Genomic DNA, 229,529 nt, shown 5'->3' on the forward strand with positions numbered 1-229,529 from the left:
TCGGCCGGAACTTCGCCCGCCTGCGTCGGGAGAAAGGCCTGACCCAGGAAGAGGTCGAAGCGCGCTCCGGTTTCAGTCAACAGTATCTCAGCAGCCTTGAACGCGGCCGGAGGAACCCGACCGTGATCACGCTTTATGAATTGGCTCAGGCCCTCGGCGTCAGCCACATGGAATTGGTCCGGCCCGACGATCAGCTTTGAGCCGTATTCCCGCGAGGATCATGCTTCTCTTCGTGGTCGGCACGAGGCCGCCACAGGATGGGATCAGAAGAGCCGGCGGAGCAATCTATAATGCGGCTTCGCGTTGGACATGCCGACGCTGCCAAGTCGTATTTGCGAACTCACCGTCCCTCGTCCCCTCGCAGGGAGACGCCTCAGTCAGACTTGCGCCTGACCGAACCTATGTCAGAGGAGCGGCGGCCTCTGGCCGCTTACCCCAGTCGAACTCAGTTCCATCCACCCACATGCGATGCAGTATGACACCGATGCGGCGAGCGAGGGCGACGATCGCCTTCTTGTGGCCTCGACGTCGCGAGACCTGAGCAGCCCAAGCCTTTAGGGTGGACCAGCGTTTTACGCGAGTCAGTAGCACCTGTGCTGCCTCGTAGAGCGCGCTGCGCGTCATGGCGTCACCCCATCTCGAAATGCGGCCGGTGCGATCCACTTCGCCGGATTGGTGCTTGCGCGGCGTCAGACCAAAATGGGCACCAACGGTTCGCGACCGAGTGAAGCGAGATGGGACATCGACCGTTGCCCGGAAGATGAGCGCTACGAGCGGGCCGACCCCCGGCACCGTCATAAACCGGCGCGAAACAGTGTCGTCCCGCGCGAGACGGACAAGCAAATCGTCCAACCGACCGAACTGCTCCCGCAGCGATCGCCGCGCCAACAGGAGCGTATCAGCGACTATGTGTAGGTCGCTTCCTGCGATCAGTTCCCGTACTCGCGGCTCGAAATCGCGCGCCGTGACTTTGCCGAGGTGATATCCGAAGTTTCGGATGAGACCACGGATTTCATTTTCAACATCCTGGAGCTTGTTTCGCAGGAGTTGGCGGGCCGTCAGGACGGTCCGAAGGCGCTGGCTTGTCGGCGTCTTGACGTGGACGGGTTTGAAGAGGCCGACGCGCATCATCTGCGCGATTCCGCGCGCATCATGCCGGTCGGTCTTGTTGAGTTGCGCGGAGAGAGCCGCCTTCATGTGCCGGGTCTCTACACACACGATGGGAATGCCGGCTTCGGCTAAATGCCCATAAATGTGCTGAGACAGCATCCCTGCTTCGAGACCGACGCGGACGACTGGAAGCGGGAGCGACAGGATATGCTGCGCAATCTCTTCCGGATTGGATGAAAGCTTTCGTTCATGCGCTACCTGCCCATCGGCGTTGACAACGCAGAGATTGATTGTTCGGGCGGAAACATCCAGCCCAATATAATAGCTTTGAGACATGCCGAACTCCTCCGAATCAAGAGTCGACACGTCTCATAACCAATCTACAGACCATTTTGTAAACTACGACTATTTCAGTCGTTCTCGGGACTAGACTGGCCCTTGGGCCGCGACGAGCCATCACCTATTGCATCGTGCGCCTCCTTCAGGATATTCCAGCCACCCTTGAGCACGATGCCGCCAACCAGCAACCCGATGATTAGGTCAGGCAGCGGGGACGCGAAGAACATGACCGCGGCACCCGACGCGACAATGCCGGCGTTCGCCAGCATATCGTTCGTCGTAAAGATCCAGGACGCTTTGAGATGCACACCTCGATCCCGATGCGACCGCAGCAGTTTTAAGCAAACTACATTCAGCGCGGCATTGGCGAGAGCCGTGACGATCATGGCGAGGCCGATTGGCTCGGCACCCACGAAGAAACGGCGAAGCACCTCCACGAACAATGCAAGTCCAAAGGCGATCAGAAGCAAACCCGAAAGACGCGCCACTCGCACCTTTGCCACGATCGTCCGGCCGACGGCATAAAGGCTGACGGCATAAACGCCGGCATCTCCCAAATTATCCAGGGCGGCACCCAAGAGACCTGTCGAGTCTGCGATAACGCCGACGACACCGGCCACGATCACCTGCAAGAAGTTTATGGCAAGAACCCAGATAAGAGTCCTGCGTTCGGCGGCATTGCTCGCGTCAAGCTCGATTTCACCTTCTTCTTGTTGTTTTTCACTCATACACGTTTCCGATATTTTGCATCTCAAGTGAAATAGCCCAAAGCAACCGCCCAGATGAGTACGATACCGAGAACACCTCGGTAAATAACAAACGGCCAGGCGGAAAAACGCTCGAGAACGCGCATCAGCCCCCAAATCGCACAGAACGCGGAAATAGAAGCCACGACGAGCCCGACAAGAAGTAGTGACCAGCCGTCGGCGGAAAGCTGCACTTTGTGGAGTTCCCAGAGCTCCTTGAAGCCAGCCAGGGCGATTGCCGGCAGGCCAAGAAGGAATGAGAACCGCGCCGCCTCATCTCGCTTCAGGCCGAGGGCGAGCGCCGCAGTCAAAGTCGAGCCTGAACGCGAAACGCCAGGAATCAGCGCTCCGATTTGAGCAATTCCCACGATCATTGCATCGATGGCCGATGTGTTCTCAAGCGTTCGTCGGTGCCGGGCAAAAATCTCCGCGAGCGCCAGGAGGACAGCCATGACGATGCACGCCCAGCCGATGACTTCGAGAGTACGAAGCGGCGAGCCGCACGCGTTCAACGCTCCAGACAAGGAAAGGCCGGCAATACCGATCGGGATCGTGGCAAGGAGAATTCCGACCGAGAAGCGGAAGTGTCGATCTCGGAAATCCCGATTTGCGACGGCACGCAGCGAATTGGTGGCTAGTTGGCTCACGTCGCTCCAGAAATAACTGACGACTGCAGTAAGCGCTGCAAGCTGCATGGCGGCTGAAAAGGCTGAGCCAGGATCCTGCCAACCGAGCAGCGCAGGCACGATCCGCATATGGGCGGTCGAAGAGATCGGTAGCAACTCGGTGATGCCTTGGACAAGTCCGAGCAGGGCGACCTTGCCATAGCCTAGCGCCACGAATCCGGTGTCGACGCCTTGAGTACACGCTCCCGTCATTCTGGCTCCCGGTTGTTGCGCGGCGCGGGCGCGCCCCGATGAATCACGCGCCAAAGTTCGGCGGGGGTTCTGAAGCCGACTGACGAGTCGCAGCAATTCGCGGCAGCCAGCGAGTCCCTCAACCGATCGCTCCCAGCATCGGAAACGTCATCAGCATCCAAATGGCGATCTCCTGCAACCTCCCGGTCATCATCAAAACGCCGACGCCGATCATGACCGCACCACCGCCGATGTTCAGCGCGGCACCGACGCGGCGCATGCGCTTCAATGCGGCTGCCGCGTTTCCCATGAAGAGGGCCGTGAGGAGAAACGGCACACCGAGGCCGAGGCCGTAAGTTCCGAGAAGAATCGCGCCGTTGCCTGATGACGTCGCGGTTACCGTGAGGATGGAGCCCAATACCGGGCCAATGCAGGGCGTCCAGCCGAAGGCAAAGGCGACACCCAGCAGGAAGGCGCCGACCGGTCCATTGACCTGGCGCGGTCCGTTCCATCGGCGGTCGGTCATGAGTATCGGGAGGCGAAGGAGCCCCGTCATCGCCAAACCGAAGACAATGACCAGAGCTCCGCCGATCAGGTTGGTTTCCATCTGGAAGCGTTGGAGAAGGCCGCCGAGGGCCATCGCGCTGACTCCAAGCAGCACGAATATGGTCGTGAACCCGAGCACGAACAGCAGCGCAGGGCGGAAGATGTGAAGCCGGGATACCGCATCACTGCTGCCGGTCGTGCCGGCGCCACCAGCGACATAGGACAGGTAGCCCGGCACGAGCGGCAGGACGCAGGGTGAAAGGAAGGAGATAGCGCCGGCAGCGGCCGCTGTCGCCAGCCCGAGCAACGATATTTCCAGCGCCGCCATGCTCAGCGCTTCCCGTTGCTAAGCGGCTCCTGCGTGCGAAGCACCGGTTGGGTCGAAAAAAGCGATCCAGCCAGGAGCAGCGCGACGCCAATGCTGATTGCAACATCCGCCATGTTGAAGGTCGGCCAATGCCAGTTGCCTATGTGAAAATCGAGAAAGTCTGTCACCGCGCCTTGATGCACGCGGTCAACGATGTTGCCGGCGGCGCCGCCGGCGATCAAACCGAGAGCCGTTGCTTCAATGGTCCTGCGGGTCCGCATTGCCCAAACGAGAAGACCGACCGTGATCGCCACTTTGATCCCGGCCAACACCAACGGATGCTCGAGGAAGACATCTTGGAACATCCCGAAGCTGACTCCGGTGTTGAAGCCGAGCGTCAGGTTGAAAAAGGGCACAACCTCGATCACGCGTGGCGGGACCATGACGGCATTTATGATCAACCACTTCGTAGCAACGTCGAAAAGAAGCGCGGCCACAAATGCGCCGCCAACCCATATCGCGATATTTCTAGCGGGACGTTCGGCCACGATGATTCCTTGTGTTCTTCGGGTTCTGATCGGCATTTCTGTCGTCAGCGGCCGCCCCAATACAGGGCGGCCGCTATTGGCTCAATGCGCAGTTGCAGGGCGAGCCACAGTGGAATGCTGGCGCTCCTGTGCTCGAACCTTTGCGCCGCCGACTGGGCCACCATCTCTCTGGCGCTGTTCCCGATTGAGGAGCCGCAAACCGTTGAGAACGACCAGCAGGGAGGCCCCAACATCGGCGGCGATCGCGCCCCAAAGGGATGCGAGACCGATCACCGTCAGCACTGTGAACAACAGCTTCACGGCGATCGAGAAGGCGATATTCTGCCGAATGACGGCGAGCGTGGCTCGTGAATGGCGCACGAGCCAGGGAAGTCTGGAGAGGTCGTCCGACATCAGGGCGACGTCTGCCGTTTCGATGGCTGCGTCGCTCCCCATTGCGCCCATGGCAATGCCGAGATTGGCGCGGCCCATGGCAGGGGCGTCATTGACCCCGTCACCCACCATGGCGACGACGCCATAGCGCCGAACCAGGTCCTCGACGGCCGTGACCTTGTCGCCGGGCAGAAGTTCCGCGCGAACTTCATCAATGCCGGTCTGCTTGGCAATCGCCTCGGCGGTGGCCCGATTGTCGCCTGTCAGCATCACCACTTTTTCCACGCCCGCCCGATGCAGCGCGGTGACGATATCCTTGGCTTCAGCCCTCACAGCATCGGCAACAGCGATCAGTCCCCAGACTTCCTGGCCGTCGCCAACGGCGACAATGGTCCGGCCAGCGCCGGAAAGTGTGTCGGCGCGTTCCAGGATGGCCGGTGAGCCGACCGCGCGTTCATCGAGGTAGCGGCGTGACCCAAGCCAGACTTCGCGACCGGAGACGCGGCCGGTCATGCCGCGACCCGTGATGGCCTGGACGGCCTCGGCCGGTTGTGCGGCAATGCCGTTTTCTGTTGCCCTCGCCAAAATAGCGCGGGCGATGGGGTGCTCGCTGCGCGCCTCGAGGGCTGCTGCTAACCGAAGAAGGTCATCCTCGTTTCGGCTGCCGAGCGCCAAGATCTCCACGACCTGAGGACGTCCTTCGGTGAGCGTCCCCGTCTTGTCCATGGCGATTGCTTTCAAGCGCGCCGGCGTCTCGAGATGGACGCCGCCTTTCACCAACACGCCCTGCTTCGCAGCTCCCGCAAGGGCAGCCACAATGGTCACGGGCGTCGAGATGACAAGGGCGCAGGGGCAGGCGATCACGAGCAATACGAGGGCGCGATAGAACCAAACCTCCCAGCCACCACCGAGCAACAGCGGCGGCACCAAAAAAACGGCTATCGCGAGCGCCATAACGACGGGCGTATAGACGCGTGCAAATTTCTCGACCCACTGCTCGCTGGGAGCCCGCCGGCCCTGCGCGGAGCCGACCATGCGGATGATCTGCGCGAGCGTGGTATCGCTTGACGCCTTGGTGGTCACGACGTCCAGCGCGCCTTCGCCGTTGATGGTGCCTGCAAAAACGTCGTCTCCTTCCGATTTGAAGACCGGGACGCTTTCGCCGGTGATCGGTGCCTGGTTGACCTCACTCTCTCCGGCGGCCACACGGCCGTCGAGCGGTACTTTATCGCCAGGTCGAATAATGATGTGCGAACCGACACGGACTTCGGCTGCCGGCACGTCTCTCTCCGTGCCGTCTTCAAGCATGATGCGCGCGGTCGGCGGCGCGAGCTCCATCAGGGCCGCCACGGCCCGCCGCGCTCGGCCGAGGCTCCAGGCCTCGAGAGCAAGGGCGAGCGCGAAGAAGAACGAAACCGTTGCGGCTTCGAACCAAGCGCCAATTCCGATCGCACCCACGACGGCGATCACCATCAGGAGGTTCATGTCGGGACGCAGGCGCCTGGCCGCGAGCCAAGCCTTCGGGGCCACGTAACGCACAGCACAAAGCGCGGCGAGCGTATAGAGAATGACGCTTAGCAGCGGCGTTGCACCTGCACCATGTTCGCCTGCCTCGAAGGCCGCGATGATTCCACCTCCGACCCAGGCGTGAACCGCAAATCCGATCGCGACGAACAGGCCGCTCGCAGCAGTCAGCCATGATTGAATGCGTCTGCGCCGCTCTTCTGCCCGTGCCCCTTCGCTGGTGGCGCCCTCGGTCCAGGGCTCCGCCTGCAGGCCGGCGCGTACAACGGCCTTCTCGATCTTGGCCTCCAAGGCGGCGTCAGGCGCCATGTCGATCGACATGCGGCCGTTAAGAAGGTCGAAAGCGAGCTTGTCCTCACCAACGAGCGGGCCGACTTCGCGCTTCAGGGCGGCGATCTCGTCGGCACAATCCATGCCATGGATTCGATAGACAACGCCGCCAGGCAGATTGATCGGCGGCGGGCTGAGGGCTTCCTTCACGTTGGTCGCGCAACCGCACGCGGATCCTGCGGCATCGCAGGTTGCCTGCTCAGCAACGGCCGGCGCTGTCCACAGCTCAGCCCGCATCCCGGTTCGCGCGACCGCCTGTTCGATCTCTTGGAGGGTTGTCCCGCTCTGAGGTGCAATGGTCATCGCACCCTGCGAAGTGTCGAAGGCGAGCTTATCCTCGCCAACGAGCGGTCCCAGTTCCCTGGTCAGAGCAGCCACCTCATTCTTGCAGTCGAGGCCGCGCACACGCAGGAGCATGGTTTCGGCCGAACCATCCTGGATGAGAGAGCCTGACATCCCGGTTCTTGAGATGCCGCTCACGAGTTCGTCGATCGAGGCACGGTGCTGAGGCGCGACCGTCATCAACCCCTTTGCTGTGTCGAAGGCGAGCCAGTCCTCACCGCCAACCAGAGGGCCGATTTCGCGCTTGAGCATCGCGACCTCGTTTTTGCAATCGAGGCCCTCGACCTTGAACAGCCACGCCGACGCGGAGGACTTATCCAGCTCAGCCAGCAATTGTGCCCTCATTCCAGTGGTAGCGACCGCCTGCTCAATGGTATCGAGTGCCGGAGCGGTCAGGCCCGCGACCTCCATGACACCGCCCTTGGTGTCGAACGACAACTTGTCCTCGCCACCGACGACGGGACCGACCGCGGCACGAAGCATCCGAACTTCGTTCTGACAATCCAAGCCCTCAACCTTGAAGCGTAACGTGCCTAAGGTGCTTCTAGCCTCGGCTTCAATAGTCATTGCGGTCTCCTAAATTTGCTTATTCTCTCGAGCCCGGCTCGAATCCTTTCACGCACCATACATTCTGTAGTGGCTACAGGAGCAAGAGGCCTTTCAATCGTTTTTTGCCGTCCAAGCGAGCGACAGACGTCAGCGTCCGGCGGCTATCAGCCCGACCACAATTCCATAGCTCGCGATTATTGAGGCGCCGGTGAGCGCCATGCCAAAAGCCCGGCCTGAGACTCGTTTGGCGTAGCCGAATGCAAAGGTGATGCGGCCAACCAGAAACAGAGCAACCAGCAGCGGTATGAGCACCACTTCGGTTTCTCGCAGAAGCGCTGCTAGGGTCAGATGTGCGCCAAAAGCCAGTACTGTCTGCTCCAATGAATTCTGCAGCACCGCGGCACGCACGGCGATTGCCGGGCTGGGTTTGCCGAACGCCGAGCCCCGTATATCCGCCGGCGAATAGAACCTGCCTCTGCTCACCGCGCCGACGCAGCCGGCCAGCCAGAGAAACATGAGAATACTCGCCTTCAACGTGAACGCGATCCGCTCACCGAAGTCCATCTCTGGGCTGAGGCCGAACAATTCAGGAGGCAGCCAGGCATAGCCAACCACAAGGACGACCGCCGCGAAGGCGAGCGCGACGGCTGAGGCTCGGACAATGCCCACCTGGTCAGAACTGAGCCTCTTGAACACTGTCCTTGCTCCTTGTCGTCCTCCGCCGCCTGCCTGTGGTGATGAAAGACCGGGGGCGACCACTCATCGCGCGTGGGTTCACACGCCCCGATCATAGGTATATAAATCCTGTAGTAACTACAGAATCAACCCTTGCGAGGGGTCGAGGCCGTGACTGAACCCGGTCGCCGTAACAGCGGTCACGGCCACTTGGTGCCGAGATCGGGCACCGCAAGAACACGAGATGAGACCGGCGGATGAGCTTCTATTCGATTTATCAGCAGGGTTTCGTTCGCGTGGCTGCCTGTACACCGAAATGCGAAGTCGCCGATCCCAGCTACAATGTCGCTGAGACGCTCGCGCTCGCCCGCGACGGTGCGCGCCAGGGTGTTGCGCTGATGGTGTTCCCGGAATTGGGCCTCTGCGGTTACGCGATTGACGATCTTCTCGGCCAAGCCGCGTTGCTGCAGCGGGTGGAACAAGCGATCGAGGAAGTCGCGGCCGCGAGCCGCGAGCTTTCGCCGGTTCTGCTCATCGGCGCGCCGCTGGTGCGGGAAGGACGACTCTACAATTGCGCTGTCGCCGTCCATCGTGGGCGCATTTTGGGTGTTGTTCCCAAAGGACATCTGCCGAATTATCGGGAATTCTACGAAAAGCGTTGGTTCGCTTCGGGCCGAAACTTGAAAGGCGCTACCATCGAGATCGCTGGTCAGTCCGTCCCCTTCGGAATGGATATGATTTTCGCGGCCGAGGATTTGCCAGGCTTCGTCTTCCACGTCGAGCTGTGCGAGGACGTATGGGGACCGGCTCCGCCCAGCGACTTTGCCGCGCTCGCTGGCGCTCTCATCCTTACCAACCTCTCGGCCAGCAACATCACTGTCGGCAAGGCCGAAACCCGCCGGCTGCTCTGCGCAACCCAATCGGCGCGGTGCTGGGCTGCATACATCTATTCCGCGGCCGGTCCGGGCGAGTCGACGACGGACCTCGCTTGGGACGGTCAAGCCTGCATTTATGAACTCGGGCAGCTGCTGGCAGAGACCGAACGGTTCCCGCAGGACTCGCAAATGGCCATCGCCGATGTCGACGTTGATAGGCTCAGACTGGAGCGCCTGCGCACCGGCACCTTCAACGAGGCGGCCATCGCACAAGCTATGCCTGAAGACAGGTTCCGGCGTATCGGCTTCCGGTTCGAGCCGTCGATGACGGACCTCGGGCTGCGCAGGGCCGTCGCGCGCTTCCCCTATGCTCCAGCCGATCCGGCACGCCTCGACCAGGACTGTTATGAGGCCTACAGCATCCAGGTCCAGGGGTTGATGAAGCGCCTTCAGGCGACGGGCATCCGCCGCGTCTGCATCGGGGTCTCCGGTGGTCTGGACTCCACTCACGCGCTGATCGTGGCGGCGAAAGCGTTCGACCGGCTAGGCTGGCCCCGGTCCGACATTCTCGGCTTCACGATGCCGGGCTTCGCGACGGGGGAGGCCACCAAGGCAAATGCCTGGACGCTGATGCGTAGTCTCGGCGTCACCGCCGAGGAGATCGACATCAAGCCGTTGGCGCAGCAGATGCTGGCGTCACTTCAGCATCCGTTCGCGCAAGGCGAGCCGGTTTACGACGTGACGTTCGAGAACGTGCAGGCGGGCCTGCGCACGGACATCTTGTTCCGTGCAGCCAACCAGCGAGGCGCCATGGTGCTTGGCACTGGCGATCTGTCCGAAATCGCGCTCGGCTGGTCGACCTACGGTGTCGGCGACCATATGAGCCACTACAACGTCAACGCGTCGGTGCCGAAAACACTCATCCAGCATTTGATCCGCTGGGTGGCACAGTCAGCCGCCTTCGATGAGGCAACGAACGGCACGTTGCTCTCCATTCTTGACACTGTGATTTCGCCAGAACTCGTGCCGGCCGGCGAAGGCGGCGCCTTACAAAGTACGGAGGAGAAGATTGGGCCTTATGAACTGCAGGATTTTACCCTGTTTTATTTGACGCGCTATGGCCTGAAGCCGTCGAAGATCGCTTTCCTGGCCTTCCATGCCTGGCGTGACGCCACCGCCGGAGCTTGGCCTCCACAGTATCCGGAAGAGCGCCGTCGCGCATATGATCTGCCCACAATCAGATCGTGGATGGAGGTGTTCCTCTATCGCTTCTTCACGATCAGCCAGTTCAAGCGCTCGGCGTCGCCGAACGGCCCCAAAGTCACTGCTGGCGGCTCGCTGTCGCCGCGCGGCGATTGGCGCGCTCCGTCGGATGGCAACGCCCGCCTCTGGTTGGAGGAGTTGCGCGCTCACACGCCGTCGGAATGAACGTGCCCTGAGGGTTGGCGCTCAGCGGCCAACGGCAATCGGCGCACGGATGCCGATGACGCTTCCGCCCAGTTGTTATCCCTACTCGAACCACCGTTACGGAATGAATTCGCCATGATCACCATCGGAGCCTTGTCACAACGGACAGGCGTCAATATCGAGACAATCCGCTACTACGAGCGGATCAATCTCATCCCGCCGCCGCCCCGCACAGAGAGCAGGCGGCGCCTCTATGAAGCAGAGGATGTTCGGCGACTGACGTTCATACGCCATTCCAGGGATCTCGGCTTCGACATCCCGGCTATTAAGACGATGCTCGCTCTGCAGGAAAGGCCAGAGTCCTCTTGTGAGCAGGTGAGCCGAATTGCCACCGATCAGCTCGAAGCCGTCGAGGTGCGGATCCGACGCCTTCTCGGACTTAAGAGCGAGCTCACTCGGATGATCAAATCGTGCGACAATGGGAAAGTCGCATCGTGCCGGATCATAGAAGTTTTAGCTGACTCACCCAACTCGCATGATGCCCCCTGAATCGCTGAGGAATTCAGGAACATCCACGACTTTGTTGGCTAGGGAGTGCCCGAATACCCCATCTATAATAGTCGCCTTTGCTCGATTTGAAAGCAGAAAAACCGTTTTGAATCGGGCAATCGGCGGTTGACGGCGCATCTGATTCGGTCGGCATAAGAAAAGCTCCCGCCCGGACCAGCCGGGCGGGAGCTTGTCGGGCCTCACTCGCCGTTGCGACGGGTGGGGCGCGACCAGATGAGGCTATAGCCGTCGTCTTCGTCGTCGAAGAGGTTGGCGTAGATCGGAGCGGTGAAACTCGGATCGTCGAGCTTGAGGCCGAGATAGTCGCGGCCCTCGTTCGACTGCTTGGACCAGGCTGCCCCGATCTCGGCGCGACCGACCAGGACGCGGTGGCTGGGAGCGTTCTCGCTGGTCTGGTTGGTTTCGGGGACAATGCGGACGTTCTTGGCCTGCACGTTGAGGGTGACGATTTCGCCGGTGTATTCGTTGCCGGACTTCTTGAAGGTGCCGATGGTTGCCATGGTAGTTCTCCTTGATCGCTGGTTTCGAGCCCGCACCACGCGGCCTCGATGGCGATCGGAGAGGCCGGAGGCGATCGACGGCGCATCGCTTGCGACCGCAGCGTCAGCGGAGGATGGCGATCCGGCGGGTTTCTTGGCTCGCGAGGAATGGCGGCGCAGCCGGCAGGGGAAGAAAATTGACAGGCGCCATTGCGCCATAGGCGATCGAGGCGCAGCCGGTCTTCGGCCAGATCAGCCCATTGAAGAGGCCGTTTGGAGCGGTCGGCTTACAGGGATCGTTCAAGGAGAGAATGGCAATGTCGAACACCCCGGTTCTTGTCCGGCGAAATAACGGAAATCGTCTGCGGCCCTGCAGGCCAGTCCGTTGCATAACCAGCGATGCAACCCGATGCGGACGCAAGCCGCACTGCGTCCGGCACCGGTCGCGCGTTTCGGGGCAAATCACGCCATGTCATACGGGGGCGCAAACTCTCGACCGAAATCGTCGGTCCGTCCCGTACCACGCGTCCACATTTCTCAGCCTTCGATACGGACGCGGCACAAGACCTCAGCCCCTGTCCCGGCTGTGCCTGCAATGACATTCAGATGCTGGCAGGCGTCTGTCCGGCAGGTCCGGGCGGGGCCATTGAGGTCATGCGCACGAACGCCGTAATGCCGACCGCCACCGCGCCGATCACGGAGAAGGCGATCTGCCAACTCTCCGACGGCATGAGATGTTTGACGATGCCGTGGGTGGCGTGGAAACCCGCGATGGCCGCAGGTGCGACGAAGGCGAGCGCTACGGCGAGTTTCACCCACATGGGCCGGGCGAACAGGATGAGGAACTGCGCAAGTCCGAACACAAGGCCCGCGCCGACAAGTCCGACAAGGGCGCTGCCCGGCAGGCCCGCGCCGGTCTCATAGGCCCACATCCCTGCCGCCACGCCCCCGAGCGCGGGCAAGGCGTAGATGGCAAGCGTGAACAACAAGCAGCAGAGGACGGCGATTGCGGTGACGGATCCGAAGATGGCAATAATCATGGTGGCGTCTCCGTAAGAAAAGGTTCGAACGGTTGCGCCTCCACCACCACCGCGGCGCGATTGAATCGTATCACATTTTTGAGTCGGGCGCGATTGGGAAGGTCTGCTTCGAGCCCGTGTTTCACCTTCAATTCTATGACGCACACGGCAACTTTGCGCCGCAGTGAGGCCTACTTTGGTTGGCATACAGCATGGGTTCAACAACCAGGTGGCACGACTAGCCGCACGGTACTAACATCGCTGTCGGATCGTGCGGTTGAGGCAAATCACTATGAAAAGAAGCCCGACGATATTTCTTCAGGTAGTCATTGTGCTCATGGGAGTGGGCGCTCTTGCCGTCATGCTCCTCGAGCCTCACGTCGAGGGCGGGAATGTGAACGCGTCCCTCTTTCAGATATATTTCAATGACCCCTTCTTGGCGTGTGCGTATGTGGCGTCCGTTCCATTTTTCGTGGCGCTATACCAAGCGTTCACATTGCTCGGACACGTTGGGCAAAACAAGGTGTTCTCGCCGGCTTCCGTGAGAGCGCTGCGGATCATAAAATACTGTGCGATATCCCTTGTCGTCCCTCTTTTGGCGGCAGAGGCCTACTTCTTTATAATTGTGCGCGGTCATGATGACATTGCAGGCGGGGTTGCCATCGGTCTCTTCCTCATTGTGGTCTCCACTATCGTCGCCGCTGCCGCGTACGTGCTTCAAACAACATTGCAAAACACCTTCGATACAGGTCCGAGGACGACCTGATGGGATACGAGACCGGCGCGGCGAGATTCGCGTCAAAATTTTCGCTTGTTGAATATTGGGGGCTGTTCATACGAACCGCCACACCGGGATGCCGAGCTTCCTCGCCTTGTCGGCGAGGTTCTCCTGAATACCGGTGCCGGGGAAGACCATGACCCCGATCGGCAGGACATCGAGCATTTGGTCATTGCGCTTGAAGGGTGCCGCGCGCCCATGCTTGGTCCAGTCCGGCGCAAACCCGATCTGCGCGACGTTGCGGTGATCTGCCCAGCGAGCGGCGATCTTTTCAGCGCCTTTGGGCGATTTGCCGTGCATCAGCACCATGTCCGGATGCTTGGCATGCACTTGGTCGAGCTTGGCCCAGATCAACTTGTGATCGTTGTAGTCGGCGCCACCGGAGACCGCGACCTTCGGACCGGCCGGCAACAGCACTTCGCGGTTGGCGCGCTTGCGCTCGGCGATGAAGTCCCGGCTGTCGATCATCGCCGATGTCAGCGCGCGGTGATTGACCTGCGAGCCGGTGCGCGGCGACCAGGAGGAGCCGGTGGTGCGCAGATAATGCTCGGCGGCGCTGTCGCGGAAGACTTCCAGGCTGTCGCGGCGTTCGATGAGGCCTTGTCCGGTCTCGATGAGCCGTTCGAGCTCGACCGCCTTGATTTCGGAACCGTCCTGTTCGCGCTGACCGCGCTTCTGGGCCTGCTCGTTATCGTCGAGCTTGCGTTCGACCCGGTCGGCGGCGCGGTGGAACATGTTGACGGTCGACCAGAGCAGATCGTCGAGTTCACCATCGAGAGCGGTATCCGCCATGGTGGCGATCAGGGCGTCGAAGATGTCGGACACTGCGCCTGCGATGACGTTGTCCTCCGGGACGAGGCGTGGATCCGGGCCGTGCCCGTCATGGCGGTAGCCATGGAGTTGCAGTTCGTTCAGTGCGTGCTCGGTCGGCGAGGATTCGTGATGGGGTTCGAAGGTGTCGTCGTCGAGTGTCATCGGGTGGCTCCCTTTGTCGGTTGGCCGCGCCCGCCGCGGCCTTCATGGCGCCGAAAGACGGCGGGCGGACCGGGCCTGCATCCTGGAGCGGCAGCGGAGGGACCGAAGCGGCAGCGGAGGATGACGGAGGCCGGCGATTTTGTTTCGCGATGGAAAGGCCCGCAGGGCCGCTGGAAAATCGCTGGTCGCAGCCATTGCTGGACCGGGCCGCCTGCTGTCCGGTCGCCCTCTGAGAAGGCCGGGGCGCGGCCCTCTCCGGCATTCACGGGGAGCCGTTGACGAAGGCTGCGTCGTCACCGCCATAGCCCGCACCGCTGCCCGTTCAGGCAGACAGAACCGACTCCATGAACCTGGCGACATCCTGCGGGGCGAGTTGGACCCGGATCGAGGCCCGGAAGGGTTCGAGACCACGAAGGCGCAGATCCTCGTTGAGATCGCCCAGCATCGGCGAGAGTGGCAGCGCCTCGATGCCGAGCGCATCGGCCCGTTCGACCACCGTATCCCTTGCGCCATCTCCCGCCGGGTCGTCGTCGCGCACGATGTAGAGCCGGCGCAACGTGTCGGGGAACAGGATGGCGGCAAGATGAGCTGCGGAGAGCGCGGCGGCCATGGGCATCTCGGGCAAGACACATCGCAGCGACAGCATGGTCTCGATGCCTTCGCCTGCCGCCATGACCTCGCCCGCAACACCGAACCGGACGGCATAGCCGAGCAGGTCGCCCATTGCCCGTCGCGGCGTCTCGATCGGGGCCTTGCCGAGTGTCGCCTCGCTGAATCCGTTCGGATCGAGCCAGGTGCGATGCGCGCCGGTCTGGTGACCGTTTAGATCGGTGACCGATGCAACCAGTGCCGGCCAGGTTTCTGTCGGACTGTGCTCGTCGGGCCGGTAATAGCAGCGCGGATGAAACCGCAACGAACCGGTTCCGTGCAAAGCTGTAATGCCGCGTCTACGCAAATACGATTCCGCGCGTGTGCCCATAATCGGCTGTGCCATCGAGAACAGGCGTTTCGCCGCCAGCGGCGAACCCGTTGGTGCGGGCGACGTCCGTCTACGCGATGATGCCGGCTCCGGTTCGGGATGCGGCAGGCTGAGAAACCGTCGCGCCTCGTCGGCCACGTCCCTGAACTCGGTCAAACCGCAGCTTTCCCGGATGACGTCCAGGAGGTCACCGTGTTCACCCGTTGCGGCGTCTGTCCATTTGCCTGCCGCTCCCTTTCCGGATTCGGGGCCGGTCAGGCGCACGAACATCGAGCGACCTGGAGTGTTGTGCACATCGCCCACCATCCAGTAGCGGCCCTCGCGCCGCCCGCTGGAGAGATATTCGCGGCACACGGCCTCGGCCTGCCGGCCGAGACGATGTGCGAGGGCTGAAGCGTCGCGGGTCATCAGGCTGCCTCCCGCTCGGCGATGCGCTCGACCGGAAACCGCTCCAGCAGCCTGGCGAGGACGGCAGCGCCGGACGCATCGGTCGGGACGAACAGCCGGAACTTCCACGAGATGATCTCGCCGAAGAGGCCATAGGCCTTGAGGCGGTCGCGCATCATGTCGGTGAAGCCGGTGAGCTCAATGCGGTTCGCACCCATGACGCGCGCGCGACGAAGCTGAAGGCCCTCGGCGAGATCGAGGATCGTGCGACCCTCGGTCAGCGCGGCGAAGGCATCGTCCCCCGAGAGGCTGGCGGCGCCCGTCGTCGCCGCGTTCGCGGCCCAGGCTGGTGAGACCTTGCGGCCAATGATCCGCTCGCCATCATCGGTCTGCAGCCGGTAGACCCGCGTCGATTCATTGGGCAGGCGCTTCCAGATCGGCAGCAACAGCCCGGAAACGATGTGAACGGTGCTGTCGGTATATTCCGGGACTGCCGCAACTTCGGTGTCCCAGATGTGCGCAAACGTCTCGCGGTCGGTTTCGACCCAGTGCGTCTCGCTCATCATTGCGAGGGGCACCTTGGTGGATTCCATCGGCCGGATCAGGCGCACCCGGCGTTCGACGACACCGTCGTCGTCGATCACGCTGGTGGTCGGGACACGCACCGCAGCCCGGCCCGATCGCTCGTTGACCAGCAGGGCCGCACGCGGATCGGCGAGTTGGTCGAGCGCCTCGTCCAGCACGACGGGATGGTTGCGCTCCCGCTGCGCGACGGTGAGCAGTGCGGTCTCCGCGCCGGTCGCGGGATGCGTGTGGATCACCTGCCGGTCGGTGACGGTGAACTGCTCGCCCCTCAGCGTTTCCAGGCCGACATCATAGGTGCCGCTGGCAATGGCGCCTTCGATCCGGGCGGTGAGGATCTGCTCGAAATGCGCGAAAAGGATGTTCTGCAGATCGATGGTGAGCGCCAGAAGCCGGTTGAGGAAGGTGGTGATCGGCGGCAGGTCGTCTTTGATGCCGATATCGTCCACGAGCTTCAGGCCGGTCGAGGTTTCGAAGGTCTGGAGCGGGCATCCTTCGACCTTGCCACCGACGATCATAAGATAGAGCCGGCGCAGCGCATCGCGCGCATAGGCGCTTTCGAGATTGTCCTCGGCGCGGAACAAGCCCTGGCCGCCGGTCTGGCGCTGGCCTCGAGTGATCGCCCCGAGCGTGTCGAGCCGGCGGGCAATGGTGGAGAGGAAGCGCTTCTCGGCTTTCACATCGGTGGCGACCGGCCGGAACAACGGCGGCTGCGCCTGGTTGGTGCGGTTGGTGCGCCCGAGGCCCTGGATCGCTGCATCGGCTTTCCAGCCCAGCTCCAGCAGATAGTGAACCCTCAGTCGCTGGTTCTTCGCCGCAAGGTCGGCATGGTAGGAGCGCCCTGTACCCCCGGCGTCCGAGAAGACGAGGATACGCTTGAGGTCATCCATGAAGGCCTGGGTTTCGGCGAGGTTTGCCGAAATCGCACGGCCTTCGACGGCGAGGCGATCCGCCATGGCGCCGGCACCCGGCTTGCGGACGATGCGGCGCGAGCGGCCCGTGACTTCGGCGACCATGTCGGTGCCGAAGCGCTGGATGATCTGATCGAGTGCGCCGGGGACCGGCGGCAGCGAGGCGAGCTTTTCGATCAGCCGGTCGCGGCGGGCGACGGCTTCACGGCTTTCGACGGGCTGGCCGTCGCGGGTTACCGGGCGGGAGCACAGATTGCCCTCCGAGTCGGTGAAGGGCTCGTAGAGCTGCACCGGGAAGGAATGGGCGAGGTAGTCGAGCACATATTCGCGCGGCGTGATGTCGACCTGGACGTCGTTCCAGTCCTCGGTCGGGATTTCGGCGAGCCGCCGTTCCATCAGCGCCTCGCCCGTGGAGACGATCTGGATGACGGCGGCATGGCCGGCTTCGAGATCGGCATCGATGGCGCGGATCAGCGACGGCGTCTTCATCGCTGTGATGAGGTGGTTGAAGAAGCGCTGCTTGGCGCTCTCGAAAGCCGAGCGGGCGGCGGACTTGGCCTGCCGGTTCAGCGTACCCTCGCTGCCGGTGACATTGGTCGCCTGCATGGCGGCGTCGAGATTATTGTGAATGATGGCGAAGGCGCCGGCATAGGCGTCGTAGATGCGCCGCTGCTCGTCGGTGAGCTGGTGCTCGACCAGTTCGTATTCGACCCCTTCATAGGAGAGCGAACGAGCCTGATAGAGGCCGAGCGCCTTGAGATCGCGTGCCAGCACCTCCATGGAGGCGACACCGCCATCCTCGATCGCCTCGACGAACTCGGCGCGGGTGGTGAAAGGGAAATCCTCGCCGCCCCAGAGACCGAGCCGCTGGGCATAGGCGAGATTGTGGACCGTGGTGGCGCCGGTCGCCGAGACATAGACGACACGGGCGTCGGGGAGCGCGTGCTGCAGGCGTAGTCCGGCGCGGCCCTGCTGCGAGGCGGCCTGGTCGCCGCGTTCGCCCTTCGATCCGGCGGCGTTCTGCATGGCGTGGCTTTCGTCGAAAATGATCACTCCATCGAAATCTTCCCCCAACCAATCGACGATCTGCCGGACCCGCGAAACCTTCGATCCGCGCTCGTCGGAGCGCAGCGTGGCATAGGTGGTGAATAGGATGCCCTGCGGCAAACGGATGGGCGTGCCCTGGCGAAAACGCGACAGCGGCGTGACGAGGAGTCGTTCCTGACCGAGCGCCGACCAGTCGCGTTGCGCATCCTCGAGCAGCTTGTCGGACTTGGACACCCAGACGGCGCGGCGGCGGCCCTTGAGCCAATTGTCGAGCAGGATGCCGGCGACCTGGCGGCCTTTGCCCGCGCCGGTGCCGTCGCCGAGGAACCAGCCACGCCGGAAGCGGACAGCGTTGTCGGCACCCTCCGCCGCGGCGGTGACCACATCGCAGGTCTCATCGACGGTCCAGGCGCCGGCGAGATGCTGGGCATGGGCTTCGCCAGCATAGATGACGCTTTCGAGCTGGGCGTCGGAGAGAGTGCCGTCGGCCACCAGCCCCGCTGGCAGATGCGGGCGATAATCCGGTTTCGGCGGCGCGACGGAGGCCATGGCGGCGGACTGGACGAGCCTGGTCGGATGCGCCTGAGAGCCGGGAATACGGATCGACTGAAGCGCGTATTCCTCGTAGATCGCATCGGTGAGGCGTCCGCCCTGCGGCGGAGTCCAGTCGACCGTCTCGTAGGTGAGTTCTTCGCCCGACGGCTCGGCCATGGACGATGCGGTGCTGATACCACCGTAGGTGCGTGGCGCGGCTGCGGTCGAGCGCGATGGGATGACCGGCCGTCCGGCGACCGCCGGCAAGGAAACTGGTGCGCGGGGCGGCATGTCCGCCTCGATCCAGCCAAGCAGCGTCGCGACATCGGGGGCGATACCCCGCGATACCGGAAAGGCGGAGGGATCATCTGCGGTGATCTTGTCGATCACCGTCAGCCGGGTGTCGATGGTGGTGCCATGGCGTGCATAGACCTTACCGTCGATCGCAGCGGTGAAGATGACGCGCCCATGCTCCTGCAGGCGCGTGAGGGCGTCCCGCCATCTCGGGGTCTCGGGTGCGAAACTGGCGCCGGTGATGGCGACAAGGCGTCCCCCGGGCGCCAGGCGCGCCAGCGCCGAGGCGACATGACGATAGGCGGCGTCGGCCATGCGCCCCGAGACATTGGCCATCACCGAGAATGGCGGGTTCATCAGCACGACGCTGGGAACGGCGCACTCGTCCAGATAGTCGTCGATCTGAGCCGCATCGAAGCGTGTGACCGAAAGAGCCGGAAAGAGGGACGAGAGAAACGCGCCGCGCGTCTCGGCCAACTCGTTGAGATGGAGCCGGCCCCCGGCGATTTCGGCGAGGATGGCGAGCAGGCCGGTGCCGGCGGAGGGTTCTAGCACGATGTCGTCCACGGTGATTGCGGCGGCGGTCGCCGCGGCGAAGCCCAGGGGGATGGGCGTCGAGAACTGCTGGAAGGCTTCGCTCTCTTCTGAGCGGCGGGTGTGCGAGGGCTGAAGGCCGGCGATCCTGGTGAGCAATGGCAACGCACCCGCCGGAGACCCGGCTTTGCGCAGTAGCGCCTTTCCGTATTTGCGTAGAAGCAGGACGGCGGCGCCTTCGCAGACGTCATAGGCGGTTTTCCAGTCCCAGGCGCCATCGGTGTCGGAGCCGCCAAAGGCGGCGTCCATCGCGATCCGGAGCGCGGGCGCGTCGATGCGCTGACCTTGTTCGAGAAGCGGAAGGAGTTGTTGGGCGGCGCGGGCGAGCGCAGCCGCGGGAACGATCTCTGTCATTGGGGAAAACCTCGGGAGAGCGGGAACGGGGCAAGCCGGGCAGCGCTCTCTCTGGACCGCACCGGCTCAAACCCGTCCCGGCAACCCTCTCCCTCTCAAGGCTCGGGCGGCCGATAGGCCTCGTAGGGATTGCCGTCGGCAAGATGACCGAAGGGCGTGAAGAGGAACTCGCCGGCATCCCGGCCCACCGCGCAGATCACGTAGCGCACCGCTCCGGTCTCGGCGTCGGCGCATTCGAGCAGGGCGAGATTGCCGTCGACGGCGGCCCGCAACAGTGTCTGGAAATTGGCGCGGGCATGGTCGGGAATGCTCATGACTGGCCTCCCGCAAGCGTGTCGGCGAGCCATTCGCCGGTATAGGTCCACGCCACGGTCTCGCCGGTGGCAAGGTCGAGGACATGGGCGCCGCCACCGAACGCATCGATACGGGGCCGCGAACAGGTATTGGCGTATTGGAAGCCCCACCGTCCGGTCAGTGAGAACGCTGTGGCGCAGCGTTTGACGAACTGGATGACATGTTCCGGATCGCCGGTGGCATCGTCGCGTATCCAGAGGCAGGTGCCGCCATACTCGGGCACGATGGAGAGATCGAAGCCTTCGGACGGCGGGTCTTCCGTTGCGTTTTTTTCGGACAGACGGTTGTAGAGATCGAGCGCGCGCGCCGCATTCTCGGGTGTTATGACGTCGAGAACGCAGGAGAAGTGGGTGAAGTAGTCGGCCATGACAGGCTCCTGAAACGAAACAGCCCGGTGCGGTGACCGGGCCGTGTTGGGAATGATGGGGTGAGATGCGGGGCGGCCCTGGCCGCCCCGCAGGAGCGGCTATTCGGCAGCCACGGTTTGCGGCGCGTCGACCGGCTCTTCCTCGCCGTCGTCCTCGTCGGAGAGGAAGGCCGGCAGGGCTTCGGCACCATCGACCTCGGCATCCGAGGTGGTGCCATCGTCGATGACGGGTAGGCGCAGCGGTTCGGGCAACCAGCCGCTGTCGGAGAGCAGCCGTTCGGCCTCCTTCGCCATGTCCGGCTTCTTCAGGTGGTCGATGAGCTGTGCCGTCTCCTCGCCCTTGGCCTCGCGCACCGCTTCGAGGATACGGGGTTTGGTCACCCGGCCGAAATAGTTCTCGACCGTCGGCCGCCATCCGATTTCCACCATGTCGAGCCCAACGGCACGGGCGAGCCGGTCCGCCTCGTGAATACGCTGCTGAACGCCGCGCGCCGTCGGCCCCGCGCCATAGGGATTTGCCTTCTCGTAGAGCGCGTTGACGCCAAAGGAGACACAATGGGCGAGGAGCGCCATGCGGCTCGCATCGTCGAGGCCATCAATTTTGGTCCAGAGTGCCTCGTCGTCTTCGAGGGGCAGATCGGCCTTCCAGGCCTCATGCCGGTCATCGACGGTCTTGGCGGCCGCGCTGTCTTTCAGGTCATCGCCCTGCACCGGGAAATAGACCTGCCGAACCGATACCTCCAGGCACCCCGGTGACGAGACATGCTGGAAGGAGTCACGTACCAGCTTGTGGATCAGCGCGGTCATGGCGACGGAGTGGTTGTCGGCCAGCGCATCACGCAGCGCGAGTGAGCGATGCGCGGTCAGTTCGATCACCAGCCGCTCGGGCAGCGGCTTGATCGCATAGTCCTCCTCGTCCTCCGGCTCGGGTTCGCCGCCGACGGAAATGACGGTGCGCTGCACGGCGTGGGGATCGGTTGACGCATCGCCATCGCTTCCCGCGTCATTGTCGCCCTCGGGCACTTCATCCTCGGGACGGACATAGCCGCGCTCGACGGAAAGCTCGCCATCATGCCGGATGCAGACGAACGCGCCGGCGCGGCCCATCTCGGCAGGATCGTACTGCTTCGGCCGATCCTCGAAGGCGTCGAGTGCCACCTCGATCTCGCCGAACCGTTCATCCACCTCGTCGGGCAATTCGTCGGCCTCGGCATATTCGGCTTCGAGACGGTCGAATTCCTCACGAAGGGCTTCGCGTGCGGCCCGCTCTTCGTTGGTCAGATCGACCGGCGTGCCGGTGAGCGACCGCAATCCGTTGGTATGGCCATAGGGGAAATCGGCTGCAACCGAGATCCATTTCCAGCCCTCCTCGGCGATGGTCTCCGCCTCGGCGGTGAGCTTTTCGCCGACCAGGCGTTCGAGCAAGGCCACGTCCTCGATCCAGCCGCCGTCATCGTCCTGAAAGAGATCGCGCAGGACGGCGCCGCCGGCCTCTTCGTACGCTTCGATGGTGACGAAGCGCACGCGTCGGTCCGAGGCTCGAACGGTATTCTCGGTCAGCATGCGACGGATCTGATAGGGCTCCTTCGACCAGCTATGCTCGATGGCCTCCCAGACCTGTTCCTGGCGGGCGTGGTCGGGCGAAACGGTGAAGGCCATGAGTTGATCGAGCGTCATGGCGTCCTCGGCATAGAGATCGAGGAGTTTCTCCGACACCGAAGCGAGCTTGAGGCGCTGCTTGACGGTGTTGACCGAGACGAAGAAGCGCGCGGCGATGTCTTCCTCGCTCATGCCCTGGTCCCGGAAGGTCTGGAAGGCCCGGAACTGGTCGAGAGGATGCAGCGCAGCGCGCTGGACGTTTTCGGCGAGGGAATCTTCCTCGGCCGAGATGTCGCTGTCCGCCTCGCGCACGTGGCACGGGACTGGCGTCGTCCGGGCCAACCGCTTCTTCTTGGCGAGAAGTTCGAGTGCCCGGAAACGGCGGCCGCCGGCCGGAACCTCGAACATGCCGGTCTCCTTGCCGTCGCCGTCAACGACCGGACGGACGTTGAGGTTTTGCAGGAGGCCGCGGCGGGCAATGTCCTCGGCCAGGTCCTCGATCGAGACGCCGGCCTTGATGCGCCGGACGTTGGACTGGGAGAGAACGAGCTTGTTGAAGGGGATGTCGCGCGAGGCGCTGAGGGTGATCTTCTTAGGCGCATTCGCCATGGTGAGTTACTCCGCGACGGGCACCGAGAGCCTCTCTCTCGGCTTGAAACCCGTCACGGAAACAGGGCGCAGCCCTCTCACTCTCCTGTGCCTGGCCGGAGCCTTGCACGAAGGTTACGGTCTGAGCGCCACGTCACCGCCGCGACTGCATTACCGCCGCAGCTCCCTCCAGCAGATCTCCGCGTTCGACAATGTGGCCGGTCAGGCGCGCCGCCTCGGTATAGACCGATATCGGGAACATGGCCTGAAACAGGATGTCGCGTTCGAGCCCGAGACCGAACGGCAGGCGCACCGAGGTGAATTCGGCAAGGCTGCAGGAGCCCAGCTCCGGACATCCGAAACCGAGATCGGCAAGGCCGAACAGCGTGTCGCCGTCCGCCTCCATCTCGGTGATGAGCCAGGTGCCCGCGCCGACTGGATTGAAGAATTTCACCACGGGCACATGATCGATATCGCGCTGCCGCCCATTGGCGAGCAGCCGGTCGCGCAGATCGTCGGTCAACAGGATCATGCCACCCTCCTGTCGCGAGATGTCTCGACCGCATCCGGTGCGAACGCCAAAAGCCAGTCGGCGGCCTTGCCAGCCTGGCTGGCGGCGCGAACGATGGCGCGGTTGTCCTCGCGCAGCACTTCGAGCCAGGAGCCGATATAGTCGGCGTGCCGGACGGTCGGCGCGATGCCGAGCGAAGCGCAGCAGAACGCAGCGTTTATCTCGGCGATGAGCTCCTCGAAGGCGTACTTCTTCGTACCGAACGAACCCGAGAAGTCGCGACCCAGACGCGAGGGATGGCCTGTCGCGTGGCCCATCTCGTGCAGCGCGGTGCGGTGCCAATTGATGGATTCAAAATAGGCCTGCGGCGGCGGCACCTGCACATAGTCATGGGCCGGCACGTAGAAGGCCCGGTTGCCGCCGATGCGGAAATCGATGCCGGTCGCGGCGATCAGCGCTTCCACGCGCGGTTCGATCAGGCCCGTCGGCACGGGCGGCGCGGCGGTGGCCACATCCTCGGGCAGGTTCTCGCACTGATCGGTGTTGAAGACGGTGAAACGCTTCAGGAACGGGATCGCCTGGGCGTCCTCGCCAGTCTCGCGCGCCCGGCGCTTCTCATCCTCCGGCACGAAGCGGTCGGCATAGACGACGGTGGTGCCGCGTTCGCCCTTGCGGACATTGCCGCCGAGCGACAGCGCCTGGCGGAAGGTCAGCCAGCTCTGGCCGGAAAAGCCGCGCTCGATCACGGCGCCCCAGAGGAGCAGGACATTGATGCCCGAATACTGACGATCAGTGGAGGCATTCTTCGGTAGGCCAAGCGGTGCCTTCGCGGCGGCCGTTCCCCAGGGCTGAACCCAGGGCACCCGGCCGGCCTCCAGCTCGGCGATGATCTTGTCGGTGATTTCGGAATAAAGATTGCTCCGGTCGCGCCGGGCGCCGGATTTGCGGTTGTGTCTGGACATTGCGGGTCTCCGCGACGGGCGCCGGAGGCCTCTCCTCCGGTCCTCATCCCGTCACGGCAAACCCGTCCGCACTCTCGCTCTAAAAGGGGGGCGTTGCGGGGGAATCCCCCCGCTCGAAGGGGTCGGCCGAGACTACAGGCTCGGCCGCAGGGGAAGGCCTTCCCCTCCCGAGGCCAAGCCGCACTCACTCGCATGGCGACGCGGCGCGACAGCTTGCTCGTACCGTCGAATGAGCCGCCAATAGAAACCGCGAGATATTCGATCACCAATCATAAACTCCTCGTTTCCTTGCCTTCGGGCACTCGCGTGAAAATCTTCAGGGACATGGCGAGCAGCCAATTAACTGACACTTCTCAAGCCTTGCACCAGCAGAGAGGTTTCTTGGCAGAGGCTCTGTTTTCGCAGCCTCTGATTGTTCCTCCCGGATGGTGAGAGGGCTGGGGGGTCTTGACGCTGACATTTGGTAAGATTATCTTACGTCTTATCGAGTAATGGAGATGTCCCATGGATCCCGCTGTGCTGAAAGAGAAGCTGATCACCGTCCTCGGCCAGATTCAGGCCGACAGCGGCCTTGAATGTCCGTCGCTCACGGGCGCTACGAAACCGGTCGAGAACCTGCCCAAGTTCGACAGCAAGGTCTGGCCTGTCGCAACCACCATCCTTGCTACCGAGATCGGCGAGACGATCCCGAACGACGTGAATATTTTCGTCGATGAAACGACCAAGCTTCCGCGCTCCATCGACGAGACTGCCGTCTTCGTCTGCGAGATGCTCAAGAAGCAAAACGAGAAAGAAGCGGCCGCAGCATGACCGAGATCGAGTCGGCGAAGCGGACCCAGATCGCTGAGCGGCTGAAAGAGGCGCGCAAGCTCGCGGGTGTGTCGCAAGGCCACGTCGCGAAGATGCTCGGCCTGCATCGCCCTTCTATCAGCGAGATGGAAGCTGGCAATCGGCGCGTGTCGGCCGACGAACTCGCTCGGCTTGCTGAGATCTATGACGTGAGCGTTGCTTGGCTCCTCGGAGAGGCGCCCGACACGTTAGACGCCCGGGATCCGCGACTGGAGCTTGCAGCGCGCGAGCTCTCAAAACTCAAGCCTGACGACCTGGAACGCCTGCTGAAGCTGTTGGCTGCCATGCGCAGCGATTCCACAGCGAACGGAGGCAACCGCTGATGAGCCTGCCCCGCAACGCGAAGCCCAGCTTTAGCCGCCGAACCCTTGCGACGCAGGCCATGCAGGCCGCAACGGAGGCTCGGGCAAAAGTCAAGCTAGATCAGACTAGTCCGATCTGCATCTACGGACTATGCGAGAAGCTGGGCGTCACGGTGCGTTTCAACAACATCAACATGGAAGGGATGTATCAACGCGGTACTCCCCCGCGCATACATCTTTCTGCCAGACGGCCTTTGCCGCGTCGAGCCTATAACTGCGCGCATGAGCTCGGCCATCATGTGTTCGGACACGGCTCGTCGATCGACGAGCTGCGCGAGGACGCAAAGTCCCACCCATGGGAAGACCCGAAGGAGTTTCTCGCCGACACCTTTGCCGGTTTCATCCTTATGCCCATAATCGGTTTGCGCCGCGCATTTTCGATCCGAGGCTGGGCACCAGAAACTGCCACACCGTCGCAAGTTTTCACCATCGCCTGCGACTTCGGCGTCGGCTACGCGACGCTTGTGACCCACCTTTCGGCGGGTGTGAATTTAATATCCCGCAGTCGCGCTTCCGTGTTGCAGCGCGCCACACCTAAGGCTTTGCGCACGGAAATTCTTGGCGCGCTGGTGCCCGAACCGTTGATTGTGGCCGATGGTCGTGGTGCCGCGCCGACCTTGGACGCAGAGGTTGACATGCTACTGCTCCTGCCACTCGGCACCGAGGTGACGGGCAGCGGACTCTCCTTCGAACGCGACTTGGAGTCAGGCCGCCTGTTCCGGTCGGTCAAGCCCGGGATATTTCAGGCAAGGGCGAACGACTGGACCGTGTTCGTGCGCATCGCCCCAAATGGCTATGTCGGTCTCGCGCAGTACCGCCATCTTGAGGAGGACTCGGATGAGTAAGGCCAAAACGCTCGAGTCGCCGCCACCGTTGGTAATCGACGACACAAACCTTTCGCGCGCTTGGGCGCGCCTGCTCCTGCAGGTTCTTGAGGGCTCCGGCACCGAGGTCGCACCGTTAATTCTGAGCCTGACCGGTTTCGCTGAGAGCGGCGCCTCTTCCGAAGAACCAACTGTACGCCAAGCGCTGGACCGGCTGCTCGAGCGCAAGGGGCGGCTCGTGGTGGACGATGTTGCGTTCACCATCTTTCCGCAACGTCTATGGGAAATGTCGCGCGGCGACCGGACCCGCCTTTTCGCACTCTATCGCGCGACATTCCCGCGCTGGCAGGCGATGAACCGTAAAGCCAATGGCCGTGGCCTGTATTTTGAGCGCATGGTCATGTACGGGCGCGGTCCCTGCGATGGCAATCAACTGGAGTGGATTTTGTCTCAATTCAATTCGCGTACCGGCGTGCGACGCTCGATGTTGCAAGCCACCACCTTCGATCCGGGTCGCGACCATGTTGCGAGCGCCCAGCTCGGTTTCCCTTGCCTGCAGCAGGTCAGCTTCGAGCCGACCCCGGCGGGGTTGGTCACTAACGCATTCTACGCGACCCAGCAGATCTTCGACAAAGCCTATGGGAACTATCTGGGCCTGGCTCAGCTTGGCGCCTTCATGGCCCATGAGATGGGCATGCCGCTCGCGCGCCTGAACGTCATGGTCGGAATCGCCAAACTGGAGCGAATAACAAAGAGCGATGCAGATTTAGCACCGCTGGTCGACGCCGCCCACGCGCTGGTGGCCCCTGCCGCCGCGCCCGCGACACGCCCAGCTGTCGCCAGTGCGCCCGCAGGAGCTACGCTTTGAATTCGAAGTTACCCAAGAACAAAACGAAACGTACGCGCGGCCACCCATCAAGGTCTCATTCCAGCGGAGCCACCGCACCGCTGCCGATGGATCTCCCCGTCGACTTCGGCCCGACGAAGACGTCAGCCACGCCCATGCCGATCGTGCTGTCACATCTCGCACCGGCTAAGGTGTCCGAAGTCTACGAGAGCTACTGGCGCTTCGCCGCCGAAAGACAGGAGGTATTTTTTCGTCGTGCACGTGCAGAGACACGCCCATGGACGGACAATCCTGTGCTCGCTAACTACAAGTTTACCAACGCCTATCGCGCATCTGATCGGGTCAGCCAGTATCTCATACGGCATGTCATCTATCGCGACGACCTGCCGAGTACGCCCCGCGAGGTATTCTTCCGCATTTTGCTGTTCAAGCTGTTCAACAAGATCGAAACTTGGGAACTTCTTGAAAGCTCCCTCGGCCCGATCCTCTTCGAGGATTATCAGTTTGCTGCCTATGACAAGATTCTCTCGCGCGCGATGCGGGCCGGTCAGCGCATTTACTCAGCGGCCTACATCATGCCGCCAGGAAGCCGGGCTTTCGGACGCTCAGCCAAGCATCAGAACCATCTGTTGCTGCTCGAACGCATGATGGCCGACCGGCTAGCTGATCGGCTGGCGCAAACACGCACGATGCAGGAGGGTTTCGAGAAGCTGCGCGCCTACCCGACGATTGGCGACTTCCTTGCCTATCAATTCATCACCGACATCAATTACAGCGAGCTCACCGATTTCAGTGAGATGGATTTCGTCGTGCCCGGCCCAGGCGCGCGCGACGGCCTGCGCAAATGTTTCGTGGATCCTGGTGGTCTGAACGAGCCAGAGCTTATCCGGCTGATGGCCGACTTACAGGAGCACGAGTTCGAACGCCTGGGCCTCAGCTTTCAGTCACTCTGGGGCAGGCGTCTTCAGTTGATCGACTGCCAGAACCTGTTTTGCGAAGTCGACAAATACGCGCGCGTGGCACACCCGCAGATAGCGGGAAAGACCGGCCGCGTCCGCATCAAGCAGAAGTTCAATCCGATCCCAGAGCAGATTGACCTCTTCTATCCACCTAAATGGAAGCTCAACGACAAGATCCACGTCGACGTGCCGCTACGCATCGCGATGGAGTGACGCCGAAGGAGGCAAGCATGGATTTCAACAGCTACCAGATGGAGGCACTGCGCACCGACCGCGTACCGGTCCAGAGCGGCGCTGAGGATGCCGCAGCGCTGATTGTGCCCATGCTAGGCCTCGCCGGTGAAACCGGTCAGCTTCTCAGCGAGTATAAGAAGCATTTGCGCGACGGCGAGGCCCATCGCCTGTTTAAGGAGCGTGTGTCCGAAGAGTTGGGCGATCTGCTTTGGTACACCGCCAATGTCGCCAGCAAGTTCGATCTCTCGCTTTCCGATATAGCCGCCGCCAACCTCGCCAAGGTCAAGCAGCGCTGGGCAAGCGAACGCATCGAACCGCTTTCCTTCGACGCAGATCTACCCGAAGGTGAACGCTTGCCCCGGCGGTTTGAAGTCGAACTTGTCGACATTGACGGCGAAACGCGTCAGCAAGTGCGTGTCTTGATCGACGGTAAGCCGTTTGGCGCGGAGCTTACCGACAACGCCTATGATCCCGATGGCTATCGCTTCCACGACGTCTTCCATTTTGCCTATGCCGCCGTCTTGGGCTGGTCGCCAATCACGCGTGCGCTGCTCCGGCGCAAGCGCAAAAGCCAGCCGCTGCTCGACGAAGTGGAGGACGGTGGGCGCGCGGCTGTCATCGAAGAAGGCGTATCGGCGCTTACGTTCGACTATGCACGTCGCCATCGGTTTCTTGAAGGTGTCGCTGCGCTCGACTTCCAGCTCTTGCGCACGATCAAGGACATGACTTCTCACCTCGAAGTGCGCCAGTGCACGACCGGTGAGTGGGAGAAAGCAATCCTGCAGGGCTTCGACGTTTGGCGGGCGGTGCTCGCTGCGCGCGGCGGCCGTATAGCCGTCGATCTCGATGCGCGGCGCATCACATTCCTCGGCCCTTCGAAGAGTCATGAGCCGCGCACGTGAAGTTAGCGCCCCAAAGCGAGAACGCTCGCCATCGCCAAGCCACCTGCGTGGCTGATACTGAGCCGCCAGTCGGTCACTCCCAGGGCGTCTGCTGCCTTTGCGGCACCCCCGACGAGTTGGACTTGGGGAGCAGCCCCTGGCGTACGGTGGATCACCACATCAGTGAACGAGACGCCCGCACCGAAGCCGGTTCCAAGTGCTTTGAGTACGGCCTCCTTTGCGGCGAACCGCCCCGCCAGTCGCTCGATTCGATCAGGGCCGTCACCGATTTCCTCCAGTTCGCGCTGCGCGAAGCAACGCGGAATCAGCGGATCGCGTGGATCTTCGATCCAGCGCTGCAGTTCAGCAACCTCAACGAGGTCGATTCCGTGCCCGATTACATTCACGTCTGCCAGCGAGCTCCCGACAAGGCTATCCGACAACACAACTTCCCAACACTATAGGCCACCATGTCCAGTTCAGCGACATTTCTCCATTTGACCGATGCCCATCTTGCGGCGGCTGGCGTAGCGTTCGAGCGCGATGACCATAAGGTCACCATTCCTGGCATTGAGCAGGAAACACGCGAACAGGCACTTGAGTTAACGCTCAGCCGGCTAGCTGAACGGCTGACCCACAGCGGTCGGTCCTTGGATGGGGTTTTGTTTTCTGGGGATGCGCAGGATCGGGGGAAGCCAGGTGGACACCAGCTTCTACTCGATCTTGTTCTTCGCTATTTCGGACCCTTGGGCGTGACGACTGGAAACATCGTTGCTGTTCCGGGCAATCATGATGTGCCGCGCGCAAGCCCACCAGGTTCAAGCGTTCGGTATGAGGCCTTTACGGATGTTTGGCGAAAGGCAGGATGCGTCACGCCGTGGCTTGATGGCGTTGATGTGTCCACGAGCGACGGTGGCCCCCACCGACTAGTCAGCGGCGACAGCCTTTGGGCTGTGTTTCCGATCAACACCAGCAACTGGTCGCATGTAACTCGCACGTTACCTGAGCCGCTCGCGAGCGCATGGGAAGATCTACCAAAATTTGCTGCTAATGGGGATGCCTCAAAAGAGGCGAAGCTTCGCGCCCAGCTAGACGAGCTGGCGCATTATGACATGGCCCGTGTATCGGGAGCGCAGCTAGAGATTCTACGTGGATTGGTCGAAAGCACCTCGCAACCTGCCGCTGGACGACAGCTCAGGATCGCGTTGCTTCACCATCATCTCCGAGCGCCGAGCTTGCGAGAGGAGTTGAAGCCGTTTGCGGATGTTTCGAATTTGGAGCAAGTTCGTAGCTTTCTGCGCGACCGTGGATTCGCGGTCGTCGTGCATGGCCACAAGCACGAGCAGGCAGCTCAGTTCGAACATATCTATGACGAAGATGGCGATAAGGACCACCGCACTCTCGTGATTTCAGGCGCAACGTTTGAGCCCGGCAGGGAACTAGATGCTGCACGTCTCATTACGATTACGGGCATGCCCAATGGCCCGGCGATTGCTATCGAGCCCGTGCCTGTTCCGCGCGGCGGTGTGGACCCTCGTGACCCGCCATCCATCATTCGCAGGATTTGGTCGACAGACGTTGTCCCAGGCGCACCGACGGTCGTTCAGGGGAGTGATCTAGATGAGGTCTATGATCGGGTTTGCGAAGCGGCCGAAAGGGACGCCGCGAACGGCACATTGGTCGTCCACCTTGACTTGCCAACGGGTACAGCCGGAGAATTGCCCCTCCCGTCAAATTACCCTCTACCGGAGCCGATGGATGAGGCCGAGCGTCGACGGTGGCTGAAGGAGCTTGTTTCGTGGTGGCAGCTTGAGCGCTCTGGCCTCGAACACCGCATGCCGTTCGTGCATGGAACCCGGCTCCGCCGCTTCGGTGGCAAGATCAACCAGGTAGAGCGGGTCATCAAGCTGCTCAAGACGAAGGCGAGCACGCGTGCGCTCGCGGTGCTGATCGATCCATTTCGGGACTTCACGGCGGATGGTGTGGACGAGGAGTTCGCGTCATTCTGCTTGGTGGAATTCAAACGCCGAGAGTTAGGGGGAGCGCAACGCGCAGTAGATGTCATCGCGTTTTATCGCGCGCAGGAATTTGCTCGGTGGTGGCCGATCAATATTGCCGAGATGCGTCACCTTCAGTGGGAGATCTGCATGGCGCTTGGATTTCTGCCAGGCCGGATCACCACGATTACTGCCGATGCCCGTACACACTCACGTTCGCCCACGCAGGTTGCCATGCCGATTATCGATCGGTGGCTGGATCAGGCACCCGAGCGACTTCATTTGCTGGCGAACGCATTGGTGCAAGGCAGTGTCCGCGAGGGTGCCCAGCGGGATGCGGTACGCGGATGGGAACGCACGCTCGCCGACCTCGAGGCGACCGCAACGGAGTACAATCCAGACGGTCTCCCGCTCGCGATCGAAGGCCTCAAGCTTTTGGCTTCGTACCTTGAGGTCGTTGACGAAGACGCAACTCTCAATGGCTTCGTTCGTGTTCTAAGGCGGCTCGCCCGCGACAATGAGGGTTTCGAGGAGGGTACGCGCAGCAAAATAGAGTTCGATCGGTGGGCGCCGAGTGCATTGGATGCGGTCTTGGAGTTGCGTGCGCTCACCCACAAGCGACTAGGAAACCAATAACGGGGAAAGCGCCTTCGGGTCGGGAGTGCAGGAGGGCAGTAAATGGGCAGTGAGCATTGACGATCTCAACAGGATCGATAATCAAGCGAGCATTGCTGTGCGTATCGTTCGGCTGGGGGAGGGATGCACACTTGTTCACCACCGCATGACGCTCTTGAAGAATGGTTGGAGGACCACCCTTCAACCAACGGCAAGTTCGGCCACCTGCTGCTTTTGCAGAAGGAGATCGACCGTGAAGCGATATGCCAGGCTCTACGTCCCTATTTTGAATCAGCCCACCTTGATGCGCGGCAGGTTTTCCATGCTGATATCGGTATTGACCTTCACCCGGACGCCGGTGATGGCGACGAAAGGCCCATAGAGTACCCCGGCTGTCTTCCCAGCACGACGCGGAAAGGTCTGTTTGGTGAAGTGATGGCCGGGCTTGTCACCGAGGGCTATGAACTGGTTGGCGCGCATGACTGGTGCGTGCCGATTTTTCTGTTCCGCTATCACGAGGATGCGCGGAACTACCTCTTCGCGCTGGCCCGCAATCCGGAAAGAAAGCGGCAGACGATCGGACGCCTTGGTTCTGATTTCATTGGCTTGCTCCTGGACGAGGATGGCGCCGTTGTCAGGTTCATCGCGGGTGAGGCCAAATGGCGGAAGACGCTGACCCAGTCGGCGGTTGACGCAGTTATGTACGGCAAGAAGGTTGCCAATCCTGCCGGCGGCGCGAAAATCCACTCCGGGAAGGGCGTCTGGAACGACGTGAATAATGATCCGCCTGTCCCAATAGGCGTACGCCAACTTATGAGGCTTTTGCAGGAGCACGACCCCGACGGCTACGATGCGGCAATACTGTCGATGGAACGGGCTTTGGTCGTAAATGACCCCGAGCCGCTTCCCAGGACCGACCTTATCATCATCGTCGGCAACGGCGCTGCCACGCGCGAAAAAATGAACTGCCTTCTGCCATTCAAGGAAATGCCCGACGACTATACCGCAGGACACGATCTGCAACTTGTGGAAGTCATCCTCGAAGACGGCGAGGAATTGATCGGCTCTCTCTATGAGAGCCTTTGGTCTGATGGAGGCGGTGATGCCTGAACTGGACCAGGATCGGCTGGAAATCGCTGAACAGCTTCGACGCGAGGTCGCGCCGGAGGACACGCTAACACCCATTCAGGCGCGATCGTTCGTGCGAGGATTGCAGACCGCATGGGAAGTGCCGATCATTCAATGGGGCACTGCGGAATCCCGAAGTCAACTCTATGATGCGCGGCGCCTGCTCGATGCCGCCGCCATCTTCCGCAAGGTCGAAGGCGAAGCTTCCGCGAATGCAATCCTGTGTTATCGCCGCGCTGGCGAGCTATTGGAATGGCTCACACGCGCCAACGACGATCTGGAAACATTTGTGCCGCTGGAATTGTTGGCGGCAGCATCATACCAACTTGGCGGCTTGCCGGCGATGTCGGCTGCGCTGCTTGGGCAGGTGCGCCTCGACAGCGCCGGAAGGCGACTCTATGCACGGTTCCTGCGCGCCGACTTTGATGGCGTAATCCGCACCGTTACCGCGTTCTGGCGTGATCATCTGGACATCACCGACCGGGAGGCCCCCGGACGCCTGCTCGGTGATGACGGTGAGGACAAGGTTAGCTGGTATTTCACGGTCGAACTGATCCGTGCGCTCGGCGCCATTGCTGACGCCTTGCGCCGCGGTGATGATCAGCGCCTTGACCGCGCGCTCGCCAAGCTATCCGCACTCGACAAGATGGCCGTGCGCACCCTGGGTGACGATGCGTCTGCCCTTGTGGCGCTCTTGTATCAGGTTGCGATTACATATCGGGACGCAAGCATCTATACGCCGGTTCGCGCACTTGGCGCTCTTAATCCTGAACGTGCGTCACGCCTTGAGGCCTTTGCCCGAACCCAGTTCAGCCGCAAGCGCGGCATTCTCTGGACCTCGCAGCGGCACGGCATAGCGCGGCTTCTCGAAGAATCATCATTTGCCTTATGCACGCCCACCGGCTCCGGGAAGACGCTGGTTGCCAATCTCGCGCTCGTCAAGGAGCTGCTTCTGCGGGAAGAGCAAGATCCCGCGCCGCTCGCCTTGTATCTGGTTCCCTCAAGAGCGCTGGCAGGCGAAGTGGAGGCAAAGCTGACGGGGGAACTTGGCCGCGACCTCATCGTGACAGGCCTCTATGGCGGTTCGGATTGGGGGGTGACCGACTATTGGCTTGATGCAGACAGGCCAACTGTCCTCATAGCGACGGTCGAGAAGGCCGATGCCCTAATGCGCTATCTCGGCCCGCTATTGTTGCGCCGCCTGCGGCTCTTAATCGTCGATGAAGCCCATCAGGTCGTTCCCGAGGATAATGAACGGACGCAAGCGGATTTCGCAGAACATTCCAACCGCTCAATTCGGCTTGAAGGATTTGTGTCACGCCTGCTGGCTCAATCTCCGGATATAGTCAGGATTGCGCTGACAGCCGTGGCTGGCGGAGCCGCGTCTCCGGTTGCACGCTGGATCGAGGGTCGTGAGGATGCGCAGGCAGTCGGAACGCGCTACCGGAGCACAAGGCAGATTGTCGGCGTTTTCGAGACGGCATATGGCAGTTCCGGCCGGATGCTGCTTGAACTAATGAACGGGCGGCCGTTGTTTGTGCGTGGACGCGACGAACCCGTTTATCTGCGCCTCGGCACGCCGCCGATGCCTGACCTATCGGCGGCGATGCGCCACAGCATTTATCGATTCAATGAACTGGACGTTCTGTGGACTGCGCTGCATCTCATCGACGATGACCGTCGCATCCTCATTTCGGTTGCCCAGCAGCCAGAAAAGACCATGGGGTGGTACAAGGATGCTTTGGAACTCGAAAGCTGGCAGGACGCGCTGACCTTTGAACCTCCCGAGGACGACGAGGGACGCGCCCGTTTTGATGAGACAAGAGCGGCCTGCATAGACTATTGCGGTGAGGATTCCTACGAGCTCGCACTGCTCGACCAGGGCATTGCTACTAACCACGGGCAGATGCCACAGCGCCTCAGAAGGCTTATGACCGACCTCATCGACCGGGGAATTTGCCCGATCACGGTGGCCACCGCAACTTTGACAGAAGGCGTCAATCTTCCATTCGACATCATCTTTCTCACGGCGTTGAAACGCCGGACATACGATCCGGTGAACAACACCCCCGTTGAAACGCCGATGTCCGCGGCTGAATTCCGCAATCTGTCGGGCAGGGCCGGACGGCCGGGCGCGAGCAATGGTATGGAAGGCATCACACTGGTTGCCATACCCAGGCGGCCTGCATCGACTGCGCCTAAACAGATTCCCTTGCAGCGCCGCCAGATTCGCGCCCTTCGCGATGATTACGACGCGCTCAGGCGCAGGCTCCTCGCGGAAGAACTTGAGCAGGCCGAAGTCGATAGCCCGCTGGCATTGCTGCTGCAGAGCATTGCAGATCGCGTGCGGGACTTGCTTGGATTGCAGGGCGACGCCTTTCTGGAATGGCTTGAAGCCGCAATCCCTCCGGATATCAGCGATGAGGCGGGCCGTGCCGAAACCTCCGAAGAAAGCCGGCTCGCCGATAGCGTGGATGAACTCGACGGGATACTCCTGAGCGCCATCGAAGAAATCGAGCGCCTGCGGGCAGAAGGGCTGGAAGGAGCGGCAGCCGAAGACGCATTGATGCAGCTTTGGCGCAGGACCTTCTCCGCTTACGCAGCAGCCCAGGAAGAATGGCTGGAGCGTGCATTCGTACGCCGTGGACGCGCCATCATCGACGACATTTATCCCGATGCCGAGGAACGCAGCCGGTTATACCAATATGGTTTCACGCCGTATGTCGGGCGGCGGTTTGAAGCAATCGCACCGGATATGAGGGCCGTGATCGAGGCGGCGCAGGACTATGGCAGCGCAACCGCTGAAGACCGTCTTGCCGTCTTCGTCGCGCTTGGCGAACTCATTGCCGCCGATCGTGGGTACGGCTTTCGTGTTCGAGCCACCGAAACCGATCGGACGCTCCTCGAAAACTGGCAAGGCGTGCTGGGATGGTGGGTTCTGGCACCGGAGGCAGCCAGTCCCGATCCGAGCCGACTGCGTGCATGGCAGCGCTTTGTCGCTGATAACATTGAATTTCGGTTAGGCGTAGCAGTAGGCGCCGTAGTGGCACGGGCTTGGTCGGACGGTGCCGGTGATCCGCTGACTGTACCCTCTCTGGATGCTTGGCGTGAAACGACAGGACTGCCGTGGTTTGGCTTTTGGGCGCGGGAATTGCTGCGGTGGGGAACACTCGACCCGTTCGTCGCCTTCGCTCTCTCGCAAGGCTTGGCGCAGACCAGGGAAGCGGCTACCGCTCGGCGGGAGGAATATGAAACCTGGCTGGATGCAGAATATGACGATCTCGACGGCGAGGATTTTATCGATCCGCAGCTCTTCCTTGCCTGGGAACGCAGCCTGCCCCAGCCGGAACGCGCGGCAGGTCGCGGAAACAGAGTCCCGGCGGAGTTGACTGGCACAACAGGTGAGCGTGGCCGTTATCGCGTTGTCCCAATCCTCAGAGATGAAAGGATATGTTGGATAGACGCTGCTGGTTACGTATTGGCTGAGTCGAACAGAGAAGAGTCACCGTTCCGTGGCCGTCTTCACCGACAGGATTTCGAGCTTCGCACGAACGGTGAAGCCCCATTTGTGGAGCGCAGTTTCGGAGGCTAACAAATCCGACTTTGCGCATCAGACGGCCACTTTGAGCGAATGTCGGTATCGGTGGTTGCGAGTCCCCGCAACCAAGCTTCAAGCCCTTGAAAACGCTTCGTTTTCGAGGGCTTTTTGTTGTTCTCAATTTGACTGGAAATTCCACTCGTGGAAGCGCCGTGGAATCGGAAGGCAGAAAGTCGCAGCGTAAAATCGGCGAGGGCGGACGGGGCGCGATGACTCAATCGTGATCGCAAGTGGATGACGAGCGCCGCAACTCCCTTCAGGTCACGGCTCGTGTATTCAACGTACGCGCATCTCAAATTGACCGAGTCAGAAGGTCTCCCTGGTTTCAACCCATGTTTGAAGTCACGGGCGACGACATCGCCGCATTTCCGTAGACAAGCCTAGCTATCTATTGGAGGCAACTGGCTTGCGGGCTTCGACTTCGAGATCAGGGTGACCGCTCGCATTCCATCTCGACCATCAGCGCCGGTGAGCCGCCGCAACCTTCCGGCAATGTGGGATATGGCATCGCTCGGGTGGTCGCACTCAAAATCCGGAAGTAGTTCATTGGCCGCTTGGAGCGCCAGGCGGCCGTCCACGAACGCAACCCCAGGAACCCACAGCCTTAGCAGGTCGCCACGTCAGGGCGCACTGGAGACGATCGCTTTTGAAGACGTCGCCCTTCACCGCCATCGCCGGTGATCAGGAGCCGGAATTCGCAGATTTGCGAATGTGGTCACCGTCTGAAGCTTGGTCGATCGCCTGCAAGAGCGCGCTGGTGGTGAGCAGCTCGGGAAGGGCTTCGCCGTCCGGGCGTTGTGGTCCGTAGACCGCGTTGAAAGGAATGCCGTATCGTGCGAAGCGATGAAGATAATCGGCGATGGTAGGATTTGGCCGGCTCCAGTCGGCGCGCATTCTGATGACGTGCGACTGCTGCAGCCGCGCGCGAACCTCCGCGGTCTCCAGCACTCTCACGTCGTTGACCTTGCAAGTCAGGCACCATGTGGCGGTGACGTCCACCAATACGGTGTTGCCGCCGGCGATCAGTCCGGGCAGCGCATCCAAATCAAAAGCCTGCCATTCCTGCCCAGCCGCCGATTGCGAGACCGGCGTAGCTGCGGACAAACTGACGATGAGGGGCACGACCACCAGGCCGGCGGTGATAAACCCGGATCGGCGCGATGCGAGGGCGGCGATTTGGCCTCCCACCGGAGCACTGATCAGAGCGCGATAACCGAGCAAGCACGCCACCAGCGCGGCCGTGACGCCCGCCGTCCACGCGCCTGCCGTGCTCCACAGCACGTCGATCAGCCAAACGGCCGTCCCGAGCAACAGGATGCCGAGGAATTTGCGCACCACGAGCATCCACGGGCCGGGACGCGGAAGCCACCGAACGGACCCGGGAAACAATGCGGCCAGCCAATAGGGCGCGGCCATTCCGACGCCGAGGCACAGGAAGATTGCAAAGATCTCAAATGGCCCGCGCGCCAATGCAAAGCCCACGGCGGTGCCGACGAATGGTGCGGAGCAGGGCGTGGCCAATAGGGTTGCGAATACACCTGTGAGGAAGGCCTCGATCATGGGGCCGCCGGACCGTTTGGAGGCAACGTTCGCAATCGAGCTCGGCAGGCCGATCGGAAGCCAATCAAAGAAGCTCGCCGCGAACAAGACCGTTAGCATCGCCATTCCGGCCAGGAACCAAGGCTGCTGAAACTGGATGCCCCAGCCAAGCGTGGCGCCCGACCATTTCAATCCGACCAAGGCGGCGGCCAGCAGCATGAAGCTGAAGGTGATGCCGGAAGCCGTTGCGACCGAGCTCAAACGAATGTCCCGCAAACCGCCGCCGGCCTCGCGCGTAAATGCAAAGAGCTTGATTGAAAGCACCGGGAGGACGCAAGGCATGAGATTGAGGATCAGTCCTCCGAGCAAAGCCGAAAGCAGCGCGGCGAAGAACAGCGAGCTATTCTCGGAGTCGGGCGGTGCTTGGCCGGCCGGCACCTTGAATTCAGCGGCGCGATTTTCGTCGATCAGCGTCAATGTCAAGGGACGGTCAGCCGGCGGCAACGCTGCAAGCCGAACGGTCAGACTGGCGGTCTTGCCGGCGTCCCGCAGTTCCACTTTCGGTGCCGGCGGAATTCCATTCCCGGCGCCCTCGACAAACAGATCGGGCTCGACAAAACCTACGGACCTGCTCTTGAGATCGACCACGAGAGTGGGTTCTGATGGCGAGCCCACGAAACGCGTGCCATTGACATCGACACCGGCGGAATCCGGCGAACCTGGTACTTGCTTTTGAGCCGAACTGATCAACCCGGACTGAGCTGACTCGCCCTCGGCTCCGGTTCGCAACGCAAGAGCGAGCTCAGCCTGCAGCGGCACGCAGACATCCGAGCAGGCGGCATATGTGATCGACGCTCTGATCCGGGCCGCCGTGTCGGCTTGCTTCAGAACCAATTTGACCGGAAGAACCACGTGGTTTTCGTAGACGCTGTTCTGCAAGCCCTCAATGACGAGACGATGTGGAGCGGGCCAGGAGACTTCCTCGCCTGAAACATTTTCTGAAGCAGACCAATCAACCGTTGGTGGGATACCCGCGTCCCCTGGAGTCCGCCAATAACCATGCCATCCCTTGGCAAACCGAAACTCCAACCCCGCCTTGAGCGTAGAATGAGCACCGATACTATCCGTCGCTGTGATCAGGCGCACCGCCGCCCGGCTGTCCCCCACCCAATCGGTGGCAGCTGCTTCGGCGCTTCCGTTCGACAGGAACAATCCGGTCGTCAGTACAAGGAGGGTGGTCAGGCGAGCGAGGGCCATGAGGCGTCCAGTGCCGTCTAGATATCACAACATGTCATCGAATGACGGCCGGCCGGCACCAGCAGACGTACTTCGCGTCTGCGGTCGAGCCGGCCAGCTCGTACGACGTCTCTAACGTTTAGCTTGAGCCGCCCGCCAATCGGGAAGCTCCGATGATCTGGCCATCGGGCGCTTCGAGCACCACGGCGACGTCCTGCCCTTCGGGAAATCGCTCTTTGATCTGCAGCGGCGCGCCCGACCATTGGCCGACCGATCGAACCGATCTGACGATATTCGACTCCCGCAACGTTCTGCCGCTGTTTTCTCCCCGGCCGATCGCTGTCGTATGGTCGTGATCAAAGCCGATCAGAAGGACCTTCCCGGCACCAGAGCCGGAGCCGACCTGGATTGAAACCTGGTCCCCCCCGGTCTTCGTGACGCTTACTGACGTGGCGGTTCGACTTTCGTGTTTGGCCTTTTCGATCGCTGATCCAACATCACCGCGATGTGAGCCAACCAGCCCGGCGGCGCCATCGACAACGATCTCCGGCGTATAAGATCCGTCGCCGAAGCGATGGCCATATCGCTCCTGTCGATCCGTGGCGGCCTGCAGCGAATAGGGATCCTTCCATCCCAATCGATCCCAATAGGTGACGTGGAAGGCAAGCGGCAAGACGTCTCGGCGATCCCTGGACAGCTCATTGAGGTAAGCGTTCGCCGGCGGGCAAGATGAGCAACCTTGCGAGGTGTACAATTCGACGACGACGGGCCGTTCTGCGGCAAATCCAGAGAAGGGGTAGAGGCCCGCAATGAGGCCCAGTGACGTGAGCAAACGCGATAGCATGGTGATTCTCCCGTGTTGAGTTCGATCCATGTTCGCAAGAGGAGGCCGCTTTGTTACACTCGACGGCCGTCAGAGCCGTCTGCTGAAACAGGAGTAGCAGGTTCAATTCGGCGGATTGCGATCGAGTTTCTCGAATTGGCACGCAGTCAGAGCGTCGTCGGACAGTTCTGCCGAATACGATCCTCATTAAGGAAATCAACGATGTATGCCCGGGATCTGCAGGGGGCTCACTTGAGTACTGATCCACAATCCTGATCGCCGGACAGCCGTCGGGCCGCCTGGTTCACGACATCGGCATCCCATTCAACGATCGGAGCCGTCACCGGCTCCCGGCCTGGATGGGCATTGAGGCGTCACGGTCGGCCTGATCGATGCGCTCGCCGCGATCTATCCGGTTGGCCAGCGGATCACCGGCTTCGGATTCTTCCGCGCCACGGCTCGCCTTCATGTCCGTGCAACGCCGCCGAAATCGCCTCTACTGTTCGAATACGGCCGTGACTTCCCAGCCTTCGTCCAAAGCTTTGAACACGCACAGGACATGCCCCGGCTCGCCGATGCGGCTCGGATCGAGCGAGGCCGGCTCGGTGCCTATCATGCGGCAGATGCCCGCCCATGTCGGCCGACGAGCTTGCCGCCGTGCCGCCCAACAGGCTTGGTAGCCTGGCATTCGTGCCGCATCCTGCGACCCGCATCGTGCGATCTCGCTATCTGGCTTTCGCCATTTTCGCCGCGAACCGCGTCGGCCGCCCGGTCACGCCGTTTCGATCGAGCGCCGCCGCGGACACGCTTATCACCCGGAGGGAGATCGACGTCGCGGTCCGGCAGTTGCCGCCCGGCGTCGCCGCATTCCTGAGCAGACTGATCAAAGGGAAACATTGCAGGCGGTTGCCGCTTTGCCTTGGCGGTGCCATTCTGGAATTCAGGAATCTTGAAGTGGCCCGGCATCCTGCCATTGAACGACACCGCGATCGAACTCTTCACTGATGAGTTCAAACTTCATCTGCCTGGCGGCCCCTCTGCCTTTCCCGCGCAATGGCTTTTGCGTCCCGCTGCGGCGAGATTGCTAGTCCAGGGCTTCGGCACGTATTTTGCGGCGACGGGACTGCTCCTTATGAGCCGCATCGTGCAATTGACCGTCCCGGACGGCTGGCCAATACATTTAACCTGGACGGCAATGGCGCTCGGCATCATGTCCGAAATTATGCTCGGACGTCTTTTCTCTCCGTCTGTGCCCGAGGAGCACCAGACTAGCCTTCACCACGAGGAGGCAGGGGACTGCGACGACGAAGAGCAGGGCAACCGACAGGAATGCCTCGTTGAACGAGATCGCAGCGGCTTGGCCCGTCACCATGCGATTCAGCGCAGCGAGAGCGGCTGACGTCGCCTGCTCGGGGGCCATTCCGCCACTTGCGAACCCCTGCTCCATCCCTTTTAGAGCCCGGGTGACGACCGGGCTTCCCTGACCGAGATTCGATACAATCACCATGCGGCTGAGGGCCATATGGTGATCGAGGAAGGTTGCCAGGAAGGCAACACCGATCAGCCCACCCATCTGTCGCCCAAGATTGAACAACCCAACGCCGTGCGGAATTTCGGCGCCTGTAAGTTCGCCCAGGCAGATGATGGTGATGGCGATGAACAGCAGACCCATACCGAACCCCCGCAGCACCAGCGTGGGGACGAGGTCGGGGTAGCCGCTTTCTGCGTTCGAACCCGACAGCAGCCACATCGCCGTCATGAAAATGGCGATGCCAAACGGAACGATCGCGACAGGAGGCGCGCGGAGGAATTGGATCACGGAACCGCTGGTGAGAAGTCCTAAGCCGACGGTGAGGGCGCTCGGTAGCAGCACCAAGCCGGCGTCGCGGGCCGGAAATTGCAGCACTTCGAGCGCGAAGGCCGGGATGAGGAATGCGCTGCCGAACAGCGCAAATCCCGCGACGAAGCTAACGGCGAAGCCGAACGCGAATTCCTCGTGCCTGAAAATCCGGAGGTCGATCAGCGGCGAGGTATTCCTGGCGCTGCGCTGCCAGATGATGAAGCCGATGAGAGTGGCCGCGGCGATCAAACTGAGCCAGACGATCTTGCTGTCCTCGAACCAGTCCCACCTACTCCCTTCGACCAACACGTACACCAAGGATGGCAGCCCGAGGCAGATCAGTGCGAGCCCGAACCAATCCGGTTTGACGGCGCAAGGGACGCGGGGTGGTGTGATCAGCGGCAGGACGGCGAGCACCGCAACGCCGATCGGGACATTGAGCAGCAGGACAGCGTTCCATGAGTCTGCGTCCACGATGACGCCGGCGATCGCCGGAGCGGCCGTGGTCGGCACCATGATCGCGCCGAGAGCAAAAATGGCCTGAATCAGCCCCTGGCGTCGGTGAGCGAACTGGCCGAACAGCCAGCTTTGCCCGCCGGCGATGATGGCGGCTCCGCCTAGCCCTTGGAGCGCTCGACACAGCACGAGGACCGTAAGATCCCGGCCGAGCCAGCAGCCGACCGAGGCGATAATGACCAAAACGATCGCCGATTGGAGCAGCCGGCGGGTGCCGAGCCAGGTGAGAAGCAGCGCGGTGACGGGTAGCCCGCAGACCTTCGCCATGAAGTAGGCAAGATTGAGCCAGGCCGCTTCGTCCGGACTCGCCGATATGGTGCCGGCCATGTGGTCACCGGCGATGTCGAAGATGATCGCGTTCAGGCCATCCATCACAGCTGCTGCCGTAAGCGCCCCGACCGCGATGACGGCTGTGGCGCGTCCTGATGGTCTCTGTATCGACACTCCGTCGAGTGCGCCACCAGCAGGAAGGACGATCGAGTTCGTAGCGGTCATGGCCGGCCTGCTTCCGCAACCGCCGCGGAAGCCGCGTCGGGACGAATGCTGCCGACGTCGATATCGACAGAGGCTGACATGCCGGCCCGCAGGCGCCCTTGTAGGGCGCCACCAGCATCAACCGCGATTTTCACGGGGATGCGCTGCACGACCTTGACGAAATTGCCTGTGGCGTTATCGGGCGGCAGCAGAGCGAACTGTGCGCCACTGGCCGGGGAGAAACTGTCGATGTGCCCTCGGACGGCAACGCCTGGAAAGGAATCCGCTCGAACGATGACGGCCTGGCCAGGACGCATCCGAGCGATCTGCGTTTCCTTGAAGTTCGCCACGACCCAAACCCGATCCAGCGGGACGATCGACAGGAGCGGCGTTCCGGGTTGCACCAGAGCCCCCAAACGGACCGATCGCGCGCCTACCACGCCATCGACAGGAGCCCGGAGGACGGTGTTCGCCAAATCTATTCGAGCAAGTGCTTGGCTGGCGTCGGCCTGCTCCAGGCTGGCGCGCGCCTGCTGCAGGCCGGCTTCCGCCTGTTTCCGGTTGCTCGCCAGCACGTCGAGCTTGCCTCGTTCCGCCGCGGCGGCCGCTCTTGCGCCTGCCAGAGCCGCTGTGGCTTTGCGAAGGTCGGCCCTTGCCGCCTCCAACCGTTGGCGCGGCGCGGCAGACAGCTTGAGCAGCGTTTCGTAGCGCGTGTAGTCGAGCTGGGCTCGCTCGACCTCGGCCTCGGCGCTCATCACCGCGGCATCGGCTTGGGCGATCATGTTGCGCTGCTGGGCGGTTTGGCTGTCCAGAGTCGTGATGGCGGCCTGCTGCGCCTCGATTCCTGCCTGGGCGGCGGCAACATTTGCCTCTGCTTGAGAAAGCCTCGCGCGGAAATCCGCGTCATCGATGCGGACGAGGACCTGTCCTGCCGTGACCGCTTCGTTGTCGGCGATCGGCAGCGCCGACACGTAGCCCTGCACCTTCGGGCTGATCGTTGTGATCTCGGCGCGCACATAAGCATTTTCGGATTGCTCGACCGACGCGCGCGCCGAATACCAGGCGTAAGCGGCGGCAAGGCCGGCTCCGCCAAGGGCAAGGACGCCGACGATCAGGGCGCGTCGGGCACCACGACCGATGGCGCTGCCGCTTCGCCCGGCAGGGCTAAGCCGGGCGACATGCTCGGATGTGGTCTGTTCACCGGGCGCTTCCGCAGCGAGATTCGGAGACTGGCTGGGAACGCTCAAAAGCTCTCTGGGGTGGCGCATGGATTGCCTCCTTGCCATTCAATTTATTGGACCGTACAGTACGGTCCAATATTTGGCAAGGGATACGAGGGATGCCTGCGAGGGAAGTTCAGATGAGGGGTGGTGTTGCTCGGGATTGGTCGTTCAGGTCTCAAGGATGCGCTAAGTTGCTCGCCAGCAGGCGACGGTGTTCTGTGCAGGCGTCCGGGTCTCTGAACCCGGCTCCAACATCGAACCAAATGGGGATTCGTGCGTGATGAAGGTGGCTTCCTCTTCCAAGGACCTGTTGCCCGCGTTTAAGCAGGAACGACGCGCCGCGATCTTACGGGCGGCCGCTGAAATCTTCTTCGCGGTCGGCTACGAAGCCGCCAGCATGGCAACGATCTGCGAGCGGGTCGGCGGGTCCAAGCAAACCGTCTACAATTACTTCCGCAACAAGCAGGAACTCTTCATCACCCTGATCGAAGAGCTGTCGGCCGAGGTGCTGGAGCCGCTCGCGCCGGCACGCCTCGCAATGGATGATCCGGCGAGCACTCTCGCCGAAGTCGGGCGCCGCTACTTACAGATCATCATGTCGGCCACTGCGCTAAATCTGTATCGCGCAGTCGTCGCCGACAGCCGCCGCTTTCCCGAGATAGCCCGAATTTTCTTCGAGCACGGGCCGGGGCGGGCGACGGCCCATCTCGCCGAAGCGCTGACCTTCTATCGGGATGAGGGACGCATTCTGGTTGCCGATCCGGTGCTCGCGGCCGAGCAGTTCGTCGGCATGGTCCGCGACGACCGCCATCTGAACGTGATCCTCGGGCTGCGGCCGCCCATGGACGAGAATGAGATCGACGCCTCCGTGGCCCAGGCCGTCGCGACCTTCATGGATGGAGTTCGACCATCGCAAGCACGGTCCAGACAAACCGTCTCCCCACGTCCGAAAACGGGCGGACGATCGACCAAATCCTGAAGGCGGTTTCTCCCTGAGAACCTATTTCTTCCAGGACTTGCTGAGCAAAATCCGGAAGATCATCAGATGCGAAACAACGACGAGGGGGGCATAGAATGTATAGACGTACCAAAGGGTGGCCAGGTTGAAGCTTGGCACGTTCAGTTGCAGGACGCCGCGCACGCCGTTCAGCAGGTCGAGGAATCCCCAGGTGTTGGCCACCCATACCAGAGGAACGGCAAAGCGCCAGTTGCTCCGCAGAGCAATGATGGAAGCGAGGGCCAGGGCCGCTTCCAAGAGATCGCCGTAGGCGGCACTGGAAAGGAATTCCGCGGGCAGTTTCGGATCGACCATGCCCGGAACTAATAAAGTCATTCCCACATAGCGAGGTACATGCACAAAGAGCGGTGGAATGAGAGCAGCATTGCGAGGAAGTTTGGTCAGTGATGGCCAGACGTACCACGCCGCGACGAGGCTGAAGACGGCGATGCTGGTAAATAGCTGCATCCAGAATATCGTGACGCTATTCATCGCGGTCATTGCTCCCATTGGTGTGCCTGCTGCACATGCGTGAAATATTAGGTGCTCTACGCTTCGGCTCAAGTCTCCAGCCGCGGCAATCGTTTTGGCGTCACATCGCCAGCTCGGCTTCCTTGATATTGGCGATCGACCCTAGGATCGTCGGATCGAAGGCTCTGAGGACGAGGGGCTCAGACAGACCCCGGAGAAGGTCGGGATTCGCCAGCGCTCCGCGACCGATGGTGACGATGTCGGCGCCGTTGTCCAGCGCGGCCGCGGCTCGCATGGTGTCACGCATGTCCGTCCCACGTCCCGCCGCCGCGCAAGCATCAGGAGTTGGGCGGCTGGCGTCTGCGTCGCACCAACCGCCCGCGATCATCTTTGCTGTGGCAACGAAGAGCCGATGCCCGGCATTCCTTCCGGGCAACCACCGTCAAGCGATGCATCTTGGATACGGAGAACAACTCTTCCGCCCTCTCGACGAGCTCCCTCCTTGGCGATGTCGAACCACCGGACGACCTCGGATCCGCGAATGGCGAACTGCGGCAATCGGGTCGGTGTCACATCGCGAGCTCGGATTCCTTGACGTTCGCGATAGGCCCTAGGATCGCCGGATCGAAATCTCGTAGGATGAGGTGCTCAGACAAACGCCGGGGAAAGTCGGGATTCGCCAGCGCCCCGCGGCCGATGGTGACGATATCGGCGCCGTCGTCGAGCGCGGCGACGGCTCGCTCGATGTTGTGCAGGCTGCCATTGGCGAAAATCGCCGCCCTGGGGGCGTGGCGCTTGGCGAGGTTCATCAGCGACGGACCGCCGTCGGCGAAAGCGGGCTGCCATGCCTCGAACTCGGTCACATGAATGAAGTCGGCGCCGGCATCGGCGAGGCCGCCAAAAATGACTTCGGCATCGTGCTCCGCATCGGCCCATTTGTGATGATAGTCGTTCACCTTGCCTTGCGAGATGCGGACGCCGACCGGCGTCTTGGCGCCGACCTTCGCGCGCACCGCCTTGAAGGTCTCAACGATCAACCGCATGCGGTTCGCCGTGGCGCCGCCCCACCGATCCTTTCTGGTGTTGGCGTAGTCAGTCAGAAACTGGTCGAGCAAGTAACCGTTGGCGCCATGGATTTCGATGGCGTCAAACCCGGCGACCGCGATGGCGCGTGCCGCCGACTCGGCAAAGCCGTTGATGGCATCGGCGATCTGCGACTCCGTCATCGCGCCCGGCAGAGCGTAGCGGCCCTTACCGTGGTAGAACGTCATCTGCTCCCCCTTCGGCTGGACCGGAGAAGGCCCCACCGTGGTGTCGCGAAAGCGATTGCCCTGGCCGAGCGCGCCGGCGTGCAACATCTGGGCGATGGCGAACGCGCCGTGCGCCTTGATGCCGCTGACGGCCGGCTTCCAGGCCGTCGCCTGCGCGTCGTCGGTCATGCCGGGCTGGTTGACGTAGCCCTGCGAGAACGCCTGATCGGTGTAAATCCCTTCAGTGATGACCGTGCCGAAGCCACCTCGCGCAAAGCGCTCGTAATAGCGGGTCATCGTCTCGGTCGCACGGCCGTCCCCGGTCGCCGTGATCCGCGTCATCGGCGCCACCGAAAGACGGTTCTTTACGGTATGGCCGTTTATAACGATCGGTGCGAAAAGCGCGCTCGTGTCCATGTCCATTGTCCCGACCTCCAAAACCAGTTGAGCGGCGCCATCAGCGAAAAGCGAAGGATCATCCGCTTGTTGGACGTCGATTTAGCCGGCGCGGGCGGGACGCAGAAGACGGAGTGGACGATAAGCACTATATCGCTTAGCGTTAAAATATGGATCTCGCAGATGTAGCTCTGTTCCGCGCCATTGCGGCGGTCGGCAGCCTGTCGGCCGCGGCGCGTCAGATGGGCACGACGCCGATGTTGGTCAGCCGCAGGCTGGCAGGCCTCGAAGCCGAGCTGGGCGCGCGGCTGTTCCACCGCACCACGCGGTCGCTGTCATTGACTCCCGAGGGAGAGGCCTTCTTGCCTCACGCGGTGACCCTCATGGAAGCGCGCGATTCGGCGTTCGACTCGGTTTCCTCCGGTGGTTCCGGGCTCTCGGGCGTATTGAAGATGACAGCGCCGAACGTCATCGGCCATTCCGTCGTGGTCCCTGTGGTGGCCACGTTGATCGCCGACAACCCGGCGCTACGCGTCGATCTGACCCTGAGCGACAGTGTCATCGATATTGCGACGGCAGGGTTGGATGTGGCGGTTCGCGTGGCGGAGATGAAGCCGTCGGACATGATCGCCACAAGGGTGGCCGACAATCCGTTTACCCTGATCGCATCGCCGGGCTACGTCGCTCGCTTCGGGCAACCCGTCACGACCGAAGACCTGGTGAGCCATCCCTGCATCAAGCTTCATGCGATGGACACTTGGCCATTCACGCGGGGCGGCGAGATGCACCGAGTTCGGATTGGTGGTCCCTTCTCGGCCAGCACCGTCGACGCGGTGCGAGCGGCCTGCATTGCTGGCGTCGGCATCGCCATGTTGACCTACTGGGACGTGCACGAGCAGGTCGCGCGCGGGGAATTGCAGCGGATCGCCCTTTCTGACGTCGAACCCCGGGAAGTCGGGATATGGGCCGTTTTCCCAACCCGCGCGCACATGCCAGCCCGGGTGCGGGCGTTTATCGATGCGTTGCGCGAGCACTGCTCGGCAGGGTCTTCCGTTCCTCTATCGGAATAAGCCGTTCAATTTTTGAAAGTATTCGGGTGCTTCGAAAAAGGCGCCGGTTCAAGCGCGAAGTGGCCGCGGCATAGCTGTGCGGGTCAAACGCGAACGCCGATTGACATTCACTCTCGCAATGACCTTGACGCGACGGCGTCGGTCCTAGTTCGATTTCTTTTTGCTAGGTCGAGCGTTTTCAACGAAAACCAAGGCAAAGATCGGGCGTAACATCCCCTCGAAAAGATCCCGATCAGGTTTTATCCTGGCGAGCACGCGAATGCCCAGCAACTGACCGAGCAGCATCCGCGCGAGATCTTCCGCCGATTGAGATGCCGACACCGTTCCATCGCGTTGGCCCGAGGCGAGGCATCGGAGGAAGAACGCCTCTACGTCACCCAAAAAAGTCGCGACGATCTGCTGGAAATCTCGGTCCTCGGGAACGTGTTCCAGCGTCGAATTCACCAGCATGCACCCCCTGCGGCGCTTGTCCGTGACCGACCGATCGACGATTTCTCCAAAGAACGCCACAATGGCTTCGTGGGCCGGCATCGTGCTTTCGATCCGACGTATCCGCTCCCGGAATGTCTGCTCCAGATAGCGGCTGAGAGCGTTTCGGTAGAGGGTCCGCTTGTCGCCGAAAGCATTGTAAAGGCTGGCGCCGGCAATGCCCATGCGGTCAGCCAGATCGCGAACGGAGGTCGCCTCATAGCCGTGAAGCCAGAACTGCTCCATCGCGGCGTCGATCACCGCCCTCTCATCGAATTCGCGCGGTCTGGCCATTGCTCTCGATTTCGAATTTCAGGTTTCCAATTGAACTCATTACCATCTGCTGGCCAGGATGGGGAAGGCCAATATTACGCGTCGAGGCTGCAGCGTCTCGGCGGCAAACCTGGAAAATTATGGATCGATGGCTCTAATACAGGCGGTCGACGGATGTCTGGTCGTCGCCGGGGCTCTGATGGGAGAGCCCAGCCTCTATCGCGGTGCCTGCCGGAGCGCCATAGACGCCGGGCCAGCCTTCCAACGGCTCCACATTTTTGACACGCAGTCACCGGACAGCGTCAAGGCTGTTGAACTATTCTAGAACGTGTGATCTAAAACGATCGCTGCCCGGAACTGGAATCGGCTACCGTCATGATATCACTCCCCGGCGAGATCGCCCTACCGGACACGACCGACCGAGCGAAGACGCCGAGCCCGCCCAGCGGGCTCGCGTGGGCATCGTTGTCGGTAGCGATCTTTTCGGGCTGGTTCGTCGTCACAAGGCTTGGTCTCAGCCAAAATCTTCAGGTGTGGGATGTGATTGCGCTTCGCTTCGGGGAGGGCGCACTTTTTCTGACGCCGACCCTGTTGATCGGAACATCGCGGTTACCGCTGCGCGCATGGCCAACGGGCATTCCACTTGCGGTGTTGTGGGGCGCACCCTTCATCTTCTTCGTCGGAACCGGGCTGCGGCTGACATCGGCGGTCCTGGCCTCCTCCATCGCACCTGCGTTGATGCCGATATTTGCCGGGGTTTTCGTTTGGATAAGCCGCGGGCAGTGTCCCCGATGGATCGAGATATCCGGCTACGCACTCATCATGGCCGGTCTCGTCCTGCTCGTCTGGTGCAGCGTACCAGCAGAGGGGCAGATGAACACGATGGGCATTCTTTCGCTGATCGTCGCGGCGGCGATGTGGGGGTTTTACACGCTGCGCCTGAAGGCGAGCGGATTATCACCGCTCCAGGCGACGGCTCTGATCTGCTTCTGGTCCACAGTTCTCTACCTGCCGATCTACTTCGGTGCCGGGCTGTCCAACCTGTCCCGTGCTTCGGCCGGTGAATTGTTGTTTCAGTCGACCTACCAAGGGTTCCTGATGAGTGTGGTGGCAGTCCTCGCGTTCAATCGCGCCGTCGCGACGCTGGGCCCACGGGCTTCCTCTGCCATCGTTGCCCTCGTGCCGGTCGCCGTCGTGTTGTTCGCGATTCCGGTGCTCAACGAATTTCCGTCGTTGATCGCGTTGGCGTCCATCTGCGGCATTGCGTTCGGCGTCATGCTCACCGCCGCGCCGGAAAAACCAGAGCGTTACTAATCGCACAGGAGATCACAATGATCCGATTCTACTTCCATCCGACACCCAATCCCGCAAAAGTCGCGCTGATGCTGGAAGAAACCGGTCTGCCTTATGAAATTGTACCGGTGGACACCAGCAAGGGCGAGCAGCACACGCCGTCATTTCGCGCCATAAACCCGAACGGCAAGGTGCCGGCCATCATCGATACCGAGGGACCCGATGGCAAAGAGGCGCGCGTCTTCGATTCGGGCGCGATCTTGCTCTATCTCGGTGAAAAAACCGGGCGTCTGTTGGGCAGCGCGGCCGACAAGCCCGAATTGCTGTCGTGGCTGTTCTTCCTCGCGACCGGAATCGGACCGTTCTCGGGGCAGGCCGTGCACTTCCAGCACGCCGCCCCGGAGAAGCTCGCCTACGCGATCAACCGTTACCGTCGTGAAGTCGAGCGTCACTACGAAGTGCTGGACAAGCATCTCGACGGGCGCGAGTTCATTGTCGGCGAGGAATTTACGATTGCCGACATCTCTGCCTGGGGCTGGCTTGACCGCGCCGGGCGCGTGCTTCCCGGCGAGAGCGACCCCCTTGCGGCATTTCCGAACGTCAAGCGTCTGTTCGAGGCGATCGATTCCCGCCCGGCCGTCGCCAGGGCGCGGGCGGTCGGGAAGGGTCATGCCTTCAAGAAGGAGATGGATGAGGAGACCAAGCGAGCCTTGTTTCCTTCGAATTTTCCGAAGGCAGCCGTCTGAAACACCCAGCAGGACAAAGGAATTCGAAAATGAAAATCGCGGGAAAGCGGGCGCTCGTCACCGGGGGCTCCAGCGGAATCGGCTTGGCGATCGCAGAGGCATTGTTGGCCAAGGGCGCTAAGGTTGTCATCAGTGGCCGCAGGCCGGGCGTCCTGAAGGCGGCCGCCGAGACGCTACGCAAGAGCGGCGGGTCCGTCGAAGCTATCGCTGCCGATATCGGGACCGAAGAAGGCCGCGCGAACACGCTTGCGTTCGCGATCGACAAGCTGGGCGGCCTCGATGTCCTGGTCAACAACGCGGGTGGCGTCCGGGCCGGTCGCCTCGAAGACACCAGCGAGGCGGAAATCAGGAGTATGATCGAGGTCGACCTGGTGGCACCGATCATGCTGACGCGCGCGGCGTTACCGGAATTGCGCGCGGGCAAGGATTCAGTCGTGGTCAACATCACATCCGGCATCGCCCTCGTGGCAGCGCCATTCTATTCCACCTATGCGGGCGTGAAAGCCGGTCTGGCGAAGTTCGGTGAGTCGCTTCGGCGCGAACTCAAGGGCGAGGGGGTGCACGTTATAACCGTATATCCCGGCGCAACCGAGACGCCGATGATGAGCTCGAACCGGGCGGGACCGGAACTTGGGTTCACGCGAGAGTCTGCGGAAGCCGTGGCCGCAGCGACCATCGCCGGCATCGAAGACGATGCGTTCGAGGTCATCCGCGGCGGCGAGGCGCGTGCCAAGATGATCGCGCTGAACCGCGACGATCCGGCGGCCCTGGACAAGCGGTTTCTGGATCTCAAGCCGGCTCTCGGCGCGGCGGTCCGCGACCATTCGGCGCTGTGATGCTCAAGGTCTGGGGCCGCACCAGTTCGATCAATGTCCAGAAGGTGCTGTGGTGCTGCCATGAGATCGGCCTGGAATACGAGCGCATTGACGCGGGTCTGCAGTTCGGCGTGAACGACACGCCGGAATATGCGGCGATGAATCCGACCGGGCTGGTCCCGACCATCGAGGATGAAGACGTCCAGCTCTGGGAATCGAACGTCATCGTCCGGTATCTCTCGCACAAGCATTCGATGGGTGGACTCTGCCCCGCCGACATTGCGACGCGCTTCGATGCGGAAAGATGGATGGACTGGCAGACAGCCCATTTCTGGGCCGTGCTGCGGCCGCTGTACATCGCGCTGATCCGGACTCCGGTCGCGCTGCGCGATGCAGGCGCGATTTCGCGGGCGGAGGCGCTTTCGATGGCCGCGCTACGCGCACTCGACAGAAGGCTGTCCGACCGGCCGTTCCTGGCCGGCGATGCATTCACGATGGGCGACATTCCGGCGGCGGCGACGGTTCATCGCTGGTACAGCCTCGACATTGAGCGTCCGGAGATGCCGAATGTCATGCGTTGGTACGAACGGATGCAAGAAAGGCCGGCCTATCGGCGGATCGTCATGATTCCCTTGAGTTGAAGGCGCTAATGATGTTCCAGCGTAAATTCAATTGATCTGCCGCTTTTGATCAGGAAGCGGGAGTTCCGGATTTACGGATGTGGCGATCATCCGCTTTCCTTCCATCAACTTCAAGATAAAGAGTATTGTCCTTGACCATCAAAGCCGCTGTTTTCGATGCCTATGGCACCCTCTACGATATCCAGTCGGTGGCTTCCATCATCGACGAAGCGTTCCCTGGCTATGGGGAAATCATCACTCAGATCTGGCGCATGAAGCAATTGGAATATACGTGGCTGCGCACGCTGATGCGCCGCTATGAGGATTTCTCGGTCATCACGCGCGAGTCGCTCGCTTACACGCTGAAATTGCTCGGCCTGCAATACGACGCCGGCGTCTTCGAGCGGATCATGGAAAAATACGTTTATCTCGAGCTCTATCCCGACGCAAAGCCCGCACTCATCGCATTGAAGGGCCGCAAACTTGCCATTCTGTCCAACGGCAGCACCGATATGCTCAATGCGCTGGTGCGCAACACCGGCATGGACCAGATACTCGATGCCACCATCAGCATCGATTCCAAGAAGGTGTTCAAGCCGAGCCCGGACGCCTACACGCTGATCGAATCCAATCTTGGGATCTCCCCGGCGGAGGTCTTGTTCGTGTCGTCAAATCCGTTCGACGCGTGCGGTGCCAAGTCTTTTGGCTTGAACGTGGCCTGGATTGAGCGGGTCACGCCCGAGGCGATGGCGTCGGCATGCACCGCTACTGCTGTTTTGACACCGCTTACAATGTTCAGGGCGATCCGGATGCAGATGGATGAGCTTGGGTTCGAACCCGATTACCGTATCAAGAACCTGGCTGATCTGCCGAAGCTGGTGAATTCGCTAACTTGATGCCAGCGGCTTCAGGACTTGGGTGCTCGCTCACCCAGTGTCTTCCGCAGCTAAGTTTGTCAATCGGCATGGAAGCAGTTGTGCCCGACTAGTCTCGCGACAATGCGGCCAGCGGATCCAGAAATGATGCCTGGCGCGCCGGCAGGTATCCGAACACGACGCCGATGCCGGTCGAGCAGATGAAAGCGGCCGCGATCGAGCCGCCGGACAGGCTGAGCGGAAAAGCCGGCACCAGCAAATTGAACAATGCAGCCAGGCTGAACGCGATGCCGACGCCGAGCCCGCCGCCGATCAGGCAGACCATCACCGCCTCGATCAGGAATTGCTGCAGGATGTCGCTGCGCCGAGCGCCGACCGCCATGCGCACGCCGATCTCGCCGATCCGTTCCGAGACCGACACCAGCATGATATTCATCACACCGATGCCGCCGACCACCAGCGAGATCACCGCGATCGCGGCGATCATCAGCGTCAGCGTCGCGGTGGTGCTGGTGATGGTCTTGCGAATGTCGTCGGTGTTGAGAATCACAAAGTCCTTCAGCCGGTGCCTGAGCGTGAGCAGCCGGGTCACGTCCTGCTCCGCGGCTTTGGTCGCCACCTTGTCGTCGACCTTCACCACGATGCTGCGCAGCGTCGAGTTGCCCAGAAAGCGCGCCTGCACGGTGGTGTAGGGCAGATAGACCGAGAGGTTCTGACTGGAGCCGAAGCCGGCCTGCTGCTGCTGGGTGACGCCGACGATCCGGCACGGCACCCGGCCGATCAGAATGACCTTGCCGATCGGCCCGTCGGGATCGTCGGCGAAAAATGTCTGGCGGGTCTTTTCGTCGATCACCACGTCCTGGCTGATGTCGCGCAGGTCGGTCTCGTCGAAAAACTGGCCCGTCGACAGCTTGGTGCCCTTCACGGCGAAATACTGCGCGCCGACGCCGTTCACCAGCGCATTGGCCTCCAGCGGCCCGTGGCGCAAGGTGGTGCTGGTCGACACCGTGGGCGTGACGCCATCGACATAGGGCTGCAGGGCCAGCGCTCTGGCATCGGCCAGCACCAACGTCTTGATCTTGGACGAGCGGACGTCGCCGAGATCCTTGCCGGGAAAGATCTCGATCGTATTGGTGCCGAGGCTGGAGATGTCGGTCAGCACCTTGCGTTTGGCAGCGTCGCCCACCGCGATGATGAACACCACCGAGGCGATGCCGATGATGATGCCCAGCATGGTCAGGAAGGTGCGCAGCCGATGCGCTGCCATCGCCAGCATCGCCATGCGGAAGGCTTCGGCGATGCGGTCGAGCCGGCTTTGCCACGGCCGGCGCGTTCGGGCCGGCGCTGGCGCGGCGGCGCTGCGGGGCGCGGGCGCGTCGGTCGATGTCGCGCGGTCGCTGATCACCACGCCGTCGCTGAGTTCGATCACCCGCTTGGCGCGCGCCGCCACCGCGGCGTCGTGGGTCACGATGATCACCGTCTTGCCGTCGGCGTGCAGCTCGTCGAGAATGCGCAGCACCTCGTCGCCGCTGCGGCGGTCGAGCGCGCCGGTCGGCTCGTCGGCCAGAATGACGTCGGCGCCGTTCATCAATGCGCGCGCGATCGACACCCGCTGCTGCTGGCCGCCGGACAGCTGGTTCGGGCGATGGCTGGCGCGATCGGTGATCCCGAGCCGCGCCAGCAGATGGGCTGCCCGATCGCGCCGCTGCTCGCTGGCCTGACCCGCATAGATCGCCGGAATTTCGACATTGCCGAGCGCCGTCAGCTCCGGCAGCAGGTGATAGCGCTGGAAGATGAAGCCGAAATGTTCGCGCCGCAGCGCTGCCAATTGATCGGCGTCGAGCGAGGAGGTCTCGCGGCCGGCGATCTGATAGCTGCCCGAGCTTGGACGGTCGAGGCAGCCCAGGATGTTCATCAGCGTCGATTTGCCCGACCCCGACGCCCCCATGATGGCGACCATCTCGCCGGGCTCGATCGTCAGATCGAGGTCGCGCAGCGCCACCACCGTCGCGTCGCCGGAGGCAAATTCGCGGCGCAGGCCGCGCAGCACAATGGTCGAACGGGCCATGGCTTACATTCTCGGCGGCGGAGCGTCGCTGCCGCCCGACGACGGTTGGGCGTCGCCGGTTGTCCGGCGCAGCACGACATTGTCGCCCGCCGCGAGGCCGGAGAGAACTTGCGCCATCAGCTTGTTGTTGATGCCGATCTTGACCGAGCGCGACGACACCGTGCCGTCGACGCCGACGACCTCGACCAGATAGCTGCCATCGGGATTGCGCCTGGTCAACGCCGCGGATGGAATCGTCAGCGCCTGATGGGCCTGCGCGACCACGACGTGCACTTCCGCCGTCATATAGGTGCGCAGCCGGCCATCGGAATTGGGCGCGGTGAAGATGGCGTTGTAATAGATCGCCGAGGTCGAGGTCGATGCCGCCGATGAGCTGGAGGTCACGCTCGTCGAACTGAAGCTGCTGTCGTTCTTGATCGATTCCGGCGCGGGTTCGATGAAATCCAGCTGCGCGCTATAGCGATGGTCGGGGTCGCCGAGAATGTTGAAATAGACCTCCTGTCCGGGCTTCACCTTGATGACGTCGACTTCGGAAATCTCGGCTCGGATCGTCATCACCTCGACCTGACCGAGAATCACGATGGTCGGCGCCGACTGCACGGCGTTGACGGTCTGGCCTTCCTGGGTGACCACCGCCAGCACCGTGCCTTCGATCGGCGCGGTGACTTTGGTATAGTCGAGATTGACGCGGGCATTGGCCACCGACACCTCGGCCTGGGTGATCTGGGCGTCCAATGCCGCGATCTGCGCCTCGGTCTGCTTGACGGTGGCGACCGCGGTGTCGAAATCGGCGCGCGGGGTCGCCTTCTGCGCGACGGTCAGCCGATTGCGGGCCAGCGTGGATTGCGCAAGCGCCAGCGTGGCCTCCTTCTCGTCGCGCTGCGCGCGCATGTTCTGCAGCGCAGCCTCGGCGGTTCGCAGGTCGTTCTGCTTGGTGATGGGATCGATCTGGGCGATCAGGTCGCCGAGTTTGACCTTGTCACCGATCTTGACCTTGAGCGAGATCACCCGGCCGGACACCTGGGCGCCTACCGCGACCATCTTGATCGGCTTCAGCGTGCCGCTGGCCAGCACGGTCTCTTCGATGTCGGAGAGCTTCGCCGCGGCGGTAACGGGGGGCGGTGCCTTCGCCGGAAAGAATTTGGCCTTGATCATCCAGCCCGCGATCAGCACGACCATCAATGCGCCGACAAACGCCACGCGCCGAACATTAAACATCGGTCATATTTTCCCAGAAGGCTGGTCAAGGGGGCACATGTGCCGCCCGATAAGGCGTGTCAATCGGCTGCCGGCATCGCCGCTTGTCTCAGCGGAACATGGTTGCAGTAAGGTGGCGCTGTCAATCGCGCTCGAGCCACGCCGGCCTGCTGGGGCGAGCCAGTTCAACAGAGCGGCTAGCGATCTGCCGGCCCTATGCCGCCGTAGAATGTCGCAAAATCGGGAAGTCTATTCTGCATCGCGCCGCACCGGCCGCAGAAGCGGCCCACGCGTGGTGGTGGTCGTAGCGTTCGAAGGCGTCGAACGCGCGATCATTGGGCTGAGGCAGCAGGGGCATTAGCTGTGCCGCTCAGCGCGGCGGCAGATTGTGATGAACCGGCAGTGACAGTTTCTGCGATGGGTCTTTGACCGAGCCGGGCGGTGTCTCAGTGATCCTCGTGGCCGATTACCGAATCGCCACGGAGGTGTCGCTGCTGAGCGTCACCGTCGTGGCGGCCTTGATCGGCGCGCGCGACGCGACCAGCGACGAGTCAGTGCGTCCATGAATGCCGACCAACATGACCACGATCGCCAGGGAAGCGGCGAGACCGACAATCTTCAAATGAGTGGCGCGGTCGGCGGAATGAAAAGAGTGGGACATAGCGTACTCCACAGAATATCCGTTCCGACACAGTAGCCGAGCGCCGGCTAAGCGCAACGCGGGGTTGACTTTAAGCTAACCAGTCTTGCTCACAGGTAGGACCATAATGCGACGACCGCGTTCACACGCTGTTAGTTGTTCTTATGAAAGAGTGAATCGCGCGCCGTGCGTATATTGCCTGATGCCGCCGGCCCTGGTGGAGCGATTGGCGCAGCTGGCGAATGACCGCAGCCGCAATTGGGATGACGCCATCGATGCGATCCAAAGGGGGGGCGGGTGGCCGGCAAGGCCGGTACATTGCGGCGTTGTTCGAACTGTATGTCGGCCGGATCCGGGAATTTCAGCGCCATCCGCCGCCGGAGGCTTGGACCGGCGTAGAGGCATTGCTGGCGAAGTGACGCCCGCCGCGACGCTCGGCCTGATCCATGGTTGATCGGACCTGCCTTTCTGCTCTAACTGGGGCGGCCAAGGCGCTGATCCGCGCTAGGGCCGACCCTGGTTGGGTGATCCTTGTTGCGAAACCGGAAGCTTCACAATTGAAATCGCTTGGTGCGATCTTTCTGCTGGCCTTGGCGGTGTTTGCGTTCGGGCTGTATTCGGACATCACGATGACGCGATGCGTTCGGGGAACGGTCACGGCAGCGCTGGGCCTGTGCGCCCGAGGCGAGTGAGATTTCAACGACTGTTCCGCAACGAATTGCGGTCCCGAACGTAGCTGTTTGATGATCCAGACTGGAACCATCGCAACCATGGCTGTCGACGGTGAAAGCGACGCGTTCTATCACGGCATTCCGGTATTCCACGGCTTTCCCAGCCTGATGGACCCGACGCTGTATTCGGCATTGCCGGATGGTTGGACCATCGGCGTCGCCGACATTGTCGACTCCACCAAGGCGATCGCGGCGCAGCGCTACAAGGCCGTCAACATGGCTGGCGCCGCGGTGATTGCGGCGGTCACCAATGCGCTGGACGGCCGCGAATTTCCCTTCGTATTCGGCGGCGACGGCGCCAGCTTCGCGGTGGCGCCGGGCGATCTCGATCGCGCGCGCGCAGCCCTCGCCGCGACGGCCGCCTGGGTGGAGGGCGACCTCGACCTGTCGATGCGGATCGCGCTGGTCCCGATCGCCGCGGTGCGGGCGCAGCAGTTGGACGTTCGCGTCGCGCGCTATGCGCCGTCGCCGAACGTGTCCTATGCGATGTTTGCCGGCGGCGGGCTGGGCTGGGCCGAAGCTGCGATGAAGCGAGGCGAATTCGCGGTGGCGATGGCGCCGCCCGGCACCCATCCCGATCTCTCGGGGCTGTCATGCCGGTTCGAGGAAATCCCCGCGGCGCAGGGCGTGATCCTGTCGGTGCTGATCGTGGCGTCGTCCGGTGCCGATCCGGCGCGGTTTCGCGGCCTGATCGAGGACGTGATTGCGCTGGCAGAGCAAAGCCCCGATGCCGGACGGCCGGTTCCCGCGCGCGGCCCCGATTTCCGCTGGCCGCCGGCGGGCGTCGATTATGAGGCGCGGGTGGCGCGCGGCGGCCCGCTGCTGGTGCGGCGCGCAATTGTTCTGGCGACCACGCTGATTTCGTTTTTGATCATGCGGTTCGGCATCAGCATCGGCGGTTTCGTGCCGAAGACCTATACCAGGCAGGTGGTCGAAAATTCCGATTTCCGCAAATATGACGATGGCTTGCGGATGATTTTGGACTGCACGCCGGAACTGGCGGAGTCGCTGGAACGCGTGCTGTCGGACGCCACGGCGAAGGGCTTCGTGCGTTATGGTCTGTTTCGTCAGGACGCCGCGATAGTGACCTGCTTCACGCCGTCCGCCTTGCGCAGCGACCATGTGCATTTCATCGATGGCGCGCGCGGCGGCTACGCGTCGGCGGCGCTGACCTTGAAGGCGATGGCATAAGCCTCGGATCGGCCCGACACGTCAGCGTCTGGTTCGGGTCCAGTTTTCGCCGCCGCACAGCGCGCCGACGCAGCCCTCGACCCTCAGCGTCCGCGGGCCGGTGAGAGAAATATGGCTGATATAGGTCTGCCCGTCGTCGGCATTATAGATATGCCCTGACCATTTGCTTTGCCCGGAAGTCCGCATATCGCCGAAAATGCGCAGCCCGATCATCGGCCGCCCGGCGCGCGCCGGGTTTGGATTCTTGTCGTCGATCGCCGGCTTGCCGGTGGCCCGATCGATCGGATCCCGCAACCAGACCACGGTGCCGCAATAGGCTTTGCCGCAGCGATTGACCCGCACCTTGGCGTCGCCCGCCTGGGTCAGCCAGAGCCCGGTGGGGGAGTGGGATCCTTGCGCCAGCGCGGCCGGCGCGGCCAGCGAGGCCAGCAGGCTTCCCAACATCAAAACGGACCGTGCAGCCATTCCTGTACTCCAGCTTTGCCGGCGGAACCTGAGGCGACCGGCGCGTGCAGGTCGTGGACAATCCTGACCTGGATATCAAGAAAGCGCAGATTCGCGCAATGCCAGCGACGCCGGCACGCGACGCACGACGCGGCCTAAATGCCCCACCGTGTCAGCTTGACCGCCGCCGCCGTGCCGAGGCCGTAGACCACCATTGCGACAGCGACCAGCGCGAACAGCGCGGAGGCCGGCGCGCCGATCGAGGTCAGCCACCATCCGCCAAGCGCCACCATCAGCAATCGGCCGGTGGCCGCCAGCACCGGGCCGCCGACCTTGGCCGCGCCTTGCGATGCGAAATACAGCGAAACGCCCAAGCCGAAGAAGGCGAACGCCGGCCCGGCCCAGCCGAAATAGCTATCGGCCGCGGCCGCGACGCCGGGGTCGCTGGTGAACAGCCGGACCCACAAGGACGGCTTGACCGCCATCACCCACCCGACCAATCCGAGGCTCAGTGCCGCCGCGGCCGCCGCCGTCCATGCCACGCGTCGCGCCCGCGCCACCAGGCCGGCACCGATCGCCATGCCGACCATCGGTATCGACGCCACCCCATAGGCAAAGGCGACCGGGATCAGCAGGAATTCAAGCCGCGAGCCGATGCCGTAGCCGGCCAAGGTCAGGGTTCCGAAGCCGGCCAACATTTTGGTGAAGATCAGAATTGTGAGCACGGATTGCAGCGGCGCCAGGCAGGCCATCGCGCCCACTTTCAGGATGTCGACGAACATCCCGCGCTGAAACGCAAAGGAGGCCAAGCGCAGACGGAGCCGGCCGCGCCCGCTGATCAGATATCCGAGCAGGAACAGCGCGGCGAGGGTGAAGGCGATCAGTTGGCCGGCGGCGACGCCCGGCATTCCCAGTCGCGGCATGCCGAACAGGCCGAGACCGAGCGTGCCGCCGATCACGATCTGCAACGCGGCGGTGGCAAGCAGTGTCGCCGACGGCAGCAGCATCTCGCCGGTGCCGCGCAAAATCGATGCCAGCGTATTGACCAGCCAGATCGACACCGCGCCGCAAAACAGCACCCGAGAATAACCGCAGGCCTGTTCGAGCACGTCGCCTTTGCCACCGAGCAGCACGAAGAAGTGGCGGCCAAACGCTAACATCATCGCCGTAAACAGCAGCCCGCCGCAGACCCCGATGATGACGGCGTGGATCGCCAGCACGGCGGCGCGCTCCTGGTTGCCGGCGCCGAGTGCCCGGCTGATCGCCGAAGACACGCCGCCGCCCATCGCACCGGCCGACATCATCTGCGTCAGCATGGCGAACGGAAACACCAGCGCGATCGCGGCCAGCGGGACCAGCCCGAGCCGGCCGATATAAGAGGTTTCCGCCACGGCGACCAGTGCGGTGCCGACCATCGCGATGATGTTGGGAACCGCCAGCCGCAACAGCGTCGGCAGGATCGGCGCTGTCAGCAAAGCGTTGCCAGGCGCGATCGGAAGCGGGGCGTCGGCTGGTGCATCGATCGTCATGCGTGACATCCCGAACGGACCGCGGGGCGCGGCTTTGATGAGATTATGATTGACATATTATAACTGCGCAAGACGTCGTCTGTGGCGTCTAACGCGTGGTCACCACGGCAATCCGCAGAGGTCGATGACGCCTTGCCGCGGCTTCAGCCGCAGATCGAACACCCGGGCTGCGATGGCGTCGAAGCGGATGCGCTGTCCGGCCTGTTCGGCGTAGACCTCGCCGTCAAACGCCGCCCAGCCGCGTTGGCCGTAGAACGCCGCGTGGCGCGGTTCGCAGAACAGCAGGCCGAAATCGACAGCCTCGTGATCGCGCAGCGTCTGGATCGCGGCATTCAGGGCGATGCTGGCATAGCCGCGGCGCCGGCAATCGGGATGGGTGGCAACCCCGCCGATGCCGCCGACCTCGCATTTGCGGTCGTTCCAGGTCAGGGTGCGCAAATGCAGCCCGACGTGGCAGAGCAGGCCTTCGGGCGAATCGATCAGCACGCGGAGCGTGGCATGTGCCATCTCGATGTTGCCCCAGGGCAGGGTTGCCTTTGCCTCCGGCGGCCACACCGTGTCCAACAGCGGCTTAGCCCGCGGCCAGGATGCGTCGCCCGACAGGACTTCGATCTCGATGCTCATGGTGTGACAACCTCTGCGCCCGGCGCATCCCCATGATACCGGGCTGATGGCTGGTAAGTCGCCGGTTCCGATGGCAAGATCAAATGAAATATAGGATTTGGGGAAATGACTCGATGACGGCAGCCCAGCTCAGCTCGTTTCAACGCTGGTCGATTCTGATCGGCGCGGCGGTGATGCTCAGCCTCGCGATGGGGATGCGGCAGAGTTTCGGGCTGTTTCAGCCCTCAGTGATCCGCGATATCGGCATCACCAGCGCCGATTTCTCGCTGGCGACGGCACTGCAAAACGTGGTCTGGGGCGTCTCGCAACCATTGGTCGGGATGTTTGCCGACCGATACGGCGCGCGCTATGTGATGCTGATGGGTGTGCTGGTCTATGCCGCCGGGCTGGTGCTGATGATGGTGGCGACGTCGGCGCTGGTCTTCACCCTCGGCGCCGGGCTATGCGTCGGGCTGGCGCTGTCCTGCACCGCCTCGAGCATGACCATGGCGGTGACCTCGCGCACAGTGTCGGCCGCCAAGCGCAGCGTCGCGATGGGCGCGGTGTCGGCGGCGGGCTCGCTCGGGCTGGTGATCGCCTCGCCATTGGCGCAGACCCTGATCACCACCGCCGGCTGGCAAATGGCGCTGATCGGCTTTCTCGGCCTCGTCGCCGTGATGCTGCCGTCGGCGCTGTTCGCCGGCCGCGCCGACAAGATCGAAATCGAAAAGTCCGACGATGTTCAGGAGACGCTCGGCGCGGTGGTGCAATCGGCGCTCGGCCATTCCGGCTTCGTGGTGCTGGCGATTGCGTTCTTCGTCTGCGGGCTGCAACTGGTGTTCCTCACTACGCATCTGCCGAATTATCTCGACATCTGCGGGCTCGATGCCTCGCTCGGCGCCGAGGCGCTCGCCACCATCGGATTGTTCAACGTGATCGGCTCCTATGCCTTCGGCTGGCTCGGCGGCCGCTATCCGAAACAGCTGCTGCTGGGCGGCATCTATGTCACGCGCTCGCTGGCGATCGCCGCCTATTTCTATTTCCCGGCGTCGGCCACTTCGACACTGATCTTCGCCGCCGCGATGGGATCGCTGTGGCTCGGGGTGATTCCGCTGGTCAATGGGCTGGTGGCGCAGCTGTTCGGACTGCGTTACATGGCCACGCTGACCGGGATCGCCTTTCTCAGCCATCAGGCCGGTTCGTTCCTGGGGGCCTGGGGCGGCGGCATGATCTATGACCGGCTCGGCAATTATGACAGGGCCTGGCAGGCCGCGGTGCTGATCGGCTTGATCGCCGGAGCCGTGCAGATGCTGATGAATGTGCGGCCGCCGCAGCGTCGCGACGTCGTCGGCGAGCCGGTTGCGACCGCGATTTGATCGCATTTGCTGTTTTGAACCGCTGTGGAACCTTCTATAAAGGTTCCCGTTAAGCCGACGTCCCCCATTTTTCGGAAATGACCCATGACCTTTACGCTTCCCGATCTGCCATACGCCTACGACGCCCTCGCGCCCCATATGTCGAAGGAAACGCTTGAGTTTCACCACGACAAGCACCACCAGGCCTATGTCACCAACGGCAACAACCTGCTGAAGGGCACCGAATTCGAGGGCAAATCCCTCGAGGACATCGTCAAGGGCTCGTTCGGCAAGAACGCCGCGCTGTTCAACAATGCCGGTCAGCATTTCAACCATCTGCATTTCTGGAGCTGGATGAAGCCCAATGGCGGCGGTAGCAAGCTGCCGGGCCGGCTGGAAAAGAAGATCACCGAGGATCTCGGCGGTCTGGAGAAATTCAAGACCGATTTCGCCGCCGCGGGTGCCGGCCAGTTCGGCTCCGGCTGGGCTTGGCTGTCGGTCAAGAACGGAAAGCTCGAAATCTCGAAGACGCCGAACGGCGAAAATCCGCTGGTGCACGGCGCCACGCCGATCCTCGGCGTCGACGTCTGGGAGCATTCCTATTACATCGATTATCGCAATCGCCGCCCGGATTATCTCAAGGCGTTTGTCGATCATCTGGTGAATTGGGACTATGTCGACGAATTGTTCGGCAAGGCGTCCTGATCGCATCGCGCCATTTGAAACGGGCGGCAGCACAAGCTGCCGCCTTTTTCATTGCCGCGATGCGTCTTTCTGAATCACTGTGAATGTTTTTGCGGCTTGCCGTCGGCCGGCGCTTGCCTCAAACCAACCGGGCGTTTCGCCTGCGATGTCGCCGACGCGGAGGACTGTGTGCTGAACTATCTTCTGGTTTTTCTGGGCGGCGGGCTTGGCGCGACGGTGCGCCATTTCGTCAACACCATCAGCTCGCGCACGCTGGGGACCGCGTTTCCGTATCATACCTTTCTGATCAACATCACCGGCTCGACCGTGATGGGTGTGGTCGCCGGCTATCTGGCGTTCAAGGGCGGCGCGTCGCAGCCGTTGCGGCTGTTTGTGATGACCGGCGTGCTCGGCGGCTACACCACTTTTTCGGCGTTCTCCCTGGATGCCGCGTTGCTTTACGAGCGCGGCGAAGTCGTTCTGGCCGCGCTGTATGTGCTGGGCTCGGTGGTGCTGGCGATCGCCGGATTGTTCGCCGGACTTACGCTGGTGCGCCATCTGACTTAGGCGCTGCGCTCATTGCTGCGACAGATGATGCAGCAGGAAGGTCAGCGCGGTGCTGGCGAACTGCTGCATATTCCCGAGTCGGTCGGCGCTGCCGGTCTCCAGCGTCATCGCTTCCTGTCCGGGCCCCGCGATCGCGATGCAGCAATGCCCGGCGGCGTCGCCATAGCGATTGCCGGTCGGACCAGTGGCGCCGGTTTCCGACAGGCCCCAGTCGCAGGAAAACCGGGTGCGGATGCGGCCGGCCAGCAATTGCGCATAGGGCTCCGAGGCTGAGCGCAGGCCCTTCATCTCGGGGTCGGGGATATCCATCAGGACGCGGCGTGCCTCGCGGGTGTAGACCACCGCCGAGCCGAGAAAATAGGCCGAGGCGCCGGGCACCGCGAGCAGCGCCGCCGAGATCAGCCCGCCCGTCGAGGATTCGGCAATCGCAATGGTCTGGCGTTGCGCGATCAGCTTGATTGCCACCTTTTCGGCCAGCGGCACCAATTCCTGCATCATCATCGCTCTCCCGATCTCAGGCCGTCTCGGAGGCCTGGCGCATCGACGCCGTCAGCCATTGCCGGAACGCCGACAGCTTCGGCGAATCCGCGCTCGCCTTGGGTGATACCAGATAGAACCCCCATTCATCCGGCAACCTGATTTTGAACGGCACCACCAGGCGGCCCGTGGCGATGTCGGCCTCGACATAGGATGTGCGGCCCATCGCGACGCCGAGCCCATCGATCGCCGCCTGCACGGTCACGAGAATCAGGTCGAACGACAGGCCCGGCGCTTTCGACAGCGTGGCCGGCTGGCCCGCTGCGGTCAGCCACAGCCGCCAGTCGTCGTCATAGCCGCCGCTGGTGTGAAGCAGCGTGTGCTGCGCCAGATCCTCGGGGCATTGCAGCGGCCGGCCGCCGCGCAGCAGCGCCGGGCTGCACACCGGAAACAGCTGGTCCGCCATCAGCCAGTCGGCGCGCAGGCCCGGCCACTGGCCGCGGCCATAGCGGATCGCCGCGTCAACGTCGCCGGCCTTGAAATCGACCAGCGCCCGCGATGTGGTGATGCGCACGTCGATGCCCGGATGGGCCTCCTGGAACGCCGACAGCCGCGGCAGCAGCCACTTCGCCGCCAGCGACGCCAGCGTGCTGACGGTGAGCACGTTGTCGTCCTTGCGCAGCAGCCGGTCGGTGGCCAGCCGCAGATCGTTGAACGCGGCGCGGATGCCCGGCAGGTAGTCGCGGGCCTGTGGCGTCAGCGCCAGCGCACGATTCTGCCGGATGAACAGCCGGACCCCGAGTTCATCCTCGAGCCGTTTGATCTGATGGCTGATCGCGGTCTGGGTGACGTTCAACTCGACCGCGGCTTCGGTAAAGCTGAGATGGCGCGCCGCGGCCTCGAAGGCGCGCAAGCCGTTCAGCGACGGTAGGCGGGCGGTCATCGGCCCCGGCCTGGTTGCGTGACGACGGTCTCAATCATGAGAAAAACTCATCCGAACGGGGACAAAGTGTCGTTTGTCGCGCGGCGACATCACGGCGATAAACGACACCATAGCTTAGTTTCTGGAGGCGACGATGTCCACATGCTCAGACCATACGATGACAAATCATCATGACCTCAGTTCTCTCGGGCTGCTCCGGGCGGTGCTGCAGACCTGGCGCGACCGGCAACGGCAGCGGCACGAATTGGCGAAGCTTTCCGAGCGGGACATGCACGATCTCGGAATTTCGTGGAGCGACATGATGTTCGAGGCCGAGAAGCCGTTCTGGCGCGGCTGACGCCACCGAACTGGCGCAGCGCAGGGAGCGTTCGATGCTGGCATTGAATCTCGCCGACCTCGGCCGATACACCGACGTGGTGTTGCTGCGGACCGGAGCCGAACTTTCGCTGCGGTTCGCCGAGCCGGCCGACGCCGCCGCGCTGCGGGACTACTTTCGTTCGTTGTCAGCGGGCTCGCGCTACAATCGGCTGATGGGCGCGGCGCCGGAATTGCCGCAGACCCAGCTCGACAAATTTGTCCGCGCCGGCGACGGCGGAAGCTACTCGGTGCTGGCGACCGTGGCGCGCGGCGAGGACGACGCCATCATAGGCGAGGTCCGCTACGCCTATCATTCGGAGGCGGCGAGCGTCGAATTCGGCGTTTCGGTCGCCGACCGCTGGCACGGCCACGGCATCGGCACGGCGTTGCTGTCGAATCTGCAATGCCGAGCCGCGGCGCTCGGCGCCGTGCGGCTGTTCGGCGATACGCTGCGCTCCAACGGCGCGACGCTGGGTCTGGCGCGCAAGATGGGTTTTGCCTTCAGCCACTTCCCCGGCGACTGGAAGCAGGTGCGGCTGGAAAAAGCCATCGCCTTCGCGCCGCAGCAGATCCCTTGCGCCAGTTGGCGGCTCGCCGCGACCGGCGAGGCGAGGCCGCGCTGACCTTTCATTTCCCCTGGAACACTGCCGCGCGCTTGTCGATGAAGGCCTGCACCGCCTCGCGATGATCGGCCGTCATGGTGGCGCGTATTAGCCGTTCGGCTTCGTGGTCGCGCGCGGTGGCAAAGTCGAATGCCAGTGCCTCGTCGAGATTGTCTTTCATGTAGCGCAGCGCCAGCGTCGGTCCCGCCGCCATCGCCTGCGCCATCGCAAACGCCGCGGCTTGCAATTGATCGTCCGGCACCACGCGATTGACCAGCCCGATCGCCTCGCAGCGCCGCGCATCGACCTTCTCGGCGGTGAACATCAGTTCGCGCGCCCGCGCGGTGCCGACCAGCCGGGTCAGCAGCCAGGCGATGCCGTAATCGCCGCTTAGCGCCACCCGCAGATAACCGGTGGTGACGAACGCGGATTCCGCCGCGATCCGGATATCGCAGGCCATCGCGATCGCGAGCCCGGCGCCGGCGGCGGCGCCCGGAAGCGCCGCGATGGTCGGCTTGCGCACCGATACCAGCGCGCCGGTCAGCAGACGTTGGCGCTCCTGCAGATCCGCCACCTTGTCGTCGAGCGACATCGCCTGCCGCGCCGGATCGCGATGTGCGCCCATGCCCTTGACGTCGCCGCCGGCGCAGAACGCGGTGCCGGCGCCGGTGATCAGCAGGGCGCCGATCTCCGGATTCTCGCCGCAGCTCTTGATCATGCTGCGCAACGCCGGCGTCAGCCGATCCGACAGCGCGTTGCGGGCCTCGGGCCGGTTCAGGGTGATAATGGCGACGCGGTTGCGCACCACGCACAATAATTCGTCGGTGCCGGTGTCGATGGTGGTCTCGGTGCTGGACATGGTTTTCCTTGCGCGGTTGGTCCGCGTTCGCTGGTTGAACGGTTCGGCGCGGCTAGAATTTCTCGACCCAGGGCCGTAGCTCCAGCTCCCAGCTCCAGGCGCTGCGCGGCTGCTGCAGCACGTTCCAGTAGCTGAGCGCAATGGCGTCGGGGTCGAGCATCGAATCCGGTCGGCCTGCGGGCTCCATCCGCTCCGGTCGCGCCGTGCTGCGGATGCCGCCGTCGATCACGAAATGCGCGACATGAATGCCCTGCGGCGACAATTCGCGCGCCATCGCTTGCGCCAATCCGCGCAGCGCAAATTTGCCCATCGCGAACGGCGCCGATTGCGCATAGCCCTTGACGCTGGCCGAGGCCCCGGTGAACAGGATCGCGCCATGCGCCTGCGGCAGCATCCGCCGCGCTGCCTGTTGCGCCACCAGGAAGCCGCCGAAGCCGGAGACCGCGATCGCCTGCGCGACATCGGCGGCGACCAGATCGACAAAGGCGCCGCGAGCGCGGCCGCTGGCATTGTAGACCACGACATCGGGCGCGCCGAGATCGCGCTCGACCTCACCGAACAGCCGCTCGACCGCGCCCGCATCGGTGGCATCGCACGCATAAGCGCTGGCGCCGGTCTCGGCGCAGAGCGCGGCGAGCTTGTCGGCGTTGCGGGCGGCGAGCGCCACCTTGAGGCCCTGGCGCGCGAACAGCCGCGCCAGCGACGCGCTGAGCCCATCGCCGGCGCCGACGATCAGCGCGGTTTGGTACTTTGGAAGATTCACGGGCGTTTCCCTTCTCATCGTTGGTCAGGATCGGCGTGGAAGCCTCAACGCCAATTCCGTCAGGTGAAATGATTGACGTTGCGGCAAAAGATGCCGATTTTCCTGTCGTGAAAGCATCACCAGATTGCCCGAGCAAGGCGGCATTTCAGCGCCCAAATGCGATAGGTGTCGAAATTGAAGCGTCCGGCGATTGCATTCCTGGGTTCCTTTGTGGCTCACTTGGCCCGGACCGATCCATAACAAATAAAAGGTCACAAATGTTGGCAGGAAACAGGATTCAGCAGACGATCGATGCGCCGGCGCGTGCCAATCTGATCGCGCCCGATACTTCGGGCATGAATTTCTACCGCGCCGATCCGGCGCTGAGCGATCTGCTGCGCATCCATCTGCCGGCCAAGCTGTTTGCCCATATCGAACCGCATCTCGACCGGCTTGGCGCGCTATGCGGCGGTCCGCTCGACGAGGCGGCGCGGCTCGCCGACCGTCACGGCCCGGTGCTGCATCAGCGCGACCGCTTCGGCCGCGACGCGCAATATATCGAGTATCACCCGGCCTATCGCGAGCTGGAGGACGCCGCCTTCGGCGAGTTCGGTATTCACGCGCTGTCGCACCGCAAGGGCATCATGGGCTGGCCCGACACCTATCCGGTGGTGGCCAAGCACGCCTTCACCTTCCTGTTCAACCAAGCCGAATTCGGCATGGGCTGCCCGATCAACGTCACCGACGGCGCCGCCAAGCTGCTGTCGAACTACGGCGACGCCGCGCTGAAGGAGAAATATCTCGACGGCCTGACCCAGACCGACATCACCAAGCTGACGCAAGGCGGTCAGTTCATGACCGAGAAGGAGGGCGGCTCCGACGTCGGCACGCTGACCACGACCGCGGTGCAGGAGGGGGATCATTGGCGCCTCACCGGCGAGAAATGGTTCTGCTCCAATGCCGACGCCAAAGTGGTGATGCTGCTGGCGCGGCCGCAAGGCGCTGGCCCCGGCACCCGCGGCGTCGGCCTGTTCCTGATGCCGCGCTTTCTCGACGACGGCGCGCCCAATTATTATCGGATCGTGCGGCTGAAGGACAAGCTGGGCACCCGTTCGATGGCCTCGGGCGAGATCAAGCTGGAAGGCGCGATCGCCTACGCGGTCGGCCGACTCGACCGCGGCTTCGCCCAGATGGCCGAGATGGTGAATTCGTCGCGGCTGTCGAACGGCGTCAAGTCGACCGCCTTGATGCGCCGCGCGCAGCACGATGCCATGGCGGTGGCGCGCGGCCGCGTGGTGTTCGGTAGCCGCATCGTTGATCTGCCGCTGGCGCGGCGGCAATTGCTGAAGATCATGCTGGCGACCGAGCAGGCGCTGTCGATGAGCTTCCTCACCGCCGACGCGCTCGATCGCGCCGAGGCCGGCAGCCAGGACGCCGCGGCGCTGCTGCGGATTCTGACGCCGACGCTGAAATTCCGCGCCACCCGCGACGCCCGCAAGGTCTGCGGCGACGCTTTGGAGATGCGCGGCGGCATCGGCTATGTCGAGGAATTCGCCACCGCGCGGCTGTTGCGCGACGCCCATCTCGGCTCGATCTGGGAAGGCACCGGCAATATCGTGGCGATCGACGCGCTCAAGCGCGCCGTCGGCCGCCACGGCGCGGAATCGGCGCTGGCCGCCGATCTGCATGCCAGGCTCGATGATTGCGCCAGCGTGCCCCAGGCCTGGCGCGACCGGCTGCGCGCTCTGGTCGACCAATCGATTGGCTTTGCCCGCGAGGTCGCCGGGCGTGCCGAGAACGAGGCCGATGCGCGCCGCGCCACCAGCACATTGTATCATGTCGCCAGCGCGGTGGCGTTAGCCTGGGAAGGCGCGCGGATCGACGCGATGCGTGGCGACGCCCGCCGGGTGCTGCTGTCGCGGTTGGTGGTCGATCATCGCCTGCACGCGCCCGATCCGTTCGCGCTCAGCAACGGCGCCACCGAATTCGCCATCGCCGAATTGCTGCTCGGCGACGATTCCGCCGGCATGAAGGAGGTGGGAGCGCTGCTGACGGCGTGATGCCCATGCTTGTCGACGTCATTGCGAGGAGCGCAGCGACGAAGCAATCCAGTCTTTCCTTGTCGCCCTGGATTGCTTCGCTTCGCTCGCAATGACGGACCTACGCTGAACTACAAAAACAAATCAATGAAGCGAGGAAACACCGATGAAGGCCGCCGTACTCCACGAAGTCAACAAGCCGCTGGTGATCGAAGACGTCAGCGTGCAGAAGCCAGGGCCGCGCGAGGTGCTGATCCGCACCACGGTGGCGGGGCTGTGCCATTCCGATCTGCATTTCATGGAGGGGCTGTATCCGCATCCGCTGCCGGCGGTGCTGGGCCATGAATCGGCCGGCGTGGTCGAGCAGGTCGGCTCCGACGTCACCTACGTGCAGCCGGGCGATCATGTCGTCACTTGCCTCTCGGTGTTTTGCGGCACCTGCGACAATTGCTCGACCGGGCGGCCGGTGCTGTGCACCGACACCACGGTGAAGCTGTTGCCAGGCGTCTCCAACCGCTTGAGCTGGGCGCGCTCGGAAAAGCTCAATCAGTTCTTGAATCTCTCCTCCTTCGCCGAGCAGATGCTGGTGCACGAAAACGCCATCGTCAAAATCCGCCGCGACATGCCGCTCGATCTCGCCGCTTTGATCGGCTGCGGCGTCATCACCGGCTTCGGCGCGGTGGTCAACACCGCCAAGGTTGCGCCGGGCGAAACCGTCGCGGTGATCGGCTGCGGCGGCGTCGGCATGGCGGCGATCAACGGCGCCGAGATCGCCGGCGCCGGGCGTATCATCGCCATCGACACCAATCCGGCAAAGCTGCAGCTTGCCACCAAGCTCGGCGCCACCGATATCGTCGATCCCGCCAATGGCGACGTGGTGCAGCAGGTCCGCGATCTGACCAATGGCGGCGTCCATCACGCCTTCGAGGTTCTGGGCCGCAAGGAGACCGCCGAGCAGGCCTTCGCGATGCTGGCGCCCGGCGGCACCGCGACCATTGTCGGCATGATTCCGTTCGGCCAGAAGATCGAGCTACACGGCTTCGACTTCCTACGCGAGCGCCGCATCCAGGGCTCGTCGATGGGCTCCAACCATTTCCGCGTCGACATGCCGCGACTGGTCGAATTCTATCTGCGCGGCCGGCTGCATCTCGATGACTGGATCTCGGCGCGGCTGAAGCTGAGCGAGATCAACGAAGGCTTTGCCAATATGAAGGCCGGCAAGACGGTGCGCAGCGTGATCATGTTCGACGCCTGAGGCGCCGGTCGCGGCGCTAGCCGGCGCGCCCGGCCAGCGCCGCGCGTGACCTGTCGGCCTTCTTTCGCACCGGCGCGCCATTGGGCATCATGCCCGGCGCGATCGCCGCCATCGCCGGTTCGGCGCCGGAGACGACGAGGCCGGTGACCATTCTGGCGTAGGTCTCGCGGGTGATGCCCTTGCCGTCGCGAAACCACAGATAGTGCCAGTTCAGCATGCCGAACAGCGACATCGTCAGCGGCTTCAACAGCTCCGGCTTGTCGGCGGCGGCGGGGACCGCGTTGGCGATGGCGTCCGACACCACTGCGACCATCCGGCGTTCCAGCGCCTTCAGTGATTCCTGCTGCGCCGGCGGCAGCAGCTTCAGGCTCGAGATCTGCACCTGATGCTCGGCATCGGCGCCGCGATAGGCTTCGAGCAGCGCGGCCGAAATCGCAAACAGCCTTTGTTCGGCGTCGCCCTCCGACGCCGCCGCACTATCCACAACGGCGAGGAGCTGTTGCAGATGATCCGACAGCAGGTCGAACAGCACCGCGTCCTTGGAGCTGTAATAGTGATACATCAGCGCCTTGGAGACGCCGCAGGCGTCGGCGATCATGGTGATCGAGGTGCCGGTATAGCCGTGCTCGGCGAATAGTTTTGCCGAGCGGCTCAGAATTCCGAGCCGCTTCTGGTCGTAGTCATTCGCTCGCGTTCGCGCCATGCCGCGCTCAACCTTCCTGCCGCAGTGCGTCACAAACGAACCGCCTATTGCCCGTTGGCAGCCTTGCATTGACCGTCCAATTGGTCAATTATATTCCACCACGTTGCCCGGCTCAAGGAGATCGGTGATGTACACCCAGGCGCTCAACAGCTCCGATGGCGATGACCGCAGCCTCGAGGATGCCGGCCGCGCGGCGCGGTTTCAGGCGCGGATCGACGCCGAGGAGCGGATCGAGCCGAATGACTGGATGCCGGCGGCCTATCGCCGGACGCTGACGCGGCAGATCTCGCAGCACGCCCATTCGGAAATCGTCGGCATGCTGCCGGAGGGCAATTGGATCACCCGCGCGCCGTCGCTGCGCCGCAAGGCCGCTCTGCTCGCCAAGGTGCAGGACGAATGCGGTCATGGCCTTTATCTCTACGCCGCCGCGGAGACGCTCGGCTCCTCGCGCGAGGAACTGGTCGACCTGATGCTGAGCGGCAAGGCGAAGTATTCGTCGATCTTCAACTACCCGACCCTGACCTGGGCCGATATCGGCGCGATCGGCTGGCTGGTCGACGGCGCGGCGATCATGAACCAGATCCCGCTGTGCCGCTGCTCCTACGGCCCCTATGCGCGGGCGATGATCCGGGTCTGCAAGGAAGAATCGTTCCATCAGCGCCAGGGCTACGAGATCATGCTGACGCTGGCGCGCGGCTCCGCCGAGCAAAAGGCGATGGCGCAGGATGCGCTTAATCGCTGGTGGTGGCCATGCCTGATGATGTTCGGCCCGCCCGATCAGGCCAGCCAGCACAGTGACGCCTCGACGCGCTGGAAGATCAAGCGCTTTTCCAATGACGAGCTGCGGCAGAAATTCGTCGATGCCACGGTGCCGCAGGCGCATTATCTCGGCCTCACGATCCCGGATCCCGCCATGACCAAGGATGAAGCCGGGCATTGGCGCTACGGCGCCATCGATTGGGACGAATTCAACCAGGTGCTCGCCGGCAATGGTCCCTGTAATAAGGATCGGCTGGCGGCGCGGCGTAAGGCCCATGACGACGGCGCCTGGGTGCGCGAGGCGGCGGTCGCTTACGCAGCCAAGCGCAAGAACAGACAAGCGGCTTAAAGCCGCGTCACGACAGGTCAGGGAGGTTTTGATGAGCACGCCCAACATGGCGCTGTGGGAAGTCTTCATTCGCAGCCGGAACGGGCTGGCGCACAAACATGTCGGCTCGCTGCACGCGCCCGATGCCACGCTGGCGCTGCAGGCCGCGCGCGACCTCTATACGCGGCGCGGCGAGGGGCTGTCGATCTGGGTGGTGCCGTCGAACGCCATCACCGCCTCGGACCCGGCCGACAAGGAGATGCTGTTCGAGCCCGCCGAATCCAAGATCTATCGCCATCCGACCTTCTACGACGTGCCCGACGAGGTCGGGCATATGTGAGTCTCGTCGTCGTCATTGCGAGCCGAGGCCGGTGCATCGCGCCGTCCGACAGCGAAGCAATCCAGGGGCTGCAAGCGACGACTGGATTGCTTCGTCGCAAGAGCTCCTCGCAATGACGGAGCAACCGTTCCAGCTTATCGGCACAAGGACGTTGATCAAGCATGCCCGCCACCTCGATCGAGATCGCCGACGACCCGCTGTTCACCTACGCGCTGCGCCGCGCCGATGACGCGTTGATCATCGGCCATCGGCTGTCGGAATGGTGCGGACATGCGCCGATGCTGGAGGAGGACATGGCGCTGGCCAATATCGCGCTCGACCTGCTCGGCCAGGCCCGCGAACTCTATCAATACGCCGCCAAAGTTGAAGGCAAAGGCAATGACGAGGATCGCCTCGCTTATCTGCGCGACGAGCGGCAGTACCGCAATCTGCTGCTGGCCGAACAGCCCAATGGCGATTTCGCCCGCACCATCACCCGGCAATTGTTCTACTCGGCCTTCGCCGATCCGTATTGGCGGGCGATGATGGCCTCCAACGATCCAACGCTGGCGGCGATCGCGGCGAAATCCGAAAAGGAGAGCGCCTATCATCTGCGCCATGCCGCCGAATGGATGATCCGGCTCGGCGACGGCACCGATGAGAGCCATGACCGCGCGCAGCAGGCGGTCGAACATCTGTGGGCGTTCACCGGCGAGATGTTCGAGGCCGACGCCGGCGAGCGCGGGCTGATCGATGCCGGCATCGCCATCGATCCGGCCAGCCTGCGCGCGCAATGGACCGCGACGATTTCCGCGGTGCTGACCGAGGCGACGCTCGCCGTGCCGAGCAATGGTTGGATGCAGCAGGGCGGGCGCGCCGGCCGCCACAGCGAACATCTCGGCCATCTGCTGGCCGAATTGCAATATACCCAGCGGGCCTTTCCGGGGCTGACATGGTGACGCTCGCACTCAGCGATTGCGACCTGCGCCAGCGCGCCTGGGACGCCGCCGCAAGCGTGGTCGATCCAGAAATCCCGGTGTTGAGCATTGCCGATCTCGGTGTGCTGCGCGACGTCTCGGTGCATGACGGCAAGGTCGAGGTCGCGATCACGCCGACCTATTCGGGCTGCCCGGCGATGACCATGATCGCGCTGGAGGTCGAGCTGGCGCTGGCGCGCGAAGGCTTTGCCGACGCCCGGGTCCGCATCGTGCTGGCGCCGGCCTGGACCACCGACTGGATGAGCGACGACGGTCGTCGCAAACTGCAGGATTACGGCATCGCGCCGCCGCAGCCGGCGTCCGGCCGCCGCGCATTGTTCGGCGTCGAGCAGGTGGCGTGTCCGCAATGCGGCTCGCTCGAGACCGAGGTGCTGTCCGAATTCGGCTCGACCTCCTGCAAGGCGCTGTGGCGTTGCAAGGCCTGCCGTGAACCGTTCGACTACTTCAAGTGTCATTGACCATGAACATCGCCGCATCGATTCCCCGTTTTCATCCGCTGACCATCAGCGACCTGCGCCGCGAGTCCAGCGACGCGATCTCGCTGGCCTTCACGATTCCGCCCGAGCTCGCCGATCTTTATCGCTTCGCGCCGGGGCAATATCTGACCCTGCGCACCCAGATGGACGGCGAGGAGGTGCGGCGCTCCTATTCGATCTGCTCCGGTCCCGACGACGGCGAATTGCGGATCGCGGTGAAGAAGGTCGATGGCGGCGCGTTTTCTGTCTGGGCGAACGACGAGCTGAAGACCGGCGACAGCATCGAGGTGATGACGCCGACCGGGCGGTTCGGCGTCGCGCACGCGCCGGACGACGTCCGCACCTATGTGGGCTTCGCCGCCGGATCCGGCATCACCCCGCTCCTGTCGCTGCTCAAGGGCGTGCTGGCGCGCGAGCCGCATAGCCGGTTCTTTCTGTTCTATGGCAATCGCTCGACGGATCACATCCTGTTTCGCGACGCGCTCGAAGACCTCAAGGACCGCCACATGCAGCGGCTGTCGGTGTTCCATGTGATCTCGCAGGAGGAGCAGGACGTCCCCGTGATGCAGGGCCGGCTCGACGCCGAGAAGGTCAAGCTGCTGCTGCGCGCGATCGTGCCGGCGTCGAGCGTCGATCACGTCTTCATCTGCGGCCCGACCGGAATGAGCGACGACGTCGAGGCGGCCTGCCGCGACCTTGGCATCGCCGAGGATCGCATCCATGTCGAACGCTTCGTCTCCGGCCTCGGCGGCAAGCCGCGGCCGAAAGCGCCGATCGTGCCTGGCGCGCCGCCGAAGGCGATGGCGACGCTGACCATCGACGGCAAGACCCGCGAGATCCCCGTCGCAGAAGGAGAGTCGATCCTCGACGCCGCGCTACGCGCCGGCATGGACCTGCCCTTCGCCTGCAAGGGCGGCATGTGCTCGACCTGCCGCGCCAAGCTGGTCGAGGGCGAGGCCAGGATGGAGCTGAACTACTCGCTGGAGCCGTGGGAAACCCAGGCCGGCTTCATTCTGACATGTCAGGCGCGGCCGCTGACCGACAAGGTCGTGGTGGACTACGATCATCTGTAGATCGGTCCTGAAGGCGGCGCGCCCGCCCTCTTATCCCTCCCCCTTGCGGGGAGGGTGGCCCGGCGGAGCGCAGCGAAGCCGGGTCGGGTGGGGGTGGCCACAAGCGCGGTGCGCGCCGCACCCCGGCCTCCGCAAGGGGAGGGACAACCGCAGCTCATCGATCACGCATCGCTCACTCCTTCGGCCGCTTGTCATACACCCGCCTTGCCTTGCCGAGCGAGCGCTCCAGCGTGTCGGGCGCCACCACCTTGATCGCCGCGGTGATGCCGATGGTGTTCTTGATATAGGCGGCGACGCGTTCGGCGTGCGGCATCATGCCGGCGCCGTCCCAGGCCTCGGGGCGGGCCTCGGCCAGCACGGTCATTTCGTCCATCCGGCCGCTGCGGGTCAGCTCGATGACGAAATGGCCGCCGCACCATTGGGTGCCGAGCAGCACTTCCTCGATCTGGGTTGGAAACACATTGACGCCGCGCAAGATGATCATGTCGTCGGAGCGGCCGGTGATCTTTTCCATCCGCCGCATTCCGGGTCGCGCCGTGCCCGGCAGCAACCGGGTCAGGTCGCGGGTGCGATAGCGGATGATCGGGAACGCCTGCTTGGTCAGCGAGGTGAACACCAGCTCGCCCTTCTCGCCTTCGGGTAACACGGCGCCGCTGTCGGGATCGACCACTTCGGGGAAGAAATGATCCTCCCAGACATGCAGCCCATCCTTGGTCTCGATGCATTCCTGCGCGACGCCGGGTCCGATCACTTCGGACAGGCCATAGATGTCGGTGGCATCGAGGTCGAAGGCCTGCTCGATTTCGGCGCGCATCGCATTAGTCCAGGGCTCGGCGCCGAAAATGCCGAATTTCAACGATGATTTGCGCGGATCGAGCTTCTGCCGCTTGAACTCGTCGAGGATCACCAGCATGTAGCTCGGCGTCACCGTGATGATGTCGGGGCGAAAATCATTGATCAGCTGCACCTGCCGCTCGGTCATGCCGCCCGACACCGGGACCACGGTGCAGCCGAGCTTCTCGGCGCCGTAATGCGCCCCGAGCCCGCCGGTGAACAGGCCGTAGCCATAGGCGTTGTGCATGATCATGCCGCTGCGGCCGCCGGCGGCGCGGATCGAGCGCGCCATCACGGTCGACCACGTCTCGATGTCGGCCTGGGTGTAGCCGGCCACGATCGGCTTGCCGGTGGTACCGGACGAGGCGTGGATGCGCACGACTTGCTCGCGCGGCACCGCGAACAATCCGAACGGGTAGTTGTCGCGTAGATCGGTTTTCACCGTGAACGGAAAATTGGCAAGGTCCGACAGCTGCTTGAGATCCGACGGATGCACGCCCCTGGCGTCGAACGCCGCTTTGTAATGCGCGACATTGTCGTAGGCGTGTTGCAGCGTCCAGCGCAGCCGTTTGAGCTGCAACGCCATGATCTCGTCGCGCGAGGCGCGCTCGGCGTCGTCGAGCAGCGGCGTGTAATGCGATGCCGACTTGATTTGCGGATTGCCTGACGCCATCGCCGTCATCCTTTGTCAGCATTTGGGTTGGGTTCGGACGGCAGCAACGCGCCGCCGATGCTGCGGGAATGGCCGCGCAGCTCGGCGATGGTGACGCCGTTCGAGGTGACGCGAATGTCGTAAATTCCGGAGCGACCGCTGCGCGAGATCTCGCGCGCATGGGCGATGAGGCGATCGCCGAGCCTGCCGGGACGGATGAAGCTGATGTTGCCTTGCGCCGCCACGGTGCGCTCGTCGTATGAGTTGCAGGCGAAGGCAAAGGCCGAATCCGCCAGGGTGAAGATAAAGCCGCCATGGGCGATGCCATGGCCGTTGACCATCGCGGCGGTGATGGTCATCGCCAGCGTCGCGGAGCCGGCGCTCACCGCGACGATCTCCATGCCGAGGCCCTTGCTGGCGTGGTCGTCCTGCCACATCGCCTCGGCGCAGGCGCGCGCCAGATCGTCGGGCGACAGGGTTGCCGTGACGGTCACATCGCCCTCCCGGATGGCTCGCAGACATGCTGGGCGAGCAGGGCATCGACGTGGCGCGCCCCCCGATCATCGATCAGGACCTGGTCCATGATTGCCTCCCTGACGTCCGGGCTCTTGCAAGCCTCTTGAATTAAACGATCGGTCAGTCAATTATTCACCGGCACGTCCATCGTGTCAACGGTCCCGACTGGCGTCAATTCGGCCTCGGGCGCGACAAGAAAAACCGGGAGGAAGGAATGACCATCACCTTGCAGAGCCTGGCGCTGGATCACTGGGTCGAGGCCGCCGGCGGATTTGTCGGGATCGACAGCGCGGTCGATGGCGCCATCGTGGCGCGTGCCTCCAGCGCCGGGCTGGATTTCGCCGCGATGGCGAAGTATGCGCGCGAGGTCGGCGGTCCCGCGCTGCGCCAACTCAGCTTTCATCAGCGCGCCGATCTGCTGCGGGCGCTCGCCGCCTATCTCACTGAGCGCAAGGAGCCGCTCTATCGGCTCGCCATCGACACTGGCGCCAACCGCCGCGACAACGCCATCGACATCGACGGCGGGCTGATGACGCTGTCGGCCTACGCGTCGCGCGGCCGCCGCGATCTGCCCGACGCCAAATTCGTCACCGAGGGCGACGTCGAAGCGCTGTCAAAGCGCGGCGGTTTCGTCGGCCAGCACATCCTGTCGCCGCTGCGCGGTGTCGCCGTGCATATCAACGCTTTCAATTTTCCGTGCTGGGGCCTACTGGAAAAACTGGCGCCGGCGCTGCTGGCCGGCGTGCCGGTGATCGTCAAGCCCGCGACCGCGACCGCCTATGTGGCCGAGGCGCTGGTCCGGCTGATCCACCAATCCGGCCTGTTGCCCAAGGGCGCGCTGCAACTGATCTGCGGCGGCACCGGCGATCTGCTGGATCATCTGGGCGGCCAGGACGTCATCTCCTTCACCGGCTCGATCGAAACCTCCGACAGGCTGCGCAGCCATCCCAACATCGCCCGGCATTCGATCCGTTTCATCGCCGAACGCGACTCGTTGAACGCCGCGATGCTCGGCCCGGATGTGACGCCGGAGGCGCCCGAATTCGACCTGTTCATCCGCGAAGTGGTGCGCGAGATGACCGTCAAGGCCGGGCAGAAATGCACCGCGATCCGTCGCATTCTGGTGCCGCGCGCGTTGGAAGGGCAGGTGATCACTGCGCTGCAGGCGAAACTCGCCGAGGTCAAGCTCGGCGATCCGCGCCGCGACGATCACGCGATGGGGCCGCTGGTCAGCCGTGGACAGCGCGACTCGGTGCGCGCCCAGATTGCGATCCTGCAAAGCGAGGCCGAGATCGTGTTCGGCGATCCGGCGCAATCCGCCGCCGATGGCGTCGATAGCAAGGCCGGCGCCTATCTCGCGCCGGTGCTGCTGCGCGCGACCGATCCGATGACGGCGAAACGGATTCACGACACCGAAGCCTTCGGCCCGGTCGCCACTTTGATCGCCTATGACGATGTCGACCAGGCGATCGAATTGATCCGGCGCGGCGAGGGCAGCCTGGTGGCCTCGCTGTTCACTTACAACCGCGCGGTCGCCGAAGCCGTGCTGCTCGGCATCGCACCGTGGCATGGCCGCCTTTTGATCATCGACCGCGACTGCGCTGCCGAATCCACCGGCCATGGCTCGCCATTGCCGCAATTGTTGCATGGCGGCCCCGGTCGCGCCGGCGGCGGCGAGGAGCTCGGCGGGCTGCGCAGCGTGGTTCACTACATGCAGCGCACCGCGGTGCAGTGTTCGCCGGCGCGGCTGGCGGCGCTGACCGGGGTGTGGGGCAAAGGCGCGCCGGCGCCGCTGGCGGCCGAGCATCCGTTCAAGCGCGATTATGATCATCTGGCGATCGGCGACAGCATCGAGACCGCCAGCCGGCCGATCACGCTCGACGATATCGAGCACTTCGCCGCATTCACCGGCGACAATTTCTACGCCCATATGGACGAGGCCGCCGCCAAGGCCAATCCGTTCTTCCCCGGCCGCGTCGCCCATGGCTATCTCATTCTGGCCTTCGCAGCCGGGCTGTTTGTCGATCCGGCGCCCGGGCCGCTGCTGGCGAATTACGGCCTCGACAATCTGCGCTTCCTCAAGCCGGTGTCGCCCGACGACACCATCCGGGTGAAACTGACGGTGAAGCAGAAATCGCCGGCGCGCAAACCCGACTATGGCGAGGTGCGCTGGGACGTCGAGGTGTTCAACCAGAACGACGAGCCGGTGGCCCGCTACGATCTGCTGACCATGAGCGCGCGGGCGGCGTAGCGCGGCGCTTCCACTCCGCCTGTCATTCCGATGCGCGAGGCCGCAGGCCGAGCGAACCCGGAATCTTGCGCCGGGCGCCTGTCGCGCAATTTGCTGCCGCGAGATTCCGGGTTCGCTCACGGCTGACGCCGTTCGCGCCCCGGAATGACGAGTGGCGTCGTCAGCCCCGCGCCGTCGCCAGCCTCAGCACGTCGAGATAGGATGGCGCGACCTCGACGCGTGCGAGCAGCGCCTTGTCGCGCAGCAATCGGTGCACGCCCGGCAGATTGTAGCAGGGCAGATACATGAACAGATGATGTTCGGCGTGGTAATTGACCCAATAGGGTGCCACCAAGAGCCGCTCCAGCGGCGACGCCAGCGTGGTGCGGGCGTGGCTGAACGGATCGGGGCCGGTCGAGGTGCAGGCATGCTCGGCGATGTTGCGCACCCGCGTCACCAGCGGCAGCCAGCTCGCCATCGCCACAACCCAGACGCCGACGAACCAGATGCCCGCGCCGCATAGCCAGAACAGCACGAACAGCCCGGCATTGAAGCCGAGGAACCGCGCCATCTTGTCGGCGCCGCTGGCGACGAAACTTTCATGCGAGACCTCGCCGTCGGCGGCCTTGCGCCGGAACAGCGATAAAAACAACGGCAGCCGCTGCTTGACGAAGGTCTGGCCGGTGAGATCGCGGATCGCCTTGCGGGCGAAACTGTCCTTGCCGATCGGGAACGGCGCCGATAGCGACAGGTCCGGGTCCTCGGGCTGCTGGGTGAATTTATGATGCTGCAGATGATAGGAGCGATAGCTCGCCAGATCGGCGCCGACCGGCACCGCGCATAGCCATTGCCCGATCCATTCATTGATCGTCTGGTTGCGGTGCAGCCCGCCATGGGCGGCCTCGTGCATCAGGATGGCGAGGCCGAGTTGCCGGGTGCCGACGATCATCACCGCGACCAGCCAGGTCAGCGGATTCGGCCACCACGTCACCAGCGCGATCGCAGCCGCGATGGTGCCCCAGGCGTGCGCCACCAGCCACAGGCCGCGCAGTGAGGAGCGGCGCGTCAGCCGGGCCCATTCCTCCGCCGAGAATATTGTTTTCGGATCGACGCGCGCGACCGCGGGCATGCGACACTCCCGTTTTCCGTACTATCGCGCCGGGCGCGGCGCGCCGTCAATCCGCGGCGCGGGTGACGATGCTGATCTCGGAGTGCAGGGTGCGGTGCACCGGGCATTTGTCGGCGATCTCCATCAGCTTGCTGCGCTGCTCGGCGTCGAGCGTGCCCTCGATCGCGATCACCCGTTCGATCCGGTCGAGCAGGCCGGATTTGGTCTCGCATTCGGCGCAGTCCTCGGCGTGGAGCTTGGCGTGGTTGAGCGTCACCGTGACGCGGTCGAGCGGCAGCGCCTTGCGCTCGGCATACATCCGCATTGTCATCGCCGTGCAAGCGCCGAGGCTGGCGAGGAGCAGGTCATAGGGCCCCGGCCCGGAATCGGCCCCGCCGACCGCGACCGGCTCGTCGGCGAGCAGGCGATGCGGTCCCACCGACACCATCTGCTGGAACTTGCCCTCGCGGGTCTCCTGCACAATGACCTGGCGCGGCACCTCGGGCGCGCCAACGACGGCGGGTGGCGCGACCGGCTCGATATAGCGCTGCGCCCAGGCGGCGATCATGTCGGCGACATAGAGCCCGTCACGCTTGTCGCTGAGCAGATGGTCAGCGCCGGCCAGCGAGACGAAGCTCTTGGGATGCTTGGCGACGACGAAGATCCTGGTGGCGTTGTCGATGCCGACAGTGTCGTCGGTCGGCGCGTGCATCACCAGCAGCGCCTTGTGCAGCGACGCCACCCGATCCAGCAGCTTGTGCTCGGCAATGTCGTCGAGGAATTCGCGCGTGATGGTGAAGGGGCGGCCGGCGAGCGCGACCTCGCCTTTGCCATCCTGGCGGATGGCGTCGATATGTTCGGCGAACAACCCGGTGACATGCGCCGGATCGGACGGCGCGGCGATCGTCGCGACCGCCTTGGCTTCGGGAATGCGGTGGGCTGCCGCCAGCACCGCGGCGCCGCCAAGGCTGTGGCCGATCAGCAGCGTCGGCGCCTGACGGGTCTCGCGCAGGTGATCGGCGGCGAGCACCAGATCGGCAACGTTTGACGAGAAGGTCGAATTGGCGAAGTCGCCCTCGCTCGAGCCGAGCCCGGTGAAGTCGAACCGCAGCACCGCGATGCCATGCGCCGTTAGCTGCGCAGCGATCCGACGCGCCGCCAGCACGTCCTTGCCGCAGGTGAAGCAATGCGCGAACAGCGCAAAGGCCGTGGGCTCGCCATCCGGCAGGTCGAGCGAGGCGGAGAGCTGGTGGCCACCGATCCCGGGGAATTGAAAGCGTTCGATCGGCATGGCTGGCTCCGTTTCAGTCTGTGTTTCGTATCGTCATTCCGGGGCGCGAGCAGCAAAGCTGCGAGTGAACCTGGAATCCAGCCCCTGGCGCAGATGCTCTCGACGGTGATACGCATACGCGGCACTGCGGCGTATGGATTCCGGGACTGCGCTCCAGCCGGCCTCGCCGACTGCAGCGTATCCCGGAATGACGAACGTGAAGCTGTCCCTGCGGAACGCTCAATCACCCGAATAGCGTTGCTCCTGCCACGGGTCGCCGCGGTTGTGATAGCCGCGCACTTCCCAGTAGCCGGGCGCATCGGCGTCGAGGAACTCGATGCTCTGCAGCCACTTCGCGCTTTTCCAGAAATACAGATGCGGCACCACCAGCCGCACCGGGCCGCCATGCTCCTGGGCCAGCGGCGCCCCGGACCAGCTATGGGCCAGCAGCGCGTCCGCGGCGGCGAAATCCTCCAGCGCCAGATTGGTGGTGTAGCCGTCATGGCTATGCAGCACCACGAAACGAGCCTCGGGATGCGGCTGGCAGGCCTCGAGCAACTCGCTTGTCGCCAGCCCCTGCCATTGATTGTCGTAGCGCGACCAGGTGGTGACGCAATGGATGTCGGAGGTGATGTCCGCCTGCGGCTGCGCGGTGAATTGGGCGAAGTCCCAGAACAGCGGATTGGCGACCGCGCCATAGACGTCGAGCCGCCAGCGCTCGCGCGCAATCTGCGGCGACAGGCCGAGGTCGAGCACCGGCCAGTCGCGGGTCAGATGCTGTCCGGGCGGCAGCCGCTGCTCCTGCGGCCGCGCCACCTGACCGGTGAGGAACTTGCCCTCGCGCGCCCAGCGCTGCTTGCTGAGCGTCAGCTTGGACTTGGGCGGCTCGTTGTCGTCGGTCATGGCGGTTGCCCTCGTGACCGCGGCTGCCTAGCGCTTCGTGCTTTTCTTTGTGCTCTTCTTTGCAGCCTTCTTGACGGTCTTCTTGGCAGACTTGGTCGCGGCCTTTGCAGCCTTGGATGCTTTCTTGGCGGTCGTCTTGGCGGCCTTGGTGGTCTTCTTGGCGGCCTTTTTCACCGTCTTCTTGACGGTCTTGGCTTTGGCCGCGGTCTTGGCGCCTGCCTTGGCTGTCTTGGCCTTGACCGCCTTCACGGCTTTCTTGACGGCCTTCTTTGCTGTCTTGGTTGCCTTCTTGGCGCTGCTCTTGGCCGGCTTCGACGGCGACTTGGTTGCGGGCTTGGCGACCGCGGGCGACGGCTGGGGCGCGGCCTTGACCTTCTTCGCCGCCGGTTTGCCGGTCCGGGCCGACTTCGGCTTGGCTTTGCCGGCCACCGTATCGGCGGCGGTCTTGGCCGCGGATTTGGTCAGCGCCGCGGCGCCATCGATCACGGCATCGATCAGCACATGCATCAGCGGCTTGTCCGACTCGTCGTGGGTCGACAATTCGCTACTCTTCTCGGTGTCCATGTTCGCCTCCAGGAATGAGCGTTCAAGCTAACGGAATTCGCCAAGAGGGCAATACCAAAGCGCCGCCGCCGGGCGCTATCCCGTGGCTTTGTCAGCTTGTCGTGGTGATCGCCGCGAGCGTAGTGCGCGCGCCGATGCTCAGCTTGGCTTGCCGAACAGCAGCGGCAGCGCCCGCGGCCCGCGCACGGTGCCTTCCGACCATCTGACTTTCTGCGATGGATCGAGCCGGAAGTCCGGAACCCGCTTCAGCCATTCCTCGATCGCGACGGTCATTTCCATCCGCGCCAGATTGGAGCCGACGCAGCGATGGATGCCGAGCCCGAAGGCGACGTGCGGGTTTTCCTTGCGGTCGATCCGGACCTGGTCGGCGTCGGGAAACACCGACGGATCGCGGTTGGCGGCGGGAAACGACAACAGCACCATGTTGCCCGGCTTCATCGGACAGCCGCTGATCTCGGTCTCCTTCATCACCTCGCGCGCCATCGTCACCGGCGCATAGGCGCGCAGGAACTCCTCGATCGCGGTCGGCAGCAGTTCCGGCTCCGCCAGCAGGCGCTCGCGGTCGGCCGGGGTCTTGGCCAGATGCCACAGCGAGGCGCCGATCGCGCTCCAGGTGGTGTCGATCCCGGCGATCAGCAGCAGCCGCAGCGAGCCCAGCACATGGGCGTCGGACAAGGGCTGGCCGGTCTTGTCGCGGGCATTCATCAGCGTCGTGATCAGATCGTCGGTCGGGTGCTGCTTGCGCTTGGCGATATGTCCGGCGAAATAGACGCTCATCTCCTCGACCGCGCGCATCAGGATCGAGGTGTCGGTGATCCCGAGTTCGAGGATCTCGTGGATCCATTTGATGAAGATGTCGCTGTCCTGCTCGGGAATTCCGAGCATATGGGCGATCGCGCGCACCGGAATGTGCTTGGTATATTGCGCCGCGGCGTCGCAGCCATCATCCTCGATGAAATCGTCGATCAGCTCGTTGCAGATCGACCGGATCCGCGGCTCGAGCTGGCGCACCGCGTCGGGCGTGAAGGGCGGCAGCAAGAGCCGCTTGGCCGGCTTGTGTTCGGGCGGATCGGAGGTGATCGGCGGCGCCGGCTGCACCGTCTCGGGCCGCTCATTGCGCACGATGATGCGGCGCGACGAGAAGTGATCGGTGTCGTAGCAGACCTCCTTCACCGCCTCGAAGGTGGTCGGCATATAGACCCCGAGAAAGCGCTCGGTATGGACCACCGGGGCGGCGGCGCGCAGTTCTTGCCAGATCGGATAGGGATCCTCGGTCCAGCGCGGATCGGTGTGGTCGAAGTCGTGAATCCAATCGGTGACGGACAGTAACTCGGTCATGCGACGTATCCTCCGGACGTGATTGGCGCGGCTTGCCGCCGCTGCCGGTTCAACCAGCGTGGCGCTACTCCTCGACGATCTCGATCGCGGCTTCGGGGCAATTCGTCTTGGCCAGCCAGGCCTTGTCGGTCAGGTCGGCCGGCACTGTGCCGTCGCCGATCTCGTGGGCATTGCCATATTTGTCGAGCGAAAACAGCTCGGGCGCCAGCGCCTTGCAGCGCGCATGGCCCTGGCACTTATCCTGATCGACATGGATTTTGAGTCCGCCCGACATCGCGTTCCTCCCCCTGTTCCTTGCCGCGTGTTTGTCGCGGCGTCCGCCTTGCGCTGGCGGATCTGCATGTTGGGCACAGATTATCACGGCGCGGGCGGTGTCCGCCAGCGCCGCGATGGGGCTTACGCCGCGGGGGCCGGGCGCGGGTCGATCGGCGTGGTGCCGCGCAGGCCGAGGATGTCTTCGAGCACTGCGGCGCCGGCCAGCAGCCTGGCGTCGGCGCGCGGCGGCGCCACCATCTGCAGCCCGACCGGCAGCCCCCTGGAGGTGAAGCCGCAGGGCAGCGACAGCGCCGGGCAACACACCAGCGTGATCGCATAGACGATCGCCAGCCATTCGACATAATTGTCGAAGGTCTTTCCGGCGCATTCGGCGACGTAGCGGTTCTCGACCGGGAATGGCGCCACGATGGTGGCCGGGCACAGCAGCAGGTCGTAGGTCTGGAAGAAGGCGAGGGTGCGCGTCGACATCGCCACGCGCTGCGCCTCGGCCCGCGCCAGATCGTCGACCGTCAGCTTCATGCCCTGCTCGATATTCCAGATCACTTCCGGCTTCAGCAGGTCGCGCTTGGTGCGCAGCAGAGCGGCCTTGCTGAGGGCGAAGTCGTAGGCGCGCAGCACCTGGAAGCAATCATGCGCCTCGCTCAAATCGGGATGGGCTTCCTCGACAATGACGCCGGCGTCGGCGAAGCGCATCGCCGCCTTGCGGGTGATGGCGGCGACCTCCGGATCGACCGGGGTGATGCCGAGATCGGGCGAATAGGCCACGCGCAGCGGCTGCTGTCGTGCCCGCGCGGCGGCCAGAAACGAGGTCGCGGGCGATGGCAGCGACGCCGGGTCGGCGGCGTATTCGCCGCTCATCGCGTCGAGCAGCAGCGCCAGATCCTCGACATTGCGCGCCATCGGCCCCTGCTGGCCGAGATTGCGGTCGATCTTGGCGGCCGGCGTATGGGCGACGCGGCCGATGCTCGGCCGCATCCCGACGATGCCGCAGAAGCTCGCCGGATTGCGCAGCGAGCCGCCCATGTCGGAGCCGTGCGCCAGCCAGGCGGTGCCGCTGGCCAGCGCCGCCGCGGCGCCCCCCGACGATCCGGCGGCGGAGCGTGACGTATCCCACGGGTTGCGCGTCGCACCGAACACCTCGTTGAAGGTGTTGGCGCCGGCGCCGAATTCCGGGGTGTTGGACTTGGCATAGACCAGCGCGCCATTGGCCTCGAGATTTTCGACCATCAGGTCGGAGCGCGTCGGGATGGTGTCCTTGAAGATCGGCGAGCCCTGCGTGGTCAGCACGCCGGCCACGGCGGTCAGATCCTTGATCGGCATCGGCATTCCGGCCAATACGCCGCGCTGGCCCAGCGGCTTCTTCATCAGCTCGGCGGCATGCTGGCGAGCGCGATCGAAGCACAACGTCGGCAGCGCATTGACCGCGCCATCGACCTCGGCGATCCGCGCCTCCAACAGGTCGAGCAGATCCAGCGGGGTCACGTCGCCCGCATTGAGTTTGTCGACCACGGCGCATGCCGTTTCCTTGATCAGCTTCGGATCAACTGCCACTCAAGCCTCCAGAGTTTGCGTTATCGCCGACACTGACGACAGCGTCGTCTAGACCATTTCCCGGCAAAGTGTAATCGCGCCGACCGCGTTAGGCCGATGCGCCGAACGCATGATGACCAGGGTATTCGGCGACGCCGTGTGGCGCAGCCGACTCTCGCGGCAACTCAATCCGCGAATAGCGGTGGCGGCGTGAAGCCGCCGAATTCGCGTTCGATCAGTTCGGCCAGTTGCAGCGGCGTGCGGTCCTCGAGCCAGGGGCCGACGATCTGCACGCCGATCGGCAGGCCGTCATCCGACAGCGTCAGCGGGATCGCGGTCGCCGGCAGACCGGGCAGGGTGGCGATGCCGGGCCACACCAATTGGTCAACGTAAGGATGATCGGCGTTGTCGATCCGGATGCGACGCGATTCCTGCGGCTCGCTGTGATCGTGCGGATAGGCCGGCGTCGGCATCACCGGGCAGATCACGGCGTCGAACGATGTGAACAGCTCGCGCCATTGCGCGCGCAGCCGGGTGCGGGCGCCATTGTCCGCCAGCCAGTCGCGATGGCTGAGGCTGATGCCGCGCAGCCGCTCGGCGCCGAGGCTGGTGTCGGCGGCATCGAGCGCCGCCGCGGCGGCTTGCGCGCCGGCATAATCGTCCGGCGCGAAGGAGGCGGCGAGGAACGACAGCAGCATCCGCATATAGAGCCGCGACGAGACGGCGAGGTCCGGCAACAGCGGCGAGCCGCGGGTGATGCTGACGCCGGCCTTCTCCAATTGCCCCGCCAGCGTCGCCACCGCCGCGCCGACATTGGCCGCGGTCGGCAGCAGCGGATGGCTGTCGAGCACCAGCACCCGGAAATCCTTCAGCGCGGCATGGCGCGCGGCCGGCAGCGCCAGCCTGAAACCGACGCCGGCTTCGATCGGATCTGGTTCGGCGATGACGTCGAGCAGCAACGACAGGTCGGCGGCCGAGCGCGCCATCGGCCCGATCACCGACAGGTCGCGCTCGAATGGCAGCGGCGGCAGTGGCGGCGCGGTGTGGCCGCGCGCCGGGCACAGCCCGAAGGTCGGCTTGTGGGCGTAGATCCCGCAATGAAACGCCGGCACCCGCAGCGAGCCGCCGATATCGGAGCCGAGCGACAGCGCGCCATAGCCGGCGGCGAGCGCGGCCGACGATCCGCCGGAGGAGCCGCCCGGCGTCCGGCCGAGATCGAACGGGTTGTTGGTGGTGCCGTAGACCTCGTTGTAGCTCTGCCAGTCGGCGAGCGCGACCGGCACGTTGGTCTTGCCCAGGATCACGCCGCCGGCGGCCTTGACCCGCGCGATCGCCAGCGCATCTTCGGTGGCGACGAAATCCTTCTGTGCCGGAAATCCCCAGGTCGTCGGCGTGCCGGCGACGTTGTAGCTCTCCTTCACCGTCATCGGAATGCCGAGCAGCGGCGCGCTCTCACCCCGCGCCAGGGCGGCGTCGGCGGCGCGCGCGGCGTCGAGGCCGCGCTCGAAATCGCGCACGCAGACCGCGTTGATCTTCGCATCATGGCGCTCGATCCGGTCGATCGTGTCCTGCGCCAGCTCCACCGCGGAGACCTTCTTGGCTTTCAGCGCGGTGGTCAACTCGGTGGCGCTGGCGAAACTCCATGGCGATGCGGTCAAGGCGGGCTCCGTGTGATGAGCGGGTTGCGGGCGTGACATTCAGCGCCCGCGATGATGCGCATTTCCGGGAGTGCCGCAAGCAACCGATCCGTGCGCCCACGTGACAGCGCTGTTTCCGCGCGCCGCTAACCGCCGCGAAAATCCTGCGGCGTGAACCCGAGATCGAGCACCTTCCATTCCTGATACTTGTCCGCCGGCAGCATCGTGAAGGGCTGGCATCGGGTTAGCGCGTCGATTGCGCCATGCATCAGCGCCGGGCCCTTGGCCGAGGCGCTGCCCTGGATCAGGTCGGGCGGCCGCGCCAGCCGGCCATCCGGGGTGAGTGCTACTCGCAACACGATCTTGACCGGGTCGCCGGGCGACAGTGTCGCCGGCAGCGCCGCGCAGGATTTCAGGTGCCGCCGCAACGCGGCGACGCTATCGGCGCTGATATCGGCCTGGGTTTCCGCCGGCGCGTCGAAGTCGGTGTTGGGCGGCAGGCCGAGCAACACCGAATATTTCACGGTGAGGTCGGGCTGCTGCGGGATCGCGGGTGGCAGCGCCGGCGGCGGCGGCGCTGCTTCCGGTTTCGGATCGGCCTGCGGCGGCGGCGCGGCCGATGCCTGCGGCTCGTCCTTTGGCTTGGGCGGTTGTTGCGCCGGTTCAGGCGGAGGTTCGGGCGGTGGCGCTGCCGCCTCGGTGGGCGATGGGGTTGGCTGATCGAGCGGCAGCGGCGTTGGCGGCGTCACTTCCGGCGCCGGAGCTGGCGGCGCCTCCTCGGGCGTCACCACGTCGACCGCGATGGTCTCGACCTTCTCGGTGGCGAAGGGATGCACCTCGGCCAGCACCAGCACCAGCCCGAGCAGCGCTAGATGGGCGACAACCGACGCGGCGGCGCCGGAGCGGATCGGCAATCGTGGCATCATCGGGGTCTGGTCGAGGTCGCAACGCCCATGCCGCGCAGAATAGCCCAGGCGAGGGGGCGATGGACTCTTAATTTCGACCGCGGCGGGTGGCCCGCGATCGGCCGGATCAGGCTGATCCGGTCGCGGCCTTGTCCAGGAATCGCAGCAGCAGCCGGCTGACCTCATCCGGCTGTTCCTGCTGCACCCAATGGCCGGCGCCGTCGATCAGGTCGCAGCCGATCATGTTGCTGCAGGCCGTGCTCTGCATCGCCTCGAACGCGCCCGGCCGCTGATATGTGCCCCAATCCTGCTTGCCGGCGATGAAGCAGGACGGCACGTCGATGCGGCGGCCAGCATAGGTCTCAAGCTCGGCCAGGAACGCGCCGGAGGTGCCGCAGCGATACCATTGCAGCCCGCCCTGGAAGCCGGTGCGGGCATATTCGCCAGCATAGACCGCGAGCTCGTCGTCGGGCAGCCAGCCGCAGGCCGCGGCCGGGGAGGGCATCTGCTCGGCGACGGTCTGCGCCATGGTCTTGATCAGATCCATCACATAATAGGTCGGCAGCTTGGCCAGCTCGGTTGCGGTCCAGCCGGCCAGCGGTGAGGGCGCATTGGCGGCCCAGTCGGCGCTCTTGTGGTGATAATAGCCGCGCAGGAAGTCATGCAGGCCTTGCGGGGCCTGGCGCATGTCGGCATTGGCCTCGCGCGTCGCGTAGTACCATTGATAATGCTTGCGCGGTCGCGGCAATGCGGCGAGCTCGCGATGCACCGGATCTTCGGGCTTGGGCGGCTGCGGCGCATCGGCGATGCCGAATGGCAGCGGCGGCGGTCCGGAAAACGGCGCGCTCATCAGCGCCACCGCGCGAAACACATCCGGTCGCACCAGCGCGCACCAGGCCGCGACCGAGGAGCCGAAATCGTGACCGACCACGGCGTCGACATGGTGATAGCCGAACGCCGCGACCACGCCCAGCGCGTCGCGCACCAGATTGAGCAGCCGGAACGAGCCGAGATCGCCGTCATAATCCGCGTCCCAGCCGGTGGTGCGGCCATAGCCGCGCTGGTCCGGCGCGATCACGTGGTAGCCGGCCGCGGCCAGCTGCGGCATCACCTTGCGCCAGCTGAACGCCAGCTCCGGAAAGCCGTGCAGCAGCAGCACGCAGGGGCGGCCCTCGCTCTCATAGCCGGCCTCCAGTACATGGACACGCAGCCCGTTGACGTCGTCGACGAAGCGCGACCGGATGCCGGGAGGAAGGGGGAGCGCACCAATCGATTCGGGCTCGGTCACGCTTGCGATCTTTCCATTGAATGCGTCGTTCCGGGGCGCGAGCAGCGCGAGCTGCGAGCGAACCCGGAACCTTGCACAGGACGCTGACGGCGCGGTCTGCAGCAGGATTCCGGGTTCGCTCGCCCAAGGGCTCGCGCCCCGGAATGACTGCCGGCGATGAGGCGTCCGCTCACGCCGCAGTTTGCTGCTTGGGCCAGTAGCGATCCTTCAGGTGCCGCTTCACCAGCTTGCCGGTCGGCGTGCGCGGCAGTTCGGCTTCGAAGTCGATGCTCTTCGGGCATTTGATCGGCGACAGATGCTGGCGGCAGAACACGATCAGCCTGTCGGCCAGCGCCTTGTCGGCGGCGACGCCGTCGCGGACCTGCACCACCGCCTTGACCTCCTCGCCCATCTCCTCGTTCGGCACGCCGAACACCGCGACGTCGGCGACGTCGGGATGGGTCAGCAGCACGTCCTCGGTCTCCTGCGGATAGATGTTCACGCCACCGGAGATGATCATGTAGCTCTTGCGGTCAGTGAGATAGAGAAAGCCCTCGGCGTCGACATAGCCGACATCGCCGAGCGTCGACCAGCCTTTGTCGTTATAAGCCCGCTTGGTCTTGTCCGGATCGTTGTGATAGCTGAAAACCGGCGCGTCGGCGAAATACACGGTGCCGATCTCGCCTGTCGGCATTTCCTCGTCGGTCTCGCCGAGAATCTTGACCTTGCCGACCACGGCCTTGCCGACGGTGCCGCGATGGCTCAGCCATTGCTGTGAATTCGACACCGTGACGCCATTGCCCTCGGAGCCGGCATAATATTCGATCAGGATTGGTCCCCACCAGTCGATCATTTTGGCCTTGACGTCGACCGGGCAGGGCGCCGCGGCGTGGATCGCGCTCTTCAACGAGGACACGTCGTAGCGCGCGCGCACCTCCTCGGGCAGCTTCAGCATCCGCACGAACATCGTCGGCACCAGCTGCGACGTGGTGATCTTGTGCTTCTCCACCAGCTTCAGGAATTCCTCGGCGTCGAAGGATTCCATGATGATCGAGGTGCCTCCGAGCGTGATCGCCATCATGTTGAAGCGCAAGGGGGCGGCGTGATACAGCGGCGCCGGCGACAGATAGATGCTGTCGGCGTCCATCCCGCACATGTCGGCGCATAGGATTTTCAGGAACGGACTAGGCAGTTCGATCGGATTGTTCTCGGAGGCCCGTTTGATGCCCTTGGGCCGGCCGGTGGTGCCCGACGAATACAGCATGTCATAGCCGGCGACCTGGTCGGCGATCGGTCTGGCCGGCTGCGCGCCGGCCTCGCGGTCCCAGGAGCGGAAGCCCGGCGAGGGCTCGTCGACCATGAAGAAGGCGACGTCCGGCGCGGCGCCGACCAATGGTGTGATCACCTCGCCGCCCTTCGGCGAGGTGATCACGACCTTGGCGCCGCAATCCTGGACGATATAGGCGATCTCGTCCGGCTTCAAATAGCGGCTGATTGCGGTGTAATACAGGCCCGCGCGCTGCGCCGCCCAGCAGATCTCCATGAAGGCCAGCCGGTTCTCCATCAGCAGCGCGACGTGATCGCCGGCCTTGAGACCGAGCGCGCGGAACAGCTGCGCGCCCTGATTGGAGAGCTCGTCGAGCTCGCGATAGGTGATGGCCTTGCCGGAGCCGGCCATCTGATAGGCGATTTTGTCGGGCTGGGTCTTGGCGTGGATCGACGGATGGGTCATGGGCGAGTCCTCATTGATCGATATTGGCGGATGGGTCCGCTCGATTTGTTGTTGCTCAGTTTGCGGGATGATGCCGGTCGGCTCAACCCGTCACGCGGTACCACAGGCTAAGGAGTGCGCCGCATCCTCGGCGCCTCATGGTGAGGAGCGCGCAGCTTTGCGCGCGTCTCGAACCATGAGGATGGTCGGCCTCATCCTTCGAGACGCCCGACTTCGCCCTTCGGGCTTCGCCGGGCTCCTCAGGATGAGGGACGCCCTCTAGGGACGCTTTCTACAGCCGCTCGACGATGGTGACATTGGCCATGCCACCACCTTCGCACATTGTCTGCAAGCCGTAGCGCTTGTTCTGCTGCTTCAGCGCATGGACCAGCGTGGTCATCAGCTTGGTGCCGGAGCCGCCCAGCGGATGGCCGAGCGCGATCGCGCCGCCATTGACGTTGAGCCTTGCGGGATTGGCGCCGGTGGTCTTCAGCCAGGCCGCCGGCACCGAGGCGAAGGCTTCGTTGACCTCGAACAGGTCGATGTCGTCGATCTTCATGCCGGCCTTTTTCAGCGCGCGTTCGGTGGCCGGCAAGGGGGCTTCCAGCATGATCACCGGATCGCCGCCGATCATGGTCATATGATGGATCCGCGCCATCGGCGCGATGCCGAGCTGCTTGAGCCCTTTCTCATTGACGATCATAACGCCAGAGGCGCCGTCGCAGATCTGGCTGGCGGAGGCGGCCGAGAGTTTGCCGCCTTCCTGGATCAGCTTGACCGCCTTGATGCCGTCGAGCGTGGCGTCGAAGCGGATGCCCTCGTCGATGTGATGGGTGTCGGTGGAGCCGTCGGCGCGGGTGATCTGCAGCGGCACGATCTCGTCCTTGAACCGGCCCGCTTGCGTCGCGGCGATCGCGCGCCGATGGCTGTTATAAGCGAATTCGTCGAGTTCGTCCTTCGACAGCCCGTATTTCTCCGCCATCATTTCGGCGCCGCTGAACTGGCTGAACTGGATGTTGGGATAGAGCGTCTCCATCCGCGGGCTCTTGTAATTGCCCATGCCGGCCTTGGCGGCGAGAATGCTGGGCGAGCCCATCGGCACCCTTGTCATGCTCTCGACGCCGGCCGCGATCACGATATCCATGGTGCCCGCCATCACCGCCTGGGCGGCGAAATGCAGCGCCTGCTGCGAGGAGCCGCACTGCCGGTCGATCGAGGTGCCGGGCACGCTTTCCGGCAGCTTCGAGGCCAGCACTGCATTGCGCCCGACATTGACCGCCTGCTCGCCACCCTGGCCGACGCAGCCCATCAACACGTCTTCGACCGCCGCCGGATCGACGCCGGAACGCTCGACCAGCGAATCGAGCACCGAGGCGGCGAGGTCGACCGGATGCCAGCCGGCAAGACGGCCTCCCCGGCGGCCGCCGGCGGTGCGTGCGGCGGCGACGATATAGGCCTCGGCCATGAGCATTCTCCCTGTTTTATTGGCTTGCCGGTAGGCGGATGCGCGGGATTTAAGTGGTGGTGCACGATTTAGTCAATCGATCAATTAAACGCTTGAGCGGGAGCCCGGCATGCGCTATCTGCGATGGCGATGGCAGCGCAATTGAACATCTCCACGGCGGCACGGGTCCCGACCGGCAAGAACCACACAGCCGAAAAGCTGTTGGTCGCGGCTGGCGAACTCATGATCGAGCGCAATTCGGTGGAGATCTCGCTTGCCGACATCGCGCATAAATCCGGCGTCAACGCCGCGCTGGTGAAGTATCATTTCGGCAATAAAGAAGGCCTGATGCTGGCGCTGTTGGCGCGCGATGCTGCCAACGAGACCTCGCAGCTCAATTACCTGCTGGCGCAGCCGATCTCGTCGGCCGCAAAACTGAAACTGCATATCTCCGGCATCATCCGGGCATATCACCAGTTCCCCTATATGAACCGGCTGATCCATCATCTGCTGCACGGGTCGAGCAGCGACGCCGCCGATGCGGTGGCGAAGTTTTTCGTCGGACCCTTGCTGGATTTCCATCGCCGGCTGCTCGCCGAAGGCGTGGCGTCGGGCGAATTCCGCAAGGTCGATCCGGTGCTGTTCTACACCAGCCTGATCGGCGCCTGCGATCACCTGTTTTTCGGACGGCACGCAATGTCGCGGGCGATCGGGGTTGGCCCGATCACCGAAGACGTCTGCCGCGCCTATATCGCTCATATCGAACAACTCACCCTCGGCGGCCTGCTGGCGCCGAAACAGCGGAGCGCAGTCGCCGGGTGAGGCAGGACTAACAACAAGAAGAAACGGCCCAAGGACAACTGGAAGACTCAATAAGGCTCAACAAGAAACTACCGGGAAACGCCCAAGGATAATTCCACACTAAAAAGAAACGGCCGAAGAAACGCCCAAGGATCAGTTTTGGACCTGCCCGCAAGAGGCAGGCGAAAGAAACTCCAGGCGATGCCCAAGGATCGACTGAGCCAATCAAGAAAAGACCAGGAAACGCCCAACACTCTTTTTCAACCGGATCAAACAACAACCCGGACAATCGGGGACACGCCCAAGGATAAGCCCAAGGATAAGCTTCAAGAACAAAAGCCAACGGGAAACGCCCAAGGAATCAATGCGAGAACCGGATACAGCAATAATCCGGAACGTCGGGGAAACGCCCAAGGACACGCCCAAAGACTAGTTTCAAGAACAACCGAAGCAATCGGGAAACGCCCAAGGACCTCTCTTCAAGAATCGCACTTCAAGGATCTGGCCTCAAGGACATCGTCTCGAGGATCTGGCCCCAAGGTTCTCGCCTCAAGCCTCGCGGATCTGACGCCAAAGGTCTGGTGCCAAAGCTCTGGCTCCGAGGATCTCCCCAGCCAGGATCCCCGCCTGGATTTCCAGGCTCAATCAATGCCAGTCTCGAATCGGGCCAGGGTCCGGGTCGGGCACAGGTTTCAAGGCCAAGCCAAAACGCCCAAGGAAAGGGATTGTACGATGCAGTTGAAAGACGTCTCCGTTCTCATCACCGGCGGAGGGTCCGGCCTCGGCGCCGCGACCGCGCGCGCGATGGCTGCCAAGGGCGCCAAGGTCGCCGTGCTCGATATGAACAAGGACAATGCCGAGAAGGTGGCCGCCGAGATCGGCGGCGTCGCCTGTGTGGGTGACGTGTCCGAAGAGGCTCCGGTCAAGGCCGCGATCGAGAAGGCCGAGGCGGCCCACGGCACGATCCGCGTGCTGGTCAATTGCGCCGGCATCGGCGGCGCTGTGAAGACCGTCGGCAAGAACGGCGCCTATCCGCTCGATCACTTCACCCGCATCATCAAGGTCAATCTGATCGGCTCGTTCAACTGCATCCGCCTCGTCGCCGAGCGCATGCAGAACGCGCCGACGGTCGGCGAGGAGCGTGGCGTCTGCATCAATACCGCATCCGTCGCGGCGTTCGACGGCCAGATCGGCCAGGCCGGCTATTCGGCCTCCAAGGGCGGCATCGTCGGCATGACGCTGCCGGTGGCGCGCGACCTCGCCTCGATGAAGATCCGCGTCATGACCATCGCGCCCGGCCTGTTCCTGACGCCGCTGCTGATGGGCTTGAGCGAGGAAGCGCAGAAGAGCCTCGGCGCCCAGGTGCCGCATCCGGCCCGGCTCGGCGATCCGTCGGAATACGCCTCGCTCGCGGTGCAGATCGTCGAGAACCCGATGCTCAACGGCGAGACCATCCGTCTCGACGGTGCGATCCGGATGGCGCCGCGCTAGGCGGCGACAAGCGAGCACGAACTAACCCTCTCCCCCTGTGGGAGAGGGTGGCGAGCGAAGCTCGCCGGGTGAGGGGGTGCCGCGAGTCCGACCCCTCACCGGGCAGACATCGCAGCCAACGCAAACAATCCCTCTCCCACAAGGGGAGCGGCGCTGCAACGACCGCCGCAATCGGCGAAACAATAAGCCCTGGCTTCGCAGGGTAACAGAAAACGAGTTGCGGGAGTAATGGCGTGACCAAGGCCCTGTTGATCGACCATGCCGACGGCGTCGATTGGGTGACGCTGAATCGGCCCGACAGTCTCAATGCCCTCAATCCCGAATTGGTCGACGCGCTCAACGCCTATTTCGGCCAGTTGCAGCGCAACCGCGACACCCGCCTCGTGGTGCTGAAGGGCGCCGGCAAGAATTTCTGCGCCGGGCTCGATCTCAAGGAAGCCATGGCGCGCCGTGCCACGCGGCAGGAGCCGCCGGGCGTCACCGAGTCCTTGGATTCGCAGCGCCGGATCGCCGACATCGTGATGCTGATGCGGCGCTGTCCGCAGCCGATCATCGCATTGGTGCAGGGCGCGGCGGCCGGCGGCGGTTTTGCGCTGGCGCTGGCAGCCGACATTCGCATCGCCGGGCGTTCGGCGCGGATGAACTGCGCCTTCATCAAACTCGGTCTCGGCGGCTGCGACATCGGCACCTCCTATTTCCTGCCCCGTTTGGTAGGCGTGTCGGTGGCGTCCGAACTGATCCTGACCGGGCGCTTCATCGGCGCCGAACGCGCGCTGATGACCGGCCTGGTTTCCGAAGTGGTCGAGGATGATCAGCTCGACGCAGCTGCCGCTCCCTTCATCGACGCCATGCTGGCGGCATCGCCGATCGGGCTGCGGCTGTCGAAGGAATGTCTCAACATGGCGGTCGACGCCGGTTCCATCGAGCAGGTGGTCGCGATGGAAGATCGCAACCAGGTGCTGTGTTCCCGCTCGGAGGATTTCGACGAGGGCATCAGCGCATTTCTGGAAAAGCGCAAGCCGGTCTATATTCGACGCTAGAGACGACGATCTCGATCGGCCCGACAAGAGGCTGCGACAATGGGAGAAGCCAGATGACCGCAAGCGCCGCCGCCGTGATGGACAAGCCGGCCTTTCGCAAGATCGACTGGTTGCCGCGGGACATCGCCGTCGACCGCCGCCCCGACGGCGTGATCGTGCTGAAGTCGAAATTTCCGCTGAATGAATACGAGCCGCATATCCCGGCAGCGCTGGCGCGTTGGGCCAAGGAGCGGCCGGATCGGATCTGGTTGGCGCAGCGCACGGGCCCGCAGCGGCAATGGCGCAAGCTCAGCTATGGCGAGGCCAAGGCCAGCGTCGACGGGCTGACCCAGGGCATTCTCAATCGGCAACTGCCGGCCGGACGGCCGGTGGCGATCCTGTCGGGCAATTCGATCGAGCACGCGCTGATGACCCAGGCGGCGATGCAGGCGCGCACTCCGGCGGCGCCGGTGTCGCCGGCCTATTCGCTGATGAGCCACGACCACGTCAAATTGAAATATCTGTTCGATCTGGTGAAGCCGGCGCTGGTGCTGGTGCAGGACGCCGGCGCTTTCGCCAAGGCGCTGCGCGCGCTCGATCTGACCGGCGTGACCGTGGTCCATGTCACGGGTCCGGTCGAGGGCATTCCCAGCATTCCCTTCGCCGATCTGGCCGCGACGCCGGTGACCCAGCAGGTCGCCGATTCGATCGCGCAGATCACGCCCGACACCGTCGGCAAGCTGCTGTTCACCTCGGGCTCGACCGGGATGCCGAAGGCGGTGATCAATACCCAGGCGATGATGTGCGCCAATGCGGCGATGATGATGCAGGTGCGGCCGCGCGATCCGAATGGCCCGCAAGCGACCTATCTCGACTGGATGCCGTGGAACCACACCATGGGCGGCAACGCGCTGTTCAATCCGGTGCTGATCGAAGGCGGCACGCTGTATATCGACGACGGCCGGCCGATGCCCGGCCTGATCGACGAGACGCTGCGCAATCTGCGCGAGGTCTCGCCGACTTACTACGCCAATGTCCCGGCCGGCTACGCTGCGCTCGCCAGCGCGATGGAGAAGGACGACGCGCTGTGCCGGTCGTTCTTCAAGAATCTCGGGCTGATGGCCTATGGCGGCGCGCGGCTGCCGGATGATCTGTTCGACCGCATGCAGGCCTTGGCGGTGCGCGCCACCGGGCAGCGCATCGTGTTCTACACCGGCTATGGCTCGACCGAGACCGCGCCGACCTCGACCGGCACCTATTGGGACACCGAGCGCGTCGGCCTGATCGGGCTGCCATTCCCCGGCGTCGAATTGAAGATGATCCCGATCGGCGACAAATACGAATTGCGGTTGCGCGGCGTCAACGTCACGCCGGGCTATTACGGCCGTCCCGATCTCACCGAGGCCGCGTTCGACGAGGAGGGCTTCTACAAGATCGGCGACGCCGGCGTGTTCGTCGACAAGGACGATCCGGTGCAGGGCATCATCTTCGCCGGCCGCGTGGTCGAAGATTTCAAGCTGATGACCGGCACCTTCGTCCATGTCGGCTCGGTGCGCACCGATGCGATCGCCGCCGCGACGCCGGTGATCCAGGACGCGCTGGTGGCCGGGCAGGACCGTCCCTTCATCGGCTTGTTGGCTTGGCCTAATCTGCACGCCTGCCGGCAGATCGTCGGCAATCCGGACGCGACTTACGAGGACGTGGTGAAGCATCCCGCGGTGCTGGCGGCGCTGCGCAAGGGGCTCGAGACGCATAATGCGACCACCGAAGGCGCCAGCTCGATGCGCGTCGCCCGCGTGATGCTGATGACCGAGCCGGCCTCGATCGACGGCAATGAACTCACCGACAAGGGTTACATCAACCAGCGCGCCGGCCTCGAACGCCGCGCCGATCTGGTGGCGCGGCTCTATGCCGAGCATCCGGATCCGGATGTGATGGTGCTGCAGTGAACCGCCCCCCGCCGTCATTGCGAGGAGCACCGGATCGGCGCATTCCGCGCCGTCCGGCACAGGCTCCGCGACGAAGCAATCCAGGGCTCAGCATTCTGCGCCCCTGGATTGCTTCGCTTCGCTCGCAATGACGATGCAATGAGCGATACCGACAACAAACTTTAGATTCCGAGCAGAGGCAGACCCATGAATTTCGATTTCTCCGACGACCAGAAGCAGCTCCGCGATCAGGCCCGGCGCTTTCTCGCCGAGAAGTGCCCGCCGAAGGCGGTGCGCGCGGTGCTTGAGGGCAAGGCCGATTATGACCGCGAGCTGTGGAAGGGGCTGGCCGAGATGGGCTTTCTCGGCGTGGCGATTCCGGAGGAATATGGCGGGGCTGGCGCCGGCCATCTCGAACTCTGCGTGATCGCCGAGGAGATCGGCCGCGCGCTGGCGCCGGTGCCGTTTTCCTCCACGGTGTATCTGGCCGCCGAAGCCCTGATGCTGGCCGGTTCCGAGGCGCAGAAGAAGAAATGGTTGCCGGCGATCGCGTCGGGCGAGGCGATCGGCACGCTGGCGCTGTTCGAAGGCCCCGGCAATCCCTCGCCGCAGGCGATCAAGCTCGCGGCGGCCAACGGCACGCTGACCGGCACCAAGAAGCCGGTCGCCGACGGCGCCATCGCGGATTTCGCCATCGTGGCGGCGCGCAGCGGATCCGGCGGGCGCGAGACCGACATCTCGCTGTTCCTGGTCGAGCTCAAATCCGGCGGCGTCGAGGCCAAGCCGTTGCAGAATGTCGATCCGTCGCGCCAGCAAGCCGAACTCACCTTCACCAATGCCAAGGCCGAAGCACTCGGCCCCGCCAATGAAGGCTGGAGCATTCTGTCCCGCGTGCTCGATCGCGCCGCGGTGCTGATCGGCTTCGAACAGGTCGGCGGCTCCGACCGCGCGCTGGAAATGGGCCGCGACTACGCGCTCGACCGCATCGCCTTCGGCCGCCAGATCGGTTCGTTTCAGGCGGTGAAGCACATGCTGGCCGACATGTATGTGTCGGCGACGCTGGCGCGCTCGAATTGCTATTACGGCGCCTGGGCGCTGTCGACCAATGCGGCGGAACTGCCGGAAGCCGCCGCCGCGGCAAGGATCAGCGCCACCCAGGCGTTCCAGCATTGCTCCAAGAACAACATCCAGGTCCATGGCGGCATGGGCTTCACCTGGGAGTTCGACTGCCATCTGTATTATCGCCGCTCCAACGCGCTGGCGCTGTCGCTGGGCTCGCTGTCCTATTGGGAAGACGCCCTGATCGACCGCATGCGCAAGAAGAACGCGGCTTAACAAAGGCCATAACTAATCGACAGAGATGCAGTCCGCAGAAAATGTCATTTGTGTTCGTCATTGCGAGCGAAGCGAAGCAATCCAGGGCGCCGAGCGCCGTGCTCTGGATTGGTTCGTCGCTCCGCTCCTCGCAATGACGACCGAGGCGACGAGCGTGCGTGAGGATCAACCATGAATTTCGACGATACCCGGCAGGAAGCCGAATTCCGCAGTCTGGCGCGCGAATGGATCGCCGCCAATGCGCCCAGGCAATATGAGGGGGAGCTGAAGAAGGCATCGCTCGGCCGCACCCAGCTCAAGGATGCGAATATTCTGGACGTCGCCAAGGCCTGGCAGAAGAAGAAGGCCGAGGCCGGCTGGGCGGTGCCGCATTGGCCGAAGGATTATGGCGGTCGCGGCGCCTCGCCGATCGAGCGGGTGATCTGGCAGCAGGAGGAGGGCGTCTATGGCAAGCTCGGCGCGCTGTTCATCATCGGCCAGGGCATGTGCGGCCCGACCATGATGGCCTATGCGACCGAGGACCAGAAGCGACACTATCTGCCGCCGCTGGCGTCGGGCGAAAACATCTGGTGCCAGCTGTTCTCCGAACCGGCCGGCGGCTCCGACGTCGCGGGCCTTCGCACCCGCGCCGAAAAGGATGGCGACGACTGGGTCATCAACGGCCAGAAGATCTGGACCTCGGGGGCGCATTATTCCGACTATGGCATCCTGATCACCCGCACCGACCCCAACGTGCCCAAGCACAAGGGGCTGACGATGTTCTTCCTCGACATGAAGAGCCAGGGTGTCGAGATCAAGCCGATCAAGCAGGCCAATGGCAATTCGGATTTCAACGAGGTGTATTTCACCGATGTCCGAATTCCGGACAGCCAGCGGCTCGGCGCCGTGGGTGACGGCTGGAACGTATCTTTGACCACGCTGATGAACGAGCGGATGTCGATCGGCGCCAATGTGGCGACCGGCTTTCCCGAATTGTTCGAGTTCTGCAGCAATCTGATGCTCGAGGATGGTCTTGCGATCGACGACCGCGCGGTGCGCTCCAAGCTCGCCAATTGGGCGGTGCGCGCCTCCGGCTTGAAGTACACCTCGTTCCGCGCGATCTCGGCGCTGTCGCGTGGCGATCGGCCGGGGCCGGAGAATTCGATCGGCAAGCTGGTGGCCGGATCGATGATCCAGGATGTCGCCACCTATGCGCTCGATCTGCAGGGCGCCGCCGGCGTGCTGATGGGGCCGGATGACGCCGAGGCCGCCGGAAAATTCCAGGCGATGCTGCTGCGCTCGCCCGCCACCCGCGTCGAGGGCGGCACCGACGAGATCCTGCGCAACATCATCGCCGAGCGCGTGCTCGGCCTGCCCGGCGACATTCGCGTCGACAAGGACGTGCCGTTCAACAAGATTCCGACCAGGGGGCGGGGATAAACTTCACCGTGTCCCGGACCAGGCGCTGCGCGCAGCGCTGCGCCGCAGATCCGGGACCCCGGTTGCAGCGCCGACAACAAGACACCGGGGCCCCGGATCAGCAGTGCACCACGCCGCAGGAGCGGCTTGTTGCGCTGCATCCGGGGCACGAGAACTTCACCGATTTACGATGAGGACCATGCCAGATGAATTTCGATGACACCCCGCAGGAAGCCGCGTTCCGCGCCGAGGCCCGCCAATGGATCGCGGCCAACGCGCCGAAGCAGTTCGAGGAGGAACTGACCAAGGCGCCGCTCGGCCGCATCAGGCTGAAGGGCGCCGACATCGTCGAGGTCGGCAAGGCCTGGCAGAAGAAGAAGGCCGAGGGCGGCTGGGCCTGCCTGAACTGGCCGAAGGATTATGGCGGCCGCGGCGCCAGCCCGATCGAGAAGGTGATCTGGCAGCAGGAAGAGGGCATCTATGGCAAGCTCACCAGCCCGTTCTCGATCGGCGAGGGGATGTGCGGCCCCACCGTGATGGCGTTCGCCTCCGAGGACCACAAGCGGACCTTGCTGCCGAAACTGGCCTCGGGCGAGCACATCTGGTGTCAGCTGTTCTCGGAGCCCGCCGGCGGCTCCGACGTCGCCGGCCTGCGCACCCGCGCCGAGAAGGATGGCGACGACTGGATCATCAACGGCCAGAAGATCTGGACCTCAGGCGCGCATTATTCCGACTACGGCATCCTGCTGACGCGCACGGATCCCAACATGCCCAAGCACAAGGGCTTGACGATGTTCATCGTCGACATGAAAAGCCCCGGCGTCGAGGTCAAGCCGATCAAGCAGGCCAACGGCCAGTCGGACTTCAACGAGGTGTTCTTCACCAATGTGCGGATTCCCGATCACCAGCGGCTCGGCGCCGTCGGCGATGGCTGGAACGTGTCGCTCACCACGCTGATGAACGAGCGGATGTCGATCGGCGCCCGGCTCGCCACCGGCTTTCCGGAGATCTTCGAGTTCTGCAGCAACCTGATGACGGATGGGGGGCTGGCGATCGACGATCGCGCCACCCGCTCGAAGCTGGCGAAATGGGCGGTGCAGGCCTCCGGGCTGAAATACACCAGCCACCGCGCGGTGTCGGCGCTGTCCAAGGGCGAGCGGCCGGGGCCGGAGAATTCGATCGGCAAGCTGGTGGCCGGCAGCATGATGCAGGACATCGCCAGCTTCGCGATGGACCTCGAAGGCGCCGCCGGCGCGTTGACCGATCCGGCGGAGGCAAGTGCCGGCGGCCAGTTTCAGGCGATGCTGCTGTCGTCGCCGGGCATGCGGATCGCCGGCGGCACCGACGAGATCCTGCGCAACATCATCGCCGAGCGCGTTCTCGGCTTGCCCGGCGATATCCGGGTCGACAAGAATGTGCCGTTCAACAAGATCCCGACCAAGGGGCGCTAGTGTTTCGCGTGTCCCGGACGCGGTGCAGCGCGTAGCGCTGCTCCGCAGAGCCGGGACCCCGGTTGCTGCTTCCGACAACATAACCGGGGTCCCGGATCAGCAGCGCACCACGCCGCAAGGGCGGCGCGTTGCGCAGCATCCGGGACACGGGGAAATCTGAGACTTCAGAGAATGGTTTGCCAATGACCACCATGTCCGACTCCACCCCGATCGCCGTGCTCGAAGACCTGCTGGCCGCGCGGTTTTCCTGCCGCGCCTTCAAGCCGGATCCGGTGCCGCGCGCCGCCATCGAGCGCGTGCTCAATGCCGCGCAGAAGACTGCGTCATGGTGCAACAGCCAGCCCTGGCAGGTCACCATCGCCTCGGGCGAGGCGACCCGACGCTTTCGCGAGGTGATGTATGCCGCCGCCTCCAGCGGCCAGCCGAACAGTGGCGATTTTCCGTTCCCGCGGGAATATAAGGGGGTCTATCAGGAGCGTCGCCGCGAGAGCGGGTTCCAGCTCTACAACACGCTCGGCATCGAACGCGGCGACAAGGCCGCCTATGCCAAACAGGCGCTGGAGAATTTCAATTTCTTCGGCGCGCCGCATGTCGCCATCATCACCACCGACGAGGCGCTCGGCGTCTATGGGGCGATCGATTGCGGCGGCTATGTCACGAGCTTCATGCTGGCGGCGCAGGCGCTCGGCATCGCCACCGTGCCGCAGGCGGCGTTGGCGTTCCACGCCGCGGTGGTGCGCCAGCATTTCGCGATGGCCGAGGATCGCCGCGTGGTCTGCGGCATCTCGTTCGGCTATCCCGACCGCGAGCACAAGGTCAATAATTATCGCACCAGCCGCGCCGCGCTAGGCGAGGTGGCGACCTTCGTCGACGCGTAGTAACGCATCAAACGCGCTGTCATTCCGGGGCGCGAGCCCGTTGGGCGAGCGAACCCGGAATGTTTCGGCAAGGCACAGCGCTTAAGCGAGATTCCGGGTTCGCTCGCAGCGCAGCTGCTCGCGCCCCGGAATGACGGCGTTTGGTGTCAAATGCCTTTGCTCAGTGCGAGAACAGCACCGGCAGCGGCGGTTTCGACAGCAGGGTCTTGGTTGTGCCGCCGACCACGAATTCCCGCCATCGCGAATGGCCATAAGCTCCCATCACCAAGAGATCGGCGTCGTGGGATTGCGTATAGTCCGTCAACACCTCGCTGACGGTCCGGCCATTGGCGTCGACCCTGTCGAGTACGACGTCGATGCCATGGCGGGCCAGGCTCTTCGCCAATTCCTCGGCTGAATGCTTGGAGTCGCGGGCGTCGGCTTTGACAACGGTGACGACGCGAACCTGCCGCGCCTGTTTCAACACCGGCATGGCATCCGCCACCGCCCGTGCCGAAGCCCGGCTGCTGTTCCACGCCACCGCGACGGTGCCGAGTTCGAAGGCCCGCGCGGGCGGCGCGGCGGGGAGCACCAGGGTCGGCCGGCCGGCGGCGAAGATGATCGTCTCGGCGATCCATCGCGGGGTTGCTGCCGGCAGAACCGTCAGGTCATGGACCCGCGCATAATCCACCAGCACGCGTGAGGCATCCGGAATCAGGGATTTTTCCAGGATGCGCTCGTGCAACACGGCGAGCCGTTTGGCGGCGGCCTCGAAAGCGTCGAGCAGGCACTGCGCAGTGTCGCGGCTCTTGTGGCTTTCGTCGGCGATGATGTCGCCGACCAGCGAAGCGGACACCAGATTCCCGGGCAAGGCGATGTGGATTTCAAAGCACAGCGCCGCCACATGGGTGCCCATCGCCGCTGCGGCCGCCGTCGCATCGTTGATCGATGCCACTGACGTCGGCTCGGCATAGCTGGTCAGCGCGACAAGGACGTTTTTGAATGGCATCAGACCCTCCTGCATGATTCATGGGTAGGAGGTTCCCGGGGCTTCGTGCTTGATCCACCGCAATATGCGACGGCGATCGCCGCGACCCGCGCCATCAGTTTCCGAAGTTTCGAAATTGCGGCGCGCGCTTCTGCGCGAATGCCGCGATGCCTTCCTTGATCTCGTCGCCGCGCATGCTGGCGCGGGCGCGGCAATCGGCGGCGGCTTCATCGAAATCGCCCCGGGCGAATTCGTTGATGGCGCGTTTCATTCCGGCCATTGCCTGCGGGGCGTTGCCGGCCAGAATGACCGCCAGCGCATCGACTTCGGCATCGAGCTGCTCGACCGGCACCATCGCGGTGAGATAGCCGATCCGCAGCATCTCGGCGGCGTCGATCTTTTGCGCGGTGAGAAACAGCTTCTTGGCATTGTTCAACCCGAGCCGGGTGACGTAGCGCTTGATGCCGCCCGGATAGTAATGCAGCCCGAGCCGCGCCGCCGGCATGAACATTTCTGCGGTGTCGACGCCGATACGGAAATCGCAGGCCAGCGCCAGATCGGTGGAGCCGCCATAGACCCCGCCATTGAGCCGGCAGATCGTCGGCAGCGCCAGGTTTTCGAGCCGATCCGCGACCGCCTCGAACGCCGATCCGGACGGCTCGTTGTCGGACTCACCGGTTGCGCGTTCGGCGATCTTGCCGAGGTCGAAGCCGGCCGAGAAGGCGCGGCCGGTCCCGGTCAGGATCAGCACCCGGACGCTCTTGTCGGTCTCGATCCGGTCGAACAGATGCAACAATTCGGTGAGATCGTCCGGCTGCAGCCGGTTCAGATGGCGCGGCCGGTTCAGCCGGATGGTGGCGCGCGGGCCGTCGATGCTGAGCACGGGCATGCTCGCGGGGGCCGCCTGATCCGACATGATATTCTCCTGGGGCTGATTGCGGATTGTTGACTACAGTGAACGCATGGCCTCCGGTCAGGCCGGAAACCACGGGCGGAGCTGCCGTTGTGGCGCCGAGCGGCGCGAGATCCAGACGCCACGCGGGCCTTGCTCACTCATCACGGCAAAGTGCCTGCGCGGGCTGGCGCCGTCAACAACCGCGCCTGGCGCAGGCCGCCTCGTGACGGGCGACTTTTGCCGAGGAACGATTATAATTCTGTGCGCATCCTCTATATCCGGGGTGTGCGAGGTGGCGGCGGGGCAGTGAGGCACGCGCCAGATCGCGCGTGATCGGATCTTTCGTCCAAACGTTTGACTCCAGGCACTGGTTGGTACCCATGGACGCGTCACATATTGTCCATCATGCCGGGACCGCGGGCACTCTGTTCGCGACGGTGTTCGTGGTGGCGACCTCGACGATGCGAACGATGATTCCCTTGCGGGTGTTCGGCATTCTCACCAACATCACCCTGATCGTGGCGTCGATTCCGAGCCTGTATTATCCGGCGATCATCCTGCATGGCGTGTTGTTGCCGCTCAACGCCTACCGGCTGCATGAGATGCTGCAACTGGTCCGGGATGTGAAGAAATCGGTCAATAGCGACCTGTCGATGGACTGGCTGAAACCGTTCATGACCGAGCGCAACTGCGAGGCCGGTGAGGCGCTGTTCTACAAGGACGAGAAAGCCGAGCACATGTATTACATCGTCAGCGGCCGCTACCGTCTGGTCGAATCCGGCATCGAGTTGCCGGTCGGCGCCATCGTCGGTGAGTTGGGCATGCTGTCGCCATCCAACACCAGAACCCAGACCCTGGAATGCATCGAGAGCGGCACCGTGCTCGGGGTCAGCTACAGCAAGGTCGAGGAACTCTACGTGCAGAATCCCGAATTCGGCTTCTATTTCCTGCGGCTCGCCAGCGCCCGGCTGTTCGAGAATATCGGGACGCTCGAACGACGTCTCGAGGAAGCCACGGCGGCTGGCCCGACGCAGGACGTGGCGGATCATCGCGTGTAGAGCGGCGAGGCGGCAGCGTGGCGGGATATATCGATGCGATGCGCTCGACGCTGGCCGAGCTGCTCGGCGAGCGCGACACCGCGACGCCCGGCCTATTCGACGGGCTGCCGGCGGCCGCGAGGCCGGTCGTCGACGACGCGATCGCCGAGCTCATCATCTATCAGGGGCCGGGCTATGCGCAGCTCTATCTTGATCGGCTGCGGCGGTTCGTCGGACGGCGCGGCGTCGACGAGGAGCTGCTGATCGAGATCGCGCGGCTGATGCTGATGCGCATGTGTTTTGAGGATCCGATCCGGATCGCCCAATTGACGCTGGCCGAGGCCGGCGTGCCGAAAAAGGGCCGGGCGGCGCGGCCGCTCGACAGGACGTGCCGGTTTCGGCTGGATGAACTGGTGTCGGCATTGCCGACCATGGCGGCGGATCCGCTGCTGAGCGCGATCGGATATGTCGGCTGGCTGCACGCGCCGGTCCGGATGCGCTTCAATGCCACCAGCTTTCTCGGAATCTGCCGGTTGAGGGTGGAGTCGTGGCTGCGGCGCTGGCGGTTGTTGTCGGTGCGCTATCCGCAGGAGCGCGCCTGGGTCGAGCGCTGGCTGCACATGATCGACCGCAGCCTCACCAAGCAACCGCGGGCGGTCGGGCAGATCGTGCAGAGCGCGACCTTGGTGCAGGGTTATGGCGCGCTCTATCGGCAGGGCCTGGCGGACTGGCATCTGATCATCGATCAGCTGGCCAAGCCGACCTTCGATGGCACGCTGCCGCTGACCGATCTTGCCGGCGCAATCGTGGACGCGCGCGCGGCGTCGCGGCCTGATCCGCAGCAGAGCGCGTTGAAGGCCAGGATTGCCGAAATCAGGGCCCTGGCGTTCGAGCAAGCGCCGCCGGGCGTCGCCGCGGGGCGGCCAGGCTGAGCGTCGCGGCCGGTCGAGCCTCGGGTTTTTTCGCATTTGCCGCCGCGTGCATTCCGGATCAGGAAATGTCATAAACGAAAAATGCCGGCCTACTTTGTGAGGATTGCAGGGCTCCTCGCCTGCTGGGAGGCTCGCAGCGAGCGCCGGCGCTGTGGCCTGCCGGAGTCCTGACCGTGACCCCGGCAGGTTGAAGTGAAGGACGTCAGCTTGGTCTTTCCAGCATTGTCATCGTCGGTTGCCGTGGGTGCGCTGGTCGGCTGGATGCTTGCGCTGACGGCCAAGCATGTGGTCGCGGATTTTTTCCTGCAGAATTCCTGGATGGCGCTGGGCAAGGATCAGAAGACCGGCTGGGCGCTGCCGCTGCTGACGCATTGCAGCGTGCATCTAATCCTGACGACGGCGCTGGTGCTGATGATCGCGCCGCGGCTCTGGTTCGTCGGCCCGATCGATTTCGCGATCCATCTGGCGATCGATCGCGCCAAGGGATTTTGCGTCGCGACCTACAACGTCACACCGCAACACCAATGGTTTTGGTGGCTGATCGGGACCGATCAGGCGCTGCATCACCTCACCGGATTCGGCCTGTCGCTGTTCATGGCGGTGAACGGCTGAGCCGGCCGGCTTCATCTTCCGTATTGCGGCATGCGCCTGCGCGACCCCGGCATCTCGCGCCGCGGATTGCACCGGGCTGCGGCGCGCGCCAAGCTGCAGGCGGAGGAATGCCGATGACCGAAGCCCCGCTGCAAAAACAATTCGCCAATGTGCGCGGCCGCCGCATGGCCTATCATGAACGCGGTTCCGGAACGCCGGTGCTTTTCCTGCACGGCAATCCGACGTCGTCCTATCTGTGGCGCGATGTCATTCCCGAGCTTGAAGGGCTCGGCCGCCTGATGGCCCCCGACCTGATCGGCATGGGCGATTCAGACAAGCTGCCCGACCCGGGACCGGACAGCTATCGCTTCACTACCCATCGCGATTACCTCGACGCGTTGATCGATGTGCTGATCGGCCCGTCCGAGCCGATCTTCCTGGTGGTGCATGATTGGGGCTCGGCGCTCGGCTTCGACTGGGCCAACCGGCACCGCGACCGGGTGCTGGGGATCGCCTATATGGAGGCGATCGTGCGCCCGATCTCCGGCTGGGACGATTGGAGCCCGTCGGCGACCCCGGTGTTTCAGGGGTTTCGCTCCGACAAGGGCGAGGCCATGATCCTCGAGCGGAACCTGTTCGTCGAACGGGTGCTGCCCGGATCGGTGCAGCGTAAACTGACCGAAGCGGAAATGGCGGAATACCGCAAGCCGTTCACCCGGCCGGAGGATCGCTGGCCGACCCTGACCTGGCCGAGGCAAATTCCGATCGGCGGCGAGCCCGCCGATGTGGTGGCGATCGTCGCCGACTACGCGCAATGGATGGCGCAGAACGACATTCCGAAGCTGTTCGTCAACGCCGATCCCGGAGCGATCCTGATCGGCGCCTCGCGCGAGTTCTGTCGGAGCTGGAAAGCCCAGACCGAGATCACCGTGCCCGGCTCGCACTTCATCCAGGAGGATTCCGGGCCGGCGATCGGCCGCGCCGTGGCGCAATGGATCAGGACCATCCAATCATGACCCCTCGATCCTGATCCCCCCCTCGCTGCCGAGCTGATCGATGCCGAGCTGATCGATCCCGAGCTGGGTTCCATCCGCCCGCACCGATCTGCAATGCGCTGTGGCGATCACCGCATTGTCGCAGCCGGCGCGGCTCGCATGCCGCATTGGGTGACATCAATGGTCAAGCGCTGCGGCGTTCTTCCGACTTCGGACGTTCTCCGATCAGGTCGCTCTCGGCGGTTGGCATTTTCGCTCCGATTTCGTTGCTCACGCGCATCATCTGTTGCTGGAACGCGAGGCCGTCTTCCATCAGCCGCGCAAATGCGCCGTTCGCCCAGTCCTGATATTCGCGCAGCGCATCAAGCGGAGTCGCGGCTTCGCCCAGGCGTTTGGCGGTGTCCAAGGCGGCCTGCGTGCCGATCCGGCGTCGCGTGAACCAGCCGTCGGCATATTCCTTCATTCCGCCGAGCACATTCTCCTCGGCTTCCCAGAACTTCACGCTGACCGGCGCATAGGTCTTCAACGCTGCGGTCGGCTGCAACATGTTGGGGAATGACGTCACGGTTTCACTCATGGCAACTCTCCCTTTTGTCGGTTGATTTTTAAGTATTTCAGCGGCGGCAATCGACACGATAATTTTCACGCAAATGCGGCGATGTTCAAAATTGGGCAGTCCGCAAGATTTGATTTACCATGACAAAATTGCGACGTGGAACTCGGTCCGATGGTGCCGCGCTACAAAGAATCTGCAGGTAGTAATACCTGGCAATAAATTAACCGGAACCGATGAGGAGGCCGATATGCTTGGAACTAATAATCTTTTTCTTCCAGTGGCATTCGGTCAGAAGCTAGGTCGACACCGTGATGCGAGAGAATATGGCTGCATTTCTTGAAGGCCAGCTGGATTTCATATTCTTCTTCTATGGCCTGGCATTTATCCTTGTCGGCACTGCCGGGCTGTCGATCGCCAGGGAACCGCGCGGCAAGGCGGCCGGGCTGGCGCTGTTCGGCGCCTTCGGCCTGTTGCACGGCGCCTCGGAATGGCTCGACCTCGCAGCGCTGATCATCGAGGACTCGCCGCTCTTTGTCGTCATCCGCCTCGCCTGCATGACGGGCTCCTTCATGTTTCTGCTTGAATTCGCGCGGACGGGAGCCGTTGGGCTCGGAGTCCGGGTGCCGGGCCGCTGGATTCACCTGCCTCTGCTCGGCCTGGTGATCATCGGCGGAGTTGCCGGAGATGCGGCGACGGCCAACGCGCTGGCGCGCTACAGCTTCGGGCTGGTCGGCGCGCTCGGCAGCGCTGCGGTGCTGATCGAGCGGACGCGGCAGCGTTCGGCGTTGGCCAGCTGGATTACCAAAATCGCCGGAGTGACCATGATCTTCTACGGCGTCGCCGCCGGATTGATTGTTCCGGAAGCGCCGTTCTGGCCCGCCGACATCATCAATCAGGCCTCTTTCGTCACGCTCACCGGCGTCCCGATTCAGCTGGTGCGTGGTCTGATCGGTTGCGTCTTGGCACTGACGATCTGGGGGGCATGGGGGCACCTGCTGGTCCGGGCCGTGGATTCGGAGCGCTACACCGCCCATCTGCGCTGGCAGTTCGTCGGCGCGCTGGCTGCGCTGGCTGCGATTTTTATCGGCGGCTGGCTGCTGACCGATTTTCTCGGCAAGATCTACCGCGGTGAGATCGAGAGCGAAGCCCAGGGCGACAGCGAGCTGCTGGTCAGTCGTGTGGCCGGAGAAAGCGCGGCGGTGCGGGCGATGGCAGAAGCACTGGCCGGCACGCCCGCGGTGTCGGCGATGCTGCGGCGCGGAGAGCCTCAGGACATCGCCAACGCCCAGCAAGCGCTGGAACTCGACGTCGAGGCATCGGGAGCGACGCTCGGGCTGATCGTCGACAGCAGCGGTCAGGTGGTGAGATCATCCCAACGCAAGGAATTCGCGTTGCTGGGGATGCCCAATCAAAGCCGGAAGGGTTGGTTCGAAAGGGCCATCCAAGGAACAGACGCCAGTCAGATCGAGTCTGACCCCGTCAGCAAAGAGCGGACCTATTACGCCAGTCATGCGGTCCGATCGCCTGACGGCACCATCCTCGGCGTGGTGGTGCTGATCAAGTCGCTGGAAATTCTCGACCTCAACCTGAAGTCGTTTGATCGCGCATTCTACTTCATCAATGCCGATGGCATGGTCATGCTCACCAATCGGGATGGCCAATTCCAGCGGCCACTCTGGCCGCAGGCGTCAAGGCAAAAGCTCAATCTCGACGAACAGCTCGGCGCGCCAGCGCAGCCGACGATGCTGGCGGCCGAGGTCAAGACCTCGGCATGGACCACATTCGGCGGCCGGCGCGGCTATGTGTTGCGTTCGCCGCTGGGGCAAAGCGAATGGTCGATTGTTCTCGTGATCCCGGTGACCGGCATGTTCGCCAGCCGGTTGTTGGGGATCATCATCACCCTGCAATTCGCGATCACCGCGCTGTTCTATTTCTTCGGGCGGGAACACGGCATCCGCGATAACATCGCCGCGGTGCGCCGGCTGGAATTGCAGCGGCGCGCGGATTTGTTGGAAATCCAGGCGACCACGGATCCGCTGACCGGGGCCTTCAACCGGTTGAAGTTCGACGAAGAGCTATGCGACGAAATCGGGCGGGCCAACCGCTACGAAACCCCGCTGGCGCTGACGTTGTGCGACATCGATCACTTCAAGGAAGTCAACGACGTCTACGGCCATCAGGCGGGCGATCGCGTCCTGATCGAACTGTCGGCGATGGTGGCGCGCGGACTGCGGCAGTCGGATCTGCTGGCGCGCTGGGGCGGCGAGGAGTTCGTGATCCTGTTGCCGGGGATCGATGCGCTGCGCGCCGGCATCGTCGCCGACAAGTTGCGCGAGACGATCGCGCGGGCCTCGTTCGGCGAGGTCGGGGCCGTCACTTGCAGTTTCGGTGTCGCCAATTACGTCTATGGCGACACCGCGGCGACGTTGCTGGCCCGGGCCGACAATGCGCTGTATCGCGCCAAGATGAATGGCCGCAACCGGGTCGAAGTCGACACGCCGCTGATCGAAGGCGTGGAACTGGCGCCGTGGCATTCATAGGGCGGCCCTGTCGCCGGCCATCATTTCCCTTGCCTCATCGGAGCGGCGCGGAGGCGCGGCGCGCCTGTCTGATTCGCGGTTCCATTTCAATACTTAATGGCGCCATTGGCGGGCTTGGTTAACTCCTCATTAACGAATTGCATTGCATGCTGCGTTCTTGGAGAGCGCCATGTGGTCAAGTCGCGAAGCATTCGAGAACGACTTCTGCCCGGTCCGCGAGGATCTGCTCGGCGAGATGTATCGCGCCAACGAGAACGGCCTGTCTCAACTGGTGGAGAGCGTGTCGTCCGAGGTGCGGGCGATGCTGGCGCTGTTCTGTTACCGCCGCAGCCATTTGCATGCGCTGGCGCTGACGATCGCCGGCAGCTGTGACGAGCGCGAATTGATTCAGCTCGGCGGCCGCGTCGGTTCCACCCTCTACGCGCAGTCGCACGGGACCACGCGATCCCGGCCGGCGACGTCATCGTCCTACGGCAACCGCAAGCCGATCACGCTGTCGACCAAGCCGCTGAGCACGGTCGCGCCGTTGCAGAATGACGACGAAGACGAAGACGATCACCCCCGCGCCGCGGTCGGCTGACCGCGGTTTCTCACTGCTTCACAGCACCGGCAGGCCGAATTTGCGCCGCGCCATCGCGCATTCCGGATCGCCCGGCATGCAGGTTCTGCACACTTCGGGCCGAATGGCGTAGATGCCGCAAGCCGTGGCTTCGCCGATCTTGCCGCTCAGCGCGGCGCAGCGGTCGTCCGGGCAGCGCATCCCCGATAGTCGGTCATTGACCAGTTCCGCCGGAATTAAATCGAGCGCGTCGTCATCCTCGATAGTGAAGCGCGGCCAATTGGCCGAATACGCACAGCAGGCGCCGCAGCCCTGGCAGGGGCTGGGCAAGTCGGAACTGGGCGCGCTGATCGTCATCGAGCCGCTTTAGCGCGAAGCGTGTGGTGGCGATACGTCTTTGCATCGGGACGGGCGCAATCAGGCGCCGGCCGCGGCCAAAGCCGCTTCCAGCTGCGCGATCCGGGCATCGCGCGACGCCAGCGCCGCGGCGACGTCGGCGGCGTCGAATTTCTGTGGGATATGCTGCGGGCAATTGGTGTCCCAGGCGCTGATCTTGAACATAATCACTTGCTCGGGCCGCGCCTTATAGGTCTTCGGCATCAAGGATTGCAGCAGGGCCGGGTCGTCCTCGATCACCCGGGCTTCGCCCCAGATCTTGACGCGGCGGCGATGTGCATAGTCGATCAGAAAGATATTTGCCTTGGGGTTCTCAGTGAGATTGCCCTGGGTGATATATTGCCGATTGCCGCTGAAATCCGCGAAGGCCAGCGTCGTCGGATCGAGCACCCGGATGAAGCCGGGCGGGCCGCCGCGGTGCTGGATATAGGGCTGGCCGTCGGCGCTGGCGGTGGCGAGGAACATGCTGGTCTGCGCCGCGAGGAATTCGGCCAAATCGCCGTCGACGGTGCTGCGCCAGCCGCCATTTTCCTCCACTTTCGCATAGGCGCTGCGTGATCCTTTGCGGGTCTGGATCGCCTTCACCGCCGGCGTGAATGCGACGTCGCTGGAATAGGTTTGATCGTCCGACATGGTTGAGACCTCTGATCGCACTGATATCGAGCGTCGCAGCAATTTGCGCAATCGTCGCGATTGACACTTCATTGTTGCGATATATGAAATAATACCATGGATCGCCTCGACGCCATGACCGCCTTTGTGGCGGTCGCCGACCTGCACGGCTTTGCGCCGGCCGCGCGCAAGCTCGGCCTGTCGCCGTCCGGCGTCACCCGATTGATCGCGGCGCTGGAAGACCGGCTCGGCGCGCGGCTGCTGCAGCGGACCACCCGCTCGGTCACGCTGACCGATATCGGCGCGCGCTATCTGGAGCGGGCGCGGCGCATTCTGGCCGATATCGAGGAGGCCGAGGCGTCCGCCGGCGCCGAGCGAACCCAGCCCTCGGGGCGTCTCGTGGTGTCGGCGCCGGTCGGCTTTGGCCGGCTCCACGTCGCCCCGCTGATGTCGGCCTATCTCAGGCGCTATCCAGCGGTCAGCGGCGAGTTGCGGCTGTCCGATCGGGTGATCAATCTGGTCGAGGACGGCGTCGACGCCGCGGTGCGGATCGGGCATTTGCCCGATTCAACCCTGGTAGCGCGCCAATTCGGACAGATGCGGCGCATCGTGGTGGCGTCGCCGGACTATCTGGCGCAGCGCGGCGTGCCGGCGACGCCGGCGGCGATCGCCGCGCACGACACCATCCAGCTCGGCGCGCTGGCCGCGGCGCCGGATTGGCGCTTCGTCGAAGGCGGCCGCGAGATCCGCGTGCCCCACGCGCCGCGCTTCACCAGCAATGTCGCCGACGCGGCGATCTGGCATGCCGAGCAGGGCGGCGGGCTCACTTGCGTGCTGTCCTATCAGGCCGCCGACGCCATCAAGGCCGGTCGGCTGCAAATCGTGCTGGCGGATTTCGAGCTGCCGCCGCTGCCGATCCATATCGTCTATCCGACCTCGCGGCTGTTATCCGCCAAGGTCCGCGCCCTGATCGATCTGGCCCATGACACCTGCGACTGGCAATTCGCGACGCGCTGACGCCGCATCTATTCCTTCGGCTTCGCCACGCTGAACGTCGCATTGGCGCGGGCGCAACGGTTGCCGTCGACGGTGACGAAGCATTGCGCGACGCACAGGGTCCGGCCGGCCTTGATCACCTCGGTCTCGACCTGGAGCCATTGCCCGATCTGGGCCGGGCCGATGAAGTCGATCGACAGGCTGGCTGTCACCAGACGCGCCGCACCGCCGAGCTTGACGCCGCAGCTCAGCCCCATCGCGTTGTCGGCGAGCGAGGTGATCAGTCCGCCATGGGCCAGTCCGCGCGAATTGGTGTGCGGGGGAGCGAGCCGTAGCCCGATGATCACCGCATCCGCAGTCCGTTTGGAATAGATCGGCTCCCACGGATCGGTCAAAGGGCTCTGGCGGAAATGTCGTTCAAAGCCCTCGGGAATCTCGGTCATTCATGCTCCGGTTGCGTGCCATTCTTGACGATCCGCAACGGATCACGAATGGCCGGCAATGACCAGAGCAGGGCGCGCGACGCGGCGTGCGCCGCCGGCGCTACGGGTCGCGCAGTTCGATGCGGTCGGCGCTGAAGATGCTGTCGGCGGCCTTGGCCTCCTGCAGGCATTCGCGGACCACGAACAGCAGCGCCGCCGAGGTGAACGGCTTGCGCAGGCAGCGCCAGGCGCCGAGTTCGATCGCCACGCTGAGAAAATCCGGGGCGTGACCCTGGATTTCCGAGAAGGCGTAGCCGGAGATCGCGATCAGCGGCACCTTGGGCGCGCGTTGGTGAAAGATTCGGACGGCCTCGAAGCCGTGCATGTGCGGCATGAAAATATCGATGATCATCAGATCGAAACTGGTGCGGCCGAGCGCCTCCAGGCCGCTTTCCGCGCCGTCCGCGGTTGTCACGTCATAGCCGTTGCGATTGAGCAGGGCGCGGATCGATGTGCAGACCGACGGCTCGTCGTCGACTACAAGAATGCGCGTCATCAAGGCCTCCTGGCTGAGGGTCAAAGCGATCGACATTCAATCGAGGCGGTTCAGCGAAACGTCGGCGAATCAACATTGCCGCCAGTATCAATCTGAGGTTGAGATTGCGTCCGCCCTAAATGATACATAGGGAACTGAAAATGATCGAGATTTATTCTCAAACCACAATGCGACGGACCTGCGGCCGCAATGAATGATCTGTTCGATAGTCTGCCTGATACGCGATCCGCCCGGATGCCGATCGCCGAGGGCGCAGTGCTGTTGTGTGGTTTGGCACGGCAAAGCGAGCCGGAGCTGATTGCCGCACTGCGGGAGGTCATCGCCGCTGCGCCGTTTCGCCACATGGTGACGCCGGGCGGCCACCGGATGTCGGTGGCGATGACCAGTTGCGGTGCGGTGGGCTGGGTCACCGACCGCAGCGGCTATCGCTACGCGCCGACGGATCCGGACAGCGGACAGCCATGGCCGACGATGCCGGCGTCGTTCCGCGAACTGGCGCGCAACGCGGCCGCGCAGGCCGGCTTCGATGATTTCGATCCCGATTCCTGCCTGATCAACCGCTACAAGCCGGGCGCCAAAATGGCGCTGCATCAAGACAAGGATGAGCGCGATTTCGCCGCCCCGATCGTGTCGGTCTCGCTCGGCCTGCCGGCGACGTTCCTGTTCGGGGGCCTGGCGCGTAGCGACAAGCCCAAGCGATTTCAGCTGGAGCATGGCGATGTGGTGGCGTGGGGCGGTCCGGCGCGCTTGGCCTATCACGGCGTCGCGCCGCTGAAGGACGGCACCCATCCGCAGCTCGGACCGCAGCGTATCAATCTGACTTTTCGCAAGGCATGCTGAGCGGCTGCTGATGCTGCCCCAACAGGGCGGAACCCGTCTTTCCATTGCAATATGGCCCGGTCTAAGCTGGTCCGAATTGGGGGCCACATGACCGAAAACGCGGACGATAACCCCACCACCAGCCGCTTCGGCGTCTATCTGGCGGTGCTGCAGCTGGTGTTCACGCTGGGCTGGACCATCTATGTGATCTATCTGCCGAAACTGGCCGCCCAGGTCGGGATTGCGCCCTCGTCGGTGATCCTGATCCTGATGCTCGACCAGGCGATTTTCACCGTCACCGACACCGCGATGGGGATCGCCGCCGACAAGCTGGCGCCTTTTGTAGGCCGGCTCGGGATCTTCGTCGGCGCGGTGACGGCGCTGTCCTGCGCGGCTTTTGTGGCGCTGCCCTTCATCGCCGGCGCGGCCGCGCAGCCGCTGTTCATCGCCACGCTGGTGGTCTGGGCGATCTCCTCCTCGGCGCTGCGGGCGCCGCCGCTGACGCTGCTCGGCAAATATGGCGCGCGACCAAAGCTGCCGTTCCTGTCGGCGTTGACGATGCTGGGCTATGGCCTGGCCGGCGCGGTATCGCCCTATCTCGGCGTGGTGCTGCGCGATCAGGACCCGCGGATTCCCTTTGTGATCGCCAGCGTGGTGTTGCTGATCGTCGCGGTGTCGCTGTCGCGGGTCGAGCGCGGCTTGGCGGTGGCGATGCCGGCCAAAATATCCGCCGACACCCGGTCGCTCGGCCGGGTGCCGATGCTGTTCATCGCCTCGATGGTGATCCTGGCGCTCGGCTATCAATTCCATTTCAGCGTCAATAGCGCGCCGTTCTTCCTGCGCTTTGCCAAGCCCGCCGATCTGCAATGGCTGATGCCGGTGTTCTGGATTGGCTTCAACATCGCCATGTTCCCGGCCAGCATCGTCACCAAGCGCCATGGCGGATTGCTCGTGATGGGCGCCGCCGGCCTGCTGGGCGCGCTCGCCGTGCTCGGCGCCGAACAGGCCGGCAGCCTCAACATGCTGATCGCCAGTCAATTCATCGCCGGGGCGGCGTGGGGCTGCATGTTGATGAGCGCGGTGTCGGCCGCCTTGGCGATCGGCGAGACCGGCGCCGAAGGCAAGGTCGTGGGCCTGGTGTTCTCGGCGCTGGCGCTGGCGACCTTCGCGCGGATCGCCGCGGTCGCAGGCGGCCTGCAAAGGCTGCCGGACTACGCACCCTTGCTGCATTGGGCCCCGGTGGCGTGCTGGTCGGTGGCCGGCTGTGGCCTCTTGGTGCTGGCGGCGTCGCGGCTGCGCGCCGCGCAGGCGCGAACGGTGTGAGTGCATCCGCGTCATGGCGAGCGAAGCGATGCAATCCAGGGCGTCCTGCGCTGAATTGCGGGATTGCTTCGTCGCTTCGCTCCTCGCAATGACGAAGGTTACGGCTTGGCCGGATGAATGAACGGCCACGGGCTCGACTCGCTATCCTTCGGCACTTCGATGGCGATCAGATACGGGCCGCCATCGGCCAGCGCGGTCTCCAGCGCGGCCTTGAACTGGTCCGGCTCGGTGACCCGCGCGGCGCCGACGCCGAAAGACTGCGCCAGCCTGACGAAATCCGGATTGGTCAGATCGGACGCCACCGCGCGGCCCTCGAACAGATTGACCTGGTCGCGCCGGACATTGCCATAGGCGCTGTTGTTGAACACCAGCGTCACCACGCCGATATTGTATTGCACGGCGGTCGCCAGTTCCTGCACCGCGAACATGAATCCGCCATCGCCGGTGATCGCCACCACAGGCCGATCCGGAAACGCCACCTTGGCGCCGAGCGCGGTGGGAAAGCCCGAGCCCAGCGTGCCCTGATAGCCGGACGTGATGAAGGTGCGCGGCTGATAGACCGGGAAGCCGTACCAGGAGGCGAAGCCGACCTGCGACAGCTCGTCGGTGACGATGGCGTCGTCGGGCAGCACCTCGCGCAGGATGTTCAAGTAAGCCATCTGCGGCTGCACCGACTGGATCTGTTGCGCGGCCAGCACCGACGCCTCGCGGATCTCGCCGCGTCGCGTTGCCGATTTGGCATAGCCCTGCTTGCGCACCGCCGCGGCGAGCGCGCTGGTGCCGGCTTGCGCGTCGGCGATCAATGCGGCGTCCGGGGTGAAGCGGCGCATCTCGGATGGATCGATATCGATCCGGATCGATCTCTGCCCCTCGGGCCGATATGGCCAGCGCGACATCGTCGCCAGCTCCATCCGGGTGCCGATGCCGATGATCAGATCGGTCTGCGGCCACAGATTGTAGGCCGCGGCGAAAGTCAGGCCGAGCTCGTGGGCGTTGCTGACGATGCCACGGCCGCTGCGGAACGCCACCACCGGCGCGTCGATCAGTTCGGCGAGGTCGAGGATCTCGCCGGCGGCATCGAACGCGCCGCCGCCGACAAAGATCATCGGCGCCTTGCTCGCGGCGATCAGCGCGGCCGCCGCCTTGATCCGGTCCGGATCGGGCTGCGGCGCGGCAAAGCGGGCGAATGGCGCGACGGCGGCGACCTCGGCGCGTTGCGTGAATACATCCCACGGCATTTCCAGCGCCGCCGGGCCGCGCCGGCCGCTCATCATCTCCTGGAACGCCCGCGAGACCTTGGTCGGTGCACCGTCCGGATAGTCGATGCGCTCGGCCCATTTGACGAAGCTGCGCAAGGTGGCGAGCTGATCCGGCATTTCGTGCAGATGGCCGCGGCCCTTGCCGAGAAACGCCGTCGGCACTTGTCCGGTGAGGCACAGCACCGGCTCGTTGCAGCCCAACGCGGTCAGCATCGCAGCCCCCGCATTGAGCACGCCGGGGCCCGGCACCACGCTGAACACGCCGGGCCTGCCGCTGGCCCGCGCATAGCCGAACGCCATGTAGCCGCAGGCCTGTTCATGCCGCGCCCCGACCACTTTCAATTGCGCCTTGGCGAAGCCGTCGAACAGCCCGTAGATCTGGGCGCCGGGCAGGCCAAACACGGTGTCGACGCCATGCGCCTTGAGGCCCTGGACGATGGCTTCGCCGCCGGTCATTGCAGTCATCGGATGTCCAATCTTTGAAGGGGGATCACGCGACCTCGTCGACCACGCCGTTGCGCAGCAGGCCGATGCCGTCGGCTTCGATCTCGACGATGTCGCCGGGTTTCAGATAACGCGGCGGATCGAAACGCGCGCCGGCGCCGGTCGGCGTGCCGGTGATGATGACATCGCCGGCGACCAGCGTGGTGAAGGTCGAAATATAATGGATCAGATAGCGGATCCCGAAGATCATCCGCGAGCTGCGATCGTCCTGCCGCGTCTCGCCGTTGACCCGCGTGGTGAGGCGGATGTCGGCGATCTGCGCTTCATCGGTGTAGGGCACCAGCCACGGGCCGAGGCTGCCGCTGGCGTCGAAATTCTTGCCTTGGGTGACGTTGAACTTGGCGTGCCGCACCCAGTCTCGGATCGTGCCCTCATTGCACAGCGAAAGCGCCGCGATATGGCCGAGCGCATCGGCCTCGGCGAGGTGACGGCCGGGCTTGCCGATGATCAAGACAATCTCGCCCTCATAATCGAGCTGCGGTGACGCCAGCGGGCGGACCAGAGGGATCTGGTGGCCGACAAAGGACCGCGGGGTGCGCATGAACAGGCTGGGATATTTCGGCTGCTCGGAGCCGTCCTTGTATTCGGCATTGCGGTCCGGATAGTTGACGCCGACGCAGATGATCTTGTCCGGCTGGGGAATCGGCGGCTGCCAGGCGACGGCGTCGCGCGCGAAATCCGGCGCGAGCCTGGCGGCCTCGTCAGCCAGCCGCACCAGCGCGCCGGCGGCGATCACCTCGCGCAACGTCGGATAGATCCGTGCATGGCGCACCGACAGATCGACCACGCCGCCATCGGTGACGAGGCCGTAGTGCGTGAAGCCATCGACTTCGAAGCTGGCGAGGCGGGCAGGGGGCATGGGCGCTCCGAGCAGTGTTCCTCATGCTGAGGAGGCCCGCAGGGCCGTCTCGAAGCATGAGGAAGATGAACAGCTCATCCTTCGAGACGCAGGCTGCGCCTGCTCCTCAGGATGAGGGCAGCAATCAATCCGCGATCAGCACATCGGCGACGAATGCCGGTTCGCGCACCTCCTGGCCGAGAAAGGGCGAGCCGTCCTCGAACCAGGAGCGCGGCGCCGGCGTGCCCCACAGCGTCTGCCGGCGCGGATCGCGCAATGACCAGCGCAGCGGCGCGTGGTCGTGATCCATGGTCTGGTAGTCGCTGGAATACAGTTCGACGCGGTGGCCGTCGGGATCGCGGACGTAGAGAAAGAACGCGTTGGACACGCCGTGACGGCCGGGCCCGCGCTCGAGATTTGTCAGCAATCCGCTCGACGCCATCACGTCGCACAGATGCAAGATGTTCATCGGGCCCGGCACCCAATAGGCGAAATGATGCAGCCGCGGTCCGCGTCCATTGGTGATGGCGAAGTCGTGGACATTGCCCTTGCGCTGCATCCAGGCCGCGGCGATGCGGCCGCCTTCGCCGTCTTCTTCGGCATATTCGGTGAGGCGAAAGCCGAGCTGGGCGTAAAAATCGACGGTGTCCTGCACCTCGGCGGCGAACACATTGACATGGTCGAGCCGCTGCGGATGGCAGCCCTTGTAGAGATCGTAGCGCCGCAGCAGATTCGGGCGCTTGTCCATGCTGGCGCAGAATTCCAGCCGGAACCCGAACGGATCTGTGACATGCAGGGTGCGGCGCTGGAACGGGCGATCGGCAAAGGCGTAGGTGACGCCGTTCTTGTCAAAGAAGCTGGCGGCCTTGTCGAGGTCGGAATCTTCGCCGACCCGGAAGCCGAGCCGGGCGGCGGCCGCCGTCTTGGCCTTGCGTAGCACCAATGAATGATGCTGCTGCTCCTCGCTGGCACGCAGATAAGCGGTGGCGTCGTCGCGATCCTCGACATGCAGCCCGATGATCTTGTCGTAGAACGCCACGCTGGCGTCGAGGTCGGCGACGTCGAGCACGACATGGCTGCAGCGCGTGATATTGAACGGCGGATTGAAAGTCTGTTGCGGCACCGGCATCGGATATTCCTACTGACAACCGAACAATCTAAAGAGCCTCATGGTGAGCAGGTGCGCTTGCGCCGTCTCGAGGGTCAGCCATGTTTTGCCTCGGCAACCAGCAGGTCGTGGATGCTGTTGCGTTTCCAACTGGTGTCCTTGTCGATGACCTGGATGTCGAATGACAACGCGAATCCTTCCTCGGCGAACAAGGGATCCAGGAAGTGCGACAGTCTGTTGAAAATATGATCGCCGGCCTTTTTGCGCGCGGCAAGATCGCGGCCTTCGCCGAGCCGCAGCAGCATCGCCAGAAAATTGAGGCCGTCGCGGCCGTCGGCGATCGCGTAATCGTCGCAGCGGATGGCGCGGACGCGAATGCCGCCGAGCGGAAACATCCCGGTCTCGATCGCCGCGATCCGAACTAGTTCGACGATCTCGGCGATGTCGACCAAGTCTTCCAGGGCGGCGGAATATTCCAAAGTGAAATGCGGCATGGCGAGGCCTAATATGACGGTTGATCGGTGACATCGCAACCACGGCGCGCGCCATGGCCCATCGGGAGCGGGGATCTTTTGTATCTGTGCTGCGCGGCTTGCAGATGCCTCCCGGCGATGCCGGTTGGCCATGCGGCGGAGACGGTAGACAGGCGCAAGGATTTTCGCTCAACTCGCAACATCAAATGACAGCCAGGGCCACCGGCCCGGCCGCGACGGGAGGACGACGATGATTGCCAAGCAGGGAACGGCGGCGCGCGCTGCCGGCCGCAGGATGGTTGCGCCGACATGGTGACGCTGCAGGCCGACAGGCTGATCGATTTCGTCGCCCAGGTATTCGAGCGCTCCGGTTCGTCGAAGGAAGAGGCGCGTCGGATCGGCTCCTATCTCACCTCCGCCAATCTCACCGGCCATGACAGCCACGGCGTGATCCGGGTGCCGGTCTATGTGCGCTGGCGCAAGGCTGGCGCCGTGCATCCGGACCAGACCGTCGATGTGCCGGTCGATCTGCCGGCGCTGGCGGTGGTCGACGGCAAGTTCGGCTATGGCCAGACCGTCGCGCCGCAGGCGGTGCGGCTCGGCATTGAGAAATGCAAGGCGCAGGGGCTCGCCGCGGTGGCGCTGAAGAATGCCGGCCATATCGGCCGGGTCGGCGACTGGGCCGAGATGGCGGCCGCCGAGGGGCTGGTGTCGATCCATTTCGTCACCGCGGCGGGCTCGATCCTGGTGGCGCCGTTCGGCGGCGCCGAGCGTCGGCTATCGACCGCGCCCTATTGCGTCGGCATTCCGCGGCCGGGCCAACCGCCGGTGTTGCTCGATCTCGCGACCTCGGTGGTTGCCGAAGGCAAGGTGCTGGTGGCGGCGCGCGGCGGCAAGAAACTGCCGAAGGGAGCGCTGATCGATTCCGATGGCACGCTGAGCGAAGACCCCGCGGTGCTGTACGGGCCGTTCGAAAAGGATGGCCCGATCAACCACGTCAATGGCACCGGCGCGATCCGGGCTTTCGGCGAGCACAAGGGCTCGGGCCTGGCGCTGATCTGCGAATTGCTCGGCGGCGCGCTCACCGGCAACGGCGCCACAGGGCCGAACCGACCCTTCGCCAACGGCATGTTCTCGATCTATGTCGATCCCAAGCGGATCGATCCGTCGGATCTGTTCGACGGCGAGGTCGCCCGCTATGTCGATTACTTCAAGAGCACAAAGCCGATCGCCGGCACCGACGCGGTGCTGATTCCGGGCGATCCGGAAACCAGCACCCGCGCCGAACGCAGCGCCAACGGCGTGCCGCTGTCCGACGACACCTGGGCGGCGATCGTCGCCACCGCGCGCGAGGTCGGCGTCAGCGAGGAGGCGGTCAAGGCCGCGACGGCGTGAGGGAGCGAATGCGGCCTCATCCTGAGGAGCGACCGCTAGGTCGCGTCTCGAAGGATGAGGGATGAACAGCTCATGGTTCGAGACGGCACTGCGCGCCTCCTCACCATGAGGACCTCGATTGAATTGGCATCACAGAAAAGGATCAACGATCAATGGCTAACAATGTCAAAAACATCTGGGCCGCCGGCAAGGTCGTGGTCAATGGCTGGCTGGCGATTCCGTCGGGCTTCTCCGCCGAGGTGATCGCGCAATGCGGCTTCGACAGCGTCACCGTCGATATCCAGCACGGCGTGCAGGACTATCACTCGATGGTGAGCTGCTTCCAGGCGATGAACGGCCATCCGGTGACCCCGATGGTACGGGTGCCGTGGAACGAGCCCGGCATCATCGGCAAGGTGCTCGACGGCGGCGCCTATGGGGTGATCTGCCCGATGGTCAACACCAAGGAGGAAGCCGAGAACTTCGTCTCCTATTGCAAATACCCGCCGCGCGGCACCCGCAGCAACGGTCCGATCCGCGCCGGGCTCTATGGCTCCGCCGGCGGTTACCAGGTCGCCGCCAATGCCGACACGCTGTGCATCCCGATGATCGAGACCCGCACCGCCGTCGACAACATGGAAGCGATCCTCGACGTCGAGGGCATCGCCGGCGTCTATGTCGGGCCGTCCGACCTCGGCTATTCCTACGGCTTGGAGCCGAAGCTCGACCGCGAGGAGCCGGAGATCCTGAAGATCTACGACAAGCTGATCAAGGAATGCGACAGACGCGGCATCTATCCCGGCATCCATTGCTCCGGTCCCGCCGGCGCCGCCAAGAATATCGCCATGGGCTTCAAGCTGGTGACGCTGCTCAACGACAGCGGCATCATGGCGACCGCAGCCAGGCAATGGGTCGGCGAGACGCGGAAGAATTCCGGCGGCAAGGCGTAGGCGTCACCGTTTTCGTGTCCCGGACAAGGCGTCGCGCGCAGCGCGTCGCCGCCGATCCGGGACCCCGGTTAAGCGCCGCAGAAGACACCGGGGCCCCGGATCTGCGGCGCATCCCGCCGCGAGCGGCGTGATGCGCCGCAGATCCGGGGAACGAGGATTCATCGACCAGAATCTTGAGGAGATCTCCATGTCCGTATCGCCGACGATCCGCCTGCATCCCGACGACGGCGTGCTGATCGCCCGCACCACGTTGCTTCCCGGGATCGCGGTGGCCGATGGCGTGGTGACGTCGGAGCGGATTCCCGCCGGCCACAAGGTCGCGATCCGGCCGATCGCCGTGGGCGAGCCGATCCGCCGCTACGGCCAGATCATCGGCTTCGCCACGCAGCCCATCGCGCCCGGCCAGCATGTCCACACCCAGAATTGCGGCATGGGCGATTTTTCCCGCGACTACGCCTATGGGGTCGACGTCAAGCCGACGCCGAATTTCGACTTGCCGGCGAATTTCGACGGCATCGTGCGCGGCGACGGCCGCGTCGCCACCCGCAACTACATCGGCATTCTGACATCGGTGAATTGCAGCGCCCATGTCGCCGGCATCATCGCCGATGTGTTCAAGAAGAATCCGTTCAGCGGCCACGATCCGCTGGCCGACTTTCCCAATGTCGACGGTGTCGTGGCGCTGACCCACAAGACCGGCTGCGGCATGACCCAGGACGAGCCGCTGCGGATCCTGCGCCGCACGCTGGGCGGCTACGCGCGGCACGTTAATTTCTCGAATGTCGTGGTGCTCGGCCTCGGCTGCGAAATCAACCAGATCGGTGGGCTGATGGCCGAGCAGAAGCTCGCCGGCCGGCTGCGCGAACTCGAGATCCAGGAACTCGGCGGCACCCGCAAGAGCGTCGAGGCCGGTGTCGCCTTCGTGCGCGAGGCGCTGGCCGATGCTAACAAGGTCAGGCGCGAAAAAGTGTCGGCGTCCGAGCTCACCGTCGCGCTGCAATGCGGCGGCTCGGACGGTTACTCCGGCATTTCGGCCAATCCGGCGCTGGGGCAGGCCAGCGACCTGCTGGTGCGCCACGGCGGCACCGTGATCCTGTCGGAAACACCGGAGACCTATGGCGCCGAGCATCTCTTGACGCGGCGCGCGGTCAGCCGCGAGGTCGGCGAGAAGCTGGTTGGATTAATGCGCTGGTGGGAGGATTACTGCGCGCGCGAAGGCGCCGAATTGAACGCCAATCCGTCGCCGGGCAACAAGGCCGGCGGCCTCACCACCATTCTGGAAAAGTCCCTCGGCGCGATGGCCAAGGCGGGAAGCACCAATCTGGTCGACGTGGTCAACTACGCCGAAGCTATCACCAAGAAGGGCTTCGTGTTCATGGATACGCCGGGCTACGACCCGGTGGCGGCGACCGGGCAGGTCGCCGGCGGCGCCAACCTCGTCTGCTTCACCACCGGCCGCGGCAGCGTGTTCGGCTGCAAGCCGGCGCCGTCGATCAAGCTCGCCACCAACACGCCGATGTTCACCCGGATGGAAGACGACATGGACATCAATTGCGGCACCATCCTGGACGGCGCCGAGACCGTCGAGCAATGCGGCCAGCGCATCTTCGAGCTGATGCTCAAGACCGCCTCCGGCCAGCCGACCAAGAGCGAGAGCTTCGACTTCGGCGGCGCCGAATTCGCCCCCTGGGTCCAGGGCGCGACGATGTAGCGGCTGGGCGCGCGTCTATTCTTCTCCGTTTCCCGGACAAGGCGCCGCGCTTTGCGCGGTGCCGCCGATCCGGGATCCCGGTTTGGCGCCTGTAAGATAATCGGGTGCACATTGTGTCGATCCGCAACCGGGGCCCGGATCTGCGGTGCGCCTTGTCCGGGGCACGGGCTCCAGCAGCGGTGTCGCGCGCGATGGTCCTCCAGCCAGAGGTCGTCATTCCGGGGCGCGAGGCCGCAGGCCGAGCGAACCCGGAATCTTTCCACGAACGACGAAGCCGCCGGCTATTTGCCAGCGGCGGGATTCCGGGTTCGCGCGCAGCTTACGCTGCTCGCGGCCCGGAATGACCAGCATGGGCGCTGGCCGCACGTATCCCAGGCAAAACCTGCCCGTTGTTAGGGCTTGCTCCGCATCGGTTCCGGTGTTCTGCTCAAAAATAATGCTGGAGTCCCCCACCTGTGTCGATCTTCGTCGCGCTGCACCACGTCACCCATTATAAATATGACCGCCTGATCGACCTTGGCCCTCAAACCATCCGATTGCGCCCGGCGCCGCACACCCGCACGCCGATTCTGAGCTATTCGCTCAAGGTCACGCCGGCCAACCACTTCGTCAATTGGCAGCAGGACCCGCAGGGCAACTGGCTGGCGCGCTTCGTGTTTCCGGAGAAGGCCAGCGAGCTGAAGATCGAGGTCGATTTCACCGCCGAAATGACGGTGATCAACCCGTTCGATTTCTTCGTCGATCCCTCCGCCGAATCGTTTCCCTTCGCCTACAGCAACGACCTGCAGACCGAGCTGGCGCCCTATCTGGCGACCGAAGAGCCGGAGCCGTTGTTTGCGGCCTACCTTGCCGAGATTCCGCGCCAGGCCCCCAGCACGGTGAATTTCCTGGTCGATCTCAATGCCCGATTGCGCGACCGGATTCGCTACATCATCCGGATGGAGCCCGGCATCCAGACCCCCGAAGAGACGCTGGCCTCGGGCGCGGGATCGTGCCGCGATTCGGCCTGGCTCCTGATCCAGACGCTGCGCCATCTCGGCCTCGCGGCGCGCTTCGTCTCCGGCTATCTGATCCAGCTGCGCCCCGATATCGCGCCGGTCGACGGCCGGGTCGAGGTCGAGAACGATTTCACCGATCTGCACGCCTGGGCCGAGGCCTATATTCCCGGCGCCGGCTGGATCGGCTTCGACGTCACCTCCGGCATGCTGACCGGCGAGGGTCATATCCCGGTCGCCGCCACGCCGCATTACCGCTCCGCGGCGCCGATCTCCGGCGCGGTCGGTTTCGCCGAGGTCGACTTCGCCTTCGAGATGAATGTGCGGCGGATTCGCGAGGCGCCGCGCATCACCAAGCCGTTCTCCGACGCCTCCTGGGCGCGGCTCGATGCGCTGGGCGAACAGGTCGACGCTGATCTAAAAGCCCATGACGTGCGGCTCACCATGGGCGGCGAGCCGACCTTCGTGTCGATCGACGATCTCGAATCGCCAGAATGGAACATCGCCGCGGTGGGCCCGACCAAGCGCGGCCTTGCCGACGATCTGATCCGGCGCATGCAGAAGCGCTTCGCGCCCGGCGGGTTGCTGCATTTCGGCCAGGGCAAATGGTATCCCGGCGAAAGCCTGCCGCGTTGGGCCTTCGGCCTGTATTGGCGCAAGGACGGCGTGCCGATCTGGAAGAACCCGGCGCTGATCGCCCGGATGGAGGGCGAGCGCCCGGTCAAGATCGACGAGGCCGAGCGCTTCGCCGCAGGCACCGCCAAGCGGCTCGGAATCGGCACCGACTATGTGCTGCCGGCATTCGAGGACCCCGGCCACTGGCTGCAGAAGGAAGCCGGTCTGCCCGACAATGTCGATCCGACCGACAGCAAATTGGCCGATCCGGAAGAGCGCGCCCGGATGGCGCGGGTGTTCGATTCCGGCCTCAACGTGCCGAAAGGCTTCGTGCTGCCGATCCAGCGCTGGAACGCCGAAGCCGATCGTTGGCGCAGCGAGCGCTGGAAATTCCGCCGCGGCAATCTGTTTCTGACCCCCGGCGATTCTCCGCTCGGGCTGCGGTTGCCGATCGCCTCGCTGCCGCATATCGAGCCCGAAGACTATCCCTACATCGTCGAGCAGGATCCGATGGAGCCGCGCGAGCCGCTGCCGGACGAGGAGGGGACGGAGCGCGAAGCTGCGTCGCCACGGCAGCCGCGCGAGAAGACCGCGCGCCGTGCCGCCCCGGTGCGCACAGCGATGTCGATCGAGGTCCGCGACGGCATTCTGTGCGCCTTCATGCCGCCGGTGGAAAAGCTCGAGGACTATCTCGAACTGGTTTCGGCGGTGGAGGCCACCGCCGAAGAGATGCAGATGCTGGTGCACATCGAGGGCTATCCGCCACCATTCGATCCGCGCGTCGAAGTCATCAAAGTGACGCCCGATCCCGGCGTCATCGAGGTCAACATCCACCCGGCGCAGACCTGGCGCGAGGCGGTGACCACGACTTTCGGCCTCTATGAGGAAGCCGCCCAGGTCCGGCTTGGCGCCAATCGTTTTCTGGTCGACGGCCGGCACACCGGCACTGGCGGCGGCAATCATGTCGTGGTCGGCGGCGCCAAGCCCGAAGATTCGCCGTTCCTGCGCCGGCCCGATCTGTTGAAGAGCCTGGTGCTGTATTGGCAGCGCCATCCGTCGCTGTCCTACATGTTCTCCGGCATGTTCATCGGCCCGACCAGCCAGGCGCCGCGGATCGACGAGGCCCGCCATGACGGGTTGTACGAATTGGAGATCGCGCTGGCGCATGTGCCCAAGCCCGGCACCCCGGCGCCGCTATGGCTGGTCGACCGCCTGTTTCGCAACATCCTGGTCGATATCACCGGCAATACCCATCGGGCCGAAATCTGCATCGACAAGATGTACTCGCCCGACGGCGCCACCGGCCGGCTCGGCCTGGTCGAGTTTCGCGCGCTGGAAATGCCGCCGGACCCGCGCATGAGTCTGGCGCAGCAATTACTGATCCGGGCGCTGATCGCCAAGATGTGGCGCGAGCCGCAGGACGGCAAATTCGTGCGCTGGGGCACCACGCTGCACGACCGCTTCATGCTGCCGTTCTTTCTGTGGGAGGATTTTCGGGGCGTGCTCGCCGAGCTCGGCGATTCCGGCTATCCGTTCTCGCCGGAATGGTTCGAGGCCCAGCTCGAATTCCGCTTCCCGGTGTTCGGCAGCGTCCATCATGGCGGCGTCACCCTGGAAGTGCGGCAGGCGCTGGAGCCGTGGCATGTGATGGGCGAGGAAGGCTCGGCCGGCGGCACCGTGCGCTATGTCGATTCCTCGGTGGAGCGCTTGCAGCTGAAAGCCGAGGGCTTTGTCGAGGGCCGCCATGTCATCACCTGCAACGGCCGCGCGCTGCCGATGACGCCGACCGGGCGCTCCGGCGAAGCGGTCGGCGCGGTGCGATTCAAGGCCTGGCAGCCGGCCTCGGGGCTGCATCCGACGATTCCGGTGCATGCGCCGCTGGTGTTCGACATCGTCGATCGCTGGAATGGCCGTTCCTTGGGCGGCTGCGTCTATCACGTCGCCCATCCGGGCGGGCGCTCCTATGAGACCAAGCCGGTCAATTCCTACGAGGCCGAAGCCCGCCGGCTGGCGCGCTTCCAGGATCACGGCCACACCCCGGGCTGGATCGATCCGCGGCGCGAAGAACGGTCGCTGGAATTCCCCCTGACCCTCGATCTGCGATTGCCGCTGCCGCACTGAGCGGATGTGAGAGCATGATCCCGAAAAGTGGATCCCGGTTTTCGGAAAAGATCATGCTCAAACAACAAACTAGAGCGGGATGACGATTCGAAGATAAGTCATCCTGCTCGAGCGGCGAGGTGGTTGCCGCGCAGCAGGCTGGTGAGCGCATCCAATTCGGTCACGAACAGGATCGCCGGCGGTTGCCGGGTCGCTTGCACGTCGCGGCCAGCGCGGCGCCAACTCCGCGACAGGCGGGATTCGCTTCAACGCAAATATCGTCGGATTCACTGATCAGCGCCGCGCGTCGGTGAAGATCGTATCCAGGTTATGTCCAGGTTTGATGGACTGCCCCCGACGCGAAGCGCGGGGCAACTGGAATTGATACTTTGCTACGCGTGGCCGGAACAATTCGTCTTGCACCCCTTATCCTTTGAAGCTATTGGCCCCTGCGCGTGCCGCAGCCGACAAGGATAGGCACTGGGGGAGTTGAGTTTGTCTATTGTAGCGCGTGTGGTGAGGTTCTCGGGCCGATGGCAGGCATCAATTGTAAAGCTCGCTACGGATGCCAGCGTTTGCCGCGGTTTTGTGTTGGGGTTCATCACGGTTCATGTGCTGTTGTGGACCGTCATTCTGACGCTGCTCAAGGCGGCGCAGGACATTCACTTTGACGTAGCTGAAGCCTTTGGATGGGGGCAAAGCTATTTGTTCGGCTACGGCAAGCACCCCCCGCTCTCGGGCTGGGTCGCGGGCCTGTGGTTTTCTGTTTTCCCGACCGAGGATTGGGCCACCTACGCGCTGGCGATGACCGTCGTCGGCGTGGGGATGCTGATCTGCTGGATGATCGCATTGAGGGTGGTGGATCGCCGCCGCGCCTTTTTCGTTGTTGTCATGCTTGCCCTGTATCCAGTCTTCAATTTCAAAGGCTTCAAATACAATCCCGACCTGCTTCAACTGGTCACGCTTCCGCTCTTGGTATTGGCTTATCTGGATGCGTTCGACAAACGCACGGTGCGTTCGGGTGTCTGGCTCGGCATCGCCGCGGCTCTTGCGTTGCTGACGAAATACTGGGCGCTCACCATGATCGGCGCGATCGGAATCGCAGCGCTGGTTCACCCTGCCCGAATGGCGTTTCTTCGGTCTCCGGCGCCTTGGGTCGCCATCGTTGCAACGGCCATCGCCATGGTGCCGCACGCGATCTGGCTTGTGCGCGTCGACTTCCTTCCGCTGTCCTATGCGGAAGATACTTATGCGCTATCCACCCGCGCTGTAGCGTTGCGGTATGTTCGTGGATATGTTGCGCACAATCTTGCCCTTCTGGCGGTGCCCCTGGTTCTATCGGCCGTGGTGCTGGCGTGGGGGCGGTGGCGCTGCGTGTTTGTTGCTGATCCAATTGCTCTTGGTGGAGGACAGGCGCGGCCCGACATGCTACGGGCGCAGGCAATCAATGTCTGGATCATTCAGGCGGTGGTTGCGATCGGCCCCGTGCTCGGGGCGATGGCTTTCACTGTCCATATCAAGACCGATTGGGGAATCTCGCTGTTTTTCCTGGTGCCGTTGTGCGTGACGGCGATTCCGGCATTGCGGATTCAGCAAATTGCGCTGCCGAGAATTCTATTGATCTGGCTGACGATATCGCTGTTGCTGCTGGCGGTTTCGCCGCTGATAGCGACCTACACGATGCAGCGGAATTCGGCCGCCGATTATAGAACCGGAGCCCGCTCGGAACTCGCCCGTGACCTGACCGCCGCGTGGCACAGGCGTTTCCATCGCCGTTGGTCGATTGTCGTTGGCATGACCGAAATCGGCCAGCCTATGACTTTCTACAGCCCCGATCATCCCGTCACGCTTTGTCCGAACGAAAAATGGCCGTCCGGCCTCGCGTCGCCGGTCGCCGCAAAGGCCCTCGGCTTTGTCGGGATTTGTGACCCGAACGACTATCGTTTTCAGAGTTGCGAGGCATGGATGCGATCCCATGCCTCCGGCGCCGAGCATATTGTGATGCCCACCCATCGGGTCTTTCGCGGGCGAGCCGGTCCGCGAACCGACTGGAGTGTGTACTTCGTGACCCCGCAAACCGCTGATTCGCGATAAGGCCTCGCAAGGCGCCAGAGCGTCTTGAATTGCCGGTTGAACTCGATTGCGGACATCGGCGGCCGTGCCGATCCAAGCCTTGGGGCGTCCGGGGACGTCGGGCCTGCCATCGCCTCGCTCCGCTCCGACCCGGAACCTGGCGACTCCGGCCAAAATGGCCCGGTTTGACGCACGCAAGCGCTGTCAAGCGACGCGCGCAAATCGCGCGCATGATTTGGTGCGGGGATATCGCCGCCAAGGCGCTCACGTTTGCACGCAGCATGGGCTAGGGTGGCCGCGGATGTTCTGCTCCGGCAACGACGCTGGGGAGAAGCTCTGAATCACCGCATCATCGGAATTTTCGGGAGACCACTTCATGGCGGGAGACGCCGGCAGCAAGCTTCGTCCACGCGACCGCAAGGTGGCGCAGTGGACGCGCGATTATGTCCGGCTGCCTGGGATTCCCGACGAATTCATCGGCGCCGATGGCGCCCCGCGCGAGGTCTGGGCCCGATTTTTCGAGGCCTTCGCGGCGTTGACCCCGATCGAGGTCGAGCGCCGGTTCGGTACCGCCGACCGGCATCTGCGCGAGGCCGGCGTGACCTATCGGGCGCCCGGCGAATCGACCGACCGCGCCTGGGCGCTGAGCCATGTGCCATTGCTGATCGACGCCACCGAATGGCAACATATCGCCGCGGGCATTTCGCAGCGCGCGACCCTGCTCGAGGAGGTTCTGACCGATCTCTACGGCGCCGGCCGGCTGGTGGCGGAAGGCGCGGTGCCGGCGGCGGCGATCGCCGGCAGCGCCGAATATCTGCGCGCGGTCCGCGGCGTCAAACCGCCGGGGGGGCGCTATCTCAGCCTCTATGCCGCCGATATCGGCCGCGGCCCGGACGGGCGCTGGTGGGTGCTCGGCGACCGCACCCAGTCGCCGTCCGGCGCGGGCTATGCGCTGGAGAACCGGCTGGTGCTGTCGCGCGCCTTCACCGACCTCTATAAATCGATGAATATCGAACGGGTGGCGCCGTTCTTCGAGGCGTTCCGCGATAGTCTGCGCGCCAGCGCCGACCGCGACGAGCCGCGGATCGGGGTGCTGACGCCGGGCTCGTTCAGCGAGACCTATTTCGAGCACGCCACCTTGGCGCGCTATCTCGGCTTCCTGCTGGTCGAAGGCGACGACCTCGCGGTCCAGGGCGATCGCGTCCATATCCGCACCGTGGCGGGTCTGAAGCGGCTCGACGTGCTGTTGCGGCGGGTGGATTCCAACTCGCTCGATCCGCTCGAACTCGACGCCTCATCGCAGCTCGGCGTGCCGGGCCTGATCGACGTGCTGCGCAAGAACGGCGTGGTGATCGCCAACATGCCGGGCTCGGGCGTGATCGAGGCCCGGGCGCTGCTGGGCTTTCTGCCCAATCTCAGTCGCCGGCTGCTCGGCGAGGACCTGATGATGCCGCATATCGCCACCTGGTGGTGCGGCCAGCCGGCCGCCCGCGAAGAGGTGCTCGACCGGCTCGACCATTTCGCGATCGAAGGCGCCTATGGCGGCGGCGTGCCAGGGTTTCCCGGCCGCGGTCCGGTGCTGGCGGCGGATCTGTCGCCGAGCGAGCGCGACCGGTTGCGCAGCGGAATCGTCAATCGCGGCATCGATTATGTCGGCCAGGAACTGGTGCGGCTGTCGACCACGCCGGTATGGGACAATGGCGCGCTGGCGCCGCGGCCGTTCGTGCTGCGGGTGTTCGCGGCCGCCACCGAAGATGGCTGGACCATCATGCCGGGCGGGTTCTGCCGGATCGCCGAACGGCTGGATTCGCGGGCGGTATCGATGGGGCAGGGCGCACGCGCCGCCGATGTCTGGGTGGTCTCCGACAAGGCGGTCTCGACCGCCTCGCTGCTGCCCGCGGTGGACACGGTGCGGATCCGGCGCATCGCCGGCTGGGTGCCGAGCCGCGCCGCCGACAATCTGTTCTGGCTCGGCCGCTATCTCGAGCGCGCCGAGGCGACGCTGCGGCTGGTGCGGGCGCTCAGCGTGCCGCTGCGCGATCCCGGCAAGGGGCTGCTGCATCACCAGTCGATCGAGCGCATCCAGCGGCTGCTGATCACCTGGGGCGCGACCTCGCTGGGATCGCGGGCGCGGCCGGCCCGCATCGCGATCGACGCGCTGCAGGGCGAAGAGGATTTCGGCTCGGCGCTGTCGCTGCTGCGCGCGGCGCAGCGCACCGCGACCTCGCTGCGCGAGCGGCTGTCGCCGGATGCCTGGCAGGTCGTCACCCAGATGTCCGAGCAGCTCGAGCGCAAGGTCGACGACGAAGACGGCGTCGTCAGCGCCGCCGAGCTGACGCTGCAGGAGCTGGCGAGCTTCTCCGGCCTCGCCCAGGAAAACATGAACCGCGCCGCCGGCTGGCGCTTTCTCAAAATGGGCCGCCGCGTCGAGCGCGCCATCAACACCACGCGCTTTGCCCGTCAGTTCGCGCCGGATGACGCCAGCGGCGAGGATCTCGACATCCTGCTGACGCTGGGGGATTGTCAGATCACCTATCGCTCGCGCTATCTGCTCGGCCCGCTGCTGTCGCCGGTGCGCGACCTGATCGTGCTCGATCCGTACAATCCGCGCTCGGTGGCGTTTCAGGTCCAGGAGCTCAACGACCATATCGGCAATCTGCCGGCCTTGAAGGAGGATGGTTTGATGGAGCGCCCGCAACGGCTGGCGGTCGCCCTGCAGGCGATGCTGACCACCGCCGAGGCCGCCGCGCTCGACGCCAAATTGCTGTTCGCCATGGAGCAGGATCTGCTGACCCTCGCCGAGGCGATCGGCGCGCATTACTTCCCGCACGGGGCGAGTGCGATGCGGCCCGAAAAGCTGATGGGGCTTGCGTGATCTACGATATCCGCCACGTCACGACCTACAGCTACAGCAGCTCGGTCAGTTTCGCGCGTTGCTCGCTGCGGCTGAAGCCGGTGAGCGATTCCGGCCAGCAACTGATCTCGTACAGCGTCGAGATCAAGCCGCGTCCGGCGAGCCGGACCTCGCGGCTGGATTATTTCGGCACCGATACCGAAAGCATCGTGATCGAGGCCCCGCACCGGCTGCTGCGGATCGACGCCCGCTCGCGCGTCGAGGTCAGCCGCCGGGCGCCGGCGCGCGACGGCGGCAGCCCGGCATGGGAAAGCGTGCGCGAGGCGGCCTTCGATTCCTCTAGTCTTAGCGCCGACGCGCCGATCGGCTATGTGTTCGAAAGTCCGCTGGTGCCGATCCAGGAGCCGGTGACGCGCTATGCCGCGCAGAGTTTTGCGTCGGCGCGCGGCATACTGGCCGGCTCGGTCGATCTGATGCACCGCGTCCACACCGAATTCAAATATGATTCCAAGGCGACGCAGATCTCCACCCCGCTCGCGGAGGTGTTCGAGAAGCGCCATGGCGTGTGTCAGGATTTCGCCCATGTGATGATCGCCGGGCTGCGCGGCCTCGGACTGCCGGCGGCCTATGTCAGCGGCTATCTGCGCACCTATCCGCCGCCGGGCAAGCCGCGGCTGCAGGGCGCCGACGCCACCCATGCCTGGGTCGCGGTGTGGTGCGGCAATGAGACCGGCTGGATCGGATTCGATCCCACCAACGACATTCTGGTCGAGACCGATCATATCGTGCTGGCGATGGGACGGGATTTCTCCGATGTGTCGCCGGTCGACGGTGTCATCGTCGGCTCGCGCAGGCAGAAGCTCGGCGTCGCGGTGGACGTCGTGCCGGTCGAATGAGCAAGCCGAACGCCTATGACGTCATCGTGCTCGGTGCCGGCGCCGCCGGGCTGATGTGCGCCGGCGCAGCCGCCAAGCGCGGCCGCTCGGTGCTGGTGATCGAGCAGGCCAACGCGCCCGGCGAAAAGATCCGCATTTCCGGCGGAGGGCGCTGCAATTTCACCAATCTGCACACCACGCCGGCGAATTTCCTGTCACAGAATCCGCGGTTCTGCGTCTCGGCGCTGGCCGGCTATACCCAGCGCGATTTCATCGCGCTGGTGGACAAATACGCCATCGCCTATCACGAAAAGACCAGGGGCCAGCTGTTTTGCGACGGCTCGGCGCGGCAGATCGTCGACCTGCTGATGCAGGAATGCCGGGCCGGCAATGTCCAGTTACGGTTCGGGCTGCGCAGTCCGGCGATCGCCCGCGATGCCGATGGTTTCGTTCTGACCAGCGAGCAAAGCGTGTATCGCTGCCGCTCGCTGGTGGTCGCCACCGGCGGGCCGTCGATTCCAAAAATGGGCGCCAGCGGCTTCGGCTACAAGGTGGCGGAGCAGTTCGGCCTCACAATCGTGCCGCCGCGCGCCGCGCTGGTGCCGCTGACCTTCGCCCCGGACCTCTTGCCGCAATTCGCCGAATTGTCCGGGATCGCGGTCGACGCGGTTGTCAGCTGCGGCAAGGTCTCTTTCGACGAGGCGCTGCTGTTCACCCATCGCGGGTTGAGCGGTCCGGCAATCCTGCAGATCTCGTCCTATTGGCGCGAGGGCGCCGACATCGTCCTCGACATGGCGCCCTCGGTCGATGTGCTGGCCAGGCTGAAACAGTTGCGCCGCGAGCATCCCCGGCAGGAGCCCGCGACCGCGCTCGCCGACTTCCTGCCCAAGCGGCTGGCGCAGGCGATCGCCGACCGCGTTGCGGGACCGGTCCGGATCGCCGACGCCTCCGACAAATTGTTGCAGACGATCGCCGCGGCAGTGAAGGCGTGGCGGCTTCGGCCCAACGGCACCGAAGGATTCCGCACCGCCGAAGTCACCCTCGGCGGCATCGATACCAGTCAGTTGTCGTCGAAGACGCTGGAGTGCAAATCGGTGCCCGGCCTGTATTTCATCGGCGAAGTCGTCGACGTGACCGGTCACCTCGGCGGCTTCAATTTTCAATGGGCGTGGTCGTCCGGCTATGCTGCGGCGCAACGCGCATAGTCAGCGATTAGCAGTTAGTTGACTTGGCGACGCGCCTTAGCGGCTGGCCGCCTCAGTTAATTACCAGCGACGCCATGTCTTCGTAGAAACCCCAGGTTGAATTTTAACCGAAGTTTGGTGTTTCGCTGTGCATGATAATCGGGTCGGTGGCCGTTCGGCCGCGCATCCCTAGAATTGGAGAATTGCCAGTGAGATTTTCGGTTTCAAGACTGACCTCCGTTGTCGCCGTCGCGGCGCTGACCGTTTCGGCAATGCCGGTCTTCGCCGGCGCCAACAAGGAGCAGGCGATCGCGATCGTCAAGGAGGCCGTCACCCTGATCAAGGCCGATGGCGCCGACAAGGCCTATCCGACGCTCAGCGACAAGACCGGGCCGTTCGTCAAGGGCGACCTCTATGTCGTGGTCTATCAGCTCGACGGCAAGGTGCTGGCGCATGGGTCGAATGCCAAATTCATCGGCAAGGATCTGATCGACGCGCAGGACGTCGACGGCAAGCTGTATGTCAAGGAACGGGTCGAACTGGCCGCCAAGAATCCGTCGTTCTGGCAGGAATACAAATTCGTCAATCCGGTCAGCAAGAAGGTCGAGCCGAAGGAAATGTATTGCGAGAGGCTCGACAATACCGCCGTGTGCGCCGGCATCTACAAGCTGTAACTTTCGGCCTCGCGGGTCGCCGTCACGCACATTGGAAGTCTTGTTATGAGTCGCTGGATCAATAATGTGGGCCTGTCCTGGAAGGTCCAGTTGGCGCCTGCGCTACTCGTCGCGGTCCTGATCGGGCTCGGCGCCTACGCGTTGCATGCGCTGCGGCTCAATCAAGTCAGCGTCGATGCGCTGGTGTCAGGTCCGGTGCGGCAGTCGGAATTGGCTGGCGAACTCAACACCGCGATCTGGACCGCGCACGCCAAATTGTATCGCCTGGCGGCGACGGCGGCGAACGAAACCGATCAGACCAAGCTCGCCGCGGTGTCCAAGGACGCGATGGCGGCGGCGGCTACGCTACCCGCCGCGCTGGCGGCGATGCAAACCGTCCAGGGCAATTCGGCGATCAATCCCGCGGCGTTCGAGAAACTGAAAACCGCCGTGGCCGGTTATCTCAAGCAATCGAAGAACGCCATCGAGATGGCGGATGGAGATGCCGGCTCGGCGATGATGTTCATCAAGAGCGCGGAACGCTACTTCGGCGCCATCGAACAACTGACCGATCAATTGATGCTGGCCAGCAATGACAGCAGGGATCGCGAGATCGCGCGCGCCGGCATCGAGCTCGAACGCCAGCAATTGACGCTGTCGGTTGTTCTGGCGGTGGTGGCGTTCGGCGGAATCGTGGTCTCGCTGCTGGTCGGGCGCAATATTTCCCGTCCGGTGGTGGCGATGTCGAGTGCCATGCGTGAACTGGCGGCGGGGAATTTCGCTGTGCAATTGCCGGGGCTCGACCGTGCCGATGAGGTCGGTCAGATGGCGCGCTCCGTCGAGGAGTTCAAGCTGCACGCGGCCGCCAAGGCAGAACATGACATCGTCGAACGCGAGCAGAAGGACGCCGAGGCCGCCCGCGCGCGGCGCGCCGAACTGCATCAGCTCGCGGATCGGTTCGAAGCCGCGATGGGCAGCATCGTCGAAAATGTCGGCACCGCATCCGGCGGGCTGGAAAATTCCGCGACCGGACTGGCAAGGAGCAGCTCGGCGACCCAGCAGCTCTCGACCGTGGTGGCCGCGGCGTCGGAGGAAACTTCGAACAACGTCCAGGCCGTGGCCTCGGCCAGCGAGCAGATGTCGGCGTCGGTCAGCGAGATCGGCCGCCAGGTTCGCGAATCCGGCGCCATTGCCGCCGAGGCGGTGGAGCAGGCCCGCAAGACCGACGAGCGGATCGCCAAGCTGGCAGTAGCGGCGAGCCGGATCGGCGACGTCACCAAATTGATCACCGCGATCGCCGGCCAGACCAATCTGCTGGCGCTCAACGCCACCATCGAATCGGCGCGGGCGGGTGAGGCCGGCAAGGGTTTTGCGGTGGTCGCCCAGGAGGTCAAGGCGCTGGCGGCCCAGACCTCCAATGCCACCGATGAAATCAGCATGCAGATCGCCGAGATGCAGGCCGCCACTGGGGAGTCGGTGACCGCCATCAAGGAGATCGGCGGCACCATCGGACGGATCGCCGGCATAGCCTCGACCATCGCGGCCTCTGTCGAGGAGCAGGGCGCGGCCACAAGGGAAATCGCCCGCAGCGTCCAGCAGGCCGCGGTCGGCACCACCCAGGTCGCCAACAGCATCGGCGACGTCAATCGCGGCGCGGCCGATACTGGCGCTGCGGCATCGCAGGTGCTGTCGTCGGCGCAGATGCTGTCCAGCGAGAGCAATCGGCTCAAGGCCGAGGTGGTGAAATTTCTTGCGACCGTGCGGGTCGCCTAACACATTATCCGATGGTAGCTTGCGGCGAGCCGCACTCCGCGCTGGTGCGGAGGCGGCGCCGGGAATGCTATGATCTACCGCCACGCCATCGGCCACACCACCTATGTGTTCGACGATCTGCGGGCGCTGCTGGCCAGGGCCACGCCGCCGCGCTCCGGCGACCGGCTGGCAGGCGTCGCCGCCGAGACCGCCGAGCAGATGGTCGCCGCCCGGATGGCGCTGGCGGATCTGCCGCTGGCCCAATTCCTCAACGAAGCCGTGGTGCCCTACGAGGACGACGAGGTCACCCGCCTGATCGTCGATCGCCATGATGCGGCAGCGTTCGCGGCGATTTCCGCGCTCACCGTCGGTGGCTTCCGCGACTTTCTGCTGTCGGATGCGGCCACGCCGCAGGCGCTGGCGCTGCTGGCGCCCGGCGTCACGCCGGAAATGGCGGCGGCGGTATCGAAGCTGATGCGCAACCAGGACCTGATCCTGGTGGCGAAGAAATGCGCGGTGACCACGCGATTTCGCAACAGCATCGGGCTGCCCGGCCGGCTCAGCGCCCGACTGCAGCCGAATCATCCGTTCGACGATGCAAAGGGCATCACCGCCTCGATCCTCGACGGGCTGATGCTGGGCTCGGGCGATGCCTGCATCGGCATCAACCCAGCCAGCGACGATCCGGCGGTGCTCGGCAATCTGGTGCGGCTGCTCGACGACGTCATCACCCGGTTGCGGATTCCGACCCAGAGCTGCGTGCTGACCCACGTCACCACCACGATCGATCTGATCGCGCAGGGCTGCCCGATCGATCTGGTGTTTCAATCGATCGCGGGCACCCAGGCCGCCAACAGCAGTTTCGGCATCGATCTGGCGATTCTGAACGAGGCGCATCAGGCCGGCCTGTCGCTGCAGCGCGGCACCATCGGCGACAATGTGATGTATTTCGAGACCGGGCAGGGCTCGGCGCTGTCGGCCAATGCCCATCACGGCGTCGACCAGCAGACCTGCGAGGCGCGCGCCTATGGGGTGGCGCGGGCGTTCGATCCGTTGCTGGTCAACAGCGTGGTCGGCTTCATCGGGCCGGAGTACCTCTATGACGGCAAGGAGATCATCCGCGCCGGATTGGAGGACCATTTCTGCGGAAAATTGCTCGGCCTGCCGCTCGGCGTCGACATTTGTTATACCAACCACGCCGAAGCCGATCAGGACGACATGGACAATCTGCTGACGCTGCTCGGCGCCGCCGGCGTCAGCTTCATCATGGGCGTGCCCGGCGCCGACGATGTCATGCTGAATTACCAGTCGACCTCGTTTCACGACGCGCTCTATGTCCGCGACCTGCTCGGCCTGCGGCGGGCGCCGGAATTCGACGACTGGCTGGTGCGCAGCGGGCTGGCCGACGCGGATTTCCGGCTTGCCGCAATCGACGACCTGCTTCCCGAATTCGCCTCCCGGTTGATCGCCTGACCACCAATTCGGTCTCCCGAACCCGCCACAATCTTGAAGAATTTCTGGTTCAGCATGGCTGGCTGTGGTGGGATTGCAACAGTGCGCAAGGCATATTCCAGAAAGATGGAACGGCCTTGTGACTGAAGTGTTACAGCCGACAGGTTAACGTGCGTCGTCCTTCGAACCGCTTGGGATGATCCTGAAACCAAGGGATACATACGACTTGTATCATTCGCAGAGGACGTCCGATGAGAGCTGAATCCGGCCAGAGCAGTCGTCGCATCCTGTGCGTGTTCCCGCGATACACCTCGTCATTCGGCACCTTCGAACATGCCTATCCGCTCACCGACAATGTGCAGGCCTTCATGCCACCGCAGGGCCTGCTGGTGATAGCCGCCTATCTGCCGGAAGAATGGGAGGCCCGTTTCGTCGACGAGAACATCCGGCCGGCGACGGATGAGGATTTCGAATGGGCCGAGGCGGTGTTCGTCAGCGGCATGCATATTCAGCGCCAGCAGATGAACGACATCTGCCGCCGCGCCCATGCCCATGATCTGGCGGTGGCGATCGGTGGCCCCTCGGTCAGCGCCTGCCCGCAGCATTATCCGGGCTTCGATTATCTGCACATCGGCGAGCTCGGCGACGCCACCGATCAGCTGATCGCGCGGCTGGCGCAGGATCCGTCGCGGCCGCCGCAGCAGGTGGTGCTGACCACCGAAGACCGGCTCGACATGACGCTGTTTCCGATTCCGGCCTATGAGCTGGCGGAGTGCAGCCGCTATCTGCTCGGCAGCGTGCAATATTCCAGCGGCTGCCCGTATCAATGCGAATTCTGCGACATTCCCGGGCTGTATGGCCGCAATCCGCGGCTGAAGACGCCGGAGCAGATCGTCATCGAGCTCGACCGCATGCTGGAATGCGGCATCCGCGGCTCGGTGTATTTCGTCGACGACAATTTTATCGGCAATCGCAAGGCCGCGCTCGATCTGCTGCCGCATCTGATCGAATGGCAGAAGCGCACCGGCTACGCCATCGCGCTGGCCTGCGAGGCCACGCTCAACATCGCCAAGCGACCGGAAATTCTCGAGAAGATGCGCGAGGCGTATTTCATCACGATCTTCTGCGGAATCGAGACGCCGGACCCGGCGGCGCTCAAGGCGATGCAGAAGGACCACAATATGATGGTCCCGATCATGGAGGGGGTGCGCACCATCTCCAGCTACGGCATGGAGGTGGTGTCCGGAATCATCCTCGGGCTCGACACCGATACGGCGCAGACCGGCGAATTCCTGATGGAGTTCATCGCCCAGTCGCAGATTCCGCTGCTCACCATCAACCTGCTGCAGGCCTTGCCGAAGACGCCGCTGTGGGACCGGCTGGAGAAGGAAGGCCGGCTGATCCACGATGACGGCCGCGAATCCAATGTCGACTTCCTGATGCCCTATGAGCAGACCGTGGCGATGTGGCGCGATTGCATGGCGCGCGCCTACGACCCGGAGGCGCTGCTGGCGCGCTTTGAATATCAGGTGCAGACGACCTACAAGAATCGCCTGCATCCGCCGGCATCGCCGCAGCGCGCCTCGAAGGCCAATATCAAGCGCGGGCTGATCATTCTGCGCAACATTCTGTGGCAGGTCGGCGTGCTGGGCGATTACAAATGGGCGTTCTGGAAATTCGCCGCGCGGCGGCTGATCCGCGGCGACATCGAGAATCTGCTCAGCGTGATGCTGGTCGCCCATCATCTGATCACCTTCGCCCGCGAGGCCTCGCGCGGCAGCGTCAACGCGTCGAATTATTCGGTGCGCTTGCGTGAGGCGTCGGTGCCGGCGGAATAGACTGATGACTCCATCGCCGCATTCGCCGCGCTCTCTGTCGGATCTGCGTCGCCTGACCCCCGCGCGGGTCGCGCTGGGCCGCGTCGGCGTCAGCCTGCCGACCAAGGCGTTGCTGGACTTCACGCTGGCTCACGCCCGCGCCCGCGACGCCGTCCACGCCGAATTCGATAGCAGCGGCATCGCCGCCGGGCTGGAGGCGCTGGGGCTGACCGCGTTGCCGGTGGCGAGCCGCGCGGTCGGGCGCAAGGATTATCTGGCGCGGCCCGATCTTGGTCGGCAGCTCGATCCGGCATCGCGCGATGCGGTCGCCGCCGGCGCTGGCGGTTGTGACCTGGCCTTGATGATCGGCGATGGGCTGTCGCCGGTGGCGGTCAACAGCCATGGCCTCGAAATGGTTCGCCATCTGTTGCCGCGACTGGCCGGGATCGGCGTCGGCGCCGTCGCGGTAGCGACCGGCGCGCGGGTCGCATTGGGCGATGAGATCGGCACGCTGCTCGGCGCCCGCGCCATTCTGGTGCTGATCGGCGAGCGACCGGGCCTGTCGGCGCCGCATAGTCTGGGGGCCTATCTGACCTACGCGCCGCGGCCGGGCCGCACCGACGCCGAACGCAATTGCGTCTCCAACATTCATGCGGCGGGGATCAGCTATGAAGAGGCCGCGCACAAGATCGCCTGGCTGGTGCGTCAAGCGCTGATGCGACAGCTCTCCGGTGTGGCGTTGAAGGACGACAGCGGGATCGCGGTGCTGCCGTTTTCGGCGCCATCGTAATGTCATGTGAGCCCCGCGCGACACACCGTTCTGGGTAGCAAGCCGAGGCTACCGGGCGCGCTTGCGAGCCGTCGCACAGACCTGCTAGACACGCGCCACGGCAATTCCAATTCGCGTTTCAAAGGCTAGCTCCGATCCGGCAGGCGTCGTCGCATTCGTGCCGGAAGTGGCGTTGAGCACAGCGAGCAAGAGGATCGACCGGGTATGCTGAACAAGAATGTCAACGACGCCGTCGTCAAATCGCCGCGGCGCTCGCTCAGCATTGCCTTCGGTCTCGAGCGCCTCGGGCTGATCGCGGTCCGCGCGCCGATCCTGTCCTGCATCATTCTTGTCGTGCTCGTGGTTGGCGCGATCTTCGGCATCCAGCGCATCAAGATCGACGATTCGCTCAGTCAGCTGTTCCGCTCCGACTCCAAGGAATATCGGCAGTACGAAGAGGTGACCAAGCGGTTTCCCTCCACCGAATTCGACGTGCTGGTGGTGGTCGAAGGCAAGACGCTGCTGGAGCGCGACAATCTGGAGAAGGTCCGCGATCTGGTGACCGATCTGCAGCTGATCGACGGCACCCGCGGCCTGATCTCGCTGTTCTCGGCGCGGCAGGCGCCGGCGCCTGGCAAGCTGCCGGCGGCGCTGTTTCCTCAGGTGCTGCCGCAGGGCGCCGATTACGACAAATTCATCGAAACGGTGAAGAGCAACGAGATCATCCGCGGCAAGCTGTTGTCGGATGACGGTACGCTGGCGCTGATCGTGCTATCGCTGAAGCCGGAGATCGTCAGCAGCAACAAGCTCAACACCACCGTCGCCGAAATCCGCAAGGTGATGGCCCAGGACCTCGCCGGCTCCGGGCTGTCCGAGCAATTGTCCGGCGTTCCGGTGATGCAGCTCGAGATCCGCAACGCGGTGGAGCGCGACGGGCTGATCTACAATATTGCCGGGATTCTGGCAGGCTGTCTGATCGCGATCCTGTTCTTCCGCAAGGTCTCCTTCATGGTCGTCGCGGCGTTTCCGCCGCTGCTGGCGATCCTGCTGTCGCTCGGCGTGCTCGGCTGGGCCGGCTTCAGCCTCAACATGTTCCTCAACGTGATGACGCCGCTGATCATGGTGATCAGTTTCTCGGATTCGATGCAGCTGACCTTTGCGGCGCGCGACCGGCTGATCGCCGGCGAGGATCGCTTCACCGCGTTCCGCAACGCCGTGCTGGTGGTCGGGCCGGCCTGCGTGCTGACCCACGCCACCGCCGGCATTTCCTTCCTGGCGCTGCAGTTCTCCGATTCCGACCTGATCCGGGCCTTCGGCGAGGCCGGGCTCGCCGCCACCATCATCGCGCTGATCGCGGTGCTGTCGCTGGTGCCGGTGTTCGGCGTGCTGCTGGTGCGCGATGAGGTGGCGTTCGCCGCCAAGTTCAAGACCGCCGACGCCGGCGTCAATGCGCTGCGCCGGTTCTGCGGTTGGATCGCGGCGCGGATGGTCGGTCGCCCCGGGCTGTTCAGCCTGATCGCACTGATCGTGGTCGGCGGGCTGGCGGTGATCTATGCCAATCTCGAGCCGCGATACCGCCTAGCCGATCAGGTCCCCGACAAGCAGCAGGCGGTGGAGGCCTCCGGCCGGCTCGACGCCAAGCTGACCGGCGCCAATCCGATCGACGTGCTGATCGAATTCCCCAAGGGCGAGACGCTGTATTCGCCGCAGACCCTGCAGACCATCGCCGATGTTCACAGGCAGGTCGAGGAACAAGCTGGCGTCGGCAATGTCTGGTCGCTGGAGACGCTGCGACGCTGGCTCGCCGAAAAGGCCGGCAGCAGTGACGTCGCCACGCTGAAGGAATATGTCTCGCTGCTGCCGGTGCATTTGGTTCGGCGCTTCATCTCGGAGGACCAGTCCGCGGTGGTGGTGTCGGGGCGCGTCCCCGATCTAGATGCCAGCCGGATCCTCCCGGTGGTCGACAAGCTCGACAAAGCGCTCGACGCGGTTCGCCAGGCCCATCCGGGCTATGAGATCGCGGTCACCGGCCTGTCGGCGATCGCGGCGCGCAACAGCGCCAGCATGATCGAGAAGCTCAATCACGGCTTGACGATCGAATTCCTGCTGGTCGCGATCTTCATCGGGCTGGCGTTCCGATCCGCGGTGGTGATGTTCGCCTGCATCCTGCCGGGCATCTTCCCGGTGGTGCTGTCCGGCACGGTGTTGTGGCTGCTCGGACAGGGCCTGCAATTCGCCAGCGTGGTGGCGCTGACGGTGTCGTTCGGCCTGGGCCTGAGTGCGACGATCCACTTCCTCAACCGGCTGCGGCAGGAAACCACGCCGGGCACCAGTGCGGCGGTCGCGGTCGAGCGTGCCACCGTGCTGGTCGGGCCGGCGCTGATTCTGACCACGGTGGTGTTGGCCTGCGGGCTGGTGGTGACGGTGTTCTCGGATCTGCCGTCGCTGCGGCTGTTCGGCTGGCTCAGCGCCTTCGCCATGGTGGCGGCGCTGGTCGCCGACCTGTTCATCCTGCGACCAACCGCGATGTGGCTGATCAACACCGCGGAGTGGCTGCGGGGGCGACGGCAGAAGGCTGCGGAATAGCTTCGACGGATGTCGCGGGCTCCGCAAACAAAACCCCCGGGAGTGATCCCGAGGGTTGCTGGGTCGATCACCGAGTGCTTGTCAGAGCCTTGTTGAAAAAGCGACCAACAACACGACGCCTTCAAGACCGTCATAGCGAGGAGCTGTTGCGACGAAGCAATCACGTCCTTGCTTGATGTCGCTGGATTGCTTCGCGGTCGGACGGCGCGATGCGCCGTCCTCCGCTCGCAATGACGAAATCAAGCGCGATTTTGGTGGTTTTTTTTTCGGTCAGACTCTCAGCTGGGCAGGGTCAGCTGCGCACCATGCTGATATTGACGCCGCGGATTTCGCCCTTGGAGCTGATCTGCACCGACTGCCGGTTGCCGCGGGTGGTCAAGGTCAGGCTGGCGGCAAAGCCGGCGGCCTGGACGAACACCTCGATCTGGCCGCCGCCAGCGGTGCCCTGAAGGTCGCCATTGAGGTTGCGGCTGGCTTCGCTCCAGTGTCCGGAGATTCGATCCCCCTGACTGACGACATTGCTGGTGAGTTCGAATTTGTAGCTGTCGCTGGCGCAGCGCAGGGATTGGGCCAGCTCCTTGCCGCCGCCGCCGACCTTGTAGCTCGCGCGGCAGCGCAGCCGCTCCTTGGTTCCATCTGCCAATGACACCGTTCCAGCTCCGGCCCAGGTGCCGGAGAAGCCGGCAAACGGACCGGACTGCGCGTGGCTCGCCGACATCGACAGCAGCATCGCGGCGCCTAAGCCCGCTGCCCTGAGCGCGTGCGCATTGAACGTGGAAGGTGAAAGTCTCATGTCGTAACCCCTGAAAGTATCTTGGCCCGACGGCCTCGCCGCATCAGCTATTTAGTCAAGGTGCGGAACGGTAGGTTCAAACCAGATAATAAGTTCGAATGTTGCGAACGCAATGACCGCGGGTCGGATGCGTTCGGTGATTCGATGGTTGTGAACGAACGCGATCCGCAGCTGTTCCGATCGACCGGTCGAATTGTGAAGCCGATGCGCGACCAAGCCGCGATTGCTGGCGATCTGAGGGGATTCCACGCTCCGGCAGCGCGGCGACGCCAACGATTTTGATTTCATCGCGAATTGGCCGCAATTGCGAGCGCAGTTGTGGGCGCCATGGCGATCCGGGTGGCCGCCGCAACGCGCGCCGGGTTAGGGTGCCATCGATGGTGCAATCCCATCTGGATCTTTGTAACGAAGGAAAACAATGCCTAAATCTATATTTGTCCTCGCCTTGCTGCTTGGCTCGATCTCCACCGCTGCCAATGCCGAGCAGCGCAGCGGCACCGACCAGGAGCAGAAGGCCTGCGCGCGCGACGTGACGCGCCATTGCCGCAAAGTGATGGATCAGGGCGATTTCGTGGTGCTGGCCTGTCTCAAGGAAAACCGCGCCAAATTGAGCAAGGCCTGCAACCAGGTGTTGCTCAATCACGGCCAGTAAATCCCTCCGGCGCTGGCGCCGGCCGCGACCAGCTTAGGCCGGTCGGCCCAGGGCTGGATGGTATGATGGTGGCGCCGCGATCCGGCCAGGTTTTGCGAAAAATTGGTCGATATCGTTGGTTTAGCCGGCAGATTTCCCTTATATGGCGTCGCGATCGATCCCCGCTGTCCGGCGGCCGGATCGGCGTCGCGCGCCCATGTCCGAACCAGTGCAGCAGATGACCTCCGCGAACGAATTGCGATCCGGCAAGACCCATCGGGACGAGAATTTCCCGGTGGCGTCGTGGATCATCCATCCGCGACACCGGGCGCTGATTCTCGCCTTCTATAATTTCGTCCGCACCGCCGACGACATCGCCGATCACGCCGCGCTCGATGGCGCCGCGAAACTCGGTTTTCTCGACCTGCTGGAAGCCGAATTGCTCGGGCAGGGCGACAGCCAGCCCGAGGCGGTCGATCTGCGGCGCGCGCTCGCCGAACGCGGCATGCCGCCGCGCCACGCGCTCGACGTGCTGATCGCGTTTCGCATGGACGTCAACAAGCTGCGTTACGAGAATTGGGACGAGGTCATTCACTATTGCCGCTATTCGGCGATGCCAGTGGGGCGCTTCATGCTCGACGTCCATGGCGAGAGCACGTCGACCTGGGCGGCGTCGGATGCGCTATGTGCGGCGTTGCAGATCAACAATCATCTGCAGGATTGCGGCAAGGATTATCGCGACCTCAACCGGGTCTATCTGCCGCGCGACGCGCTGCAAGCCGCCGGCGCCGAGGCCGAGGCGCTCGGACAGACCCGCGCCTCGCCGGCGCTGCTGCAATGCCTGCAGGCGCTCGCCGCGCGCAATGAGGGCTTGCTGGCGCAGAGCCGGTTGCTCGGCGGCGAGGTCAAGGATCTGCGGCTCGGGCTGGAGATCTCGGTGATCCAGGCCTTCGCCGACAAGATCGTGCAGCTGCTCAAGCAGCGCGATCCGCTAAGCGAGCGGGTGCATCTGCGGCCGGTCGAATTGCTGGCGCAAAGCGCCGGCGGCATCGCCGCCGAACTGGCGCGCCGCGTGATCGGCCGGCGCCCCTTGTCGAAGCCGGCGCCGCGCGCATGAACCAGCAATCCCCGAACGCGCCGGCCCAGCACCAGGGCGCTGCCCATGGCAGTTCGTTCTACGCCGCGATGCGCATCCTGCCGCGGGCGCAGCGCGAGGCCATGTTCCAGGTCTACAGCTTCTGCCGCTATGTCGACGACATCGCCGATTCCGACGGGCCGCGCGACGCCCGCCTGGCGCAGTTGCAGCAATGGCGCGAAGACATCGACGCGCTGTATCGCGGCGAGCCGCCGGAGCGGCTGCAGGACTATCAGCAATCGGTGCGCGACTTCGGCCTCAAGCGCGAGGACTTCCTCGCCATCATCGACGGCATGGAGATGGACGTGCCCGCCGACATCCGGGCGCCCGACGAGGCGACGCTGGATCTGTATTGCGACCGGGTCGCCTCCGCGGTCGGCCGGCTGTCAGTGCGGATTTTTGGCCTGCCCGAGGCCGATGGCATCGAACTGGCGCATCATCTGGGCCGCGCGCTGCAATTGACCAATATCCTGCGCGACATCGACGAGGACGCCGGAATCGGCCGGCTCTATCTGCCGCGCGAAGGCTTGCTGCGCGCCGGGATATCCAGCACCGATCCGCGCGAAGTGGCGCAGCACCCGGCGCTGACGCTGGTCTGCGATCCGCTGGTCGCGCGCGCGCAGGCGCATTTCAAGAACGCCGACGCGGTGATGGACCGCAACCGGCGCCGCGTGGTGCGGGCGCCGCGGATCATGTCGAAATATTATCATGGGATCCTGCGCTTGCTGATCGCGCGCGGCTTCGCGCTGCCGCGCGCGCCGGTGCGGCTCGGCTCGGCGTCGCGCATCGCGATCCTGCTGCAATACGCGATCATCTGATGCCAGGCACCGTTCACATCATTGGCGCGGGCCTGTCCGGATTGTCGGCGGCGATCCGGCTGGCCGGCGCCGGCCGCCAGGTCCAGCTCCACGAGGCGATGCAGCAGGCCGGCGGCCGCTGCCGCTCCTATTTCGATGCCGCCACCGGACTGACCATCGACAACGGCAATCATCTGCTGCTGTCGGGCAATCGCGCGGCTTTGGCCTATGCGCGGTCGATCGGGACCGAGGCCGGCCTGGTCGGGCCGGCGAGCGCCGAATTTCATTTCATCGATGTCGGCACCGGCAAGCGCTGGCAGCTCAGGCTCGGCGACGGCCGGCTGCCGCTGTGGGTGCTCGACAAGCAAAGCCGCGTGCCGGACACCGGCCTGCGCGATTATCTGGCCTTGATGCCGTTGATCTGGGCCTCGCCGAGCCGGCTGATTGGCGACACCATTCCCTGCGAGGGCACGCTGTACCGGCGCCTGGTGCAGCCGCTGCTGCTGGCGGCGCTCAATGTCGACCCGCCGGAAGGCTCGGCCGGGCTGGCCGGCGCGGTGGTGCGCGAGACCCTGCTGGCCGGCGGGGCGGCCTGCCGACCGCTGATCGCGCGCGACGGCTTGAGCGCGGTCCTGGTCGAGCCCGCGCTCGACAAATTGCGCCACAGCGGCGCGGGGGTGCAGTTCGGCCATGAGCTGCGCGGCTTCGGCAAGTTGGGCGACCGCCTCGGCGAACTGGATTTCGGCGGCGACCGCGTCGCGGTCGGCCCCGAGGATGCGGTGGTGCTGGCGGTGCCGCCGCGCCCGGCCGCGGCGCTGCTGCCGGGCCTGCCGACGCCGCGCAAATATCGGGCGATCGTCAACGCGCATTTCCGCTTCACGCCGCCGCCGCATCTGCCGGCCCTGACCGGGGTGATCGGCGGGCTGGTGGAATGGCTGTTCGCCTTCCCCGACCGATTGTCGATCACCATCAGCAATGGCGACCGGCTGGTCGAACTGCCGCGGGAGGAATTGGCGCTGTCGATCTGGCAGGAAATCTGTAAGATCGCCGGCATCACCGCCGAATTGCCGGCGTGGCAGATTGTGCGTGAGCGCCGCGCCACCTTCGAGGCGACACCGGAGCAGAACGCGCTGCGGCCCGGCCCGGTGACCCAGTATAAAAACCTGTTTCTCGCCGGCGACTGGACTGATACGGGGGTGCCAGCCACCATCGAAGGCTCGGTGCGGTCCGGCAACCGTGCCGCCGACCTCGTCCTGGCGATGCGCCAGCCCTAGTCCCGGCGCCAGCATGCACGGAGAGATAGCGAGCAAGATGCATTCGGGTACGATTGATTCCGCGGCCGCTGGCGGCGACGCGCTCGAAGCCAGTATCGACGCGGCGCGGCAGGCCTTGCTGGGCTACCGCCAATCCGACGGCCATTGGGTGTTCGAGCTCGAGGCCGATTGCACCATCCCGTCCGAATATGTGCTGCTGCGGCACTATCTGGGCGAGCCGGTCGATGCCGCGCTGGAAGCCAAGATTGCGGTCTATCTGCGCCGCATCCAGGGCCCCCATGGTGGCTGGCCGCTGGTCCATGACGGCGATTTCGATATGAGCGCCAGCGTGAAGGCCTATTTCGCGCTGAAGATGATCGGCGACAGCGTCGACGCGCCGCATATGGCGCGGGCGCGCGAGGCGATCCGCGCGCGCGGTGGCGCCATCCACGCCAACGTCTTCACCCGCTTTCTGCTGACGATGTTCGGGATCCTGACCTGGCGCAGCGTGCCGGTGCTGCCGGTCGAGATCATGCTGCTGCCAATGTGGTCGCCGTTCCATCTCAACAAGATCTCCTATTGGGCGCGCACCACGATCGTGCCGTTGATGGTGCTGACGGCGTTGAAGCCGCGGGCGATCAACCGGCTGGGCGTGGGCCTCGACGAATTGTTTCTGCAGGATCCGCGATCGATCGGGATGCCGGCCAGGGCGCCGCATCAGAACCGTGGCATGTTCAAACTGTTCGGCGCGATCGACGTCGTCCTGCGCGCGATCGAGCCGCTGATTCCGAAGCGGCTGCGCAAACACGCCATCGACCTCGCGGTCGCCTTCGTCGAGGAGCGGTTGAACGGCGAAGACGGGTTGGGGGCGATCTATCCGCCGATGGCCAATACCGTGATGATGTACAAGGTGCTGGGGTTTCCGGAGGACCATCCGCCGCGTGCGATCACCCGCAGGGGTATCGACAAGCTGCTGGTGATCCATGACGACGAGGCCTACTGCCAGCCCTGCGTGTCGCCGATATGGGACACCTCGCTGACCTGTCACGCGCTGATCGAGGCCGGCGGCGGCGAGGTCGCCCAACCGGTCCGCGACGGTCTGGACTGGCTGCTGCCCAAGCAGGTGCTCGACGTCGAGGGCGACTGGGCCGTGAAGGCGCCGAATGTCCGCCCCGGCGGCTGGGCGTTCCAGTACAACAATGCCCATTATCCCGATCTCGACGACACCGCGGTGGTGGTGATGGCGATGGACCGCGCGCGGCGCGACCGGCCGAGCCTGGCTTACGACACCGCGATCGCCCGTGCCCGCGAGTGGATCGAGGGGATGCAGAGCGACGACGGCGGCTGGGCCGCCTTCGATGTCAACAATACCGAATATTATCTGAACAACATTCCGTTCTCCGACCACGGCGCCATGCTGGATCCGCCGACCGAGGACGTAACCGCGCGTTGTGTCTCGATGTTGACGCAACTCGGCGAGACCGCCCAGTCGAGCAAGGCGGTGGCGCGGGGGGTCGATTATCTACTCAAGACCCAGCTCGCCGAAGGCTCGTGGTACGGCCGCTGGGGCCTGAACTACATTTACGGCACCTGGTCGGTGTTGTGCGCGCTGAACGCCGCCGGCCTCGATCACCAGCACGCGGCGATCCGCAAGGCGGTGGCGTGGCTGGCATCGATCCAGAACCCCGATGGCGGCTGGGGCGAGGATGCGACCAGCTACCGGCTCGACTATCAGGGCCACGAAAAATCGCCCTCGACCGCGTCACAAACGGCATGGGCCTTGCTTGCCCTAATGGCTGCGGGCGAGGTCGATCACCCGGCAGTGGCGCGCGGCGTTGATTACCTAAAAACCACACAGACCGAAAAAGGAGTGTGGGACGAGCTGCGCTACACCGGTTCTGGCTTTCCGCGGGTGTTTTATCTGCGGTATCATGGCTATGCAAAATTCTTTCCGCTCTGGGCGCTGGCGCGGTATCGAAATTTGAGAGCCACGAACAGCAAGGTCGTAGGGGTCGGAATGTGATTTTGGGGGCGGTGGGCGGCACGTCCGCGGTCGATCTAGTTGATCCGCGGCCGGTTTTGATTGTGACGGGGCTTTTGCAGGAAGCCCGGATCGCGGCGGGACCCGGATTGACGGTGATCTGCAGCAGTAGCGATCCCAAGCAATTGCGGGCTCTTCTGGCGAAATTCGATGCCTCGTCGATTCGCGGCGTGATCAGCTTCGGCGTGGCCGGCGGTCTCGATCCGGCGCTCAAATCCGGCGATGTGGTGATTGCCACAGAGGTCACGGCGGGCGGATCCCGCTGGGAGGCCACGCCAGCATTGACCGAGGAATTGATCGGCAGCACCGGCCTGGGTGGCCAGCATGTGGTCCGCGGCGGTCTGGCCGGTGTCGAGCAGGTGGTCGCGGCGCGCGCCGCCAAGGCGGTGCTGCATTCCGAGACCGGGGCCGCCGCCGTCGACATGGAAAGCCATATCGCCGCCGCCTATGCCTTCGAGGCCGGCCTGCCATTCGCCGCCTTGCGGGTGATCAGCGATCCCGCCAGCCGCGCGCTGCCGGCGGTGGTTGCCTCCGCGATCAAGCCGAATGGCGATATCGACCTGGCCAAGGTGTTGCGCGGCGTCGCCCGCCATCCGACGTCGATCCGGTCATTGGTATCGACCGGAATCGATTTCAACCGCGCCCTGCGCAGCTTGCGCGGCTGTCGGAGTTTCATGCTCGACGGCGTTTTGGGCAGCGGCGGCTTCGTCGCGGCGGATCTCTGACGGCGCAATTGATACCAAAGGCGTTTTGGTTTTGACTCATCCGCGTGGCCGGGCTTGACCCGGCCATGACGAACGAGAGGCCGTGCCCCCTGGTATGAGTACCCGTTCATCAAGAAGTCCGAACCCGGCAAGATATTCCGCCGCTGCACTGACGACGGTAGACGCACCGCCGCGGATAGAGCCAGCTTGGCGACCGCCCAAAGGTCCAGGTGACGAACCGACCGGCAGGGAGCGAGCAAACGTTTCGCGGCCACATCCGCGATAGAATCTCGGCCTGGTGGCCGACCGCCGGCGATAGACGCTCAACTGCGTTCGTGCCTGTGCAATTTGAGCAGCGCCGTCGTTTGCAGACGCAGGAGCTGTTTCAATTTCGCCAAGCGCGCAGGCGTGATGTCGTCCCAGCCAACCATCTTTTTCAGGTGGCCGGGCGCGAGATGGAGCGTCATCAATTGGCCGTTGATGGTGGCTGACACCAGGCGCGCTTCGTCCTTTGTCATGTTGTCTCCGGCAATCCGCGAGACGAGGGCCTGACAGCACTCATTGAGGCGATCACCGAGAGACGTCTTGGCCGGTTTCGGGGGGCCTTTTGGCTGCACGCGCCAGCGCGCGACAAAAAGCGCTCGGCTCGCTGAATCCTCGGTTCCGAGCAGGAAATCGGCAAGACAATCGAGAAACGAACAATAGGCCTCGATCAGCTTGTCGCTGCTCGCGCCGCTCTTGAGCAGTCCCTCGGCGATGCTCAGCACGGGGCCCATCGTATCTTGGGCGTCCGTCAGGAGATGTTCGATGCAGGCGTCGTAAAGCCCTTCCTTGTTCTCGAAATAATATTGCAGCGAGGGGGCGGGCACTTCTGCTTGCGCCGCGATCTCGCGCGTCGTGACACCGTCAAAGCCATGTGCGCCAAACAGCGTCATTGCCGTGCTGATGATCCGCGCACGGGTTTCTTCCCCACGCGGATAAGTGGTCCCGGCATTGTTTCGTCGCGCGGCCTTCATGGCGTCCTTCCTGTCAGGCGTCCCTTCTGATCCCACAATACAGCTACGCCATAAATTATACCAGTTGACATATTTATTCCACGTGGAATAAATGATAAATATTCCAGGTGGAATAAATCTGCTGCTGGGACGGATCAAAGGGCCAGACAATGAGCGTTGCAGTGGTGCCAAAGCCGACGGCCTTCGACCAAAGCGACGTCGAGCCTGTGGCCGTTTCGCCCGCCGGGAAAACCACCGGCGCCGGAAAAATCAGCCGGAGTCGCCTGGTACTGGGCGCGGCGGCGGCGTTGGCAATCACCATTGGCGCCGTCTATTTCCACCACTGGTACGTCGCTGGCCGCTTTATCGAGAACACGGATAACGCCTATCTGCGGGCCGATCAGGTCTCGATGGCACCCCGGGTCTCCGGCTATGTCACCGATATCTATGTGCAAAACAATGATGAAGTCACCGCCGGTCAGCCGCTGATCAAGGTCGATGCGCGGCGCTACGAAGTCGCGCTACGTCAAGCCAAGGCGACGGTTCATGCGCGAGAGGCGGATGTCGAGAAGAGCGAGGCTGATCTTCGGCAACAGGATGCCATGATCGCCCAGGCGCAGGCCGACGAAGACAATGCTGACCTCGCCGTCGATCTGGCGCAGAAGGAATTGGACCGCTCTGCAAGGCTGGTGGCGCGGGGAGTCACCAGCCAGCAGCAGAATGATCAGGCGCAAAATGCGCTGAAGCGGGCGCAGTCAGTAAAGCTTTTGAAAAAGGCTGTCCTTGACGGAGCGCAGCGTCAGGTTGCGATGCGCGCGGCTGAGATCGATCAGGCGCGTGCGCAGCTCGCCGCCGCGCAGGAAAGTCAGCACCAGGCGGAGCTTGATCTGGATGACACGACGCTGCGCGCGTCGATTGCCGGGCGAGTGGGGGACCGCACGGCGCAGGTCGGCCAGTTCGTCCAACCGGGAACACTGCTGTTGACGGTCGTGCCGACGCGCCAACTTTATCTGGTGGCCAACTTCAAAGAAACCCAGATCGAGAAAATGCGGGCGGGCCAGCCTGCGGACATCAAGGTCGACGCCTATCCTGGGCTTGCCTTGCACGGCACAGTCGACAGCTTCGCACCGGGGACCGGGTCTCAGTTCGCGCTGCTACCACCGGAGAACGCGACTGGGAATTTCACCAAGATCGTTCAGCGCGTGCCCGTCCGCATTCGCGTCGATGCCCCGACCAGCAATGCTCCGGCTCTGGTCCCCGGTCTGTCGGTGACGGTTTCGGTGGATACCAATGCGAACGCGCGGGTCCGTCAGGCGCAGGCGGACGGGTCGGTTCAATGACTGCTCCGGCAAAGGTTGAAAGCGCGCCATCCGCCAGTCTCTCCGACTGGATCGCGGTGATCGGCGGAGCATTGGGCGCGCTGATGGCGACGCTCGACATCTCGATCACCAATACGGCGTTGCCGCAGATTCAAGGCGCGATCGGCGCGAGCGGAACGGAAGGTACGTGGATCGGCACCGGCTACCTTGTGGCCGAAGTGGTCATGATCCCGCTGGCCGCGTGGCTGATGCGGTTGATGGGCCTTCGCACCTTGTTGCTGGTCACGAGCATCGCGTTCGTGATGTTCTCAATCTTTTGCGGGCTTGCCGAGGGCCTGACGCAAATGATCGTTGGTCGCGTCGGACAAGGCTTTTTTGGTGGCGCCCTCATTCCCACGGCGCAGGTGATCATCCGCACCCGTCTGCCGCCCCATCAAATGCCCGTCGGCATGAGCATCTTCGGTGTGATCGTGCTGCTCGGTCCCGTGCTTGGGCCGGTTTTCGGCGGCTATCTCGCCGAGGAGGTCAGCTGGCATTGGTGCTTCTTCATCAACCTGCCGGTCGGGATCGCACTGGTGACGCTGCTGCTTGTCGGTCTGCCGGCGCAGAAGGCCAATTTCGCACTGCTGGCCGACGCGGATTGGCTCGGCATCGTCGGCATGACGATGGCCTTCAGCTGCCTGACGGTCGTGTTCGAGGAAGGCCAGCGGGAGCAATGGTTTGAATCGTCGCTGATCGTCTATCTGTCGCTGGCCTCGCTGGTCGGCTTCCTGATCCTTCTCGTGGCGCAGATGACGAGCCGCGATCCGGTCCTCAAGCTGCGCCTGTTGCGCAACCGTGCGTTTGGCGGAGCGACGCTTCTGGTGTTCGTCGTCGGCGCTGGCCTTTATGGTTGCACGTTCATCGTCCCGCAATTCCTCAGCCTGATCGCAGGCTTCAACGCGCGCCAGGCCGGTTCGATCATGGCTTTGGCTGCGCTGCCGACCTTCGTGCTGATGCCGATCCTGCCCCGCATTATCGGCCGCCTCGACACGCGCGTGATGGTCGCGCTGGGACTGGCGTTCTTCGCGGCCAGTTGCTTCGCCGATGTCGGTTTGAGCCCGGACACCTCCGGTGGCGATTTCACGGTGTCCCAGCTTCTGCGCGGCGTCGGCCAGATCCTGGCGATGATGCCGCTCAACCAGGCCTCCATGGTGGCCGTCGGACGGGAGAATGCCGCCGACGGCGCTGGGATCTATAGCATGGCGCGCAATCTCGGCGGCTCGGTGGGGCTTTCCCTAAGCGGTATCTTCATCGACCGGCAAACCGCGGTGCATTCGGCGACCATCCGGGAAAGCGTCACCGCCAATTCGGTACTGGCGCAAACGCGATTGGCTGCCAATGGAATCGCTCAGGGCCTCGATGCGGCAACCGCAAAGCTGAGGGCGATGGCGCAATTGTCGGCGCAGATCGACCGGCATGCCCTTATCATGACCTTTAGCGATACATTCTGGATCATGGGAATCGTTCTTCTCGCAGCCATTCCTGTCGTCATGCTGCTGCGCCGCCCGGAGCTAGGCACGGCGATATCCGAAGGACATTGAGCTGCCCTCGAAGGATTTCACGCCCTGGACTCTCCGCGCCAGACACTCAACCGCGGCACCGCCTCGTCAGATTCGCTGCGTCGAGCTTCTGAGGCAGGCGAGGCCGCATCGTCGCCGATGCGGCGCGCCTTTTCCAACCAGACTGCGTCTCGCACGGCCTGGCATGGCCGCGCGGTTCGATCTGGATGGAGCCGCCGAGGCTCAGGCCGCGGTGCTGGCCTTTTGCTGGGCCTTCTGGGCGATGCCGGCGGCCTCGTCGCGGCGGATCTCCGACAGCGTCTTCTGCACCTGCTCGGAGAAGATGTACTGCGCCGGGCGCTGCTTGGTCAGGTCGATCTCCGGCGCCATCGGGCCCTCGGTGCGCACGCCGCGGATCGCGACCCACAGCGCCTTCAACGGATTGACCAGCGAGGCATTGGCGGCGGTCGGCTCGTAGCCGCAATGCGCCATGCAGTCGGCGCACTTTTCATATTTGCCGGTGCCGTATTTCTCCCAGTCGGTGGTCTCCATCAATTCCTTGAAGGTCTTGGTGTAGCCCTCGCCGAGCAAATAGCACGGCTTCTGCCAGCCGAAGATGTTGCGCGCCGGCATCCCCCAGGGGGTGCATTCGAACGACTGATTGCCGGCGAGGAAGTCCAGGAACAGGCCGGAATGCATGAAGTTCCACTTCTTGCCCTTGCCCAGCGCGAAGACGTCGCGGAACAGCTTCTTGGTCTTGGTGCGGTTGAGGAAGTGCTCCTGATCGGGCGCCCGCTCATAGGCATAGCCCGGCGACATCGACACGCCGACGCCGAGCTCGGTGGTGAAATCCATGAATTTGGCGATGTCCTCGGCGGCATGGCCGTCGAAGATCGTGGCGTTGACGTTGACCGCGAAACCCTTGGCCTTGGCGGCCTTGATCGCCTTGACGGCGCGGTCGAACACGCCCTGCTGCGACACCGCCTTGTCGTGGTGATCCTTCATGCCGTCGAGATGCACCGAGAAGAACAGATAGGGCGACGGTTCGAACAGATGCAGCTTCTTTTCCAGCAGTAGCGCGTTGGTGCACAGCGAGACGAACTTCTTGCGCGCCACCAGGCCGCGCACGATCTCGCCGATCTCGCGATGGATCAATGGCTCGCCGCCCGGAATCGCCACCATCGGCGCGCCGCATTCCTCGGCGGCGTCCCAGCATTCCTGCGCGCTCATGCGGCGGTCGAGAATGGCGTCGGGATAATCGATCTTGCCGCAGCCGACGCAGGCCAGGTTGCAGCGAAACAGCGGCTCGAGCATCAACACCAGCGGGTAGTGCTTCCTGCCGAGCATCTTCTGCTTCACCAGGTAGGCGCCGATCTTGATCTCTTTGAAAAACGGGATTGCCATTACGGGGTTCTCTTTCAGACCAAATCTTCGGACAAATCAGACGAGCGCGGCTCAGGCCGGGGCCAGCTCCGCGGGTAGTACGAATTCGATATCCTCTTCGCGTCCGGCCAGCACCGACACGGTGACCGGGCCGATTCGGCGCAACGCTTCGATCACGTCGTCGACCAGCACCTCGGGAGCCGAGGCGCCCGCCGTGATGCCCACCGCCTTGGCGTCCTTCAGCCAGTCCGGATTGAGCTCGCTGCCATCGGCGATCAGGTAGCTTGGAATTCCAACCTCGGTGCCGATCTCGCGCAGCCGGTTCGAGTTGGAACTATTATTGGCGCCGACCACGATGATGACATCGACCAGTTTCGACAGGTCTCTTACCGCGGATTGGCGATTTTGTGTCGCATAGCAGATATCCCGGGTGTCGGGACCCTGAATGTCGGAGAACCTGGCTTCCAGCGCGGTGATGATGTCCTTGGTATCGTCGACGCTCAGCGTGGTCTGGGTGATATAGGCCACCGGGGTCTCGGCCGGCAGCGTCAGCGCGGCGACGTCGGCGACATTTTGCACCAGGAGCACCGGGCCGGGAACCTGGCCCATGGTTCCCACAACCTCCGGATGGCCGGCATGGCCGATCAGGATCAAGGCGCGCCCCTTCGACATGTAGCGCTTGCCTTGATTGTGGACCTTGGTCACCAGCGGGCAGGTCGCATTGAGCACCGGCAGACCGCGCGCAGCGGCTTCCTCCTCGACGCTGCGGGCGACGCCATGGGCGCTGAACACCGTCACCGCCTTGGGCGGCACTTCGGACAGGTTCTCGACAAAGATCGCGCCTTTGGCCTTCAGGCTTTCGACCACATATTTGTTATGGACGATCTCATGCCGGACATAGACCGGTGCGCCATATTTCTCGAGCGCGCGTTCGACGATCTCGATCGCGCGAACGACGCCGGCACAGAAGCCGCGAGGCTGGGCTAGAAAAACGGCGAGAGGTCGAACGTCAGACAAGGGTCACCACACACATCATAAAACTCTGTCTCCAGCCGTCATTATCGGCAATTTCCGCGCCATGATCCAGCCGGTATTGCGCCACCCAGGACATACAACGGCTGGATTGACGGATCAGAACGCGCTTGGCAATCGGCTTCGGTGGGATTACTTCCGGCCACGAGACGCTGCCGGGCTCCCCGTTTAAGCCATTTTGTCATGTCCTTGAAGGCCAGACCTTTCGGGGCAATCAAATCCCGCGAGGGAACTCGGCCAAAGCCGCCGCATTCTAGGCAAGCCGAAAGCAATAGAAAGTGAAATTGTGCTGACAAGAGTCATTGTTTCCATTGTCAAAGCTTGCACCCGGTTTGCGACTTTTACTGTAATTATCGGTGTCATTCTTGCGGTCGCGGCCGGCTTCTATACGGCGCGGAACTTCGGGATCAATACCGACGTCAACAAGCTGATCTCGCCGGATCTGGATTGGCGGCAGCGCGATATCGCTTTCGACAAGGCGTTCGACCAGGAACGCCTGATTCTGGCCGTCGTGGACGCTCCGACGCCGGAATTCGCAGGCGCCGCGACAGCCGCGCTGGCAGACAGATTGTCGAGCGATAACAAGAACTTTTCATCTGTCCGCCGGCTCGGCGCCGGAGAATTCTTCAACCGAAACGGGTTGTTGTTCCTGCCCACCCAGGAAGTCGCGCAACTCACCGGCCAGTTCGAGGCGGCGGCGCCGCTGATCTCCATCGTCGCCGGCGATCCAAGCCTGCGCGGCCTGACCGGCGCGCTGGAAACCGGGCTGCTCGGCGTCAAACGCGGAGAATTCAAGCTTGATGGCGCCGCGCGGCCATTCGCGATGGTGGCCGATACGGTCGACACCGTGCTGAAGACCGGGGCGGGGATGTTCTCCTGGCGCGCCCTGATGAGCGACAAGCCGCTGACTGATTCCGATCGTCGCGCCTTCATCGAGATCAAGCCGGTCCTCGACTTCCAGGCGCTGGAACCCGGCAAGACCGCCACCGATGCAATCCGGCAGGCGGCGAAGGACCTCAATCTGGCCTCCGAATACGGCGCCAGGGTGCGGCTGACCGGGCCGGTTCCGATCGCCAATGAGGAGTTCGCCACGGTTCAGGACGGAGCCCTGGTCAACGGCATCGGCACGGTGCTGGTGGTGCTGGTGATCCTGTGGCTGGCCTTGCGCTCGCCGAAGATCATCTTGGCGGTGTTCATCAATCTATTCGTCGGCCTGTCGATCACCACCGCGGTCGGATTGATGATGGTGGGTTCGCTGAGCCTGCTGTCGATTGCGTTCGCGGTGCTGTTTGTCGGGCTGGGGGTGGATTTCGGCATCCAGTTCAGCGTGCGCTACCGCTCCGAACGCTACAAAACCAATGATCTGACGGCGGCCCTGGTGCGGGCGGCGAAATATTCGGCGATTCCGCTGTCGCTGGCGGCGGTGTCGACCTCGGCCGGGTTCCTGTCGTTTCTGCCGACCGCCTATAAGGGCGTCTCCGAACTGGGCATGATCGCCGGCGCAGGGATGATGATCGCATTCCTGTCCTGCATCACCTTCTTGCCGGCGCTGCTCAAGCTGCTCAACCCGGCCGGCGAGAGGGAGCCGCTGGGTTACGCCTTCCTGGCGCCGCTCGATGAGTTCCTGGAAAAGCACCGGGTCGGGATCGTCGGCGGAACGCTGGCGCTGGCGATCGCCGGGCTGCCATTGCTGTATTTCATGCAGTTCGATTTCAATCCGATCAACCTGCGCAGCCCCAAGGTCGAATCGATCGCGACCTTCCTCGATCTGCGCAAGGACCCCAACACCGGCGCCAATGCGATCAACGTGATGGCGCCGAACGAAGCGGCCGCCCGGGTGGTCGAGGCCAAGCTCAGCAAGCTGCCGGAAGTGTCGCGCACGATGTCGCTCGATAGTTTCGTGCCGGACGACCAGCCGGCCAAGCTGAAGATGATCGCGCAGGGCGCCAAGGCGCTCGATTCGGCGCTCAACCCGGAATCGATCGATCCGCCGCCGACCGACGCGGAAAATGTCGAGGCGCTGCAATTGACCGCGGCCAGCCTGCGCAAGGTGGCCGGCGAGGCCGACAGCCCAGGCGCCGCAGCCTCGCGGCGCTTGGCCGATGCGCTGACCGGGCTCGCCGGAGCCGACCAGGCGACCCGCGACAAGGCCCAGGCGGTGTTCGTGCGGCCGCTGCAACTGGCATTGACCCAGTTGCGCGATCTGCTCCAGGCCAAGCCGCTATCGCTACAGACCCTGCCGGATGATCTGGTGTCGGCATGGAAGACCAAGGAAGGCGCGATCCGCGTCGAGGCGCTGCCGAGCGGCGATCCGAATGACAACGCGACGCTGCGCAAATTCGCCGCCGCCGTGCTGAAGGCCGAACCCCTGGCGGTGGGCGGCCCGGTGTCGATCATGAAATCGGGCGACACCATCGTTTCGGCCTTCATCCAGGCCGGGCTGTGGGCGCTGCTGTCGATCTCGCTGCTGCTGTGGCTGGCGCTGCGCCGGATCGGCGACGTGGCGCTGACGCTGGTGCCGCTGCTGGTCGCCGGCGCGGTGACGCTGGAGATCTGCGTCATCATCGGTCTGCCGCTGAACTTCGCCAATATCGTCGCGCTGCCGCTGCTGCTTGGCGTCGGCGTGGCGTTCAAGATCTATTACGTCACCGCGTGGCGCGCGGGACACACCAACCTGCTGCAATCGGCGCTGACCCGGGCGATCTTCTTCAGCGCGCTGACCACCGCGACCGCGTTCGGCAGCCTGTGGCTGTCGAGCCATCCGGGCACAGCCAGCATGGGCAAATTGCTGGCGCTGTCGCTGGTCACCACGCTGGCCGCGGTGCTGCTGTTCCAGCCGGCGCTGATGGGCAAGCCGCGCGAACCCGCGAAGACAGAGGCAGACGAGAGCTGAACCGGTTGGAACCGGGCAGGCGAGCGCTGCTGGGGATTTTACTGGGTCGGCAGGGGAACCGTCGGGCACATGCCCGGCGGCCGAAATTAATCCGCAACCCCGCGGCGCGGGCGTGATATGGCGTTGCCGCGCAAATCGGGTTTCGGTGCCCGGCCGACTCGATTGGCGGCGCCGGAATCACAAAACGCCGCAATCGGGGTTTTCAGTTCACGGTGCACCCCACCAAACGAAGTATGCAACTGATGTCATATCCGAATCTCGACTTTTCGCAGCTCTTCGCGGAGCGCCAGGCCCAGCGCAGCGGCATGCATGCACGCCACCTCAACGAGCAGCTCGTCAGGGTGCTGAAAACCATCGGCTATGATGTCGGGTTTCAGCGCGGCCAGGGCCCGTATCTGTTCGATCGCGACGGCGCGCGCTATCTCGATCTGCTGAGCGGCTTCGGGGTATTTGCGATCGGGCGGAATCACCCGGTGCTGCGCGACGCGCTGAAGAGCGTGCTCGACGCCGACCTGCCCAATCTGGTGCAGCTCGACGTCTCGACGCTGGCCGGCGTGCTGGCGGAGCGGCTGCTCGACTACGTGCCCTATCTCGACAAGGTGTTCTTCGCCAATTCGGGCGCCGAATGCGTCGAGGCCGCGATCAAATTCGCCCGCTGCGCCACCGGGCGCACCGGCATCGTGCATTGCGACCACAGCTATCACGGCCTCACTTACGGGGCGCTGTCGTTGACCGACGATCCAAATTTCCAGGCCGGGTTCGGACCGCTGCTGCCCGACTGCACGACGATTCTGTTCAACGATCTGGAAGCGCTGGAGAAGGCGCTGTCGACCCGCCAGGTCGCGGCCTTCATCGTCGAGCCGATCCAGGGCAAGGGCGTCAATCTGCCCACCGACGAATTCCTGCCCGGCGCCGCGGCGCTGTGCAAGCGCTACGGCACGCTGTTCATCGCCGACGAGATCCAGACCGGGATCGGCCGCACCGGCCGCTTCCTCGCGGTCGAGCACTGGAATGTCGAGCCCGACATGGTGCTGCTGTCGAAGTCGCTGTCCGGCGGCCATGTCCCGGTCGGCGCGGTGCTGACCCGCAAATCAATCTTCGACAAGATCTTCAGCCAGATGGACCGCGCCGTGGTACACGGCTCGACCTTTGCCAAGAACGATCTGGCGATGGCGGCCGGCATCGCCACGCTGGAGGTGCTCAAGCACGAGAAGCTGATCGAGGCCGCCGCCAAGCGCGGCGCCGAGCTGCGGCTGGCGCTGACCCGGATGGTGCCGGGCTATGAGCTGATGAAGGAAGTCCGCGGCAAGGGGCTGATGATCGGCGTCGAATTCGGCCCGCCGAAATCGCTGCGGCTGAAGGCGTCCTGGACCATGCTGGAGACCGCCAATAAGGGCCTGTTCTGCCAGCTGATCACGGTGCCGCTGTTCAAGGAGCACAAGATCCTCACCCAGGTCTCCGGCCACGGCAGCCACACCATCAAGCTGCTGCCGACGCTGACCGTCACCGAGGAAGACTGCAAATGGATCGAGACCGCCTTCGACCAGGTGATCGCCGACAGCCACAAGGTCCCCGGCGCGATCTGGTCGCTCGGCAAGACCCTGGTCGACAACGCGGTGCGTAAATCGGCGTGAGGCAAGGCCTTCTGACCGCTGACTAAACCTCCACGCCTGCTGTGTCGTCATCTTCGAGGCCGCCGCAGCGCTGCGACACCTCAGAGCTCGACTCAAAAGGGGCAATGAAGTGGGGCCAAGGTCGTCATTGCGAGGAGCCCTTGCGACGAAGCAATCCAGGTCGTGGCTTGCCGCCCCTGCATTGCTTCGCTGCCGGAGGGCGCTGCGCGCCGGCCTCGGCTCGCAATGACGGAATGATCCTGATCCATAATCGTCTCGTTCAGGCCCTCAGATGACGTGGCGCTTGACCTGAGCTTGCTTGGCTTCGCCAGAATGCCGCTTACTTCCCATCCTCGATCATCATCGCCGCGCCCTTTTCGGCGATCATCGCGGTCGGCGTATTGGTGTTGCCCGAGGTGATCGTCGGCATCACCGAGGCGTCGATCACCCGCAACCCGTCGATGCCGTGGAGCCGCAGCCGGTCGTCGACCACCGCGAAGGGGTCGCTCGGCAGTCCCATCTTGGCGGTGCCGACCGGGTGGAAGATGGTGGTGCCGATATCGCCGGCGGCCTTGGCCAGCGCCGCGTCGTCATCGCCCACCGTCGGGCCGGGCAAAAACTCCTCCGGCTGATAGCGCCGCAGCACCGGCTGGCGCATTAGCCGCCTGGTGGCGCGGATGGCGTCAGCGGCGACGCGGCGGTCGTCGTCGGTGGTCAGATAATGCGGCGCGATCGACGGCGCGGCGCCGGGGGCGGCCGAGGTAATCCTGATCTCGCCGCGGGAGGTCGGACGCAGATTGCAGGCGCTGACGGTGATCGCCGGAAAGCGGTGCAGCGGATCGCCGAATTTGTCCAGCGACAGCGGTTGGACGTGAAACTGAATATTGGCGCGCTCGCGATCCGGATCGGAGCGGGTGAAGATGCCGAGCTGCGACGGCGCCATGGTCAGCGGCCCGCGCCGCCGCAGCGCGTAGTCGAGCCCCATCAGGGCGCGCCGCGGCAGCGAATGATAGGTCTCGTTCAAGGTGCGCACGCCGCTCACCTTGTAGATCGCGCGCTGCTGCAGATGGTCCTGCAGATTGCGGCCGACACCGGGCCGGTCCAGCACGGGTTCGATGCCGAGCGGCGCCAGCCACTCGGCAGGCCCGATCCCGGAGCGCTGCAGCAGCTGGGTCGAGCCGATCGAGCCGGCGCACAGCACCACCTGGCGCGCCCGCGCCTCGACGATCTGGCCGCCCTGGATGAAACGCACCCCGACAGCGCGGCCATGCTCGACGATCAGGCGGTCGACCAGCACGTTCTTTTCCAGCCGCAGATTGGGTCGATTGAGCGCCGGCTTGAGAAAGCCGCGCGCCGAGGACCAGCGCCGGCCGCGCTTCTGGTTGACGTGGAAATAGCCGACGCCCTCATTGTCGCCGGTGTTGAAATCGCGAATCCAGGGCACGCCCATCTGCTCGGCGGCGTCGCCGACGGCGTCGAGGATCGGCCAGGACAGCCGCGCCGCCTCGATGCGCCAGCCGCCGCCGCTGCCGTGATGGTCGCTGTCGCCTAAAAAATGGTCTTCCAGCCGCCGAAATGCGGGCAGCACGTCCGCATAGCCCCAGCCGGTCAGGCCGAGCTGGCGCCAATGGTCGTAATCGGCGGCCTGGCCGCGCATCGAGATCATGGCGTTGATGGCGGAGGAGCCACCGATCACCTTGCCGCGCGGATAGGCCAGCGAACGGCCATTGAGGCCGGGCTCGGGCTCGGTGCGGAACATCCAGTCCGACCGTGGATTGCCGATCGCGAACAGATAGCCGACCGGGATATGGAACCAGATCCAATTGTCGCTGCCGCCGGCTTCCAGCAGCAGCACGCGCCGCGCCGGGTCGGCCGAGAGCCGGTTGGCGACGATACAGCCCGCGGTTCCGGCCCCCACCACGATGACGTCGAACTCGCCCTCGATCCGCTGCTCCATCCCAGTCACCTTTTGTCGCCGACGCGTTTCGGCAACGCTTAGCCGCGGCATTGCCCGCTGTATAGCGGCTTTGCCGCCGGTATTGGGCGGATGGCACGGCTCGTGCTAGGCTGTGGGCTGGTCCACTCAAAGAGAAATGCCCCATGCCCGTGATCAACCGCGTCGCCGACCTGCAGCCCGACATCATGGCCTGGCGTCGCGACATCCATGCCCATCCCGAGCTGATGTACGACGTCGACCGCACCGCGGCCTTTGTGGCGGAGCGATTGCGCGAATTCGGCTGCGACGATGTCGTCACCGGGCTTGGCCGCACCGGCGTCGTCGGCGTCATCAAGGGCCGCAAGCCGGCGGCGGACAGCGATCTCAAGGTGATCGGCCTGCGTGCCGACATGGATGCGCTGCCGATCGAGGAAGAGACCAACCTGCCTTACGCTTCGAAGAATCCCGGCAAGATGCACGCCTGCGGCCATGACGGTCACACCGCGATGCTGCTCGGCGCCGCGCGCTATCTGGCCGAGACCCGGAATTTCTCCGGCGACGCCGTGGTGATCTTCCAGCCGGCGGAGGAGGGCGGCGCCGGCGCCGACGCGATGATCAAGGACGGGCTGATGGACCGCTTCGCGATCGATCAGGTCTACGGCATGCACAACGGCCCCGGCATCCCGATCGGGTCCTTCGCGGTGCGCGCCGGGCCGGTGATGGCGTCGACCGATTCGATCGACATCCGGATCGAGGGCGTCGGCGGCCATGCCGCGCGGCCGCACAAATCGATCGATTCGGTGCTGGTCGGCGCGCAGCTGGTCGCCGCGTTGCAGACCATCGTGTCACGCACCGTCGATCCGCTGGAATCCGCGGTGATCTCGATCTGCGAGTTCCACGCCGGCAATGCCCGCAACGTGATCCCGCAGACCGCCGACCTCAAGGGCACGGTGCGGACGCTAACCGCCGAAGTTCGCGACCTGGTCGAGAAGCGGGTCCGCGAAGTGGTCGCCGGCGTGGCGCAGATGACCGGCGCCAAGATCGAGCTCGACTATGAGCGCGGCTATCCGGTGGTGGTGAACCATCCGGCGCAGACCGAGCTGGCACAGCGGATCGCGCGCGACGTCGCCGGCGACGCCAATGTGCATGACATGCCGCCGCTGATGGGTGCCGAGGACTTCGCCTATATGCTGGAAAAGCGCCCCGGCGCCTTCATCTTCCTCGGCAATGGCGACAGCGCCGGGTTGCATCATCCGGCCTACAACTTCAACGACGACGCGATCGTGTTCGGAACCTCGTATTGGATCAAGCTGGTCGAGACCACGCTGGCGGCGTGAGGCTTGCAGCCGGCGGCGCCGCGCGGTCGCCGCCGGCTGGAACTCCAGCACGGAACTAATTACCTGGATCGGTCGCATCTCCGACATAGCACCGGATTTAATTGTCGCGCCCACGACGGCTGCAGGAACCAGCATGATGACTTGGCGTTGAGTGGCCGGGATCAACCCGCTCACACGCACCGGAGTCCATCATGGCCGCCACCAAGGGCAAAGACCTCAACGATCTTTTTCTCGACACGCTCAAGGACATCTACTTTGCTGAGAAGCAGATCCTGAAAGCACTGCCGAAAATGGCGAAGGCCGCGCAATCGGACAAGCTACGCGCCGCCTTCGAAAAGCATCATGGCGAGACCGAAGGCCAGATCGAGCGCCTCGAGCAGATCTTCGAATTGCTCGACAAGCCGGCCCGCGGCAAGACCTGCGACGCCATCATGGGTATTCTCGATGAGGGCAAGGAGATCATGGACGAGTACAAGGGCTGCGAGGCGCTCGACGCTGGCCTGCTCGCCGCCGCGCAGGCGGTGGAACATTATGAGATCTCGCGCTACGGCACGCTGAAGCAGTGGGCCACCCAGCTCGGCATGAAGGACGCGGTCAAGCTGCTCGACGAGACGCTGCAGCAGGAAAAGAAGACCGACGTGTCGCTGACGACGCTGGCGGAATCGGCGGTCAACATCGCCGCGGCGGCGTAAGCCGCGTCAGCCGACGCACGCCGTCGCCGCGCATAGCGGCAAGGCGCGCGCAGAAACCGACACCGGAAGAAAAAGTCCCGGACGCGCATTGCGTCCGGGACAATGTCGTTAAGCCAAGCGGACTGGTGTAAAGCTAGCCGCCGACGTCGGCGCTGATGATGTCGCCGAACCGCTCCCATTTCTCGCCCTTGAAGCGGATCAGCTGCAATTGGCTGATCGGCGCGAAGTCGGTGGGGCTGGTGTTGATGGCGATACCAGGCAGCAGCACCCCGGGTTTGAAGTCCTTCAGGCTTGCGGCCTGCTTCATGATGTTGGCGCGGGTCAGATTGTCGCCGCACTTGGTCAGGACTTCCACCAGCGTCCGCGCCGCGCCGTAGCCGACCACGGTGCCGCCGTCGAGCACGTTGCCTTCGGGGAAGTCCTTCTTCATGAAGGCGTAGAATTCCTTCATGCCGGGATCGTCATTCCAGCTCGGGTCCGACGCATCCTTCAGATAGGCGGCCGAGACGATGTCCTGCGAGTTCTCATAGCCCGCGGGCTTGATCACGCTGCCGACCGAGGCCGACACGTTGTTGAGGAAGTGGGTCGGCTTCCAGTCGATCTCGGCGATCTTCTTGATCGCCTGGGCGGCGAATTTTGGCGTCGTGATATTGATGAAGACATCGGCGCCGGTGGATTTCAACTTGACGATGTGGTTGTCGATGGTCGGCTCCGAGGTCTCGTAGCTTTCCTCCATCACGATCATCGACTTGCCCTTGGCGCCGAGTCCGTCCGTCAATCCCTTCAGATAGTCCTTGCCGTAATCGTCGTTCTGATACAGCACGGCGATCTTGGCGTTGGGCATCATCTTCATGATGTACTTCGCATAGATCTGGGTCTCGGACTGGTAATTCGGCTGCCAGCCCATGGTCCAGGGGAAGTGCTTGGGGTCGTTCCACTTGGTGGCGCCGGTGGCGACGAATAGCTGTGGCACCTTCTTGGCGTTCATGTATTTGTGGATGGCGGAATTCGGCGGGGTGCCGAGGGTTCCGAACAGCAACAGCACATCGTCGCTCTCCACCAGCTTGCGGGCCTGTTCCACCGTCTTCGGCGGGCTGTAGGCATCGTCATAGCTGATGAAGTTGATCTTGCGGCCATTGATGCCGCCCTTGTCGTTGATCATCTTGAAGTAAGCGGCCTCGGTCTTGCCAATCACGCCATAAGCGGAAGCGGGGCCGCTATAAGGCATGATATTGCCGACCTTGATCTCCTTGTCGGTGGCGCCGGTGTCGTATTTCTTCTGCGCGAGCGCGCCACTCGATGATGCGGCGACGACGGCGAAAGCTGTCGCGGCCGCAAGTCTGGCGTAGTTCACGTGCATTCCCTGGACTCCCTCGTTTCCATATGGTTGTGCGTTTCCGAGCCACGGCTTTTCTGATGAAAGCATCATTTGACCCGTCGTCATTCAATACCATTTGCATGGGGTCATCAAGGAAAAGCCCCGCGGCAAAGCCACCGGAGGCGGTTACATGTTGGTGCTGTTCGGCGGCTTCAGGATGGTGGCGTGGGTGAGGGTGGCGCCCGTATTGATACGAGGCCCGGCTGATGCGAGGCCGCTCCAAACATTTTTGGTCGCCTCTCCCGACCGGCGATCCTGGATCACCCTCGATCTGGGGACCGCCAACAAAAAGTCCCCGGCGATAGAATCGCCGGGGACCGATTGTGATAGCGTTGAGCTAATCCGCCGGCCCGTCGGGCCGTTGGACCGGGTTAGTGCGTGGTGGAGCTGGCGTCGATGACGTCGCCGAACAGGTCCCACTTGCCGTTGCTGAACTTCATCATCCGCAGCTGCTCGATCGGGGCGAAGTCGGTCGCCGAGGTCGAGATGGTGATGCCGGGCAACAGCGTGTCGGGCGTAAAGCCCTGGATGCTGGCGGCCTGCTTCATGATGTTGGCGCGGGTCAGATCGTCGCCGCACATCTCGAGTACCTTGACCATGGTTTGCGCCGCGCCATAGCCGTAGATCAGGCTGTTGTCGGACTTATCCACGCCGGGCATGTACTTCTCGATGAACGCCGACCACTTCTTCATTCCGGCATCGTCCTTCCACTGCGGATCGCTGCCGTCCTTGCGGTAGTCGGCCGACAACACGCCCTCGGCGGCGTCGAAGCCGGCGGGCTTCATCACCGCGCCGACGGAGACGCTGACATTGGTGACGATCTGCATCGGCTTCCAGCTGAGCTCGGCGATCTTCTTGATGGTCTGCGCGGCGAATTTCGGCGTCGTGAAGCTGACCACGACGTCGGGGTTGAGCGACTTCAGCTTCACGATGTGCGAATCCACGGTCGGCTCGGAGATTTCGTAGCTCTCCTCGGCGATGATCATCGAGCTCTTGGCGCCGAGGCCGGCTTTGAAGCCAGCCAGATAGTCCTTGCCGAAATCGTCGTTCTGATACAGCACGGCGATCTTGGCGTCGGGCTTCTCCTTCATCAGATATTTGGCGTAGATCTTGGCTTCGACCTGGTAGCTCGGCTGCCAGCCCATCGTCCACGGGAACTTCTTCGGTTCGTCCCACTTGCTGGCGCCGGTGGCGACGAACAGCTGCGGAACCTTCTTGGCGTTCATGTACTTCTGGGTCGCGGTGTTGGACGGCGTGCCGAGCGAGTTGAAGATAAACAACACTTCGTCGCTCTCGATCAGCTTGCGGGTCTGCTCGACCGCCTTGGGCGGGCTGTAGGCATCGTCATAGCTGATGAAATTGATCATGCGGCCGTTGATGCCGCCCTGGTCGTTGATCATCTTGAAATAGGCGGCCTCGGTCTTGCCGATCTGCCCATAGGACGAAGCGGGGCCGCTATACGGCATGATGTTGCCGATCTTGATTTCCTTGTCGGTGGCGCCGGTGTCGTATTTCTTTTGGGCAAGTGCGCTGCCCGAGGTGGCGGCGAAGGCGATGACCGCTGTCGAAAGCGCAGCGATTCGTAGTTTTTGGTAGGAAAGCATTGATTCTCCTTGGGTGGGTACGTCGTTTCTTCTTGCGAAGCGGGGTTAGCGGTGGACCAGCTTGTTGAACCAGTGCTGGACGGTGTAGGCGATCTGCCGCGCGCCATGCGGCAGCAGGAAGATGATGGCGATCAGGATCAGGCCGAACACGGCTCCCGACAGCCCCTTGGACACGCTTTCCGCCATGTTCGGAACGAACACGATGAAAGCCGCCCCGGCGATCGATCCCGGCAGCCAGCCGACGCCGCCGACCACCATGCCGAGGAACAGCGCGATCGCCAGCTGGATGGTGTAGCTGTCGGGGGCGACGAACTGCACCGCGATGGCGCCGAGCCCGCCGGCGACGCCGGTGATGCCGGCGCTGATGCCGAACGCCAGGGTCTTGTACAGCGCGACGTCGACGCCCATCGCCGAGGCCGCGATCTCGTTGTCGCGGATCGCCATCATCGCCCGGCCGGAGCGCGATTTCAGCAGGTTGACGGAGAACACGTAGATGACCATCGAGATCACCAGCGTGAAATAGTACAGCCACATGTCCTGCGACAGCGGCAGCCCGAACGGCGCGTCCGGCTTGGTGATGACCAGGCCCTGGACGCCGCCGGTCCAATGCTCGAAATAGCCGAGCTTGAGCAGCTGCGGCATCGCGGTGGCGAGCGCGAAGGTCGCCAGCGCCAGATAGATGCCGGACAGCCGCAGCGCCGGTTGGCCGAAGGCAAAGCCGAAGGCGAAGCAGATCAATCCGGCGATCGGCAGCGTCACCGCATAGTTGACGCCGAAAGTCTCCATCAGGATCGCCGACGTATAGGCGCCGACCGCGTAGAACGCGCTCTGGCCCAGCGAGAACTGCCCGCTGCCGCCGGTCAGGATATTGAGCGCCAGCACGGCGATGGCGTAGATCAGCACCATCGTCATCTGGAAGATGTGAAAGTTCTTCATGAACAGCGGCGCCACGATCAACAGCAGCACCACCACGACCGAGGCATAATTGCCGAGCGCGATGTATTTCTTCGGGGTGGCTTCGACCGGGGTTTCGCCGGTGATGGTTTCTTGCAATGCGCTCATGATCAGACTCGCTTCACGATGGCACGGCCGAACAGGCCATTGGGTTTGATGACAAGCACGGTGATGATCAGTGCCAGCGCGATCGGCAATTTCAGTTCATTGCCGACCTCCGGAATGTAGGTGCCGGCGAGGTTTTCGAAGACCCCGACCAGGAAGCCGCCGACCACCGCGCCGAACGGGCTCGACAGCCCGCCGAGAACCGCGGCGGCAAAGCCGTAGATCAGCACGCCGCCCATCATGTTGGGCTCCAGGAACACCACCGGCGCGATCAGCATGCCGGCGATCGAACCGATCGCCGCCGCCATGCCCCAGCCCAGCGCCACCATCCACGAGGTGTTGATGCCGACCAACCGCGCCGATTCCGGCAGGGTTGCGGCCGCCCGCATCGCCAGGCCGACGCGGGTGAACTGGAAGAACAGATAGAGCAGCAGCAGCAGCACCAGGGTCACGCCGATCATCCCGGCCTGGTGGGTCGAGATCAGCTGGCTGCCGAGAAACGGCGAGGAGCCGAACGGCGAGGGGAATTGCTTGATGGTGAAGTCCCAGGTCAGGCCGGCGACGCTGTTGATGATCGCGAACAGCGCGATGAAGCCGGCGACATTGGTCAGCACCGGCGCGTTGGCCAGCGGCTTGAACAGCAGGCGTTCGATGATGACGCCGCCGGCGAAGGACAGCGCCAATGTGGCGATGAAAGCCCACCAATAGGGCAGGCCCCATTGCATCAGCTGCCAGGCGATGAAGGTCGAGAACATCGCCATTTCGCCCTGGGCGAAATTGAGGTGATCGATCGCCTGATAGATCATCACCACCGCCAGCGCCATGCAGGCATAGATCGCGCCGGTGGCGATGCCGGCCAGAATTTGATTGGTCAAAAGGTCCATGGCCGGTTCCTCAATATCCCAGATACGATTTGCGGATGTCTTCGTTATTGGCGATTTCATCGGCATTTCCGGACATCACGACGCGTCCGGTTTCAATCACATAGGCGTGGTCGGCGAGTTCCAGCGCGAGCTGCGCGTTCTGCTCGACCACCAGGATGGTGACCTTGTCCTCGCGGTTGATCTTGCCGAGGATGCGGAACAGGTCGCGCACGATCAGCGGCGCCAGCCCGAACGAGGGTTCGTCGAGCAGCATCAGCCGCGGCCGCAGCATCAGCGCGCGGGCGACCGCGAGCATCTGCTGCTCGCCACCGCTCAGCGTGCCGGCCTGCTGCGTATGGCGTTGTTTCAGCACCGGGAAATGCGCATACATCCGCTCGATGTCGGAACTGACCGCGGCGCGGTCCTTGCGGGTGATGGCGCCGAGCTGCAGGTTCTCTTCGACCGTCATGGTGGTGAAGGTGCCGCGGCCCTGCGGCACATGGGCGATGCCGAGGCGGACGATGCTCTCGGTGGAGCGGCCCGACAGCGACTTGCCTTCGAACTCGATGGTGCCGGTGGAGCGAACCATGTTGCAGATCGCGCGCAGCGTGGTGGTCTTGCCGGCGCCGTTGGCGCCGAGCAGCGTGGTCAGGCTGCCCTCGTCGAGACTGAATTCGAGACTGTGGAGCGCCTGGACCTGGCCGTAATAGGCGCGCAGGTCGCGCACATTGAGCATCATCGTCATGTGTCTTTGCTCCCCAGATAGGCGTCGATCACATCCGGGTTCTGTTGCACCTCGGTCGGCGTTCCCCCGGCCAGCTTGCGGCCGAAATTCAGGGCCACGACGCGGTCGGCGATCGACATCACCAGGCCCATGTGATGTTCGACCAGCAGCACGGTGACGCCGCGATCGTCGCGGATGCGGCGGATCAGATCGCCGAGGATGTAGACCTCCTCGTGATTGAGCCCGCCCGCCGGCTCGTCGAGCAGCAGGATCTTCGGCTGCGCGGCCAGCGCGCGCGCCAGCTCGACGCGCTTCTGGGTGCCGAATGGCAGGCCCGAAACGGTGGTGTGGGCGACGTCCTGCAGATCGAGATAGTCGAGGATCTCGTTGACCCGCTTGTTCAGCTTGATCTCGCTGTTTCGCACCCAGGGCAGCCGCAGCGAATCCGAGATGATGTCGCTGTTGGTGCGCGAATGGGTGCCGACCCGGACGTTGTCCAGCACCGTCAGATTGGGAAACAGCGCCACGTTCTGGAAGGTGCGGCCGATTCCGACCTCGGCGATCCGGTGCGGCGGCCGATTCAGAATGCTTTCGCCGCTGAGCAGGATTTCGCCCTTGCTCGGCTGGTACAGCCGCGACAGGCAGTTGAACAGCGTGGTCTTGCCGGCGCCGTTGGGGCCGATCAGTCCCAGGATGTGGCCCTGCTGCATGTCGAACGACACGCCGTTGAGCGCGATGATGCCGCCGAACACGACGCTGACGTCACGTACCTCAAGCAGCGGCGATGACTGCATCTTCAATTGAGCTTGCGTCATGTGCGGCGGCCCTGCGGCACGCGGCGTCGACCAGGCATATGCGCCGAGTCGCCATGATGACGGCTATCTGATCCCCTCAACCACACGGGCAAGTTTCCCTCCTTGTTTTGTTTTCTTGTTGTCGAGTTTTTTTGATTGCGGCCCGGATGTCCCTCCGAGTACCGCTTCGATGTTCCTTACCATCGCCACGAGGCGAGGTCCAATATCGTTGCGCAACCGTTCTTCCGTGAAGCGGAATGCGGGCGCACCACAATTGAAAGCGTATGGACCCGTGCCGTCGTTGAGCGTCAACGCGACACCCACCGCGTGTACATCGTTCTGCCACTCGCCTGCCGAGATAGCGAAGCCGTGCTTTGCAACCATTTCCTGCGCGCGCTCGATGCCTTCCTTCACGCGCGGCCAGCGGCTGCCGTAATGTTCGCGCAGTTCGCGCATCAAGGCGGCGCGTTCGTCGTTGGGCAAGACGCTGATATAGGCCCGTCCCATCGCCGTGGTGGCGATCGGAATCTTGGAGCCGACATCGAGCTGGACGCCGACGGTGAGGCTCGAGCGCGCCTGACCGACATAGATCATGCTGAGCCGGTCGCGGGCGCCGACCGCGACCGCGCCGCCGGTCTGCTGCATTAATTCGTCGCGGAACGACTGCGACAAATGGCGCACCCCGAGATTCGCCAGGGCCGAATAGCCCAGCAACATCGCCGCCGGCGCCAGTTGATACTTCTCGAAACGCGGAACCTGGGTCAGATAGCCGAGCTTGGTCAGGGTGTAGGTCAACCGCGAAATCGTCGGCTTGGGCAGGTTGGTGCGGGCCGCGATCTCCTGATTGCCGAGCAGCCCGTCATTGGGACGAAAGGCGCGAAGCACGTCGAGTCCGCGCGACAGCGCCACGACGAAATTGCGATCGGTCGCCGTTTTTTTGGCTGGTCGTTTCATTCCCTGCACATTTGATTTCGTTGACAAGCGACGCTGTTCAAAATAACCCATCGCTGTCAAGATGTGGAATTAAATTTCGCAGTGCGAAATAGACAAGAAACGAAGCCCAGGGAGAGTTGCATGAGCGAAGTCGTCACGCGCCAAAGCCATGATGCGATTGCAGTCATCACGGTGAACAGCCCGCCGGTCAACGCGCTGAGCGCGGCAGTTCGTCGCGGGATCCTCGACAACGTCAATGCGGCTGTCGCCGACCCCGCCGTGCAGGCGATCGTGCTGACCTGCGCGGGCCGCACCTTCATCGCCGGCGCCGACATCACCGAATTCGGCAAGCCGCCACAGCCCCCCGCGCTCAACGACGTGATCGCCGCGCTGGAGAATTCACCGAAGCCGACGATCGCGGCGATTCACGGCACCGCGCTCGGCGGCGGCCTCGAGGTCGCGCTCGGCTGCCATTTCCGCGTCGCCACCAAGGACGCTAAGCTGGGCCTGCCCGAGGTCAAGCTCGGGCTGCTACCGGGCGCCGGCGGCACCCAGCGGCTGCCGCGCGCGGTCGGTCCCGAACTCGCGGTCAAGATGATCGTCGGCGGCGCGCCGATTGGCGCTGCCGAGGCGCTCGCCAACGGATTGATCGAGGAGATCGTCGAAGGCCCGGCCGCCGGCGGCGAGGCCTTCGCCCGCAAGGTGCTGGCCGAGAAGCGGCCGCTGCGCCGGCTGCGCGACGATGATAGCAAGCTGAAGGCGGCGAAAGCCGATCGCTCGATCTTCACCAACGCGGTCGCCGCGCTGACCAAGAAGGCCCGTGGCCTCGAAGCGCCGTTCGCCGCCGCCGACGCGGTCGGCGCCGCGATCGACCTGCCGTTCGACGAAGGTTTGAAGAAGGAGCGCGAGGGCTTCCTCAAGCTGGTGACCAGCGATCAATCGAAGGCGCAGCGCTACGCCTTCTTCGCCGAGCGCGAGGCCGCCAAGGTCGCGGTGCCGGAGGGCACCAAGCCGCGTCCGGTGGAGCGCGTCGCCATCATCGGCGCCGGCACCATGGGCGGCGGCATCGCGATGTCCTTTGCCAATGCGGGCATTCCGGTGACGCTGATCGAGACCGGCGAGGAGCAGCTCAAGCGCGGCATGGGCATCATGCAGAAGAACTACGAGAACACCGCGGCGCGGGGCGGCATTCCCGCCGATGCGCCGGCCAAGCGGATGGCGCTGATCACCGGCGTCGTCGGGCTGGAGAACGTCAAGGGTGCGGACTTGATCATCGAGGCGGTGTTCGAGACCATGGCGGTGAAGAAAGAGGTGTTCACCGCGATCGACGCCTATGCCAAGCCCGGCGCGGTGCTGGCCTCCAACACGTCCTATCTCAACATCGACGACATCGCCGCGGTGACCAAGCGTCCGCAGGACGTGCTCGGCATGCACTTCTTCTCACCGGCGAACGTGATGAAGCTGTGCGAGATCGTCCGCGCCGCCAAGACCGCGCCGGACGCGCTGCTGACCGCGGTGTCGATCGCCCGCAAGATCGCCAAGGTGCCGGCGGTGGTCGGGGTCTGCGACGGCTTCGTCGGCAACCGGATGCTGGCGCAGCGCGGCAAGCAGGCCGAGAAGCTGCTGTTCGAAGGCGCGCTGCCGCAGCAGGTCGATGCGGTGGTCACCAAATTCGGCATGCCGATGGGGCCGTTCGCGATGGGCGATCTCGCCGGCCTCGATATCGGCTGGCGCTCGCGGCAGGATCGCGGCATCAAGTCGCCGATCGCCGATGCGCTGTATGAAGCCGGTCGCCACGGCCAGAAGACCGGCAAGGGCTACTACAAATACGAAGCCGGCTCGCGCGCCGCACTGCCGGATCCCGAAGTCGAGGCGCTGATCGACAAGACCCTGCAGACGCTGGGCCTGAAGCGTCGCAATGTCAGCGACGACGAGATCCTGGAGCGGATGATGTATCCGATGATCAATGAGGGCGCGCGGATTCTCGAGGAGCACATCGCGGTGCGCCCCTCCGACATCGATGTGATCTGGCTCTATGGCTATGGCTGGCCGATCTATCGCGGCGGTCCGATGTTCTATGCCGATCAGGTCGGCCTCAAGCACATCGCCGAGCGGCTGTCCTACTACGCCAAGGAGACCAACGACCCGTCGCTGGAGCCCGCGCCGCTGCTGAAGCGTCTCGCCGCCGAAGGCAAGACCTTCGCCTCGCTGACGCAGCCGGCGAAAGCGGCGTGATGGCGTCGCGCGGTGTCCGCACCTCTTTTCCCTCCCCCTTGTGGGGAGGGTGGCCAGCCGAAGGCTGGTCGGGTGGGGGTGCAACAGGCGCCGTGCTCGCGGCACCCCCACCCCGGCCTCCGCTTCGCTCGGCCGACCCTCCCCGCAAGGGGGAGGGATATCGCGGTCGCATCGATCAACACATAATGGTTCGCGTCTCATGACCCATCCCGGCGAGCAATTCTATCCTGACGGCGTGCGCTGGGACGCGGCGATCGCGCGCGGCACGCTGCCCGGCCTGCTGGCGCAGGCGGCGCACGATTACGGTGCGCGGCCGGCGATCGAATTCCGCGATCGTGCGATCAGCTACACCGAGCTCGAGCAAATGGCCGAGACCGCCGCGGCGTCGTTCCTGCGCGCCGGCATCGGCAAGGGCGCCTCGGTGGCGCTGTTTCTCGGCAATGCGCCGGATCATCCGATCAATTTCTTCGGCGCGCTGAAGGCCGGCGCCCGCGTGGTGCATCTATCGCCGCTCGACGGCGAAATCGCGCTGTCGCACAAGCTGCGCGACAGCGGCGCGCGAATTCTGGTCACCAGCGATCTGGCGGCATTGCTGCCGATGGCGCTGAAATTTCTCCAAAAGGGCCTGCTCGATCGGCTGATCGTCTGCTCCGATGACGGCTGGGGCGCGGTCGGCAATCCGCATACCGCGCTGCCGGATGATCCGCGCATCGTCACTCATGCGGGTTTCACCGCGAATGCGACGCCGCCCACCGAATGGCCGGCGCTCGATCCCGAGGACGTGGCGCTGCTGCAATATACCGGCGGCACCACCGGCCTGCCGAAGGGCGCGATGCTGAGCCACCGCAACCTGACCTCGGCGGTGTCGATCTATCATGTCTGGGGCCTCGGCAATAGCGGCGTGGTCGACCGCGTGATCTGCGTGCTGCCGCTGTTTCACATCTACGCGCTGACCGTGATCCTGCTGCGCTGCATCCGCCAGGGCCATCTGATCTCACTGCATCAGCGCTTCGACGTCGCCGCGGTGTTTCGCGACATCGAGGAGAAGCGCGCGACCTCGTTCCCCGGCGTGCCGACGATGTGGATCGCGCTCGCCAACGATCCGTCGCTGGAAAGCCGCGACCTGTCGTCGCTGGCATCGGCCGGCTCCGGCGGCGCGCCGCTGCCGGTCGAGGTGGCGAAGATCTTCGAGCGCAAAACCAAATTGAAACTCACCAGCGGCTGGGGCATGACCGAGACCTGCTCGCCCGGCACCGGCCATCCGCCGGTCGGGCCTGACAAGCCGGGCTCGATCGGGCTGATGCTGCCCGGCATCGAGATCGACGTGGTCGCGCTCGACGATTCGGCCAAGGTGCTGGCGCAGGGCGAGGTCGGCGAAATCCGCATTCGCGGCCCCAATGTCACCAGCGGCTACTGGAACCGGCTGGAGGAGACCGCCGATGCTTTTGTCGGTGACCGGTTTCTCACCGGCGATATCGGCTATATGGATAGCGACGGCTATTTCTATCTGGTCGACCGCAAGAAGGACATGATCATCTCCGGTGGCTTTAACGTCTATCCGCAGATGATCGAGCAGGCGATCTACGAACATCCTGCGGTGCAGGAAGTGATCGTCATCGGCATTCCGGATGCCTATCGCGGCGAGGCCTCGAAGGCCTTCGTCAAGCTGCGCGACGGTGCCGCGCCGTTCAGCGTCGAGGCGCTGCGCGACTTTCTCACCGGCAAGCTCGGCAAGCATGAATTGCCCGCCGCGCTTGAATTCGTCGACGAATTGCCGCGCACCCCGGTTGGCAAATTGTCCCGCCACGAACTACGCAACCAACTGCCCAAACAAGCCGTCGAGCAGCAAGCTCGGCAACAACAACCCACAGGAGATCGCCCATGACCGACGCCGTCATCGTTTCAACGGCCCGCACCCCGATCGGCAAGGCCTATCGCGGCGCGCTCAATGCCACCGAAGGCGCGACGCTGCTTGGACACGCCATCGAGCACGCGGTGTCGCGCGCCAAGCTCGATCCGAGCGAAATCGAGGACGTGGTGATGGGCTGCGCGATGCAGCAGGGCGCCACCGGCGGCAACATCGCCCGCAAGGCGCTGCTGCGCGCCGGCCTGCCGATCTCGGTCGGCGGCACCACTATCGATCGGCAATGCGCCTCCGGCCTGCAGGCGATCGCGGTGGCGGCGCGCTCGGTGCTGTTCGACGGCGTCGAGATCGCGGTCGCCGGCGGCGGCGAATCGATCAGCCTGGTGCAGAACGATCACGCCAACAAATTCCACGCCGTCGATCCCGAACTGGTGAAGATCAAGGGCGACGTCTATATGGCGATGCTCGACACCGCCGAGAACGTGGCCAAGCGCTACAACATCTCGCGCGAGCGCCAGGACGAGTATTCGCTGGAAAGCCAGCGCCGCACCGCCGCGGCGCAGCAGGGCGGCAAGTTCAACGACGAGATCGCCGCGATCACCACCAAGATGGGCGTCGTCGACAAGGCCACCGGCGAGGTGTCGTTCAAGGATGTGACGCTGTCCAAGGACGAAGGCCCGCGTCCGGAAACCACCGCCGAGGGGCTTGCCAGCCTCAAGGCGGTGCGCGGCGACGGCTTCAGCATCACCGCCGGCAATGCCAGCCAGCTCTCCGACGGCGCCAGCGCCACCGTGGTGATGACTGACGCGATGGCCGCCAAGAAGGGCCTGAAGCCGCTCGGCATCTTCCGCGGCTTCGTCTCCGCCGGCTGCGAGCCGGACGAAATGGGCATCGGCCCGGTCTTTGCCGTGCCGCGGCTGCTGAAGCGCCACGGCCTCAGCGTCGATGACATCGACCTGTGGGAGCTGAACGAAGCCTTCGCGGTGCAGGTGCTGTATTGCCGCGACAAGCTCGGTATCGATCCGGAGAAGATCAACGTCAATGGCGGGGCGATCTCGGTCGGCCATCCCTACGGCATGTCGGGCGCGCGGCTCAGCGGTCACGCGCTGATCGAAGGCCGTCGCCGTAAGGCGAAGTTCGCCGTCGTCACCATGTGCGTCGGTGGCGGCATGGGCTCGGCCGGCCTGTTCGAGATCGTGCACTAGGCCTGGACCGCCGCGCGCCGCGACTGGCGTCTCTTCACCTCTCCCCATCGGGGAGAGGTCGGATTGCGAAGCAATCCGGGTGAGGGGGGACGGCAGGACGAGCGTGCGGTGGCCCCTCACCCCGGCCCTCTCCCCGACGGGGAGAGGGGGCGCGCTGCCGATGCCGAGACGAATGAGATAAGTCTATTCAATTGACCAAGGAGGGTCCGATGGATCTGAGCTTCAGCAAGGAAGAAATAGCGTTTCGCGACGAAGTGCGGGCCTTCTTCAAGGAGAACGTCCCGGCGGCGACGCGGCAGAAACTGGTCGAGGGCCGCCACCCCTCCAAGGAGGAAATGGTGACCTGGTGGCGGATCCTGAACAAGAAGGGCTGGGGCGTCTCGCACTGGCCCAAGGAATATGGCGGCACCGGCTGGACCAGCGTGCAGCACTACATCTTCAACGAAGAGCTGCAGATGGCGCCGGCGCCGGCGCCGCTGGCCTTCGGCGTCTCGATGGTCGGCCCCGTGATCTACACCTTCGGCAACGAAGCGCAGAAGAGCCGCTTCCTGCCGCGCATCGCCAATGTCGACGATTGGTGGTGCCAGGGCTTTTCCGAGCCCGGCTCCGGCTCCGACCTCGCGTCCTTGAAGACCAAGGCCGAGAAGAAGGGCGACAAATACATCATCAACGGCCAGAAGACCTGGACCACGCTGGCGCAATATGCCGACTGGATCTTCTGCCTATGCCGCACCGATCCCACGGCCAAGAAGCAGTCCGGCATCTCCTTCATCCTGGTCGACATGAAGACCAAGGGCATCACCGTGCGGCCGATCGTAACCATCGATGGCGGCCAGGAAGTCAACGAAGTGTTCTTCGACGACGTCGAGGTGCCGGTCGAGAATCTGGTCGGCGATGAGAACAAGGGCTGGGACTACGCCAAATTCCTGCTCGGCAATGAGCGCACCGGCATCGCCCGCGTCGGCGTCTCCAAGGAGCGCATCCGCCGCATCAAGGAACTGGCGTCGCAGGTGGAATCCGGCGGCCAGCCGATCATGCAGGATCGCAAATTCCGCGAGAAGCTGGCGATGATCGAAATCGAGCTGAAGGCGCTCGAGCTGACCCAGCTGCGCGTCGTCGCCGACGAGCACAAGCACGGCAAGGGCAAGCCCAATCCGGCGTCCTCGGTGCTCAAGATCAAGGGCTCGGAAATTCAGCAGGCCACCACCGAATTGCTGATGGAAGTGATCGGCCCCTTCGCCGCGCCCTATGACGCGCATGGCGACGACGGCTCCAACGAGACCATGGACTGGACCGCGCAGATCGCGCCCAGCTACTTCAACAACCGCAAGGTCTCGATCTATGGCGGCAGCAACGAGATCCAGCGCAACATCATCACCAAGGCGGTGCTGGGACTGTAGCCGCGCGTCGTCGCGCGGGGCATTGCGCCCGGCATCGTCGTCATTGCGAGCGAAGCGAAGCAATCCAGGATTGCAGGAAAAGAACTGGATTGCGTCGTCGCTTCGCTCCTCGCAATGACGCCCACATTTGAATTTGGTAGTCGAGGAAAGCACAAATGGATTTCGATTTGTCGGAGGAGCAGCGGCTTCTCAAGGATAGCGTCGACGGGCTGTTGAAGACGTCGTATGATTTCGATCAACGCAAGAAATACGCCGCCGAAAAGGGCGGCTGGAGCAAGAGCGTCTGGGGCAAGCTCGCCGAGCAAGGCCTGCTCGGCCTGCCATTCGCGGAAGACGATGGCGGATTCGGCGCCGGCGCGGTCGAGACCATGATCGTGATGGAGGCGCTCGGCAAGGCGCTGATGCTCGAGCCTTATCTCGCGACCGTAGTGCTGGGCGGCGGCTTTTTGCGCCGCGGCGGGTCGGCCGAGCAGAAGGCAAAATATCTGTCGGGCATCATCGACGGCAGCGCCACCATGGCGTTCGCGCAGCTCGAGAAGAATTCGCGCTATGACCTCGGCGACGTCTCCACCACCGCCAAGAAAAAGGGCGACGGCTGGGTGCTCGACGGCGAGAAATTCGTGGTGCTGAACGGCGAGGCCGCCGATATTCTGGTGGTGACCGCGCGCACCAAGGGCGGCCAGCGCGACCGCGACGGAATCGGCGTGTTCCTGGTGCCGGGCAATGCCAAGGGCATCTCCAAGAAAGGCTATCCGACCCAGGACGGCTTGCACGCCGCCGACATCACCTTCACCGGCGTCGAGATCGGCGCCGATGCGGCGATCGGCGATCCGGAGAACGCGTTGCCGCTGATCGAGCAGGTGGTCGATGACGCCCGCATGGCGCTGTGCGCCGAGGCGGTCGGCGCGATGGACGAATCGCTGAAATCGACCGTCGAATATATGAAGACCCGGACCCAGTTCGGCGTCCCGATCGGCACCTTCCAGGTGTTGCAGCATCGCGCCGCCGACATGTTCGTCGCGGTCGAGCAGGCCCGCAGCATGGCGATGTTCGCCACCATGGCGGTTGATTTCGACGATCCCAAGGAGCGCGCCAACGCCATCGCGGCGGCCAAGGTGCAGGTCGGCCAGTCGTTGAAATTCGTCGGCGAGCAGGCGATCCAGCTGCATGGCGGCGTCGGCATGACCATGGAGTACAAGATCGGCCACTACTTCAAGCGGCTGACCATGATCGAACGCACCTTCGGCGACAGCGACTATCTGCTGGCCAAGGTCAGCGAGGCCGGCGGGCTCGTCTAAGCCCGACGGAGCGTCATTGCGAAGGAGACGATGCAATCCGGGGTGCCAAGCAGGCAGCTTCCGGATTGCGTCGTCGGGGCATTGCCGCGCCGGCATGATTGACGCCGCCGTCGCGATCGGCTGATGTTGGTGAAAACCGACATCAATCGAACGGGAAGAAGCCCATGCCCTATGTGCTGGCCCTCGACCAGGGCACCACCTCGTCGCGCGCGATTCTATTCCGCGACGACACCTCGATCGCCGCCTTGGCGCAGCAGGAATTCCCGCAGCATTTTCCGGCCTCGGGCTGGGTCGAGCACGAGCCCGAGGACATCTGGCGCTCGACGCTGGCGACCGCCCGCGCGGCGATCGCCAAGGCCGGCGTCACCGCGGCCGAGATCGCCGCGATCGGCATCACCAATCAGCGCGAGACCGTGGTGGTGTGGGACCGCGTCACCGGCCATGCGATCCACCGCGCCATAGTCTGGCAGGATCGCCGCACCGCCGAGATCTGCGCCCGGCTGAAGGCCGAGGGCCATGAGAAGCTGATCACCGAGCGCACCGGGCTGATCATCGATCCGTATTTCTCCGCCACCAAGGTGGCGTGGATTCTCGACCACGTGCCGGAAGCCCGCGCCCGCGCCGAGCGCGGCGAATTGCTGTTCGGCACCGTCGACAGCTATCTGCTGTGGCGGCTGACCGGCGGCAGGGTGCATCTGACCGACGCCACCAACGCCTCCCGCACCCAGCTGTTCAACATCCATACCGGCGAATGGGACCGCGATCTGCTGAAGCTGTTGCGGGTGCCGCGCTCGATGCTGCCGCAAGTGACGGATTCGTCGCATCATTTCGGCGATTCCGAGCCGGAATTGTTCGGCGGCGCCATCGCGATCCGGGGCATCGCCGGCGACCAGCAGGCCGCCACCATCGGGCAGGCCTGCTTCTCGCCCGGCATGATCAAATCCACCTATGGCACCGGCTGCTTCGCGCTGCTCAACACCGGCACGACGGCGGTGGTCTCCAACAACAAGCTGCTCACCACCATCGCCTATCAGCTGAATGGCCAACGCACCTATGCGCTGGAAGGCTCGATCTTTGTCGCGGGCTCCGCGGTGCAATGGCTGCGCGACGGGCTCGGCCTGATCGCGCACGCCGCCGAGACCGGCCCGCTAGCCGATCAGTCCGATTCGGCGCAGAGCGTCTATCTGGTGCCGGCCTTTGTTGGTCTCGGCGCGCCTTATTGGAATCCGCGCGTTCGCGGCGCGCTGTTCGGTCTCACCCGCAACACCGGCCCGGCCGAGCTCGCCCATGCCGCGCTGGAAAGCGTGTGCTACCAGACCTACGATCTGTGGGCCGCGATGCGCGCCGACTGGCCCGACGCCGACGAGGCCAATACGGTGCTGCGCGTCGACGGCGGCATGGCCGCCTCGGACTGGACCATGCAGCGCCTCGCCGACCTGCTCGAAGCCCCGGTCGACCGCCCGATGATCGCCGAGACCACCGCTTTGGGCGCAGCCTATCTCGCCGGCCTGTCCGCCGGCATCTATCCCGAACCCGCCCGCTTCGCCGACAATTGGCGCCTGCAACACCGCTTCAAACCGGCCATGAGCGCAGCAACCAGGCAGCGCAAACTGGCCGGATGGGGCAGGGCCGTGAAGGGCCTGCTGGCGAGCGACGAGGGGGAGTGACTGTCATTGGTCGTTCCGGGGCGCGAGCAGCGCCAGCTGCGAGCGAACCCGGAATCCATACCCCCTGTGTCAGCGGGATATGCTGACGTAGAGATCGGTCCAATCCGGATTCTCCGCTTCAATCAAACGGATCTTCCACTCCCGCCGCCATTTTTTCAGCTCTTTCTCGCGCGTGATCGCCGTCACCGCGTCATCGTAGATTTCGAACCACACCAGCTTGTCGACGCCGTAGCGCGATGTGAAACCATCGACCGCCTCGGTGCGGTGCTCATACCCGCGTCGCACGATGTCATTGGTCACGCCGAGATACAGCGTGCCGTGTTTTCTGCTAGCCATCAGATAGACGTAATACGCCATCGCGAGCACTGGGAGTATGGATTCCGGGCTCGCTCGCAGCTGACGCTGCTCGCGCCCCGGAATGACAATGGTGGTTATCATAGCCGGGATCGAACGTGGCACAATTCGGTATCACGCCCTCGCGTTCCTCATGCATCGCGCCCGGCACACCGAAAAATTTCACGCTTGCTTATCCCCGCTCGCAAAACCTCGCTTATCATCCGCTCATCCCGCCCCGAATCCGACTTGTGTCCCGGGCGCGATGCGGCACGTAGTGCCGCTTCGCAGAACCGGGACCCCGCTTCTGCCGCTTAAGCTCAAGCGGGGCCCCGGCTCTGCGGCGCACCGCGCCGCTACGCGGCGCGCTTCGCTGGGTCCGGGGCACGGACGGCTATTGCGACAGCCTCACGAAGGTCGCCACCGTTCAGCGGATGGGGTGCCGGCTCAAGCCGGCAACGACGTCGTAAGCGCCATTTGGAAATCGAATCGGATTTCGCGCGATGCGCTCGCGAAATCCCTCCCCCTTGCGGGGAGGGTCGGCCGAGCGAAGACGATGCGTAGCGTCGTCGAAGCGGAGGCCGGGGTGGGGGTGCCGCGGGCACTGTGGATGGGGCTTACCCCCACCCGACCCGGCTTCGCTACGCTTGCCGGGCCACCCTCCCCGCAAGGGGGAGGGATAGAAAGTGCGTTCGCCGCTTACTTCGCTCCCACCGTCTTCCTGCGATACGCCAGATGCACCGCGCAGTTGCAGCCGGGGGGATGCGAGGTGAGGGTTTTTTCGACGTCGTTGGCGGGCGACGGCAGCGCCTCGGGGGCCAGCGGCGGCATGGTGTCGGCGACGGCGCGGTTCTGCGCCGAGCGGTCCTGCGTCGGGATGTAGTTCAGCACCGGCGCCAGCCATCGTTCGGCCTCGGTCACCGTCCAGCCCTTGCGCGCGGCGTAGTCCTCGACCTGATCGCGCTCGATCTTGCCGACGCCGAAATAATAGCTGTCCGGATGGCCGAAATACAGCCCCGACACCGAGGAGCCCGGCCACATCGCATAGCTTTCGGTGAGCCGCACGCCGGCGCTGGTCTCGGCGTCGAGCAGCGTGAACAGCGTCGCCTTCTCGGTATGGTCGGGCTGCGCCGGATAGCCGGGCGCCGGGCGGATGCCCTGATATTTCTCCAGGATCAATTGGTCGATCGGCAGCGCCTCGTCGGGCGCATAGCCCCAGAATTCGTGGCGCACCCGCTGATGCATCCGTTCGGCGAAGGCCTCGGCCAACCGATCCGCCAGCGCCTTGCACAGGATCGAGGAGTAATCGTCATTGGCGTTCTTGAACTTGTCGGCGATCACGTCCTCGCCGATTCCGGCGGTGACCACGAAGGCGCCGATATAATCCGGCGCGCCGCTGGCGACCGGCGCGATGAAATCGGCCAAAGCGGCGTTGGCGCGGCCCTCGCGCTTCTCCAGCTGCTGGCGCAGCGTGTGGAAGGTGGCGATCGGCGCGGCGCGCTGCTCGTCGGCATAGATCACGATGTCGTCGCCGACCGCATTGGCCGGCCAGAACCCGATCGTCGCATTCGCGGTGAACCAGTTCTCGTCGATGATCCGCGCCAGCATCTTGCGCGCATCCGCATAAAGCGACCGCGCGGCTTCGCCGACCTTGGCGTCGTCGAGAATCGCCGGATAGCGCCCGGCCAATTCCCAGGTCTGGAAGAACGGCGTCCAGTCGATGTAATCGGCGAGCTCGGCCAGCGAATAGCCGCCGAAGCTTCTGGTGCCGATGAAAGCGGGCTTCTTCGGCTGCGCCGCCGACCAGTCGATCTTCGTGGCATTGGCGCGGGCATCCGACAGCCGCAGCCGCTTCTTGTCGGCCTGGGCGCGGAAATGCGCCGCCGAAATCTTGGCGTAGTCGGCGCGGATCTCGGCCGCATAGGCCTCGCGCTTGTCCGCCGACAGCAGCGAGGAGGCGACGCCGACGGCGCGGCTGGCGTCGTTGACATGCACCACCGGCCCATTCGGATAGTTCGGGTCGATCTTGACCGCGGTGTGAACCCGGCTGGTGGTGGCGCCGCCGATCAACAGCGGCACGGTGAGGCCCTGGCGCTGCATTTCGGAGGCCAGAAAGCTCATCTCGTCGAGCGACGGCGTGATCAGGCCGCTGAGACCAATGATGTCGGCCTTCTCGGCCTTGGCGGTCTCGATGATCTTCGAAGCCGGCACCATGACGCCGAGGTCGATCACCTCGAAATTGTTGCACTGGAGCACGATGGCGACGATGTTCTTGCCGATGTCGTGGACGTCGCCCTTGACGGTGGCGATCACGATCTTGCCGGCGTTCTTGCGGCCGTCGCCCGCAATGCCGGCGGCCAAATTGTCGGCCTTCTCCTGCTCCATGAACGGCATCAGATAAGCCACCGCCTGCTTCATCACGCGGGCGGATTTCACCACCTGTGGCAGGAACATCTTGCCGTCGCCAAACAGGTCGCCGACGATGTTCATGCCGGCCATCAACGGGCCTTCGATGACGTGCAGCGGCCGCACCACGGTCAGCCTCGCCGCCTCGGTATCGGCCTCGATATATTCGGTGATGCCGTGCACCAAAGCGTGGGACAGCCGCTTTTCCACCGGCCAGTCGCGCCAGGCCAGATCCTGTTCTTTCACCTGCTTGCCCTGGCCGCGATATTTCTCGGCGAGCTCCAGCAGCCGCTCGGACGCGCCGGGATCGCGGTTGAGGATGACGTCCTCGCAGGTCTGGCGCAGCTCGGGGTCGATGTCGTCATAGACGATCATCTGCCCGGCATTGACGATGCCCATATCCATGCCGGCCTTGATGGCATGATACAGGAAAACCGAATGCATCGCCTCGCGCACCGGCTCATTGCCGCGGAACGAGAACGACAGGTTGGAGACGCCGCCGGAAATATGCGCGTGCGGCAGGTTTTTGCGGATCCAGCGGGTGGCTTCGATGAAATCGACGCCGTAATTATTGTGCTCCTCGAGCCCGGTGGCGATCGCGAACACATTGGGATCGAAGATGATGTCTTCCGGCGGGAAGTTGAGCTGCCCGACCAGGATGTCGTAGGCCCGCTTACAGATCTCGGTCTTGCGCGCGAAGGTGTCGGCCTGGCCCTGCTCGTCGAACGCCATCACCACCACGGCGGCGCCGTGACGCCGCGCGATCTTTGCTTCGTGAATGAACTTGGCTTCGCCTTCCTTCATCGAGATCGAATTGACCACCGGCTTGCCCTGGAGGCATTTCAGCCCGGCCTCGATCACGGCGAATTTCGAACTATCCACCATCACCGGCACGCGGGCGATGTCGGGCTCGGCGGCGACCAGATTGAGGAAGGTCACCATCGCGGCTTCGGAATCGAGCAGGCCCTCATCCATATTGACGTCGATGATCTGGGCGCCGTTCTCGACCTGGTCGCGCGCCACCTTCAGCGCGGCGTTGTAGTCGCCGGCGGTGATCAGCTTGCGGAATCTGGCCGAGCCGGTGACGTTGGTGCGCTCGCCGATATTGACGAAGGGAATGTCCTTGGTCAGGTCGAACGATTCCAGCCCGCTCAAGCGCAGCCGCGGCTCGATGGTCGGCACGATGCGCGGCTGGTGCGGCGCCGCGGCGGCGGCGATCGCCGCGATATGATCCGGCGTGGTGCCGCAGCAGCCGCCGACGATGTTGACCAGCCCGTCGCGGGCGAATTCGCCGACCAGCCGCGCCATGTATTCCGGGCTCTCGTCATATTCGCCGAATTCATTGGGCAGGCCGGCATTCGGATAGGCGCAGACCAGCGTATCGGCGACGCGACCGATATCGGCGATATGGCCGCGCATGTCCTCGGCGCCGAGTGCGCAGTTGAAGCCGATCGTGGCGGGGCGGGCGTGGCGCACCGAATTCCAGAACGCTTCCGGCAATTGGCCCGACAGCAGCCGGCCGGATTTGTCGGTGATGGTGCCGGAGATCATCACGGGCATGTCGATGCCGCGTTCCTCGGTGATTTCCGCGATGGCGTAGAGCGCCGCCTTGGCGTTGAGCGTATCGAAGATGGTTTCGACCAGCAGCAGATCGGCGCCGCCGTCGAGCAAGCCGTTGATCTGCTCGCCATAGGCGGTGCGCAGATCGTCGAAGGTCACCGCGCGATAGCCTGGATTGGCGACGTCGGGCGAGATCGAGGCGGTGCGGTTGGTGGGGCCGATGGCGCCGGCGACGAAGCGCTTCTTGCCGTCCTCGGCCTCGACGCGCTTGGCGGCGTTGCGGGCCAGCCGCGCGCCCTCGCGGCTCATCTCATAGGCAATCGACGACAGGTCGTAATCGGCCTGCGCGATCGAGGTCGACGAGAAGGTGTTGGTGGCGACGATGTCAGCGCCGGCGCGCAGATATTGCGCGTGGATGTCCTCGATCGCCTGCGGCTGGGTCAGGATCAACAGATCATTATTGCCGCGCAGGTCGCGATGGAAGTCCTTGTAGCGCTCGCCGCGAAACGCCGCCTCGTCGAATTGCAGCTGCTGGATCATGGTGCCCATCGCGCCGTCGAGCACGAGAATGCGTTCGGCGGCGAGCGCGAGCAAAGCGGAGCGTTGGGGGGAGGTCGGCACGGTCATGGGTCAGGCTGCTTTCCGGGCGCCGTTCGGGCGAAGCCCGAGCAAATGGCAAATGGCGAACACCAGGTCCGCGCGGTTCATGGTGTAAAAATGAAAGGTGTCGACGCCGTGCTTGGCCAGCTTCTGCACCTGGCCGGCGGCGACCGCCGCGGCGACCAGCTTCCTGGTCTCGGCGTCGTCATCGAGACCCTCGAACTTGTCTGCCAGCCAGTCCGGGACCGTGGTGCCGGCGCGGGTGACGAAGTTGCGGGCCTGCTTGAAATTATGCATCGGCATGATGCCGGGCAGGATCGGGATGTCGATGCCGCGGGCGCGCACGCGGTCGAGATAGCGGAAGTACAGATCGTTGTCGAAAAACACCTGGGTGATGGCGCGGGTCGCGCCGGCATCGATCTTGGCCTTGAGCACGTCGATATCGGCGTCGAAAGTGGCGCTCTCCGGATGTTTCTCCGGATAGGCCGACACCGTGACGTCGATGTCAGGAAACCGCTTCTTGATGCTGGCAACCAGATCGGCCGAGGTCTTGTAACCGTGCGGATGCGGCACATAGGCCGAACCGATGCCGTTTTCGGGGTCGCCGCGCAGCGCCACGATGTGGCGCACGCCGACCTCGTGGTAGCGCGCCACGACGTCGTCGATATCGGATTTGGCGGCGCCGACGCAGGTCAGATGCGCCGCCGGAATCAGCGCGGTCTCTTTCAGGATGCGGGCGATGGTGGCGTGGGTACGCTCGCGGGTCGAGCCGCCGGCCCCATAGGTCACCGATACGAAAGTCGGCGCCAGCGGCGCCAGCCGGCTGATCGACTCCCACAGCGCGCGATCCATCTCTTCGGTCTTCGGCGGAAAGAATTCGAAGGAGATCGCCGGCAGTTGTTGCGGTCGTTCGCTCATGTCGTTCAGGCCCTTGGCTGTCGAACGTGGCTGTCCGAAATGGTCACGTATTGAAAATTGCCGCGCCCAAGCGCGATGGGTTAGCCGCAGTCTGGTTAAAGTAGGCCGAACCGGCCGGATCGGCTAGCCCACGGAAGCCGCATTTGACGTGGGAAATTGCCCAATCGTATCAAAAATGTCGATTAAATTCGAAATAGAAATTCGAAAGTGGGCAGAATGTGCCCGCAGCGTGGGCGAATAAAACGCCGGTCTTTCAGGGAAAACACTCTCAATATAACGCCGTCGGCGCTGCAGTCTGGCTTTTGGACCGGCTGGTCGAGTGGGCTATGGTCGGGCGTCGCGCGATTCAGATTTTGGCCCAACGGCGCCGCTGCCATGTCCTTGTTGCGGTGCGAGGCCGATCGACCCGCAATGCAGGACGATCGGCATCTGATGGTCGCTTGGAATCGTCACGCCGCGACCGATCAGGATCGGCCGCGGCGTCCGTGCGGTTTCGCGCGATGGCGCGGATCAGTACCTCGCATCCGACGGTTTCTTGCCTTTGGGCCAGTCGTTGACCTTGCCGGGGAAATCCGGCCGCGGTTGGTGGGTGAAATATTCCGCGACGTCGACGGCTTCCTGATCCGACAGCCCACCTTGTCCGAGCGGAAACTTCTCGTGGAAGCCGACCGGCATGTTGCGCTTGACGAAGGCCGCCGCCGTATAGGTGCGAGCCATGCCGGCGCCGATATTGAAAGACTCGGCGCCCCACAGCGGCGGATAGATGACGCGGCCGTCGGCATTTTTCAGGCCTTCGCCGTCCTTGCCGTGACACACCGCGCATTGCGTGGCGTAAACCACCTTGCCATTGTCCACATTGGGCTTGATGGCGCGGTCGATCTTGCCGACGCCGCGACCGGCGACTTTGTCCTCAGGCTTGGTTTCCCGCTTCATCCAGTCGAAATAGGCGACCATCGCCTTCATGTCGTCGGAGTCGTTGGCCAGCGGTTTGCCATTCATCGAGCGCTGGAAGCAGCCATTGATGCGGTCTTCCAATGTGATGATCCGGCCGCCGCGCGGCTGATAGCTCGGGAAGAAGGCCGAGACGCCGACAAAGGGCGAGCCGTCGGCGACGGTGCCGACATTGAGATGGCAGCTGGTGCAGTTCAGCACGTCGCCGACATGGTCCGGCAGCAGCGCCTTGGTCTCCAGATGCAGCCGCATGCCGCGCACGACCTGGGCGGGATTTGTCGCGGTCAGCATGTCGGCCAGACGCGGCGTGTCGAAGGTCGAGGAATCCGTGACCTTGGGATCGAGCTCGGCCCGCATCTTCTTGACGTCGGTCGCGGTCACCGGCTTGGCGTGATTGCCCCAATTGTCGCGCACGAAGCTCACGATCTCGGCGAGCTCCTGATCGGACAGCCGGCTGAATCCCGGCATGGTGTAGACCCGCGGATGGGTGGCGGTCTCGGCGGTCTTCCAGCCGGTCAGGGTCAGATGCAGCAGCGTCGCCGGGTTGGCGTCGGTGACCGAGAGATTGCCGGACAGCGGCGGGAAGATTCCCTTCACGCCGGCGCCATCCTGGCGGTGGCAGTCGACGCAGAACTGCACATAGCCCAACCCGCCGCGGGTGGTGAACAGGCCGGCAGGCGGCGTCGTGCTGGCAACGCGCAGCGGCGCGGCCGGTGCGGTCAGATCGCCGTCGCCCGCCGGCAGCGATTTCAGATAGGTGGCGATCGCGGTCAGATCGGCGTCGGTGAAGTGCTGGGTACTGTTATGGATGACGTCGGTCATGCCGCCGGACACCGTGGCGAAATCATTCTGTCCGGTCTTGAGCAGCATCTTGGTCTGCTCGACGGTCCAAAGGTCGCGCAGGCTGAGCGCGCGCCATGATTCCACGGTCTCGCCGGCGAGAAAGACTTTGCCGTCGGCGCCCTTGTCGCTCATCGCCTTCTCCTGGAAAGCGATGCCGCGCGGCGTATGGCAGGCGCCGCAATGGCCGAGCCCCTGCACCAGATAGGCGCCGCGATTCCACACCGCGTCGTGGTTGGCGTCGGGCTGGAACGGCTTGCTGTCCAGAAACACCAAATTCCACAGAGACAGGCCCCAGCGCATGCTGAACGGCCAGTTCATCGCGGCCGGCTTGTTGGCCTGGTCGATCGGCGCCAGGTCGCGCGACAGATAGGCGAACAAAGCCCGCATGTCGGCGTCGCTGGTCTTGGCATAAGACGGGTAGGGCATCGCCGGATAAAGGTTGTGGCCGTCCGCTGCCACGCCATGGCGCACCGCGCGATCGAATTGCTCGAACGAATAGCTGCCGATCCCGTTTTTCGGATCCGGGGTGATGTTGGTCGAGTACAGCTTGCCAAAGGGTGTTGCGAGTTCGCGTCCGCCCGCCATCGCCGCGCCGCCGGGCGCGGTGTGACAGGCGACGCAATCGCCCAGCCGCGCCACATATTCACCGCGCTTAATCAGCGCGGCGTCATCATCCGTAATGGCCGCGATCTGGATTGGCGGCTTGGCGGCTTCGACCGCATGGGATGGGGCGCCGTATAGCAGCGAGGCGGCCAGAGCGGCCGATCGCAGCAGCATTGACTGAGCGGTTCGCATGGGAGGGGTTCTCGACTGAGGACGATGATGAGGTCGCTGCGCCTGACAGCGTCATTTCGTTTAAGCGGCAAGTGCAACGCGGACGTGATCTGTATCAACATGTCGTGAGACAATTGTGGGCAGTGTTAGCGTTTCATCTGGGGGCGGATGCTTGACCCGCCGCAGCGTCGGGCTAAGCTGACCGGATGATACCTCTTTCCATACTCGATCTGTCGGTCGTCACCACCGGCACCCCGCCCGCTGCCGCCTTGCGCAACAGCATCGATCTGGCGCAACACGCCGACGGTCTCGGTTATGTCCGCTATTGGCTGGCCGAGCACCACAATCTGTCTTCGGTGGCGAGCCCGGCACCCGACATCATGATCGGGCAGATTGCGGCGGTGACCAAGCATATCAGGGTCGGATCGGGCGGCGTGATGCTGCCGAACCATGCGCCGCTGATGGTCGCCGAACGGTTCAAGATGTTGGAGGCGCTGTTTCCGGGGCGGATCGATCTCGGCATCGGCCGCGCGCCGGGCACCGATCAGGCCACCGCGCATGCGCTGCGGCGCCGGCTCGAGATTCGCGAAGGTGATGATTTTCTCGAGCGGCTGCAGGAGCTGATGCTGTGGGAGACCCGCGGTTTTCCGGCTGGCCACCCCTATAACAATGTCATCGCGATGCCGGACGATGTGCCGCTGCCGCCGATCTGGCTGCTCGGTTCCAGCGATTACTCCTCCGAACTATCGGCCCAGGTCGGGATGGGCTTTGCGTTCGCCCATCACTTTGCGTCCTTTGATGCGACCGATGCGCTGGTGCACTACCGCGCGCATTTCAAGCCGTCGCGCTGGCGCAGTGCGCCGCACGGCATTCTGGCGGTGGCGGCGGTTGTTGCCGAGACCGACGAGGAGGCCGAGCGGCTCGCCAGCTCGATGGATCTCAACCGGCTGCGCCGCGACCGCGGCGAATATTCGCCGCTGCCCAGCGTCGAGGAGGCGCTGGCCTATGATTATTCGGACCGCGAGCGCGCCTCGATCGCGCGCAATCGCTCCAAACTGTTCGTCGGCAGCCCGGCGACGGTGCTGCAAATGCTGCAGCCGATGATCACTGCAAGCCAGGCCGACGAGCTGATGGTGATCACCGCGGTGTATGATCACGAGGCGCGCAAGCGCTCCTACAGCCTGCTGGCGGACGCGTTCCAGCTGCAACGGGCGGCGGCGTAACGCGGTGCTGCGGCGTCATTGCGAGCCGAGGACGGCGCGCAGCGCCGGCCGAAAGCGAAGCAATCCAGGGGCTACGAGAGAGGACTGGATTGCTTCGTCGCAACGGCTCCTCGCAATGACGAAGTCAAGCTCGTGCGCTTGTTGAATATTCAGTCCGACGTTTCGCTGAAGGTCGCGCGGAACGGGTGGCCCGGATAGACGCCGACGATGCGGAATTCGCGCGAAAAGAATTTCAGCTCGTCGAGCGCGAAGGCGAGGTTGCGGTCCTCGGGATGGCCGTCGACGTCGGCGTAGAATTGCGTGGCGAAGAAACTGCCGTCGACCATGTAGCTTTCCAGCTTGGTCATGTTGACGCCGTTGGTGGCGAAGCCGCCCAACGCCTTGTACAGCGCCGCCGGCAGGTTGCGCACCCGGAAAACAAAAGTGGTGACCAGTGGGCCGGAGCCCGGCGCGGCCCAGCGCGGCTCGCGCGCCAGCACCACGAAGCGGGTGGTGTTGTGGGTCTCGTCCTCGACGTCCTCGGCGAGAATATCGAGACCGTAGATCTTGGCGGCCAGCCGCGAGGCGATCGAGGCGCAGCTCTTGTCGCCGCGTTCGGCGACGATGCGGGCCGAGCCCGCGGTGTCGCCGGAGACGATCGGCCGGATCCCGAATTTGCGGATGATTCGCCGACACTGCCCCAGAGCGTGGACATGGCTTTCCACAGTCTTGATGTCAGCGAGGGTGGCGCCGGGCGGTGCCATCAGCTGGTGACGAATCGGCAAGAACCACTCGCCGACGATGAACAGGCCGGATTGCGGCAGCAGATGATGGATGTCGGCGACGCGTCCGGCGACCGAGTTTTCGATCGGGATCATCCCGAGATCGGCTTCGCCGGAGGCGATCGCCGCCAGCGCGTCCTCGAAGGTGGCGCAGGGCATCGCCTCGGCATCGGGGTAGGCGTCGCCGATGGCGATATGGGAGTTTGCGCCCGGTTCGCCCTGGAATGCGATTTTCATGGTCTTGGTCATGGTGTTGATCATGGCGCCTTGTATCAACCGCTCAGCTTTTCGCCAGTATGCGGCGTGCGGTTTCCAGATCGGCCTGGGTATCGACACCGCGCGGCACGGTGTCGACGATGCCGACGTCGATCCGCATTCCGGCCTCGAGCGCGCGCAATTGCTCGAGCTTCTCGCGCTGCTCCAGTGTCGAAGGGGGCAGCGCGACGAATCGCTCCAGCGCGGCGCGGCGATAGGCGTAGAGCCCGATGTGATGATAACGCGGCCCTTCGCCCCAGGGCGCGGTGGCACGGGTGAAATACAGCGCCCGCAACCGTTGCGGCGATAAAGGCGAGCCGATCACCTTGACCACGTTGGGATTGGTGCTCTCTTCCTCGGTGTGGATTTGCGCCGCCAGCGTCGCGATGTCGACTGCGGGATCGGCCAGCGGGGCCAGCACGGCACCGATATTGTCCGGCCGGATGGTGGGAAAATCGCCTTGCAGATTGATCACCGTCTGGATCGTCCGGTCGGGGTCGAGGGTCTGCAATGCCTCGTAAATACGGTCCGAACCCGATGGGTGATCGGCCCGCGTCATCACCGCTTCGCCGCCATGCGCGCGCACAATGTCGGCGATCTGCGGCGTGTCGGTGGCCACCGCGACCCGGCCGATCGCTGCCGCCTCCGCCTTCCGCAGCACATGCACGATCATCGGCAGGCCAGCGATGTCCAGCAGCGGCTTGCCCGGTAATCGGGTGGCGGCCATTCGGGCGGGAATCAACACAAGGGTATGGGTCTCAGTCATCGTACAGGATTTGGACCCGATGTTTGTAAGGCAAAGCTGACAGACGAATCCCGAAAGGGCCGCTATCAAGCCGCTTAAGGCGTGGAAACTTGCCGCATTTATACGGGTTGCATCACTAGCAGCAAACCGTTATCTGGTCCCACCTAAAGTCTAGTTGCGATTGCCTCCCAGACCCAAACTGAAGCCAGATCAGCTGGCCTATCGGAGCCTGACCGAAAATGGACTCCTTCGAACTCAATAAAGTGCTCGGCGCCATTCTGGGCACATGCCTGGTGTTGCTGGTGACGAATTTTACAGCGCAAGCCATCTTCGCACCGAGCAAGATCGACAAGCCGGGCTACGATATTGCCGTGAAGGAAGAGGCTCCCGCCGCCGACAAGGAGGCCGCAGCGCCCGTCGCCGCCGTGCCGATCGAGAAATTGCTGCAAACCGCGTCGGTCGAAAAGGGCCAGGCTGCGGCGAAGAAATGCCAGGCTTGCCACACCCTCGAGAAAGGCGGCCCCAACCGTGTCGGTCCGAACCTCTACGGCATCGTCGGCGAACCGCGCGGCGAGGGCCGCAACGGCTTCAACTTCTCCGCGGCGATGAAGGCCAAGGGCGGCAACTGGACCTTCGACGAACTCAACAAGTTCCTGACCAATCCGAAGGCCTACATCCCGGGCACCGCGATGGGCTTCGCCGGAATCAAGAAGGACAGCGAGCGCGCCGACGTGATCGACTATCTGCGCACCCTGTCGGACAATCCGATGCCGATACCGACGGCCGCGAAGTAGCGGTCGGTTCCGCTTCCACCTTTCATGAGTCGCGCGGCCAGGACCTCCTTGCGGGTGTCCTGGCCGTTTTCGTTGCGCAGCCCGGGGTGGGGAAACGGGACGTTTCGCCGCAAGAGTTGATTCGGATGGGGTGATATCCTACGGAATATCCGGCATAATCGGTCGAATCCTCGCCTCATATGGCGGCTCTAATGCACTTGCATTCAGGTCCAACATTCAGGTCCGAACAGGAATTGAGCACCTTGGCATTCACCCGACGTCTTCTTCTGCAAAGCGGGGCTTTGGCCGCTGTTGGCCCGGCCCTCGGCTTGGGCTCCGGCCTCTCGATGCTGGCAGCGACGCCCGCGCGGTCGGCGGCCGGCGAGCCGGCCTGGCGGCATGGTCTGTCGCTGTTTGGCGATCTTAAATATCCCGTCGACTTCAAACGCTTCGATTACGTCAATCCGGCTGCGCCGAAGGGCGGCACCGCCAGGCAGATCTCGATCGGCACCTTCGACAATTTCAATCTCGCGGTGGCCGGTGTGAAGGGCAATATCGCGCCGGCGGTCGGGCTGATCTACGAAACCCTGATGACCCAGTCGCAGGACGAGGTCGCCACCGAATATGGCTTGCTGGCGGATGCCGCGTCGCATCCCGACGACTTTGCGTGGGTCAAGTACCGGCTGCGCGCCGACGCGCGCTGGCACGATGGCCAGCCGGTGACGCCGGAGGATGTGATCTTCTCGCTCGATGTGCTGAAGAAATACAGCCCGCGCTACGCCTCGTATTATCGCCACGTCGTCAAGACCGAGAAGACTGGCGCGCACGAGATCACCTTCAGCTTCGACTCGCCCGGTAACCGCGAATTGCCGACTATTGTCGGCGAACTCGTCGTGCTGCCGAAACATTGGTGGGAAGGCAGCGACGAGCAGGGCCGCAAGCGCGACATTTCCGCGACCACGCTGGAAAAGCCGCTCGGCTCCGGCCCCTATCGGATCAAGGAATTCGTTGCCGGCCGCTCGGTGACGCTGGAGCGGGTGCCGGATTATTGGGGCGCCGCGGCGCCGACCCGGATCGGCCAGAATAATTTCGATGAATTGCGCTTCGAATTCTTTCGCGACAACACCGTGGCGCTGGAAGCGTTCAAGGCCGATCAGGCCGACTGGATCGTCGAGAATTCGGCCAAGCAATGGGCGACCGCCTACGCGTTTCCCGCGGTGGCCGAGAAGCGGGTGATCAAGGAAGAATTCCCGATTAACGATTCCGGGCGGATGCAGGGCTTCGTGCTCAATCTGCGTCGCGACATGTTCAAGGATGCGCGAATCCGCCACGCCTTCAACTATGCGTTCGATTTCGAGGAAATGAACAAGCAGCTGTTCTACGGCCAGTACAAGCGGATCAACAGCTACTTCGAAGGCACCGAATTGGCCTCGTCGGGGATTCCCGCGGGCGAGGAACTGGCTATCCTGGACACCGTGCGCGACAAAGTGCCGGCCGAATTGTTCACCACGCCCTATAGCAATCCGGTCGGGGGCAACCGGCAGGCCGTGCGCGACAATCTGCGCGAGGCGATGAAGCTGGTGAAGGAGGCCGGGTTCGATATCCGCAACCAGTTGCTGGTCGATCCCGCCGGCACGCCGGTCAAGGTCGAGATCCTGGTGCAGGATCCGGCGACGGAGCGGATCGCGCTGTTCTACAAGCCCTCGCTGGAGCGGATCGGCGTCACGGTCTCGATCCGGATGGTCGACGACGCGCAATATCAGAACCGAATTCGCGCGTTCGATTTCGACATCATCACCGACCTGTGGGGGCAATCGCTGTCGCCCGGCAATGAGCAGCGCGACTATTGGGGATCGCAGGCCGCCGACCAGCCGGGCTCGCGCAACACCATCGGCATCAAGAATCCGGCGGTCGACGCGCTGATCGAAAAGGTGATCTTCGCCAAGAGCCGTAGCGAGCTGGTCGCGGCCACCAGGGCGCTCGATCGCGTGCTGCTGTGGAACTACTATGTGGTGCCGCAATTCACCTACGGCTTTGCCCGTTACGCGCGATGGGACCGCTTCAGCCACGCCGAGCTGCCGAAATATGCCCGCTCCGGGTTGCCGTCGCTGTGGTGGTACGATGCCGAGAAGGCCGCCAAGATCGGCAAACGCTCTTGACGAATGGTCCGCGCATGGCGCCGCTCAACCGCCGCAACGTGCTCGGCCTCGGCATCGGCGCGCTGGCGGCGACGCGGCTGGCGCCTGCGGCGGCCGCTGACGGCGAAACCCAGGCCCACGGCATCTCGGCCTTTGGCGACCTGAAATATCCAGCGGATTTTGCGCATTTCGACTACGTCAATGTCGATGCCCCGAAGGGTGGGCTGTTTTCGACGATTCCATCGACGCGAGCTTTCAACCAGTCGTTCCAGACCTTCAATTCGCTCAATGCCTTCATCCTGAAGGGCGACGGCGCCCAGGGCATGGGCCTGACCTTCGCGCCGCTGATGGTGCGCGCCGGCGACGAACCCGATGCGATGTATGGGCTGGTGGCGAAATCGGTGGCGATCTCCGCCGATGGCCTGAGCTATCGGTTCACGCTGCGTCCGCAAGCGCGGTTTCACGACGGCAGCAAATTGACCGCGCACGATGCCGCGTTCTCCCTGACCGCGCTGAAGACCAAGGGCCATCCGGGGATCACCCAGCAGATGCGCGACATGGTGACGGCGGAGGCCACCGACGACGCCACGCTGGTCGTCACCTTCGCGGCCAAGCGCGGCCGCGACGTGCCGCTGTTCGTGGCCGGCCTGCCGATCTTCTCAAAAGCCTACTACGCCAAGCAGCCGTTCGATCAATCGACGCTCGAGATTCCGCTCGGCAGCGGGCCCTACAAGGTCGGCAGGTTCGAATCGGGGCGCTACATCGAGTTCAATCGCGTGGCGGATTGGTGGGGCGCCGATCTGCCGGTCAGTCGCGGCAGCAATAATTTCGACATCGTGCGGTTCGATTTCTATCGCGACCGCGACGTCGCCTTCGAGGGCTTCACCGGCCGCAGCTATCTGTATCGCGAGGAATTCACCTCGCGGATCTGGGCCACCCGCTACGATTTCCCCGCGGTGCAGGACGGCCGCGTCAAGCGCGAGAGTCTCCCCGACGAGACCCCCTCCGGCGCGCAGGGCTGGTTCATCAATACGCGGCGCGACAAGTTCAAGGATCCGCGGGTGCGCGAGGCGCTGGGCTGCGCGTTCGACTTCGAATGGACCAATAAGACCATCATGTACGGCGCCTATGCGCGCACGGTGTCGCCATTCCAGAATTCCGACATGATGGCGGTCGGCCCGCCATCGCCCGACGAACTGGCGCTGCTCGAGCCGTTTCGCGGCAAGGTGCCCGACGAAGTGTTCGGCGCGCCATTCCTGCCGCCGGTCTCGGATGGCTCCGGCCAGGACCGCAGATTGTTGCGCAAGGCGGTGCATCTGCTGCAGCAGGCCGGCTGTGAATTCAAGGACGGCAAGCGGCGGACGCCGCAGGGCGAGCCGTTCCGGATCGAATTCCTGCTCGATGAGCCGGCGTTCGAGCCGCACCACATGCCCTTTATCAAGAATCTCGGCACGCTCGGCATCGACGCCACGCTGCGGCTGGTCGATCCGGTGCAGAACCGGGCGCGGCGCGACGATTTCGATTTCGACATCACCATCGAACGCTTCGGCTTCTCGACCGTGCCGGGCGATTCACTGCGCTCGTTCTTCTCGTCGCGCGCTGCTGCGATCAAGGGCTCCAACAATCTGGCCGGAATTGCCGACCCGGCGATCGACGCGATGATGGATCGGGTGATTGCTGCCGACACCCGTGCCGAACTGGTCGTCGCGGCCCGCGCGCTCGACCGCCTGATCCGAGCCGGCCGCTATTGGGTGCCGCAATGGTACTCCGGCTCGCACCGGCTGGCCTATTGGGACGTGTTCGGCCATCCGCCAAAACTGCCAAAATACCTCGACGTCGGCGTGCCCGATCTGTGGTGGTCGGCAGCCAAGCCACAAGAGGCGAAATAGCCATGAGCGCCTATATCGCCCGCCGTATCCTGCTGATGTTTCCGACGCTGCTGGGGATTCTGTTCGTCTCCTTCGTGGTGGTGCAGTTCGCGCCCGGCGGACCGGTGGAGCGGGTGATCGCGCAATTGTCGGGCGCCGACACCGGCGCGGCGTCGCGGATCTCGGGCTCATCCGGCGGCGATTTCGGCGCCCGCAGCCAGGTCGGCGCCGCCTCCGACGCGGTGAACTCGAAATATCGCGGCGCCCAGGGGCTCGATCCGGCTTTCGTCAAGAGCCTGGAAAAGCAGTTCGGCTTCGACAAGCCGGCGCCGGAGCGCTTCGCGCTGATGTTGTGGAATTTCGCCCGGTTCGATTTCGGCAAGAGCTATTTCCGCGACGTCAGCGTGCTGCAGCTGATCAAGGAGAAGCTGCCGGTGTCGATGTCGCTCGGGATCTGGATGACGCTATTGACCTATCTGATCTCGATTCCGCTCGGCATCCGCAAGGCGGTGAAGGACGGCTCGAAATTCGACACCTGGACCTCGGCGGTGATCATCATCGGCTTTGCGATCCCGGGGTTTCTGTTCGCGATTCTGCTGATCATCCTGTTCGCGGGCGGTTCGTTCTGGAGCATCTTCCCGCTGCGCGGGCTGACCTCGGACGGCTGGAGCGAGTTTCCATGGTATTGGAAGATCATCGACTATTTCTGGCACATCACGCTGCCGCTGATCTCGATGGTGCTCGGCGCCTTCGCCACCATGACGCTGTTGACCAAGAACTCGTTCCTCGATGAAATCCGCAAGCAATATGTCATGACCGCGCGCGCCAAGGGCTGCAGCCAGACCCAGGTGCTGTACGGTCACATCTTCCGCAACGCGATGCTGATCGTGATCGCCGGCTTTCCGGGCGCCTTCATCAGCGCGTTTTTCTCCGGATCGCTGCTGATCGAAACCATCTTTTCGCTCGACGGGCTCGGTCTGCTCGGCTTCGAGAGCGTGCTCAACCGCGATTATCCGGTGGTGTTCGGCACGCTGTTCATTTTTTCGCTGGTCGGGCTTGTGGTCAATCTGGTCTCCGATCTGGCCTATATGTGGGTCGACCCGCGGATCGATTTCGAGGCGCGGGAGGTCTGATGACGATTGCCGCGCGCAAACCGCTCGAGAGCACCACGGAAGCGCCAATGGGCGAGGCCGTGCCGCCGACGCGTCACCGCCTCAGCGTGTCGCCGCTGAATCGCCGGCGCTGGCAGAATTTCAAGGCCAATCGCCGCGGCTATTGGTCGTTCTGGATCTTCCTGCTGCTGTTTTTCGTCTCGCTGTTCGCCGAATTGATCGCCAATGACCGGCCGTTCCTGATCAAGTTCGACGGCAAATTGTATTTCCCGGCCTTCGTCAGCTATCCCGAGACCGCTTTCGGCGGCGATTTCGAGACCGCGGCGGATTATCGCGATCCCTATTTGAAAAAGCTGATCGCCGACAAGGGCGGCACCGTGGTCTGGCCGCTGATCCGCTATTCCTACGACACCCACAATCTCGATCTGCCGACGCCGGCGCCGTCGAAGCCGACCTGGCTGCTGACCGAGGCGCAGTGCAAGCAGGTGGTCGAGAAGAAGGGGCTGAGCGGCTGCCGCGATCTCGAATACAACTGGCTCGGCACCGACGATCAGGGCCGCGACGTGGTGGCGCGGCTGATCTACGGCTTCCGGATCTCGGTATTGTTCGGCCTCAGCCTCACGATCATTTCCTCGATCATCGGCGTGGCCGCGGGAGGCGTGCAGGGTTACTTCGGCGGCTGGGTCGATCTGGGCTTCCAGCGTTTCATCGAGGTGTGGAGCGCGATCCCGTCGTTGTATCTGCTGTTGATCCTGTCTTCGGTGCTGGTGCCGGGCTTCTTCGTGCTGCTGGGCATCCTGCTGCTGTTCTCCTGGGTGTCGCTTGTCGGATTGGTGCGCGCCGAATTCCTGCGCGGGCGCAATTTCGAATACATCATGGCGGCGCGGGCGCTCGGTGTCTCCAATGCCAAGATCATGATGCGGCATCTGCTGCCGAACGCCATGGTGGCGACCATGACGTTTCTGCCCTTCATCGTGTCGTCCTCGGTGATGACGCTGACCGCGCTGGACTTCCTCGGCTTCGGCCTGCCGCCGGGCTCGCCGTCGCTCGGCGAATTGCTGGCCCAGGGCAAGGCCAACGTCCAGGCGCCGTGGCTCGGCTTCACCGGCTTCTTCGCGGTGGCGATCATGCTGTCGCTGCTGATCTTCATCGGCGAAGGCGTCCGCGACGCCTTCGACCCCCGCAAGACGTTTCGGTGAGGGTGTGGTAGGGTCGGCGGGGAAGGAGCGCGATCATGAACAAGATAGTCAGAGATTACCCGGTTGATCAGCTTCCTGCCGATCTGCGGGAGGGCTTGCCCGAACATGGCCAGGTCGAGATTGAATTCAGGTTGAAGGATCAGCCCGAGCCGCGTGTGCTGCTCGCGCCGCTGGTCGGGTCGGTTCCAAATATTCACGGCAGCGACGAGGAGGTCATCCGCTACATTCGTGAGCTGCGCGACGATCGCTGATGTGGACACGCTACCAGGATCGGTTGATCTATCTCGATGCGAACTTCTTCATCTATGCGATCGAGCAGGGCAGTCGCTGGACCGAGGTCATGCGAAAGATTTTGAGCGCGATCGACGCCAAAGCGCTGCGGGCCGTCACCTCGGAATTGACGATTGCCGAAGTCATGCCGAAGCCGGTCGCGCTCAGAAATCCGGATTATATCTCCAAGTACGAGGTGTTGTTCTCGCCGCCCAGTCCGATTGTCACGTTGCCGGTCAGCCGCGACATTCTTCTGGCATGTTGTCACGTTCAAGCAGAGCTCGGAATCAAGCCCATGGATGCGATCCACGTCGCGACCGCGAAGTCGGCGGGATGTCATTATTTTCTGACCGAAGACCACCGTCTTGGCCGGACGCTGACAGGCGACCTGACCTGGCTCAAAATGAGTGACCTCGCCTGATGGACGTCGTCAACCAGCCCTTGCTCTCCGTCGACGACCTCTCGGTGGCGTTTCACCAGCCCAGCGGTGCGTCGATCGCGGTCGATCATGTGTCGTTCGAGATCAGGCGCGGCGAATGCGTGGCGCTGGTCGGCGAGTCGGGCTCCGGCAAATCGGTCAGCGCGTTATCGATCCTGAAGCTGCTGCCCTATCCGACCGCGTCGCATCCGTCGGGCAGCATCCACTTCAAGGGACGCGAACTGCTGACCATGTCGGAGCAGGAGATTCGCGGCATTCGCGGCAACGAGATTTCGATCATCTTCCAGGAGCCGATGACCTCGCTCAACCCGCTGCACACCATCGAGGCGCAGATCGCCGAGATTCTGCGGCTGCATGGTGGGGCGCGCGGCGCCAAGGCGCGGGCGCGGACGCTGGAGCTCTTGACCCACGTCGGGATTCCCGAGCCTGAGACCAGGCTTGCGAGCTATCCGCATCAATTGTCCGGCGGGCAGCGCCAGCGGGTGATGATCGCGATGGCGCTCGCCAACGAGCCCGACCTGTTGATCGCCGACGAGCCGACCACCGCGCTCGACGTCACCGTGCAGGCCCAGATCCTCACATTGCTGGCGGAGATCCGGGCGCGGCTCGGCATGAGCCTGCTGTTCATCACCCATGATCTCGGCATCGTGCGACGGATTGCCGACGTGGTCTGCGTGATGAATGGCGGCAAGATCGTCGAGCATGGCCCGGTCGAGCAGGTCTTCACCGCGCCGCAGCATCCCTATACCCGCGCGCTGCTCGCCGCCGAGCCGAAGCCCGATCCGGCGCCGCCGCGGCCCGACGCGCCGGTGGTGATGTCGACCGACGATCTGAAGGTCTGGTTTCCGATCAAGCGCGGTTTTCTGCGCAAGACCGTCGGCCATATCAAGGCGGTCGACGGCGTCACATTGTCGGTGCGCAAGGGCGAGACGCTCGGCGTGGTCGGCGAATCCGGCTCCGGCAAGACCACGCTGGGGCTGGCATTGCTGCGGCTGATCTCGTCCGACGGGCCGATCGTGTTTTTGAGCAATAATATTCAGGGGCTGAAGTTCAAGCAGATGCGGCCGTTCCGCCGCGACATGCAGATCGTGTTTCAGGATCCGTTCGGCGCGCTCAGCCCACGGATGTCGGTCGGCGACATCGTCGCCGAGGGACTCGGGGTGCATCAGCCGGGGCTGTCGGAGGGCGAGCGCGAGGCGCGGGTGATCAAGGCGTTGAACGACGTCGGACTCGATCCGGCGACGCGGTTTCGCTATCCGCATGAATTCTCCGGCGGCCAGCGCCAGCGTATCTCGATCGCGCGGGCCGCCGTGCTGGAGCCGAATTTCGTGGTGCTGGACGAGCCGACCAGCGCCCTCGACATGTTGTTTCAGGCGCAGATGGTCGATCTGCTGCGCGAGCTGCAGCGCAAGCGCGATCTCACCTATATGTTCATCTCCCACGATTTGCGGGTGGTGGCTTCGCTCGCCAGTCATCTGATCGTCATGCGTCAGGGTAAAGTAGTCGAGGAAGGCGAGGCCTCGGAGCTGTTCGCCAACCCCAAGACCGATTATACGCGCGCGCTGTTCGCCGCTGCGTTCCGGCTCGAAGCCGCGCCGGACGGCAGCGTGGCGCCATAGGACCGGCGATGAAAGACGACAGCATCAAGCTTGCGGATGGCAAGGCCGATGTCACGGTGTCGGCGCCCGAACTGATCGGGCAGGGCTTCATGACCTATGAGCGCTACGAGGTATCGTTGCGCCGCGACGGCGAGCCGCCATTGCTGCAGCGACGCGACGTGCTGCGTGCCAGCCGGGTCGCCGCGGTGCTGGCGATCGATCTGGGCCGCGATCAACTGGTGCTGATCCGCCAGTTCCGGCTGCCGGCGCATCTGGCGACCGGGCGCGGCGATATGGTGGAGATCGTGGCCGGACGGGTCGAGCCGGGTGAGAGCCCCGACGCGGCGGCGCGGCGCGAATGCCTCGAGGAAATCGGCGTGGCGCCGCAGCTGGTGGTGGAGCTGTTCAGCGTATTGGCGACGCCCGGCTTTACCGACGAATATGTCACGTTCTTTGCAGGATTCCTCGATTCCGCGGAGATTTTGACGCGCGGAGGTGTTGCTGATGAGGACGAGGACACCCATCCATTTGTGGTGTCGATAGATCAGGCCCTGGCCGCGCTGGAACGCGGCGAGGTGTTGAACGCGCTGCTGGTCAGCGCGCTGCAATGGCTGGCGCTGCATCGCGGCCGGCTGCGGGACTATCTCAGTCGAGCCGCTTGATGGCGGTAACGGCGCTGCCCGCGGCCTTGATCCGGGCGATGGCATCGATCGTGGGCTCGATCGCCGTTGCCATGTGATGGGCGTTGGCATGCACGATGGTGGCGGCGTCGCGGACGATCGCCACATGGCCTTTCCAGAACATCAGGTCACCGCGCTGTAGATCGGATAGCTGCGACAGCGGCAGCGCGCGTCCAAGGCTTTCTTGCTGCATGTCGCTGTCGCGCGGACAGCCGATGCCGGAGGCGTTGAGCGCGACCTGCACCAGCCCCGAGCAATCGATGCCGAGGCTGGTCTTGCCGCCCCACAGATAGGGCGTGCCGACAAAGCGCTCGGCGACGGCGACGAAATCCGGCTCGAGACTTGCCAATTCGGCGACGTGGCAGCGCGGGATGTGGTGGCCATTGGCGGTGATGACAAAGGCGCCGTCGTCGCGCGCCACCGCGATCCTGGCGCCGAGCGGCAACGTATCGACCGGAGGCAGCTTGATCGAGGGGCCGGGGAAGGCGAAGGTCCGCAGCGCCGTGACCTTGTGGGTCGGCTCCGCGCCGGGCCGGTATAGCGCGATGTCCGGCAGCCAGCCGACATAGCCGTCGCTGATCAATTGCCCCCAGGCCCAGCCTTCCTCGGTGCGGTCGTAGACCGTGACGCGTTCGCCGCGCAGCGCCTGGGTGTCCAGCATCGCGCCGGAAAACGGCTCGCGGCGCAGCGGCGCGACGCCGTCGAACACCTCGAATTCCTCGCCGGTGACGAAGCGTTTCGCCGCGACCTTGCCCTCGAGATATGTCGCGGCAAGATCGCCCCGCGCCGGCGTCAGCCGCGGATCATCCATAGCGCTGGCTCAGCAGCGCGAAGATGGCGCGCGCGGCCTGGCATTCGCCGCCTTCGGGACGGCCGGGCTTGGCCTTCGGCGTCCAGCCATAGATGTCGACATGCAGCCAGCTCTTGGCGTGCTCGACAAAGCGCTGCAGGAACAGCGCGCAGGTGATCGAGCCGGCAAAACCGCCGGACGGCGCGTTGTTGATCGTCGCCACCTTGGAATCCAGCCACGCATCATAGGGCGCCCATAGCGGCAGCCGCCATAGCGGATCGTTCTCCGCCTTGGCGCAGCGGGCGAGGTCCAGCGCCAGCGTCTCGTCATTGGTGTAGTAGGGCGGCAGGTCTGGGCCGAGTGCGACCCGCGCCGCGCCGGTCAGGGTGCCGAGATCGATCAGCAGATCCGGCGCCTCTTCGTCCGCATAGGCCAGCGCATCGGCCAGCACCAGGCGACCCTCGGCGTCGGTATTGCCGATTTCCACGGTCGGCCCCTTGCGCGAGGCGAATACATCGAGCGGCCGCATCGCATTGCCGGCCACCGCATTCTCGACCGCGGGGATCAGCACGCGGAGCCGGACTTTCAGCTTGGCGTCCATCACCATCGAGGCCAGCGCCAGCACATTGGCGGCGCCGCCCATATCCTTCTTCATGATCAGCATGCCGCCGGACGGCTTGAGATCGAGTCCGCCGGTGTCGAAACACACGCCCTTGCCGACCAGCGTCACCTTGGGATGGGTCGGGTCGCCCCAGCAAAAATCGATCAGCCGCGGCGCGCGCGCTGACGCCACGCCGACCGCATGGATCAACGGGAAATTTTTCCGGGTGAGGTCGTCGCCGACGATGCAATCGAACGTGGCGCCGAAGCGTTGCGCCAGCAGCTGCGCCGCGCTCGACAGCTCTTCGGGCCCCATGTCGTTGGACGGGGTATTGATCAGGTCGCGCGCCAGCATCGCCGCCGCGGCGATGCGTTCGATCGCCGCGATATCGACACCGGCCGGTGCGACCAGCCTGACATCGGGCGTCTCGGTCTTGCGATAGCGGCCGAATTTGTAGCAGCCCAGCGCGAAGGCCAGCGCCGCCAGACGCATGTCGTGCGGCGCATCGGCGAAGCGATAGAGCCCCGGCGGCAGCAGGCCCGGCAGTTGTCCGGCCCGGAACGGGTCGTGCGATTTCGCGGCGGGGTCGTCGAGGCCGAACAGCACCGCCGCGATGTCGCCGGTCGGCGACGGCAAAGCGAGCAACTGGCCGGGTTTGGCGGTGTAGCCATTGGCCCTGGCGAAGCGCTGAGCGGCCTCCGGAAGCGTGGCGCAGACCGCGTCCCACTCTGCCTTGGTGACCAGGGAAATCGGAACGGCGTTGGGCTCCGATGCGGCGGCGAAGATGGCATGCATAGCGGTGAGGTCTTTCGAACATGGCGCCGCGCTCGGGCGCGGCGGCGATTAACCAGACATTAGGGTTAACGGACTATTGCTAAAGGAGATTTAGCCCGGTCCGTCGGCTCTTGCGAGTTAAAGTGTCATGCGTCAGCCCCCTTGTCTTGCCCGCATTGTTGCCACCGCGGCCGTATCCGCGATCCTGGCCACGGGCCTCGCCGGCTGCCAGACCGCGGGGATGCCGGACATCACAGGTTCGCTTGGCGCCCGGGCCCAAGCAAGGCCCGACACCGATCCGTATCGGACTGTGCAGATCGACGGCGAACGATACCGCGCCAATCCCAAGGATGCGCAAGCGGCGCTACGCTATGGCCAGGCGCTGCGCGTCACCGGCCAGCGCGCCCAGGCGGTCGCCGTGCTCGAACAGGCCACGCTCTCCCATCCCGGCAACAAGACCTTGCTGGCCGCCTATGGGCGCGCTTTGGCCGACAACGGCAATTTCAAGCTGGCTTTCGAGACCCTGTCGCACGCCCATACCCCACAAAATCCGGATTGGCGCATCCTGTCGGTGCAGGGCACCGTGCTCGACCAGATGGGGCGCAGCGCCGAGGCGCGGCAATATTATGCGAGCGCGCTGAAGATCGCGCCGGGCGAACCCTCGGTGCTGTCGAATCTGGGGCTGTCCTATGTGCTGACCAAGGAGTTGCCCCAGGCCGAGCAGGCGCTGCGCCAGGCCTATGGCAGCGCCAAGGCCGATGCGCGGGTGCGCCAGAATCTGGCCCTGGTGATCGGGCTGCAGGGGCGCTTCGCCGAGGCCGAATCCATCGTGCGGGCCGACCTGCCGCCGGATCAGGCGGCGGCCAATGTCGCCTATCTGCAGCAGATGCTGAACGGCAAGGGCGGCGGCCGTGACCGATCGGCTTCCAACCACTCCTGAGTAACACCGTGGCGGCCCGCGCGGCGGGCGTCGCCGGCCGCCTTACTGCATCGCCGCGACCTTGATGCCGGTCGGTCCGAGAATGACCACGAACAGCACCGGCAGGAAGAACAGGATCATCGGCACCGTCAGCTTCGGCGGCAACGCCGCCGCCTTCTTCTCGGCTTCGTTCATCCGCATGTCGCGGTTTTCCTGCGCCATCACCCGCAGGCTGTGGCCGAGCGGGGTGCCGTAGCGCTCCGATTGCTGCAAAGCGAGACAGACCGACTTCACGCCCTCGAGGCCGGTGCGCTTGGCCAGGTTCTCATAGGCGACCTTGCGGTCCTGCAGATAGGACAGTTCGGCGGTGGTCAGGGTGAATTCCTCGGCCAGCGGAATCGACTGCGATCCGATCTCAAGGCTGACCTTGCGGAACGCCGCTTCGATCGACATGCCGGACTCGACGCAGATCAGCAGCAGATCGAGCGCATCCGGAAACGCCCGCTTGATCGAGAGCTGGCGCTTGGTGATGGCGTTGCGCAGGAACAGCATCGGCGCCTGCATGCCGAGATACACCGCCGCGATGCAGATGCCGATCTTGATCGGCGTCGACTGCTGCATGTGCGCGATCACGAACACGTAGAGGGCGGCGCCGACCCCGAACAGGATCGGCGTCACCAAACGGAAGAACAGGAAGGTGACATAGGGGGCCTGGCCGCGATAGCCGGCCATCACCAGCTTGTCGAGCGCGGTTTCCTGGGCGACCCATTTGCTGAGATTGAAGCCATCCACCACCTTGGAGATGAACTGCTTGGGCGCGGTGCGCAGCGAGATCTTTTCGGTCTTGGTGAGGCGGTCGCGCTCGCGTTGGCGAAGCCGCTCGCGCTCGCTAGCGACGGATTTCATGCGCTTGGCCAGCGTTTCTCCCGCGAACAACGGCATCACCAGCGTATAGGCGGTGGCGCTCGCCGCAATGGCGGCCAGCAGCATCGTCATGAACCGCGCGTCGTGAAGCTTGTCGATCAGGAACTCAATCATGCTGCACCATCAGAAGTCGAAGTTGATCATCTTCTTCATTACCAAAATGCCGATCGACATCCACACCACGCAGCCAGCCAGCATCAGCTGCCCGGTCGGATGGGTCCACAGCAGCGAGATGTAATCGGGGGTGGTCAGGTAGACCAGCAGCATCACGATCGGCGGCAGCGACCCGATGATGCCGGCGGACGCCTTGGCTTCCATCGACATCGCCTGGATCTTTTCCGCCATCTTCTTGCGATCTCGCAGCACCTTGGACAGATTGCCGAGCGCTTCCGACAGATTGCCGCCGGATTTTTGCTGAATGGCGATCACGATGCCGAAGAAGTTGGCCTCCGGCAGCGGCATGCGGTCATACAACCGGACGCAGGCGTCGCCGAGCGGAATCCCAATCGCCTGCGTCTCGATGATGGCCATGAACTCGCCCTTGAGCGGCTCGGGCGCGTCGGCGGCGACCACCTTGAGCGAATCGAACAGCGGCAGACCGGCCTTGATGCCGCGGACGATCACATCCACGGCGTCGGGCAGCGCCTTCAGGAACGCCTTTTCCCGCCGCTTCTTGAGAAAGCTCAACGTCCAGCGCGGCAGTCCGAAGCCGGCGGCAAAGGCCAGGCCGGTTGCGGCGATCAGGCCGCCCCCGAACATCAATCCGCCCAGGAAAAATGCCAGGCCGAGTACGCCGGACAGTACGAAGTACTTCTTGGCCGTCCAGTCGAGGCCGGCCTGAGCCAGCCGAACACCAATAGCGACGTTCTTTTGCTTCTTGTGGCGCGCCTCGACTTCCTTCAGCGTGCCTTCGATCTGTTCGCGGCGCGATCGCTGCGACTTGTCGACCTGACGAACCGCCGGTTCCGACCGGGCGAACGAGGCGCGGCGTTGTTCGGATTTCTTTTCGCCGGACAGCGACGGATAGAGAAAGACCCAGGCCACCCCGCCGACGGCAATGGCGGCGAAGAATCCGAGTGAGAGCAATTGCAAATTCGACTGCATCGGCTCGCTCCCTAAATCTCGGTGACGATTTCGGATGCGTCCAGCGCCGCGGCCAACCGCTTCTCCTCGCCGTAATAGCGCGCGCGGTCCCAGAACCGCGGCCTGCCGATTCCGGTGGAGCGATGGCGGCCGATGATGTGACCGTTGGCGTCCTCGCCGATCATGTCGTAGAGGAAAATGTCCTGGGTGATGATGGTGTCGCCTTCCATCCCCATCACCTCGGTGATGTGGGTGATGCGGCGTGAGCCGTCGCGCAGGCGCGCGGCCTGGATCACCACATCGATCGAGGCGCAGATCATCTCGCGGATGGTGCGCGAGGGCAGCGAGAAGCCGCCCATCGTGATCATGGATTCGCAGCGCGACAGTGCCTCGCGCGGATTGTTGGCGTGCAGCGTGCCCATCGAGCCGTCATGGCCGGTGTTCATCGCCTGCAGCAGATCGAAGGCTTCGGGTCCGCGGACTTCGCCGACGATGATCCGCTCCGGCCGCATACGCAGGCAGTTGCGCACCAGCTCGCGCATCGTCACCTGGCCTTCGCCCTCGATGTTGGGCGGCCTTGTTTCCAGCCGCACCACATGCGGCTGCTGCAATTGCAGTTCGGCGGCGTCTTCGCAGGTGATGATACGCTCGTCGTCGTCGATATAATTGGTCAGGCAGTTCAGCAGCGTGGTCTTGCCCGAGCCGGTGCCGCCGGAGATCAGCACGTTGGCGCGGCAGCGGCCGATGATCTGCAGGATCTGCGCGCCTTCCGGCGTGATCGCGCCGAATTTGACCAGCTGATCGAGCGTCAGCTTGTCCTTCTTGAATTTGCGGATGGTCAGCGCGGGCCCGTCGATCGCCAGGGGCGGCACGATGGCGTTGACGCGGCTGCCGTCGGCGAGGCGGGCGTCGCAGATCGGCGAGGATTCATCGACCCGGCGGCCGACCTGGCTGACGATGCGCTGGCAGATGTTCAACAGCTGCTGATTGTCGCGGAACCGGATGCCGGTGCGCTGGATCCGGCCGGCGACTTCGATGAACACCGTGCCGGCGCCGTTGACCATGATGTCGGAGATGTCGTCGCGCGACAGCAACGGCTCCAGCGGGCCGTAGCCCAGAACGTCGTTGCAGATATCGTCGAGCAGTTCTTCCTGTTCGGCGATCGACATCACGATGTTCTTGATGGCGATGATTTCGTTGACGATGTCGCGAATTTCCTCGCGCGCCGACTCGCCATCGAGCTTGGCGAGCTGCGCCAGATCGATCGCTTCGATCAACGCGCCGAAGATCGTGGCCTTGACCTGATAATAAGTATCCGAGCGTCGTCCGTCGATCGGAGGCGCGGGCGGCGCAGAACGGGCCGGCGGCGCCAGCGGCGGAGATGCGACTTTACCGAGCGGCTGGTCGGCGACCGGACGCGACATCACCGCGGCGCTGGACGAGGATTCCGGCGCGCCGGCTCCGGGCTTGAGGCTGCGAACCTCGTTGTCTGCTCCGTTACGCTTGCCAAACACGTCGATACTCCAGGGCGGGCCTCACTTGGTCCACAATTTCTTCAACAACGGCGACAACAGCGAGGTTTTCGGCGCCTTGGTTTCGCCGCGGCCGGTCAAACGCTGCGCGATCTGCAGAAACAGCTCGGTGGTGCGGTGGTTGGCCGCGATCTCGGCGATCATCTGGCCATTGTTGGCGGCGAGGCCGAACATCTGGGCATCGAACGGAATACTAACGATCGGCGGGGCTTCGATCGCCTTGGCGAATTCGCTGGCGTTGATTTCGGGCCGCTTCGGAACGCCGACCTGGTTCAGGCAATACAGCGGTGCACGATCATTCGGCCGCGCCGCCTTCAACAGGTCGAACAGGTTCTTGGTGTTGCGCAGATTGGCGAGGTCGGGGGAGGCCACGATCAGGATGTCGTCGGCGCTGATCAGCGCCCGCTTGGCCCATCCGGACCATTGATGCGGCACGTCGAGCACGATGCAGGGCATCGTCGTGCGCAACGTGTCGAAAATCGAATCGAAGGCGTCGACGCCGAAATCATAGACCCGATCAAGCGTCGCCGGCGCTGCCAGCAGGCTGAGGTGGTCGGTGCATTTCGAGAGCAGGCGGTCGACGAAGGCGGTATCGACGCGGTCCGGCGAGAACACCGCGTCGGCGATCCCTTGCGGCGGATCCTGATTGTAATCGAGTCCCGCGGTGCCGAAGGCGAGATCGAGATCGGCGACGACGGAATCCAATGCCAGATCCCGCGCGATCGCCCACGCCACATTATGGGCGATGGTCGATGCGCCGACCCCGCCTTTGGCCCCGACAATGGCGATGACGCGGCCGACGGCCTTGGCCTCGGGCGCCGAGAACAGGCCGCAGATCGAGCGAACGACGTCGAGCGGGCCGATCGGCGCGATCACATAATCGCTGACGCCGCGGCGAACGAGTTCACGGTACAGCGTGACGTCATTGACCTTGCCGATCACCACGACGCGGGTGCCGGGGTCGCAGACCGTGGCTAGTTGATCCAGCCCGGCCAGGATGTCGCTGCGCGGATCGGTTTCGACGACGATCACGTTCGGCGTCGGCGCCGCGCGATAGGCCTCGATCGCCGCCGCCATGCCGCCCATCTGGATCTTCAGGTGAGCCTTTCCGAGCCGACGGTCTTCGCTGCCGGACTGCACCGCCGCGGCGGTCTCCACGGTTTCGCAGAAGGCCTGGACCGACACCCGCGGCGCCGGCGCGATGTGGTCCTCCTCGACGGTGGCGGTCGGTTCATCCTGATTTTGGCGGGCGTAACTGATCATTTTCCGACTTCGCTGATTGCGGTGGATTTGTTGGCGTCCGGCTTGGCCGTGCGGTAGGTGTCGAAAATGGTCGACCGGCGTGCGGTGTAGGCCGGCGTCTCGGGGCGCGGCTGGACCAGATCAGAGGGGTTGTCGACCATCGCCGCAAGGTTGCGCTGGGTGGCGCAGCCGAAATTCCAGTACTGCTTGTTCTCGAGGTAGCCCTTGTTCTTGATCGAGGGGCCGAGATCTTCGGGCCACAAACCACAAGGGCCGGCGACCGCCGTGATCTTGGGATAGATCAAGCGGATCGGTGCGAACTGCCGCTCGCTGGCGGGGTGATAGTGTCGCACCGTGATCGCACGCGGCGGCACGCCCATGGCGGACAGCTGCGCCTGGATCTCGCGGAAGGAGTCCGCGGCGGCGCGGGCATTGGGAGTCTGCGCCGGCACTTCGGCGACGATCGCGCCGGTGCCTTCGCGCAGCCAGCTCTGCGCCAGCTCGGCGACGTCGGCGCGCTGCGGGCCGGTCAATCCGCCGCGGGCGTTACCGACGAAGATCACCACGGTGCGGTCGGCTTCGCGAATGGCGATTGGATGGCGCTGCCGATAATCGTTGGGAATGCTCGCGGTGACGTCCTGGCTGGTGTGCGTGCAGGCGCCCAGCGTGATCGACAGCCCGATCAGGGCGGCCCCGAGCCGGACGCCGCGCATCGCATTGGCGGGTTTGGTAATCAACATCGTCGTGTCCTCGTCCCGCCTAGTCAGTGATGAAGCCGTATGTGCCGCGATAGGTCTGGGTCGGTTCGCTCCGCCCCGGAACGCCGTAGATCCGGTTGATGTTGCCGAGCAGATCCGACTGCGGATCGGATGCATCGGCGAAGCCGTCATCCGGGCGCGACAGGTCCTTCTGAGCCACGGCCCTGACGACGTAGGGCGTCACCATCACCATCAATTCGGTTTGATTGTTGATGTAGTCGCGGCTGCGGAACAGGGTGCCGAGCACCGGGATCTGCGACATTCCCGGCAGGCCGTTGATGGCCTGCTTGGTCTGTTGCTGGATCAGGCCGGCCATCGCCATCGTGCCGCCCGAGGGAATTTCCAGCGTGCTTTCGACCCGCCGGGTCTTGATCGACGGGATGATGGTTCCGCTCAGCGTCACCGAATTTTCCTGCGACACCTCCGAGACCTCTGTCATCACCTTGAGGCTGATCCGGCCTTCGGTCATGACGACGGGGGTGAAGTTCAGCATGATGCCGAACTTCTTGAAGGTGATCGTTGGCTGCAGCGTCTTGGAGTCGACGCCGCTCGGAACCGGAAATTCGCCGCCGACGAGGAATGCGGCGGTTTCCCCGGAAATCGCCGTCAGGTTCGGCTCCGCGAGGGTCCGCACAACGCCGGCCGTCTCCATCGCCCGCAGCGTCGCGGTGACCGACGGCGTGGAGCCGAAGGAGGTGGTGAGGGAGTTCGCCGGAGTCCCGGAGTAGCCGAACGCGTTCTTGGTGTTGAAATTCACCACGGCGGTGCCGTAGTTCATGCTGGCGCTGAGATCGACGCCGAGCTGCTTGACGATGTTGCGCTGGACCTCGGCGACGGTGACTTTCAGCATCACCTGATCGCGGCCGCGAACCACGATGCTGTTGACCACCTTGGAAGCGTCGCCGGTCAGCCGCGCGGCAAGATCGCCGGCCTGTTGGGCTTCGATCGGGCTCGACACCGAGCCGGACAGCATCACGCCCTCGCCGAGTCCTTCGATGTGGATGTCGGCGCCGGGCAGCGCCTGCTTCAACGCGGCACGGACGCCGTTGAGATCGCGGGTCACGGCGATGTCGTAGGCGGCGATCTGCTGGCCGCTGGAATCGAAGAAGATGATGTTGGTCTGGCCCACCGCCGCGCCGATGATGTAAGCGCGCTGTGCGGAGCGGACCACCGCATTGGCGATCTTCGGGTCGGCGACGAGGACGTCTTTGATGTCGCGGGGCAGGTCGACCACCAGGGATTTGCCGATACCGAGCGCGAGAAAGCGGGCATTCAGGTTCGACCCGCCGCTGGCGATCGGCGCCGCGCGATAGTCGCTCGCCAGCACCGGATTCAGGGCAGGGACCAGCATCAGAACCGCGGCGGCCGAGAATGCCATCGCGCGCGCCAGCAGACGCGGCATCAAACGGTGCTTGTTTGCGCGGTTCATATCGCGTCCTCTGGTCACTTCTGCATCGTCGTGGTGGTGGAAACGCCGTAGCGGACGACGTTGATGCTGTCGCGCTTGGCACGGTGTTCGTTGCTGGTGGATTCGGCGGCACTGGCGTCGGCCAGGCTGCGCAGCGCCAGCGACAGCGTCCCGCTCTGGCGCGCCCGCGCCAGGAATTCGGCTTGCTCCGGCTTCAATTCGAGCGTCGCCGTCTTGCCGACCACGACCTTCTGTCCATTCTTCTCCTCGACGGTCTGGTCGATCGCCAGAACCCGCACATTGCTGAGGATGATTTCCGAGTTGACGGTGTCGGTGGAACCGGGCTGGTCGGGGCTCTTCTCGCGCTTGGATAGGATCACATCGACCCGATCATTCGGCAGGATGAAGCCGCCGGCGCCGGTTTCCGGCGAGATTTCGGTGGAGATCGCGCGCATTCCGGTGGGCAGAATGGCGGCCATGAAGCCGGAGCCGTTGGCCTTCACCAGCTTCTGCTCCCGGATCGGTTCGCCGGCAATGAAAGGCGACCGCGCGATCGATCCGATCAGCTGGGTGGTGGCGTCGGGTCGTTCGCTGCGGCGGATGAAGCTGGAGCTGGTGCTCGAGGCCGGCCAGCTCTGCCACTGCACCTCACCCGGCCCGACCGCCTGGCCGAGCGGAATGTCGGCCTTGGCGACCAGGACGTCGACGGTTGGCATCTGAGCGACCGGCGCACTGGGGGCGGGCGCCGGGCCGGTGCCGCTGGCCAGATAGGCTGCGACGCCGCCGGCCCCGACAGCGATGGTCAGGACGACAATGCGTGCGGTATTCATACGCTTCACTTTCCACATTACGCGGCGACGCACCCGTCGCTGCCATGGGAGTTGACCAGCTATTCGTCAAAGCATGGTTAATGAGGCGTATCTAAATTGTGTGAGCGGAACGCGCCTTTAAGATTCAGGGCAGCGCGAAGCGACCCAGGTCCACGGCCCGGATCCATTCGGTGTGCGGATAGATCATCAGGGCGCCGATCGCCAGCGCGATGCCGTAGGGGATGCCGCTTTCCTTGTTGTGCAGACGCAGCAGCCAGGTTTCGCCAGCGAGTTGATGCGGCAGCGGCCACTCCCTGAATTGCAGCAACGCCAAGGTCAGAGCGCCGCCGAACAGCGAGGCATAGAGCAGATAGTCGAGCAGATGGCCGAAGCCGAACCACAGGCCGGTCGCCGCGGCGATCTTGGCGTCGCCGCCGCCGACCCATCCCATCGCAAAGCAGCCAAAGGCCACGGCGAGAACCGCCAGGCCGGCGCCGGCATGGGACAGCAGATCCTCGCCGCTCATATGGCTCAGGATCGCCAGCACGACGAATCCGGCGACGAGCAGCAACGACACCCGGTTGGAAATCGTCATGGTGAACAGGTCGCTGGCGGCCGCAAATGCCATCAAGGCCGGAAACAACATCAGGCGCAGGATGTCAGCAATCATGATGGGGCTCGGGCGGTTGGGCTTGGACCAAATGGAGGCTGTGCGAATCTATCCCGCAGAAATGAACAATCGGAAAACGACTCGCGGTCGCTCAAATCCTGGTCAATATCCCTGATGCGAGCGCGACGATCGCCAGCAGCAGCGCCGCGCAGACCAGCTTGGTAGCCTCGATTCCGGGGGAGGCGGCCATCCGGGTTTCTACGGGGACAGCGGGAATTTCAGCAACGCCGCGATGAATAATCATGTCGAACCGTCGATAACAACAATCTGGCGCGCCGCGACAATCGCTGCGCTGTGCGTTGAGCGAACAAAAAAGGCCCCGGTTTGCCGAGGCCTTCATTGTCAGTCGATCGAAGGATTTACGGAGCGGTCTTCAGGCTTCCGCTGATGCTCGTGAACGCGGTGTTGAGCTTGGTGCCGATGCCGTTGACCACGGCAATGATCGCCAGCGAGATGCCGGCGGCAATCAGGCCGTATTCGATCGCGGTGGCGCCGGACTCATCCTTGAGGAAGCGCGCAACGATATTGTTCATTGTGATAACTCCATGTGTACACGTGGCTGTCGAACTCATCTGGTCGGTTCGGCGTTCTCAGCACCGCGACCATGACCGCAACCGTATGGTCGGGAAATTGCAGCGCAGTTAATTCGATTGCGGAAACGTGGGTGCATTTCGCTGTTCTTCACTACGGTAAATGCCCTGTTAAATTGATGCAAAAGCGACGCGTCTCGCGCCAACGCAAACGAGGGCAGGCCTGATGGCGCGACTGTCAGCCGGCGCCGAACCGCCGACTCCGGCGCAGGCCCGCTTTGAACATTTGCGGTTCGTTCATCAATTAACGTCACCTTTGCCATGTCGGGCGCCGGAACCGCTGCGTATCGCTTTTGCCGGCTAGTCAATGCCCCGGAGTAAAGTATGTCGATCCAGTCGAAGCGCCGTATGCGCGCTATATCCTCGTTGCGTTCGCTCGTGATCGGGCTGGTGCTGTTGCCGGCCGCCGCAATGGCGGACGCGGTGGATACCATCTCGGTCAATGTTGATCAGGCCAAGCTGGTCAGGCTGCCCGATCACATCTCCACCCTCGTGGTGGGCAATCCGCTGATCGCCGATGTCACTATACAGCCCGGCGGCATGGTTATCGTAACCGGCAAGGGTTATGGCGCGACCAATGTGATCGCGATGGACCGCAGCGGAAAGATCCTCGCCGACCGGCTGATCCAGGTCGAGGGGCCAAGCGATCAGGTCGTGACGGTCTATCGCGGCGTCAACCGCGAATCCTACAGCTGCATGCCGACGTGCCAACGGCGCGTGACGCTCGGGGACTCGGAAGGCTACTTCAAGTCCACGATGGATCAGGCGGGCAGCCTCAATACCCAGGCGACGGGCGGCCCCAGCAGACCGCAGGGCAACTGATCGGTTGGAGGCCAAGATGCATTTGCGCCGATGGTTAAGCGGCGGTTAACGGCGCGAGGTGCTGTGTATCGATCGGGCGAAACACTTCCACAATCAGTTCCGGCTATGCTGGCGGGAAACCAGACCACAGCGTGGGATTGCACGGATGCCGTCGTCGATCGTTCTATCCATGGCAAGGCTGGCGCGCCGGTTCGGCCGTAACCGAGGGGCCTCTGCGGCGGTCGAATTCGCCTTGGTGGCGCCGATCTTTTTCGCCTTGTTGTTTGCCATCATCGAGACCGCGCTGGTGTTCTTCGCGGGGCAGGTGCTCGAGACCGCGGTGCAGGATTCGGCGCGCTTGATCCTGACCGGGCAGGCGCAGGACGCGTCCTACAGCCAAGCACAGTTCAAAAACGATATCTGCAGCCGCCTCAACGCGCTGTTCGACTGCAAGAACGGCATCTATGTCGACGTGCAGAGCTATTCATCGTTCAGCACCGTGGCGGTCACCGATCCGGTCGACGCCAGCAAGAATTTTGTCGACAACATGAAGTACAGCCCCGGCGCCGCCGGCGACATCGTGGTGGTCAGGGCCTTCTATCAATGGCCGCTGTTCGTCACCGGGCTCGGCTACAACATCGCCAATCTGAGCGGAAGCAAGCGGCTGCTGTCGGCCACCGCGGCATTCCGCAACGAGCCGTTCTAGGAATCGCCTGATGCAGCCGATGTCAGCAATATGCTCGCGAATGCTTGGTTGTTTCGTGCGGATGATCGACGACCGCCGCGGCGTCGCGGCGATCGAATTCGTCTTTATCGTGCCGTTGATGCTGGTGATGTTTTTTGGCACCGTCGAATTGTCGACCGGGGTCGCGGTCAACCGCAAGGTCACCCTGGTGGCGCGCACGCTGTCGGATTTGACCTCGCAGGCCACCAACGTATCGGACGCCGACCTGAAGAACGTGTTTGCCGCCAGCTACGGGATCCTGACGCCATATTCAGCGACCCCGGCCGTGGCCACCATTTCGGAGATCTTTGTCAACGGCTCGAAGGTCGCCAAGGTGCAGTGGAGCAAGAAGGCGACGGTGAGCCAGAGCGGCAACACGGTCACCGCAACCTTGACGAATTCGGGCCACACGCAGGGCGACACGGTCACCATTCCGTCGCAGCTCGCGGTCCCGAATACTTATCTGATTTGGAGCGAAGTCAGCTATCTCTACAAACCGGCGATTGGCTATGTGGTGAGCAGTGCCGGGGTGACGCTGGCCGACACCACATTCACCCGCCCGCGTCAGTCGACCTGCGTCCTGTATGGCACTCAGAGCCTCTGCCCAACTTACTGATCGGCGGTTGGCTGCGGTACATCGTCGGGACGCGACGCAATCAGACCGGACGACAAACACCGGCCACAAAAAAGGCCGCGCAGCGAGCGCGGCCTTTCGTTATTTGCTTACCGAATTTCGTCAGCGCTGCTGTCGAAACCTGGTTTAGCCAGCGGCGCGCAGATTGTCGGCCGACGACTTGCCAGAGCGACGATCGGCGACGATTTCGTAGCTGATCTTCTGGCCTTCACGCAGAGTGCCGAGACCGGCACGCTCGACGGCGCTGATGTGCACGAAGACGTCGTTGCCACCATCGTCCGGCTGAATGAAGCCGAAGCCCTTGGTCGCGTTAAACCACTTCACGGTTCCCATGCTCACGGGGGTAGTCCCTTCTCAAGATAGATATAGTCGAAGCCCACTTTTCAGATGGGCTGGTGAGATCGAATTTTTGGAAGGGTCGTCAGCGTCTAAACCGGCTGTACCGGTGGATTGCTAATGTCGTCCGGCCGAAAATCGATTAGTCTATATTATGCGAAGCCGGCGCCCAAAACAATCCTGACGTGCACGATTTTTTGATCGGCGCCAGTCTTGCAAAAGGGTCGGCTTTGCCAGGTTTTACCCGGCGGTCCAGAGGATCCGCCGCGCAAATTATCGGCGGCGGAATTGGCCGCGCGGCGGCGCACCGCGGGGCGGCCCGCCACCCGGACGTTCGTCCTTGTGCCTAAAAATAAGCCGGCCCTTTTCGAGGTCATAGGGTGACATCTCGATTGTCACCCGATCCCCGGCCAGCGTCTTGATCCGGTTCTTCTTCATCTTGCCGGCGGTATAAGCGACAATTTCGTGTCCGGCATCGAGTTGAACCCGATAGCGCGCATCGGGAAGGATTTCAGTCACCAGTCCTTCGAACTGGATCAGCTCTTCTTTAGCCATCATCGTCTCCAGATCGGCGTTGATCAGCGTTGCGGTCGTTGATTGGTCTTGGGCTGGGCCGGGCGGCTCTCGCGATGCAGGAAGGCAACGCCCTGCATCCCTTCGGCCTTGGCGCCATGTTGCGGGCGCGAGCTGGGCTCGTGCCGGCTTGGTTCGCTGTTCTGCCGGGCGACAGGAACAGCGGCACCGCCGCCGGGCGGTCCACGCCGGCGGCGCGGGCCGTTCGATGCCGGTGCTGCGTCATTGCCGCGGCCGGAATGGCCATGCGACGAGCGCTGCCCGCGATGCTGCGTCGGAGCCGGCGCGGGGTGGTGCCCCGGGGTGCGGCGATCTTCCTTCGGCAGGGTGATGCGGATCAGCTTTTCGATGTCGCGCAGAAAAGCTGCTTCCTCGCCGGCACAAAACGAGATCGCGATGCCCTCGGCGCCGGCGCGCGCGGTGCGGCCGATCCGATGCACATAGGTCTCCGGAATGTTCGGCAGGTCGAAATTCACCACATGGCTGATGCCGTCGACGTCAATGCCGCGGGCGGCGATGTCGGTGGCGACCAGGGTGCGGATCTCGCCGGAGCGGAACGACGCCAGCACGCGCTCGCGATGGTTCTGCGACTTGTTGCCATGGATCGCGTCGGCGCGAATGCCGGCGCGCTCGAGGCCCTTCACGACCTTGTCGGCGCCGTGCTTGGTGCGGGTGAAGATCAGCGCGCGGTTGACCGTCTCCTGCTTCAGGATCTGTGCCAGGATCGCCGGCTTGGCGGAATGATCGACCTGGATCACCCGCTGGGTGATGCGGTCGACGGTCGAGGCCACCGGGGTGACGGCGACGCGTGCCGGATCGTGCAGCATGTGCTCGGCGAGGTCGGCGATGTCTTTCGGCATCGTCGCCGAGAAGAACAGCGTCTGGCGCTTGGTCGGCAGCTTGGCGACGATTTTGCGGATATCGTTGATGAAGCCCATGTCGAGCATGCGGTCGGCTTCATCGAGCACGAGAAACTCGACATTGCCGAGCTTGAGGCCGTTGCTCTGCACCAGGTCGATCAGCCGGCCCGGCGTGGCGACCAGCACTTCGACGCCCTGCATGATCGAGCGAACCTGGCGTCCCATCGGGACCCCGCCGATCGCCAGCGCCGAGGTCAGCCGGATGTGACGGCCATAGGCGTTGAAGCTCTCGAGGATCTGACCCGACAATTCGCGGGTCGGGCTCAGCACCAGGACCCGGCAGGCCTTGGGCTGCGGCTTGATGCGGTTCTCGAGGATGCGATGAAGGATCGGGAGGGCAAAGGACGCGGTCTTGCCGGTGCCGGTCTGAGCGATGCCGATGACGTCGCGGCCGGTCATTGCCAGAGGAATGGTTTGCGCCTGAATGGGCGTGGGCACGGTGTAGTTTTCTTCGGTGAGCGCACGCGTAATGGGATCGGCCAGGCCGAAATCCTGAAAGGAGGTCAAAAGAAGGTTTCTTTCCATTATAAAAGCTGGCGCCCGACTTGCTGCGCCGGGAGCCCGCGAGGGGGTGTCTGGGACACCCGCGTGTTTGGGGCGTCGGTTTTGGTTAGCTGAAGGGGCAAGCCAGAAACCGTCGGACGGGCTCAGAACACGCGGCTCGCGATGACCTGATGATTCTCAAGGTCGTGCAAGACATATGGAACACGAACGCGGCGCTTTCAAGGTGAATTGCGATGGTTGGGACAGATAGTCGAGCCAGCCGATGATCCTTCCAGCGGCAATGCTGGAGCAAGATTTAATCATCCACCGTAGTTTGCTTAAAAAATATACAGGAAGCGCGGCCTGACTCGGGCAGAATTGCCCAAGGATTAAGCCGCGAAATCGGGCGATTTCGGAGTTAATTTGAATATCCCTATCAAAACAATACATTAGCTCTGCCTTCCTGGATGGCACAGTTCTTGCGATTGCCTTAACGCAGGCGGCCGTGGGGCCGTATTCAACGCCTGCGCAGGGAGATGACACCTCATGCTTACTGGATTGCATCACTTCATTGCGACTCCGCTCAGCCGGCGACGTTGGCTGGCGGCGACCGCCGGTCTCGTTTTGGGCTTGGCCGGTTTCTCCTCGGCCAAAGCCGAGGACACCATCAAGGTTGGCATCCTTCATTCGCTGTCCGGCACCATGGCCATCAGCGAGACCACGCTGAAGGATGTCATGCTCATGCTGATCGACGAGCAGAACAAGAAGGGCGGTGTGCTTGGCAAGAAGCTCGAAGCCGTGGTGGTGGACCCGGCATCGAACTGGCCGCTATTCGCCGAAAAGGCTCGCGAACTGATCACCAAGGACAAGGTTGCGGTGGTGTTCGGCTGCTGGACCTCGGTGTCGCGCAAATCGGTGCTGCCGGTGTTCAAGGAGCTGGATTCGATCCTGTTCTATCCCGTCCAGTATGAGGGCGAAGAGAGCGAGCGCAACGTGTTCTATACGGGCGCGGCGCCGAACCAGCAGGCGATCCCGGCGGTGGATTACCTGATGAAGGAAGAAAAGGTGAAGCGCTGGGTGCTGGAAGGCACCGACTACGTCTATCCGCGCACCACCAACAAGATTCTCGAAGCCTATCTGAAGTCGAAGGGCGTCGCGCCCGAAGACATCATGGTCAATTACACCCCGTTCGGCTTCTCCGACTGGCAGACCGAAGTCTCAAAGATCAAGACCTTTGGTTCGGCCGGCAAGAAGACCGCGGTGGTCTCGACCATCAATGGCGATGCCAACGTGCCGTTCTACAAGGAACTCGGCAACCAGGGCGTCAAAGCCACCGATATCCCGGTCGTCGCATTCTCGGTCGGTGAGGAAGAGCTCGCCGGTATCGACACCAAGCCGCTGGTCGGCCATCTCGCCGCCTGGAACTACTTCGAGTCGATCAAGACGCCGGCGAACGAGAAGTTCATCAAGGACTGGCACGCCTTCACCAAGAACCCGAAGCGCACCACCAACGACCCGATGGAAGCCCATTACATCGGTTTCAACATGTGGGTGAAAGCCGTCGAGAAGGCCAAGTCGTTCGACCCCGACAAGGTGATCGCGGCGCTGCCCGGCATCAAGCAGGCGAACCTGACCGGCGGTACGGCCGAAATGCTGCCGAACCACCACATCACCAAGCCGGTGTTCATCGGCGAGATCCAGGCCGACGGCCAGTTCAATGTGGTGTCGCCCGACGATCCGACGAAGGCCAAGCTGGTGCCGGGCGATGCCTGGTCCGACTATCTGCCGGGTTCCAAGGATCTGGAAGCCGACTGGGTGACGCTGAAATGCGGCAACTACAACACCGTCACCAAGAAGTGCGGCGGTCAGGGCACCTGAGCCTCTCCTGATCGATCAAGCCTGGAAGGCGGCGCGTCCGCCGCCTTCCGTTCTCCTCGGCCGGGGTCCAAACATTGCACATCAATTTCTTCGCAGGTTTCCGCGCGCTCGCGCTCGCAGGATTGCTGATTGTCGTCTCCACCCTGCCGACGCTGGCCGGGCCGTTCGAGGACGCGGTCGGACAATTCGCCAATGATTCATTCGCCGATACCGGCGCCGCCATCGAGGCCCTGGCCACCGGCGGCGACCCGCGCGCGCTCGAGGTGATCAGCGCGCTGAAGGCCGGCCGCTTATTGGCCGATCCGGTGACCAAGCGGGTCTTCATCAAGCAGGCCGACGGCACGATGGTCGACGCCGCCACCGGCGCCAAGGTCGCCGACGCGCCGGCAGATCTGTCCGCGGTGCGGCTGATCAACCGGCTGCGCCGCGCGGTCAATGCGGCGATAGGCGCGCTGACGCTGCGCTCGCCGGATCTCAACAAGCGGATCCTGGCCGCCCGCTCGGTGTTCAAGACCCATGACGCCGACATGCTGCCGCTGGTCGATGACGCCCTGAGCAAGGAGACCGACCCCGCCGCCAAGCTGGCCTTCGGTGAGGCCCGCGCATCGATCCTGCTGTTCAAGGACGACGCCACCGACCCGGAAAAGCTCGAGGCGATCGCCGCCATCCAGGCTCGTGGCGATCAGGAAGCCCTGGCGCTGCTGACCGGCCTGACCGGGCAACAAAGTGCTGCGGTGGCCAAAGGCGCCGCTGCCGCCAAGGCCGCGATCGAGCGCAATCTGGCGCTATGGTCGATGGTGCAAAACGGCTGGTACGGGATTTCGCTCGGCTCGGTGCTGCTGCTGGCCGCCATCGGCCTCGCCATCACCTTCGGGGTGATGGGCGTCATCAACATGGCGCATGGCGAGATGGTGATGATCGGCGCCTATGTGACCTTCGTGGTGCAGGAAACCATCCGTACCTCCTATCCGGCGCTGTTCGACTATTCGCTGCTGATGGCGGTGCCGCTGGCCTTTATCGTCGCCGGCGCGATTGGCGTGCTGATCGAACGCAGCATCATCCGCTTTCTTTACGGCCGCCCGCTCGAGACCCTGCTGGCGACCTGGGGCCTGTCGCTGGTGCTGCAACAGGCGGTGCGCACGCTGTTCGGCCCGACCAACCGCGAGGTCGGCAATCCGAGCTGGATGTCGGGGGCGTTCGAGATCGGGCAGATCGTCATCACCTACAACCGGCTATGGATATTGTGCTTCACGCTGGCGGTGTTCGTGATCCTGCTGGCGATGCTGCGCTACACCAGCCTCGGCCTGGAAATGCGCGCAGTGACGCAGAACCGGCGGATGGCGGCCTCGATGGGCATCGCCACCTCGCGGGTAGACGCCCTCACTTTCGGTCTCGGCTCCGGCATCGCCGGCATCGCCGGCGTGGCGCTGTCGCAGATCGACAATGTCAGCCCCAATCTCGGACAAAGCTACATCATCGATAGCTTCATGGTGGTGGTGTTTGGCGGCGTCGGCAATCTATGGGGCACACTGGTCGGCGCCTTCACGCTGGGCATCGCCAACAAGTTCCTCGAGCCGGTCGCCGGCGCGGTGCTCGGCAAGATCGCCATCCTGGTGCTGATCATCCTGTTCATCCAAAAACGCCCGCGCGGCCTGTTCGCGCTCAAGGGCAGGGCGATCGAGACATGAGTATGTTGTTTGTGTACCGAATCCGCTCCGTGTCGCAGCCTCACTCCCTCCCCCCTTGCGGGGGAGGGTCGGGGTGGGGGGTAGCCACGCGCTCAGTGCTCGCGGCCCCCCACCCCCGACCCCTCCCCGCAAGGGGGAGGGGGGCGCGCCTCGCTCTGCCGCGGAGCCTGGCATGACCCCGCACATTCTTACCCGCTCGCTGGATCGCAGCGCGACCGTGTTTCTGCTGATCGTCGCTGCCGTGGGCATTCTGCTGCCGCTGTCGAATCTGCTGCTGCCCGAAGGCTCGATGTTTCAGGTGCCGACCTATCTGATGGCGCTGTTCGGCAAATATGTCTGCTACGCCATCTTGGCGCTGTCGATCGACCTGATCTGGGGCTATTGCGGCATTCTCTCGCTCGGCCACGGCGCGTTCTTCGCGCTCGGCGGTTATGCGATGGGCATGTATCTGATGCGCCAGATCGGTTCGCGCGGGGTCTACGGCAATCCCGTTCTGCCCGACTTCATGGTGTTCCTGAACTATAAGGAGCTGCCATGGTATTGGCATGGCTTCGACATGTTCTGGTTCGCAGCCTTGATGGTGCTGATCGTGCCGGGGCTGCTGGCGTTTTGCTTCGGCTGGTTGGCGTTCCGCTCGCGCGTCACCGGCGTCTATCTGTCGATCATCACGCAAGCGATGACCTATGCGCTGCTGCTGGCGTTCTTCCGCAATGATTTCGGCTTCGGCGGCAATAACGGATTGACCGATTTCAAGGACATCCTCGGCTTCAACGTTCAGGCCGACGGCACCCGCGCGGCATTGTTCGCGCTGAGTTGCCTGGCGCTGGCGATCGGCTTTCTGATCTGCCGCGCGGTGGTGACCTCGAAGCTCGGCAAGGTGCTGATCGCGATCCGCGATGCTGAATCGCGCACCCGCTTTCTCGGCTACCGGGTGGAATCCTACAAGCTGTTCGTGTTCACCCTGTCGGCCTGCATGGCCGGCGTCGCCGGCGCGCTCTATGTGCCGCAGGTCGGCATCATCAATCCCGGCGAATTCGCGCCGGCCAATTCGATCGAGGCGGTGATCTGGGTCGCGGTCGGCGGCCGCGGCACGCTGATCGGCGCGGCGCTCGGCGCCGTCGTCGTCAACTACGCCAAGACGGTGTTCACCTCGGGACCATTGGCGCCGTATTGGCTGTTCATGCTCGGCGCGCTGTTCATCCTGGTGACGCTGCTGTTGCCGCGCGGCATCATCGGCACTTTCAACGCCTGGTGGGAGCCGTGGAAGGCCAGGCGCGACAACGCCAATGCCGAAAGCGCCGCGCGCGAAGATGGCGTCATCGAACCCAAACCGGCGGAGTGAGCGGATGAGCATGCTGGAAACCCGCACCACATCCGCGTTGCTATATCTCGACGGCGTCCACGTCTCGTTCGACGGCTTTCATGCCATCAACAATCTGTCGCTGACGCTGGAGCCCGGCGAAATGCGCGCCATCATCGGCCCCAACGGCGCCGGCAAGACCACGATGATGGACATCATCACCGGCAAGACCAAGCCCGACAAGGGCGAGGTGATGTTCGACGGCACCACCGATCTGACCAGGCTCGACGAGACCCAGATCGCCGAACTCGGCATCGGCCGCAAATTCCAGAAG

The 229,529-nt window shown here is 63.9% G+C and carries 200 protein-coding genes and 2 pseudogenes (2 of these 202 cut by a window edge); 104 read left to right on the top strand and 98 right to left on the bottom strand.

The window, feature by feature from the left end; all coding sequences use genetic code 11:
* Window positions 1–200, top strand: partial view of a helix-turn-helix domain-containing protein gene (locus tag RBJ75_RS00290; protein ID WP_024343470.1) — the 3' portion only. 19 nt of this gene lie to the left of the window's left edge; only the last 200 of its 219 coding nucleotides appear in the window; the start codon falls outside the window, past its left edge; its stop codon occupies window positions 198–200.
* A 199-nt stretch (window positions 201–399) separates the two neighbouring features.
* Here the strand turns inward: RBJ75_RS00290 and RBJ75_RS00295 are convergent, their stop codons facing one another.
* The 7 genes from RBJ75_RS00295 to RBJ75_RS00325 all read right to left on the bottom strand — a co-directional run bounded on the left by RBJ75_RS00295 (window position 400) and on the right by RBJ75_RS00325 (window position 8,266).
* Window positions 400–1,446, bottom strand: coding sequence for an IS110 family transposase (locus RBJ75_RS00295; protein WP_024343494.1), 1,047 nt, complete (start codon window positions 1,444–1,446; stop codon window positions 400–402).
* Between the two features lie 74 nt (window positions 1,447–1,520).
* Window positions 1,521–2,177 (bottom strand): cation transporter, encoded by a 657-nt coding sequence (locus RBJ75_RS00300; protein WP_024343495.1) that lies wholly within the window; start codon window positions 2,175–2,177, stop codon window positions 1,521–1,523.
* A gap of 23 nt (window positions 2,178–2,200) precedes the next feature.
* Entirely contained in the window at window positions 2,201–3,073 is an 873-nt protein-coding gene (gene uppP, locus RBJ75_RS00305) for an undecaprenyl-diphosphatase UppP (protein WP_024343496.1), read from the bottom strand.
* Between the two features lie 118 nt (window positions 3,074–3,191).
* Window positions 3,192–3,926: a cytochrome c biogenesis CcdA family protein gene (locus RBJ75_RS00310; protein WP_024343497.1), complete on the bottom strand. Its 735-nt coding sequence runs from the start codon at window positions 3,924–3,926 to the stop codon at window positions 3,192–3,194.
* Between the two features lie 2 nt (window positions 3,927–3,928).
* Window positions 3,929–4,453 carry a signal peptidase II gene (gene lspA / locus RBJ75_RS00315; RefSeq protein ID WP_044411231.1) on the bottom strand — a complete coding sequence of 175 codons (525 nt, stop codon included), beginning with the start codon at window positions 4,451–4,453 and terminating at the stop codon, window positions 3,929–3,931.
* Between the two features lie 81 nt (window positions 4,454–4,534).
* Complete coding sequence (locus RBJ75_RS00320) at window positions 4,535–7,588, bottom strand: heavy metal translocating P-type ATPase (RefSeq protein ID WP_097142796.1); 3,054 nt, start codon at window positions 7,586–7,588, stop codon at window positions 4,535–4,537.
* Between the two features lie 129 nt (window positions 7,589–7,717).
* Complete coding sequence (locus RBJ75_RS00325) at window positions 7,718–8,266, bottom strand: MAPEG family protein (RefSeq protein ID WP_276156981.1); 549 nt, start codon at window positions 8,264–8,266, stop codon at window positions 7,718–7,720.
* A gap of 236 nt (window positions 8,267–8,502) precedes the next feature.
* Here RBJ75_RS00325 and RBJ75_RS00330 point away from each other — a divergent pair, with 236 nt between their 5' ends.
* Window positions 8,503–10,548: an NAD(+) synthase gene (locus RBJ75_RS00330; protein WP_024922550.1), complete on the top strand. Its 2,046-nt coding sequence runs from the start codon at window positions 8,503–8,505 to the stop codon at window positions 10,546–10,548.
* Between the two features lie 114 nt (window positions 10,549–10,662).
* Entirely contained in the window at window positions 10,663–11,076 is a 414-nt protein-coding gene (locus RBJ75_RS00335) for a MerR family transcriptional regulator (protein WP_024338473.1), read from the top strand.
* A 200-nt stretch (window positions 11,077–11,276) separates the two neighbouring features.
* Here RBJ75_RS00335 and RBJ75_RS00340 read toward each other — a convergent pair whose 3' ends face one another.
* The 3 genes from RBJ75_RS00340 to RBJ75_RS00350 all read right to left on the bottom strand — a co-directional run bounded on the left by RBJ75_RS00340 (window position 11,277) and on the right by RBJ75_RS00350 (window position 12,616).
* Window positions 11,277–11,597 (bottom strand): DUF736 domain-containing protein, encoded by a 321-nt coding sequence (locus RBJ75_RS00340; protein ID WP_044418038.1) that lies wholly within the window; start codon window positions 11,595–11,597, stop codon window positions 11,277–11,279.
* A 103-nt stretch (window positions 11,598–11,700) separates the two neighbouring features.
* Window positions 11,701–11,904 carry a hypothetical protein gene (locus RBJ75_RS00345; protein ID WP_044418040.1) on the bottom strand — a complete coding sequence of 68 codons (204 nt, stop codon included), beginning with the start codon at window positions 11,902–11,904 and terminating at the stop codon, window positions 11,701–11,703.
* 274 nt (window positions 11,905–12,178) lie between these two features.
* Window positions 12,179–12,616, bottom strand: coding sequence for a hypothetical protein (locus tag RBJ75_RS00350; RefSeq protein WP_044418042.1), 438 nt, complete (start codon window positions 12,614–12,616; stop codon window positions 12,179–12,181).
* Between the two features lie 271 nt (window positions 12,617–12,887).
* Between RBJ75_RS00350 and RBJ75_RS00355 the strand changes: the two genes are divergently transcribed.
* The gene (locus RBJ75_RS00355) at window positions 12,888–13,361 is read left to right on the top strand and encodes a DUF2975 domain-containing protein (protein ID WP_044418044.1); all 474 of its coding nucleotides are present in this window, start codon (window positions 12,888–12,890) and stop codon (window positions 13,359–13,361) included.
* Window positions 13,362–13,427: 66 nt separating this feature from the next.
* On the opposite strand, the gene RBJ75_RS00360 is transcribed toward RBJ75_RS00355, so the two are convergent.
* From RBJ75_RS00360 to RBJ75_RS00395, 8 genes are all read right to left on the bottom strand, one after another.
* Window positions 13,428–14,348 (bottom strand): DUF2493 domain-containing protein, encoded by a 921-nt coding sequence (locus RBJ75_RS00360; protein ID WP_044416083.1) that lies wholly within the window; start codon window positions 14,346–14,348, stop codon window positions 13,428–13,430.
* A gap of 322 nt (window positions 14,349–14,670) precedes the next feature.
* A complete protein-coding gene (locus RBJ75_RS00365) occupies window positions 14,671–15,735 on the bottom strand; it encodes a toprim domain-containing protein (RefSeq protein WP_044416085.1) in 1,065 nt (354 codons plus the stop codon).
* The gene (locus RBJ75_RS00370; protein WP_276156982.1) at window positions 15,735–20,030 is read right to left on the bottom strand and encodes a strawberry notch family protein; all 4,296 of its coding nucleotides are present in this window, start codon (window positions 20,028–20,030) and stop codon (window positions 15,735–15,737) included. Before RBJ75_RS00370 ends, RBJ75_RS00365 begins: the two co-directional genes overlap by 1 nt.
* Window positions 20,031–20,125: 95 nt before the next feature.
* Window positions 20,126–20,344, bottom strand: a complete 219-nt coding sequence (locus RBJ75_RS00375; protein WP_044409264.1) for a DUF6117 family protein — start codon at window positions 20,342–20,344, stop codon at window positions 20,126–20,128.
* The gene (locus RBJ75_RS00380) at window positions 20,341–20,751 is read right to left on the bottom strand and encodes a hypothetical protein (protein ID WP_044409267.1); all 411 of its coding nucleotides are present in this window, start codon (window positions 20,749–20,751) and stop codon (window positions 20,341–20,343) included. The genes RBJ75_RS00375 and RBJ75_RS00380 overlap by 4 nt, the downstream gene beginning before the upstream one ends.
* A gap of 99 nt (window positions 20,752–20,850) precedes the next feature.
* Window positions 20,851–22,959, bottom strand: coding sequence for a ParB/RepB/Spo0J family partition protein (locus RBJ75_RS00385; protein WP_044409270.1), 2,109 nt, complete (start codon window positions 22,957–22,959; stop codon window positions 20,851–20,853).
* A 133-nt stretch (window positions 22,960–23,092) separates the two neighbouring features.
* Window positions 23,093–23,470, bottom strand: a complete 378-nt coding sequence (locus RBJ75_RS00390) for a DUF2958 domain-containing protein (RefSeq protein ID WP_044409273.1) — start codon at window positions 23,468–23,470, stop codon at window positions 23,093–23,095.
* The gene (locus RBJ75_RS00395; protein WP_044409276.1) at window positions 23,467–24,411 is read right to left on the bottom strand and encodes an ArdC family protein; all 945 of its coding nucleotides are present in this window, start codon (window positions 24,409–24,411) and stop codon (window positions 23,467–23,469) included. Before RBJ75_RS00395 ends, RBJ75_RS00390 begins: the two co-directional genes overlap by 4 nt.
* A gap of 504 nt (window positions 24,412–24,915) precedes the next feature.
* Between RBJ75_RS00395 and RBJ75_RS00400 the strand changes: the two genes are divergently transcribed.
* Genes RBJ75_RS00400 through RBJ75_RS00425 form a run of 6 tightly spaced genes read left to right on the top strand, consistent with a single transcriptional unit; the run spans window position 24,916 to window position 29,388 of the window.
* Window positions 24,916–25,221 carry a hypothetical protein gene (locus RBJ75_RS00400; RefSeq protein WP_044409278.1) on the top strand — a complete coding sequence of 102 codons (306 nt, stop codon included), beginning with the start codon at window positions 24,916–24,918 and terminating at the stop codon, window positions 25,219–25,221.
* The gene (locus tag RBJ75_RS00405) at window positions 25,218–25,583 is read left to right on the top strand and encodes a helix-turn-helix domain-containing protein (RefSeq protein WP_044409281.1); all 366 of its coding nucleotides are present in this window, start codon (window positions 25,218–25,220) and stop codon (window positions 25,581–25,583) included. Before RBJ75_RS00400 ends, RBJ75_RS00405 begins: the two co-directional genes overlap by 4 nt.
* Complete coding sequence (locus RBJ75_RS00410) at window positions 25,583–26,467, top strand: ImmA/IrrE family metallo-endopeptidase (protein ID WP_044409282.1); 885 nt, start codon at window positions 25,583–25,585, stop codon at window positions 26,465–26,467. The genes RBJ75_RS00405 and RBJ75_RS00410 overlap by 1 nt, the downstream gene beginning before the upstream one ends.
* Window positions 26,460–27,314: a thymidylate synthase gene (locus tag RBJ75_RS00415; RefSeq protein ID WP_044409283.1), complete on the top strand. Its 855-nt coding sequence runs from the start codon at window positions 26,460–26,462 to the stop codon at window positions 27,312–27,314. The genes RBJ75_RS00410 and RBJ75_RS00415 overlap by 8 nt, the downstream gene beginning before the upstream one ends.
* Window positions 27,311–28,465: a nucleotide kinase domain-containing protein gene (locus tag RBJ75_RS00420; RefSeq protein WP_234707375.1), complete on the top strand. Its 1,155-nt coding sequence runs from the start codon at window positions 27,311–27,313 to the stop codon at window positions 28,463–28,465. The genes RBJ75_RS00415 and RBJ75_RS00420 overlap by 4 nt, the downstream gene beginning before the upstream one ends.
* Window positions 28,466–28,482: 17 nt before the next feature.
* Window positions 28,483–29,388 (top strand): nucleoside triphosphate pyrophosphohydrolase family protein, encoded by a 906-nt coding sequence (locus RBJ75_RS00425; protein WP_044409291.1) that lies wholly within the window; start codon window positions 28,483–28,485, stop codon window positions 29,386–29,388.
* Between the two features lie 2 nt (window positions 29,389–29,390).
* On the opposite strand, the gene acpS is transcribed toward RBJ75_RS00425, so the two are convergent.
* Window positions 29,391–29,810, bottom strand: coding sequence for a holo-ACP synthase (gene acpS, locus RBJ75_RS00430; RefSeq protein WP_234707376.1), 420 nt, complete (start codon window positions 29,808–29,810; stop codon window positions 29,391–29,393).
* 54 nt (window positions 29,811–29,864) lie between these two features.
* Here acpS and RBJ75_RS00435 point away from each other — a divergent pair, with 54 nt between their 5' ends.
* The 3 genes from RBJ75_RS00435 (at window position 29,865) to RBJ75_RS00445 (ending at window position 36,699) form a co-directional block, all read left to right on the top strand.
* Window positions 29,865–32,000 (top strand): metallophosphoesterase, encoded by a 2,136-nt coding sequence (locus RBJ75_RS00435; protein ID WP_276156983.1) that lies wholly within the window; start codon window positions 29,865–29,867, stop codon window positions 31,998–32,000.
* Between the two features lie 165 nt (window positions 32,001–32,165).
* The gene (locus tag RBJ75_RS00440; RefSeq protein ID WP_234707377.1) at window positions 32,166–33,089 is read left to right on the top strand and encodes an aminotransferase; all 924 of its coding nucleotides are present in this window, start codon (window positions 32,166–32,168) and stop codon (window positions 33,087–33,089) included.
* Window positions 33,082–36,699: a DEAD/DEAH box helicase gene (locus tag RBJ75_RS00445; protein ID WP_044409298.1), complete on the top strand. Its 3,618-nt coding sequence runs from the start codon at window positions 33,082–33,084 to the stop codon at window positions 36,697–36,699. Before RBJ75_RS00440 ends, RBJ75_RS00445 begins: the two co-directional genes overlap by 8 nt.
* A 687-nt stretch (window positions 36,700–37,386) precedes the next feature.
* Here RBJ75_RS00445 and RBJ75_RS00450 read toward each other — a convergent pair.
* Window positions 37,387–39,501, bottom strand: a complete 2,115-nt coding sequence (locus tag RBJ75_RS00450; RefSeq protein WP_044409295.1) for a protein-disulfide reductase DsbD family protein — start codon at window positions 39,499–39,501, stop codon at window positions 37,387–37,389.
* 118 nt (window positions 39,502–39,619) lie between these two features.
* Complete coding sequence (locus tag RBJ75_RS00455; RefSeq protein WP_044409296.1) at window positions 39,620–40,324, bottom strand: DUF1223 domain-containing protein; 705 nt, start codon at window positions 40,322–40,324, stop codon at window positions 39,620–39,622.
* A gap of 352 nt (window positions 40,325–40,676) precedes the next feature.
* On the opposite strand from RBJ75_RS00455, the pseudogene RBJ75_RS00460 reads away from it, so the two are divergent.
* Together RBJ75_RS00460 and RBJ75_RS00465 are read left to right on the top strand one after the other, a co-directional pair.
* A pseudogene (locus RBJ75_RS00460) lies at window positions 40,677–41,197 on the top strand (DNA-binding domain-containing protein); the annotation flags it as partial.
* A 16-nt stretch (window positions 41,198–41,213) separates the two neighbouring features.
* Window positions 41,214–41,519 (top strand): annotated as a pseudogene (locus RBJ75_RS00465) (hypothetical protein); the annotation flags it as partial.
* On the opposite strand, the gene RBJ75_RS00470 reads toward RBJ75_RS00465, so the two are convergent.
* Window positions 41,484–43,154, bottom strand: a complete 1,671-nt coding sequence (locus RBJ75_RS00470; RefSeq protein WP_080900976.1) for a DHA2 family efflux MFS transporter permease subunit — start codon at window positions 43,152–43,154, stop codon at window positions 41,484–41,486. The pseudogene RBJ75_RS00465 and the gene RBJ75_RS00470 overlap by 36 nt on opposite strands.
* Window positions 43,151–44,401, bottom strand: coding sequence for an HlyD family secretion protein (locus RBJ75_RS00475; protein WP_276156984.1), 1,251 nt, complete (start codon window positions 44,399–44,401; stop codon window positions 43,151–43,153). Before RBJ75_RS00475 ends, RBJ75_RS00470 begins: the two co-directional genes overlap by 4 nt.
* A gap of 235 nt (window positions 44,402–44,636) precedes the next feature.
* Between RBJ75_RS00475 and RBJ75_RS00480 the strand changes: the two genes are divergently transcribed.
* Entirely contained in the window at window positions 44,637–45,335 is a 699-nt protein-coding gene (locus RBJ75_RS00480) for a TetR/AcrR family transcriptional regulator (protein ID WP_044418962.1), read from the top strand.
* 21 nt (window positions 45,336–45,356) lie between these two features.
* Here the strand turns inward: RBJ75_RS00480 and RBJ75_RS00485 are convergent, their stop codons facing one another.
* From RBJ75_RS00485 to RBJ75_RS00495, 3 genes are all read right to left on the bottom strand, one after another.
* A complete protein-coding gene (locus tag RBJ75_RS00485; protein ID WP_044418964.1) occupies window positions 45,357–45,845 on the bottom strand; it encodes a hypothetical protein in 489 nt (162 codons plus the stop codon).
* Between the two features lie 100 nt (window positions 45,846–45,945).
* Window positions 45,946–46,131, bottom strand: coding sequence for a hypothetical protein (locus RBJ75_RS00490; protein ID WP_276156985.1), 186 nt, complete (start codon window positions 46,129–46,131; stop codon window positions 45,946–45,948).
* Window positions 46,132–46,393: 262 nt separating this feature from the next.
* Complete coding sequence (locus tag RBJ75_RS00495) at window positions 46,394–47,497, bottom strand: NADH:flavin oxidoreductase (RefSeq protein WP_044415176.1); 1,104 nt, start codon at window positions 47,495–47,497, stop codon at window positions 46,394–46,396.
* 143 nt (window positions 47,498–47,640) lie between these two features.
* On the opposite strand from RBJ75_RS00495, the gene RBJ75_RS00500 reads away from it, so the two are divergent.
* Window positions 47,641–48,540, top strand: a complete 900-nt coding sequence (locus RBJ75_RS00500; protein WP_044415178.1) for a LysR family transcriptional regulator — start codon at window positions 47,641–47,643, stop codon at window positions 48,538–48,540.
* A gap of 144 nt (window positions 48,541–48,684) precedes the next feature.
* Here the strand turns inward: RBJ75_RS00500 and RBJ75_RS00505 are convergent, their stop codons facing one another.
* Window positions 48,685–49,269, bottom strand: coding sequence for a TetR/AcrR family transcriptional regulator (locus tag RBJ75_RS00505; RefSeq protein ID WP_317528574.1), 585 nt, complete (start codon window positions 49,267–49,269; stop codon window positions 48,685–48,687).
* A 387-nt stretch (window positions 49,270–49,656) separates the two neighbouring features.
* Here RBJ75_RS00505 and RBJ75_RS00510 point away from each other — a divergent pair, with 387 nt between their 5' ends.
* The 5 genes from RBJ75_RS00510 to RBJ75_RS00530 all read left to right on the top strand — a co-directional run bounded on the left by RBJ75_RS00510 (window position 49,657) and on the right by RBJ75_RS00530 (window position 53,651).
* Window positions 49,657–50,595 carry a DMT family transporter gene (locus RBJ75_RS00510; protein ID WP_080901155.1) on the top strand — a complete coding sequence of 313 codons (939 nt, stop codon included), beginning with the start codon at window positions 49,657–49,659 and terminating at the stop codon, window positions 50,593–50,595.
* Between the two features lie 17 nt (window positions 50,596–50,612).
* A complete protein-coding gene (locus RBJ75_RS00515; protein WP_044415184.1) occupies window positions 50,613–51,320 on the top strand; it encodes a glutathione S-transferase family protein in 708 nt (235 codons plus the stop codon).
* Window positions 51,321–51,349: 29 nt separating this feature from the next.
* Window positions 51,350–52,156 carry an SDR family NAD(P)-dependent oxidoreductase gene (locus tag RBJ75_RS00520; RefSeq protein ID WP_044415186.1) on the top strand — a complete coding sequence of 269 codons (807 nt, stop codon included), beginning with the start codon at window positions 51,350–51,352 and terminating at the stop codon, window positions 52,154–52,156.
* Window positions 52,156–52,776 carry a glutathione S-transferase family protein gene (locus RBJ75_RS00525; RefSeq protein WP_044415188.1) on the top strand — a complete coding sequence of 207 codons (621 nt, stop codon included), beginning with the start codon at window positions 52,156–52,158 and terminating at the stop codon, window positions 52,774–52,776. Before RBJ75_RS00520 ends, RBJ75_RS00525 begins: the two co-directional genes overlap by 1 nt.
* 131 nt (window positions 52,777–52,907) lie before the next feature.
* Window positions 52,908–53,651: a haloacid dehalogenase type II gene (locus tag RBJ75_RS00530; RefSeq protein ID WP_044415196.1), complete on the top strand. Its 744-nt coding sequence runs from the start codon at window positions 52,908–52,910 to the stop codon at window positions 53,649–53,651.
* 88 nt (window positions 53,652–53,739) lie between these two features.
* Here the strand turns inward: RBJ75_RS00530 and RBJ75_RS00535 are convergent, their stop codons facing one another.
* From RBJ75_RS00535 to RBJ75_RS00545, 3 genes are all read right to left on the bottom strand, one after another.
* Window positions 53,740–55,698 (bottom strand): MacB family efflux pump subunit, encoded by a 1,959-nt coding sequence (locus RBJ75_RS00535; protein ID WP_044415190.1) that lies wholly within the window; start codon window positions 55,696–55,698, stop codon window positions 53,740–53,742.
* Window positions 55,699–55,701: 3 nt separating this feature from the next.
* Entirely contained in the window at window positions 55,702–56,916 is a 1,215-nt protein-coding gene (locus RBJ75_RS00540) for an efflux RND transporter periplasmic adaptor subunit (RefSeq protein WP_044415192.1), read from the bottom strand.
* A 445-nt stretch (window positions 56,917–57,361) separates the two neighbouring features.
* Complete coding sequence (locus RBJ75_RS00545; RefSeq protein ID WP_080901248.1) at window positions 57,362–57,556, bottom strand: hypothetical protein; 195 nt, start codon at window positions 57,554–57,556, stop codon at window positions 57,362–57,364.
* Between the two features lie 425 nt (window positions 57,557–57,981).
* On the opposite strand from RBJ75_RS00545, the gene RBJ75_RS00550 reads away from it, so the two are divergent.
* On the top strand, window positions 57,982–58,227 hold the full coding sequence (locus tag RBJ75_RS00550; protein ID WP_152647886.1) for a hypothetical protein: 246 nt from the start codon (window positions 57,982–57,984) through the stop codon (window positions 58,225–58,227).
* 78 nt (window positions 58,228–58,305) lie between these two features.
* Window positions 58,306–59,457: a DUF3095 domain-containing protein gene (locus RBJ75_RS00555; RefSeq protein ID WP_044417711.1), complete on the top strand. Its 1,152-nt coding sequence runs from the start codon at window positions 58,306–58,308 to the stop codon at window positions 59,455–59,457.
* A 21-nt stretch (window positions 59,458–59,478) separates the two neighbouring features.
* Here RBJ75_RS00555 and RBJ75_RS00560 read toward each other — a convergent pair whose 3' ends face one another.
* The 3 genes from RBJ75_RS00560 to RBJ75_RS00570 form a co-directional block, all read right to left on the bottom strand.
* Window positions 59,479–59,922 (bottom strand): DUF2147 domain-containing protein, encoded by a 444-nt coding sequence (locus RBJ75_RS00560; protein ID WP_044417701.1) that lies wholly within the window; start codon window positions 59,920–59,922, stop codon window positions 59,479–59,481.
* A 134-nt stretch (window positions 59,923–60,056) separates the two neighbouring features.
* Window positions 60,057–61,430, bottom strand: coding sequence for an MATE family efflux transporter (locus RBJ75_RS00565; RefSeq protein WP_044417703.1), 1,374 nt, complete (start codon window positions 61,428–61,430; stop codon window positions 60,057–60,059).
* Window positions 61,431–61,529: 99 nt separating this feature from the next.
* On the bottom strand, window positions 61,530–62,054 hold the full coding sequence (locus tag RBJ75_RS00570; RefSeq protein ID WP_044417705.1) for a GNAT family N-acetyltransferase: 525 nt from the start codon (window positions 62,052–62,054) through the stop codon (window positions 61,530–61,532).
* Between the two features lie 113 nt (window positions 62,055–62,167).
* Between RBJ75_RS00570 and RBJ75_RS00575 the strand changes: the two genes are divergently transcribed.
* The 3 genes from RBJ75_RS00575 (at window position 62,168) to crcB (ending at window position 64,639) form a co-directional block, all read left to right on the top strand.
* Window positions 62,168–63,409 carry an MFS transporter gene (locus RBJ75_RS00575; RefSeq protein ID WP_044417707.1) on the top strand — a complete coding sequence of 414 codons (1,242 nt, stop codon included), beginning with the start codon at window positions 62,168–62,170 and terminating at the stop codon, window positions 63,407–63,409.
* Between the two features lie 84 nt (window positions 63,410–63,493).
* Window positions 63,494–64,093 (top strand): superoxide dismutase, encoded by a 600-nt coding sequence (locus RBJ75_RS00580; RefSeq protein ID WP_044417709.1) that lies wholly within the window; start codon window positions 63,494–63,496, stop codon window positions 64,091–64,093.
* Window positions 64,094–64,264: 171 nt separating this feature from the next.
* Complete coding sequence (gene crcB, locus RBJ75_RS00585; RefSeq protein WP_044417713.1) at window positions 64,265–64,639, top strand: fluoride efflux transporter CrcB; 375 nt, start codon at window positions 64,265–64,267, stop codon at window positions 64,637–64,639.
* A gap of 9 nt (window positions 64,640–64,648) precedes the next feature.
* On the opposite strand, the gene RBJ75_RS00590 is transcribed toward crcB, so the two are convergent.
* Window positions 64,649–65,134 carry a CinA family protein gene (locus RBJ75_RS00590; protein WP_044417715.1) on the bottom strand — a complete coding sequence of 162 codons (486 nt, stop codon included), beginning with the start codon at window positions 65,132–65,134 and terminating at the stop codon, window positions 64,649–64,651.
* Between the two features lie 19 nt (window positions 65,135–65,153).
* Window positions 65,154–66,059 (bottom strand): transcriptional regulator GcvA, encoded by a 906-nt coding sequence (locus RBJ75_RS00595; protein WP_276156986.1) that lies wholly within the window; start codon window positions 66,057–66,059, stop codon window positions 65,154–65,156.
* 157 nt (window positions 66,060–66,216) lie between these two features.
* Here RBJ75_RS00595 and RBJ75_RS00600 point away from each other — a divergent pair, with 157 nt between their 5' ends.
* The gene (locus RBJ75_RS00600) at window positions 66,217–66,396 is read left to right on the top strand and encodes a DUF1127 domain-containing protein (RefSeq protein WP_411194489.1); all 180 of its coding nucleotides are present in this window, start codon (window positions 66,217–66,219) and stop codon (window positions 66,394–66,396) included.
* A gap of 34 nt (window positions 66,397–66,430) precedes the next feature.
* A complete protein-coding gene (locus tag RBJ75_RS00605; RefSeq protein WP_044411172.1) occupies window positions 66,431–67,039 on the top strand; it encodes a GNAT family N-acetyltransferase in 609 nt (202 codons plus the stop codon).
* Window positions 67,040–67,043: 4 nt separating this feature from the next.
* Here RBJ75_RS00605 and RBJ75_RS00610 read toward each other — a convergent pair whose 3' ends face one another.
* On the bottom strand, window positions 67,044–67,877 hold the full coding sequence (locus RBJ75_RS00610; RefSeq protein WP_044411175.1) for an enoyl-CoA hydratase-related protein: 834 nt from the start codon (window positions 67,875–67,877) through the stop codon (window positions 67,044–67,046).
* A 52-nt stretch (window positions 67,878–67,929) separates the two neighbouring features.
* A complete protein-coding gene (locus RBJ75_RS00615) occupies window positions 67,930–68,640 on the bottom strand; it encodes an SDR family NAD(P)-dependent oxidoreductase (RefSeq protein ID WP_152647714.1) in 711 nt (236 codons plus the stop codon).
* 257 nt (window positions 68,641–68,897) lie between these two features.
* Here RBJ75_RS00615 and RBJ75_RS00620 point away from each other — a divergent pair, with 257 nt between their 5' ends.
* Window positions 68,898–70,679: an acyl-CoA dehydrogenase family protein gene (locus RBJ75_RS00620; protein WP_044411181.1), complete on the top strand. Its 1,782-nt coding sequence runs from the start codon at window positions 68,898–68,900 to the stop codon at window positions 70,677–70,679.
* Between the two features lie 145 nt (window positions 70,680–70,824).
* The gene (locus RBJ75_RS00625) at window positions 70,825–71,913 is read left to right on the top strand and encodes a Zn-dependent alcohol dehydrogenase (protein WP_044411183.1); all 1,089 of its coding nucleotides are present in this window, start codon (window positions 70,825–70,827) and stop codon (window positions 71,911–71,913) included.
* Between the two features lie 16 nt (window positions 71,914–71,929).
* Here the strand turns inward: RBJ75_RS00625 and RBJ75_RS00630 are convergent, their stop codons facing one another.
* Window positions 71,930–72,616: a TetR/AcrR family transcriptional regulator gene (locus RBJ75_RS00630; protein WP_044411186.1), complete on the bottom strand. Its 687-nt coding sequence runs from the start codon at window positions 72,614–72,616 to the stop codon at window positions 71,930–71,932.
* A gap of 127 nt (window positions 72,617–72,743) precedes the next feature.
* Here RBJ75_RS00630 and paaA point away from each other — a divergent pair, with 127 nt between their 5' ends.
* The 5 genes from paaA to paaE all read left to right on the top strand — a co-directional run bounded on the left by paaA (window position 72,744) and on the right by paaE (window position 76,569).
* Entirely contained in the window at window positions 72,744–73,724 is a 981-nt protein-coding gene (paaA, locus tag RBJ75_RS00635; RefSeq protein WP_044411189.1) for a 1,2-phenylacetyl-CoA epoxidase subunit PaaA, read from the top strand.
* A gap of 31 nt (window positions 73,725–73,755) precedes the next feature.
* Window positions 73,756–74,043 (top strand): 1,2-phenylacetyl-CoA epoxidase subunit PaaB, encoded by a 288-nt coding sequence (gene paaB, locus RBJ75_RS00640; RefSeq protein ID WP_044411192.1) that lies wholly within the window; start codon window positions 73,756–73,758, stop codon window positions 74,041–74,043.
* A 161-nt stretch (window positions 74,044–74,204) separates the two neighbouring features.
* Complete coding sequence (paaC, locus tag RBJ75_RS00645; RefSeq protein ID WP_044411195.1) at window positions 74,205–74,981, top strand: 1,2-phenylacetyl-CoA epoxidase subunit PaaC; 777 nt, start codon at window positions 74,205–74,207, stop codon at window positions 74,979–74,981.
* Window positions 74,975–75,478 carry a 1,2-phenylacetyl-CoA epoxidase subunit PaaD gene (paaD, locus tag RBJ75_RS00650; RefSeq protein ID WP_276156987.1) on the top strand — a complete coding sequence of 168 codons (504 nt, stop codon included), beginning with the start codon at window positions 74,975–74,977 and terminating at the stop codon, window positions 75,476–75,478. Before paaC ends, paaD begins: the two co-directional genes overlap by 7 nt.
* Window positions 75,479–75,480: 2 nt before the next feature.
* The gene (gene paaE / locus RBJ75_RS00655) at window positions 75,481–76,569 is read left to right on the top strand and encodes a 1,2-phenylacetyl-CoA epoxidase subunit PaaE (protein WP_044416388.1); all 1,089 of its coding nucleotides are present in this window, start codon (window positions 75,481–75,483) and stop codon (window positions 76,567–76,569) included.
* Window positions 76,570–76,741: 172 nt separating this feature from the next.
* Here paaE and paaK read toward each other — a convergent pair whose 3' ends face one another.
* Window positions 76,742–78,076 (bottom strand): phenylacetate--CoA ligase PaaK, encoded by a 1,335-nt coding sequence (gene paaK / locus RBJ75_RS00660; RefSeq protein WP_276156679.1) that lies wholly within the window; start codon window positions 78,074–78,076, stop codon window positions 76,742–76,744.
* Between the two features lie 5 nt (window positions 78,077–78,081).
* Entirely contained in the window at window positions 78,082–78,492 is a 411-nt protein-coding gene (gene paaI / locus RBJ75_RS00665; protein WP_080901187.1) for a hydroxyphenylacetyl-CoA thioesterase PaaI, read from the bottom strand.
* Between the two features lie 293 nt (window positions 78,493–78,785).
* Here paaI and paaZ point away from each other — a divergent pair, with 293 nt between their 5' ends.
* Window positions 78,786–80,822: a phenylacetic acid degradation bifunctional protein PaaZ gene (gene paaZ / locus RBJ75_RS00670; RefSeq protein ID WP_044416091.1), complete on the top strand. Its 2,037-nt coding sequence runs from the start codon at window positions 78,786–78,788 to the stop codon at window positions 80,820–80,822.
* A gap of 160 nt (window positions 80,823–80,982) precedes the next feature.
* Here the strand turns inward: paaZ and RBJ75_RS00675 are convergent, their stop codons facing one another.
* The 12 genes from RBJ75_RS00675 to RBJ75_RS00730 all read right to left on the bottom strand — a co-directional run bounded on the left by RBJ75_RS00675 (window position 80,983) and on the right by RBJ75_RS00730 (window position 94,775).
* Window positions 80,983–81,930: a fatty acid desaturase family protein gene (locus RBJ75_RS00675; protein WP_044417350.1), complete on the bottom strand. Its 948-nt coding sequence runs from the start codon at window positions 81,928–81,930 to the stop codon at window positions 80,983–80,985.
* A gap of 46 nt (window positions 81,931–81,976) precedes the next feature.
* Window positions 81,977–83,200 carry a bifunctional alpha/beta hydrolase/OsmC family protein gene (locus tag RBJ75_RS00680; RefSeq protein WP_044417352.1) on the bottom strand — a complete coding sequence of 408 codons (1,224 nt, stop codon included), beginning with the start codon at window positions 83,198–83,200 and terminating at the stop codon, window positions 81,977–81,979.
* Between the two features lie 219 nt (window positions 83,201–83,419).
* On the bottom strand, window positions 83,420–84,082 hold the full coding sequence (locus tag RBJ75_RS00685) for a sulfite oxidase-like oxidoreductase (protein WP_276156677.1): 663 nt from the start codon (window positions 84,080–84,082) through the stop codon (window positions 83,420–83,422).
* A gap of 27 nt (window positions 84,083–84,109) precedes the next feature.
* Entirely contained in the window at window positions 84,110–84,646 is a 537-nt protein-coding gene (locus RBJ75_RS00690; RefSeq protein WP_160297975.1) for a histidine biosynthesis protein HisIE, read from the bottom strand.
* 138 nt (window positions 84,647–84,784) lie between these two features.
* A complete protein-coding gene (locus RBJ75_RS00695; protein WP_044417434.1) occupies window positions 84,785–85,984 on the bottom strand; it encodes a cytochrome P450 in 1,200 nt (399 codons plus the stop codon).
* 64 nt (window positions 85,985–86,048) lie between these two features.
* A complete protein-coding gene (locus RBJ75_RS00700) occupies window positions 86,049–86,258 on the bottom strand; it encodes a ferredoxin (RefSeq protein WP_044417433.1) in 210 nt (69 codons plus the stop codon).
* 122 nt (window positions 86,259–86,380) lie between these two features.
* Window positions 86,381–87,811 (bottom strand): amidase, encoded by a 1,431-nt coding sequence (locus tag RBJ75_RS00705; protein ID WP_044417432.1) that lies wholly within the window; start codon window positions 87,809–87,811, stop codon window positions 86,381–86,383.
* A 164-nt stretch (window positions 87,812–87,975) separates the two neighbouring features.
* Window positions 87,976–89,448 carry an amidase gene (locus RBJ75_RS00710; protein WP_044417431.1) on the bottom strand — a complete coding sequence of 491 codons (1,473 nt, stop codon included), beginning with the start codon at window positions 89,446–89,448 and terminating at the stop codon, window positions 87,976–87,978.
* Between the two features lie 125 nt (window positions 89,449–89,573).
* The gene (locus RBJ75_RS00715) at window positions 89,574–90,353 is read right to left on the bottom strand and encodes a hypothetical protein (protein WP_044417429.1); all 780 of its coding nucleotides are present in this window, start codon (window positions 90,351–90,353) and stop codon (window positions 89,574–89,576) included.
* 106 nt (window positions 90,354–90,459) lie between these two features.
* The gene (locus tag RBJ75_RS00720; RefSeq protein ID WP_080901237.1) at window positions 90,460–91,620 is read right to left on the bottom strand and encodes an alpha/beta hydrolase; all 1,161 of its coding nucleotides are present in this window, start codon (window positions 91,618–91,620) and stop codon (window positions 90,460–90,462) included.
* Window positions 91,621–91,789: 169 nt separating this feature from the next.
* Window positions 91,790–93,331 (bottom strand): acyl-CoA synthetase, encoded by a 1,542-nt coding sequence (locus RBJ75_RS00725; protein WP_044417425.1) that lies wholly within the window; start codon window positions 93,329–93,331, stop codon window positions 91,790–91,792.
* Window positions 93,332–93,602: 271 nt separating this feature from the next.
* A complete protein-coding gene (locus tag RBJ75_RS00730) occupies window positions 93,603–94,775 on the bottom strand; it encodes an acetyl-CoA C-acetyltransferase (protein WP_044416528.1) in 1,173 nt (390 codons plus the stop codon).
* 129 nt (window positions 94,776–94,904) lie between these two features.
* On the opposite strand from RBJ75_RS00730, the gene RBJ75_RS00735 reads away from it, so the two are divergent.
* The 8 genes from RBJ75_RS00735 (at window position 94,905) to RBJ75_RS00770 (ending at window position 105,055) form a co-directional block, all read left to right on the top strand.
* On the top strand, window positions 94,905–95,576 hold the full coding sequence (locus tag RBJ75_RS00735; protein WP_044416530.1) for a TetR family transcriptional regulator: 672 nt from the start codon (window positions 94,905–94,907) through the stop codon (window positions 95,574–95,576).
* A 711-nt stretch (window positions 95,577–96,287) separates the two neighbouring features.
* Window positions 96,288–97,046, top strand: coding sequence for an SDR family NAD(P)-dependent oxidoreductase (locus tag RBJ75_RS00740; protein ID WP_276156676.1), 759 nt, complete (start codon window positions 96,288–96,290; stop codon window positions 97,044–97,046).
* 233 nt (window positions 97,047–97,279) lie between these two features.
* Window positions 97,280–98,086: an enoyl-CoA hydratase/isomerase family protein gene (locus RBJ75_RS00745; protein WP_044409557.1), complete on the top strand. Its 807-nt coding sequence runs from the start codon at window positions 97,280–97,282 to the stop codon at window positions 98,084–98,086.
* A gap of 53 nt (window positions 98,087–98,139) precedes the next feature.
* Complete coding sequence (locus RBJ75_RS00750) at window positions 98,140–100,014, top strand: AMP-binding protein (protein WP_044409554.1); 1,875 nt, start codon at window positions 98,140–98,142, stop codon at window positions 100,012–100,014.
* 186 nt (window positions 100,015–100,200) lie between these two features.
* Complete coding sequence (locus RBJ75_RS00755; protein ID WP_044409551.1) at window positions 100,201–101,328, top strand: acyl-CoA dehydrogenase family protein; 1,128 nt, start codon at window positions 100,201–100,203, stop codon at window positions 101,326–101,328.
* A gap of 171 nt (window positions 101,329–101,499) precedes the next feature.
* A complete protein-coding gene (locus RBJ75_RS00760) occupies window positions 101,500–102,747 on the top strand; it encodes an acyl-CoA dehydrogenase (RefSeq protein ID WP_044409549.1) in 1,248 nt (415 codons plus the stop codon).
* 185 nt (window positions 102,748–102,932) lie between these two features.
* Window positions 102,933–104,177 (top strand): acyl-CoA dehydrogenase, encoded by a 1,245-nt coding sequence (locus RBJ75_RS00765; protein ID WP_044409546.1) that lies wholly within the window; start codon window positions 102,933–102,935, stop codon window positions 104,175–104,177.
* 182 nt (window positions 104,178–104,359) lie between these two features.
* The gene (locus tag RBJ75_RS00770; RefSeq protein ID WP_044409543.1) at window positions 104,360–105,055 is read left to right on the top strand and encodes a nitroreductase; all 696 of its coding nucleotides are present in this window, start codon (window positions 104,360–104,362) and stop codon (window positions 105,053–105,055) included.
* A 160-nt stretch (window positions 105,056–105,215) separates the two neighbouring features.
* Here the strand turns inward: RBJ75_RS00770 and RBJ75_RS00775 are convergent, their stop codons facing one another.
* A complete protein-coding gene (locus RBJ75_RS00775; RefSeq protein ID WP_044409565.1) occupies window positions 105,216–106,043 on the bottom strand; it encodes a universal stress protein in 828 nt (275 codons plus the stop codon).
* Window positions 106,044–106,137: 94 nt separating this feature from the next.
* Window positions 106,138–106,938: an enoyl-CoA hydratase/isomerase family protein gene (locus RBJ75_RS00780; protein WP_044409540.1), complete on the bottom strand. Its 801-nt coding sequence runs from the start codon at window positions 106,936–106,938 to the stop codon at window positions 106,138–106,140.
* A gap of 359 nt (window positions 106,939–107,297) precedes the next feature.
* On the opposite strand from RBJ75_RS00780, the gene RBJ75_RS00785 reads away from it, so the two are divergent.
* The 4 genes from RBJ75_RS00785 (at window position 107,298) to RBJ75_RS00800 (ending at window position 110,493) form a co-directional block, all read left to right on the top strand.
* Window positions 107,298–107,975, top strand: coding sequence for a Crp/Fnr family transcriptional regulator (locus RBJ75_RS00785; RefSeq protein ID WP_044409537.1), 678 nt, complete (start codon window positions 107,298–107,300; stop codon window positions 107,973–107,975).
* A gap of 17 nt (window positions 107,976–107,992) precedes the next feature.
* Window positions 107,993–108,886 carry a DUF6537 domain-containing protein gene (locus RBJ75_RS00790; RefSeq protein ID WP_044409534.1) on the top strand — a complete coding sequence of 298 codons (894 nt, stop codon included), beginning with the start codon at window positions 107,993–107,995 and terminating at the stop codon, window positions 108,884–108,886.
* A gap of 207 nt (window positions 108,887–109,093) precedes the next feature.
* Entirely contained in the window at window positions 109,094–109,498 is a 405-nt protein-coding gene (locus tag RBJ75_RS00795) for a DUF3307 domain-containing protein (RefSeq protein ID WP_044409562.1), read from the top strand.
* Between the two features lie 113 nt (window positions 109,499–109,611).
* Complete coding sequence (locus tag RBJ75_RS00800) at window positions 109,612–110,493, top strand: haloalkane dehalogenase (protein ID WP_044409531.1); 882 nt, start codon at window positions 109,612–109,614, stop codon at window positions 110,491–110,493.
* Here RBJ75_RS00800 and RBJ75_RS00805 read toward each other — a convergent pair.
* Both RBJ75_RS00805 and RBJ75_RS00810 read right to left on the bottom strand, forming a co-directional pair.
* Entirely contained in the window at window positions 110,488–110,640 is a 153-nt protein-coding gene (locus tag RBJ75_RS00805) for a hypothetical protein (protein WP_160297926.1), read from the bottom strand. The genes RBJ75_RS00800 and RBJ75_RS00805 overlap by 6 nt on opposite strands.
* Before the next feature lie 16 nt (window positions 110,641–110,656).
* Window positions 110,657–111,049 carry a hypothetical protein gene (locus tag RBJ75_RS00810; protein ID WP_044409528.1) on the bottom strand — a complete coding sequence of 131 codons (393 nt, stop codon included), beginning with the start codon at window positions 111,047–111,049 and terminating at the stop codon, window positions 110,657–110,659.
* Window positions 111,050–111,351: 302 nt separating this feature from the next.
* Here RBJ75_RS00810 and RBJ75_RS00815 point away from each other — a divergent pair, with 302 nt between their 5' ends.
* Both RBJ75_RS00815 and RBJ75_RS00820 read left to right on the top strand, forming a co-directional pair.
* Window positions 111,352–113,568 carry a sensor domain-containing diguanylate cyclase gene (locus RBJ75_RS00815; protein WP_044409525.1) on the top strand — a complete coding sequence of 739 codons (2,217 nt, stop codon included), beginning with the start codon at window positions 111,352–111,354 and terminating at the stop codon, window positions 113,566–113,568.
* A gap of 169 nt (window positions 113,569–113,737) precedes the next feature.
* On the top strand, window positions 113,738–114,148 hold the full coding sequence (locus RBJ75_RS00820) for a hypothetical protein (protein WP_044409522.1): 411 nt from the start codon (window positions 113,738–113,740) through the stop codon (window positions 114,146–114,148).
* An 18-nt stretch (window positions 114,149–114,166) separates the two neighbouring features.
* Here the strand turns inward: RBJ75_RS00820 and RBJ75_RS00825 are convergent, their stop codons facing one another.
* On the bottom strand, window positions 114,167–114,484 hold the full coding sequence (locus RBJ75_RS00825) for a YkgJ family cysteine cluster protein (protein WP_044409519.1): 318 nt from the start codon (window positions 114,482–114,484) through the stop codon (window positions 114,167–114,169).
* Window positions 114,485–114,544: 60 nt separating this feature from the next.
* Entirely contained in the window at window positions 114,545–115,156 is a 612-nt protein-coding gene (locus tag RBJ75_RS00830) for a pyridoxamine 5'-phosphate oxidase family protein (protein WP_044416817.1), read from the bottom strand.
* Window positions 115,157–115,252: 96 nt separating this feature from the next.
* On the opposite strand from RBJ75_RS00830, the gene RBJ75_RS00835 reads away from it, so the two are divergent.
* Window positions 115,253–116,152 carry a LysR family transcriptional regulator gene (locus RBJ75_RS00835; RefSeq protein ID WP_044416819.1) on the top strand — a complete coding sequence of 300 codons (900 nt, stop codon included), beginning with the start codon at window positions 115,253–115,255 and terminating at the stop codon, window positions 116,150–116,152.
* Between the two features lie 8 nt (window positions 116,153–116,160).
* On the opposite strand, the gene RBJ75_RS00840 is transcribed toward RBJ75_RS00835, so the two are convergent.
* Both RBJ75_RS00840 and RBJ75_RS00845 read right to left on the bottom strand, forming a co-directional pair.
* Window positions 116,161–116,574 (bottom strand): PaaI family thioesterase, encoded by a 414-nt coding sequence (locus tag RBJ75_RS00840; protein WP_044416820.1) that lies wholly within the window; start codon window positions 116,572–116,574, stop codon window positions 116,161–116,163.
* Window positions 116,575–116,674: 100 nt separating this feature from the next.
* Window positions 116,675–117,109 (bottom strand): response regulator, encoded by a 435-nt coding sequence (locus tag RBJ75_RS00845; RefSeq protein ID WP_044416842.1) that lies wholly within the window; start codon window positions 117,107–117,109, stop codon window positions 116,675–116,677.
* Between the two features lie 189 nt (window positions 117,110–117,298).
* Here RBJ75_RS00845 and alkB point away from each other — a divergent pair, with 189 nt between their 5' ends.
* Both alkB and RBJ75_RS00855 read left to right on the top strand, forming a co-directional pair.
* Window positions 117,299–117,949, top strand: a complete 651-nt coding sequence (alkB, locus tag RBJ75_RS00850; RefSeq protein WP_044416827.1) for a DNA oxidative demethylase AlkB — start codon at window positions 117,299–117,301, stop codon at window positions 117,947–117,949.
* 87 nt (window positions 117,950–118,036) lie between these two features.
* Window positions 118,037–119,251: a hypothetical protein gene (locus RBJ75_RS00855; RefSeq protein WP_044416829.1), complete on the top strand. Its 1,215-nt coding sequence runs from the start codon at window positions 118,037–118,039 to the stop codon at window positions 119,249–119,251.
* Window positions 119,252–119,349: 98 nt separating this feature from the next.
* Here RBJ75_RS00855 and RBJ75_RS00860 read toward each other — a convergent pair whose 3' ends face one another.
* From RBJ75_RS00860 to RBJ75_RS00875, 4 genes are all read right to left on the bottom strand, one after another.
* On the bottom strand, window positions 119,350–120,975 hold the full coding sequence (locus RBJ75_RS00860; RefSeq protein ID WP_044416830.1) for a thiamine pyrophosphate-dependent enzyme: 1,626 nt from the start codon (window positions 120,973–120,975) through the stop codon (window positions 119,350–119,352).
* A gap of 25 nt (window positions 120,976–121,000) precedes the next feature.
* Window positions 121,001–121,873: a fumarylacetoacetate hydrolase family protein gene (locus RBJ75_RS00865; protein WP_044416832.1), complete on the bottom strand. Its 873-nt coding sequence runs from the start codon at window positions 121,871–121,873 to the stop codon at window positions 121,001–121,003.
* Window positions 121,874–121,997: 124 nt separating this feature from the next.
* On the bottom strand, window positions 121,998–122,981 hold the full coding sequence (hpaD, locus tag RBJ75_RS00870) for a 3,4-dihydroxyphenylacetate 2,3-dioxygenase (RefSeq protein ID WP_044416834.1): 984 nt from the start codon (window positions 122,979–122,981) through the stop codon (window positions 121,998–122,000).
* 74 nt (window positions 122,982–123,055) lie between these two features.
* Complete coding sequence (locus RBJ75_RS00875; RefSeq protein ID WP_044416836.1) at window positions 123,056–123,454, bottom strand: 5-carboxymethyl-2-hydroxymuconate Delta-isomerase; 399 nt, start codon at window positions 123,452–123,454, stop codon at window positions 123,056–123,058.
* A gap of 288 nt (window positions 123,455–123,742) precedes the next feature.
* Here RBJ75_RS00875 and RBJ75_RS00880 point away from each other — a divergent pair, with 288 nt between their 5' ends.
* The 3 genes from RBJ75_RS00880 to RBJ75_RS00890 all read left to right on the top strand — a co-directional run bounded on the left by RBJ75_RS00880 (window position 123,743) and on the right by RBJ75_RS00890 (window position 127,468).
* On the top strand, window positions 123,743–124,828 hold the full coding sequence (locus tag RBJ75_RS00880) for a malate/lactate/ureidoglycolate dehydrogenase (RefSeq protein WP_044416838.1): 1,086 nt from the start codon (window positions 123,743–123,745) through the stop codon (window positions 124,826–124,828).
* Between the two features lie 152 nt (window positions 124,829–124,980).
* Entirely contained in the window at window positions 124,981–125,757 is a 777-nt protein-coding gene (locus RBJ75_RS00885; RefSeq protein ID WP_044416840.1) for an HpcH/HpaI aldolase family protein, read from the top strand.
* A gap of 187 nt (window positions 125,758–125,944) precedes the next feature.
* Complete coding sequence (locus RBJ75_RS00890; protein ID WP_044419168.1) at window positions 125,945–127,468, top strand: UxaA family hydrolase; 1,524 nt, start codon at window positions 125,945–125,947, stop codon at window positions 127,466–127,468.
* A gap of 213 nt (window positions 127,469–127,681) precedes the next feature.
* On the opposite strand, the gene RBJ75_RS00895 is transcribed toward RBJ75_RS00890, so the two are convergent.
* Window positions 127,682–127,819, bottom strand: a complete 138-nt coding sequence (locus RBJ75_RS00895; protein ID WP_160297989.1) for a hypothetical protein — start codon at window positions 127,817–127,819, stop codon at window positions 127,682–127,684.
* 104 nt (window positions 127,820–127,923) lie between these two features.
* Between RBJ75_RS00895 and RBJ75_RS00900 the strand changes: the two genes are divergently transcribed.
* The 11 genes from RBJ75_RS00900 to RBJ75_RS00950 all read left to right on the top strand — a co-directional run bounded on the left by RBJ75_RS00900 (window position 127,924) and on the right by RBJ75_RS00950 (window position 147,193).
* Window positions 127,924–131,199, top strand: a complete 3,276-nt coding sequence (locus RBJ75_RS00900; protein ID WP_044419075.1) for a DUF2126 domain-containing protein — start codon at window positions 127,924–127,926, stop codon at window positions 131,197–131,199.
* 474 nt (window positions 131,200–131,673) lie between these two features.
* Window positions 131,674–133,272 (top strand): glycosyltransferase family 39 protein, encoded by a 1,599-nt coding sequence (locus RBJ75_RS00905; RefSeq protein WP_276156675.1) that lies wholly within the window; start codon window positions 131,674–131,676, stop codon window positions 133,270–133,272.
* 355 nt (window positions 133,273–133,627) lie between these two features.
* A complete protein-coding gene (locus RBJ75_RS00910; RefSeq protein ID WP_044408903.1) occupies window positions 133,628–136,126 on the top strand; it encodes a circularly permuted type 2 ATP-grasp protein in 2,499 nt (832 codons plus the stop codon).
* Window positions 136,123–137,001: a transglutaminase N-terminal domain-containing protein gene (locus RBJ75_RS00915; protein ID WP_044408900.1), complete on the top strand. Its 879-nt coding sequence runs from the start codon at window positions 136,123–136,125 to the stop codon at window positions 136,999–137,001. Before RBJ75_RS00910 ends, RBJ75_RS00915 begins: the two co-directional genes overlap by 4 nt.
* Entirely contained in the window at window positions 136,998–138,185 is a 1,188-nt protein-coding gene (locus tag RBJ75_RS00920; RefSeq protein ID WP_044408897.1) for an NAD(P)/FAD-dependent oxidoreductase, read from the top strand. The genes RBJ75_RS00915 and RBJ75_RS00920 overlap by 4 nt, the downstream gene beginning before the upstream one ends.
* Before the next feature lie 251 nt (window positions 138,186–138,436).
* Window positions 138,437–138,838 (top strand): cache domain-containing protein, encoded by a 402-nt coding sequence (locus RBJ75_RS00925; protein WP_044408909.1) that lies wholly within the window; start codon window positions 138,437–138,439, stop codon window positions 138,836–138,838.
* 45 nt (window positions 138,839–138,883) lie between these two features.
* Complete coding sequence (locus tag RBJ75_RS00930) at window positions 138,884–140,590, top strand: methyl-accepting chemotaxis protein (RefSeq protein ID WP_044408894.1); 1,707 nt, start codon at window positions 138,884–138,886, stop codon at window positions 140,588–140,590.
* Window positions 140,591–140,659: 69 nt separating this feature from the next.
* Window positions 140,660–142,042: an ethanolamine ammonia-lyase subunit EutB gene (locus RBJ75_RS00935; RefSeq protein WP_044408891.1), complete on the top strand. Its 1,383-nt coding sequence runs from the start codon at window positions 140,660–140,662 to the stop codon at window positions 142,040–142,042.
* Between the two features lie 230 nt (window positions 142,043–142,272).
* Entirely contained in the window at window positions 142,273–143,859 is a 1,587-nt protein-coding gene (locus RBJ75_RS00940; protein WP_044408888.1) for a B12-binding domain-containing radical SAM protein, read from the top strand.
* A 4-nt stretch (window positions 143,860–143,863) separates the two neighbouring features.
* Window positions 143,864–144,628, top strand: coding sequence for an ethanolamine ammonia-lyase subunit EutC (eutC, locus tag RBJ75_RS00945; protein WP_044408885.1), 765 nt, complete (start codon window positions 143,864–143,866; stop codon window positions 144,626–144,628).
* A 204-nt stretch (window positions 144,629–144,832) separates the two neighbouring features.
* Entirely contained in the window at window positions 144,833–147,193 is a 2,361-nt protein-coding gene (locus RBJ75_RS00950) for an efflux RND transporter permease subunit (protein WP_044408882.1), read from the top strand.
* 292 nt (window positions 147,194–147,485) lie between these two features.
* Here the strand turns inward: RBJ75_RS00950 and RBJ75_RS00955 are convergent, their stop codons facing one another.
* Entirely contained in the window at window positions 147,486–147,986 is a 501-nt protein-coding gene (locus tag RBJ75_RS00955) for a hypothetical protein (protein ID WP_044408737.1), read from the bottom strand.
* A gap of 418 nt (window positions 147,987–148,404) precedes the next feature.
* On the opposite strand from RBJ75_RS00955, the gene RBJ75_RS00960 reads away from it, so the two are divergent.
* The 6 genes from RBJ75_RS00960 (at window position 148,405) to RBJ75_RS00985 (ending at window position 154,568) form a co-directional block, all read left to right on the top strand.
* Window positions 148,405–148,638, top strand: coding sequence for a hypothetical protein (locus tag RBJ75_RS00960; protein ID WP_044408731.1), 234 nt, complete (start codon window positions 148,405–148,407; stop codon window positions 148,636–148,638).
* Between the two features lie 217 nt (window positions 148,639–148,855).
* Window positions 148,856–149,734 (top strand): squalene synthase HpnC, encoded by an 879-nt coding sequence (gene hpnC, locus RBJ75_RS00965; RefSeq protein WP_044408740.1) that lies wholly within the window; start codon window positions 148,856–148,858, stop codon window positions 149,732–149,734.
* Entirely contained in the window at window positions 149,731–150,570 is an 840-nt protein-coding gene (gene hpnD, locus RBJ75_RS00970; RefSeq protein WP_044408728.1) for a presqualene diphosphate synthase HpnD, read from the top strand. The genes hpnC and hpnD overlap by 4 nt, the downstream gene beginning before the upstream one ends.
* Complete coding sequence (gene hpnE / locus RBJ75_RS00975; RefSeq protein WP_044408726.1) at window positions 150,570–151,823, top strand: hydroxysqualene dehydroxylase HpnE; 1,254 nt, start codon at window positions 150,570–150,572, stop codon at window positions 151,821–151,823. Before hpnD ends, hpnE begins: the two co-directional genes overlap by 1 nt.
* Window positions 151,824–151,860: 37 nt before the next feature.
* Window positions 151,861–153,825, top strand: coding sequence for a squalene--hopene cyclase (gene shc / locus RBJ75_RS00980; protein WP_276156776.1), 1,965 nt, complete (start codon window positions 151,861–151,863; stop codon window positions 153,823–153,825).
* Window positions 153,822–154,568 carry a phosphorylase gene (locus tag RBJ75_RS00985; protein ID WP_044411570.1) on the top strand — a complete coding sequence of 249 codons (747 nt, stop codon included), beginning with the start codon at window positions 153,822–153,824 and terminating at the stop codon, window positions 154,566–154,568. The genes shc and RBJ75_RS00985 overlap by 4 nt, the downstream gene beginning before the upstream one ends.
* A 302-nt stretch (window positions 154,569–154,870) precedes the next feature.
* Here RBJ75_RS00985 and RBJ75_RS00990 read toward each other — a convergent pair whose 3' ends face one another.
* Complete coding sequence (locus RBJ75_RS00990) at window positions 154,871–155,563, bottom strand: CerR family C-terminal domain-containing protein (protein ID WP_044411573.1); 693 nt, start codon at window positions 155,561–155,563, stop codon at window positions 154,871–154,873.
* A 149-nt stretch (window positions 155,564–155,712) separates the two neighbouring features.
* Here RBJ75_RS00990 and RBJ75_RS00995 point away from each other — a divergent pair, with 149 nt between their 5' ends.
* Together RBJ75_RS00995 and RBJ75_RS01000 are read left to right on the top strand one after the other, a co-directional pair.
* On the top strand, window positions 155,713–156,882 hold the full coding sequence (locus tag RBJ75_RS00995) for an HlyD family secretion protein (protein WP_080901034.1): 1,170 nt from the start codon (window positions 155,713–155,715) through the stop codon (window positions 156,880–156,882).
* Entirely contained in the window at window positions 156,879–158,444 is a 1,566-nt protein-coding gene (locus RBJ75_RS01000; protein WP_044411576.1) for a DHA2 family efflux MFS transporter permease subunit, read from the top strand. The genes RBJ75_RS00995 and RBJ75_RS01000 overlap by 4 nt, the downstream gene beginning before the upstream one ends.
* A gap of 201 nt (window positions 158,445–158,645) precedes the next feature.
* On the opposite strand, the gene hpnH is transcribed toward RBJ75_RS01000, so the two are convergent.
* Entirely contained in the window at window positions 158,646–159,806 is a 1,161-nt protein-coding gene (gene hpnH / locus RBJ75_RS01005) for an adenosyl-hopene transferase HpnH (protein ID WP_044411578.1), read from the bottom strand.
* 51 nt (window positions 159,807–159,857) lie between these two features.
* Window positions 159,858–160,802 (bottom strand): 4-hydroxy-3-methylbut-2-enyl diphosphate reductase, encoded by a 945-nt coding sequence (ispH, locus tag RBJ75_RS01010; protein WP_044411580.1) that lies wholly within the window; start codon window positions 160,800–160,802, stop codon window positions 159,858–159,860.
* Window positions 160,803–161,103: 301 nt separating this feature from the next.
* Here ispH and RBJ75_RS01015 point away from each other — a divergent pair, with 301 nt between their 5' ends.
* Both RBJ75_RS01015 and hpnO read left to right on the top strand, forming a co-directional pair.
* Entirely contained in the window at window positions 161,104–163,710 is a 2,607-nt protein-coding gene (locus tag RBJ75_RS01015; protein WP_044411583.1) for an MMPL family transporter, read from the top strand.
* 242 nt (window positions 163,711–163,952) lie between these two features.
* Complete coding sequence (hpnO, locus tag RBJ75_RS01020) at window positions 163,953–165,344, top strand: aminobacteriohopanetriol synthase HpnO (protein ID WP_044411591.1); 1,392 nt, start codon at window positions 163,953–163,955, stop codon at window positions 165,342–165,344.
* A 319-nt stretch (window positions 165,345–165,663) separates the two neighbouring features.
* Here hpnO and RBJ75_RS01025 read toward each other — a convergent pair whose 3' ends face one another.
* Window positions 165,664–167,280 carry a GMC family oxidoreductase gene (locus RBJ75_RS01025; RefSeq protein WP_276156775.1) on the bottom strand — a complete coding sequence of 539 codons (1,617 nt, stop codon included), beginning with the start codon at window positions 167,278–167,280 and terminating at the stop codon, window positions 165,664–165,666.
* A gap of 143 nt (window positions 167,281–167,423) precedes the next feature.
* Between RBJ75_RS01025 and RBJ75_RS01030 the strand changes: the two genes are divergently transcribed.
* Together RBJ75_RS01030 and RBJ75_RS01035 are read left to right on the top strand one after the other, a co-directional pair.
* Window positions 167,424–168,596 carry a M20 aminoacylase family protein gene (locus tag RBJ75_RS01030; RefSeq protein WP_044406058.1) on the top strand — a complete coding sequence of 391 codons (1,173 nt, stop codon included), beginning with the start codon at window positions 167,424–167,426 and terminating at the stop codon, window positions 168,594–168,596.
* A gap of 191 nt (window positions 168,597–168,787) precedes the next feature.
* The gene (locus RBJ75_RS01035; RefSeq protein WP_044406056.1) at window positions 168,788–169,288 is read left to right on the top strand and encodes a ferritin-like domain-containing protein; all 501 of its coding nucleotides are present in this window, start codon (window positions 168,788–168,790) and stop codon (window positions 169,286–169,288) included.
* Window positions 169,289–169,421: 133 nt separating this feature from the next.
* On the opposite strand, the gene RBJ75_RS01040 is transcribed toward RBJ75_RS01035, so the two are convergent.
* The 7 genes from RBJ75_RS01040 to RBJ75_RS01070 form a co-directional block, all read right to left on the bottom strand.
* A complete protein-coding gene (locus RBJ75_RS01040) occupies window positions 169,422–170,648 on the bottom strand; it encodes an ABC transporter substrate-binding protein (RefSeq protein WP_276156774.1) in 1,227 nt (408 codons plus the stop codon).
* 389 nt (window positions 170,649–171,037) lie between these two features.
* Window positions 171,038–172,270 carry an ABC transporter substrate-binding protein gene (locus tag RBJ75_RS01045; RefSeq protein ID WP_276156773.1) on the bottom strand — a complete coding sequence of 411 codons (1,233 nt, stop codon included), beginning with the start codon at window positions 172,268–172,270 and terminating at the stop codon, window positions 171,038–171,040.
* A gap of 45 nt (window positions 172,271–172,315) precedes the next feature.
* On the bottom strand, window positions 172,316–173,332 hold the full coding sequence (locus RBJ75_RS01050; RefSeq protein ID WP_044414976.1) for a branched-chain amino acid ABC transporter permease: 1,017 nt from the start codon (window positions 173,330–173,332) through the stop codon (window positions 172,316–172,318).
* Between the two features lie 2 nt (window positions 173,333–173,334).
* Window positions 173,335–174,213 carry a branched-chain amino acid ABC transporter permease gene (locus tag RBJ75_RS01055; protein WP_044414977.1) on the bottom strand — a complete coding sequence of 293 codons (879 nt, stop codon included), beginning with the start codon at window positions 174,211–174,213 and terminating at the stop codon, window positions 173,335–173,337.
* Window positions 174,214–174,223: 10 nt separating this feature from the next.
* Entirely contained in the window at window positions 174,224–174,937 is a 714-nt protein-coding gene (locus RBJ75_RS01060) for an ABC transporter ATP-binding protein (RefSeq protein ID WP_044414979.1), read from the bottom strand.
* Entirely contained in the window at window positions 174,934–175,731 is a 798-nt protein-coding gene (locus RBJ75_RS01065) for an ABC transporter ATP-binding protein (protein WP_044414981.1), read from the bottom strand. The genes RBJ75_RS01060 and RBJ75_RS01065 overlap by 4 nt, the downstream gene beginning before the upstream one ends.
* 63 nt (window positions 175,732–175,794) lie before the next feature.
* Entirely contained in the window at window positions 175,795–176,664 is an 870-nt protein-coding gene (locus tag RBJ75_RS01070) for an IclR family transcriptional regulator (protein WP_044414983.1), read from the bottom strand.
* A 120-nt stretch (window positions 176,665–176,784) separates the two neighbouring features.
* Between RBJ75_RS01070 and RBJ75_RS01075 the strand changes: the two genes are divergently transcribed.
* From RBJ75_RS01075 to glpK, 6 genes are all read left to right on the top strand, one after another.
* The gene (locus RBJ75_RS01075) at window positions 176,785–178,878 is read left to right on the top strand and encodes a 3-hydroxyacyl-CoA dehydrogenase NAD-binding domain-containing protein (protein ID WP_044414985.1); all 2,094 of its coding nucleotides are present in this window, start codon (window positions 176,785–176,787) and stop codon (window positions 178,876–178,878) included.
* 199 nt (window positions 178,879–179,077) lie between these two features.
* Window positions 179,078–180,763 carry a dicarboxylate--CoA ligase PimA gene (pimA, locus tag RBJ75_RS01080; RefSeq protein WP_044418715.1) on the top strand — a complete coding sequence of 562 codons (1,686 nt, stop codon included), beginning with the start codon at window positions 179,078–179,080 and terminating at the stop codon, window positions 180,761–180,763.
* Window positions 180,760–181,947 (top strand): acetyl-CoA C-acyltransferase, encoded by a 1,188-nt coding sequence (locus RBJ75_RS01085; protein ID WP_044418713.1) that lies wholly within the window; start codon window positions 180,760–180,762, stop codon window positions 181,945–181,947. The genes pimA and RBJ75_RS01085 overlap by 4 nt, the downstream gene beginning before the upstream one ends.
* Window positions 181,948–182,156: 209 nt before the next feature.
* Entirely contained in the window at window positions 182,157–183,347 is a 1,191-nt protein-coding gene (gene pimC, locus RBJ75_RS01090; RefSeq protein WP_044418711.1) for a pimeloyl-CoA dehydrogenase large subunit, read from the top strand.
* Window positions 183,348–183,502: 155 nt separating this feature from the next.
* Complete coding sequence (gene pimD / locus RBJ75_RS01095) at window positions 183,503–184,645, top strand: pimeloyl-CoA dehydrogenase small subunit (protein WP_044418709.1); 1,143 nt, start codon at window positions 183,503–183,505, stop codon at window positions 184,643–184,645.
* Between the two features lie 164 nt (window positions 184,646–184,809).
* Window positions 184,810–186,312, top strand: a complete 1,503-nt coding sequence (gene glpK / locus RBJ75_RS01100) for a glycerol kinase GlpK (RefSeq protein ID WP_276156351.1) — start codon at window positions 184,810–184,812, stop codon at window positions 186,310–186,312.
* 69 nt (window positions 186,313–186,381) lie between these two features.
* Here glpK and RBJ75_RS01105 read toward each other — a convergent pair whose 3' ends face one another.
* The 4 genes from RBJ75_RS01105 to RBJ75_RS01120 all read right to left on the bottom strand — a co-directional run bounded on the left by RBJ75_RS01105 (window position 186,382) and on the right by RBJ75_RS01120 (window position 194,700).
* Window positions 186,382–186,669: a GIY-YIG nuclease family protein gene (locus RBJ75_RS01105; RefSeq protein WP_044419007.1), complete on the bottom strand. Its 288-nt coding sequence runs from the start codon at window positions 186,667–186,669 to the stop codon at window positions 186,382–186,384.
* Between the two features lie 675 nt (window positions 186,670–187,344).
* The gene (metH, locus tag RBJ75_RS01110) at window positions 187,345–191,238 is read right to left on the bottom strand and encodes a methionine synthase (RefSeq protein WP_044413171.1); all 3,894 of its coding nucleotides are present in this window, start codon (window positions 191,236–191,238) and stop codon (window positions 187,345–187,347) included.
* A 3-nt stretch (window positions 191,239–191,241) separates the two neighbouring features.
* Window positions 191,242–192,129, bottom strand: a complete 888-nt coding sequence (gene metF / locus RBJ75_RS01115) for a methylenetetrahydrofolate reductase [NAD(P)H] (protein ID WP_044413174.1) — start codon at window positions 192,127–192,129, stop codon at window positions 191,242–191,244.
* A gap of 510 nt (window positions 192,130–192,639) precedes the next feature.
* A complete protein-coding gene (locus RBJ75_RS01120) occupies window positions 192,640–194,700 on the bottom strand; it encodes a c-type cytochrome (RefSeq protein WP_234707437.1) in 2,061 nt (686 codons plus the stop codon).
* A gap of 203 nt (window positions 194,701–194,903) precedes the next feature.
* Between RBJ75_RS01120 and RBJ75_RS01125 the strand changes: the two genes are divergently transcribed.
* The gene (locus tag RBJ75_RS01125; RefSeq protein ID WP_044413177.1) at window positions 194,904–195,920 is read left to right on the top strand and encodes an LLM class flavin-dependent oxidoreductase; all 1,017 of its coding nucleotides are present in this window, start codon (window positions 194,904–194,906) and stop codon (window positions 195,918–195,920) included.
* Window positions 195,921–196,069: 149 nt separating this feature from the next.
* On the opposite strand, the gene RBJ75_RS01130 is transcribed toward RBJ75_RS01125, so the two are convergent.
* Window positions 196,070–196,930, bottom strand: a complete 861-nt coding sequence (locus tag RBJ75_RS01130; protein WP_044413216.1) for a prephenate dehydratase — start codon at window positions 196,928–196,930, stop codon at window positions 196,070–196,072.
* Between the two features lie 31 nt (window positions 196,931–196,961).
* Window positions 196,962–197,702 carry a 3-deoxy-manno-octulosonate cytidylyltransferase gene (locus RBJ75_RS01135; RefSeq protein WP_044413180.1) on the bottom strand — a complete coding sequence of 247 codons (741 nt, stop codon included), beginning with the start codon at window positions 197,700–197,702 and terminating at the stop codon, window positions 196,962–196,964.
* Window positions 197,703–197,920: 218 nt separating this feature from the next.
* Between RBJ75_RS01135 and RBJ75_RS01140 the strand changes: the two genes are divergently transcribed.
* From RBJ75_RS01140 to RBJ75_RS01180, 9 genes are all read left to right on the top strand, one after another.
* A complete protein-coding gene (locus RBJ75_RS01140) occupies window positions 197,921–198,475 on the top strand; it encodes a c-type cytochrome (RefSeq protein ID WP_044413183.1) in 555 nt (184 codons plus the stop codon).
* A gap of 242 nt (window positions 198,476–198,717) precedes the next feature.
* Window positions 198,718–200,613, top strand: coding sequence for an extracellular solute-binding protein (locus RBJ75_RS01145; protein WP_152647752.1), 1,896 nt, complete (start codon window positions 198,718–198,720; stop codon window positions 200,611–200,613).
* Window positions 200,614–200,627: 14 nt separating this feature from the next.
* On the top strand, window positions 200,628–202,481 hold the full coding sequence (locus tag RBJ75_RS01150) for an extracellular solute-binding protein (RefSeq protein WP_044413188.1): 1,854 nt from the start codon (window positions 200,628–200,630) through the stop codon (window positions 202,479–202,481).
* 2 nt (window positions 202,482–202,483) lie between these two features.
* A complete protein-coding gene (locus RBJ75_RS01155) occupies window positions 202,484–203,593 on the top strand; it encodes a microcin C ABC transporter permease YejB (RefSeq protein WP_044413191.1) in 1,110 nt (369 codons plus the stop codon).
* The gene (locus RBJ75_RS01160; protein ID WP_044413194.1) at window positions 203,593–204,771 is read left to right on the top strand and encodes an ABC transporter permease; all 1,179 of its coding nucleotides are present in this window, start codon (window positions 203,593–203,595) and stop codon (window positions 204,769–204,771) included. The genes RBJ75_RS01155 and RBJ75_RS01160 overlap by 1 nt, the downstream gene beginning before the upstream one ends.
* Before the next feature lie 35 nt (window positions 204,772–204,806).
* Window positions 204,807–205,022, top strand: coding sequence for a hypothetical protein (locus RBJ75_RS01165; RefSeq protein WP_152647753.1), 216 nt, complete (start codon window positions 204,807–204,809; stop codon window positions 205,020–205,022).
* Window positions 205,023–205,045: 23 nt separating this feature from the next.
* A complete protein-coding gene (locus RBJ75_RS01170; protein ID WP_160297943.1) occupies window positions 205,046–205,462 on the top strand; it encodes a type II toxin-antitoxin system VapC family toxin in 417 nt (138 codons plus the stop codon).
* A complete protein-coding gene (locus RBJ75_RS01175; protein WP_173427366.1) occupies window positions 205,462–207,099 on the top strand; it encodes an ABC transporter ATP-binding protein in 1,638 nt (545 codons plus the stop codon). Before RBJ75_RS01170 ends, RBJ75_RS01175 begins: the two co-directional genes overlap by 1 nt.
* 8 nt (window positions 207,100–207,107) lie before the next feature.
* Window positions 207,108–207,740 (top strand): NUDIX domain-containing protein, encoded by a 633-nt coding sequence (locus RBJ75_RS01180; RefSeq protein WP_044413199.1) that lies wholly within the window; start codon window positions 207,108–207,110, stop codon window positions 207,738–207,740.
* Here RBJ75_RS01180 and RBJ75_RS01185 read toward each other — a convergent pair.
* Both RBJ75_RS01185 and RBJ75_RS01190 read right to left on the bottom strand, forming a co-directional pair.
* The gene (locus RBJ75_RS01185; protein WP_044413202.1) at window positions 207,724–208,569 is read right to left on the bottom strand and encodes a C40 family peptidase; all 846 of its coding nucleotides are present in this window, start codon (window positions 208,567–208,569) and stop codon (window positions 207,724–207,726) included. The genes RBJ75_RS01180 and RBJ75_RS01185 overlap by 17 nt on opposite strands.
* Window positions 208,562–209,944 (bottom strand): leucyl aminopeptidase family protein, encoded by a 1,383-nt coding sequence (locus RBJ75_RS01190; protein ID WP_044413204.1) that lies wholly within the window; start codon window positions 209,942–209,944, stop codon window positions 208,562–208,564. The genes RBJ75_RS01185 and RBJ75_RS01190 overlap by 8 nt, the downstream gene beginning before the upstream one ends.
* Before the next feature lie 127 nt (window positions 209,945–210,071).
* Here RBJ75_RS01190 and RBJ75_RS01195 point away from each other — a divergent pair, with 127 nt between their 5' ends.
* On the top strand, window positions 210,072–210,863 hold the full coding sequence (locus RBJ75_RS01195; protein WP_044413207.1) for a tetratricopeptide repeat protein: 792 nt from the start codon (window positions 210,072–210,074) through the stop codon (window positions 210,861–210,863).
* A 42-nt stretch (window positions 210,864–210,905) separates the two neighbouring features.
* On the opposite strand, the gene RBJ75_RS01200 is transcribed toward RBJ75_RS01195, so the two are convergent.
* The 10 genes from RBJ75_RS01200 to RBJ75_RS01245 form a co-directional block, all read right to left on the bottom strand.
* Window positions 210,906–211,880 (bottom strand): type II secretion system F family protein, encoded by a 975-nt coding sequence (locus RBJ75_RS01200; RefSeq protein WP_044413210.1) that lies wholly within the window; start codon window positions 211,878–211,880, stop codon window positions 210,906–210,908.
* A gap of 9 nt (window positions 211,881–211,889) precedes the next feature.
* On the bottom strand, window positions 211,890–212,870 hold the full coding sequence (locus tag RBJ75_RS01205) for a type II secretion system F family protein (RefSeq protein ID WP_044408464.1): 981 nt from the start codon (window positions 212,868–212,870) through the stop codon (window positions 211,890–211,892).
* A gap of 11 nt (window positions 212,871–212,881) precedes the next feature.
* Window positions 212,882–214,363, bottom strand: a complete 1,482-nt coding sequence (locus RBJ75_RS01210; protein ID WP_044408466.1) for a CpaF family protein — start codon at window positions 214,361–214,363, stop codon at window positions 212,882–212,884.
* A gap of 21 nt (window positions 214,364–214,384) precedes the next feature.
* On the bottom strand, window positions 214,385–215,644 hold the full coding sequence (locus RBJ75_RS01215; RefSeq protein WP_044408468.1) for a CpaE family protein: 1,260 nt from the start codon (window positions 215,642–215,644) through the stop codon (window positions 214,385–214,387).
* Window positions 215,641–216,363, bottom strand: coding sequence for a CpaD family pilus assembly protein (locus RBJ75_RS01220; protein WP_080900957.1), 723 nt, complete (start codon window positions 216,361–216,363; stop codon window positions 215,641–215,643). The genes RBJ75_RS01215 and RBJ75_RS01220 overlap by 4 nt, the downstream gene beginning before the upstream one ends.
* Before the next feature lie 19 nt (window positions 216,364–216,382).
* On the bottom strand, window positions 216,383–217,810 hold the full coding sequence (locus tag RBJ75_RS01225) for a type II and III secretion system protein family protein (RefSeq protein ID WP_234707357.1): 1,428 nt from the start codon (window positions 217,808–217,810) through the stop codon (window positions 216,383–216,385).
* Between the two features lie 14 nt (window positions 217,811–217,824).
* Window positions 217,825–218,619, bottom strand: coding sequence for a Flp pilus assembly protein CpaB (cpaB, locus tag RBJ75_RS01230; RefSeq protein WP_044408470.1), 795 nt, complete (start codon window positions 218,617–218,619; stop codon window positions 217,825–217,827).
* A gap of 124 nt (window positions 218,620–218,743) precedes the next feature.
* Entirely contained in the window at window positions 218,744–219,268 is a 525-nt protein-coding gene (locus RBJ75_RS01235) for a prepilin peptidase (RefSeq protein ID WP_044408472.1), read from the bottom strand.
* Between the two features lie 91 nt (window positions 219,269–219,359).
* The gene (locus tag RBJ75_RS01240; protein ID WP_152647657.1) at window positions 219,360–219,608 is read right to left on the bottom strand and encodes a hypothetical protein; all 249 of its coding nucleotides are present in this window, start codon (window positions 219,606–219,608) and stop codon (window positions 219,360–219,362) included.
* A 19-nt stretch (window positions 219,609–219,627) separates the two neighbouring features.
* Window positions 219,628–219,801 (bottom strand): Flp family type IVb pilin, encoded by a 174-nt coding sequence (locus tag RBJ75_RS01245; protein ID WP_044408475.1) that lies wholly within the window; start codon window positions 219,799–219,801, stop codon window positions 219,628–219,630.
* Window positions 219,802–220,182: 381 nt separating this feature from the next.
* On the opposite strand from RBJ75_RS01245, the gene RBJ75_RS01250 reads away from it, so the two are divergent.
* The 3 genes from RBJ75_RS01250 to RBJ75_RS01260 all read left to right on the top strand — a co-directional run bounded on the left by RBJ75_RS01250 (window position 220,183) and on the right by RBJ75_RS01260 (window position 221,999).
* Window positions 220,183–220,680: a pilus assembly protein N-terminal domain-containing protein gene (locus RBJ75_RS01250; RefSeq protein ID WP_044408477.1), complete on the top strand. Its 498-nt coding sequence runs from the start codon at window positions 220,183–220,185 to the stop codon at window positions 220,678–220,680.
* A gap of 145 nt (window positions 220,681–220,825) precedes the next feature.
* Entirely contained in the window at window positions 220,826–221,365 is a 540-nt protein-coding gene (locus RBJ75_RS01255; protein WP_044408479.1) for a TadE/TadG family type IV pilus assembly protein, read from the top strand.
* 61 nt (window positions 221,366–221,426) lie between these two features.
* Window positions 221,427–221,999 (top strand): TadE/TadG family type IV pilus assembly protein, encoded by a 573-nt coding sequence (locus RBJ75_RS01260; protein ID WP_152647658.1) that lies wholly within the window; start codon window positions 221,427–221,429, stop codon window positions 221,997–221,999.
* Between the two features lie 144 nt (window positions 222,000–222,143).
* On the opposite strand, the gene RBJ75_RS01265 is transcribed toward RBJ75_RS01260, so the two are convergent.
* From RBJ75_RS01265 to RBJ75_RS01275, 3 genes are all read right to left on the bottom strand, one after another.
* On the bottom strand, window positions 222,144–222,356 hold the full coding sequence (locus RBJ75_RS01265; RefSeq protein ID WP_011474122.1) for a cold-shock protein: 213 nt from the start codon (window positions 222,354–222,356) through the stop codon (window positions 222,144–222,146).
* A 270-nt stretch (window positions 222,357–222,626) separates the two neighbouring features.
* Window positions 222,627–222,908, bottom strand: coding sequence for a translation initiation factor IF-1 (gene infA / locus RBJ75_RS01270; RefSeq protein ID WP_011474121.1), 282 nt, complete (start codon window positions 222,906–222,908; stop codon window positions 222,627–222,629).
* A 23-nt stretch (window positions 222,909–222,931) separates the two neighbouring features.
* On the bottom strand, window positions 222,932–224,371 hold the full coding sequence (locus tag RBJ75_RS01275) for a DEAD/DEAH box helicase (RefSeq protein WP_173427332.1): 1,440 nt from the start codon (window positions 224,369–224,371) through the stop codon (window positions 222,932–222,934).
* A 504-nt stretch (window positions 224,372–224,875) separates the two neighbouring features.
* Between RBJ75_RS01275 and urtA the strand changes: the two genes are divergently transcribed.
* The 4 genes from urtA to urtD all read left to right on the top strand — a co-directional run.
* A complete protein-coding gene (gene urtA / locus RBJ75_RS01280; protein ID WP_044408491.1) occupies window positions 224,876–226,207 on the top strand; it encodes an urea ABC transporter substrate-binding protein in 1,332 nt (443 codons plus the stop codon).
* Between the two features lie 122 nt (window positions 226,208–226,329).
* A complete protein-coding gene (urtB, locus tag RBJ75_RS01285) occupies window positions 226,330–227,895 on the top strand; it encodes an urea ABC transporter permease subunit UrtB (protein WP_411194536.1) in 1,566 nt (521 codons plus the stop codon).
* Window positions 227,896–228,067: 172 nt separating this feature from the next.
* On the top strand, window positions 228,068–229,237 hold the full coding sequence (urtC, locus tag RBJ75_RS01290; protein ID WP_044415931.1) for an urea ABC transporter permease subunit UrtC: 1,170 nt from the start codon (window positions 228,068–228,070) through the stop codon (window positions 229,235–229,237).
* A 4-nt stretch (window positions 229,238–229,241) separates the two neighbouring features.
* A protein-coding gene (gene urtD / locus RBJ75_RS01295) for an urea ABC transporter ATP-binding protein UrtD (protein ID WP_044415933.1) crosses the window boundary here: on the top strand, window positions 229,242–229,529 show its start. 477 nt of this gene lie beyond the right edge of the window; only the first 288 of its 765 coding nucleotides appear in the window; it begins with the start codon at window positions 229,242–229,244; the stop codon falls past the right edge of the window.

This window comes from Rhodopseudomonas sp. BAL398, from assembly GCF_033001325.1.
Classification (GTDB): Bacteria; Pseudomonadota; Alphaproteobacteria; order Rhizobiales; family Xanthobacteraceae; genus JARJEH01.

Excerpts from the sequence above, each read along its gene's own strand:
- RBJ75_RS00295 (WP_024343494.1), bottom strand. The coding sequence starts at position 1,446 with ATGTCTCAAAGCTATTATATTGGGCTGGATGTTTCCGCCCGAACAATC.
- RBJ75_RS00300 (WP_024343495.1), bottom strand. The coding sequence starts at position 2,177 with ATGAGTGAAAAACAACAAGAAGAAGGTGAAATCGAGCTTGACGCGAGC.
- uppP (WP_024343496.1), bottom strand. The coding sequence starts at position 3,073 with ATGACGGGAGCGTGTACTCAAGGCGTCGACACCGGATTCGTGGCGCTA.
- RBJ75_RS00310 (WP_024343497.1), bottom strand. The coding sequence starts at position 3,926 with ATGGCGGCGCTGGAAATATCGTTGCTCGGGCTGGCGACAGCGGCCGCT.
- RBJ75_RS00320 (WP_097142796.1), bottom strand. The coding sequence starts at position 7,588 with ATGACTATTGAAGCCGAGGCTAGAAGCACCTTAGGCACGTTACGCTTC.
- RBJ75_RS00330 (WP_024922550.1), top strand. The coding sequence starts at position 8,503 with ATGAGCTTCTATTCGATTTATCAGCAGGGTTTCGTTCGCGTGGCTGCC.
- RBJ75_RS00335 (WP_024338473.1), top strand. The coding sequence starts at position 10,663 with ATGATCACCATCGGAGCCTTGTCACAACGGACAGGCGTCAATATCGAG.
- RBJ75_RS00340 (WP_044418038.1), bottom strand. The coding sequence starts at position 11,597 with ATGGCAACCATCGGCACCTTCAAGAAGTCCGGCAACGAATACACCGGC.
- RBJ75_RS00350 (WP_044418042.1), bottom strand. The coding sequence starts at position 12,616 with ATGATTATTGCCATCTTCGGATCCGTCACCGCAATCGCCGTCCTCTGC.
- RBJ75_RS00355 (WP_044418044.1), top strand. The coding sequence starts at position 12,888 with ATGAAAAGAAGCCCGACGATATTTCTTCAGGTAGTCATTGTGCTCATG.
- RBJ75_RS00360 (WP_044416083.1), bottom strand. The coding sequence starts at position 14,348 with ATGACACTCGACGACGACACCTTCGAACCCCATCACGAATCCTCGCCG.
- RBJ75_RS00365 (WP_044416085.1), bottom strand. The coding sequence starts at position 15,735 with ATGACCCGCGACGCTTCAGCCCTCGCACATCGTCTCGGCCGGCAGGCC.
- RBJ75_RS00370 (WP_276156982.1), bottom strand. The coding sequence starts at position 20,030 with ATGACAGAGATCGTTCCCGCGGCTGCGCTCGCCCGCGCCGCCCAACAA.
- RBJ75_RS00375 (WP_044409264.1), bottom strand. The coding sequence starts at position 20,344 with ATGAGCATTCCCGACCATGCCCGCGCCAATTTCCAGACACTGTTGCGG.
- RBJ75_RS00380 (WP_044409267.1), bottom strand. The coding sequence starts at position 20,751 with ATGGCCGACTACTTCACCCACTTCTCCTGCGTTCTCGACGTCATAACA.
- RBJ75_RS00385 (WP_044409270.1), bottom strand. The coding sequence starts at position 22,959 with ATGGCGAATGCGCCTAAGAAGATCACCCTCAGCGCCTCGCGCGACATC.
- RBJ75_RS00390 (WP_044409273.1), bottom strand. The coding sequence starts at position 23,470 with ATGATCCTGTTGACCGACGATCTGCGCGACCGGCTGCTCGCCAATGGG.
- RBJ75_RS00395 (WP_044409276.1), bottom strand. The coding sequence starts at position 24,411 with ATGTCCAGACACAACCGCAAATCCGGCGCCCGGCGCGACCGGAGCAAT.
- RBJ75_RS00400 (WP_044409278.1), top strand. The coding sequence starts at position 24,916 with ATGGATCCCGCTGTGCTGAAAGAGAAGCTGATCACCGTCCTCGGCCAG.
- RBJ75_RS00405 (WP_044409281.1), top strand. The coding sequence starts at position 25,218 with ATGACCGAGATCGAGTCGGCGAAGCGGACCCAGATCGCTGAGCGGCTG.
- RBJ75_RS00410 (WP_044409282.1), top strand. The coding sequence starts at position 25,583 with ATGAGCCTGCCCCGCAACGCGAAGCCCAGCTTTAGCCGCCGAACCCTT.
- RBJ75_RS00415 (WP_044409283.1), top strand. The coding sequence starts at position 26,460 with ATGAGTAAGGCCAAAACGCTCGAGTCGCCGCCACCGTTGGTAATCGAC.
- RBJ75_RS00425 (WP_044409291.1), top strand. The coding sequence starts at position 28,483 with ATGGATTTCAACAGCTACCAGATGGAGGCACTGCGCACCGACCGCGTA.
- RBJ75_RS00445 (WP_044409298.1), top strand. The coding sequence starts at position 33,082 with ATGCCTGAACTGGACCAGGATCGGCTGGAAATCGCTGAACAGCTTCGA.
- RBJ75_RS00450 (WP_044409295.1), bottom strand. The coding sequence starts at position 39,501 with ATGGCCCTCGCTCGCCTGACCACCCTCCTTGTACTGACGACCGGATTG.
- RBJ75_RS00455 (WP_044409296.1), bottom strand. The coding sequence starts at position 40,324 with ATGCTATCGCGTTTGCTCACGTCACTGGGCCTCATTGCGGGCCTCTAC.
- RBJ75_RS00470 (WP_080900976.1), bottom strand. The coding sequence starts at position 43,154 with ATGACCGCTACGAACTCGATCGTCCTTCCTGCTGGTGGCGCACTCGAC.
- RBJ75_RS00475 (WP_276156984.1), bottom strand. The coding sequence starts at position 44,401 with ATGCGCCACCCCAGAGAGCTTTTGAGCGTTCCCAGCCAGTCTCCGAAT.
- RBJ75_RS00480 (WP_044418962.1), top strand. The coding sequence starts at position 44,637 with ATGAAGGTGGCTTCCTCTTCCAAGGACCTGTTGCCCGCGTTTAAGCAG.
- RBJ75_RS00485 (WP_044418964.1), bottom strand. The coding sequence starts at position 45,845 with ATGAATAGCGTCACGATATTCTGGATGCAGCTATTTACCAGCATCGCC.
- RBJ75_RS00490 (WP_276156985.1), bottom strand. The coding sequence starts at position 46,131 with ATGCGTGACACCATGCGAGCCGCGGCCGCGCTGGACAACGGCGCCGAC.
- RBJ75_RS00495 (WP_044415176.1), bottom strand. The coding sequence starts at position 47,497 with ATGGACATGGACACGAGCGCGCTTTTCGCACCGATCGTTATAAACGGC.
- RBJ75_RS00500 (WP_044415178.1), top strand. The coding sequence starts at position 47,641 with ATGGATCTCGCAGATGTAGCTCTGTTCCGCGCCATTGCGGCGGTCGGC.
- RBJ75_RS00510 (WP_080901155.1), top strand. The coding sequence starts at position 49,657 with ATGATATCACTCCCCGGCGAGATCGCCCTACCGGACACGACCGACCGA.
- RBJ75_RS00515 (WP_044415184.1), top strand. The coding sequence starts at position 50,613 with ATGATCCGATTCTACTTCCATCCGACACCCAATCCCGCAAAAGTCGCG.
- RBJ75_RS00520 (WP_044415186.1), top strand. The coding sequence starts at position 51,350 with ATGAAAATCGCGGGAAAGCGGGCGCTCGTCACCGGGGGCTCCAGCGGA.
- RBJ75_RS00525 (WP_044415188.1), top strand. The coding sequence starts at position 52,156 with ATGCTCAAGGTCTGGGGCCGCACCAGTTCGATCAATGTCCAGAAGGTG.
- RBJ75_RS00535 (WP_044415190.1), bottom strand. The coding sequence starts at position 55,698 with ATGGCCCGTTCGACCATTGTGCTGCGCGGCCTGCGCCGCGAATTTGCC.
- RBJ75_RS00540 (WP_044415192.1), bottom strand. The coding sequence starts at position 56,916 with ATGTTTAATGTTCGGCGCGTGGCGTTTGTCGGCGCATTGATGGTCGTG.
- RBJ75_RS00545 (WP_080901248.1), bottom strand. The coding sequence starts at position 57,556 with ATGTCCCACTCTTTTCATTCCGCCGACCGCGCCACTCATTTGAAGATT.
- RBJ75_RS00550 (WP_152647886.1), top strand. The coding sequence starts at position 57,982 with ATGGTTGATCGGACCTGCCTTTCTGCTCTAACTGGGGCGGCCAAGGCG.
- RBJ75_RS00555 (WP_044417711.1), top strand. The coding sequence starts at position 58,306 with ATGGCTGTCGACGGTGAAAGCGACGCGTTCTATCACGGCATTCCGGTA.
- RBJ75_RS00560 (WP_044417701.1), bottom strand. The coding sequence starts at position 59,922 with ATGGCTGCACGGTCCGTTTTGATGTTGGGAAGCCTGCTGGCCTCGCTG.
- RBJ75_RS00565 (WP_044417703.1), bottom strand. The coding sequence starts at position 61,430 with ATGACGATCGATGCACCAGCCGACGCCCCGCTTCCGATCGCGCCTGGC.
- RBJ75_RS00570 (WP_044417705.1), bottom strand. The coding sequence starts at position 62,054 with ATGAGCATCGAGATCGAAGTCCTGTCGGGCGACGCATCCTGGCCGCGG.
- RBJ75_RS00575 (WP_044417707.1), top strand. The coding sequence starts at position 62,168 with ATGACGGCAGCCCAGCTCAGCTCGTTTCAACGCTGGTCGATTCTGATC.
- RBJ75_RS00580 (WP_044417709.1), top strand. The coding sequence starts at position 63,494 with ATGACCTTTACGCTTCCCGATCTGCCATACGCCTACGACGCCCTCGCG.
- RBJ75_RS00590 (WP_044417715.1), bottom strand. The coding sequence starts at position 65,134 with ATGCAGGAATTGGTGCCGCTGGCCGAAAAGGTGGCAATCAAGCTGATC.
- RBJ75_RS00595 (WP_276156986.1), bottom strand. The coding sequence starts at position 66,059 with ATGACCGCCCGCCTACCGTCGCTGAACGGCTTGCGCGCCTTCGAGGCC.
- RBJ75_RS00600 (WP_411194489.1), top strand. The coding sequence starts at position 66,217 with ATGACAAATCATCATGACCTCAGTTCTCTCGGGCTGCTCCGGGCGGTG.
- RBJ75_RS00605 (WP_044411172.1), top strand. The coding sequence starts at position 66,431 with ATGCTGGCATTGAATCTCGCCGACCTCGGCCGATACACCGACGTGGTG.
- RBJ75_RS00610 (WP_044411175.1), bottom strand. The coding sequence starts at position 67,877 with ATGTCCAGCACCGAGACCACCATCGACACCGGCACCGACGAATTATTG.
- RBJ75_RS00620 (WP_044411181.1), top strand. The coding sequence starts at position 68,898 with ATGTTGGCAGGAAACAGGATTCAGCAGACGATCGATGCGCCGGCGCGT.
- RBJ75_RS00625 (WP_044411183.1), top strand. The coding sequence starts at position 70,825 with ATGAAGGCCGCCGTACTCCACGAAGTCAACAAGCCGCTGGTGATCGAA.
- RBJ75_RS00630 (WP_044411186.1), bottom strand. The coding sequence starts at position 72,616 with ATGGCGCGAACGCGAGCGAATGACTACGACCAGAAGCGGCTCGGAATT.
- paaA (WP_044411189.1), top strand. The coding sequence starts at position 72,744 with ATGTACACCCAGGCGCTCAACAGCTCCGATGGCGATGACCGCAGCCTC.
- paaB (WP_044411192.1), top strand. The coding sequence starts at position 73,756 with ATGAGCACGCCCAACATGGCGCTGTGGGAAGTCTTCATTCGCAGCCGG.
- paaC (WP_044411195.1), top strand. The coding sequence starts at position 74,205 with ATGCCCGCCACCTCGATCGAGATCGCCGACGACCCGCTGTTCACCTAC.
- paaD (WP_276156987.1), top strand. The coding sequence starts at position 74,975 with ATGGTGACGCTCGCACTCAGCGATTGCGACCTGCGCCAGCGCGCCTGG.
- paaE (WP_044416388.1), top strand. The coding sequence starts at position 75,481 with ATGAACATCGCCGCATCGATTCCCCGTTTTCATCCGCTGACCATCAGC.
- paaK (WP_276156679.1), bottom strand. The coding sequence starts at position 78,076 with ATGGCGTCAGGCAATCCGCAAATCAAGTCGGCATCGCATTACACGCCG.
- paaI (WP_080901187.1), bottom strand. The coding sequence starts at position 78,492 with ATGTGGCAGGACGACCACGCCAGCAAGGGCCTCGGCATGGAGATCGTC.
- paaZ (WP_044416091.1), top strand. The coding sequence starts at position 78,786 with ATGACCATCACCTTGCAGAGCCTGGCGCTGGATCACTGGGTCGAGGCC.
- RBJ75_RS00675 (WP_044417350.1), bottom strand. The coding sequence starts at position 81,930 with ATGCCCGCGGTCGCGCGCGTCGATCCGAAAACAATATTCTCGGCGGAG.
- RBJ75_RS00680 (WP_044417352.1), bottom strand. The coding sequence starts at position 83,200 with ATGCCGATCGAACGCTTTCAATTCCCCGGGATCGGTGGCCACCAGCTC.
- RBJ75_RS00685 (WP_276156677.1), bottom strand. The coding sequence starts at position 84,082 with ATGACCGACGACAACGAGCCGCCCAAGTCCAAGCTGACGCTCAGCAAG.
- RBJ75_RS00690 (WP_160297975.1), bottom strand. The coding sequence starts at position 84,646 with ATGGACACCGAGAAGAGTAGCGAATTGTCGACCCACGACGAGTCGGAC.
- RBJ75_RS00695 (WP_044417434.1), bottom strand. The coding sequence starts at position 85,984 with ATGACCGAGTTACTGTCCGTCACCGATTGGATTCACGACTTCGACCAC.
- RBJ75_RS00700 (WP_044417433.1), bottom strand. The coding sequence starts at position 86,258 with ATGTCGGGCGGACTCAAAATCCATGTCGATCAGGATAAGTGCCAGGGC.
- RBJ75_RS00715 (WP_044417429.1), bottom strand. The coding sequence starts at position 90,353 with ATGATGCCACGATTGCCGATCCGCTCCGGCGCCGCCGCGTCGGTTGTC.
- RBJ75_RS00725 (WP_044417425.1), bottom strand. The coding sequence starts at position 93,331 with ATGACCCATCCGTCGATCCACGCCAAGACCCAGCCCGACAAAATCGCC.
- RBJ75_RS00730 (WP_044416528.1), bottom strand. The coding sequence starts at position 94,775 with ATGGCCGAGGCCTATATCGTCGCCGCCGCACGCACCGCCGGCGGCCGC.
- RBJ75_RS00735 (WP_044416530.1), top strand. The coding sequence starts at position 94,905 with ATGGCAGCGCAATTGAACATCTCCACGGCGGCACGGGTCCCGACCGGC.
- RBJ75_RS00740 (WP_276156676.1), top strand. The coding sequence starts at position 96,288 with ATGCAGTTGAAAGACGTCTCCGTTCTCATCACCGGCGGAGGGTCCGGC.
- RBJ75_RS00750 (WP_044409554.1), top strand. The coding sequence starts at position 98,140 with ATGACCGCAAGCGCCGCCGCCGTGATGGACAAGCCGGCCTTTCGCAAG.
- RBJ75_RS00755 (WP_044409551.1), top strand. The coding sequence starts at position 100,201 with ATGAATTTCGATTTCTCCGACGACCAGAAGCAGCTCCGCGATCAGGCC.
- RBJ75_RS00760 (WP_044409549.1), top strand. The coding sequence starts at position 101,500 with ATGAATTTCGACGATACCCGGCAGGAAGCCGAATTCCGCAGTCTGGCG.
- RBJ75_RS00765 (WP_044409546.1), top strand. The coding sequence starts at position 102,933 with ATGAATTTCGATGACACCCCGCAGGAAGCCGCGTTCCGCGCCGAGGCC.
- RBJ75_RS00770 (WP_044409543.1), top strand. The coding sequence starts at position 104,360 with ATGACCACCATGTCCGACTCCACCCCGATCGCCGTGCTCGAAGACCTG.
- RBJ75_RS00775 (WP_044409565.1), bottom strand. The coding sequence starts at position 106,043 with ATGCCATTCAAAAACGTCCTTGTCGCGCTGACCAGCTATGCCGAGCCG.
- RBJ75_RS00780 (WP_044409540.1), bottom strand. The coding sequence starts at position 106,938 with ATGTCGGATCAGGCGGCCCCCGCGAGCATGCCCGTGCTCAGCATCGAC.
- RBJ75_RS00785 (WP_044409537.1), top strand. The coding sequence starts at position 107,298 with ATGGACGCGTCACATATTGTCCATCATGCCGGGACCGCGGGCACTCTG.
- RBJ75_RS00800 (WP_044409531.1), top strand. The coding sequence starts at position 109,612 with ATGACCGAAGCCCCGCTGCAAAAACAATTCGCCAATGTGCGCGGCCGC.
- RBJ75_RS00805 (WP_160297926.1), bottom strand. The coding sequence starts at position 110,640 with ATGCGGCATGCGAGCCGCGCCGGCTGCGACAATGCGGTGATCGCCACA.
- RBJ75_RS00810 (WP_044409528.1), bottom strand. The coding sequence starts at position 111,049 with ATGAGTGAAACCGTGACGTCATTCCCCAACATGTTGCAGCCGACCGCA.
- RBJ75_RS00815 (WP_044409525.1), top strand. The coding sequence starts at position 111,352 with ATGGCTGCATTTCTTGAAGGCCAGCTGGATTTCATATTCTTCTTCTAT.
- RBJ75_RS00820 (WP_044409522.1), top strand. The coding sequence starts at position 113,738 with ATGTGGTCAAGTCGCGAAGCATTCGAGAACGACTTCTGCCCGGTCCGC.
- RBJ75_RS00825 (WP_044409519.1), bottom strand. The coding sequence starts at position 114,484 with ATGACGATCAGCGCGCCCAGTTCCGACTTGCCCAGCCCCTGCCAGGGC.
- RBJ75_RS00830 (WP_044416817.1), bottom strand. The coding sequence starts at position 115,156 with ATGTCGGACGATCAAACCTATTCCAGCGACGTCGCATTCACGCCGGCG.
- RBJ75_RS00835 (WP_044416819.1), top strand. The coding sequence starts at position 115,253 with ATGGATCGCCTCGACGCCATGACCGCCTTTGTGGCGGTCGCCGACCTG.
- RBJ75_RS00840 (WP_044416820.1), bottom strand. The coding sequence starts at position 116,574 with ATGACCGAGATTCCCGAGGGCTTTGAACGACATTTCCGCCAGAGCCCT.
- RBJ75_RS00845 (WP_044416842.1), bottom strand. The coding sequence starts at position 117,109 with ATGACGCGCATTCTTGTAGTCGACGACGAGCCGTCGGTCTGCACATCG.
- alkB (WP_044416827.1), top strand. The coding sequence starts at position 117,299 with ATGAATGATCTGTTCGATAGTCTGCCTGATACGCGATCCGCCCGGATG.
- RBJ75_RS00855 (WP_044416829.1), top strand. The coding sequence starts at position 118,037 with ATGACCGAAAACGCGGACGATAACCCCACCACCAGCCGCTTCGGCGTC.
- RBJ75_RS00860 (WP_044416830.1), bottom strand. The coding sequence starts at position 120,975 with ATGACTGCAATGACCGGCGGCGAAGCCATCGTCCAGGGCCTCAAGGCG.
- RBJ75_RS00865 (WP_044416832.1), bottom strand. The coding sequence starts at position 121,873 with ATGCCCCCTGCCCGCCTCGCCAGCTTCGAAGTCGATGGCTTCACGCAC.
- hpaD (WP_044416834.1), bottom strand. The coding sequence starts at position 122,981 with ATGCCGGTGCCGCAACAGACTTTCAATCCGCCGTTCAATATCACGCGC.
- RBJ75_RS00875 (WP_044416836.1), bottom strand. The coding sequence starts at position 123,454 with ATGCCGCATTTCACTTTGGAATATTCCGCCGCCCTGGAAGACTTGGTC.
- RBJ75_RS00880 (WP_044416838.1), top strand. The coding sequence starts at position 123,743 with ATGGTGACGCTGCAGGCCGACAGGCTGATCGATTTCGTCGCCCAGGTA.
- RBJ75_RS00885 (WP_044416840.1), top strand. The coding sequence starts at position 124,981 with ATGGCTAACAATGTCAAAAACATCTGGGCCGCCGGCAAGGTCGTGGTC.
- RBJ75_RS00890 (WP_044419168.1), top strand. The coding sequence starts at position 125,945 with ATGTCCGTATCGCCGACGATCCGCCTGCATCCCGACGACGGCGTGCTG.
- RBJ75_RS00895 (WP_160297989.1), bottom strand. The coding sequence starts at position 127,819 with ATGCTGGTCATTCCGGGCCGCGAGCAGCGTAAGCTGCGCGCGAACCCG.
- RBJ75_RS00910 (WP_044408903.1), top strand. The coding sequence starts at position 133,628 with ATGGCGGGAGACGCCGGCAGCAAGCTTCGTCCACGCGACCGCAAGGTG.
- RBJ75_RS00920 (WP_044408897.1), top strand. The coding sequence starts at position 136,998 with ATGAGCAAGCCGAACGCCTATGACGTCATCGTGCTCGGTGCCGGCGCC.
- RBJ75_RS00925 (WP_044408909.1), top strand. The coding sequence starts at position 138,437 with ATGCCGGTCTTCGCCGGCGCCAACAAGGAGCAGGCGATCGCGATCGTC.
- RBJ75_RS00930 (WP_044408894.1), top strand. The coding sequence starts at position 138,884 with ATGAGTCGCTGGATCAATAATGTGGGCCTGTCCTGGAAGGTCCAGTTG.
- RBJ75_RS00935 (WP_044408891.1), top strand. The coding sequence starts at position 140,660 with ATGATCTACCGCCACGCCATCGGCCACACCACCTATGTGTTCGACGAT.
- RBJ75_RS00940 (WP_044408888.1), top strand. The coding sequence starts at position 142,273 with ATGAGAGCTGAATCCGGCCAGAGCAGTCGTCGCATCCTGTGCGTGTTC.
- eutC (WP_044408885.1), top strand. The coding sequence starts at position 143,864 with ATGACTCCATCGCCGCATTCGCCGCGCTCTCTGTCGGATCTGCGTCGC.
- RBJ75_RS00950 (WP_044408882.1), top strand. The coding sequence starts at position 144,833 with ATGCTGAACAAGAATGTCAACGACGCCGTCGTCAAATCGCCGCGGCGC.
- RBJ75_RS00955 (WP_044408737.1), bottom strand. The coding sequence starts at position 147,986 with ATGAGACTTTCACCTTCCACGTTCAATGCGCACGCGCTCAGGGCAGCG.
- RBJ75_RS00960 (WP_044408731.1), top strand. The coding sequence starts at position 148,405 with ATGCCTAAATCTATATTTGTCCTCGCCTTGCTGCTTGGCTCGATCTCC.
- hpnC (WP_044408740.1), top strand. The coding sequence starts at position 148,856 with ATGACCTCCGCGAACGAATTGCGATCCGGCAAGACCCATCGGGACGAG.
- hpnD (WP_044408728.1), top strand. The coding sequence starts at position 149,731 with ATGAACCAGCAATCCCCGAACGCGCCGGCCCAGCACCAGGGCGCTGCC.
- hpnE (WP_044408726.1), top strand. The coding sequence starts at position 150,570 with ATGCCAGGCACCGTTCACATCATTGGCGCGGGCCTGTCCGGATTGTCG.
- shc (WP_276156776.1), top strand. The coding sequence starts at position 151,861 with ATGCATTCGGGTACGATTGATTCCGCGGCCGCTGGCGGCGACGCGCTC.
- RBJ75_RS00990 (WP_044411573.1), bottom strand. The coding sequence starts at position 155,563 with ATGAAGGCCGCGCGACGAAACAATGCCGGGACCACTTATCCGCGTGGG.
- RBJ75_RS00995 (WP_080901034.1), top strand. The coding sequence starts at position 155,713 with ATGAGCGTTGCAGTGGTGCCAAAGCCGACGGCCTTCGACCAAAGCGAC.
- RBJ75_RS01000 (WP_044411576.1), top strand. The coding sequence starts at position 156,879 with ATGACTGCTCCGGCAAAGGTTGAAAGCGCGCCATCCGCCAGTCTCTCC.
- hpnH (WP_044411578.1), bottom strand. The coding sequence starts at position 159,806 with ATGGCAATCCCGTTTTTCAAAGAGATCAAGATCGGCGCCTACCTGGTG.
- hpnO (WP_044411591.1), top strand. The coding sequence starts at position 163,953 with ATGTCATATCCGAATCTCGACTTTTCGCAGCTCTTCGCGGAGCGCCAG.
- RBJ75_RS01025 (WP_276156775.1), bottom strand. The coding sequence starts at position 167,280 with ATGGAGCAGCGGATCGAGGGCGAGTTCGACGTCATCGTGGTGGGGGCC.
- RBJ75_RS01030 (WP_044406058.1), top strand. The coding sequence starts at position 167,424 with ATGCCCGTGATCAACCGCGTCGCCGACCTGCAGCCCGACATCATGGCC.
- RBJ75_RS01035 (WP_044406056.1), top strand. The coding sequence starts at position 168,788 with ATGGCCGCCACCAAGGGCAAAGACCTCAACGATCTTTTTCTCGACACG.
- RBJ75_RS01040 (WP_276156774.1), bottom strand. The coding sequence starts at position 170,648 with ATGCACGTGAACTACGCCAGACTTGCGGCCGCGACAGCTTTCGCCGTC.
- RBJ75_RS01045 (WP_276156773.1), bottom strand. The coding sequence starts at position 172,270 with ATGCTTTCCTACCAAAAACTACGAATCGCTGCGCTTTCGACAGCGGTC.
- RBJ75_RS01050 (WP_044414976.1), bottom strand. The coding sequence starts at position 173,332 with ATGAGCGCATTGCAAGAAACCATCACCGGCGAAACCCCGGTCGAAGCC.
- RBJ75_RS01055 (WP_044414977.1), bottom strand. The coding sequence starts at position 174,213 with ATGGACCTTTTGACCAATCAAATTCTGGCCGGCATCGCCACCGGCGCG.
- RBJ75_RS01060 (WP_044414979.1), bottom strand. The coding sequence starts at position 174,937 with ATGACGATGATGCTCAATGTGCGCGACCTGCGCGCCTATTACGGCCAG.
- RBJ75_RS01065 (WP_044414981.1), bottom strand. The coding sequence starts at position 175,731 with ATGACGCAAGCTCAATTGAAGATGCAGTCATCGCCGCTGCTTGAGGTA.
- RBJ75_RS01070 (WP_044414983.1), bottom strand. The coding sequence starts at position 176,664 with ATGAAACGACCAGCCAAAAAAACGGCGACCGATCGCAATTTCGTCGTG.
- RBJ75_RS01075 (WP_044414985.1), top strand. The coding sequence starts at position 176,785 with ATGAGCGAAGTCGTCACGCGCCAAAGCCATGATGCGATTGCAGTCATC.
- pimA (WP_044418715.1), top strand. The coding sequence starts at position 179,078 with ATGACCCATCCCGGCGAGCAATTCTATCCTGACGGCGTGCGCTGGGAC.
- RBJ75_RS01085 (WP_044418713.1), top strand. The coding sequence starts at position 180,760 with ATGACCGACGCCGTCATCGTTTCAACGGCCCGCACCCCGATCGGCAAG.
- pimC (WP_044418711.1), top strand. The coding sequence starts at position 182,157 with ATGGATCTGAGCTTCAGCAAGGAAGAAATAGCGTTTCGCGACGAAGTG.
- pimD (WP_044418709.1), top strand. The coding sequence starts at position 183,503 with ATGGATTTCGATTTGTCGGAGGAGCAGCGGCTTCTCAAGGATAGCGTC.
- glpK (WP_276156351.1), top strand. The coding sequence starts at position 184,810 with ATGCCCTATGTGCTGGCCCTCGACCAGGGCACCACCTCGTCGCGCGCG.
- RBJ75_RS01105 (WP_044419007.1), bottom strand. The coding sequence starts at position 186,669 with ATGGCGTATTACGTCTATCTGATGGCTAGCAGAAAACACGGCACGCTG.
- metH (WP_044413171.1), bottom strand. The coding sequence starts at position 191,238 with ATGACCGTGCCGACCTCCCCCCAACGCTCCGCTTTGCTCGCGCTCGCC.
- metF (WP_044413174.1), bottom strand. The coding sequence starts at position 192,129 with ATGAGCGAACGACCGCAACAACTGCCGGCGATCTCCTTCGAATTCTTT.
- RBJ75_RS01120 (WP_234707437.1), bottom strand. The coding sequence starts at position 194,700 with ATGCTGCTGCGATCGGCCGCTCTGGCCGCCTCGCTGCTATACGGCGCC.
- RBJ75_RS01125 (WP_044413177.1), top strand. The coding sequence starts at position 194,904 with ATGATACCTCTTTCCATACTCGATCTGTCGGTCGTCACCACCGGCACC.
- RBJ75_RS01130 (WP_044413216.1), bottom strand. The coding sequence starts at position 196,930 with ATGACCAAGACCATGAAAATCGCATTCCAGGGCGAACCGGGCGCAAAC.
- RBJ75_RS01135 (WP_044413180.1), bottom strand. The coding sequence starts at position 197,702 with ATGACTGAGACCCATACCCTTGTGTTGATTCCCGCCCGAATGGCCGCC.
- RBJ75_RS01140 (WP_044413183.1), top strand. The coding sequence starts at position 197,921 with ATGGACTCCTTCGAACTCAATAAAGTGCTCGGCGCCATTCTGGGCACA.
- RBJ75_RS01150 (WP_044413188.1), top strand. The coding sequence starts at position 200,628 with ATGGCGCCGCTCAACCGCCGCAACGTGCTCGGCCTCGGCATCGGCGCG.
- RBJ75_RS01155 (WP_044413191.1), top strand. The coding sequence starts at position 202,484 with ATGAGCGCCTATATCGCCCGCCGTATCCTGCTGATGTTTCCGACGCTG.
- RBJ75_RS01160 (WP_044413194.1), top strand. The coding sequence starts at position 203,593 with ATGACGATTGCCGCGCGCAAACCGCTCGAGAGCACCACGGAAGCGCCA.
- RBJ75_RS01165 (WP_152647753.1), top strand. The coding sequence starts at position 204,807 with ATGAACAAGATAGTCAGAGATTACCCGGTTGATCAGCTTCCTGCCGAT.
- RBJ75_RS01175 (WP_173427366.1), top strand. The coding sequence starts at position 205,462 with ATGGACGTCGTCAACCAGCCCTTGCTCTCCGTCGACGACCTCTCGGTG.
- RBJ75_RS01180 (WP_044413199.1), top strand. The coding sequence starts at position 207,108 with ATGAAAGACGACAGCATCAAGCTTGCGGATGGCAAGGCCGATGTCACG.
- RBJ75_RS01185 (WP_044413202.1), bottom strand. The coding sequence starts at position 208,569 with ATGGATGATCCGCGGCTGACGCCGGCGCGGGGCGATCTTGCCGCGACA.
- RBJ75_RS01190 (WP_044413204.1), bottom strand. The coding sequence starts at position 209,944 with ATGCATGCCATCTTCGCCGCCGCATCGGAGCCCAACGCCGTTCCGATT.
- RBJ75_RS01195 (WP_044413207.1), top strand. The coding sequence starts at position 210,072 with ATGCGTCAGCCCCCTTGTCTTGCCCGCATTGTTGCCACCGCGGCCGTA.
- RBJ75_RS01200 (WP_044413210.1), bottom strand. The coding sequence starts at position 211,880 with ATGATTGAGTTCCTGATCGACAAGCTTCACGACGCGCGGTTCATGACG.
- RBJ75_RS01205 (WP_044408464.1), bottom strand. The coding sequence starts at position 212,870 with ATGCAGTCGAATTTGCAATTGCTCTCACTCGGATTCTTCGCCGCCATT.
- RBJ75_RS01215 (WP_044408468.1), bottom strand. The coding sequence starts at position 215,644 with ATGATCAGTTACGCCCGCCAAAATCAGGATGAACCGACCGCCACCGTC.
- RBJ75_RS01220 (WP_080900957.1), bottom strand. The coding sequence starts at position 216,363 with ATGTTGATTACCAAACCCGCCAATGCGATGCGCGGCGTCCGGCTCGGG.
- RBJ75_RS01225 (WP_234707357.1), bottom strand. The coding sequence starts at position 217,810 with ATGAACCGCGCAAACAAGCACCGTTTGATGCCGCGTCTGCTGGCGCGC.
- cpaB (WP_044408470.1), bottom strand. The coding sequence starts at position 218,619 with ATGAATACCGCACGCATTGTCGTCCTGACCATCGCTGTCGGGGCCGGC.
- RBJ75_RS01235 (WP_044408472.1), bottom strand. The coding sequence starts at position 219,268 with ATGATTGCTGACATCCTGCGCCTGATGTTGTTTCCGGCCTTGATGGCA.
- RBJ75_RS01240 (WP_152647657.1), bottom strand. The coding sequence starts at position 219,608 with ATGAAGGCCTCGGCAAACCGGGGCCTTTTTTGTTCGCTCAACGCACAG.
- RBJ75_RS01245 (WP_044408475.1), bottom strand. The coding sequence starts at position 219,801 with ATGAACAATATCGTTGCGCGCTTCCTCAAGGATGAGTCCGGCGCCACC.
- RBJ75_RS01250 (WP_044408477.1), top strand. The coding sequence starts at position 220,183 with ATGTCGATCCAGTCGAAGCGCCGTATGCGCGCTATATCCTCGTTGCGT.
- RBJ75_RS01255 (WP_044408479.1), top strand. The coding sequence starts at position 220,826 with ATGCCGTCGTCGATCGTTCTATCCATGGCAAGGCTGGCGCGCCGGTTC.
- RBJ75_RS01260 (WP_152647658.1), top strand. The coding sequence starts at position 221,427 with ATGATCGACGACCGCCGCGGCGTCGCGGCGATCGAATTCGTCTTTATC.
- infA (WP_011474121.1), bottom strand. The coding sequence starts at position 222,908 with ATGGCTAAAGAAGAGCTGATCCAGTTCGAAGGACTGGTGACTGAAATC.
- RBJ75_RS01275 (WP_173427332.1), bottom strand. The coding sequence starts at position 224,371 with ATGGAAAGAAACCTTCTTTTGACCTCCTTTCAGGATTTCGGCCTGGCC.
- urtA (WP_044408491.1), top strand. The coding sequence starts at position 224,876 with ATGCTTACTGGATTGCATCACTTCATTGCGACTCCGCTCAGCCGGCGA.
- urtC (WP_044415931.1), top strand. The coding sequence starts at position 228,068 with ATGACCCCGCACATTCTTACCCGCTCGCTGGATCGCAGCGCGACCGTG.